The sequence below is a fragment of the Stappia sp. genome, assembly GCF_040110915.1.
Lineage (GTDB): Bacteria > Pseudomonadota > Alphaproteobacteria > Rhizobiales > Stappiaceae > Stappia.
The window spans coordinates 1766683-1995019 of the sequence record NZ_CP157793.1 but is presented as its reverse complement, the minus strand read 5'-3'; the positions used below and the strand labels follow the sequence as shown (position 1 = coordinate 1995019).

General features: G+C 67.7%; 194 protein-coding genes and 9 tRNA genes (1 of these 203 cut by a window edge). 121 read left to right on the top strand and 82 right to left on the bottom strand.

All coding sequences use genetic code 11. From position 1 onward, the window contains the following. The 3 genes in view from mltG to gmk are tightly spaced (at most 29 nt apart) and all read left to right on the top strand, a layout consistent with a single transcriptional unit that may run on beyond the window. Positions 1–616, top strand: the 3' portion of a protein-coding gene (mltG, locus tag ABL312_RS08750) for an endolytic transglycosylase MltG (protein ID WP_349360993.1). 590 nt of this gene lie to the left of the window's left edge; 616 of the gene's 1206 nt are visible here — the last part of the coding sequence; the start codon falls outside the window, past its left edge; its stop codon occupies positions 614–616. Positions 617–645: 29 nt separating this feature from the next. Next, complete coding sequence (locus ABL312_RS08745) at positions 646–1599, top strand: YicC/YloC family endoribonuclease (protein WP_349360992.1); 954 nt, start codon at positions 646–648, stop codon at positions 1597–1599. A 5-nt stretch (positions 1600–1604) separates the two neighbouring features. Further along, positions 1605–2300: a guanylate kinase gene (gene gmk / locus ABL312_RS08740; RefSeq protein WP_349360991.1), complete on the top strand. Its 696-nt coding sequence runs from the start codon at positions 1605–1607 to the stop codon at positions 2298–2300. Positions 2301–2342: 42 nt separating this feature from the next. On the opposite strand, the gene rsmA is transcribed toward gmk, so the two are convergent. The 6 genes from rsmA to lptF form a co-directional block, all read right to left on the bottom strand. Beyond that, a complete protein-coding gene (gene rsmA, locus ABL312_RS08735; protein ID WP_349360990.1) occupies positions 2343–3179 on the bottom strand; it encodes a 16S rRNA (adenine(1518)-N(6)/adenine(1519)-N(6))-dimethyltransferase RsmA in 837 nt (278 codons plus the stop codon). Continuing rightward, positions 3176–4195, bottom strand: a complete 1020-nt coding sequence (pdxA, locus tag ABL312_RS08730) for a 4-hydroxythreonine-4-phosphate dehydrogenase PdxA (protein ID WP_349360989.1) — start codon at positions 4193–4195, stop codon at positions 3176–3178. The genes rsmA and pdxA overlap by 4 nt, the downstream gene beginning before the upstream one ends. A 5-nt stretch (positions 4196–4200) precedes the next feature. Next, complete coding sequence (locus ABL312_RS08725; RefSeq protein WP_349360988.1) at positions 4201–5127, bottom strand: peptidylprolyl isomerase; 927 nt, start codon at positions 5125–5127, stop codon at positions 4201–4203. 188 nt (positions 5128–5315) lie between these two features. Continuing rightward, on the bottom strand, positions 5316–7730 hold the full coding sequence (locus tag ABL312_RS08720; protein WP_349360987.1) for an LPS-assembly protein LptD: 2415 nt from the start codon (positions 7728–7730) through the stop codon (positions 5316–5318). After that, a complete protein-coding gene (lptG, locus tag ABL312_RS08715; protein ID WP_349361379.1) occupies positions 7730–8821 on the bottom strand; it encodes an LPS export ABC transporter permease LptG in 1092 nt (363 codons plus the stop codon). Before lptG ends, ABL312_RS08720 begins: the two co-directional genes overlap by 1 nt. A gap of 13 nt (positions 8822–8834) precedes the next feature. Then, positions 8835–10022, bottom strand: coding sequence for an LPS export ABC transporter permease LptF (lptF, locus tag ABL312_RS08710; RefSeq protein ID WP_349360986.1), 1188 nt, complete (start codon positions 10020–10022; stop codon positions 8835–8837). A 453-nt stretch (positions 10023–10475) separates the two neighbouring features. On the opposite strand from lptF, the gene ABL312_RS08705 reads away from it, so the two are divergent. The 3 genes from ABL312_RS08705 to ABL312_RS08695 all read left to right on the top strand — a co-directional run bounded on the left by ABL312_RS08705 (position 10476) and on the right by ABL312_RS08695 (position 13728). Then, the gene (locus ABL312_RS08705) at positions 10476–11921 is read left to right on the top strand and encodes a leucyl aminopeptidase (protein ID WP_374730192.1); all 1446 of its coding nucleotides are present in this window, start codon (positions 10476–10478) and stop codon (positions 11919–11921) included. Between the two features lie 641 nt (positions 11922–12562). Continuing rightward, positions 12563–13012, top strand: coding sequence for a DNA polymerase III subunit chi (locus ABL312_RS08700; RefSeq protein ID WP_349360985.1), 450 nt, complete (start codon positions 12563–12565; stop codon positions 13010–13012). Next, positions 13009–13728 carry a class I SAM-dependent methyltransferase gene (locus tag ABL312_RS08695; RefSeq protein ID WP_349360984.1) on the top strand — a complete coding sequence of 240 codons (720 nt, stop codon included), beginning with the start codon at positions 13009–13011 and terminating at the stop codon, positions 13726–13728. Before ABL312_RS08700 ends, ABL312_RS08695 begins: the two co-directional genes overlap by 4 nt. Here ABL312_RS08695 and ABL312_RS08690 read toward each other — a convergent pair. From ABL312_RS08690 to ABL312_RS08675, 4 genes are all read right to left on the bottom strand, one after another. Then, entirely contained in the window at positions 13688–14509 is an 822-nt protein-coding gene (locus ABL312_RS08690; RefSeq protein WP_349360983.1) for a hypothetical protein, read from the bottom strand. The two genes, ABL312_RS08695 and ABL312_RS08690, sit on opposite strands and share 41 nt — an antisense overlap. Before the next feature lie 34 nt (positions 14510–14543). Continuing rightward, complete coding sequence (locus tag ABL312_RS08685) at positions 14544–15236, bottom strand: hypothetical protein (protein WP_349360982.1); 693 nt, start codon at positions 15234–15236, stop codon at positions 14544–14546. A gap of 147 nt (positions 15237–15383) precedes the next feature. Continuing rightward, the gene (locus ABL312_RS08680; protein ID WP_349360981.1) at positions 15384–16103 is read right to left on the bottom strand and encodes an HAD family hydrolase; all 720 of its coding nucleotides are present in this window, start codon (positions 16101–16103) and stop codon (positions 15384–15386) included. Further along, complete coding sequence (locus ABL312_RS08675; RefSeq protein ID WP_349360979.1) at positions 16103–18034, bottom strand: ABC-F family ATP-binding cassette domain-containing protein; 1932 nt, start codon at positions 18032–18034, stop codon at positions 16103–16105. The genes ABL312_RS08680 and ABL312_RS08675 overlap by 1 nt, the downstream gene beginning before the upstream one ends. A gap of 184 nt (positions 18035–18218) precedes the next feature. Between ABL312_RS08675 and ABL312_RS08670 the strand changes: the two genes are divergently transcribed. Both ABL312_RS08670 and ABL312_RS08665 read left to right on the top strand, forming a co-directional pair. Next, complete coding sequence (locus tag ABL312_RS08670) at positions 18219–19043, top strand: cyclase family protein (RefSeq protein WP_349360978.1); 825 nt, start codon at positions 18219–18221, stop codon at positions 19041–19043. A 297-nt stretch (positions 19044–19340) separates the two neighbouring features. Next, positions 19341–19901 carry a hypothetical protein gene (locus tag ABL312_RS08665; protein WP_349360977.1) on the top strand — a complete coding sequence of 187 codons (561 nt, stop codon included), beginning with the start codon at positions 19341–19343 and terminating at the stop codon, positions 19899–19901. Between the two features lie 149 nt (positions 19902–20050). On the opposite strand, the gene glnA is transcribed toward ABL312_RS08665, so the two are convergent. Both glnA and ABL312_RS08655 read right to left on the bottom strand, forming a co-directional pair. After that, positions 20051–21460: a type I glutamate--ammonia ligase gene (glnA, locus tag ABL312_RS08660; protein ID WP_349360976.1), complete on the bottom strand. Its 1410-nt coding sequence runs from the start codon at positions 21458–21460 to the stop codon at positions 20051–20053. 115 nt (positions 21461–21575) lie between these two features. Then, complete coding sequence (locus ABL312_RS08655; RefSeq protein ID WP_349360975.1) at positions 21576–21914, bottom strand: P-II family nitrogen regulator; 339 nt, start codon at positions 21912–21914, stop codon at positions 21576–21578. 338 nt (positions 21915–22252) lie between these two features. On the opposite strand from ABL312_RS08655, the gene ABL312_RS08650 reads away from it, so the two are divergent. The 8 genes from ABL312_RS08650 (at position 22253) to ABL312_RS08615 (ending at position 31946) form a co-directional block, all read left to right on the top strand. Next, a complete protein-coding gene (locus ABL312_RS08650) occupies positions 22253–23827 on the top strand; it encodes an NAD(P)H-hydrate dehydratase (protein ID WP_349360974.1) in 1575 nt (524 codons plus the stop codon). A 112-nt stretch (positions 23828–23939) separates the two neighbouring features. Next, positions 23940–24024 (top strand) — tRNA-Leu (locus ABL312_RS08645). 95 nt (positions 24025–24119) lie between these two features. Beyond that, positions 24120–25466 (top strand): trigger factor, encoded by a 1347-nt coding sequence (gene tig / locus ABL312_RS08640; protein WP_349360973.1) that lies wholly within the window; start codon positions 24120–24122, stop codon positions 25464–25466. Between the two features lie 271 nt (positions 25467–25737). Further along, positions 25738–26376 carry an ATP-dependent Clp endopeptidase proteolytic subunit ClpP gene (gene clpP, locus ABL312_RS08635; RefSeq protein WP_349360972.1) on the top strand — a complete coding sequence of 213 codons (639 nt, stop codon included), beginning with the start codon at positions 25738–25740 and terminating at the stop codon, positions 26374–26376. A gap of 262 nt (positions 26377–26638) precedes the next feature. Beyond that, entirely contained in the window at positions 26639–27904 is a 1266-nt protein-coding gene (gene clpX, locus ABL312_RS08630) for an ATP-dependent Clp protease ATP-binding subunit ClpX (protein ID WP_349360971.1), read from the top strand. 523 nt (positions 27905–28427) lie between these two features. Then, positions 28428–30851, top strand: coding sequence for an endopeptidase La (gene lon / locus ABL312_RS08625; RefSeq protein ID WP_349360970.1), 2424 nt, complete (start codon positions 28428–28430; stop codon positions 30849–30851). Positions 30852–31035: 184 nt separating this feature from the next. Next, positions 31036–31311 (top strand): HU family DNA-binding protein, encoded by a 276-nt coding sequence (locus ABL312_RS08620; RefSeq protein WP_349361377.1) that lies wholly within the window; start codon positions 31036–31038, stop codon positions 31309–31311. Between the two features lie 559 nt (positions 31312–31870). Beyond that, a tRNA-Val gene (locus ABL312_RS08615) sits at positions 31871–31946 on the top strand. Between the two features lie 957 nt (positions 31947–32903). Here the strand turns inward: ABL312_RS08615 and ABL312_RS08610 are convergent. Together ABL312_RS08610 and ABL312_RS08605 are read right to left on the bottom strand one after the other, a co-directional pair. Then, a tRNA-Glu gene (locus tag ABL312_RS08610) sits at positions 32904–32979 on the bottom strand. Between the two features lie 178 nt (positions 32980–33157). Next, positions 33158–33598, bottom strand: a complete 441-nt coding sequence (locus ABL312_RS08605; RefSeq protein WP_349360969.1) for a VOC family protein — start codon at positions 33596–33598, stop codon at positions 33158–33160. A gap of 314 nt (positions 33599–33912) precedes the next feature. Between ABL312_RS08605 and ABL312_RS08600 the strand changes: the two genes are divergently transcribed. The 5 genes from ABL312_RS08600 (at position 33913) to ABL312_RS08580 (ending at position 35996) form a co-directional block, all read left to right on the top strand. Continuing rightward, positions 33913–34557 carry a cold-shock protein gene (locus tag ABL312_RS08600; RefSeq protein WP_374730202.1) on the top strand — a complete coding sequence of 215 codons (645 nt, stop codon included), beginning with the start codon at positions 33913–33915 and terminating at the stop codon, positions 34555–34557. A 143-nt stretch (positions 34558–34700) separates the two neighbouring features. After that, positions 34701–35120 (top strand): DUF192 domain-containing protein, encoded by a 420-nt coding sequence (locus ABL312_RS08595; protein ID WP_349360967.1) that lies wholly within the window; start codon positions 34701–34703, stop codon positions 35118–35120. A gap of 147 nt (positions 35121–35267) precedes the next feature. Continuing rightward, positions 35268–35344, top strand: a tRNA-Pro gene (locus ABL312_RS08590). Positions 35345–35523: 179 nt separating this feature from the next. Next, positions 35524–35829, top strand: a complete 306-nt coding sequence (locus tag ABL312_RS08585) for an ETC complex I subunit (protein WP_349360966.1) — start codon at positions 35524–35526, stop codon at positions 35827–35829. Positions 35830–35919: 90 nt separating this feature from the next. Continuing rightward, positions 35920–35996 (top strand) — tRNA-Arg (locus tag ABL312_RS08580). A gap of 171 nt (positions 35997–36167) precedes the next feature. On the opposite strand, the gene ABL312_RS08575 is transcribed toward ABL312_RS08580, so the two are convergent. Next, entirely contained in the window at positions 36168–38321 is a 2154-nt protein-coding gene (locus ABL312_RS08575; protein ID WP_349360965.1) for an EAL domain-containing protein, read from the bottom strand. Positions 38322–38583: 262 nt separating this feature from the next. Between ABL312_RS08575 and ABL312_RS08570 the strand changes: the two genes are divergently transcribed. Next, complete coding sequence (locus ABL312_RS08570) at positions 38584–40203, top strand: Na/Pi symporter (protein WP_349360964.1); 1620 nt, start codon at positions 38584–38586, stop codon at positions 40201–40203. Here the strand turns inward: ABL312_RS08570 and ABL312_RS08565 are convergent. Beyond that, positions 40155–40976 carry a phosphodiesterase gene (locus tag ABL312_RS08565; RefSeq protein ID WP_349360963.1) on the bottom strand — a complete coding sequence of 274 codons (822 nt, stop codon included), beginning with the start codon at positions 40974–40976 and terminating at the stop codon, positions 40155–40157. The two genes, ABL312_RS08570 and ABL312_RS08565, sit on opposite strands and share 49 nt — an antisense overlap. A 180-nt stretch (positions 40977–41156) precedes the next feature. Here ABL312_RS08565 and ABL312_RS08560 point away from each other — a divergent pair, with 180 nt between their 5' ends. Genes ABL312_RS08560 through ABL312_RS08545 form a run of 4 tightly spaced genes read left to right on the top strand, consistent with a single transcriptional unit; the run spans position 41157 to position 44941 of the window. After that, entirely contained in the window at positions 41157–42875 is a 1719-nt protein-coding gene (locus ABL312_RS08560; protein WP_349360962.1) for a glycosyltransferase family 39 protein, read from the top strand. Further along, positions 42868–43815: a phosphatase PAP2 family protein gene (locus tag ABL312_RS08555; protein ID WP_349360961.1), complete on the top strand. Its 948-nt coding sequence runs from the start codon at positions 42868–42870 to the stop codon at positions 43813–43815. Before ABL312_RS08560 ends, ABL312_RS08555 begins: the two co-directional genes overlap by 8 nt. Further along, a complete protein-coding gene (locus ABL312_RS08550) occupies positions 43812–44627 on the top strand; it encodes a glycosyltransferase family 2 protein (RefSeq protein WP_349360960.1) in 816 nt (271 codons plus the stop codon). The genes ABL312_RS08555 and ABL312_RS08550 overlap by 4 nt, the downstream gene beginning before the upstream one ends. Next, positions 44627–44941: a lipid-A-disaccharide synthase N-terminal domain-containing protein gene (locus tag ABL312_RS08545; RefSeq protein WP_349361376.1), complete on the top strand. Its 315-nt coding sequence runs from the start codon at positions 44627–44629 to the stop codon at positions 44939–44941. The genes ABL312_RS08550 and ABL312_RS08545 overlap by 1 nt, the downstream gene beginning before the upstream one ends. A 28-nt stretch (positions 44942–44969) precedes the next feature. On the opposite strand, the gene metC is transcribed toward ABL312_RS08545, so the two are convergent. After that, the gene (gene metC, locus ABL312_RS08540; RefSeq protein WP_349360959.1) at positions 44970–46148 is read right to left on the bottom strand and encodes a cystathionine beta-lyase; all 1179 of its coding nucleotides are present in this window, start codon (positions 46146–46148) and stop codon (positions 44970–44972) included. Positions 46149–46448: 300 nt separating this feature from the next. Here metC and ABL312_RS08535 point away from each other — a divergent pair, with 300 nt between their 5' ends. The 4 genes from ABL312_RS08535 (at position 46449) to ABL312_RS08520 (ending at position 51356) form a co-directional block, all read left to right on the top strand. Next, positions 46449–47465: an amino acid ABC transporter substrate-binding protein gene (locus ABL312_RS08535; RefSeq protein WP_374730191.1), complete on the top strand. Its 1017-nt coding sequence runs from the start codon at positions 46449–46451 to the stop codon at positions 47463–47465. 641 nt (positions 47466–48106) lie between these two features. Continuing rightward, positions 48107–49321 carry an amino acid ABC transporter permease gene (locus ABL312_RS08530; protein WP_349360958.1) on the top strand — a complete coding sequence of 405 codons (1215 nt, stop codon included), beginning with the start codon at positions 48107–48109 and terminating at the stop codon, positions 49319–49321. Between the two features lie 10 nt (positions 49322–49331). Beyond that, positions 49332–50483 carry an amino acid ABC transporter permease gene (locus ABL312_RS08525; RefSeq protein ID WP_349360957.1) on the top strand — a complete coding sequence of 384 codons (1152 nt, stop codon included), beginning with the start codon at positions 49332–49334 and terminating at the stop codon, positions 50481–50483. Between the two features lie 72 nt (positions 50484–50555). Beyond that, positions 50556–51356, top strand: a complete 801-nt coding sequence (locus ABL312_RS08520) for an amino acid ABC transporter ATP-binding protein (protein ID WP_349360956.1) — start codon at positions 50556–50558, stop codon at positions 51354–51356. Between the two features lie 173 nt (positions 51357–51529). Here ABL312_RS08520 and ABL312_RS08515 read toward each other — a convergent pair whose 3' ends face one another. The 3 genes from ABL312_RS08515 to ABL312_RS08505 form a co-directional block, all read right to left on the bottom strand. Beyond that, positions 51530–52354, bottom strand: coding sequence for a response regulator (locus tag ABL312_RS08515; RefSeq protein WP_349360955.1), 825 nt, complete (start codon positions 52352–52354; stop codon positions 51530–51532). Beyond that, positions 52351–53994, bottom strand: coding sequence for a PAS-domain containing protein (locus ABL312_RS08510; protein ID WP_349360954.1), 1644 nt, complete (start codon positions 53992–53994; stop codon positions 52351–52353). Before ABL312_RS08510 ends, ABL312_RS08515 begins: the two co-directional genes overlap by 4 nt. Before the next feature lie 315 nt (positions 53995–54309). Continuing rightward, on the bottom strand, positions 54310–55341 hold the full coding sequence (locus ABL312_RS08505; protein ID WP_349360953.1) for a GlxA family transcriptional regulator: 1032 nt from the start codon (positions 55339–55341) through the stop codon (positions 54310–54312). Positions 55342–55837: 496 nt separating this feature from the next. On the opposite strand from ABL312_RS08505, the gene ABL312_RS08500 reads away from it, so the two are divergent. After that, positions 55838–56695 carry a hypothetical protein gene (locus ABL312_RS08500; RefSeq protein WP_349360952.1) on the top strand — a complete coding sequence of 286 codons (858 nt, stop codon included), beginning with the start codon at positions 55838–55840 and terminating at the stop codon, positions 56693–56695. A gap of 79 nt (positions 56696–56774) precedes the next feature. Here the strand turns inward: ABL312_RS08500 and ABL312_RS08495 are convergent, their stop codons facing one another. Together ABL312_RS08495 and ABL312_RS08490 are read right to left on the bottom strand one after the other, a co-directional pair. Continuing rightward, the gene (locus ABL312_RS08495) at positions 56775–56975 is read right to left on the bottom strand and encodes a hypothetical protein (RefSeq protein WP_349360951.1); all 201 of its coding nucleotides are present in this window, start codon (positions 56973–56975) and stop codon (positions 56775–56777) included. Positions 56976–57142: 167 nt separating this feature from the next. Beyond that, a tRNA-Val gene (locus ABL312_RS08490) sits at positions 57143–57217 on the bottom strand. Between the two features lie 262 nt (positions 57218–57479). Between ABL312_RS08490 and ABL312_RS08485 the strand changes: the two genes are divergently transcribed. Together ABL312_RS08485 and ABL312_RS08480 are read left to right on the top strand one after the other, a co-directional pair. Beyond that, a complete protein-coding gene (locus tag ABL312_RS08485) occupies positions 57480–58607 on the top strand; it encodes a hypothetical protein (RefSeq protein ID WP_349360950.1) in 1128 nt (375 codons plus the stop codon). A gap of 444 nt (positions 58608–59051) precedes the next feature. After that, entirely contained in the window at positions 59052–60947 is a 1896-nt protein-coding gene (locus ABL312_RS08480; protein WP_349360949.1) for a methyl-accepting chemotaxis protein, read from the top strand. A 157-nt stretch (positions 60948–61104) separates the two neighbouring features. Here ABL312_RS08480 and ABL312_RS08475 read toward each other — a convergent pair whose 3' ends face one another. After that, on the bottom strand, positions 61105–61782 hold the full coding sequence (locus ABL312_RS08475) for an HAD family hydrolase (protein ID WP_349360948.1): 678 nt from the start codon (positions 61780–61782) through the stop codon (positions 61105–61107). Positions 61783–61877: 95 nt separating this feature from the next. Beyond that, positions 61878–63605, bottom strand: coding sequence for a methyl-accepting chemotaxis protein (locus ABL312_RS08470; protein WP_349360947.1), 1728 nt, complete (start codon positions 63603–63605; stop codon positions 61878–61880). Positions 63606–63958: 353 nt separating this feature from the next. On the opposite strand from ABL312_RS08470, the gene rpiA reads away from it, so the two are divergent. From rpiA to ABL312_RS08445, 5 genes are all read left to right on the top strand, one after another. Further along, positions 63959–64654 (top strand): ribose-5-phosphate isomerase RpiA, encoded by a 696-nt coding sequence (gene rpiA, locus ABL312_RS08465; RefSeq protein ID WP_374730190.1) that lies wholly within the window; start codon positions 63959–63961, stop codon positions 64652–64654. A gap of 54 nt (positions 64655–64708) precedes the next feature. Next, a complete protein-coding gene (locus ABL312_RS08460; protein WP_349360946.1) occupies positions 64709–65251 on the top strand; it encodes a DUF2059 domain-containing protein in 543 nt (180 codons plus the stop codon). A 110-nt stretch (positions 65252–65361) separates the two neighbouring features. Further along, the gene (gor, locus tag ABL312_RS08455; RefSeq protein WP_349360945.1) at positions 65362–66738 is read left to right on the top strand and encodes a glutathione-disulfide reductase; all 1377 of its coding nucleotides are present in this window, start codon (positions 65362–65364) and stop codon (positions 66736–66738) included. 230 nt (positions 66739–66968) lie between these two features. After that, entirely contained in the window at positions 66969–67448 is a 480-nt protein-coding gene (locus tag ABL312_RS08450) for a MarR family transcriptional regulator (protein ID WP_349360944.1), read from the top strand. Further along, positions 67445–67918 carry a hypothetical protein gene (locus tag ABL312_RS08445; protein WP_349360943.1) on the top strand — a complete coding sequence of 158 codons (474 nt, stop codon included), beginning with the start codon at positions 67445–67447 and terminating at the stop codon, positions 67916–67918. Before ABL312_RS08450 ends, ABL312_RS08445 begins: the two co-directional genes overlap by 4 nt. 17 nt (positions 67919–67935) lie before the next feature. Here ABL312_RS08445 and ABL312_RS08440 read toward each other — a convergent pair whose 3' ends face one another. Further along, on the bottom strand, positions 67936–69156 hold the full coding sequence (locus ABL312_RS08440; protein WP_349360942.1) for an aminotransferase class V-fold PLP-dependent enzyme: 1221 nt from the start codon (positions 69154–69156) through the stop codon (positions 67936–67938). 58 nt (positions 69157–69214) lie between these two features. Between ABL312_RS08440 and ABL312_RS08435 the strand changes: the two genes are divergently transcribed. After that, on the top strand, positions 69215–69817 hold the full coding sequence (locus ABL312_RS08435) for a gamma-glutamylcyclotransferase (protein WP_349360941.1): 603 nt from the start codon (positions 69215–69217) through the stop codon (positions 69815–69817). A 49-nt stretch (positions 69818–69866) separates the two neighbouring features. Continuing rightward, entirely contained in the window at positions 69867–71546 is a 1680-nt protein-coding gene (locus ABL312_RS08430; protein WP_349360940.1) for a BCCT family transporter, read from the top strand. Between the two features lie 114 nt (positions 71547–71660). Here ABL312_RS08430 and ABL312_RS08425 read toward each other — a convergent pair whose 3' ends face one another. The 3 genes from ABL312_RS08425 to ABL312_RS08415 are packed head-to-tail and all read right to left on the bottom strand — an operon-like array spanning position 71661 to position 77060. After that, the gene (locus ABL312_RS08425; protein ID WP_349360939.1) at positions 71661–75371 is read right to left on the bottom strand and encodes an efflux RND transporter permease subunit; all 3711 of its coding nucleotides are present in this window, start codon (positions 75369–75371) and stop codon (positions 71661–71663) included. Then, positions 75368–76471: an efflux RND transporter periplasmic adaptor subunit gene (locus ABL312_RS08420; RefSeq protein WP_349360938.1), complete on the bottom strand. Its 1104-nt coding sequence runs from the start codon at positions 76469–76471 to the stop codon at positions 75368–75370. The genes ABL312_RS08425 and ABL312_RS08420 overlap by 4 nt, the downstream gene beginning before the upstream one ends. Positions 76472–76496: 25 nt before the next feature. Beyond that, on the bottom strand, positions 76497–77060 hold the full coding sequence (locus ABL312_RS08415; RefSeq protein WP_349360937.1) for a PadR family transcriptional regulator: 564 nt from the start codon (positions 77058–77060) through the stop codon (positions 76497–76499). Between the two features lie 521 nt (positions 77061–77581). On the opposite strand from ABL312_RS08415, the gene ABL312_RS08410 reads away from it, so the two are divergent. The 8 genes from ABL312_RS08410 to paaE all read left to right on the top strand — a co-directional run bounded on the left by ABL312_RS08410 (position 77582) and on the right by paaE (position 83973). Continuing rightward, entirely contained in the window at positions 77582–78022 is a 441-nt protein-coding gene (locus ABL312_RS08410; protein WP_349360936.1) for a hypothetical protein, read from the top strand. A 102-nt stretch (positions 78023–78124) separates the two neighbouring features. Then, entirely contained in the window at positions 78125–79033 is a 909-nt protein-coding gene (puuE, locus tag ABL312_RS08405; RefSeq protein WP_349360935.1) for an allantoinase PuuE, read from the top strand. A 21-nt stretch (positions 79034–79054) separates the two neighbouring features. After that, positions 79055–79966, top strand: coding sequence for a PaaX family transcriptional regulator C-terminal domain-containing protein (locus tag ABL312_RS08400; protein WP_349360934.1), 912 nt, complete (start codon positions 79055–79057; stop codon positions 79964–79966). Positions 79967–80174: 208 nt separating this feature from the next. Beyond that, complete coding sequence (paaA, locus tag ABL312_RS08395) at positions 80175–81176, top strand: 1,2-phenylacetyl-CoA epoxidase subunit PaaA (protein WP_349360933.1); 1002 nt, start codon at positions 80175–80177, stop codon at positions 81174–81176. A gap of 91 nt (positions 81177–81267) precedes the next feature. Next, complete coding sequence (paaB, locus tag ABL312_RS08390) at positions 81268–81555, top strand: 1,2-phenylacetyl-CoA epoxidase subunit PaaB (RefSeq protein WP_349360932.1); 288 nt, start codon at positions 81268–81270, stop codon at positions 81553–81555. A gap of 19 nt (positions 81556–81574) precedes the next feature. Then, on the top strand, positions 81575–82327 hold the full coding sequence (gene paaC, locus ABL312_RS08385; RefSeq protein WP_349360931.1) for a 1,2-phenylacetyl-CoA epoxidase subunit PaaC: 753 nt from the start codon (positions 81575–81577) through the stop codon (positions 82325–82327). A gap of 5 nt (positions 82328–82332) precedes the next feature. Next, a complete protein-coding gene (gene paaD / locus ABL312_RS08380; protein WP_349360930.1) occupies positions 82333–82848 on the top strand; it encodes a 1,2-phenylacetyl-CoA epoxidase subunit PaaD in 516 nt (171 codons plus the stop codon). A gap of 45 nt (positions 82849–82893) precedes the next feature. Next, positions 82894–83973: a 1,2-phenylacetyl-CoA epoxidase subunit PaaE gene (gene paaE, locus ABL312_RS08375; protein WP_349360929.1), complete on the top strand. Its 1080-nt coding sequence runs from the start codon at positions 82894–82896 to the stop codon at positions 83971–83973. Positions 83974–84369: 396 nt separating this feature from the next. Here paaE and ABL312_RS08370 read toward each other — a convergent pair whose 3' ends face one another. Beyond that, positions 84370–85764 carry an FAD-dependent oxidoreductase gene (locus tag ABL312_RS08370; protein WP_349360928.1) on the bottom strand — a complete coding sequence of 465 codons (1395 nt, stop codon included), beginning with the start codon at positions 85762–85764 and terminating at the stop codon, positions 84370–84372. A 153-nt stretch (positions 85765–85917) separates the two neighbouring features. Here ABL312_RS08370 and ABL312_RS08365 point away from each other — a divergent pair, with 153 nt between their 5' ends. The 3 genes from ABL312_RS08365 (at position 85918) to ABL312_RS08355 (ending at position 88345) form a co-directional block, all read left to right on the top strand. Further along, entirely contained in the window at positions 85918–87360 is a 1443-nt protein-coding gene (locus ABL312_RS08365) for a diguanylate cyclase domain-containing protein (RefSeq protein ID WP_349360927.1), read from the top strand. A 322-nt stretch (positions 87361–87682) separates the two neighbouring features. Further along, positions 87683–87826: a hypothetical protein gene (locus ABL312_RS08360; protein ID WP_349360926.1), complete on the top strand. Its 144-nt coding sequence runs from the start codon at positions 87683–87685 to the stop codon at positions 87824–87826. Positions 87827–87931: 105 nt separating this feature from the next. After that, on the top strand, positions 87932–88345 hold the full coding sequence (locus ABL312_RS08355) for a type II toxin-antitoxin system death-on-curing family toxin (protein ID WP_349360925.1): 414 nt from the start codon (positions 87932–87934) through the stop codon (positions 88343–88345). A 171-nt stretch (positions 88346–88516) separates the two neighbouring features. Here the strand turns inward: ABL312_RS08355 and ABL312_RS08350 are convergent, their stop codons facing one another. The 4 genes from ABL312_RS08350 to paaG all read right to left on the bottom strand — a co-directional run bounded on the left by ABL312_RS08350 (position 88517) and on the right by paaG (position 92038). Beyond that, on the bottom strand, positions 88517–89116 hold the full coding sequence (locus ABL312_RS08350; protein WP_349360924.1) for a TetR/AcrR family transcriptional regulator: 600 nt from the start codon (positions 89114–89116) through the stop codon (positions 88517–88519). A gap of 165 nt (positions 89117–89281) precedes the next feature. After that, positions 89282–90592 (bottom strand): phenylacetate--CoA ligase PaaK, encoded by a 1311-nt coding sequence (paaK, locus tag ABL312_RS08345; RefSeq protein WP_349360923.1) that lies wholly within the window; start codon positions 90590–90592, stop codon positions 89282–89284. Positions 90593–90740: 148 nt separating this feature from the next. Continuing rightward, positions 90741–91202, bottom strand: a complete 462-nt coding sequence (paaI, locus tag ABL312_RS08340; RefSeq protein WP_349360922.1) for a hydroxyphenylacetyl-CoA thioesterase PaaI — start codon at positions 91200–91202, stop codon at positions 90741–90743. Further along, the gene (paaG, locus tag ABL312_RS08335) at positions 91199–92038 is read right to left on the bottom strand and encodes a 2-(1,2-epoxy-1,2-dihydrophenyl)acetyl-CoA isomerase PaaG (protein ID WP_349360921.1); all 840 of its coding nucleotides are present in this window, start codon (positions 92036–92038) and stop codon (positions 91199–91201) included. The genes paaI and paaG overlap by 4 nt, the downstream gene beginning before the upstream one ends. Before the next feature lie 447 nt (positions 92039–92485). Here paaG and paaN point away from each other — a divergent pair, with 447 nt between their 5' ends. From paaN to ABL312_RS08300, 7 genes are all read left to right on the top strand, one after another. After that, entirely contained in the window at positions 92486–94147 is a 1662-nt protein-coding gene (gene paaN, locus ABL312_RS08330) for a phenylacetic acid degradation protein PaaN (protein ID WP_349360920.1), read from the top strand. Positions 94148–94202: 55 nt separating this feature from the next. Further along, entirely contained in the window at positions 94203–95357 is a 1155-nt protein-coding gene (locus ABL312_RS08325) for an ABC transporter substrate-binding protein (protein ID WP_374730189.1), read from the top strand. Positions 95358–95568: 211 nt separating this feature from the next. Further along, on the top strand, positions 95569–96441 hold the full coding sequence (locus ABL312_RS08320) for a branched-chain amino acid ABC transporter permease (protein WP_349360919.1): 873 nt from the start codon (positions 95569–95571) through the stop codon (positions 96439–96441). Between the two features lie 2 nt (positions 96442–96443). Continuing rightward, a complete protein-coding gene (locus ABL312_RS08315; protein WP_349361372.1) occupies positions 96444–97388 on the top strand; it encodes a branched-chain amino acid ABC transporter permease in 945 nt (314 codons plus the stop codon). Next, entirely contained in the window at positions 97385–98173 is a 789-nt protein-coding gene (locus ABL312_RS08310; RefSeq protein ID WP_349360918.1) for an ABC transporter ATP-binding protein, read from the top strand. The genes ABL312_RS08315 and ABL312_RS08310 overlap by 4 nt, the downstream gene beginning before the upstream one ends. Then, a complete protein-coding gene (locus tag ABL312_RS08305; protein ID WP_374730188.1) occupies positions 98160–98885 on the top strand; it encodes an ABC transporter ATP-binding protein in 726 nt (241 codons plus the stop codon). Before ABL312_RS08310 ends, ABL312_RS08305 begins: the two co-directional genes overlap by 14 nt. 143 nt (positions 98886–99028) lie before the next feature. After that, positions 99029–100006, top strand: coding sequence for an ornithine cyclodeaminase family protein (locus tag ABL312_RS08300; RefSeq protein WP_349360916.1), 978 nt, complete (start codon positions 99029–99031; stop codon positions 100004–100006). Between the two features lie 36 nt (positions 100007–100042). On the opposite strand, the gene ABL312_RS08295 is transcribed toward ABL312_RS08300, so the two are convergent. Beyond that, on the bottom strand, positions 100043–101011 hold the full coding sequence (locus ABL312_RS08295) for a LysR family transcriptional regulator (RefSeq protein ID WP_349360915.1): 969 nt from the start codon (positions 101009–101011) through the stop codon (positions 100043–100045). Positions 101012–101105: 94 nt separating this feature from the next. Between ABL312_RS08295 and ABL312_RS08290 the strand changes: the two genes are divergently transcribed. From ABL312_RS08290 to ABL312_RS08245, 10 genes are all read left to right on the top strand, one after another. Then, the gene (locus ABL312_RS08290; RefSeq protein WP_349360914.1) at positions 101106–101972 is read left to right on the top strand and encodes an ABC transporter permease; all 867 of its coding nucleotides are present in this window, start codon (positions 101106–101108) and stop codon (positions 101970–101972) included. Beyond that, entirely contained in the window at positions 101972–102757 is a 786-nt protein-coding gene (locus ABL312_RS08285) for an ABC transporter permease (RefSeq protein ID WP_349360913.1), read from the top strand. The genes ABL312_RS08290 and ABL312_RS08285 overlap by 1 nt, the downstream gene beginning before the upstream one ends. 58 nt (positions 102758–102815) lie before the next feature. Further along, complete coding sequence (locus ABL312_RS08280; protein ID WP_349360912.1) at positions 102816–103955, top strand: extracellular solute-binding protein; 1140 nt, start codon at positions 102816–102818, stop codon at positions 103953–103955. A 151-nt stretch (positions 103956–104106) separates the two neighbouring features. Continuing rightward, positions 104107–105135, top strand: a complete 1029-nt coding sequence (locus ABL312_RS08275; protein ID WP_349360911.1) for an ABC transporter ATP-binding protein — start codon at positions 104107–104109, stop codon at positions 105133–105135. Beyond that, positions 105135–106490, top strand: a complete 1356-nt coding sequence (locus ABL312_RS08270; RefSeq protein ID WP_349360910.1) for an aspartate aminotransferase family protein — start codon at positions 105135–105137, stop codon at positions 106488–106490. Before ABL312_RS08275 ends, ABL312_RS08270 begins: the two co-directional genes overlap by 1 nt. Before the next feature lie 17 nt (positions 106491–106507). Further along, entirely contained in the window at positions 106508–107434 is a 927-nt protein-coding gene (locus ABL312_RS08265) for a 3-keto-5-aminohexanoate cleavage protein (RefSeq protein WP_349360909.1), read from the top strand. After that, entirely contained in the window at positions 107431–107922 is a 492-nt protein-coding gene (locus tag ABL312_RS08260) for a GNAT family N-acetyltransferase (protein ID WP_349360907.1), read from the top strand. The genes ABL312_RS08265 and ABL312_RS08260 overlap by 4 nt, the downstream gene beginning before the upstream one ends. Then, positions 107919–108944, top strand: a complete 1026-nt coding sequence (locus ABL312_RS08255; protein ID WP_349360906.1) for a histone deacetylase family protein — start codon at positions 107919–107921, stop codon at positions 108942–108944. Before ABL312_RS08260 ends, ABL312_RS08255 begins: the two co-directional genes overlap by 4 nt. Then, positions 108941–110038, top strand: a complete 1098-nt coding sequence (locus ABL312_RS08250) for an FAD-binding oxidoreductase (RefSeq protein WP_349360905.1) — start codon at positions 108941–108943, stop codon at positions 110036–110038. Before ABL312_RS08255 ends, ABL312_RS08250 begins: the two co-directional genes overlap by 4 nt. 32 nt (positions 110039–110070) lie before the next feature. Further along, positions 110071–110421 (top strand): RidA family protein, encoded by a 351-nt coding sequence (locus ABL312_RS08245; RefSeq protein ID WP_349360904.1) that lies wholly within the window; start codon positions 110071–110073, stop codon positions 110419–110421. A gap of 217 nt (positions 110422–110638) precedes the next feature. Here ABL312_RS08245 and ABL312_RS08240 read toward each other — a convergent pair whose 3' ends face one another. From ABL312_RS08240 to ABL312_RS08180, 13 genes are all read right to left on the bottom strand, one after another. After that, positions 110639–112048, bottom strand: a complete 1410-nt coding sequence (locus ABL312_RS08240) for an FAD-dependent oxidoreductase (protein WP_349360903.1) — start codon at positions 112046–112048, stop codon at positions 110639–110641. A 25-nt stretch (positions 112049–112073) separates the two neighbouring features. Further along, a complete protein-coding gene (locus ABL312_RS08235) occupies positions 112074–112694 on the bottom strand; it encodes a cysteine hydrolase (protein WP_349360902.1) in 621 nt (206 codons plus the stop codon). Positions 112695–112697: 3 nt separating this feature from the next. Then, positions 112698–114749 carry a hydantoinase/oxoprolinase family protein gene (locus ABL312_RS08230; protein ID WP_349360901.1) on the bottom strand — a complete coding sequence of 684 codons (2052 nt, stop codon included), beginning with the start codon at positions 114747–114749 and terminating at the stop codon, positions 112698–112700. Continuing rightward, entirely contained in the window at positions 114746–116485 is a 1740-nt protein-coding gene (locus tag ABL312_RS08225; protein WP_349361371.1) for a hydantoinase B/oxoprolinase family protein, read from the bottom strand. The genes ABL312_RS08230 and ABL312_RS08225 overlap by 4 nt, the downstream gene beginning before the upstream one ends. Further along, on the bottom strand, positions 116482–117360 hold the full coding sequence (locus ABL312_RS08220) for an isocitrate lyase/phosphoenolpyruvate mutase family protein (protein ID WP_349360900.1): 879 nt from the start codon (positions 117358–117360) through the stop codon (positions 116482–116484). Before ABL312_RS08220 ends, ABL312_RS08225 begins: the two co-directional genes overlap by 4 nt. Further along, positions 117360–117863: a 3-isopropylmalate dehydratase gene (locus tag ABL312_RS08215; protein ID WP_349360899.1), complete on the bottom strand. Its 504-nt coding sequence runs from the start codon at positions 117861–117863 to the stop codon at positions 117360–117362. Before ABL312_RS08215 ends, ABL312_RS08220 begins: the two co-directional genes overlap by 1 nt. Continuing rightward, positions 117860–119161, bottom strand: a complete 1302-nt coding sequence (locus ABL312_RS08210; RefSeq protein ID WP_349360898.1) for a 3-isopropylmalate dehydratase large subunit — start codon at positions 119159–119161, stop codon at positions 117860–117862. The genes ABL312_RS08215 and ABL312_RS08210 overlap by 4 nt, the downstream gene beginning before the upstream one ends. Next, entirely contained in the window at positions 119161–119865 is a 705-nt protein-coding gene (locus ABL312_RS08205) for an ABC transporter ATP-binding protein (protein ID WP_349361370.1), read from the bottom strand. The genes ABL312_RS08210 and ABL312_RS08205 overlap by 1 nt, the downstream gene beginning before the upstream one ends. A gap of 7 nt (positions 119866–119872) precedes the next feature. After that, the gene (locus ABL312_RS08200; protein ID WP_349360897.1) at positions 119873–120655 is read right to left on the bottom strand and encodes an ABC transporter ATP-binding protein; all 783 of its coding nucleotides are present in this window, start codon (positions 120653–120655) and stop codon (positions 119873–119875) included. Beyond that, the gene (locus ABL312_RS08195; RefSeq protein ID WP_349360896.1) at positions 120648–121622 is read right to left on the bottom strand and encodes a branched-chain amino acid ABC transporter permease; all 975 of its coding nucleotides are present in this window, start codon (positions 121620–121622) and stop codon (positions 120648–120650) included. The genes ABL312_RS08200 and ABL312_RS08195 overlap by 8 nt, the downstream gene beginning before the upstream one ends. Before the next feature lie 3 nt (positions 121623–121625). After that, positions 121626–122498: a branched-chain amino acid ABC transporter permease gene (locus tag ABL312_RS08190; RefSeq protein WP_349360895.1), complete on the bottom strand. Its 873-nt coding sequence runs from the start codon at positions 122496–122498 to the stop codon at positions 121626–121628. Between the two features lie 86 nt (positions 122499–122584). Continuing rightward, a complete protein-coding gene (locus ABL312_RS08185; RefSeq protein ID WP_349360894.1) occupies positions 122585–123847 on the bottom strand; it encodes an ABC transporter substrate-binding protein in 1263 nt (420 codons plus the stop codon). Positions 123848–123915: 68 nt separating this feature from the next. Next, positions 123916–124806 (bottom strand): GntR family transcriptional regulator, encoded by an 891-nt coding sequence (locus ABL312_RS08180; RefSeq protein WP_349360893.1) that lies wholly within the window; start codon positions 124804–124806, stop codon positions 123916–123918. Positions 124807–125025: 219 nt separating this feature from the next. Between ABL312_RS08180 and ABL312_RS08175 the strand changes: the two genes are divergently transcribed. Then, on the top strand, positions 125026–125601 hold the full coding sequence (locus ABL312_RS08175; protein WP_349360892.1) for a DUF4440 domain-containing protein: 576 nt from the start codon (positions 125026–125028) through the stop codon (positions 125599–125601). A 108-nt stretch (positions 125602–125709) separates the two neighbouring features. After that, positions 125710–126480: a hypothetical protein gene (locus ABL312_RS08170; RefSeq protein ID WP_349360891.1), complete on the top strand. Its 771-nt coding sequence runs from the start codon at positions 125710–125712 to the stop codon at positions 126478–126480. Between the two features lie 6 nt (positions 126481–126486). Here ABL312_RS08170 and ABL312_RS08165 read toward each other — a convergent pair whose 3' ends face one another. Then, entirely contained in the window at positions 126487–127446 is a 960-nt protein-coding gene (locus tag ABL312_RS08165) for an agmatinase (protein WP_349360890.1), read from the bottom strand. 490 nt (positions 127447–127936) lie between these two features. Between ABL312_RS08165 and ABL312_RS08160 the strand changes: the two genes are divergently transcribed. Then, entirely contained in the window at positions 127937–129160 is a 1224-nt protein-coding gene (locus tag ABL312_RS08160; protein WP_349360889.1) for a carboxylate--amine ligase, read from the top strand. Between the two features lie 40 nt (positions 129161–129200). Further along, entirely contained in the window at positions 129201–131201 is a 2001-nt protein-coding gene (locus ABL312_RS08155) for a hypothetical protein (RefSeq protein WP_349360888.1), read from the top strand. A 247-nt stretch (positions 131202–131448) separates the two neighbouring features. Here the strand turns inward: ABL312_RS08155 and ABL312_RS08150 are convergent. Both ABL312_RS08150 and ABL312_RS08145 read right to left on the bottom strand, forming a co-directional pair. After that, positions 131449–131522: transfer RNA gene (locus tag ABL312_RS08150), tRNA-Gln, on the bottom strand. 452 nt (positions 131523–131974) lie between these two features. Continuing rightward, entirely contained in the window at positions 131975–132646 is a 672-nt protein-coding gene (locus tag ABL312_RS08145) for a hypothetical protein (RefSeq protein ID WP_349360887.1), read from the bottom strand. On the opposite strand from ABL312_RS08145, the gene ABL312_RS08140 reads away from it, so the two are divergent. The 3 genes from ABL312_RS08140 to guaB all read left to right on the top strand — a co-directional run bounded on the left by ABL312_RS08140 (position 132620) and on the right by guaB (position 136284). After that, a complete protein-coding gene (locus tag ABL312_RS08140; RefSeq protein ID WP_374730187.1) occupies positions 132620–133879 on the top strand; it encodes a Ppx/GppA phosphatase family protein in 1260 nt (419 codons plus the stop codon). The two genes, ABL312_RS08145 and ABL312_RS08140, sit on opposite strands and share 27 nt — an antisense overlap. Next, a complete protein-coding gene (locus ABL312_RS08135; protein WP_349360885.1) occupies positions 133876–134568 on the top strand; it encodes an RlmE family RNA methyltransferase in 693 nt (230 codons plus the stop codon). Before ABL312_RS08140 ends, ABL312_RS08135 begins: the two co-directional genes overlap by 4 nt. A gap of 213 nt (positions 134569–134781) precedes the next feature. Then, the gene (gene guaB, locus ABL312_RS08130) at positions 134782–136284 is read left to right on the top strand and encodes an IMP dehydrogenase (RefSeq protein WP_349360884.1); all 1503 of its coding nucleotides are present in this window, start codon (positions 134782–134784) and stop codon (positions 136282–136284) included. A 294-nt stretch (positions 136285–136578) separates the two neighbouring features. Here the strand turns inward: guaB and ABL312_RS08125 are convergent, their stop codons facing one another. Further along, positions 136579–136842: a hypothetical protein gene (locus ABL312_RS08125; RefSeq protein WP_349360883.1), complete on the bottom strand. Its 264-nt coding sequence runs from the start codon at positions 136840–136842 to the stop codon at positions 136579–136581. Positions 136843–137457: 615 nt separating this feature from the next. On the opposite strand from ABL312_RS08125, the gene ABL312_RS08120 reads away from it, so the two are divergent. Continuing rightward, the gene (locus tag ABL312_RS08120; protein ID WP_349360882.1) at positions 137458–138780 is read left to right on the top strand and encodes an RsmB/NOP family class I SAM-dependent RNA methyltransferase; all 1323 of its coding nucleotides are present in this window, start codon (positions 137458–137460) and stop codon (positions 138778–138780) included. Between the two features lie 51 nt (positions 138781–138831). Here ABL312_RS08120 and ABL312_RS08115 read toward each other — a convergent pair whose 3' ends face one another. Then, positions 138832–140436 carry an Ig-like domain-containing protein gene (locus ABL312_RS08115; protein WP_349360881.1) on the bottom strand — a complete coding sequence of 535 codons (1605 nt, stop codon included), beginning with the start codon at positions 140434–140436 and terminating at the stop codon, positions 138832–138834. 207 nt (positions 140437–140643) lie between these two features. On the opposite strand from ABL312_RS08115, the gene ABL312_RS08110 reads away from it, so the two are divergent. Further along, positions 140644–141243 (top strand): TIGR00730 family Rossman fold protein, encoded by a 600-nt coding sequence (locus ABL312_RS08110; protein WP_349360880.1) that lies wholly within the window; start codon positions 140644–140646, stop codon positions 141241–141243. A 105-nt stretch (positions 141244–141348) separates the two neighbouring features. Here ABL312_RS08110 and ABL312_RS08105 read toward each other — a convergent pair whose 3' ends face one another. The 7 genes from ABL312_RS08105 to ABL312_RS08075 all read right to left on the bottom strand — a co-directional run bounded on the left by ABL312_RS08105 (position 141349) and on the right by ABL312_RS08075 (position 150914). After that, the gene (locus tag ABL312_RS08105; protein ID WP_349360879.1) at positions 141349–142092 is read right to left on the bottom strand and encodes an SDR family NAD(P)-dependent oxidoreductase; all 744 of its coding nucleotides are present in this window, start codon (positions 142090–142092) and stop codon (positions 141349–141351) included. A 6-nt stretch (positions 142093–142098) separates the two neighbouring features. After that, positions 142099–143574, bottom strand: a complete 1476-nt coding sequence (purF, locus tag ABL312_RS08100; protein ID WP_349360878.1) for an amidophosphoribosyltransferase — start codon at positions 143572–143574, stop codon at positions 142099–142101. 108 nt (positions 143575–143682) lie between these two features. Continuing rightward, the gene (locus ABL312_RS08095; protein ID WP_349360877.1) at positions 143683–144312 is read right to left on the bottom strand and encodes a CvpA family protein; all 630 of its coding nucleotides are present in this window, start codon (positions 144310–144312) and stop codon (positions 143683–143685) included. Positions 144313–144455: 143 nt separating this feature from the next. Further along, complete coding sequence (radA, locus tag ABL312_RS08090; RefSeq protein WP_349360876.1) at positions 144456–145850, bottom strand: DNA repair protein RadA; 1395 nt, start codon at positions 145848–145850, stop codon at positions 144456–144458. Then, positions 145850–147037 carry an alanine racemase gene (gene alr / locus ABL312_RS08085; protein WP_349360875.1) on the bottom strand — a complete coding sequence of 396 codons (1188 nt, stop codon included), beginning with the start codon at positions 147035–147037 and terminating at the stop codon, positions 145850–145852. The genes radA and alr overlap by 1 nt, the downstream gene beginning before the upstream one ends. 172 nt (positions 147038–147209) lie before the next feature. Further along, the gene (locus ABL312_RS08080; protein WP_349360874.1) at positions 147210–148694 is read right to left on the bottom strand and encodes a replicative DNA helicase; all 1485 of its coding nucleotides are present in this window, start codon (positions 148692–148694) and stop codon (positions 147210–147212) included. Positions 148695–148901: 207 nt separating this feature from the next. Then, positions 148902–150914 carry a PhoX family phosphatase gene (locus ABL312_RS08075; protein WP_349360873.1) on the bottom strand — a complete coding sequence of 671 codons (2013 nt, stop codon included), beginning with the start codon at positions 150912–150914 and terminating at the stop codon, positions 148902–148904. Between the two features lie 503 nt (positions 150915–151417). Here ABL312_RS08075 and ugpB point away from each other — a divergent pair. The 4 genes from ugpB to ABL312_RS08055 all read left to right on the top strand — a co-directional run bounded on the left by ugpB (position 151418) and on the right by ABL312_RS08055 (position 155657). After that, complete coding sequence (ugpB, locus tag ABL312_RS08070) at positions 151418–152737, top strand: sn-glycerol-3-phosphate ABC transporter substrate-binding protein UgpB (RefSeq protein WP_349360872.1); 1320 nt, start codon at positions 151418–151420, stop codon at positions 152735–152737. A 128-nt stretch (positions 152738–152865) separates the two neighbouring features. Further along, complete coding sequence (gene ugpA / locus ABL312_RS08065; RefSeq protein ID WP_349360871.1) at positions 152866–153747, top strand: sn-glycerol-3-phosphate ABC transporter permease UgpA; 882 nt, start codon at positions 152866–152868, stop codon at positions 153745–153747. An 8-nt stretch (positions 153748–153755) separates the two neighbouring features. Further along, positions 153756–154592, top strand: a complete 837-nt coding sequence (gene ugpE, locus ABL312_RS08060) for a sn-glycerol-3-phosphate ABC transporter permease UgpE (protein WP_349361369.1) — start codon at positions 153756–153758, stop codon at positions 154590–154592. A 6-nt stretch (positions 154593–154598) separates the two neighbouring features. After that, positions 154599–155657, top strand: coding sequence for a sn-glycerol-3-phosphate import ATP-binding protein UgpC (locus tag ABL312_RS08055; RefSeq protein ID WP_349360870.1), 1059 nt, complete (start codon positions 154599–154601; stop codon positions 155655–155657). 25 nt (positions 155658–155682) lie between these two features. Here ABL312_RS08055 and ABL312_RS08050 read toward each other — a convergent pair whose 3' ends face one another. After that, a complete protein-coding gene (locus ABL312_RS08050; RefSeq protein WP_349360869.1) occupies positions 155683–156804 on the bottom strand; it encodes a M20 family metallopeptidase in 1122 nt (373 codons plus the stop codon). A 122-nt stretch (positions 156805–156926) separates the two neighbouring features. Further along, a complete protein-coding gene (locus ABL312_RS08045; RefSeq protein ID WP_349360868.1) occupies positions 156927–157439 on the bottom strand; it encodes a DinB family protein in 513 nt (170 codons plus the stop codon). A 188-nt stretch (positions 157440–157627) separates the two neighbouring features. Here ABL312_RS08045 and ABL312_RS08040 point away from each other — a divergent pair, with 188 nt between their 5' ends. The 3 genes from ABL312_RS08040 (at position 157628) to ABL312_RS08030 (ending at position 161186) form a co-directional block, all read left to right on the top strand. Then, positions 157628–158317 carry a glutathione S-transferase family protein gene (locus ABL312_RS08040; RefSeq protein ID WP_349360867.1) on the top strand — a complete coding sequence of 230 codons (690 nt, stop codon included), beginning with the start codon at positions 157628–157630 and terminating at the stop codon, positions 158315–158317. 163 nt (positions 158318–158480) lie between these two features. Beyond that, complete coding sequence (ndk, locus tag ABL312_RS08035) at positions 158481–158903, top strand: nucleoside-diphosphate kinase (protein WP_349360866.1); 423 nt, start codon at positions 158481–158483, stop codon at positions 158901–158903. Between the two features lie 201 nt (positions 158904–159104). Then, positions 159105–161186, top strand: a complete 2082-nt coding sequence (locus ABL312_RS08030; RefSeq protein ID WP_349360865.1) for a molybdopterin oxidoreductase family protein — start codon at positions 159105–159107, stop codon at positions 161184–161186. Positions 161187–161214: 28 nt separating this feature from the next. Here ABL312_RS08030 and ABL312_RS08025 read toward each other — a convergent pair whose 3' ends face one another. The 3 genes from ABL312_RS08025 to purM are packed head-to-tail and all read right to left on the bottom strand — an operon-like array spanning position 161215 to position 163765. Further along, on the bottom strand, positions 161215–161961 hold the full coding sequence (locus tag ABL312_RS08025) for a glutathione S-transferase family protein (protein WP_349360864.1): 747 nt from the start codon (positions 161959–161961) through the stop codon (positions 161215–161217). Between the two features lie 35 nt (positions 161962–161996). After that, positions 161997–162656 carry a phosphoribosylglycinamide formyltransferase gene (gene purN, locus ABL312_RS08020; RefSeq protein ID WP_349360863.1) on the bottom strand — a complete coding sequence of 220 codons (660 nt, stop codon included), beginning with the start codon at positions 162654–162656 and terminating at the stop codon, positions 161997–161999. An 8-nt stretch (positions 162657–162664) separates the two neighbouring features. Beyond that, positions 162665–163765: a phosphoribosylformylglycinamidine cyclo-ligase gene (purM, locus tag ABL312_RS08015; protein ID WP_349360862.1), complete on the bottom strand. Its 1101-nt coding sequence runs from the start codon at positions 163763–163765 to the stop codon at positions 162665–162667. Between the two features lie 101 nt (positions 163766–163866). On the opposite strand from purM, the gene ABL312_RS08010 reads away from it, so the two are divergent. The 5 genes from ABL312_RS08010 (at position 163867) to ABL312_RS07990 (ending at position 170140) form a co-directional block, all read left to right on the top strand. Next, entirely contained in the window at positions 163867–164415 is a 549-nt protein-coding gene (locus tag ABL312_RS08010) for a CDP-alcohol phosphatidyltransferase family protein (RefSeq protein WP_349360861.1), read from the top strand. Positions 164416–164486: 71 nt separating this feature from the next. Continuing rightward, positions 164487–165593 carry an AI-2E family transporter gene (locus ABL312_RS08005; protein ID WP_349360860.1) on the top strand — a complete coding sequence of 369 codons (1107 nt, stop codon included), beginning with the start codon at positions 164487–164489 and terminating at the stop codon, positions 165591–165593. Continuing rightward, on the top strand, positions 165586–166269 hold the full coding sequence (locus ABL312_RS08000) for a hypothetical protein (protein WP_349360859.1): 684 nt from the start codon (positions 165586–165588) through the stop codon (positions 166267–166269). The genes ABL312_RS08005 and ABL312_RS08000 overlap by 8 nt, the downstream gene beginning before the upstream one ends. A gap of 123 nt (positions 166270–166392) precedes the next feature. Further along, entirely contained in the window at positions 166393–168621 is a 2229-nt protein-coding gene (locus tag ABL312_RS07995) for an RNA degradosome polyphosphate kinase (protein ID WP_349360858.1), read from the top strand. Positions 168622–168676: 55 nt separating this feature from the next. After that, positions 168677–170140, top strand: a complete 1464-nt coding sequence (locus ABL312_RS07990; protein WP_349360857.1) for a Ppx/GppA phosphatase family protein — start codon at positions 168677–168679, stop codon at positions 170138–170140. 211 nt (positions 170141–170351) lie between these two features. On the opposite strand, the gene rnd is transcribed toward ABL312_RS07990, so the two are convergent. Continuing rightward, entirely contained in the window at positions 170352–171602 is a 1251-nt protein-coding gene (gene rnd / locus ABL312_RS07985) for a ribonuclease D (RefSeq protein ID WP_349360856.1), read from the bottom strand. 276 nt (positions 171603–171878) lie between these two features. Between rnd and aspS the strand changes: the two genes are divergently transcribed. Together aspS and ABL312_RS07975 are read left to right on the top strand one after the other, a co-directional pair. After that, the gene (gene aspS / locus ABL312_RS07980) at positions 171879–173663 is read left to right on the top strand and encodes an aspartate--tRNA ligase (protein WP_349360855.1); all 1785 of its coding nucleotides are present in this window, start codon (positions 171879–171881) and stop codon (positions 173661–173663) included. 50 nt (positions 173664–173713) lie between these two features. Then, on the top strand, positions 173714–175504 hold the full coding sequence (locus ABL312_RS07975) for an ABC transporter ATP-binding protein (protein ID WP_349360854.1): 1791 nt from the start codon (positions 173714–173716) through the stop codon (positions 175502–175504). Positions 175505–175590: 86 nt separating this feature from the next. On the opposite strand, the gene ABL312_RS07970 is transcribed toward ABL312_RS07975, so the two are convergent. The 3 genes from ABL312_RS07970 to ABL312_RS07960 all read right to left on the bottom strand — a co-directional run bounded on the left by ABL312_RS07970 (position 175591) and on the right by ABL312_RS07960 (position 179909). Beyond that, positions 175591–177624, bottom strand: a complete 2034-nt coding sequence (locus ABL312_RS07970) for a hypothetical protein (RefSeq protein WP_349360853.1) — start codon at positions 177622–177624, stop codon at positions 175591–175593. A gap of 68 nt (positions 177625–177692) precedes the next feature. Beyond that, entirely contained in the window at positions 177693–178883 is a 1191-nt protein-coding gene (locus ABL312_RS07965) for a hypothetical protein (protein ID WP_349360852.1), read from the bottom strand. A gap of 117 nt (positions 178884–179000) precedes the next feature. Continuing rightward, complete coding sequence (locus tag ABL312_RS07960; RefSeq protein WP_349360851.1) at positions 179001–179909, bottom strand: sugar kinase; 909 nt, start codon at positions 179907–179909, stop codon at positions 179001–179003. Positions 179910–180057: 148 nt separating this feature from the next. On the opposite strand from ABL312_RS07960, the gene ABL312_RS07955 reads away from it, so the two are divergent. The 4 genes from ABL312_RS07955 to ABL312_RS07940 all read left to right on the top strand — a co-directional run bounded on the left by ABL312_RS07955 (position 180058) and on the right by ABL312_RS07940 (position 184276). After that, positions 180058–181668, top strand: coding sequence for an EAL domain-containing protein (locus tag ABL312_RS07955; RefSeq protein WP_349360850.1), 1611 nt, complete (start codon positions 180058–180060; stop codon positions 181666–181668). Positions 181669–181864: 196 nt separating this feature from the next. Then, on the top strand, positions 181865–182821 hold the full coding sequence (locus tag ABL312_RS07950; protein WP_349360848.1) for a D-alanyl-D-alanine carboxypeptidase family protein: 957 nt from the start codon (positions 181865–181867) through the stop codon (positions 182819–182821). Between the two features lie 16 nt (positions 182822–182837). Continuing rightward, a complete protein-coding gene (locus ABL312_RS07945) occupies positions 182838–183479 on the top strand; it encodes a methyltransferase domain-containing protein (protein ID WP_349360847.1) in 642 nt (213 codons plus the stop codon). A gap of 368 nt (positions 183480–183847) precedes the next feature. Then, positions 183848–184276 carry a peptidylprolyl isomerase gene (locus tag ABL312_RS07940; protein WP_349360846.1) on the top strand — a complete coding sequence of 143 codons (429 nt, stop codon included), beginning with the start codon at positions 183848–183850 and terminating at the stop codon, positions 184274–184276. Between the two features lie 264 nt (positions 184277–184540). On the opposite strand, the gene ABL312_RS07935 is transcribed toward ABL312_RS07940, so the two are convergent. The 4 genes from ABL312_RS07935 to ABL312_RS07920 form a co-directional block, all read right to left on the bottom strand. Beyond that, on the bottom strand, positions 184541–185176 hold the full coding sequence (locus ABL312_RS07935; protein ID WP_349360845.1) for a hypothetical protein: 636 nt from the start codon (positions 185174–185176) through the stop codon (positions 184541–184543). Positions 185177–185621: 445 nt separating this feature from the next. Next, positions 185622–186257: a hypothetical protein gene (locus ABL312_RS07930; RefSeq protein ID WP_349360844.1), complete on the bottom strand. Its 636-nt coding sequence runs from the start codon at positions 186255–186257 to the stop codon at positions 185622–185624. A gap of 40 nt (positions 186258–186297) precedes the next feature. After that, the gene (locus ABL312_RS07925) at positions 186298–186696 is read right to left on the bottom strand and encodes a colicin Z C-terminal domain-related protein (RefSeq protein ID WP_349360843.1); all 399 of its coding nucleotides are present in this window, start codon (positions 186694–186696) and stop codon (positions 186298–186300) included. Between the two features lie 180 nt (positions 186697–186876). Further along, entirely contained in the window at positions 186877–190638 is a 3762-nt protein-coding gene (locus ABL312_RS07920) for a vitamin B12-dependent ribonucleotide reductase (protein WP_349360842.1), read from the bottom strand. A gap of 792 nt (positions 190639–191430) precedes the next feature. On the opposite strand from ABL312_RS07920, the gene ABL312_RS07915 reads away from it, so the two are divergent. Next, a complete protein-coding gene (locus ABL312_RS07915) occupies positions 191431–192228 on the top strand; it encodes a response regulator (protein ID WP_349360841.1) in 798 nt (265 codons plus the stop codon). Between the two features lie 247 nt (positions 192229–192475). Further along, complete coding sequence (locus ABL312_RS07910; RefSeq protein ID WP_349360840.1) at positions 192476–192862, top strand: NADH:ubiquinone oxidoreductase subunit NDUFA12; 387 nt, start codon at positions 192476–192478, stop codon at positions 192860–192862. 105 nt (positions 192863–192967) lie between these two features. On the opposite strand, the gene ABL312_RS07905 is transcribed toward ABL312_RS07910, so the two are convergent. Then, on the bottom strand, positions 192968–193624 hold the full coding sequence (locus ABL312_RS07905) for an alpha/beta hydrolase (protein WP_349360839.1): 657 nt from the start codon (positions 193622–193624) through the stop codon (positions 192968–192970). Positions 193625–194060: 436 nt separating this feature from the next. Between ABL312_RS07905 and ABL312_RS07900 the strand changes: the two genes are divergently transcribed. The 7 genes from ABL312_RS07900 to sufA all read left to right on the top strand — a co-directional run bounded on the left by ABL312_RS07900 (position 194061) and on the right by sufA (position 201141). Beyond that, the gene (locus tag ABL312_RS07900; RefSeq protein WP_349360838.1) at positions 194061–195239 is read left to right on the top strand and encodes a cysteine desulfurase family protein; all 1179 of its coding nucleotides are present in this window, start codon (positions 194061–194063) and stop codon (positions 195237–195239) included. A gap of 99 nt (positions 195240–195338) precedes the next feature. Next, entirely contained in the window at positions 195339–196811 is a 1473-nt protein-coding gene (sufB, locus tag ABL312_RS07895) for a Fe-S cluster assembly protein SufB (RefSeq protein ID WP_349360837.1), read from the top strand. Positions 196812–196858: 47 nt separating this feature from the next. Next, positions 196859–197614, top strand: a complete 756-nt coding sequence (gene sufC, locus ABL312_RS07890) for a Fe-S cluster assembly ATPase SufC (RefSeq protein WP_349360836.1) — start codon at positions 196859–196861, stop codon at positions 197612–197614. Positions 197615–197634: 20 nt separating this feature from the next. Next, positions 197635–198963 (top strand): Fe-S cluster assembly protein SufD, encoded by a 1329-nt coding sequence (sufD, locus tag ABL312_RS07885; protein ID WP_349360835.1) that lies wholly within the window; start codon positions 197635–197637, stop codon positions 198961–198963. Positions 198964–198973: 10 nt separating this feature from the next. Next, positions 198974–200221, top strand: coding sequence for a cysteine desulfurase (locus ABL312_RS07880; RefSeq protein ID WP_349361368.1), 1248 nt, complete (start codon positions 198974–198976; stop codon positions 200219–200221). Positions 200222–200228: 7 nt separating this feature from the next. Beyond that, a complete protein-coding gene (locus ABL312_RS07875; RefSeq protein ID WP_349360834.1) occupies positions 200229–200612 on the top strand; it encodes an SUF system Fe-S cluster assembly protein in 384 nt (127 codons plus the stop codon). 145 nt (positions 200613–200757) lie between these two features. Then, on the top strand, positions 200758–201141 hold the full coding sequence (sufA, locus tag ABL312_RS07870) for a Fe-S cluster assembly scaffold SufA (RefSeq protein ID WP_349360833.1): 384 nt from the start codon (positions 200758–200760) through the stop codon (positions 201139–201141). 157 nt (positions 201142–201298) lie between these two features. On the opposite strand, the gene ABL312_RS07865 is transcribed toward sufA, so the two are convergent. The 6 genes from ABL312_RS07865 to parE all read right to left on the bottom strand — a co-directional run bounded on the left by ABL312_RS07865 (position 201299) and on the right by parE (position 208118). Further along, entirely contained in the window at positions 201299–202357 is a 1059-nt protein-coding gene (locus tag ABL312_RS07865) for a diguanylate cyclase (protein ID WP_349360832.1), read from the bottom strand. Between the two features lie 215 nt (positions 202358–202572). Next, positions 202573–204072, bottom strand: coding sequence for a DEAD/DEAH box helicase (locus ABL312_RS07860; RefSeq protein WP_349360831.1), 1500 nt, complete (start codon positions 204070–204072; stop codon positions 202573–202575). 164 nt (positions 204073–204236) lie between these two features. After that, the gene (locus ABL312_RS07855; protein WP_349360830.1) at positions 204237–204659 is read right to left on the bottom strand and encodes a hypothetical protein; all 423 of its coding nucleotides are present in this window, start codon (positions 204657–204659) and stop codon (positions 204237–204239) included. A 118-nt stretch (positions 204660–204777) separates the two neighbouring features. Further along, on the bottom strand, positions 204778–205206 hold the full coding sequence (locus tag ABL312_RS07850) for a YqaA family protein (protein ID WP_349360829.1): 429 nt from the start codon (positions 205204–205206) through the stop codon (positions 204778–204780). Beyond that, positions 205203–205904: a sulfotransferase family 2 domain-containing protein gene (locus ABL312_RS07845; RefSeq protein ID WP_349360828.1), complete on the bottom strand. Its 702-nt coding sequence runs from the start codon at positions 205902–205904 to the stop codon at positions 205203–205205. The genes ABL312_RS07850 and ABL312_RS07845 overlap by 4 nt, the downstream gene beginning before the upstream one ends. Positions 205905–206054: 150 nt before the next feature. Next, positions 206055–208118, bottom strand: coding sequence for a DNA topoisomerase IV subunit B (gene parE, locus ABL312_RS07840; protein WP_349360827.1), 2064 nt, complete (start codon positions 208116–208118; stop codon positions 206055–206057). A gap of 805 nt (positions 208119–208923) precedes the next feature. Here parE and ABL312_RS07835 point away from each other — a divergent pair. Next, positions 208924–209778 (top strand): tetratricopeptide repeat protein, encoded by an 855-nt coding sequence (locus tag ABL312_RS07835; RefSeq protein ID WP_349360826.1) that lies wholly within the window; start codon positions 208924–208926, stop codon positions 209776–209778. A 245-nt stretch (positions 209779–210023) separates the two neighbouring features. Here ABL312_RS07835 and ABL312_RS07830 read toward each other — a convergent pair whose 3' ends face one another. From ABL312_RS07830 to ABL312_RS07820, 3 genes are all read right to left on the bottom strand, one after another. Beyond that, positions 210024–210389 (bottom strand): hypothetical protein, encoded by a 366-nt coding sequence (locus ABL312_RS07830; protein WP_349360825.1) that lies wholly within the window; start codon positions 210387–210389, stop codon positions 210024–210026. A gap of 78 nt (positions 210390–210467) precedes the next feature. Further along, entirely contained in the window at positions 210468–211250 is a 783-nt protein-coding gene (gene xth, locus ABL312_RS07825) for an exodeoxyribonuclease III (protein ID WP_349360824.1), read from the bottom strand. Positions 211251–211279: 29 nt separating this feature from the next. Next, positions 211280–211657 (bottom strand): iron-sulfur cluster assembly accessory protein, encoded by a 378-nt coding sequence (locus ABL312_RS07820; RefSeq protein WP_349361367.1) that lies wholly within the window; start codon positions 211655–211657, stop codon positions 211280–211282. A 271-nt stretch (positions 211658–211928) separates the two neighbouring features. On the opposite strand from ABL312_RS07820, the gene ABL312_RS07815 reads away from it, so the two are divergent. The 16 genes from ABL312_RS07815 (at position 211929) to ABL312_RS07740 (ending at position 228061) form a co-directional block, all read left to right on the top strand. Continuing rightward, positions 211929–213146 (top strand): deoxyguanosinetriphosphate triphosphohydrolase, encoded by a 1218-nt coding sequence (locus ABL312_RS07815; RefSeq protein WP_349360823.1) that lies wholly within the window; start codon positions 211929–211931, stop codon positions 213144–213146. A 128-nt stretch (positions 213147–213274) separates the two neighbouring features. After that, positions 213275–215041: an arginine--tRNA ligase gene (argS, locus tag ABL312_RS07810; RefSeq protein WP_349360822.1), complete on the top strand. Its 1767-nt coding sequence runs from the start codon at positions 213275–213277 to the stop codon at positions 215039–215041. Between the two features lie 67 nt (positions 215042–215108). Continuing rightward, positions 215109–217451, top strand: a complete 2343-nt coding sequence (locus ABL312_RS07805; protein ID WP_349360821.1) for an SPOR domain-containing protein — start codon at positions 215109–215111, stop codon at positions 217449–217451. A 52-nt stretch (positions 217452–217503) separates the two neighbouring features. Next, a complete protein-coding gene (gene nagZ, locus ABL312_RS07800; RefSeq protein ID WP_349361366.1) occupies positions 217504–218541 on the top strand; it encodes a beta-N-acetylhexosaminidase in 1038 nt (345 codons plus the stop codon). A gap of 124 nt (positions 218542–218665) precedes the next feature. Further along, the gene (locus ABL312_RS07795; protein WP_349360820.1) at positions 218666–219544 is read left to right on the top strand and encodes a ScpA family protein; all 879 of its coding nucleotides are present in this window, start codon (positions 218666–218668) and stop codon (positions 219542–219544) included. A 56-nt stretch (positions 219545–219600) separates the two neighbouring features. Then, the gene (gene scpB / locus ABL312_RS07790; protein WP_349361365.1) at positions 219601–220281 is read left to right on the top strand and encodes an SMC-Scp complex subunit ScpB; all 681 of its coding nucleotides are present in this window, start codon (positions 219601–219603) and stop codon (positions 220279–220281) included. Further along, entirely contained in the window at positions 220265–221395 is a 1131-nt protein-coding gene (locus tag ABL312_RS07785; protein ID WP_349360819.1) for an ABC transporter ATP-binding protein, read from the top strand. Before scpB ends, ABL312_RS07785 begins: the two co-directional genes overlap by 17 nt. Before the next feature lie 135 nt (positions 221396–221530). Then, positions 221531–221761: a twin-arginine translocase TatA/TatE family subunit gene (locus ABL312_RS07780; protein ID WP_349360818.1), complete on the top strand. Its 231-nt coding sequence runs from the start codon at positions 221531–221533 to the stop codon at positions 221759–221761. A 103-nt stretch (positions 221762–221864) separates the two neighbouring features. Beyond that, the gene (gene tatB, locus ABL312_RS07775) at positions 221865–222398 is read left to right on the top strand and encodes a Sec-independent protein translocase protein TatB (RefSeq protein WP_349360816.1); all 534 of its coding nucleotides are present in this window, start codon (positions 221865–221867) and stop codon (positions 222396–222398) included. Beyond that, positions 222395–223177 (top strand): twin-arginine translocase subunit TatC, encoded by a 783-nt coding sequence (tatC, locus tag ABL312_RS07770; RefSeq protein WP_349360815.1) that lies wholly within the window; start codon positions 222395–222397, stop codon positions 223175–223177. The genes tatB and tatC overlap by 4 nt, the downstream gene beginning before the upstream one ends. 66 nt (positions 223178–223243) lie before the next feature. Further along, complete coding sequence (serS, locus tag ABL312_RS07765) at positions 223244–224524, top strand: serine--tRNA ligase (protein WP_349360814.1); 1281 nt, start codon at positions 223244–223246, stop codon at positions 224522–224524. Beyond that, positions 224524–225282: a 5'/3'-nucleotidase SurE gene (gene surE, locus ABL312_RS07760; protein WP_349360812.1), complete on the top strand. Its 759-nt coding sequence runs from the start codon at positions 224524–224526 to the stop codon at positions 225280–225282. The genes serS and surE overlap by 1 nt, the downstream gene beginning before the upstream one ends. Before the next feature lie 35 nt (positions 225283–225317). Next, complete coding sequence (locus tag ABL312_RS07755; protein WP_349360811.1) at positions 225318–226031, top strand: protein-L-isoaspartate(D-aspartate) O-methyltransferase; 714 nt, start codon at positions 225318–225320, stop codon at positions 226029–226031. Positions 226032–226210: 179 nt separating this feature from the next. After that, complete coding sequence (locus ABL312_RS07750; protein WP_349360810.1) at positions 226211–227653, top strand: M23 family metallopeptidase; 1443 nt, start codon at positions 226211–226213, stop codon at positions 227651–227653. Between the two features lie 196 nt (positions 227654–227849). Beyond that, a tRNA-Asp gene (locus tag ABL312_RS07745) sits at positions 227850–227926 on the top strand. Between the two features lie 58 nt (positions 227927–227984). Continuing rightward, a tRNA-Asp gene (locus ABL312_RS07740) sits at positions 227985–228061 on the top strand. Positions 228062–228337 lie beyond the last annotated feature (276 nt).

Here is a 228337-nt window from a genome sequence, read left to right as displayed (position 1 = left end):
GGAGACCTACACCTTCACGCGCGGCACGACACGGGCCGACATCATTCGCCAGATGCGGGCCGCGCAGACGAAGGCGCTGGCCGAGATCTGGGAACGTCGGGTGGAGGATCTGCCCATCGAGACGCCGGAAGAGCTGGTGATCCTCGCCTCGATCGTGGAGAAGGAAACCGCGCGCGCGGACGAACGGCCGCGCGTCGCCGGCGTCTTCGTCAACCGTCTGCGGCGCGGCATGCGCCTGCAGTCCGACCCCACGATCCTTTACGGGCTTTATGGCGGCGAGGCCTGGACACGCGACCGCTCGGCGATCACGCGCTCCGAACTGGATGCCCGCAATCCCTATAACACCTATCAGATCGACCGGCTGCCGCCGGGGCCGATCGGCAATCCGGGCCGCGCGGCCATGGAGGCGGTGGCCAATCCCTCGCGCACCGACGATCTGTTCTTCGTCGCCGACGGGACCGGCGGGCACGTCTTCGCCGAGACCTACGAACAGCATCGCCGCAATGTCGCCAAATGGCGCGAGATCGAGCGGGCGCGACGTGCGGCGGAAGCGGAAGAGGCGCGGCGCCAGCAGGAGGCGGGCGAGGCCGAGACCGCGCCGGGCAACGGCGGCTGAGAGGTCGCGCGCGGGCCGGGGGACAGGGCATGACACGAGACACATTGTCGGAAGACGGCACCCCATCAGGCGGTGCCGGGGGCGGTGCGCCGAAGGCGCTTGCCAGCATGACCGGCTTCGGCCGCGCCGACGACGCGCTCGACGGGGCGCGCTGGACCTGGGAACTGCGCTCGGTCAACGGTAAGGGGCTCGATCTGCGCCTGCGCCTTCCGCAAGGCCTGGAAGAGCTCGAAAGCTATTGCCGGGAGCGCGGGGGCGCGGTGCTCACGCGCGGCAATGTCACAATCGGTCTCAGCTATCAGCGCGCCCAGGGCGAGGCGGTGCCGCATATCAACGACGCCGCGCTGAACGCCATGCTCTCCGCGCTGGAAACCGTGCGCCGACGTGTTCCGGACGCCGCTCCGGTGGCGCTCGACGGCATTCTGGCGCAGCGCGGCGTCGTGGAATGGAAGGAGCCGGACGAGGATCCGGCGACCCGCGCGGCGCTGATTTCCGCACTCAAGCGCAGCTTCGATGCCGCCCTTGACGCGCTCGTCGACATGCGGCGGACGGAAGGCGACAGCATCACCGCCCTGCTGCGCGGGCAGCTGGCCGAGATCGATCGCCTGCGGCGGGCCGCCGAGGATGCGCCGTGCCGTGCGCCCGAGGCGATCCGCAAGCGGTTGCGGAGCCAGGTCGAGGCGCTGATGGAGACCGGCGTCGCGTTCGACGCCGCCCGGCTGCATCAGGAGGCGGCGCTGCTCGCCACCAAGGCGGACATTCGCGAGGAACTGGACCGGCTTGCGGCGCATGTGGAGGCGGCGACGGCGCTGCTCGACGGCGGCGGTCCGGTCGGGCGCCGGCTCGACTTCCTCGCGCAGGAGTTCAACCGCGAGACCAACACGCTGTGTTCCAAGTCGAACGGCACGGAGCTGACGGCGATCGGGCTCGACCTGAAGACGCTCATCGACCAGATGCGCGAGCAGATCCAGAACCTGGAGTGAGGGGCATGAGCGAGCCGGAGCAGGCGGGAACGGTGGTGACGTCCGAGCGGGCCGACGCGGAGCGGCGCGGTCTGATGCTCGTGCTGTCCTCGCCCTCGGGCGCGGGCAAGTCGACCATCGCGCGGCAATTGCTCGATCAGGAAAGCAATCTCACGCTCTCCATCTCCGTGACCACGCGCGCGCGCCGCACCAGCGAGATCGACGGCGTGCACTATCATTTCATTTCCCGGGAGCGCTTCGAGCAGATGCGCGAGCGCGGCGAACTGCTGGAATGGGCCGAGGTGCACGGCAATTACTACGGCACGCCGCGCGACCCGGTGGAGCAGGCCCTGTCGCGCGGGGGCGATGTGCTGTTCGACATCGACATCCAGGGCACGTTCCAGCTCTATGATGCGGTGCGGCCCGACGTGGTGTCGGTGTTCATCCTGCCGCCGTCGATCGCGGAGATGAAATCGCGCCTGCACCGCCGGGCGGAGGACACGCCCGAGGTGATCCGGCGCCGTCTTCAGACGGCGGTCGGCGAGATGAAGCATTGGTCGCAATACGACTATGTCATCGTCAACGACGACCTGCAGCGCGCCTACGACGGGGCGCGCTCGATCCTGCGCGCCGAGCGGCTGAAGCGCGAGCGAAGCCCGGCCATCGGCACCTTCATCGAGGGCATGGTCGAGGATCTCAAGCGGGAAACCGGCGAGGCGTGAGCCCGCGGCGCGGCGCAGTCCGCGCGGATCGACCGGCGGGCTTCACGCGAAGCCGCGCGCCAGCTCCACGAATTGGGCAATGCCGAGCTCTTCGGCGCGGGCCGTCGGGTCGAGACCGGCGGCCTCGATGCGTGCCTGGGCGTCGGGCGCCAGGCTCTTGAGGCTTGCGCGCAGCATCTTGCGCCGCTGGCCGAAGGCGGCACGCGTGACGCGCTCCAGCGCGCCGATATCGCAGGGCAGGGGATGGCTGCGCGGCGTGATGTGCACGATGGCCGAGGTGACCTTGGGCGGCGGCGTGAACGCCTTGGGGCTGACCTCGAAGGCGAGGGTTGCATGGCAGCGCCAGCCGACGAGCACGCCGAGGCGGCCGTAGGCCTTGCTGCCCGGCTCCGCGACGATCCGTTCGGCGACTTCCTTCTGGAACATCAGCGTCAGCGACTGCCAGGCCGGCGGCCAGGCGCGCGTCGCCACCCAGTTGAGCAGCAGTTGCGTGCCGACGTTGTAGGGCAGGTTGGCGACGATCTTGAGCGGCCCGTCGCCGGCGATTTCCCGGAGGTCGATGCCGAGCGCGTCGGCGTTGCGGATGTCGAGGCGGCCGGGATAATGCGCGGCGATCTCGTCCAGCGCGGCCAGACAGCGCGTGTCCTTCTCCACGGCCACCACCCGCTTGGCGCCGGCGACAAGGAGGGCCCGGGTCAGTCCGCCCGGGCCGGGGCCGACTTCCAGCACGGTCGTTTGCGACAGATCGCCGGCGGTGCGCGCGATGCGAAGCGTCAGGTTGAGATCGAGCAGGAAGTTCTGGCCGAGCGACTTCTTCGCCTGAAGGTCATGCGCGCCAATGACCTCGCGCAAGGGCGGCAAGGCGTCGATCTGGCTCATGCGACGAGGCCGGGATCGGCAAGCACCGCCGCCAGACGGATCGCGGCGGCGAAACTGTCGACGCGCGCCGTGCCGCTGCCGGCGATGGTGAGCGCCGTGCCATGGTCGGGCGAGGTGCGCACGAAGGGCAGCCCCAGCGTCGTATTGACCGCATCGTGAAAGGCCAGCGTCTTGGCCGGGATCAGCGCCTGATCGTGATACATGGCGAGCGCGCAGTCATAGGTGGCGCGCGCCTCCGGATGGAACATCGTGTCCGCCGGAAGCGGCCCGACGGCGTCGATCCCGTCCGCCTTGAGGCGCGCGACGGCCGGCGCGATGATGTCGCCGTCCTCCGTGCCGAGCGCGCCATTCTCGCCCGCATGGGGGTTGAGACCGGCGAGCGCCAGGCGCGGCTCGGCGATCCGGAACCGCTCCGCCAGATCGCGGTGGACGATGCGGGCGGTGCCGACGATCAGATCCCGCGTCAGCGCCTGCGGCACGTCCCTCAGCGGCATGTGCACGGTGACGGGCACCACGAGCAGGTCGGGTCCGGCGAGCAGCATCACCGGCGTGTGGCGGTCGTGGCCGGCATCGCGCGCCCGCGCCCCCAGATACTCGGTGTGCCCGGGGTGGGAAAAGCCGGCGTCGTAAAGCGCCTTCTTGTTGATCGGGTTGGTCACCACGGCGGCGGCACGCCCCGTCAGGCAATCTTCGACGGCCCTGTCGATCGAGGCGATCACGGCCGCCGCATTGGCCGGGTCGGCCACGCCGGGCGTGTCGGCGATGCTCTGCGGCAGCGCGACGACGGGCAGGGCGTCGGGAAACACGTCGAGGGCCGTGTCGGCCCGGGCCTCGCGGATTTTCACGGTGAGGTTCAGCCGTTTTGCGCGGGCGGCCAGAAACTCCGCATCGCCGATCGCATAGAAGGGCGGCAGATCGCGCTCGACGCGCTCGGCCCAGGCGGACAGCAGCACGTCGGGGCCGATGCCGCCGGGATCGCCGAGCGTCACCGCGAGGGGCAGGAGCATGGGTTTCATGCGGCTCAGCGATAGTCGACGATGGCGCGCCGGCGCAGTTCGCGCATGTAGCGGCGGCTCAGCTGCTGGCCTTCCTTGTTGCGCAACTCGTCCTCGATCTCCATCCGCGCGGCGGCGTTGCTGGCGATCTCGCGTTTGTCGCACACCGCGTAGAGCTCGTAGCCATTGGGGGTGTCCTGCGGCGACGTCGTCTTGCCGACCGGCGTCTTTTCCACGAGTTCGCGCACGGGCGGCGGCAGTTCCGTCTCCAGACGCAGCTGGGCGGGCCGAACGACGACCTCGCTGTACTGGTCGGCCAGCGCCTCGGACTGGTCGCAGGAGGAGAAGGACGAGCGGAAGCGCTCGGCATCGCGGCGGCGCTGCGACTTCTGCCCCGAAGAGGCCTTGGCGGGCACCACGAAGATGATGCTCTGCACCCGGTATTCGGTGCTGGTTTCGTTGTCGCTGTCGTCCTGCCGGCGCAGGGCGGCGATCACGTCGGCCTCGGAAATGCGCACCTCCTGCTGAAAGCGGGCGCGCAGGATCTGGCCCCAGGCGATTTCCGCTTCCAGCCGGTCGCGCAGCGTCTCGGGGCGCACGCCGGCGCGGCGCAGCGCCTGCGACAGGCCGTTCGCCGACAGCTTCACGCGGCTCGCCAGATCGGCGAAGGCCCGGTCGACCTCGGCCTTGGAGACCTGAAGGCCGATGCGCTCGGCCTCCTGCATCTTGAGCTGTTCGTCGATCAGCTCTTCCTTCGCCGCCCGGTTGGCGGCCGCGCCGCCACGACCCGTGGTCAGGCGCAGAAGGCCGGCGCGCTGGCGAATGTCGAAGCTGGTGATCGGCTTGTTGTTGACCACCACCTCGATTGCGGTCTGCGCGGCCACCGGGGCCGGCGCCACCACGGCGACCAGCATCATCGATGCCGCAGCAAGCCCCCAGCGCATCCAAGTCATAGCCAAATCCTCACGTTGTGTCCGGTCCGGTCCAGTCGACGCGGCCGGTCTCCCCCTGCCGGCGGCGGTCCGGCCCGGCGTCGGGCGCCCGCGTTTCCGCATGTCGTCGCCGCTCGACCCGCACAATTTCCGCTCGTTGCACGAGAAAGCGGCCAAAATCGGATTCGTGACGCCGTTTCCGGCCCGCGTCAATCCGTCGAGCCGTTGGTCGAGAACTGCGTGTCGCCCAATGTGCGCAGACCCAGACGCAGGAAGAACAGACGGTCGGTCGTCTGACCGTTGTTGCGGCTGCGGTCCTCGGAATAGGCGACGGAGAAGGAGAAGCCTTCGTCATCGTAGCCGATGCCGATGCTGTCGCGCACCATGTTCTTGCGCTGGAGGTCGAAACGCACGGACCCGAACAGGCGCCAGTTTTCCTGCAGGCGCAGGCTGGCCGAGCCGATGACTTCCTCGCGCGGATCGTCGATGCCGATGCTTGGCTGGGCCGAGAGATAGGCATAGGCGAGATTGCCGGTCACAGGACCGTAGATGCCCGTCGCCTCGACCTGACCGCGGCGGACATCGAAGGTGTCCTTGTCGAAACGCGCCTGGGCGCCGATGCGCAGGCCCCGCCGGCTGTCGAAATACAGGCTGCCGACGTAGTCGGAATAGTCGCTCGCCAGACCCGAGGCGCTGGTGGCGTTCAGGATGTCGGGCGTTTGGTAGGAGTTCGTGCCGCCGAGATGGAACGAGCGGCCGAACAGGGCGCTGACCGAGAAGCTGTTGTTGAACTGCAGATTGTAGCGCAGGCCGATGTTGGCGCGCGTGCCGCCCTCGCTGCGGTCGAAGCCGGAGAACTTGTCGTATTCGAAGAGCGTGGTGGAATCGAAGACGATGCTCTGCGCGTCCTCGTTCGGCAGTTCGCCGATGCGGCCCTCGTTGGGGCGCACGATGATCTGGGCGACCGGCTCGAACACCTGGTTGCCGCCCTCGAAGGTCGCCAGGATCGGATAGCGGTAATCGAGACCCACCGCCGGCATGATGCGCCCGACGACCGCCTCGTCGGTCAGGTTGCCCACCGTATCGTCGCGCGAGGAGGTGAAATAGAGGTCGCCCTTCACATAGGCGAAGGGCGTGAACACCTGGCCGAGCGGATCGATCAGCTTCGTGCGCCAGTCGGCGCGCAGGCTGGTGCGGGTGAAGGTGCCTTCCACGCCACGGAACCGCGTCGTTCCGCCGGCCTGAATCGCATCCGTGCGGTCGCGCGTCAGGCTCGTCATGTTGCCGGTGAAGGCGAGTTCACCGCCGGCGACCGGATTGTCGAAGATGTAGTTCCAGTCGAGCACCGGATGCACGAAGGGCTGCTTGTCCTGCAGACCCGTGCCGACGGGCAGATAGGGCGCCGGCGGGTTCAGCGTGGGGGTCGCGGCGTAATCCTCCTGCGACACGCGGAAGGCGTAGGAGCGCAGGTCGAAGCGGTTGCGATCGCTTTGCCCGGTCAGATAGATCTGCGAGATGTCCGTGGCATTGCCGAAGTCGGCGAAGCTGTAGTCCCTCAGGAACGCGCGGTCGCTGCGGTAGGTGAGATCCCAGCCCCACTGCCAGCGCGAATTGAGGTCGAACCGGCCTTCCGAGGCGATCACGCCGCGAAAGCGCCGGTCGCCGCTGGAGCCTTCGTATTCTCCCGGCTGGGCCTGGATGAGCCCGCCGACATGGATCGAGTAGCTGCCGTCGATCAGGCGCTGGCGCCAGGAGGCCTGGGTGAGCAGGCCCTGCTTGCTGAGCGGTGTCGCCGACACCAGCAGGTCGTAGGTCGGATCGAGGGCGAAGTAATAGGGCACCGTGGCGCCGACGCCGACGCGGTCACCGAAGACCATGGTGGGCGCCAGAAGACCCGACTTGCGCGTCACGCTCGGATCGGGGATCGACAGATACGGCAGATGCACCAGCGACTTGCCGAAGAACTCCAGCCGCGCCTTCTCGAACTCGATGGTCCGCTTCTGCTGGTCGTGCACGATGGTGGTCGCGCGCACGCGCCACAGCGGCGGCTTGTCCGGCGGATTTCGCGGCGAGGTGTAGACGGTGTAGATCCCGTCCTCGAAGGTCGTGCGGTTGCCACCCTCGCGTTGGGCGCGCGCCGCGAGGAAGCGGGTGCGCTCCGGCGTGTCGAGCTGCAGGGCGGAGGCGAAACCGTCGCGCAGGTCCTCCGACAGATCCATCGAGGCGGCGGTGAGCACGTTGCCGTCCGGCTCCGTCAGGCGGACGTTGCCCTGCGCCCGCAGCCGGTTCTCGGCGCGGTCGAACTCGATCTGATCGGCCTCGACGGTGTTGCCGCCGTAGTAGATCTGCACATTGCCGATGGCGGAAATCGTGTCGCGGTCGAAATTGTAGCGCAGCTCGTCGGCTTCCAGCAGGAGCGGATCGGCCGGATCGACCTGCGTGCCGAGCGCGTCGAGCACATCGCCCTGCGCCTGCGCGGGCGCGATCCCCGCCGGCACGATCAGAAGTGCGGCGAGCGCTCCGACAAGGGCGGTGCCCTGCATCAGGCGCGCAAACGACACCGTCCGGCCACGCGTGAGCGCGTGCCCGTCCCGAACCGATTGCGGGAGGCCGGCCTTCGCCATCAGCCGTCCTCCAGATGCAAGAGGATCGTCAAGCCCATCAATACTCCAAACACTCCAGGCGCCCACGCGGCGATCGTCGGCGGCACGATGCCGGCCCCGCCAAGGTCCTCTCCGAGTTCCGCAAGAACGTAAAGCACGAACCCGGCTAGGATTCCACCCAGAATCAGGCGGCCGATGCCACCCATCCTCGATACCCTGAGAGAGACGCAGGCCGCAATCAGCACCATCGCCGCAAGAAGCGCAGGTCTGGCGAGAAGTGTCTGATATTGCAAGGCATACCTGTAGGCCGGCAAACCCGCGCGCTGGGATAGTTCGATCACGCGCGGCAGGTCCCAGAAACCGATGGATTCCGGCGCCGCGATGCTTTCACGTACCTCCGTGGGCGTGAGGAAGGTCGACACGAAGTAGGTGTCGTGGCGGCTCGGATCCCCTTGCGTGGAGTAGACGGTGGCATCGCTCAGCCGCCACTGCCGGTCCGCCAGCACCGCCTCGCGGGCTTCGATGCGTTCGGCGAACTGGGCGTTGCGGTCGAAGGTGAAGACGGTCACGGCGAGCAGGCGACGACCGCTGTCCAGCGTCTGCTTGGCGTGCATGATCGATTCGCCGTCCGTTCCGTCCTGCCGCAGCCACACCTCGCCGGTGGTCTGCAGCAGGAAGCTCTGTTCGCTCGCGAAGAGACCCGAGGCGATCTCGTCGGAGCGTTCGCGCAGCAGGACCGCGAGCGGATTGTAGAGCGTCACGGCCGCGATCCCGATGGCGATGCCGACCGCAAGCGCGGGCGCCGTGAACTGCCAGACCGACACGCCGGCGGCGCGCGCGACCACGAGCTCCAGTTTGCGGCTGAGCCCCAGAAACGCAGAGATCGCGCCGAACAGGACGGCGAAGGGCAGGACCTGCTCCATGAGCTGGGGCACCCGCAGCAGCGAGATCAGGCCGATGCGCGCCAGCGTCGCGCCGTCCTGACCCGCGCCCCGGCGCAGAAGCTCCAGCAGGTCGAAGATGAAGATCAAGATGGCGGCGAGCGCGAAGAGGCCGAGGATCGCGGCGGCGAACCGGCGGGCGAGATAGAAGGCGAGCGTGTGGCCGACCAGCGTCGTCATCGGGTCACGCGGCTCCGTCCTGGGTGCGCCGCTGCAGGCGCGCGAGCCCGGCCTCGATGCGGTCGGCGAGATATTCGCCCGTGCCGGCGAGACGCGTCAGCCAGCGCGGCCGGGCCGCCGTCGACAGCGCCCAGGCCGTCAGCGCGATGGCCGCGAGCGGCACCAGGTAGAGCGCGACGCGCGCGGCCGGCAGGCTCGGGGCGAGCGTCATCATGCCGAAGCCGGCCGAGCGCAGCGCGATGGCGAGCACCAGCGCGGTGAGGGTGGCAAGCGTCCGGTTCTGGCGGGTGGTCTTCGGCTGACCGACGAAAAGGAACACCAGCAACGCGAAGGCGAGGGGGTAGAGCGGCTGGCTCAGCCGGTCGTGCAACTCGCTGGCGAGGCGGCCGCGATTGTCCCTTGCATAGGCGTCGTCGGGGTCGGGCGCGATCAGATCCCATGTCGAGCGCTCGCTGGCCTTGTAGACGGCGACGGCGCCGGAGGGGATCATGCTCGACAGATCGAAGGCATAGGACTGGAAGCGGACGATGGAGATGCTTCCGTCGTCGCGGGTGCGCCGCTGGATCGTGCCGTCCTGCATGACCAGAAGCGTGCGCCCGACGGCCTCCACGATCTGCCCGCGCGCCGCCTCGTAGGTGAAGACGATGTCCTCGGCGCGGTCGTCGTGCAGCAGCAGGCCGTCGAGACGGCCGTCGCCGCTGCGGTTGCGGATGTGAAACGTCAGCCCGTCCTCGATGCCGATGAACCGGCCCGGGCGCACGATGTTGGCGACCAGATCGACGCGCACGCGGGTGATCTCCTCGCGCAGCGCCGCCAGACCGGCCGGCGCGGCGAAGACCGACAGCAGCGCGCAGAACAGGCTCACGCCGAGCGCGAAGGTGACGACCGGGCGCATCAGGACGCCGCGCGAGGCGCCGGAGGCGTTGATGACGATCAGCTCGCTGTCGTTCGACATGGTGTTGAGAATCACGATCAGCGCGATCAGCAGCGCGAAGGGCGCGATGGCGAGCAGCAGGAAGGGCATGGCGAGCAGCGTCATGCCGACGAATTGCACGATCGTCTGTCCCTTCGCCGTGACCAGGTCGAGCTGGCGCAGCGCCTGCGTCGCCCAGACCACGCCGGCGAGCGCGGCCAGCGTCAGCACGAACGCGCCGGTCAGACGTCTGAGGACATAGCGCTCGAAGGTCGTCATCAGATCCTGACGGCTGCATGCCTGACGGCGGGTTGACGATCGGGGTGCTTGAGACGACGCAGCGCGACGCAAGGGGCGGGGACCCACGCACGGGCTGACGCGCGTCGCGCATCCGCCCTCGATTAAAAAGCAATCTAGGTAAATGCGACGAGAAGAAAAAGGGTTAACGTATCGTGAAATCGGCCCGCGCTTGCCGAGCGGGCAAACTGTCCCCATTCTAGGCCACGTTACCGGGGCGGTGTTTCGCGGCTCCGGTCCGTCACCGCCAACCGTTGCGCGCGCGCGCCGCGCGGACCGCCCGTCCGGCCATCCGCGATTCTGGCTGCCGTCCGCGCGCGGTGTCCCACCCGCCCTTGCGGGCCCGAAGAGCCCCTGCGGCTTCAATGAAAGGTTTCGACGTTGCTCCCCAAAGTCTCATTCTCCAAACTCGAGGCGCCCGCGAAGGGTGTTGCGGTGGTGTTCGCCGATGCCGATCTCGGCGTCGGTCCGACGGCCAGCGCGGTGCTGTCGGCCAATGAGGGCCTGCTGGCCCGCGCCGCGGAGGCGGCCGGCTTTTCCGGCAAGTCGCGCGCGGTTCTGGATCTCGTCGCGCCCGCCGGCCTCGATCTCGACCGGCTGATCGTGGTCGGTCTCGGCAAGGCGGAGGCGCTCGGCGACCTCGGGGAAACCGACTGGATGATGCTCGGCGGCGCCGTGATGGGCGCGCTCGGATCGTCGAAGGCCGTCGAGATCGTGATGGAAACCAGCGAGGGCGCGCTCGCGCCGGAGCTTTCCGCCGCTTTCGCCATGGGCGCCAAGCTGCGCGCCTATGTGTTCGACCGCTACAAGACGAAATCGGACGATGACGACAAGTCGGGCGCGGAGGCGAAGAAGCTGACGCTCGCGGTTGCCGACACCAAGGCCGCCAAAAAGGCCTGGGCGCAGGCGGATGCGGTGAGCGACGGCACGGTGCTCGCTCGCGATCTGGTCAACGAGCCGGCCAATGTGCTGACGACGGTCGAATTCGCCAAGCGCGCCGAGGCGCTGGAGAAACTCGGCGTCGAGGTCGAGGTGCTCGACGAAAAGGCGATGAAGAAGCTGAAGATGGGCGCGCTGCTCGGCGTCGCCCAGGGCTCCGAAACGCCGCCGCGTCTCGTCGTCATGCGCTGGAACGGCGGCAAGAAGGATGCCGACCCGGTCGCCTTCGTCGGCAAGGGCGTGGTGTTCGACACCGGCGGCATTTCCATCAAGCCGGCCGGCGGCATGGAGGAAATGAAGGGCGACATGGGCGGCGCGGCCGCCGTCACCGGGCTGATGCATGCGCTCGCCGCCCGCAAGGCCAAGGTCAACGCCGTCGGCGTGATCGGGCTCGTCGAGAACATGCCGGACGGCAAGGCGCAGCGCCCCGGCGACATCGTCACCGCCATGTCGGGCGCGACCATCGAGATCATCAACACCGACGCGGAAGGCCGCCTCGTGCTGGCCGATGCGCTCTGGTACACGCAGGAGCGCTTCAAGCCGGCGTTCATGATCAATCTGGCGACGCTGACGGGGGCGATCCTGATCGCGCTCGGCCATCAGCATGCCGGGGTCTTCTCCAACAACGACGAACTGGTCGAGCGCCTGGCCGAGGCCGGCAAGGCAACCGAGGAGAAGGTCTGGCGCCTGCCGCTCGGCAAGGAGTACGACAAGCTCATCGACACGCCGAACGCCGACATGAAGAACACCGGCGGGCGCACGGCCGGGTCGATCACGGCGGCGCAGTTCCTGCAGCGATTCGTCAACGACGTGCCCTGGGTGCATATCGACGTCGCCGGCATGGCGATGAGCAGCGCCAAGACCGAGATCAGCAAGGGCTGGGCGTCAGGCTTCGGCGTGCGTCTGCTCGACCGGCTGGTGCGCGACCACTACGAAGGCTAGAGGCGCGACGCGCGGCGGGGTTTTGTCGCCGCGCGTATCGCCACGAAGCGCATCGGATCGTGCGCGCTTGGCGCATCGGATCAAGAAAAACCCCGCCGGCGGTCGCGCGCGGCGGGGTTTTGTTGTGTTGGCGGCCTGTTCGCTCAGCGCGTTGGTGTCGCCACCGGGGCGCTCACGCCGCCCGAAAAGCTTGAAGAGTCCGGGCCGTCAGCAGGTCTTGTAGGCCTCGCAGGTGCCGGCCGGTTCGGCCACGACCACGCCCATCGCGGTCGTCGCGCCCGCAAGCCCCAGAACCAGTCCGAAAAACAAAGCAACCCGAACGACCATCAATCCTGTCTCCCCTTGCCCCGGCGGGTCGCCGATCCGGTCCGCGTCGCCAGGCGCGCATGCGGCGCATCCGGCTTGTGCGGGCCGTGGATCGACGCGACCCCGTCAGGGTCTGCCCGGCACGAAGGTGCCGGCGTCAAGTTGGCAAACCGTTAACGATGAACGCTGCGAAAACCAATGCCGCTTTTGCGCTGCAGCGCGCAATGCCGGCAGGCTGTTGCGCATTGGCCGCACCTGGCGCAGAGTCCGCCCGCGCAAGACGGCGCGCGACCGGCCTCCGGCGCGGCCGGTATGACCAGTTTTTCGAAGGGCTCATGACGGACGTCCTGTTCTATCACCTCACACGACAGCCGCTGGAGCAGGTTCTGCCCGGCCTGCTGGAGACCTGTCTGCAGCGCGACTGGCGGGTGGTGGTGCAGACGGGCTCGCGCGAGCGCCGCGACGCGCTCGATTCGCTGCTGTGGACCTATCGCGAGGATTCCTTCCTGCCGCATGGCACGGCCGCCGACGGGCATGAGGCTGAACAGCCGGTCTTTCTGACCGACGGTCCGGACAATCCCAACGCGGCGAACGTGCGGTTTCTCGTCGACCGGGCCGCGCCGCCGGATCTCTCGCCTTACGAACGCGGCGTGTTCCTGTTCGACGATTCGGACCCGGACGCCGTCGCCGAGGCGCGCGGGCACTGGAAGGCGTTGAAGGCGGCGGGACACGCGCTGACCTATTGGCAGCAATCGGAAAGCGGACGCTGGGAGAAGAAGGCATGACGAAGGAGAGCGAAGCGCCGGCGGCGGACGCCACCGATTTCGCCGCGCGCCGCGATGCCGCGCGCGACCGTCTCGATGCGATGTTCGGGGCGAAGGGCGGCGACGCGGACGACCGGGCCGCCTGGTTCGAGGCGGTCTATCAGACGGCGGGGGGCGATCCGGCCGCCGTGCCCTGGGCCGATCTCGCGCCCAAACCGCAACTCGTGGAATGGGTCGCGGCCAATCCGGGCAAGGGCGCGCGCGCCCTCGACGTCGCCTGCGGGCTCGGCGACAACGCCGAGGCGCTCGCCTCCGCCGGTTACCACACGACGGCCTTCGATCTGTCGACGGCCGCCATCGCCTGGGTCGAGGCGCGGTTTCCCGACAGTGAGGTGGTCTATCGGGTGGCCGATCTCTTCGCCCCGCCGGAGGACTGGCGCGGGGCCTTCGACCTTGTGCACGAATGCTACACCCTGCAGGCGCTCGCCGGCGATCTGCGCGCCGCCGCCTTCGGCGCGCTGGCCGATCTGGTGCGCCCGGGCGGGCGGCTTCTGGTGATCACGCGGGTCCGCCCCGAAGGCGCGGAGGCCTCGGGTCCGCCCTGGCCGCTCATGCCCTCCGAACTCGCGCGCTTCGACGCCCTCGGTCTCACCCGCCGTGAAGACGAGGCCTATGAGGTCACCAAGGGCGAGCGGGTCATTCCCCACCGCCGGGTTGTGTTCGCGAAGGCGGAATGAGCGACGGGTTTTTCGTCGCAACGCCGATGAAACGCGGGGGCGGGGTGGCTTGCGGGACATGCATCGCCGGGGTCCAGGAAGGGCCGGGGTCAGTGGCCTGCGAGGCCGTGTCGAAAGTCCAGAACTGCGCTGCGCGCGCGCAGTCCGCCGAACTGGGGCGGGAGTTGGCGATCACGGGCGTCTTTTGCTGACCGACCTTCACGGCGAGATCTGAAATCACGTTATCCGGTCCTACGATGGTTTCCACGCCCTCTCCGGCTTTCGCAGCAGCAATGAGCATGCTGGCCGGCAGGGTGCTGCAGGCTACGAACCTTGCATGGTGCTGGGTTTGCCGGTCGGACCCGGACGCCGTGACGACATAGCCGTCGCGGGTCTCGTCATACTCCCATCGGGCTGCGGCAAAGCTGCTGAAGGTGGGCATCATGGTGCCGGGAAGCGAGTCGCAGGTCTCGTCCGTCTCCTCGACGAGTTCGGCCGGAATGAGGTCCGTTTCGGCCGAGCCGCACTCCTGGAAGCTGACGCGGTTCGTTCCGGCGATCGTCGCGTAGCGCCCGAGCGGGTTCGTCCCGTCTGTGCGCACGCCGAACCGCATGTCGCCCACCGATGCGAAAACCGGCGGAGAACCTCCCAGAACCGGCATCCCGCCGGTGCCGAGGATACGCTCAAGCAAGCCGTGGCTGGATGGGGTCGATGGGTCCTGGGCGATTGCCCTGCCCGAACCCAAGGGCGCGACAAGGGCGCCGCACAGCATCCCGAGGGCTGTTGTTTTCGCGTATCGCATAACTGTCTTCTCCCATCTGCCGGAAAGAGCGCGCTTACCCTCCGGTGGTGCAAAAGGGGATGGTGCGCCACCCGGGGGCGCCGCAGGGCGCGAGATGGCGGACGGGCAGATAGACGTCTCGCTCTGCCATATGTGCGAGCAGAAAACCCTCGCGGTCGATCACGCACAGGGCGTAGCTCCTGGACGGTGTGGCGATCACATGCTTGATCTGCCGCCCGCGCAGGCACGCCGTCAGGCGCAGCCGCTGGCGCACGCCGAGGCGTTTGTCGTGAAGGTCGAGACTGCGACGCGGGACCACGACGGCCGTGCCCTCGGCCCAGATCCGCTGAGCCGCCACGCGCGCGGTTTCCGCAGCACTGGCCTTGATGTTCACGAAGGCAATGAAGACGGCCGCCGGTAGTGCGACCAGAAACAGGGGACGCAGAGACGTGTTCCCGGGCAATCCGCCGCTGCCGCGCAAGACCTGTACAGCAAGCGCAAGCAATCCGACCGCGGATGCAAGCAGCACCAGCTTCGCGAGAAAGGCTTTGTGAGTGAAGACATTAAAGGAGTGGGCGACGACCGTCGCCACGGGGGCATCTACCTCGTGGATCGAGATCGAGAAGGCGGCCAGAAACTCGTCCAGATAGGCAATCCCGGCGAAGTATCCGAGCGCCAATGGCGTGACGATGAGCGCTGTCTCCAGGAGCGCTCCCGTCAGGCGTCGTCCGGTGTCGTCTGCCGCCATCTATTCTGCTTCCACACCTTGGGTGCAGAAAGAGTACGTACAGCCATGGATTGGTTCCACTCTTTTCGGGCGAGCAGGCCATTCCCTCCGCTGTCTGGTGTTCGAGACGGCGGCGAGCGATTTTGGGAGAGACCTCGTTTGACGCCGTTACCGCTCCGGCCGGTGCAGGCTCTCAAGAACCGTGTCCAGTTCTCCCAGATGCGCGATGCGGTGCAGGCGCGCGTGGCTGCGCGGTGGCTCGGCGTCTTCCATCGCCCAGGTGATGTGATAGGGCACATGCACGGCGTGGGCGCCGGCATCAAGGGCGGGGAGGATGTCGGATCGCACGGAGTTGCCGACCATCATCGCCCGCTCCGCGCCGTCGCCGTGCCGGGCGAACAGCCTGCGATAGGTGTCGGTGTGCTTCTCGGCGACGATCTCGACCGCGTCGAAATGCTCCGCGAGACCGGATTCGGCGAGCTTGCGTTCCTGGTCGAAGAGGTCGCCCTTGGTGATCAGCACGAGGCGATAGCCGTCCGCCAGCCGGGTCAGGGTTTCGCGGACGTGCGGCAGCGGATCGACGGGATGGGACAGCATCTCGCGGCCGGCCTCCAGAATGTCGGCGATGACGCGGGAGGGCAGCCGCGCATCGGTCACCTCGAGCGCGGTCTCGATCATCGACAGCGTGAAGCCCTTGACCCCGTAGCCGTAGAGCTGGAGATTCCGGCGCTCCGCCTCCAGCAGGCGCTCGGCGAGACGGTCCGTGTCGGTGTACTCCGCGAGCAACCCGGTGAAGCGGTCCTCGGTCAGCCGGAAGACGGTCTCATTGTGCCACAGGGTGTCGTCGGCATCGAAACCGATCGTCGTCACGGGCGCGCGGGCCGGCATCACGCCCCCTCCAGTTCCGCCGACAGCTCCAGCCAGAGCTCTTCGGTCTTGGTCAGCTTCTTTTCCAGATAGGCGCGTTCCTTGGCGAATTTCGCGGCGCGCTCGGGATCGGTCGCGAACAGCTCCGGGTCGGCGAGGATCGCGTCGACCTTGCCGATCTTGTCGTTGAGCCGCGCCATTTCCTTTTCCGCCGCCTGGATCTCCTTGCGCAAGGGGGCGAGGCGGGCCCGGCGTTCGGCCGCGCTGCGGCGCTTGTCCTGCGCGCTGCGGTCGTCGTCGGCGGCCTCGGCCGCCGATGCGCCCGGGGCGGGCCTGTCGTCCCTGTCGCCTGTGTTTCCTTTGTCGCCCTTGTCGCTCCTGTCCGGCCGGTCGCGCTGCAGGATCAGCTTGCGATAGTCCTCCATGTCGCCGTCGAAGGAGGTGACCGTGCCATTGCCGACCAGCCACAGCCGGTCGGCGCAGGCCTCCACCAGATGCCGGTCGTGGCTGATCAGGATGACGGCGCCCTGAAAGGCGTTGACGGCCTGGATCAGCGCCTCGCGGCTTTCGATGTCGAGGTGGTTGGTCGGCTCATCCAGAATGAGCAGGTTCGGCCCCTCGAAGGTGGCAAGCCCGAGCAGCAGCCGCGCCTTCTCGCCGCCCGAGAGATCCTTGGCCGGCGTGTCCATTCGGCTTGTCGGCAGGCCGAAGCGGTTGACGCGCGCGCGCACCTTGGCCTCAGGGGCCTGCGGCATCAGCCGGCGTACGTGCTGCACGGGGCTGTCGGCAGGCACCAGTTCGTCGAGCTGGTGCTGGGCGAAAAAGGCGGTCTTGAGCTTCGAGGCGGTGACGATCTCGCCGGCCTGTTTTTCCAGCCGCCCGGCGATCAGCTTGGCGAAGGTCGACTTGCCGTTGCCGTTCGCCCCCAGCAGCGCGATGCGGTCGTCGGTGTCGATGTTGAGCGACAGACCCTTCAGCACGGTGGTGTCGCCATAGCCCGCCGAAACCCCGTCCAGCCTGACGATCGGCGGGGCGAGCCGGCCTTGCGGGTCCGGGAAGGACAGCGGCAGCGCTTCCTCGCCGGGGGCGGCGGCGATCGGCTCCATCTTCTCCAGCATCTTGAGGCGCGACTGCGCCTGGCGCGCCTTGGTCGCCTTGGCGCGGAAGCGGTCCACGAAGGCCTGCATGTGCTTGCGCTGGGCGTCCTGCTTGGCGCGGGCCTTTTCCTGCAGCGCCAGCGTCTCGCGGCGCTGGCGGTCGAAACTGTCGAAGCCGCCGCGATAGAAGGTGAGCTTGCGCGCCTCCAGATGCACGATGGAATCGACCGCCTTGTTGAGGAGGTCCCGGTCGTGACTGATCAGCACCACCTGATGGGGATAGCGCGCGACGTAGCTTTCCAGCCACAGCGTGCCTTCCAGATCGAGGTAGTTGGTCGGCTCGTCGAGCAGCAGCAGGTCAGGCTCGGAAAACAGCACGGCGGCGAGCGCGACGCGCATCCGCCAGCCGCCGGAAAAGGCGGAGCAGGGGCGCTGCTGGGCGTCCGCATCGAAGCCCAGTCCGGCGAGAATGCGCCCCGCGCGCGCCTCCGCCGTATGCGCGCCGATGTCGGCGAGGCGTGTGTGGATCTCGGCGATGCGATGGGCATCGGTCGCGGTCTCGGCTTCCGCCATCAGCCGGGCGCGCTCGGTGTCGGCGGCGAGCACTACGTCCATCAGCGTCTGTTCGCTGCCCGGCGCCTCCTGCGCAACCTGGCCGATGCGTATGCCCTTCGGGATGCGGATCTCGCCGCTCTCGGGCGAGGCCTCGCCGGTGATGAGGCGGAACAGCGTCGACTTGCCGGCGCCGTTGCGGCCGACGAAGCCGGTCTTGGAGCCCGCCGGCAGGGTGACGCTTGCCCGCTCCAGGAGTGCGCGTCCGGCGATGCGATAGGTGAGGTCGGTGATCTGCAGCATGGGCGATGAATGGCGGCAAACGCGCCGGCATGCAAGGGGCGCGACCGCGCCGGGTCGGTCGGAGATTGTGTCGAAGCCTCGCCACAGCCTAGGATCGTCCGGCGCGGGACAAGACCGCGCGACGTCAAGACGGACGCGGCGCCAAGACCGCGCGCAACCAGACCAGACGAGAGGGGATCTCACCATGTGTGTACCGGGATGTCAGGAAACGGTGGCCAAACGGCTGAGCCGACGCGGGCTGTTGCGGGGGCTCGCCGGAGCGACGGCGGGGGCGGCGGCCTTCACCGCCTTTCCGCCGCCGCGCGCGGCGCGCGCCGCGCCGACGGCGTTTTCCAGGGCCGTCGATCTGACCCACGAGCTCTTGCCCGACTTCCCGACCTATTTCGGCCCGCCGGGGCTTGAGCTGGAGCGGATGACGTCCTTCGAGACCGACGGCTTCAACATGAACAAGTGGCATGTGGTGGAGCACACGGGCACGCATCTCGACGCGCCGATCCATTTCTCCGCCGACGGGGCGAGCGCGGAGGCGCTGGATATGGACCAGCTTGTCGTGCCGCTCGCGGTGATCGACGTGACCGCGCAGGCGGCGGAGGACGCCGATTATCAGGTCACGGTCGCGGATCTCGAAGCCCATGAGGCGGCCCACGGGGCGCTTCCGGAAGGCGGATGCGTCGCGATGAATTCCGGCTGGGCGGCGCATGTGGCGAGCGAGAAATTCCGCAACGCCGACGCGGACGGCGTGATGCATTTCCCCGGCTTTTCGAAGGAGGCGGCGATGGCGCTGATGGAACGCGGCGTCGTCGGCATGGCCGTCGACACGCTGTCGCTCGACCACGGCGCGTCACAGACCTTCGACACGCATTACGCCTGGTTGCCGACCGGACGCTGGGGGCTGGAAAACGTCGCCAATCTGGACGCGGTGCCGCCCACCGGCGCGACCCTCGTCGTCGGCGCCCCGAAGATCACCGGCGCCACCGGCGGCCCGAGCCGGCTGATCGCGCTCGTGTGAGTACTTAGGTTGTCGCTTGACAAAATAAGAAAGGAGAGGCAGCACGCCGCGCAAGACGCATCCGTCCTAGGAGATCGAGAGCGTCTTGCGCGAGCTTGAGGCACTGGGATGGACCATCGTGGAGGGGCGAGGGCACGCCTGGGGTCTCCTGCGGTGTCCGGCCAACGCGCCCGAGTGTCGCGGAGGCGTCTTCTGCCAGATGTCCGTCTGGTCGACCCCGCGCGATCCCCAGTTGCATGCCCGCAAGCTCCGCCAGAAGGCACTGGCGTGCCTGTTTTCCGACGAGGAGTGAATGAAATGGCGGAGCGGTTTGAATTTGAACTGGTTTTCGCTCTTCCCGACAGCAATACCGATCCGGTGGATCTGTCGAATGCCATCTTCGAAGCGGGCTTCGACGATGCAATTGTCGCAACGGGCCTGCCGGGGCTGGTCGCCGTCGAACTCGACATGACCGGACAGCCCGCGGAGGGGCCGATCCTCGACGCGGTCCGGCGGCTCCTGGCTGTGCTGCCGGCCGGCAGCCGCTTGCGCGAGGTCCGACCCGATCTCGTCAGTCTGGCCGATGTGGCAGAGCGCCTGGGGGTCAGGCGGCAGGCGCTCCAGAAAAGGGCGATGCCTGCGCCAAGCTTCGGCGGCCTGTACAGGGTCGACGAAATCGCCGAGAGCCTTCACGCGGCGGCGGAACCGGGCGCGGGTCGGCGCAGGCCGAGGTTCGACCTCTCCCGTGCAGAGAACTGGTTGCGCGCGGGACCGGTTGCCCGGCGGATCAATGCGCGTCTCACCCTGAACGAGATTGACCCTTGGTCCGGCCGAACAACGCCGGACGGCAAGGGGCCCGGCGTCGAGACCGTAGCCTGAGGGCGGAGGGGGGCGCGGACGCGGAGAAACCTCGGCCCGCGCGATTTGCATCGCCCGAAAACAAAAACCCCCGGCGGATGAACCGCCGGGGGTTTTTTCGCGGCCGGAAGCGCCTGGCATAAGCCCGCGCTCCCGTGCCTTAGGAGTCCTCAGACCGAGAAGTAGAGGTCGAACTCGACCGGATGCGGCGTCATTTCGTACCGCATGTTCTCTTCCCACTTGAGCTCCAGGTAGGCGTCGATCTGGTCGTCGTCCATCACGCCGCCGGCCTTGAGGAAGTCGCGGTCGGCATCGAGCGCGTCCAGGGCCTCGCGCAGCGAGGCGGCGACGGTCGGGATGTCCTTCAGCTCTTCCGGCGGCAGGTCGTAGAGGTTCTTGTCCATCGCGTCGCCGGGATGGATCTTGTTCTTGATGCCGTCGAGGCCGGCCATCAGCATCGCCGCGAAGGCGAGATACGGGTTGGCGGACGGATCCGGGAAGCGGACCTCGACGCGCTTGGCCTTCGGCGAGGAGGTGAAGGGAATGCGGCAGGACGCCGAGCGGTTGCGCGACGAATAGGCCAGCAGAACCGGCGCCTCGTACCCCGGGACCAGACGCTTGTAGGAGTTGGTCGAGGGGTTGGTGAAGGCGTTCAGCGCACGGGCGTGCTTCAGGATGCCGCCGATGTAGTAGAGGCAGGTCTCCGACAGGTCGGCGTACTGGTTGCCGGCGAAGACCGGGCCGCCGTCCTTCCAGATCGACTGGTGCACGTGCATGCCGGTGCCGTTGTCGCCGAACACGGGCTTGGGCATGAAGGTCGCCGTCTTGCCGTAGGCATGCGCCACCTGGTGCACGGCGTACTTGTAGATCTGCATCTTGTCGGCGTTGCGCGTCAGCGTGTCGAACTTGATGCCGAGCTCATGCTGCGCGGCGGCCACCTCGTGGTGGTGCTTCTCGACGGTGACGCCCATCTCGGTCAGCACGGTGAGCATTTCCGAGCGGATGTCCTGGCAGCTGTCGATCGGCGGGACGGGGAAATAGCCGCCCTTGGTGCGCGGACGGTGGCCGAGGTTCCCGGTGTCGTACTCCGAGCCCATGTTCGTCGGCAGTTCGGTGCTGTCGAGCTGGAAGCCGGTGTTGTAGGGATCGCTCGAGAAGCGCACGTCGTCGAAGATGAAGAACTCCGCTTCCGGGCCGACGAAGACCGTGTCGCCGATGCCGAGCGACTTCATGTAAGCCTCGGCCTTCTTGGCGGTCGTGCGCGGGTCGCGGTTGTAGGCCTCGCCGGAGATCGGGTCGATCACGTCGCAGATGATGGCGAGCGTGGACTGCGCGAAGAACGGATCGACATGCGCGGTCTCGGGGTCGAGGACCAGCATCATGTCGGACTCGTTGATCGCCTTCCAGCCGGCGATCGACGAGCCGTCGAAGGCGACGCCTTCGGCGAACATGTCTTCATCGACCAGCCCTGCGTCCATCGTCACATGCTGCATCTTGCCGCGCGGGTCGGAGAACCGAAGGTCGACGAACTTGATGTCCTTTTCCTTGATTTCCTTCAGAATTTCACTGGCGCTCGTCATCTACTGCTTCCCTGTCTTAGTTCGGTCACTGCTGGAGAGCGGCCGCGGATGCGGCGGCCCGTGGACTGTCTGCGGCGCGTGCCGGAGGAGGCCGCGCCCGAATGTCCGGTGAGGATCAGATGGCGTCCGTGCCCGTTTCGCCCGTGCGAATGCGCACCGCCTCCTCGATGGTGGAGACGAAGATCTTGCCGTCGCCGATCCGGCCGGTCTGCGCCGCATTGCGGATCGCCTCGACCGCCTTGTCGACCATGTCGTCGGTCAGCACGACCTCGACCTTCACCTTCGGGAGAAAGTCCACCACGTATTCGGCGCCCCGATAGAGCTCGGTGTGTCCCTTCTGGCGCCCAAAGCCCTTGGCCTCGGTCACGGTGATGCCCTGAAGGCCGACTTCCTGAAGGGCCTCCTTGACCTCATCAAGCTTGAACGGCTTGATAATCGCCTCGATTTTCTTCATCGCCTCCGCCACTTCGCGTCGATCGGTTTGGAAATGCCGGCCGCTCCCGGCCCGGGCCACACCCTGACTAGCATGCAGCGTGCCAACCGTGCCTGCCGAAAAAACAGCCCCCCTATCGGGAGAAACTTGGGCCGTTTTACAGCCGCCCGCCCATGATCGAAATCAACGGGTGGCGCGTTTGTGGGCATTGTGCACAGAAAGTGAGCACAACCTGTGCCCGTCACAGGCCCTCGGCTTGCGTTTTCCCGGGGCGGGGGGACACACTGCGCAGGGCCAGGATCAGGGCCAGGGCCAGGCGCCGGTGATGGGGCCCGGGAGACATTTTCGGAGTGACGCGCATGAGTGGGACGGCACGCGACGTCGGGCTGCAGGCGCTGCTGACGCCGGCGGAAATGGGCGAGGCCGACCGGCTGGCGATCGCCGGCGGCGTTGCCGGGCTCACCCTGATGCGCACGGCCGGGCGGGCCGTTGCCGACGTTGCCTGCCGCATGGCCACCTACACCGATCGGGTGCTGATTCTGGCTGGGCCGGGCAACAATGGCGGGGATGGCTATGTTGCGGCGGAGGTGCTGCGCCGGCGCGGCTACCGGGTCGAGGTGCTCACGCTCGGCGATCCGAACGCGGCCGCCGGCGACGCGGCCGCCGCGCGCACCGACATGGAGGCCGCCGGCGTGCATGCCGCGCCGCTGACCGGCGACGCGCTGGCGCGCGGCCTGGAGGCGGCGGGCCTCGTCATCGACGCGCTGTTCGGCGCCGGGCTCGACCGGCCGCTGTCCGGACTGGCGCTCGACACGGTGCGGGCGCTGCGGAGGTCCGGGCGTCCGGTGCTGGCGGTCGATCTGCCCTCCGGCCTGAGCGGCGAAACGGGGCAGGTGCTCGGCGATGCCTGTCCGGCGGCGCGCACGGTCACCTTCTTTCGCGCCAAGCCCGGCCATATCCTGATGCCCGGACGCGACTTGTGCGGCGCCCTGGAGGTCGTCGACATCGGCATTCCGGCCGGCGTCCTGGCGCATGTCGCCCCGAAAACCTGGCGCAACGCGCCGGCGCTCTGGCAGGCGGCCTATCGGGCCCCGGCGGCCGCCGGACACAAATACGCACGCGGCCATGCGGTCGCGGTCTCCGGCGGCGCGCTGTCGACGGGGGCCGCGCGTCTTGCGGCAGGCGCTGCCCTTCGCGCCGGCGCGGGACTGGTGACGGTGGCCACGCCTCCGTCCGCCGCGCTGGTCAATGCCGCGCATCTGACGGCGGTGATGGTGCGCAGCTTCAAGGGCGCGCAAGGGCTGGCGGAGCTGCTCGGCGACGCGCGGCTGAACGCGGTCGTTCTCGGTCCCGGCGTCGGCGTCGGCGCGGAGACGCGCGCCCTGGTCGCCGCCGCTCTCGAGGATGCGGGTGCCGGCGCCGGGACGGGCGGACGCACGGTGGTGCTGGATGCCGACGCACTGACGAGTTTCGCCGATGCTCCGTCGGCCTTGTTCGAGCTGATCGGGCGCTTTCCGGGCGCGGTGGTGCTGACGCCGCATGCGGGCGAATTCGCGCGGCTTTTTCCGGAGACGGCGGAGCGCGCCGGTCCGTCGAAGCTCGCCCGGGCGCGCCAGGCGGCATCGCGCAGCGGCGCGGTCGTGCTGCTCAAGGGTGCCGACACGGTGATCGCCGCGCCGGACGGGCGGGCGGCGATCAACGCAAATGCGCCCGCCTGGCTCGCGACCGCCGGATCGGGCGACGTGCTGGCCGGCATCGTGACGGGGCTCGCCGCGCAAGGCATGCCCGCCTTCGAGGCGGCGGCGATGGGCGTGTGGCTGCATGGCGCGGCCGGAACGCACGCGGGGCCGGCGCTGACGGCGGAGGACCTTGAGCCGGCTTTGAAAACCGTGATCGGCGACCTGCTGGCGGAGACGGCGGACGGGCTGGCCTGACGGGGCGGGGCGCGGCCGGAAGGGGCCGGGAAAACGCCCCGATTTTTCTTTGACCGCGTCGGTCGGGGTGCTATAGAGGCCGCGCCTCGGCTATAGGCGCCTAACGCAAGTCGCGGGCGTGGTGGAACTGGTAGACACGCCAGATTTAGGTTCTGGTGGCGCAAGCCGTGGGGGTTCAAGTCCCTCCGCCCGCACCAGGCACGGCCGGGACCGAAACAAACACCCGTACAGGGCCAACACTTTCGAACGAGCAGTCGGAAAGACGTTCTCGACCAAGGACGAAGCACACGCCATGCAGGTAACCGAAACGCTGGCCGAGGGGCTGAAACGCGAATTGAAAGTCGTCATTCCGGCGTCTGATCTTGCAAGTCGCCTCGACACTTATCTCGAAGATCTCAAGGGCAAGGTCCAGATCCGGGGCTTCCGTCCCGGCAAGGTGCCGATGGCGCATATGAAGCGCATGTACGGCCGCCAGGCGACCGCCGAGATCCTCAACGAGATGATCACCGAAACCACCCGCTCGGTGGTCGAGGAGCGCAACGAGAAGCCGGCGCTGCAGCCGGAGATCGATCTGCCCGAGGGCGACGCGGAAGCGATCCTCGAGGGCTCCGCCGACATCGCCTACACGATGAGCTACGACATCCTGCCGGAGTTCGAGATCATCGATTTCAAGACGGTGCAGATCGAGCGCCCGGTCGTCGAGATTTCCGATGAGGAAGTCGACGAGCAGATCGCCCAGATCGCGGAAAACAACAAGCCGTTCGCCGAGAAGGACGGCGCCGCCGAAGACGGCGACCGTGTCCAGATGAGCTACGTCGGCAAGCTCGACGGCGAGCCCTTCGAGGGTGGCGCCGACGAGAACGGCCAGCTCGTGATCGGCTCCAAGCAGTTCATTCCGGGCTTCGAGGAGCAACTCGTCGGGCTGAAGGCCGGCGACGAGAAGACCATCGAGGTGAGCTTCCCGGAGGATTATCCGGCCAAGCATCTCGCCGGCAAGCCGGTGACCTTCGACATCGTCGTCAAGGCGGTCGAGGCGCCGGGCGAGGTGACGATCGACGACGAGTTCGCCAAGGGGTTGGGCCTCGAGGGTCTCGACAAGCTCAAGGAGATCATCCGCGGGCAGATCGAGAGCCAGTATGGCGCCATGACGCGCCAGAAGGTGAAGCGTCAGCTGCTCGACAAGCTCGACGAGGTCTACACCTTCGATCTGCCGGAGCGGCTGGTGGAGTCCGAGTTCGATCAGGTGTGGCGCCAGGTCGAGGCGGACATGCAGCGCGAGGGCAAGTCCTTCGACGACGAGGACGCCAACGAGGAAGAGACCCGCGCCGAGTACCGCAAGATCGCGGAACGCCGGGTGCGCCTCGGCCTCGTGCTGTCGGAAGTCGGCGAGCGCAACGAGGTCAAGGTCGGCGACGAGGAGGTGCAGAAGGCGCTTTACGAGCGCGTGCGCCAGTTCCCGGGCCAGGAAAAGGAAGTCTTCGAATATTATCGGAGCAATCCGCAGGCGCTGGCCAGCCTTCAGGCCCCGCTCTACGAGGAGAAGGTCGTCGACTACATCCTCGAACTGGCCGACGTGACCGACAAGACGGTCACCAAGGACGAGCTGATGGCCGAGGACGAGGCGGACGAGACCGCTTGAGCGGTCGGTTCGTCCTCACGGTCCGTCCGGGCGGGAGCGCAGGCTTCCGGCCGGACGACACCGGTCCCCGGCTTGACCCGCTCTTAACCCTTGCCCGGGGAGAGCGAGACCCTACCTTTCGCAGTGAGGCGACATCCCTTATGAATGGGCTGTCGCTTTTTTCGACTCAGAAGACCGAGACCGAGAGCGCGCCGCCGGACTGTTGTTGGCAACTGGATGTGAATGGCCGGAAGTCACCGGTCCGGGCGGTTCTCCAAAGCATGGACGAGGCATGAAGGATCCAGTCGATTACGCCGTGGGCACCCTCATCCCGATGGTCGTCGAGCAGACGAACCGGGGAGAGCGTTCGTACGACATTTATTCCCGGCTTTTGAAGGAGCGCATCATCTTCGTCACCGGTCCGGTGGAAGACCACATGTCGGCGCTGATCTGCGCCCAGCTGCTCTTCCTCGAATCGGAAAACCCGAGCAAGGAGATCGCGCTTTACATCAATTCGCCCGGCGGTCTGGTGACCTCGGGGCTCGCGATCTACGACACGATGCAGTTCATTCGCCCGGACGTGTCGACGCTGTGCATCGGCCAGGCGGCCTCGATGGGCTCGCTGCTGCTCGCGGCCGGCGCGAAGGGCATGCGCTTCTCGCTGCCGAACGCCCGCGTGATGGTGCACCAGCCCTCCGGCGGGTTCCGTGGCCAGGCCGCCGACATCATGCTGCATGCCCAGGAAATCCTGAGCATGAAGAAGCGGTTGAATGACATTTACGTGAAGCACACGGGCCAGTCGCTCGATTCGGTTGAAGAAGCGCTGGAGCGCGACAACTTCATGACGGCGGAGCGGGCGAAGGAATTCGGCATCGTAGACGAGGTGATCACCGATCGCGCCAGCATCGGCGGGGGCGAGGCCGCCTCCTGATCCGTGCGCGCCTGATCCGTGCGCGCCGGGGGGCGTCGGCACCGGTTCGTGAGAATGAGCAAAACCGCCGCCATGCGTTTGCCTTAAACCTATATTGATTTTTGAGGTGGAAGCATGGTGACATTCGGGGCAAGTCCGGGCAGGCCGACGGCCCGGCACCCGATATGAGGCGGACGCCGCGGCGTCCCTCTCGATCAGACAGACCGGAAGGGGCGGCTCCCTGGCGGAGGCGCAACCCGACCGAACCACGCGGGGTTACCTGATGACTAAGGCCAGCGGCGGCGACTCGAAGAACACGCTCTACTGCTCCTTTTGCGGCAAGAGCCAGCACGAAGTGCGGAAGTTGATCGCCGGCCCGACCGTATTCATCTGCGACGAATGCGTCGAACTGTGCATGGACATCATTCGCGAGGAGAACAAGTCCTCGCTGGTGAAGTCGCGCGACGGCATTCCCACGCCGGATGAGATCAGGTCGGTTCTCGACGACTACGTGATCGGGCAGGGGCCGGCGAAGAAGGTCCTGTCGGTCGCCGTGCACAACCACTACAAGCGGTTGAATCACGCGTCGAAGGGCAATGACGTCGAACTCGCCAAGTCGAACATCCTTCTCGTCGGCCCGACCGGTTGCGGCAAGACGCTGCTTGCCCAGACGCTCGCGCGCATCCTCGACGTGCCGTTCACCATGGCCGATGCGACGACGCTCACCGAGGCCGGTTACGTCGGCGAGGATGTCGAGAACATCATCCTCAAGCTGCTCCAGTCCGCCGATTACAATGTGGAGCGGGCGCAGCGCGGCATCGTCTACATCGACGAGGTCGACAAGATCAGCCGCAAGGCCGACAATCCGTCGATCACCCGCGACGTGTCGGGCGAGGGCGTGCAGCAGGCGCTCCTGAAGATCATGGAGGGCACCGTGGCCTCCGTGCCGCCGCAGGGCGGGCGCAAGCATCCGCAGCAGGAGTTCCTGCAGGTCGACACGACCAACATCCTGTTCATCTGCGGCGGCGCCTTCGCCGGCCTCGACAAGATCATCTCCGAGCGCGGCCGCAAGACCTCGATCGGCTTCAAGGCCACCGTCGAGGCGCCGGAGGACCGGCGCGCGGGCGAGCTGTTTTCCGAACTCGAGCCGGAGGATCTGCTGAAGTTCGGCCTGATTCCGGAGTTCGTCGGCCGTCTCCCGGTGATCGCCACGCTCGGCGACCTGGACGAGGAAGCGCTGGTGCAGATCCTGACCGAGCCCAAGAACGCGCTCGTCAAGCAGTACCAGCGGCTGTTCGAGATGGAGAACGTGGAACTCACCTTCCACGAAGAGGCGCTCAAGGCGATTGCCCGCAAGGCCATCGATCGCAAGACCGGCGCACGCGGCCTGCGCTCCATCCTGGAGTCGATCCTGCTCGACACGATGTACGAGCTTCCGGGCCTGAAGGGCGTCAAGGAAGTGGTGATCTCGGCCGAGGTTGTCACCGGCGAGGCGCGTCCGCTCTATATCTACGAGGATCGCGCCGAGGAATCCGTCAGCAGCGCCTGACGGGGCCGCAGGCCGGCGGCGAACCGCGCGGACGGCCGTCGGCGATCGGACGCGATACCAGATGCGATCACGGCTCCGGGGTCCTGCCCCGGAGCCGTTTTGCGTCTGCCGCGCAGCGTCGCCAGGGCGCGCGCGCGTGCGCCGCGGTTCCCTTTGCCGGCGAAACGGCGCGGGCCGCGTCCGATGGCGGGTCGCCGGCGCGACTTTCCACCGCTGGATTGGGGAAAGGCGCAGTTTTTCGGCGAATCGGCCGGCGTTCCGCGTAATCTGGGATCGGCGCGATGGCCAATCCGAGTGGGTGCCTTGACAGGCGAGAAGGGGGTATCCACGTATTGGCGTAACTGGCAACGTGGCATCGACCGGCGTGCCCACCTCCCTTCGGGGCGGCGGACGATGGCCTCGGGGGTGACGGGCGGTTCCTCTCGGAAGCGTCTCCCGTGTTCGGATCCCGACGTTGCCGACACTGCGCCCGTCCGTATCTGCCACTCATCGGGGCGGCGGGTTCGCAAGGAAAGGAAAACCAATGACTGAGTTCGAGACGCGGCCCCAGGGCGAGGGAACGCTCTACCCGGTGCTCCCCCTGCGCGATATCGTCGTGTTCCCGCACATGATCGTGCCTTTGTTCGTGGGGCGCGAGAAGTCCATCCGGGCGCTTGAAGAGGTCATGAACGCGGACAAGCAGATCCTGCTCGCGACGCAGGTCAATGCCTCCGACGACGATCCTTCTCCCTCCGACATCTACGAGATCGGCACGCTCGCCACGGTGCTTCAGCTCCTGAAGCTGCCCGACAATACCGTGAAGGTGCTGGTCGAGGGCGGCGCGCGTGCGCGCATCTCCGACTACACCGACCGCAGCGACCTCTTCGAGGCGCATGCCGAGGCGCTGCCCGAGGAAGAGGGCGACACGGTCGAGGTCGAGGCGCTGGCCCGCTCCGTGGTGTCGGAATTCGAGAACTACGTGAAGCTCAACAAGAAGGTTTCGCCGGAGGTGCTGGGCGCCGTCGGCCAGATCGACGAGTATTCCAAGCTCGCCGACACGATCGCCTCGCATCTGGCGGTCAAGATCCAGGAGAAGCAGGAAATCCTCGGCATCACCTCGGTGCCGGAGCGGCTGGAGCGCGTGCTCGGGCTGATGGAGAGCGAGATCTCCGTGCTGCAGGTGGAAAAGCGCATCCGCTCGCGCGTCAAGCGCCAGATGGAGAAGACCCAGCGCGAGTACTATCTCAACGAGCAGATGAAGGCGATCCAGAAGGAGCTCGGCGACGGCGAGGACGGCCGCGACGAGGTGGCCGAGCTGGAAGAGCGCATCACCAAGACCAAGCTCTCCAAGGAAGCGCGCGAGAAGGCCAATGCGGAGCTGCGCAAGCTCAAGCAGATGAGCCCGATGTCGGCCGAGGCGACGGTCGTGCGCAACTACCTCGACTGGCTGCTGGGCATTCCCTGGGGCAAGAAGGGCAAGGTCAAGCACGACCTCAATCACGCGCAGGAGGTGCTCGATCACGACCACTACGGCCTGGAGAAGGTCAAGGAGCGGATCGTGGAGTATCTCGCCGTGCAGAAGCGGGCGAACAAGCTCAAGGGGCCGATCCTGTGCCTCGTCGGGCCTCCGGGCGTCGGCAAAACGTCGCTCGGCAAGTCGATCGCCAAGTCGACGGGCCGCGAGTTCGTGCGCATGTCGCTCGGCGGCGTGCGGGACGAGGCGGAGATCCGCGGTCACCGGCGGACCTACATCGGCTCGATGCCCGGCAAGGTCATCCAGTCGATGAAGAAGGCCAAGAAGTCCAATCCGCTCTTCCTGCTCGACGAGATCGACAAGATGGGCATGGACTTCCGCGGCGATCCCTCCTCGGCGCTGCTCGAGGTCCTGGATCCGGAGCAGAACGCGTCCTTCATGGACCACTATCTGGAGGTCGAATACGACCTGTCGGACGTGATGTTCGTGACGACCGCCAACACGCTCAACATTCCCGCGCCGCTGATGGACCGGATGGAGATCATCCGCATCGCCGGCTACACGGAGGATGAAAAGGTCGAGATCGCCCGCCGGCACCTGCTGCCCAAGGCGGAGAAGGATCACGGCCTGAAGGCGGGAGAGTTCGAGGTGAGCGACGCGGCGCTGCGTATGGTGATCCGTCGATACACCCGCGAGGCCGGCGTGCGCAACCTCGAGCGCGAACTGGCGACGCTCGCGCGCAAGGCGGTCAAGGACATCCTGATGACCGAGAAGACCAAGATCGACGTCGACGAGGCGGTGGTCGAGGCGTATCTCGGCGTGCCCCGCTACCGCTACGGCGAGGCGGAGCGCGAGGACCAGATCGGTGTCGTCACCGGGCTGGCGTGGACCGAGGTGGGCGGTGAGCTGCTGACCATCGAGGGCGCGATGATGCCGGGCAAGGGCAAGATGACCGTGACCGGCAACCTGCGCGACGTGATGAAGGAATCGATCTCGGCGGCGGCGTCCTACGTGCGCTCCCGTGCGGTCGACTTCGGCATCGAGCCGCCGCTGTTCGACAAGCGCGACATCCACGTCCACGTGCCGGAAGGCGCGACGCCGAAGGACGGTCCGTCCGCCGGCATCGCCATGGCCACCGCGGTGATTTCGGTCATGACCGGGATCGAGGTGCGCCGCGACGTGGCGATGACGGGCGAGATCACGCTGCGCGGCCGCGTTCTGCCGATCGGCGGTCTCAAGGAAAAGCTCCTTGCGGCGCTGCGCGGCGGGATCAAGACCGTGCTGATCCCCGAGGACAACGCCAAGGATCTGGCCGAGATCCCGGACAACGTGAAGAACGGGCTGGAGATCATCCCGGTCTCGCGGATGGAGGACGTTCTCAAGACCGCGCTCCGGCGCACGCCCGACCCCATCGAGTGGGACGAGGCGGCGGCCGATGCCGCCCGCGAGGCGGTCGTTGCGGAAGGGGACGAGGCCAAGCCCGTCGCGCATTGATCCACCGCTTATCAACACCCAGGAGGGCCCCGGTATTCGCCGGGGCCCTTTTTGCATGAAAAAGGCGTCGAAATCGCGGTTTTCTGCGCTTTTCGGCTTGCCAGACGGGCGAATTCGCTTGAGTGTCCGGGGCCAGAGCCTGTCACGAATCGTCGGGCTTGCCGTTTCCAGGAAAGGGACTGCCATGAACAAAAACGATCTGATCGCCGCCGTTGCGGAGAAGACGGGCCTGACCAAGGCGCAGGCCGGTGAAGCCGTGGACGCGACGCTGGACGTCATCACCGAGGCGCTCAAGGGCGGCGCGGAAGTCCGGATCATCGGCTTCGGCAACTTCTCCGTGACCGAGCGCGCGGCGTCGGAAGGCCGCAATCCGCGCACCGGCGACACCATTCAGATCCCGGCCTCCAAGGCGCCGAAGTTCAAGGCTGGCAAGGGTCTGAAGGACGCGGTGAACGCCTGATCGGCGTCGACGCGTTCCTCTTGCACAAGCGGCCCCGTCGGTTTGCGCCGGCGGGGCCGCTTCGCGTTCGGGGAGGCGGCACCACGCGGCCTGCCGGCCCCGTGGTGCCGCCGATGTTGCCCGATGCGACGGGTGTGGTTCAAACGCCCGCCAATGGGCCCCTGGAGGGCTTTGAGACGGAGTGCGGCGGAGGATGTCGCCTTCGTGCCGCCCGCACCCTGCTTGCGTTTTCTTGCAGCTTTCTGCGTGTGCCTGAGCCCTGGTGCCTGAGCCCTGGTGCCCGAGCCCTGGCGCCGGTATCCCGGTGTCCGTTCGCTTGTGCAGGCGGGCAGGTGTGCAGCCGGTGGGCGGGGATGAGCGGGATGGTTGATCTTCTCAGGCCTGCGACGTAAAAGGCTTCAGTCATCGCTGCGGCCGGTTGATCGGCCCGCTTGTCCGGTCTGTCGTCGGAACGGCCCGACCATCAAGACGGCCCCGGTTCTTCGACGGTCCGTCCTTCGGCGCAGATCCCGGTCTTTTCCCGGGGCAGGCCGCCGCAGGCAGACCGGGCGCGCGCGATGGGCGGTTAGCTCAGTTGGTAGAGCGCCTCGTTTACACCGAGGATGTCGGGAGTTCGAGTCTCTCACCGCCCACCATCCTTCCCTCACCAGTCTTCCCAAAAGTGACTCTGCAAACAAACGAGCCTTCGCCGCAGGCTGACGACCATGCCGCTTGGCGGAAGCCGTCGGATCGAGTGTCTGTGAGTTCGCCGGGGCGCAGGCGGTCGGCGGAAGGACGGACAGGCGGTGCCGGGGGCGAGCCAGGCTGACGGAACGGTCGCAACGGTCGTGACGCGATGCGCAGTGCTGCGTCGACGGCGTGGCGGCGGTTTGCGGCCGTGTCGGTCGCGCTTGGGAGCGAGCCGCGGGGGAATGGCAAAAGAAATGGCCCGCCGAGGCGAAGTCATCCGGGGTGGAAGCGATGACTTGAGGCTTCAGCGGGCCAGGGTCGTTCTTATGTCCGCGATTGTTTGATCGATGGGGCGTCGCGGTTGTCTGCGTCGATGGCGCCGGGCCGGGCTGACCTTCCGACCTTCCGCCTATCGCGCTCGCCCTCCACGTATCAAGAAGCGTGCCAATGCGCTTATGTGCGCACATTTGAGGGTTTTCCTGCGGATTATTCGTAGCCTGCCAGTTGCGTGGCGGCGCGCCTTTCGCGAAATGCGCGTCATGACGTAAGGGAAATTTGCATTTCGCGAATCCGGACCGTCCGAAATTGCAAACGTATGCAGATCGTGCGCAAGGCGCCACGCAGCTGCCTTGCGGGCGGCGCAAGAGACGCGCGAATGTGCGGGTGACCGGCTCTCGATCCGGGAGATACCCGTCAGGCATCCCGTTGCATCATGTCCTAAGGGTCTGGCCCATGCGCCCAGCCAAGGCGCGTCACGTGCCCGGGGTCTGCGCCGGCATCTGAACAAACGTTGTGCGACGACCGGCAGCGCCCGGTGAGGGGGGCACCTACATGGGAGTCAGATGAGGGAAAGGAACTCGATAAGGGGGGGAACCATTGCCACGCGGGCCTGCGGCCCGGGCTGAAGACATCAACGCAACGACTGGCACGCCCAACGGGACTCGAACCCGTGTTTCCGCCGTGAAAGGGCGGCGTCCTAGACCGCTAGACGATGGGCGCCCGCTGCGTCGATGTGGGCGGGTTATAAGCAGGAATTCGGCACGTGGCAAGAGGGGGGATGCGCATTCATCCACAGGCTTCGTGCGTCTCGCCATCTGAGGCCGGATCACCGGAGGCCAGCGCGGCGAGCGGACCGCGGCGCGCGGGCAGGCGCGTGCCGCCCGCGCGCCGCCGGCACTCACCAGGTGCCGGTGTTTTCCATCGAGGTCCAGGGCTCCTGCGGCGCCTGCGCCTCGCCCTTTTGCAGCAGTTCGATGGAGATGTTGTCGGGCGAGCGGATGAAGGCCATGCGGCCGTCGCGCGGCGGGCGGTTGATCGTCACGCCGGCGGACTGAAGCGCAGCGCAGGTCGCGTAGATGTCGTCGACCTGATAGGCGAGATGACCGAAGTTGCGCCCGCCGTCATACTCTTCCGGATCCCAGTTGTAGGTGAGTTCCAGCGCCGGCGCCGAGCCGGACTTGACCGCCTCCACGTCTTCCGGCGCGGCCAGGAAGATCAGCGTGAAGCGCCCGGCCTCGCTCTCGTAGCGGCGAACCTCCTCCAGGCCGAGCTTGTTGCAGAAGAAATCCAGCGATTCCTCGACGTCGCGGATGCGGATCATGGTGTGAAGGTAGCGCATGCTGTCCCTTTCGCGGGGTTTGGGTCGTCAGGTTCGCGCACCCCCGGCGTGCGTGCGGGGGTGCGGTTGCCCTCAACACTATGGCTCCCGACGGCAAGATCAACGGGTCGATCCCGCGACCGCGGCCGGAGCATTGACTTGGGCGCGCCCACGACGGGGCATCCGCGACGGGGATGTCCGCGGGGAGGGCGGCAAATGCTGCCTGTTTGCGAATCGCGGAAAACGGCTCACTCTTTTCTCCGGCGGCTCACATGGTCAATTTTCGCAGAATTGTGTGGTTCCGCCATTTCGGGATGTTAGACTGTGGCTGCGGAATCGGCGGTGTCGGCTTCGCATGTGCGGTTCCAGCTTGCGGCGTATCAGGGGCGTGGACGATGAAGGATCTGGGGACAAAACCCTCGTTTGAGGCGCGTGACGGCGCGGGCGAGGAGACGCGGACCGACCTTCAGGTCGTCGCCGGCGCCATCAAGTGGTTCGATGTCGCCAAGGGCTACGGGTTCATCGTTCCGGACAACGGGCAAGCCGATATTCTCCTGCATGTGACGTGCCTGCGCCGCGACGGGTATCGGACCGCCTATGAAGGCGCGCGGATCGTCTGCGAGGTCGTTCCGGGATCGCGCGGGCTTCAGGCCTTCCGCATTCTCTCCATGGACGAATCGACCGCCGTTCACCCCTCGCAACTGCCGCCGTCGCGCACCCACGTGCAGGTCGTGCCAGAGAGCGGATACGAGCCCGCGACCGTCAAATGGTTCAATCGCGTCAAGGGCTTCGGCTTTCTCACCCAGGGCGAGGGCACGGAGGACATTTTCGTGCACATGGAGACCCTGCGGCGCTTCGGCATCACCGAGTTGCGTCCCGGGCAGACGGTGATGGTGCGCTACGGCCAGGGGCCGAAGGGGCGCATGGCCGCCGAAATCCGGCCCGACGGCGAGGGCGTGCATATCCCTTCGTCGCACTGATGGCGCGGGATCGGCTGCCACCCGACCGGACACGGGGGAGGCGTGGCCTGTCTCATGTGCGCCGCTGCGGCCTGCACCTTGTTTTCGCTGTTCTTGCGGCCCTTGCCTGTGTCGCGACGGGCGGCGGTCTCGCGACGCGGGCCGTGGCGAGCGAAACGGCTGCCCCGGCTCTGGCGCGGGAGATGCTTGTCGTGGTGTCGGCGTCCGGCCGGCACAAGTTCCAGGTCGAGATCGCCGATACGAATGAGAGCCGGGCGCGCGGGCTGATGTTCCGCGAGACGCTCGCCCCCGATGCCGGCATGCTGTTCGATTTCCAGCTCGAGCGCGAAGTCGCGTTCTGGATGAAGAACACGCTGATTTCGCTCGACATGCTGTTCATCGAGGCATCGGGGCGGATTGCCCATATCGCGCGCGATACGGTGCCCCTGTCGTTAGAGCTTGTGCCCTCGCGGGCGAAGGTGCGTTATGTGCTGGAGGTGCCGGCGGGTACGGCGGCGCGGCTCGGCATCCAGCCCGGCGATGTGGTGCAGAGCCCGACGATCGCGGCGGGGCAAGGGGAGTAGCGCCGACTGCCGGGACCATGAGCGGATTGCGCTGCGGGCCATGCCGGGACACCCGGTCCGGACTTGCCCGCAGAGGCCTCCCAATTCCAGTTTCGTTCCCGGTTGACCCGCCCGTCGAACGCCTATAAACCGCAGAAATTCAAGAAACGGGGTATAGCGCAGCCTGGTAGCGCATCTGCTTTGGGAGCAGAGGGTCGCAGGTTCAAATCCTGCTGCCCCGACCATTTCTTTCCTGTACAGCCCGGCCGCCAGTCGCGGTGCAACGACATCGGCGTTCCGCTGCGGGGGCGTTCGGCTGCGGGCGGGGCGCAACGGCATTGACTTCGCCCGGCGCCGGGGAAATAACGGGTGGGCCCGCGCGAACGCACGCGCGGGGACCATGCGAAGAGACGGGAGCGCCTTGATGGTCGCACGAATCTATTCTCCGGCGAAGACCGCCACCCAGTCGGGACGGGGCAAGTCGCAGGACTGGGTTCTCGAATTCGAACCGGAAAAGGCGCGCTCGATCGAGCCGCTGATGGGCTACACGTCGTCCTCCGACATGAAGCAGCAGGTGAAGCTGCGTTTCGAAACCAAGGACGCGGCCATCGCCTATGCCAAGCGCAACGGCATCGCCTACCGGGTCGAGGCCGAACGCACGCGCCGCATTCCGAAGATCGCCTATTCGGACAACTTCCGCTACGACCGCTACATGCCCTGGACCCACTGAGGCTCGGACCGGTCGCGACACGTCGACCGGATGGCGATCGGGTGCGCGTCTCCGGCCCGGGGGTGCGCGCCACCGAAGGTCCAGGATCACGGCCCCGTAGCTCAGCTGGATAGAGCACCGGCCTTCTAAGCCGATGGTCGCAGGTTCGAATCCTGCCGGGGTCGCCACTTCCTCACGTTCATCTTTCCCGCCTGCTGTCACGCGCCTTTTCGCGCGCGGGCGCGCAGAACGGTTTTCGCTCGTCGTCGGAGCGCTCCTGCGTGCCGATCCGCGCGGGGGGCCTGTCGGATCGACGGCGGTTCGGCGACGGGGCCTCTCTGAAGGGGCGGGGTGGCCGGTCAGGCCCGGAGCGCGCCGCGCAGATAGGTCTCGATCTCTTCGAAGCGGGTTGTCGGGCGCGCGAAGAAATAGCCCTGCGCCAGATCGCAGGCGGAGCGACGCAGAAAGGCCAGTTGCGGCGCCGTCTCGATGCCTTCCGCGACCACGTCGAGACCGAGTGAATGCGCGAGATTGATGATCGTGCGCACAATGGCTGCGTCGTCGGGGTCGCTCTCGATGTCGCGCACGAAGGACTGGTCGATCTTGAGGCGGTCGACCTTGATCCGGCGCAGATGGATGAGCGACGCATAGCCCGTGCCGAAGTCGTCGAGCGCGATGCGGGCGCCGAGCCGGTGCACGTCGTCGAGCGTTTCCGCGATGCGCGTGGCCCAGCGCCCGAAGATCACGTTTTCGGTGACCTCGATCTCGATCCCGGCCGGCGCGATGGCGTTGCGCTGCAAGGCCTCCGCGAGGAAGGTCGCGAAGCCGTCATGGCGCAGTTGCGAGGCGCTCACGTTGATCGACAGGGGGCCCGGCGCGAGGCCGGCGTCCTCCAGCCGGCGGGCCCAGGCGAGCGCCTTGGTGACGACGACCTCGCCGAGCGGCAGGGCGAGCCCGGTTTCCTCGGCAAGCGCCACGAATTCGCTCGGCGGAACCGGCGCGCCGTCGAGCGTCCAGCGCGCCAGCACCTCGAAGCCGCTGTGCGCCGTCGTCGCCGTGTCGACGATGGGCTGAAAGGCCGTTTCGATATCGCCATGTGCGATGGCGCCGCGCAGGGCCTCGGCGAGCGTCTTGCGGCGCACCCGGCGCTCGTCCAGATCGCGGGTGAAGGCGACGGTGGCCTTGCCGCCCGAGGTCTTCGCCTCCGTCAGGGCGAGATCGGCGTGTTTCAGCAGCGCTCCGGACGTTGCCCCGTCGGCGGGAAACACCGTGGTGCCGATGGAGACGCTGCTGGACAGGGGGCGGCCCTCGATCGGAAGATCCTCGAACAGGGCGATGCGGATGCGCTCGGCGATCAGGCCGACTTGCTGCGGGTCGCCCAGATCGGGTGCGAGCACCGCGAATTCGTCGCCCCCGAGGCGCGCCACCAGATCCCGCTTGCCGGCCACCGCGCGCAGCCTCTGTGCGGTGGCGCGCAGATACTGGTCGCCGCCGTCGTGCCCGAGCGCGTCGTTGATGTCCTTGAAGTGATCGAGATCGATGAGAAGCAGCGCCCCGCTGCCGCCGTCGGCCAGCCGTCTGGCCAGGGCGGTCTCCAGGGTCTTGAGCAGCACCGAGCGGTTGGCGAGGCCGGTGAGCGTGTCCTCTTCCGCGAGGCGGCGGATCTCCTCGTCCTTGTTGCGCTGTTCGGTGACATCGAAGATCAGGCTGTGCCAGACGATGTCGCCGTTCGCCAGCCGGTGCGGCTGGCCGCGACCCTGCAGCCATTTCACCGTGCCCGAGGGCGTGCGAATGCGCCACATGTGATTCCAGGGGGTGAGGGTCCGTCCCGAATCCGCCACCGATTGCTGCATCGCCGGCAGGTCCTCCGGGAGCACCATCGCCCAGATCGGCCCCGGGTCCGCGAGGATCTGCTCCTGGGTGAGTTCCCACAGGTCGAAGCAGCCCCGGCTCATATCGGTGATCTCGTCGCTCCCGTCGGGATGCACGCAGTAGCGAAAGATCGCGCCGGGAATGTTTTCCGCAAGCGCCCGGAAGCGGGCCTCGCTCATCTGAAGATCGTGAAACGCCCGCATCTGGCCGGTCACATCGGTGACGGTGATGCTCCAGGTGTCGGTTTCGGCGAGGTCGTCGCGCGGCAGCCCGCGCCCGACCACCCAGCGGTAGCCGCCCTGCGCATCGAGAACCCGGAACGTCCCCGCCCATTCGACACGCCGCGCGCCGGCCTCGCGCATGGTCCTGAGCATCGCGGGCGCATCGTCGGGATGCGTCCGGCTCCACAGAAGGCGCAGGTCGTCGCCGACCTCGGCCGGTGTCAACCCCCAGATTGCCTGGCAGCTTTCGCTGATATAATCGATCCGGTAGGAGCGGTTCTCATTGCGCGACACGCGCATGAAAACGAAAGGCGGGGCATTGGCCAGCAGGAACCCCGGGCGCGTTCCGAACACCGCGGGGGCGGTGGAGGTCGATGTCGACCCGTCGCTGTCTGGCGCATCCGAAGTGCGAACCGGCAAGGCGTCGCCCCGTACAGGTGATCTCTCAGGCAATCTCAGTCTGCAGGCGCATCGGTTCGTTGGCGACAGCAAGCACGGCGCCCCAGGTCGAGCGCGCCCGCCGTGTGAATCGAAACGCTGACCTATGCGACTAAGTATAGTTGATCTTCTGGAGATGAAAACCTGTCATTGTTACGCAAGAAGCAATCATATATTCGCAAGATATCTATTTCGCGTAGTGGTTGTGATTTCGGTGGGCTGACTACAAACGCGGAGACGCCGGGTGACTGAAAACGTTTTGCTGGCCGCGGGCGGCATTGGCCTGTTCCTTTTCGGAATGCTGGTTCTGACCGACGGGTTGCGCGCGCTCGCCGGCGGGGCGCTGCGGCGCACGCTCGCGCGACTGACGCAAAGCCCCGCCAGCGGCGCGGCCGCCGGTGCGGTCACCACGGCGCTTCTGCAGTCGTCCAGCGCCACGACGGTGACCGCCGTCGGCTTTGTCGGCGCCGGACTGCTGACCTTTCCCCAGGCCATCGGCATCGTTTTCGGGGCGAACATCGGCACCACGATGACCGGCTGGCTCGTTGCGCTGATCGGCTTCAAGCTCGATCTCGGCCTGCTGGCGCTGCCGCTGCTTCTGGTCGGGGCGCTGTTGCGCCTGTTCGGGCGAGGCACGCTGCGGCGCATCGGCTGGGCGCTGGCCGGCTTCAGCCTGCTGTTTCTCGGCGTCGACGCGCTCAAGGACGGCCTGGAAGCGCTGCAGGGCACGGTGACGCCGCAGGACTTTCCCGCCGACACGACGTTCGGACGTCTCCAGCTCGTGGCGATCGGGATCGCGGTCACGCTGATCACGCAGTCCTCCAGCGCGGGGATCGCGATGGCGCTGGCCGCGCTCGGCAGCGGGGCGATTTCCCTGCCTCAAGGCGCGGCGCTGGTGATCGGGATGGATGTCGGCACCACGGCCACGGCCGTGCTGGCCTCGCTCGGCGGATCGACCGAGATGCGCCGCACGGCGGCTGCCCATGTGACCTTCAACCTCTTCGTCGGGACGATGGCGTTCTTCCTGCTCACGCCCTTCGCGCTGCTGGTGGAGGGACTTGCCGACGGCACCGGTGACGCGCAGATCGCGCTGGTTGCCTTTCACACCGCGTTCAACACGCTCGGCGTGCTGATCATCCTGCCCGTGGCGGGACGGTTCGCGCGGGTCATCGAGCGTCTGGTGCCCGCGCACGACGTTCCGCATCTCGTGCGCCTGGATCCCAAGCTGCAAGCCGAACCGGAGGCCGCGCTCGACGTCGCCGGCGCCAATGCGCGGGATCTGGCCGGCAAGCTCGACGCGGTGCTCGCCGCGCTTCTGACGCCATCGAAACATGTGCGTGACACCGAGACCGAACGCGCGGAGATCGAGGCGGGGATCGCGGCCCTGCGCAGCTATCTCGGGCCGGTCCACACGGTGCCGGCCCAGGGCGAGGCGCATCGGCGGAACCTCGCGCTTCGACACCTGCTCGACCATCTCGCCCGGGCCAGCCATCGGGCGACCCAGCGGGACAGGGTGCGCGGCCTCCAGGACGACGCGCGCCTGCGCCGTCTGGCCGGCTTGCTGCGCGCGGGGCTGGAGGCGGCGCGCGATGAGCCGGACATGGCGGCCTGCGAGCGGCATTTCGACCGGCTGCGCAGACTGTTCCGCAGGCAGCGCGAGCGCGTGCGCGAACGCACCATCGCGGCAGCCGCCGCGCAGGACATCGATCCGGAAACGGCGCTCGTCCATCTCGACGGGGTGCGCTGGCTGCACCGCGTGACCTATCACCTGTGGCGCATCGCCCATCACCTGGCGCGGCTGCAGGGGACGGATGCCTACCATTCCACCCCGTCGTCGGCGAAGAACGGGAAGGGGCCGGGATAGGCCTCGACATAGGCCAGATGCGTCACCACGCCGCTTTCCGGCGTGTGGCGATGCAGGAAGTAGCCCGGCGGCTCCATCACGAAGTGGCCCGGATCGCGGTCGGCGATGTCGAGCGCGACCTGATGCGCGGTGCTGGGGGCCAGCGTCATGACGCGGCCCGCGACGGTGGCGATGATGGTGCGGTGAATGTGCCCGCACAGCAGGCGGGCGACGTGATCGTGGCGGGCGATCACGCGGGCGAAAGCGTCCGAATCCGTGAGCCCGATCCGGTCCATATGCGCGATGCCGACGGTGGCCGGCGGGTGATGCAGGGCGATCAGCGTCGGTTTGTCGCTCTTTGCCAGCGTGGCATCGAGCCAGGCGATCTGCTCCGCGCCGAGCCTGCCGTGCGGCGCGCCGGGCACGGCGCTGTCGAGCGCGACGAGGCGGAGGTCGCCGATGTCCACCGCGTAATGCATCTTGTCGGCGGTGCCTTCGTGGATGGGGCCGACGCCGGTCAGCATCTCGCGCATCATCGCGGTCGAATCATGGTTGCCCGGCAGCACGAAGACCGGGGCCTTGAGCCGGGCGAGCAGCGGCTGGATCCCGGCGTATTCGCGCCGGTCGGGCCCGTTCGCCAGATCGCCCGTCACCACGATGGCATCCGGCTGGGGATCGAGCGCGTTGAGCGCGTCGACGGCGCGGCGCGCCAGCATGTTCGTCTCGCTGACGCGGTAGCAGGCGAGCCCGCGCGGGCGGATGTGCAGGTCGGTGATCTGCGCGATCAATGTCATGTCGAAGGCTCCAGGTGTCGGGCGGCGGGGACGAACGCTAGCCGCGAGGCACGCGTTTGGCGAGAGAGATGGCCGTGACCTGTTCCCCTTTCGCGCGCGCTCATGTAGGAAGCGCGCGGGGGACCGGTCGACGCGGATGCGCGGACACCGTTACCAGTCGGTCGCATAGGCTTTTTGACGATGAGCGAACTTTCCGCGCAGCAAGACCGAACCGCGTTCGAGACGACGCGTGAGCGCTGGCTGCGGTATCTGGGGCACCGCGGTCTCGCGCCCGCGGCCCTTCTCGTGCTCGCAGTGCTGTTCTTCCTGCCGGGGCTCACGCAGGTGCCGCCGCTCGACCGCGACGAGCCGCGCTTTGCCCAGGCGTCGAAGCAGATGGTGGAAACCCGCGACTTCGTCGACATCCGGTTCCAGGAGACGGCCCGGCACAAGAAGCCGGTCGGCATCTACTGGCTGCAATCGGCCGCCGTGGAGGCGAGCGGGCTCGGCGCCGACGCGCCGATCTGGGTCTATCGTCTGCCCTCGCAACTCGGCGCGCTGCTCGCCGTTTTGCTGACTTACTGGTGCGCGCGCGCCTTCACCGGGCCGCGCGCGGCGCTGGTTGCCGGCGCGCTGGTGTCCGCCGCCCTGATCCTCGGCGTGGAGGCGCGGCTCGCCAAGACGGACGCCATGCTGCTGGCCTCGATCCTGGCGGCGCAGGGCGCGCTGGCGCGCATCTGGCTCGATCGCGGATCGCAGCGCACGCACAAGGCGCTGGCGGTCGTCTTCTGGGGCGCGCTGGCGGCTTCCGTGCTCATCAAGGGGCCGGTCGGCCCGATGGTCGTCGGCCTCACCATCGCGCTGCTGAGCGTCGCGGAGCGGTCGCTGTCCTGGGTGAGGGGGCTCTACCCGCTCGTCGGGATCGTCGGCTTTCTCGTGCTGGTGCTGCCCTGGTTCGTGGCCATCCATCTGCACACCGACGGGGCGTTCTTCGCCGAATCGATCGGTCAGGACCTGCTCGGCAAGGTCGCCACGGGGCAGGAAAGCCACGGCGCGCCGCCGCTCACCCATCTCGCGGCCTCGCTCGGCACCTTCTGGCCGCTGCCGGCCTTCGCGGTGCTGGCGCTGCCCGCGCTCATGCGCCTGCGCCGGCTGCCCGTGGTGCTCTTCACCGCCTGCTGGGTGTTGCCCACCTGGCTGGTCTTCGAGCTCACGGCGACCAAACTGCCGCATTACACGCTGCCCGTCCTGCCGGGGATCGCGATCCTCGCGGCCGTGCTGCTCGGCCGCAGCGAGGAGACGCCGCCGGCGCGCGTCTGGCGTCTGATCGCCGCCGGTCTGCTGATCGTGCCCATCGTCGGGGTCGCCGCGGCCAATGTGGTGGCGGCACCCGTGCTCGGCGTATGGCCGTCGCCGCCGGCCGCCGTGATCGCGGCGCTGGCGCTGGTGCCGGGCATCGCGGCCATGCGCGCGATGGCGCAAGGGGCGGCTGCGCGCGCGCTGCCGTCGACCCTGGCCGCCGGCCTGCTGCTGATCGTCGCGACCTGGGGCTTCACCATGCCGGCGCTGTCTCCGATCTGGGTGAGCCCGCGTCTGGCGGAGGCGGTGGAGCGCTTCGCGCCCTGTGCCGATCCTCAGGTGGCGAACGTCGGCTTCAACGAGCCGAGCTACATTTTCCTGCAGGGCACCGACACCTGGCCGACCGGCCCGCAGCAGGCGGCGGAGTTTCTGGCCGGGGCCGACGGCGCCTGCCGGGTCGCGGTCGTCGATCACCGGTTCGAAGCGGCGTTTCTGGAGGCGCTCGAGGCGGCCGGCGGCGGGCAGGCAAAATCCGAGGTCCGGGTGACGGGGCTCAACATCAACGGCGGCGACGAGATGGACATCGGCCTGTATGCGACGCGGGAGGCGGGGCGTGAGTGAGCAATCCCTCGATCGGGACGGGGTGCGTGTGGGGGAACCGGCCGGAGAACGCGACGGCTGGACGGGACGGGCGCGCGGTGCGCTCTCGCGGGCCGGCTCGAACGCGCGCCGGATCCGCCATCTCGTGCGCGACCGCAACCGCCGCGTCGCCGAGCAGCGCCCGCCGCTGCGGCCCGGCCATCGGCCGCAGGACATTCTCGCCGTGCTTCTGTTCACCGTCGGCATCGCGGTCATCGTGCTCGACATCCCGACCTATCCGTGGCTCGCCTCGCTGCCGGCGGAATACCGCACGGCCTTCACCGCGATCACCGACTTCGGCAAGGGGCACTGGATCCTGTGGACCACCGGGCTCTACTGCCTGCTGACCCTGCCGCTCGACTGGGACCGGCTGACCTGGCGGGTGCGCATGGCGCTGGGCACGCTGTGGACCTTCGGCGCCTATATCTTCGTGTCGGTGGCGGCGAGCGGCATCATCGTGCTGATCCTCAAGTGGGTGCTCGGCCGGGCCCGGCCGAAGCTCTTCGAGGAGGTCGGGCCGGTGCATTTCGTCCCGATGATCTTCGATCACGACTACACCAGTTTTCCCTCCGGCCATTCGACCACCATCGCGGCCCTGGCGACGACGCTGGCGCTGATCCTGCCGAGCTTCCGCTGGCTGATCGCGGTCTGCGCCTTCTGGGTCGCCTTCAGCCGGATCATGGTGGGGGCGCATTACCCCAGCGACGTGATCGCCGGAACGCTGCTGGGCATGAGCGTCGCGGTCGTCTGCGCGCGCTGGATGGCCTATCGCCGCATCGGCTTCGCGCTCGACGATCAAGGCGTCTTGCGCCCGATCATGAGCCGCATCAGCCTGCGCGCCTGCACGCGGGCGCTGTGGCGGGCCGTTACCGGGCGGCGGGCCTTCGTGAAACCGCGTGCCACGAGCGGAGACGGCCGATGACCGGCATTCCGGAGGCAGCCCCCGAAGAGACGCTGCGCGCGGTGTCGGCGCCGCAGGTCTCGGTGATCGTTCCGGCGAAGGACGAGCGCGACAATCTGCGCGAGCTGATTGCGGAAATCGCGGCGGCGCTCGCCGGTCGGACCCATGAGATCCTGGTGATCGACGACGGCTCGCGCGACGGCACGGGAGAATTGCTGCGCGAGATCGCGGCCGGGATGCCGGCCTTGCGGGCGCTGCGCCACGAAACGGCCTGCGGCCAGAGCTGTTCGGTGCGCACCGGCCTTCACGCGGCGCGCGGCGCGGTCGTCGTCACGATCGACGGCGACGGCGAGAACGACCCGGCTTATATCCCCGCACTTCTCGCGGCGCTGGAGGCGGCGGGCCCGGGCGTCGCGCTGGCGGCGGGGCAGCGCACGGGGCGCAAGGCAAGTGCCGCGAAGCGGCTCGCCTCGCGTGTCGCGAACCGGCTCAGAAGCTGGTTGCTGGCCGACCAGACCCGCGATTCGGGCTGCGGTCTCAAGGCGATCCGCCGCGAGGTGTTCCTGCGGCTGCCCTATTTCGACAGCTGGCACCGGTTCCTGCCCGCGCTCGTGCTGCGGGAAGGGTACGGGGTGACCCATGTCGACATCGTCGACCGGCACCGGCGGCACGGGCAATCGAAGTACGGCATCTTCGACCGCGCGCTGGTCGGCATTCTGGATCTCTACGGCGTGTGGTGGCTGCGCCGCCGGCGCAAGCGCATCCCGCAGGTTTCGGTCCTCGTCGACAGGCAGGCGGAAACGGTCGGGCAGGAGGCGGAGGCGAGCCGGTGATCGACGCACTTCTCGACTGGCTGCATCTCGTGTTCATCGCGCGGCTCGACGGCTGGGTGGTGCTGGGATTCGTCGCGCAATTCCTGTTCATGATGCGATTCGTCGTTCAGTGGATCGCATCCGAGCGGGTGGGGCGGTCGATCGTGCCGGTCGCCTTCTGGTTCTTCTCGATTGGCGGGAGCAGCCTGCTGCTGATCTACTCGATCCGCCAGCAGGACCCGGTGTTCATCGCCGGCCAGTCTCTCGGCATGATCATCTACTTCCGCAACCTGTGGCTGATCTTCAAGGAAAAGCGGCGCGACCCCGGTATCTGAAGCCACGCCGTTTCTCTTTCAGGTCACATCAGGCCTTCAGGGCCGCGAACCCGGCTTCCAGATCGGCCTGGATGTCGGCGACATCCTCCAGCCCCACATGCAGACGGATGCTCGGGCCGCCCTCTGGCAGCGCCGTCGCCGTGCGCGCGTCCTTGAGGCGCACGGGAATCGCCAGGCTCTCGAAGCCGCCCCACGAGTAGCCGAGGCCGATCAGCGACAGGGCGTCCAGGAAGGCGCGCGCCTGGTCGATGGTCGTGCCGTCGCGAAGGTCGAAGGCGAAGAGGCCGGACGCGCCGCAGAAATCCCGTTTCCAGATGGCATGGCCGGGATCCTCGGGCAGGGCGGGATGGCGCACGCGGGCGACCTCCGGGCGGGCCTGCAGCCACCGGGCGACGGCAAGACCGCTTTCCATGTGCTGCTTCAGGCGGACATGCAGGGTGCGCAAGCCGCGCAGGCCGAGGAAGACATCGTCCGGCCCGACATGCATGCCGAGCGCGCCATAGGTGGCGTCGAGCGCGGGCCAGGCGCGTTCGCTCGCCGCCACGGTTCCCAGCATCGCGTCCGAGTGGCCGACGATATACTTGGTGCCGGCCTGGATCGACAGGTCCACGCCATGCGCCAGCGGCTGGAAGTAGACCGGCGTCGCCCAGGTGTTGTCCATCACGACCAGCGCGTCGATCTCGTGCGCGGCCGCTGCGATCGCCGGGATGTCCTGCATCTCGAAGGTGAGGGAGCCCGGCGCCTCGGTCATCACGGCGCGGGTGTTGGGCCTGAACAGCGTGCGGATGTCGCCGCCGATCAGGGGATCGTAATAGTCGACCTCGATGCCGAGCCGCTTGAGCGTGGTCTCGGCCAGATTGCGGGTCGGGCCGTAGATGCTGTCGGTGATCAGGAGATGATCGCCGGCCGAGCAGCAGGACAGAAGCGCCAGCGAGATCGCGTTGAGGCCCGAGGACGCGAGCTTGGCGCCGGCCGCCCCCTCGATGTCGCGGATCGCGTCTTCCAGCGCGTTCGTCGTCGGATTGCCGCGCCGGGCGTAGTGATACGGCGGGCTGCCGGTGATCATGGCTTGCGTATCGGGAAACAGGACCGTCGAGGCATGCACGACGGGCGGATTGACGAAGCCGTGAAACGCATGCGGCGCCCGCCCGGCCTCGGTGAGACGCGTGGCGAGCCCCTTGCTGCGGTTTTGATCGGACGCGGCCATGTTCTCCCTTTCGGACACTCTGTCGAGATTTTCGAGTTGTGAAAAACTTTTCGCAAATCGAACGCATCTGGTGCGCTGCACCCTTGACCCTTAGCCATAAATGCCATCGAATGCACCTATGAGATGACGGTGGCGCTTGTGACGGTTCGACAAGAAGAAAGACCGCGAAGTGCCGGGAGGGGAAAACCAGTGTCAACACTGCCGCTGCGACAGCTGCCGCGCATGGTTGCGATCTGCATCCCGCACGCGTGATCTCGACAAACCCAATTCTGACAGGGCAAAAGAGAAGGCTGCAAATCCATGACGAAAATGCTTCTACCGATCGCGTTCGGCGTCGCGTTTGGCCTGGGTGCCACCGCAGCGTCGGCGGCGACGCTCGAGGACGTGAAAGAAAAGGGCTTTGTGCAGTGCGGCGTGAGCCAGGGGCTGCCCGGCTTCTCCAACCCGGATGCGCAGGGCAACTGGACCGGCATCGACGTCGACTACTGCCGCGCCGTTGCAGCGGCCGTGTTCGGCGACGCGGATGCGGTGAAGTACACGCCGCTGTCCGCCAAGGAGCGCTTCACCGCGCTGCAGTCCGGCGAGATCGACATCCTGTCGCGCAACACGACCTGGACGATGACCCGCGACACCACGCTCGGCCTGAACTTCGCCGGCGTGAACTACTACGACGGCCAGGGCTTCATGGTCCGCAAGGAACTCGGCGTGACCTCGGCGCTCGAGATGTCGGGCGCGTCGGTGTGCACCAACACCGGCACGACGACCGAGCTGAATGTCGCCGACTACTTCCGCGCGAACAACATGGAGTATGAGATCGTCGCCTTCGAAAAGGCGGACGAGGTCGTGCAGGCCTATGATGCCGGCCGTTGCGACGTCTACACGACGGATGCCTCGGGCCTTTACGCGCAGCGCCTGAAGCTGACCAACCCGGGCGACCACATGGTGCTGCCGGAAATCATCTCCAAGGAGCCGCTGGGCCCGGTGGTGCGTCAGGGCGACGACGAGTGGTTCAACATCGCCAAGTGGACGCTGAACGCGATGATCAACGCCGAGGAACTCGGCGTGACCTCGGCCAACGTCGATGAGATGAAGGGCTCGGACAATCCGTCCATCAAGCGCCTGCTCGGCGTCGAGGGCTCGTTCGGCGAGAACATCGGTCTCAGCAACGACTGGGCCTACAACATCATCAAGCTGGTCGGGAACTACGAAGAGACCTTCAACGCCAACGTCGGCCCGGACACGCCGCTCGGCATCGCCCGGGGCGTGAACGCCCTGTGGTCGAAGGGGGGCATCCTCTACGCTCCGCCGATCCGCTAAGGCGCGATCTGTCAGATACGCGGTTCCCCGGCCGGCGTGCGCCGGTCGGGGGTTCGTGAAAACAAACGCAAAGACAAAAGCTTAAGACACAATAAGCGTCACGTGTGCCCATCCGGGCCATAGAGCGCAGTCGGCTTTCAACAGAGGGGTCGTCGGTTCGGATCGTCAGATGGAGGCCTCAGTCACGGGGTCCCGGCGGCGCGCGACGGATCGACGTCAGACTGGCAGATGCGACCGGGGCGGTCGCTCGCATGCGGGTGCGGTCCACGCCTTCGCGACATGCGGCAGCCGCTTCCGTCTGGATGGCATTCGCCTGGGGTGTACGTTTCACGGGTCCGGGCGCGGGAACGGGTGCGAGGTCCGCCTTGCGCCGATGTGTCCCGCGTCGGGTGTTTCCCGCGAAGGGGAAGCGGTCTGTCCGTGCCGGACGTGTTTCGCGAGTGGGCTTTCCCGCAACGGGAGAGAGGGCTCGCCGGGACCGTTCGTGTCGGAGAGATCGCATGCGGCGCGTCGCGCCGCTGCGATGCCCTTCGTGTCGTGGTTCGTGCCGCGTTCATGCGACGCACCATCCAGGCAGCGTGCTCCAGGGCGCGCGTCTTCCGGTCGCCTCCGGTCGCCGATGACAGTCGGGGCGAGGTCAAATGGCAAGTCAGGATCACGAATCCGATGCGGCGCCGGCGCGCGCGTCGCTGGTGAACGATCCCAAGGTCCGCAGCCTGTTCTATCAGGTGCTGCTCGTCGTGGTGATCGCGGCGCTTGGATACTTCATCGTCACCAATACCGTCGCCAACCTGGAGCGGCAGAACATCGCTTCGGGCTGGGGGTTCGTCAACAACACCGCCGGTTTCGGCATCATCCAGTCGCTGGTCGACTACTCGGAAACCTCGACCTATGGCACTGCGCTGTTCGTCGGGTTTCTCAACACGTTGCTGGTCGCGGTGATCGGCATCTCGCTGGCCACTGTGGTCGGTTTCATCGTCGGCATCGCGCGCTTGTCGAACAACTTCATCATCAAGCAGCTGGCCTATTGGTACGTCGAGATCGTTCGCAATGTGCCGCTGCTGCTCCAGATCTTCTTCTGGTATTTCGCCGTGCTGCGGGCCGTGCCGGGCAAGCGCGAGAAGTGGTCGCTGTTCGACACCTTCCACCTCAACATCGCGGGTCTGCGCGCGCCCAAGCCGGTCTTCGAGAGCGGATCGTCGCTTGTGGTGATGGCGCTGATCGTCGCGCTCGGTGCGACCTTCGTCATCCGCTCCTGGGCGCGCAAGCGACAGGAGGCCACCGGCGAGCCGTTCCCCGTGTTTCTGACCGCACTCGGCCTGATCCTCGGGCTTCCGCTGGTCGCCTATTTCCTCTCCGGCATGCCGATTTCGCTTGAGCATCCGGTGTTCATCGAGACCGGTCCGGTGTTCCGGCAGGGCTTCGAGATCGGCGTCGGCATCAACCTGATTCCGGAGTTCCTCGCGCTGACGCTGGCGCTGGCGATCTACACCGCGGGCTTCATCGCGGAGATCGTGCGCGCCGGCATCCTGGCGGTGAGCCACGGGCAGACGGAGGCCGCGCATGCGCTCGGCCTGCGCAACGGGCAGACCCTGCGCCTCGTCGTCATTCCCCAGGCGATGCGCGTGATCATTCCGCCGCTGACCAGCCAGTATCTGAACCTGACGAAGAACTCGTCGCTGGCGGTCGCGATTGCCTTTCCCGACCTGGTGTCGGTCGGCGGCACGGTGCTCAACCAGACCGGTCAGGCGGTGGAGATCATCGCGATCTGGATGACCATCTATCTCTCGCTCAGCCTTGCCACGTCGGCCTTCATGAACTGGTACAACCAGCGCATGGCGCTCGTGGAACGATAAGGGGCGGACCATGGCAAACGCTGACGTCTTTCACATCCGAACCGAAGAGGCGCCGACGCTGCCGGCGCCGGTCTCCACGACCGGCGCCCTCGGCTGGATGCGCGATAATCTCTTCTCCTCGATCGGCAACACGATCCTGACCCTGATCGGGCTGTTCCTGCTCTACTCGATCATCGCGCCGATCATCCAGTTCGCGTTCATCGACGCGGTCTGGACCGGCGAGGACCGGACCGCCTGTCTGCCGCCGCCCGGCGAGGCGGCGGGGGCCTGCTGGGCCTATGTCGATGCCTATCTGCCGCAGTTCATCTACGGCCGCTATCCGGTGGAGGAACGCTATCGGGTCGACATCGTCTATGCGCTCTTCGCCCTTCTGCTCGTGCCGCTCGCCATTCCGAGCGTGCCGTTCAAGCGGACCAATGCGCTGCTGTTCCTGGTGGCGTTCCCGATCGTCGCCTACTTCCTGCTCACCGGGCTCACCTTCGGCGACACGGTGGTGCTTCCGATCGTGGAAACCGCGCAGTGGGGCGGGCTGCTGGTCACGCTGGTGATCGCGGTGACGGGCATCGTCGCCTCGCTGCCCATCGGCATCGCGCTGGCGCTTGGGCGGCGGTCGACCATGCCGGCGATCCGGCTGGTCTGCGTGATCTTCATCGAGTTCTGGCGCGGCGTGCCGCTGATCACCGTGCTGTTCATGTCCTCGGTGATGCTGCCGCTGTTCCTGCCCGAGGGGGTGACCTTCGACAAGCTGCTGCGCGTGCTGATCGGCGTGACGCTGTTTTCCTCCGCCTATATGGCGGAGGTGGTGCGCGGCGGGTTGCAGGCGATCCCCAAGGGCCAATACGAGGGCGCGATGGCGCTGGGGCTGCGGTTCTGGCCGATGATGTATCTGGTCATCCTGCCGCAGGCGCTGAAGCTCGTCATTCCCGGCATCGTCAACACCTTCATCGGGCTGTTCAAGGACACCACGCTGGTGCTGATCGTCGGCATGTTCGACCTGCTGGGCCAGATCCAGTCGTCGTTCACCGATCCGACCTGGGCGACGCCGAGCCAGGGCCATACCGGCTATCTGTTCGCGGCGACGATCTTCTTCCTCTTCTGCTTCGGCATGTCGCGCTACTCCATCTACATGGAGAAGCGGCTGCACACCGGGCACAAACGCTAGCGACCCCCGGGCGCGGCCCCGGCCGGGGCGCGTCCGGTCCGACCCTTTTGTGGAGTTTCGAGGATGACCGAGATGAGTGAAAACGCCGTCGATCTCGAGAGCGTGCCCGTCAACCGGGCGAAGATGCAGATCTCCGACACGGACGTGGCGATCGAGATCACCAACATGAACAAGTGGTACGGGGATTTCCACGTGCTGCGCGACATCAACCTCAAGGTCATGCGCGGCGAGCGCATCGTGATCTGCGGGCCCTCCGGGTCCGGCAAGTCGACGATGATCCGCTGCATCAACCGGCTGGAGGAGCACCAGAAGGGGCAGATCGTCGTCGACGGGATCGAGCTGACCGACGATTTGAAGAAGATCGACGAGATCCGCCGGGAGGTGGGCATGTGCTTCCAGCACTTCAACCTGTTCCCGCATCTCACCATTCTGGAGAACTGCACGCTCGCCCCGATCTGGGTGCGCAAGATGCCCAAGGCCAAGGCCGAGGAAGTCGCCATGCACTATCTGGAGCGGGTGAAGATCCCCGAGCAGGCGTTGAAATACCCGGGGCAGCTGTCCGGCGGCCAGCAGCAGCGCGTGGCGATCGCCCGCTCGCTGTGCATGAACCCGAAGATCATGCTCTTCGACGAGCCGACCTCGGCGCTCGATCCGGAGATGATCAAGGAAGTGCTGGACGTGATGGTCAACCTCGCGGAAGAGGGCATGACCATGCTGTGCGTCACGCACGAGATGGGCTTTGCCCGTCAGGTGGCCAACCGGGTGATTTTCATGGATCAGGGGCAGATCGTGGAGCAGAACGAGCCGGAGCCGTTCTTCACCAGCCCGCAGCACGAGCGCACCAAGGAATTCCTCAGCCAGATCCTGCACTAAAGGGGCTGGCGCCGGGCAGGCCGTGGCGCGGATGTCGCCGGCGGGGACGGCCCGAACCAATGACGAAAGGCGGCGCCGGTTTCGCCCCCGGCGCCGCCTTTTCATATCCGCGTGCTTTCTTCGGCCCCGGGTCGGGTCCGTGCTCTTGCGGGCGCTCCGCAGCCGACCGCTGCTCAGGCCGCCTGAAGGCGGTCCATGACGATCTTGAACACGTCCACCGGCCGGTAGGGATAGTCGATGTAGCCGTCGATGCCGGTTTCCAGCAGGCCGGTGCGCTGGTCCGCCGTCAGGTTCGGGGGCGCGAGCAGAACGACCTTGCCATGGGCCGGGCGGATCTGCGTGCTCGTCACATATTGCAGGTAGTAGTGCACGACCTTGCTGTAGAGCAGCAGGAGGATGTCGTGGCCGTCGACCGCCAGTTTCTTGCGGGCGAGCGTATCTTCCGGCACCAGCGTGATCTCGCAGCCCAACTCGTCGAGGGCGGCGCGGATGGGCTCGGTGATCTTCGGGTAAGCGCTCACGATTGCGACACGCAACGGCCCCTTGTGATGCGGGGTCAGGTGCCGGATCGCCTTCTCGATCTTGAGAAGCTGTTCCTTGTGGGCGTGGTCGATGCGGTCGACCTCCTTCAGGCGCGCTTCCACCGTGGCGAGAAGCATGTCGAAGTCGAGGGGTTTCGTCAGATAGTCGTCGGCGCCCAGTTTCTTGCCCCGGATGATGTCCTCGCGGGTGGCGAGCGCGGTCAGGAAGATGAAGGGCACGCGGCTGAGGGCGGGCAGCTTTTCCCGGACATGGGCCAGCAGCTCCGGACCGCTCATGCGCGGCATCATGATGTCGCACAGAATGAGGTCCGGCGTGACCTGCCGCAGCTGGTCGAGCGCCGCCTGACCGTCGGCGGCGGGAATGGCCTCATAGCCCGCGTCTTCCAGTTCCTCCACGAGGTCCTGCAACAGCAGCGGTTCGTCTTCGATGCACAGGATCCTGGCGGCTTTCTTCATTGCGCGACCTCCTTTTCGACGGGCCGGTTTTCCGGGTCCTCTGGCAGAGCGGGCCCGCCGGTCTCCGCCTCGTTCCGGCTGTGCGGAATGCGGATCTCGACGGTCGTCGCCTTGCCGACCTCGCTGTAGACGTTCAGACGGCCGCCGTGTCCGGACACGATCATGTCCGTCATGTGCAGCCCGATCCCGGTGCCGGGAATGCCGCTCGCCGTCGAGGCGCGGTAGTAGCGCCGGAAGATCTTCGGGATTTCCTTCTTGGGGATGCCGACGCCCGTGTCCTCGATCCGGATGACGGCGAAGCGCCCGTCGGTGAAGCCGTGAATGCGCACCCGCTCCTGGCCGGGCGAATATTTGACGGCGTTCGAAATCAGGTTGTCGAGGCTCTGCTCGATCAGCTTGGCGTCGATGGTGGCCATTTCCGGCAGATCGGCGATGTCGAGATCGAGCCGATGTGTCTCGCAGACCTTCTGACGGTGCTCGCAGACCGCCTCGACCAGCGGTCGCAGGGGCGTGCGGACGGGCGAGATTTCCAGCATGCCGGACTGTCCCTGCGAAAAGCTCAGGAAGCGGTTGATGAGATACTGCATGCGGTCGACCGACTGGCGGATGTTGCCGAGCCGCGCGGTCAGGGTCTCGGCGTCGACTGCCGGCGCGCCCGCATCCGTGCCCGCCTTGTCGAGGCGGCGCTGCAGACGCTGGGCGTTGCTCGCGATGATCGCCAGCGGCGTGCGGAACTCGTGCGAGGCCATCGACACGAACTCGCGCTGCAACTCGTTGATCTTCTGTTCGTTGCGCAGCAGCTTGACGAGCTTGTCGGCATGGCGCTGCAGGACGCGGTGCTGCTTCTTGAAGGCGGTGACGTCGGTGAGTTTGTAGGTCAGCGTTCCGTCGGCGCCGATGGGGCGGCGGCTCACCCGATACCAGGTCTCGCGGCCGAAGCGGAACTCGCAGGGGATTTCGGGGTCCGTGTCGAGGCCCTCCAGCGCCTCGGCCAGACCGGGCGGGCCTGAGGTCTCGAAGACCTCCAGAATGTTGGCGCCCTCGAGCTCCGGACGCTCCGGGGTCCTGAACAGCCGCTTGAAGGTGCCGTTGGCGAGAACGATGGTGCCGCGCTCGTCGACAATGGCGAGCCCGTCGCGCACCGCGTTCACGGCGTTGAAGAGCAGGTCGCGGCCGCGCCGCAGTTCGGCCGAGCGCTCCTCCAGACGGTGTTCCAGCACGTGGCGTGCCTCTTCCGCCGCGTCTTCATGGCGCCGGGCTTCGGTGATGTCGGAGTAGAAGGTGACGAAGCCGCCGTCCTGGGTCGGCGTTCCCTGCACGCGCAGCACGGTTCCCGCATGATCGCGGCGCTCGAAGTCGAACGGACGGCGCGCGCGCACCCGGGCAAGGCCGGCCTCCACATGGGTCCGCGGGTCGCCGGGGCCGAAATCGCCGCGTTCGGCGGCGAAGCGGAGCAGGTCGGCGAGCGTGGGCATCGCGGCGACCAGGTCGGCCGGCAGACCGAGCAGGCGGACGGCCGTCTCGTTGGCCAGCACCAGCCGAAGATCGGAATCGACGATCATCAGGCCCTGATGCGCCGTGCCCAGCAGGTTCCCGAGAACCCTGTCCTGGGAGAGGTCTTGTCTGATGTAATGCTGCACGCGATCCGTCCTTTTGAGGCGAACGCTACGTCGCATCGATGAACAAAATCGGAATCGTGCGGGGGTATTCGTAGAATTGGAGAATGAAGCGTTACAGGAATTGCATGTGCCGTAACGTGAGCTTTCTCGCCGGGCGATCCGGGCGCAGTTGTCCCGGCCCAATCGTCTGGCAAGACGTTGAGAAAGCCGTCAGGTCAAGCCGTTTGGCCCGGAAGTCGGGCCCGGACGTGCCGTTACTGCATCCAGTGCAAATGGCCGGATGAAACGGGCTTGCCTTTCCGACTGCCGGCCGGCGCGTCGCGCGACCGTTGGGGATCAACTGCCGGTCACGGCGGCGAGAGGCGCGCGCGTACGGGCGCCCTTGCGCGCGCCATGGGCCCAGAAATAGGACTGCCGCTCCTCGGTCGGCGTGCAGCCGTAGCGCTCGCGGTAGCATTTGGTGAAATGCGACGTGGAGGCAAAGCCGCAGGCGATGGCCACGTCGAGCACGGCCCGGTTCGTGCGACGCAGGAGGTCCCGCGCGGTTTCCAGCCGCAGCTTCAGGTAATACTGGCCGGGCGTGCAGTCGAAGTGGCGGCGGAACAGCCGCTCGAGCTGGCGCGGGCTCAGGCTCACCGTCATGGCGAGCTGCTGGCAGGAGAGGGGATCCTCGATATGCAGGTCCATGATGCGGATGGCATCGAGGATCTTGACGTTGGAGATGCCGGTGCGGCTTTCCAGATCGTGGCGCTGCGCGCTCTCGCCGGAGCGCATGTTCTGGTAGAGCGCGACTTCGGCGACCTCATGCGCCAGATAGGCGCCGTGCTGGATCGCGATCACGCGCAGCATCATGTCGAGCGCCGCCATGCCGCCGGCGCAGGTGATGCAGTTGCGGTCGATGGCGAAGAGATCGCCGGACACATCCACATCCGGGAACTCCTCGCGGAAGGAGCGCAGGTTCTCCCAGTGGATGGTGCAGCGCCGGCCCTCCAGAAGATTGAAGCGCGCCAGCACATAGGAGCCGGTGCACACGGCGCCGTAGGTGCGCCCGCGCGCGTTCAGCCGGCGCAGCTTGGTGCCCAGTTCGCGCGGCAGGAAAACCCGCTCCACGTCGACGCCCGAGCAGATCAGCGTGATGTCGGCGTCGTCCAGATCCGCGATCGATCCGTCGACGGAAATCCGGCAGCCGTTGCTCGCCTGGACCGCGTTGCCGTCGAGCGAATAGGTCTTCCACCGATAGTGATCCTCGCCCAGCACCCGGTTGGCGAGCCGGATCGGTTCGATCGTGGAGGTGTAGGCGATCAGCGAAAACTGATCGAGAACGATGATGGCGATCGACTGGACGTCGCTGGAAGCGTGTGCCGACATGCGCTGTGCCCGCGTTCAAGTGTTCCGGAAGGGTCGTTTCTATTTTCCGAAAATCCTGATCCTCGTCACCGGGCCTGTCAAATAAAAACATTCTTCAATACTGGAAAAATCAAATCACGCATTGCGATATCAAGTAATACTGAATTAAATATTGTATTTCTTCGTTGTGCGGCGCACCTTTCATGAAAATGTCTTCTGGATCGGTTGTCGGCATGGCCCGCGCAGCGTCGTCGCGCGTCCGCCAAGGGCATGCGCGAACCGATAGACGTTGGGGAAAATTTGTGCGCGTGCCGGGATGTCTCCCGGATTTCTAAAGAATTGGCAGACGCGATGCGCGAATTCAGCGAGGCGGGCCCGCTCTATTCCGGTGCGTCGCCGATCGACTGAAACCGTGCCTCTTGCGATTAAGTCCCCGGTAATTCAAGCGGTTGCACCGTGACGACGCAGACGGGCCCGCACCGGGCCCGCGTCCTGCCGTCCGAAACCACGAGAGCGCATGTCCAGGGGCCAGGCCGCCCGCTTCGCAGAACGCACCGCGTTCGAGCGTCACTATGTCAAGCATCTGTCGGAGAACGCGAATCCCGTCGCCATTCTGGCCTTCAATGCGACCCCGCCGGTCAAACGCAAGTTCCCGGCCGGCGCGCGCGGGGCCTATCGGGCGGACGGACACTATATCGTCGCGCCGGCCCGCTTCGAGGCGATGCCCGACGGGGCCATCTGGGTCGGCGTCTTCGCGCATGAAATGGGACATGCGATCGATCTGCACGGGCGGCCGGCCGACCAGGGCGGCCGCTCGATCTGGCTTGCCCCGGCGATTCGCCGGGATCGCGACCGGATCGGCGAGCGTTGGGTCGCGGCGCGGTCGCGCGTCGCTGGGGAGGGGCGGGAGATGCCGGAGTTTCCGCCGGCGGCGCATGCATGTCTGCTGGCGCTGATCGCCGACCGGCGGGAGGCCCGTCGCGTCGCCCGGCAGTGGCGCGCCGGACGCATGGAAGAGGCGCTGGCCGCGCTGATCCGCGCCCGGCGGGGGGCGCCGGCGGGGCGGTCTCCGGCGTGCGATCCGCGGCTCCAGATCTACGGGTTCGCCGTGGTCGGCGCCTTCATCGGCGCGGTCTACGATCTGGCGCGCGGCAGCGGTCCGCCGCGGGCCTATTATCGGAGGTTCCGGCATCTGGGAACACCGACGCTCACGATCGCACATGCGGCCGAGGCTTTCGCCAACGCCTATGTCGCCGATGTTCTGGAGGGCACGGAATTGCTGTCGTTTCTGGTGCGCACCGCTGCACCCCACACACACGCCGCCTACCGCGTCCTGCTGGCGCGGATCGCCGCCCGGCACGACGGGGCGACGTGACGAGGGCGGTTGATCGCGTTGGTTCCGCACCAGATCTTCGCCGAGTTTTTCGTCGGCGTGGGCGGGGCGCTTTTGTCCTTTAGGTCAGGTCGGCATAGCGATCTAACCCATATTCATAAATCAATTTGTCGTACTGACGAACGATCTTTGAGTAATCCTTAGCGCCTCGCGTATTGCCTGAGGCGAGGGCCTCTTGCTCCATCTGAAAAGCAGTTTCTCGCTGTTTCAAGACGTTTTGGCCGAATTCTTCTCGGGTCGGCAGCCGTTCAAGTTGCTGCATGATTCCTCCTTATGCTTACCCCTAAGCATATAGGAAGCCGGGTCGACATTCGATACCTTGTCAATCAGGCTTGATTTCAAACTGGGACACTATCGAAAAAGCCTATCCGTCTGGTTCACTTGAACCAGAGGCCGTTCCGTATATTCAGTATAAGTCGTTGAAAAGAATGGTGGGCGATACTGGGATTGAACCAGTGACCTTTCCGGTGTGAACGGAACGCTCTCCCGCTGAGCTAATCGCCCGTAGCCTGTCGGCCGGTGAGGGGTATCTAAAGGAAGCCTCCCGGCTCCGCAAGTCCCGTGGCGCAGTTTTTCACACGCTTCGCGGCGCCGGGATGCCGGTGGGCGTCTCGACGGGTTGCACTGCGCGAGATGTTCGTTCTTTGCGCGATTAATCGATTGGCAATGGCCCCATGCGATCCTCGCGCTCCATTGAGGGGCAGGGAGCGCCTGCGGGTGCGGCAAGGTGCGGGAGACCGTGTCGTGGAGGGGACTGAGACCACGCATGCGGATTGAACGGGATTTTCCGCCGGTCGCGAAAACCGGCGTGCGGCCGATGGAGCCGCGTGACGTCGAGGCGGTGGCCACGATGTTCCTGTCTGTGTTTCGCGGCGGCAAGCGTCGCGCCTGCGGGGATCTCGTCGACTATCTGTCGGAGTTCTGCTTCGGCAGTCCCGTATTGAATCGCGACAACGGCAGCATCGTCTACGAAGCCTCCGACGGACGGATACGGGCCGCCCTCATCGGCGTGCCGATGCGCTTTCGCGTGAGCGGCGAGAGCGTGGCCGCGCGCCTCTTGTGCTCCTTCATGGCCGACGGCCAGCAGGGTTTGCGCGGGGCCGCCGCGCTCCACAAGCATCTGCGCAGCTCGCACTACGATCTTCTGTTCTCCGACACCGCCGTTCCCAGGAGCGCGCGCCACTGGGAGGCCCTGAAGGGCGGGGTGCTGCCCGTGGAAAGCCTGGAATGGCGGCGCGTCTTCCGCCCGTCCGCGCATCTGCTCCATCGCACGCGGCGCAGGTGGTCCGGCCCGGGCGGAGCGGTGGTGCGGCAGGTGTCGCGCCTGCCCGCGGCGCTGGCCGACGGTGTGTTCCGCCGGGCCGCCGGGCCGGCCCGCGCGGCCGAAACGCTGTCGCTGCGCGCGGTCGATGCGGCGGCCTTCGCGGAGGCGGCACACGCATTCCTGAAACGTTTCGAAGTGTATCCCGACTGGCAATGCGCCGAGTTCGGATGGATCGCGACCATGGCGGCGCGCAACCATCGCCGCGGACAGCTGTCGTTCGCGCTGGCGGAGACGGCGGCCGGCGGCATCAAGGCGGCCTATGCCTATTACGCAAAGCCCGAGGGGCCGGCCTGGGTGCTGAACCTCTTGTGCGCGCCCGGAGACGAGGCGGCGGCGGTGGAGGCCTTGCTCGTGCGTCTCGATGCGGAGGGTCACACGATGGCGCACGGCATGGCGCAGCAGTTCCTGCTCGCGGCCCTCCAGGTGCAGCCGCACATGGGCTTTCGCCACAGAGGATATTTTCTCTATGCGTCGGTCGACGACGGACTGCGGGAGGCGGTCGAGTCGGGCCGCTTCTACGCCGGCGGCCTGGCGTCCGAGAGCTGGTCGCGTCTCGTCAACGACTTCTGACCGCCGACACCGGGTTGCGCAAAACGTGCAGGCGGCGACCGCTTCATGCCTCGGTTTTTCTTCGATCGTTTGCCGGGCCGGGTCGCAATGCCTGCGAGATCTCGCCGTTCGCTTGCCCGATGGAGCAGACGCCGCCGGTGTCAGGCCGTGTCGGCGCTCTGACAGCTTGGGTTCGACCGGGCAGAATTCGCAGTCCCTGCGGATCCAGGTGTATTACTTGTTCTGTTTGTTTTTATTGCCGTGCGTCTTGATTCAGAAGAACGCAGGAAACCCTTTTGTTACGAATCTCCTCTAGGTGAGTTTCAAAGGAATTCACTGTGCCGCTACGGAACTCGGGCGAAACCCGAGCCGGCCCCTGGAGGTCTTGCAAAAATGTCGATGTCTCGCTCTCGAACCCCGGGTCGCGGCTTGATGAGCCGTATACTCGCGGCCGCGACGCTCGTCGTGGTCATCGTTTTCGCCGGTTTCGCCTTCTACAACGATACGACCAAGCGAATGGAAGCCTCCAGAAAGGTCGATGAAACGCTTTCGTTTCTGGGCAAGGCAATGGCGCGGGGCGTCGACAATTGGCTCGGCAGCCGCGTCCTGTTGACGCAAGCAGCCGCGCAATCCCTCCGGGACCTCGAAAACGAGGCGATACGGCCGCAGAGCTTCGACCTTCCCGCGCTCGTCGAGACGTTCGATCTGACCTACTACGGAACCGAGGCGGGCAAGATGATCGCCTGGCCGGACATCGAGTTGCCGGAAGGCTACGATCCCCGACAGCGGCCCTGGTACAAGGCCGCGGCCGAAGCGGGTGGGCCAACCCTCACCGAGCCCTACATGGACGCCAGTTCCGGCGGGCTGACGGTGACCGTTGCCGTGCCGCGTTTCGTGGACGGAGCGCTCGTCGGCGTTGTCGGAAGCGACTTCGCCATCGATACGGTGCGCCAGATGCTGGTGGACTCCGATCTGGGTGACCTCGGGCACCTGTTCATCGTCGATGGCAAGGGCAAGATTCTCATCCATCCGGAGGCGGACCAGATTTCGCGGACCCTCGCGGAGAGTTTCCCGGACGGCGATCTCGCCCTTTCGGATGCGCTTCAGTCGGCGGTCCGCGTCGATGGCAGCGAAAGGCTGCTGCGTTTCGAGCCAATTCCCGGTCTGCCGGGCGTGGACTGGCATGTTGGCATGTCCATTGATCGCGGCGTTGCCTTTGCCGAAGTCACGGATTTCCGCAGGACCGTGCTGATCGCGGCCGGGATCGCGATCGTCGTGATGATCGGGACGCTTGGAACCGTCTTCCGGCAGCTGCTCGCGCGACCCCTTGCGCAGGTCACGCACTCCATGAGCCGCATTGCCGATGGCGATCTCGAGACGGTCGTTCCCGGTCTGGCGCGGAGTGACGAAATCGGCGCCATCGCCTCTGCTGTCGCGGTGTTCAAGGAGAATGCCGTCGAACGTCGCCGGCTTCATGCGGAGCAGGAGGCGGAACAGGCGGCCAAACAGCGACGGGTGGAAGCCGTCGAGCGACTCATCGAGCAGTTCGGAGCGGATGTCGGCAGTGCACTGGAGGAAGTCCGCCGTGCGACCGAGGAGGTCGAGAAGACGGCGGAACAGCTGACCGGCACTTCGCAGGCGAGTTCGGAAGGCGTTTCGACCGCAGCCGCAGCGTCCGAGGAGGCTGCTGTCAATGTCCGGTCCGTCGCGGCCGCCTCGGAAGAACTGACCTCATCGATCGCCGAAATCGCCAGCCGCGTGAGCGCGTCGAACAAGATCACCAACCGAGCCTCGACGGCGGCGGCAGAGACCAACGAGACCGTGAAGAGCCTCGTTGCAACGACCGACAAGATCAGCCAGATCGTCAAGCTCATCAATGACATCGCGGCGCAGACAAACCTCCTTGCGCTGAATGCGACGATCGAGGCGGCGCGCGCCGGCGAGGCGGGCAAGGGCTTCGCGGTGGTTGCCTCCGAGGTCAAGACGCTCGCCAATCAGACCGCTTCGGCGACGGAGGAAATCGCGACCCAGATCCAGGCCATGCAGACCGTTTCGGGTCAGGCGGCGATGGCGATCGAGGGGATCAGCTCGGTGATCGGCGAAATGTCGGCGATTTCGTCCGAAATCGCGGCGGCGGTGGAGCAGCAAAGCGCCGCCACCGGCGAGATCTCGAGGAATGTGCATGAGGTCGCCGCGGGAACGCAGGATGTCTCGCAAACGCTGGCACAGGTCTCGGAAGGCGCCACCGATACCGGAAGAAGCGCCCGTGTCCTGCTGACCGCGTCGACGGCCTTGTCGGGGCAGGCCAGCGAGCTGCGTTCGCGGGTCACGGATTTCCTCACGCAGATCCGCGCCGCCTGACCGGCTTTCAAGCGGCGATACCGAACGAAGGGCAGGGGCGGCGCGAAGGCGTCGCCCTTTTCGTCCTTGCCCGCGTCCCGGTGAGCATGCGGGACGTGGGAGCGTGACGGGTTTCGCCGGCCGCCCCGGCGCTACAGACCCGGTCGGTGCGGACGGGTCATGCGGTGTGGGAAAGATCGGCGAGCGCGCGCGCCAGCGCATCGAAGTGCGAGATCACCGCATCGGGGCTCAGCTGTGCCACGGGCGTGTCGCTATAGCCGAAGGTGACGGCGACGACGGGAATCCGCGCGTTGCGTGCCGCGTCGATGTCGGTGCGGCTGTCGCCGATCATCACCGCGCGGGTCGGCTCGCCGCCGGCGCGCGCGATCGCACCGAGCAGCGGCTCGGCATGCGGCTTGGAGCACGCGAAGGTGTCGCCCCCGACCAGGGCGTCGAAGCTTCCCGTCAGGCCCAGGACGTCGAGCAGGCGGAGCGCCAGATGCTCTTTCTTGTTGGTGCAGATGGCGGTCTTGTGGCCCTGAGCGCGTAAGGCCGCGACGGCTTCCAGCGCGCCGGGAAAGGGACGGCTTTCGACCGCGATGTGCTCCGCGTAATGGGCGATGAAGGCCGTCTGCAGACGGTCGAGAAGCCCTTCGTCCGGCGTGTCGATCCCGTTTTCCGCAAGGCCCCTGCACAGCATTGCCCGAGCCCCCTGACCGTAGAGATGGCCGAGCGCGTCGGGCATCACGCGGGCGAGCCCCTCGGCGTGGAGCACCGCGTTCAGCGCGGCGGCCAGATCGGGCTTTGTGTCGACGAGCGTGCCGTCGAGATCGAAGACGAAGACGGATGCGGACATGAGCCTCTTCACGACGCCGGGAAACACGACACGGGCCGCTCGATTACCCCGGGCGGGGCGGAGGCGCAAGGACCGTGCAGGCGCCGTCTGTGGTCTCACAGCTTGTAGGCGGTGCGGAACCCGCCCCAGTGGCGTCCGTCCACGAGGATCGGCGCGTCGACCTCGCGCATCCAGACGATGGTGCCGTTGCCCATGTCGCGCGGATAGGTCTGGACCAGAAAGGGGCGGGTGTTGCGCGCCGCGCTGAGGCCGGCGCGATCGTCGAAGATCCGCTTGTTGCGGCAGTTCGCGGCGTTCCAGCCCGGATCGTCGGGGCGCTGCGGCTTGGAGTAGATCAGATTGTGCACCGGCAGATAGCCGTTGCGGTCGACGGCCGCGCAGAAGGCCATGCCCCGGCTTGCGGCGAGAATGTCCTCCTGGATCGGCGGCAGGACCTCCTCAAGGACACCCAGGGCGCGTGTGGTGACCTGCTGCGGATCGGTGTCGGGGACCGGCCGATAGTCGGTGTCGAACAGCGCGTCCAGCGTCAGCCGCCGTGCCGCAAGGGCCGCGTCGAGCGCCTCCACGATCCGCGCCGCCCCGTTCTGGGCGCAGGCGATCAGCGGCGCGAGCGCATCGCGACTGCGCGTGAGCGCCTGGGCGACGGCGTCGCCGAACTCGGGCGAGACCGCGTCGAAGGCGCAATGCAATCCGTTGTCCGAGCGCGCGACGATGCGCAGGCGCGTGTGTCCCAGCCCGGCAAGCTCCGCTTCGGCGGCGCCGGGGCGAAGCGTGTCGCTGTCCGCGTGCGGCACCAGCAGGATGCCACCGTCCGACAGGTCGCGCGATTTCACGGGAACCGTGGTGCCTGCCTGCGTCAGCGTGCCGGCGATCTCGACCGGCAGGCGGTCGGTGCGGCGACGGTCGCCGATCTCCGTCTGGCGGATCATCATGGTGAAGCGGTGGCCGAGGCCGGCGCCGAGGTCGCGCATGCCGTTCGACGCCTGCCGCGCGGCGGCGCCGGCGTCCTCGGCCGTCTGCGTCGCGGCACCGATGTCCTCGACCTTTTCCGTGACCGCCCGCACGAAGTCCGCCGTGCGCCGTGCCGCGTCGCCGACCGAGCGGGAGGTCTCCATCTGTCGCGCGACCGAACCCGCCACCACCTCGAAGCTCGGCAGGATCTCGCCGATCACGCCGATCACCCGGTTGACGGCGAGAATGCTGCCCTCGGCCGAGCGTTGCAGCCGGCCGATGTTGGCGACGATCTCGTCGGTGGCCGACTGGGTTTCCACCGACAGCGCCTTGACCTCGTTGGCGACGACGGCGAAACCCTTGCCGGCCTCGCCCGCGCGCGCCGCCTCGATGGTCGCGTTGAGGGCGAGAAGGTTGGTCTGCTTGGCGACGTCGGAAATCAGCTGCACGACATTGGCGATGTCGCGAATGGCGGCCTGCAGGTCCTCGATGCCGTGGCTCGCGGTGTCGGCCACTTCGCGCGCTTCCTCGGCCAGCCGGGTGGAGGTCTCGACCTGGGTGTCGATCTCCGCGCTCGCCTCGGCCAGCGTCTCGACGGCCTGCGACAGGTCGCGGGCCGTGGCGTCGGCCTGCTGCGATTCTTCGCGCAGCGCGTCGGAGCGCTCCCGGATGCAGGAGAGGGCGCCGAGCTGTTCCTCCACCCGCGCCCCGAGCGCTTCCGCGCCGCTGCCGATCTTGGCGGCCGCTGCCCGCAGGTCGCTCTCCATCAGGTCGAGCGTCAGGGAGGTCTGCTGGCCTGTCGCAAGGGAAATCTCGGTCGGCTCCGCCGACTGAAGGTTTTCTGCGTCGTCCGAAAGGTCCGATGCGGTCAACGCCCGAACATCCTTGCGGCCGGATAACGAAAAGAGGCGCATTCGGTCTCTCCAGGGGGCGGCGCCGGGTCGATCGCGCCGGCGAAATACGTCGCTGCAGAGTGCCCTTTCGAATTGAATGCTTGGTTAACGCAAGGGAAATAATCCCGGGCGCGTGTGACCTGTCATGCAACCGGGCGCTGCCGGGTGCTTCGATGCCGGCGCTCTCCCTTTGCCTCGGGCGCGGGCCATGCTACACCCGCGCTCGACGCGGCGTGATCGCGCAGACCCTCACGAAAGCCGGATCGGCATGAGCACGGATCGGCATGAGCACGGATCGGCATGAGCACGGATCGACATGAGCACGGATCGACATGAGCGATGAGTTGAAACGGGCCGCGGCGGAAGCCGCGCTTGGCGAGGTCGAGACCGGCATGCGGCTGGGGATCGGGACCGGCTCCACCGCGGAGCATTTCGTGCGGGCGCTGGCCGAACGGGTGAACGCGGGGCTGGATATCGTCGGCGTCCCGACCTCCGAGCGCACCGCCTCGCTGTGCCGCGAGCTCGGCGTGCCGCTCACCACGCTCGAAGATTGCCCGGAACTGGATCTGACGGTCGACGGCGCCGATGAACTCGACGGCCGGCTGACCCTGATCAAGGGCGGCGGCGGCGCGCTCTTGCGCGAGAAGATCGTCGCGCGGGCGTCCGCGCGGATGATCGTGATCGCCGATGCCAGCAAGAAGGTGGCGCGGCTCGGCGCCTTTCCGCTGCCGGTCGAAGTCGTCCCCTTCGGTCTGGCCGCGACCCGGCGCGCGATCGATGCCGTTCTGGTGCGGCTCGGACAGGGCGGGCGCGTGAGTCTGCGTGGCGGCATCACGCCCTTCGTGACGGATGGCGGTCACCACATTCTCGACATCGAATTGGGTCAGATCGCGGATGCCGACGCCCTGTCGCGCGCGCTTCTGGAGATTCCGGGCGTGGTCGACCACGGCCTGTTCATCGGCATCGCGGATGCCGCCTATCTTGCCGGCGAGGCGGGGGTGACGCGCCTCACGCCGGCGCCGGATTAACGATCAATGGCGCCGTGCCCGCGGGCGCGACCGTTGTTTTCCATGGAGTACCCGATGTATCTGACGCTTCGCCATTCGCTCATGTCCGCGGTCTGCGCCGGGCTTCTGCTCGTCGGCGCGCCGGCCGCGACGCTGGCCCAGGAAGAGATCTCCGAGGAGCATCTGGCCGCCGCGCGCGACACCGTGCGGGCCGCCAACGCGATCCGCGCCTTCGACGATATCCTTCCGCTGATGGCCGATCGCACGCGCACGCTCTTCATTCAGAGCAACCCGGCCAACACCCAGCAGATCGATGCCGTGGTGAACGAGGTCGCGCTGGAGATGGCCGAGCGCCGGCCGGAGCTCAACCAGCTCGTCTACGAGGTGTGGGCGCGCCGCTTCTCGATCGAGGAACTGAAGGAGCTCGAAGCCTTCTACGAGACCGACCTCGGTCAGAAGTATTCGCGCATGGAGCCCGAGATGCGCGCGCTGTCGATCGGCGCGGCCAAGCAGTGGGGCGATACCATTTCCACCGAAATGGTCACGGTGGTGCGCGAGCGCCTCGGTCAAAGCCTTCAGGCCCCCGACGCCTCGGGCGGCGCGACGCAGAGCCAGTAAGCGGCGGTTGACAGCAGCGATTGCAGGCGCGGACGGACCCTTGACGGGGAACCGACGCGCCGCGACCGCACGGGCCGACTGTGCGCGGCGGCAGGGACGACGAGGCAGCAATGAGCGATTTCGACTATGATCTCTTCGTGATCGGCGGCGGGTCCGGGGGCGTGCGCGCGGCACGCATCGCGGCCGGGCATGGCGCGCGGGTCGGGATCGCGGAGGAGTATCGCTACGGCGGCACCTGCGTCATTCGCGGCTGCGTGCCGAAGAAGCTCTTCGTCTATGCCTCCAAGTTCTCGGAAGAGTTCGAGGACGCCGCCGGTTTCGGCTGGCAGGTCGGCGATCGTCACTTCGACTGGGAACGGCTGGTCGATGCCAAGGATCGCGAGATCGCCCGCCTGGAGGGGGTCTATCGCCGCAACCTGGAGCGCGCCGGCGTCGAGATGTTCGACAGCCGGGCGCTGCTGGAAGACGAACACACCGTGCGGCTCCTGTCCGACGAGCGCCGCGTGCGGGCGAAGACGATCCTGATCGCCGTCGGCGCGACGCCCAACGTCGACCCCGCGCTGCCGGGCGGCGAGCATGTGATCACCTCCAACGAGGCCTTCCATCTCGCCGACTTCCCCAAGCGGGTGGTGGTCGCCGGGGGCGGCTACATCGCGGTGGAATTCGCCGGGATCTTCAACGGGCTCGGTGCCGAGACGACGCTGATCTACCGCGGCGAGGAGATCCTGCGCGGCTTTGACGACGACCTGCGCTCCGCGCTGCACGAGGAGATGGAAAACAAAGGCATTCGAGTCCTTTGCGGCGATGTCTTCACGTCGATCGAGAAGGCGGGGGACGGCAGCCTGCTCGGCCGGACCCGGCAGGGTGCCGCGCTCGAGGCGGACAAGATCATGTTCGCCATCGGCCGGCGCCCGAACACCGCCGGGCTCGGGCTGGAGAGCGCGGGGGTCGAGATGTCTGCGAACGGCGCCATCGTGGTCGATGCCCAGTCGCGCACCAATATCCCGTCGATCTATGCGGTCGGCGACGTGACCGACCGGGTGAACCTGACGCCGGTGGCGATCCGCGAGGGCCATGCCTTCGCCGACACGGTGTTCGGCGGCAAGACCTGGGCGGCGGATCATTCGATGATCCCGACGGCCGTCTTCTCCCAGCCCGAGATGGGCACCGTCGGCCTGACGCAGGCCGAAGCGGCCGCCGGCCACAAATCCATCGACATCTATCGCGCCCGCTTCCGCCCGATGAAGCACACACTCTCGGGCCGCGAGGAAAAGATGCTGCTCAAGATGCTCGTCGACGCCGACACCGACAAGGTGCTGGGCGTGCATGTGCTCGGTCCCGATGCCGGAGAACTGGTCCAGGTTCTCGGCATCGCGCTGAAGATGGGCGCGACCAAGGCCGATTTCGACGCCACCATGGCCGTGCATCCGACCGCGGCGGAAGAGCTCGTCACCATGCGCGAGCCGAGCGAACGCCTGCGCGCCTGACGCTTCACGCCCGGCGCCTGAGCGCCTTACGCCCGACGGCTGACGCCTGACATCCGAGGCGCCGCCCGCCGTCTTGACCCTTTTCGACAGTCCGAAACGCATCTCGCCCGCTTCCTCGCGGGGGCGGGGCGGGGCGCTCCGTGACGGGTCCGTACCAGAGGGACTGCGGCGCGACGACGCAGCTGCGCCGTTTAAATTGACAGCATGTTGTCAATTCGTAAGCTTGTTGCATGGACAGGCCGCACAAGACCGATCCCGCGACGCACAGCCGCGAAAGCCGGGCGCTCACGGATCTCATTCTGGAGACGTTCCGGCTGAACGGCGCGCTTCTTGCCGTCGGTGACGCGCTGGTGGCCGATCTCGGGCTCACCAGCGCGCGCTGGCAGGTGCTGGGTGCCGTGGCGCTGGAGGGCCGGGCGCTGACGGTGGCGCAGATCGCGCGGCGCATGGGGCTCACCCGACAGGCGGTGCAGCGGGTCGTCAACGACATGGTGGGTGCCGGACTTCTCGCGCTTGAGGACAACCCGGACCACAAACGCGCGCGTCTCGTCGCGCTGACGCGGGCCGGACAGGCAGCCTATGCCGAGGCCGACCGCCGCCAGATCGCCTGGGCGAAGCGCCTGTGCGAGGGGTTGGAGAAGCGGGATCTCGACACGGCGCTCACGGTGATGCGCGGGATTTTCCGCCGGTTCGAAGGAGAGACCTCATGACATCCGCCACGCCCGCGCCCGCCAAGCGCATCGCCCACCGCAGCGCCGGCGCGCTTGCCTTCCTGCTGATCGCCAGCTTCTGGCTCTCCACGGTCGTTTCGGAGCTGTTCGGCTCCCATGCGACCGTCGCGGCGGTCAAGCAGACGATCCTCTATGCCATGATCGTGCTGATCCCCGCGCTCGCCGTCACCGGGGCGACGGGCTTTTCGCTCGCAGGCGGGCGCGGCGGGGGGCGGGTCGATGCCAAGCGCCGGCGCATGCCGTTCATCGCGGCGAACGGGATCCTGATCCTCGTACCCTCGGCGGTCTTCCTCGCCATGAAGGCGCAAGCCGGGTCCTTCGACACGAGCTTTTATGCCGTTCAGGCCGTGGAACTGGTCGCCGGCGCCGTCAATCTGACCCTGATCGGGCGCAACATCGCCGACGGGCTCGCCATGACCGGCCGCTTGCGGCGGCGGCGCCCCGCCTGAGTGCGGGGCGCGCGGCCTCAGCCGTCGCGCAGCGCCTTGAGCATGGTCTCGATCTCGGCTTCCGTGTTGAAGGCATGCACGGAGGCGCGCACCAGGGAATCGAGCCCGCGCAGCGGAAGGTCGATGCGCGCCGACGAGGCGGGCGACACCGAGACATTGATCGCCGCCTCGGCAAGCCGTGACTTCGTGACGGCGGGGGCCTCGCCGTCGACGCGGAAGGTGACGATGCCGCATTTGCGTTGGCCCTTGTCGTGCACCGTGACGCCGGGCAGGGCGGCAAGCCCGTCGCGCAAATGCGCGCCGAGCGTCGCGATGCGCGCCTCCAGACGCGCCGGGCCAAGCGCCAGCGTCTGCCGCACGGCCTGCCCGAGCCCGATCTGGCCCGCGACATAGCGCTCCCAGTTCTCGAAGCGGTGGGCGCCGGGCACCAGGGCATAGCTCTCGTCGTCGATCCAGTCGGCCGATTCCAGGTCGATGAAGGGCGGGTCGAGCTGGTCGAGCACGGCATCGGAGACATAGAGGAACCCGGTGCCGCGCGGGCCGCGCAGATACTTGCGCCCCGTGCCCGACAGCATGTGGCAGCCGATGCGGGACACGTCGAGATCGATCTGACCGGCGGACTGGCAGGCGTCGAGCAGATAAAGCACGCCGTGCCGGCGCGCGATGTCGCCGACCTCTTCCGCCGGATTGACCAGCCCGCCGAAGGTCGGCACATGGGTGAGGGCGATCAGCCGGGTCTTCGGGCCGATGGCGGCTTCCAGCGCCGCCGTGTCGATCTGGCCGCTCGCGTCATCCTCGATCAGGTCGATCTCGATGCCGGCGCGCCGCTTCATCTGCAACAGGGCGACGTAGTTGGAGACATATTCCGCCCGCCCGGTGATCACCCGGTCGCCCGGCCGGAAGGGAATGGCATAAAAGGCCATGTCCCAGGCACGCGTGGCGTTCTCGACATAGGCGATCTCCCCCGGGGCGACCTTGAGAAGGTCGGCCAGGGCGGTGTAGAAGTCCTCGAGCGCGCCCTTCGCCTCGGCGGCCGCCTCGTAGCCGCCGATCCGCGCCTCGAGATCGAGATGGGACTTGACCGCATCGAGGGTCGTGCCCGAGGTCAGGCCCGTGCCGGCGTTGTTGAAATGAATGCGCGTTTCGACGCCCGGCGTGTCCGCGCGCAAGCCTTGCGTCTCGGCGGCGGTCCACGCGGGCAAGGCGAGGGGCTTTGCGGTCGCGGCGGTGTCGGTCATGGGAAGGGTCCTTTAAAAACGCGACGCACGCGAACGGCACCGGATTGGAACTGGCTGAATGCGAATAACCTATTTTGGCTACGGATCGCTGGTCAATACGAACACCCTGGGGGACGATGCCCGGGCGACGGCCGGCACGCTCGCCGGCTGGCGCCGGGAGTGGCGGGCCTGGTGGCGTGCCGACGGCGACCCGACGCTGCCGAAGGTCTGCACGCTGACGGTGGCCCGCGATCCGGCGTGCGCGATCCAGGGCGTGATGGTGGACGAGCCGGCGGCGCGGCTTTTAGCACTCGACACGCGCGAGCGGCGCTATACGCGGGTGGTCGACGGCATTGCCGACGCCTTTCGCTGCGACGCGCGGGGCGCGCCTGCGCCCGAGGGCGCCTTCCTCTACGAGGCCGACACCGAGATCCGGCACTGGGGCGACGCGGACCACCCGATCCTGCAAAGCTATGTCGACTGCGTGCTGGCCGGCTTCCATGCCTTCTGGGGCGAGCAGGGCGTGCGGGAGTTCATCGCGACGACGCAAGGCTGGCACGCGCCGATGCTCGCCGATCGCGCCGCGCCGCGCTATCCGCGCGCGCAGGCGATCGACCGCGATCTGCTGGCCTTTTTCGACGAGACGCTGGCGCACGCGGGCGTGCGCTACATCCGCACGTGAGCGGGCCGGGCGCGGACCTGCGCGGCGACCGGCGCGGAAGGAGGTCGACGTGACGCGGCCTACCTGGTTCGAGGCCTTCAGCCTGGGCGATGTCGGGACGGTGCTGCGCGTCTCCGCCGGGTTCGTGCTCGTCTTCGTTCTGGCGGCCAGCCTCGCGCCCGACACCGTCCAGCGGGTCTCGCAGGATCTCCTGCATGCCACCGCGACGAATCTCGGCTGGCTGTATCTCCTTGTGACCACCGGCTTCGTCGTCTTCGTTCTCGGTCTGGCGCTGTCGCGCATGGGCGGCATCCGGCTCGGCCCCGCGGATGCGCCGCCGGAATTCTCCTTTCCGAGCTGGCTGGCGATGATCTTTTCCGGCGGCATGGGCGTCGGTCTGGTGTTCTGGGGCGTCGCCGAACCGATGATGCATTTCAACGACCCGCCGCTCGGCGACGGGCTGCCGCGCACGGCGGAAGCGGCGCAGACCGGCATGCGCTACGCCTTCTTCCATTGGGGGCTGCACCAATGGGCGAATTTCGCCCTTGTCGGGCTCGCCATCGCCTATGTCCGCTTCCGGCACGACAGTCACGGCCTGATCAGCGAGACGCTGCGACCGCTCATCGGAGATCGCGTGGACAGCGGCTGGGGCAAGGCGATCGACGTGCTGACGGTCGTCTCGACCGTCTTCGGCGTCGCGACGACGCTGGGGCTCGGCGCGCTTCAGATCAACAGCGGTATCGCCCGGCTGACCGACATCCCCTTCGGCTTTCCCGCGCAGCTGGTCATTGTCGCCGTGGTCGGCGGATTGTTCATGCTCTCGGCCATGACCCCGCTCGATCGGGGCGTCAAACTCCTGAGCAACGCCAACATGCTGCTGGCGGCCCTCCTGCTGGGCATTGTGCTGGTTTTCGGGCCGACGCCCTTCATTTTCGGCGTGATGACGCAGACGCTGGGCGAATACCTCGGCACGGCGCTGCAGATGAGCCTCGTGACCTCGCCCTATTCCTCCGGCGAATGGGTCGAGCAATGGACGCTGTTCTACTGGGCCTGGGGCTTGAGCTGGGCCCCCTTCGTCGGCAGCTTCATCGCGCGGATTTCGCGGGGGCGGACGATCCGCGAATTCGTGCTTGGCGTGATGATCGTTCCGGTCGGCCTCAGCATGCTGTGGTTCTCAACCTTCGGCGGCGCGGCCGTCCATGTCGAACTGTTCGGGCAGGGGGGCATCGCCGACGCGGTGTCCATGGAAGTGTCGGCGGGTCTCTATGCGCTGTTCGATCAATTGCCCGGCACCGATCTGCTGACCCTGGCGTCGATCCTGCTGGTCGGCATGTTCCTCGTGACCTCGGCGGATTCGGCGACCTTCGTGCTGGGCATGTTCACCTCGAAGGGCGTTCTCAATCCCACCCGGGCCGTGCGCCTGCTCTGGGGCACGCTTCAGCTTTCGATGGTGGTGGTGCTGCTGCTCACCGGCGGGCTGGATAGCCTGCAGTCGGTCTCCATCGTCGCCGCCTTTCCGTTCATGCTGCTGATGATCCTGATCGCCGTCGCGCTCTACCGCGATCTCGCGCAGGAACTGGCGATGCGCGACGAAAAGGCGCGCGTGCTCAACAAGCGCATCGAGCGCTGGCTGCTTCGCGAATCCGAGCGCGAGGCGGCCGAAAAGGCCGAAGCCGAAATTCACCCGACCGTGCCGGAAGAGGGCACGCAGACGGGGCGCTCCGCGGACGACGGCAGGCCCGCAGCCTGAGGGAGACGCGGGCGCTCTTCAAGTTCGCGACGGACAATCCGCGCGGCACACGAAAAAGCCGGCGGGGCGTGCGCCTCGCCGGCTTTTTCGTGTGTGTGCGGGGGCGCGTCGGCGCTACTCCGCCGCTTGCGGCAGGTCGTCACGGTCCTTGCCGCCGGTCCCGTCGTCCGCGGCCCGCTGCTTGCCCGAGGTCTGGCCCCGGTCCTTTTGAGCGCGCCGGTCGAGGGCCGTCACATTGGCCGGGGCGGGCGTGCCGCCATCGGAGACGGGCTCCTGCGGTCCATAGCGCGCGGTTGTCGGCGTCGGGGCGGTGCCCGGTGTGCCTGCTGTCGCAACAGCGGTCGCGGGATCGGGCGTCGGTACCGCTCCGCCGGTGGCGACCTGTCGCGCGACGGACGACCATGGGAAAGAGGCCGCGACCTTCGCGAAGGCGTTGCTCCACACCGTCGGAATGGCCAGCATGGTCGGGATCACGATCAGCGTCAGGATGGTGGAGAAGGCGAGGCCAAAGATGATCGCGGTCGACAATTGCACCCACCACACGGCGGTGATGGAGCCGAGTGCGGTGACCCGTTCGAAGAAATCGAAATTGATCTGGGTCGCCATCGGGATCAGGCCGGCGATGGTCGTCGTCGTGGTCAGCAACACCGGACGAATGCGCTGCGCGGAGGTCTTGAGGATCGCCTCGACCGGCTCGATCCCGTCCTCGCGGAAGCGATTGTAGGTGTCGATCAGCACGATGGCGTTGTTGACCACGATGCCGGCCAGCGCGACGACGCCCGTTCCCGTCATGATGATCGAGAACTTCTGGCCCGTCAGCGCCATGCCGAGCAGCACGCCGAAGACCGACATGATCACCGTCGAGAGCGTCAGCACCGTCTGGTAGAAGCTGTTGAACTGCGTCACCAGGATGATGAACATCAGGAACAGCGAGCCGATCATGGCCTTCTGCAGGAAGTCGCTGGACTCCTTCTGGTCCTCGTCCGCGCCGCGGAAGCGGAAAAACACGTTGTCGGCGAAGGTCTCTCCGTCCAGCCAGGACTGCAGCTCCTTGACCTTGTCGTCGGCGGTCGCCGGGCGCGTCAGGCCTTCGGCGGTGGTGAAGGTGGCGTCGCTCGCCACATTCGCCCGCACATCCATCGCGTAGAGCCCGTCGCGTCGGGTGATTTCCGTCACCTTCTGCTGCGGTTGCCGGTCGATGAAGTTCGACAGCGGCACCTGGCCGAGCGGCGTTTGCAGGCGCAGGCTGTCGAAGCGGTCGAGCGTGCGTTCCGCTTCCGGCAGGCGGACGCGGATGTCCACCTCGTCCTCGGAATCGTCGGGCCGGTACTTGCCGATCAGCACGCCGTTGGTGACGAGCTGCACCATCGCGCCGACCGAGCCGATGCCCGCCTGGAACCGGCCGGCCTGTTCGCGGTCGATGGAGATCTGCCACTCGATGCCGGGGAGCGGCCGGCTGTCCTCGTGGTCCTGGAGTCCCTCCATGGTGTCGAGGTGGGCGCGCACCCGCGCGACCGCTCCGACGAGGTCGTCGTAATTGGTCGAGGTGATCTGCAGGTTGACGTCCTTGCCGGTGGGCGGACCGCCTTCGATCTTGCGCACCTCCACCTTGATGCCGGGCAGCGGCGCGGTGCGCTCGCGGATCTCGGCGAAGATGTCCTCCGCCTTGCGCCGGCAGCAATAATCGGCCAGCTCGATGTTGAGTTCGCCGATCACATCGGCCGGCTTGTCCTGCACGCCGCCGAGCATGTCGCCGCCGCCTCCGCCGCCGCCGGCGGTCGCGTTCATGACGACATTGTCGATCCCCGGCACGGTCAGCACGATGGCTTCCACGTCGTCGACCAGGTCGAGAGCCTCGCGCACCGAAAAGTTGCCGCGTCCCGACACGAGAATGACGGCCGCCTCCGGCTCTTCTTCCACGAAGAACTCGACGCCCTGCGCGTTTTGCTGGAAGTAGGAGAAGATCCCACCCGCCAGAACGGCGACGGCGACCAGCGTCACGACGTTGCCGAGCGGCGTGCCGGCGGCAAAGCTCAGAAAGCGGACATAGACGCCGGTCGCGCCCTTGACCTTCCTCGGGTCGAAGTGTTCGCCGGCCGACAGGAGCTTGGCGGCGGCCTCCTGTTCGGCGGCCAACCGCGCGCCGCGCGCCCGCGACCAGCCGACGACGGGACGCAGCAGGAAGAAGGCGCCGATGCCAACAACCAGTCCGGCGGCGAGTGCAAGCGGGTAGAGCATCGCCTCCGGCAGGCCGATCGTCGCAAAGAGGGTCGCGCCCGCCATCGCCAGCGCGACGGCGACGCCCGCGCCGACCAGCGTTGCCAGAAGGCCGGACGCGTGCCGGCCCAGCCAGGCGAGGAAGCCGGACAGCACCGCGCCCGTCGCCGGCAGGAAGACCAGCGCGGTGAGCAGCGAGGCGGAGAGCACGATCACCACCATGATCGGCAGATAGCTCATGAACTCGCCCGCCACGCCCGGCCACAGCAGCATCGGCAGGAAGGCGGCCAGCGTCGTCGCGGTCGACGACACGATCGGCCAGAACATCAGCTTGGAGGCGCGGATGTAGGCCTCCTGCGCCGGCATGCCCTCGGCGATCTTGCGGTCGGCGTATTCGACCATGACGATCGCGCCGTCGACCAGCATGCCGACGGTGAGCACCAGACCGAACATGACCATCGTGTTCACGGTCATGCCGAGCGCGGAGAGAATGAGGAAGCCGACCATGAAGGAGGTCGGGATCGAGATGCCGACCAGGAGCGCCGACTTCGGCCCGAGCGCCCAGATCACCAGGATCATGACGAGGAAAACGGCGGTCATGATCGAGGATTGCAGGGAGCCGAGGATCTCGTAGATGTTCTCGGACTTGTCGAGCAGATAGTCGACGCGGATCGGATCGGGCCACTCGGCCGTCGCCTGGTCGACCACGGCGCGCACGGCCGCGTTGTTCTCGATGATGTTGGTGCCCTTGCGCTTCACCACGTCGATGGTGATCGCCGGCTGGCCGTTGACGCGGGTGAAGCTCGTCGGGTCCTTGAAGGTGCGGCGGATCTCGGCGATGTCGCCGAGCGTCACGACGCCTTCGCCCGATTGCTTGATCGGCAGCGAGAAGACGTCGTCGCGGGTCTCCACGAGACCCGGCACCTTGACGTTGAAGCGGCCCTGGCCGGTGTCGAGAAAGCCGGCGGGCACGAGCTGGTTGTTTTGGGAAAGCGAGGTCAGGAGTTCCTGCTGGGTCACCTGATAGGATTCCAGTTTCATGGAATCGATGATGACCTCGAGCATTTCCTCGCGGTGGCCGGAAAGTTCGGCCTCCAGTACGGTCGGCACCGCCTCGATCTGGTCCTTCAGGCGCCGGGCATGCTGATAGAGCGTGCGTTCGGGAACCGCGCCCGACAGCGCGACGTAGATCGTCGGCTGAAGCGCGAAGTTCATTTCCGTGATGGTGGGTTCCTCTGCCTCCTCCGGGAGTTCGGCCTTGGCCTGGTCGACCTTGTCGCGCACGTCGGCGAGTGCGGTGTCCTTGTCGAAGGAAATGTCGAACTCGAGGATCACACCGAGATGGCTCTCGGCGGACACCGTGGTGATTTCCTTCAGGCCGTCGAGCCCGCGCAGGGCGGTCTCCATCGGGCGGGCGAGCAGGCGTTCGGCGTCTTCGGAGGAGATGCCCTGCTGGGTGACGGACACGTAGAAGACCGGCACGTCGATGTCGGGATCCGCCTCCTTGGGGATCGCGACATAGGCGAGAATACCGGCGGTCACCATCACCGCCATCAGCGTGAGAACGGTGCGCGGGCGGCGCAGGACGGTTTCGAGAAGGGAAATCATCGCGGCGCCTCCGCCATCTGCATCACCGGTTCGACGGTCTGGCCCTCGATCACGTAATCCTGTCCGGCGACGATCACGCGCAGCCGGTCCGGCAGGCCGCCGACCCACAGGCCGTCGGTGTCGCCGCCAAGGATGGTGACCGGGTGAAAGGTCACTTCATTGGCGTCGTTCACCGCGCGCACGCCCACGGTGCCGTCGTCGGCAAGCGTGAGAATGCCCGAACTGATGCGGTGCGCCCTTTGTTCCCGCAGCGGCACGCGGGCGGTCGCGGTGATGCCGTCGCGGATCGCGCCGTCCGGATTGGGAACCTCGATCTCGACGCGGAAGGTGCGGGTGGCCGTATCGGCCGCCGGCGCGACGTAGCGCACCTGGCCCGCGACCGTCTCGCCGGTCACCAGCTCGACCTCGGCCTCCTGGCCGGGCGACAGATTGTTCACGTCGCGTTCCGAGACCTGGCCGATGGCGATCACCGGATCCGGGTCGATGATCGTGGCGCAGACCTGTCCCAGCGCCAGGATCGTTCCCGTCTCCACCATCGGGCTTTCGACGATGCCGGAAATCGGCGCCGCGATCACGGTCCGCGACAGTTCGAGCTCTTCTTCCTCGAGCCGCGCGGCGGCGGCGTCCATGGCCGCCTTGAGCGCGGCGACCCGCGTCTGGGCGGTGAAGCCCTTTTCATTCAGCGTCGTGGCGGCGGAATGATCCAGGCGCGCCTGGGCGAGCTGGGCGCGCGCTTCCAGCACCTTTGCCTCGCGCGCGCCCCGGTCGAGCGTGCACAGCACGTCGCCGGCGTCGACGCGCTGACCCTCGCGCACGCGGCGCTCGGCCACGCGGCCGCTGGTTTCGGCGCGCACGGCGACCTTCGCCTCGGCTTCCGTCCGTCCGCGGATCACGAGAATCGAGCGGCGCGGCTCGGCGACGATCTCGCGCACCGACACCCGGAACAGGGTGGCGTCCGCGACGCTGGCGCGTTCGGCCGGCGGCGGGGTGGCGCCTTCCGCGTCGGCGCGCCCGCCCTCGACATAGGTGCCGGTCCACATCCAGCCGGCGACGCCGGCGGCGATGCCGACCGCGAGCAGGTGGGAGAAGCGGATCTTCATGGCGTCAGGTCTCCGGAAATGGACGTCATTCGGCCGCGGCGGGGAGGTCGTCCGCGTCCGTCTGCGCGTCGCCGGCTGCGATCTGTTCCAGCCGGTTGCGATTGCGTTCGAGAAAGGCGATGTCCTGGGCGATGCAATGGCGCCCGTAGTCGAGAATGAACCCGGTGGCCGCGTGATCGCAGTCGCCGGAAATCGTGTCGAGCTTCACGCCTTCGGCGCGCAGATGCGCCAGGCGGTGATCGATCGCGCTGCGGATGGCGTCGGCGCCGACGAGGTCCGCGCACATGGCGATCAGAAGAAAGGGCGAGCGAAAGGTATCGGGTGCGGGCGGCTCGCTCAGCGCGCGCACGAATTCCGCCCGCCCGGTATCGGTGATGGAGTAGATCTTGCGCGAGGGCTTGCCGGATTGCGCTTCCTCGCGCACGGTCACCAGACCGTCCGCCTCCAGGCGGGCGAGCGCGGGGTAGATCGAGCCGAAACTGGCGTCGACGAAATAGCTGTAACGCCCCTCGGTGGAGAGCTTGCGGATCTCGTAGCCAGTCGCATCCTGGAAGTTCAGGATGGCGAGGCAAAGGGTCCTGACGCTCATCTAGGCTTTCTCCCGGCACCCGTTTCGTGGCTTGCGGTGCATTCCTGCCATCACCTCATGCCGTCCGTCTGGTCCGTCGGCGTGCCAGCGGTTGCCCGATATTTTCCACCCGGAGGAGCCGGGTGGTTTGCGCGGATTCTTCGGCGGGTTTCATATATCGGTTTGATATACAGCGGACCTATATACACCGATTTACGTCGCGCGCAAGCGAGCGGATGACATTTCCCGCGAGTTCCCCCGAGAGTCCGATGAAGCTGATAACCGGCGAATGCCGAAACGCGATGTCGAAACCGGCCTGCGCCAATCCGACGCGTGGACGGTGCGGTGATCCGCGGCCACCCTGACGACGTTAGTCTTGTATCCGCCCGCGTCGGCATGTCGAAAACTGATCGAGGGCGGGGCGGAACGCGCACGGCTTCGCGGTCCACAAGACCTCGCGGTTCACAAGACCTCGCGGTCCACGGATCCTCGCGGCAGAGGGGCCACGCGCCCGCCGGGCGAGAGAACACGGGAGATTTCCGATGACGCATGACATCGAGACCGGACCCGACGGCGGGGGGGCGGACCGCAACGGGTCCGAAACCCGGGATCGCATCGACGGTGCGGCATCGCAGGGCGGCGCGCGAGCCCTTTGGGCCTCGCCCTTTTTCCGCCTTCTCGCCATCAACTGGCTGATCGGGGCCTTCGCCTCGGTCCTGGTGCTCGCCGGCCTCCTGTGGTTCGACACGGCGAATCTGCGCAGTCTGATCTTCAATTCCTCCGATCCGGTGTTGCCGATCGTGGTGCTGCTGTTCGGTCTGATGATCACGCTGTGTTCGGCGGCCATGGGTGCGGCCGTGATGGCGCTGGGCACGGAAAGCGCGCGCGGCGACGGCGGCGGTGGCGGTCATGGCGCGCGGCGCCGCATGCCGCTGCTCGGCGAGCCGGCCCTCGTGCCGGCGCCGGTGCGCGCGAAGTCCTGACGCCAGCCCGCGCCTCGGCGGGCCTCGGCCTGGCGCGCTTGCAATGGCGCGCGATTTGAGGTTTCTCGGCTCTCGTGCACGAAACGCAACGGGACCAGCGCCATGAGCGACACCTATCCGCGCGATCTGATCGGCTACGGGCGCGAGACGCCCGATCCGCAATGGCCGAACGGGGCCAATGTGGCGGTGCAATTCGTCGTCAACTACGAGGAAGGCGGCGAGAACTGCATCCTGCATGGGGATGCGCAGTCCGAAGCCTTCCTGTCGGAGATCGTCGGCGCGCAGGCCTGGCCGCGCCAGCGCCACATGAACATGGAGTCGATCTACGAATACGGATCGCGGGCCGGCTTCTGGCGGCTGTGGCGGATGTTCACCGCGCGCGCCATTCCCGTCACGGTCTATGGCGTGGCGACCGCGCTTCAGCGCAACCCGGAAGCCGTCGCGGCGATGAACGAGGCCGGCTGGGAGATCGCCTCGCACGGGCTCAAGTGGATCGAGTACAAGGATTTTTCCCGCGACGACGAGCGCCGCCACATGGCGGAGGCGATCCGCATCCATGAGGAGGTGACGGGCGCGCGGCCGCTCGGCTGGTACACCGGGCGCGGCTCCGAGCACACGCGCGATCTCGTCATGGAAGAGGGCGGGTTCCTCTACGATTCGGACAGTTACGCCGACGATCTGCCCTATTGGGTGGAGGGACCGTCGGGGCCGCATCTGGTCATTCCCTACACGCTTGATGCCAACGACATGCGCTTCGCGACCGCGCAGGGCTTCAATTCGGGCGACCAGTTCTACGCCTATCTCAAGGACACCTTCGACGTGCTCTATGCGGAAGGCGAGGCGGGCGCGCCGAAGATGATGTCGGTCGGCCTGCATTGCCGGCTCGCCGGGCGACCCGGGCGGGCGGCGGCGCTGGCCCGGTTCCTCGATTACGTCGCCGGCCACGACAAGGTGTGGCTGCCCAGGCGCATCGACATCGCCTGGCACTGGCACGCCCACCACGCGGGGTGAGCGCGATGTCGGATGACCGTCATGCCGGGTGAAAGGGCGCCGGTGGGGGCCGACGATCTCCACCCGGACGTCGCCGCGCGCGTCGCGCGGCTGCACGCCAACCAGCCCCTGCGGGTCTGGTCGCTGATCATCACCGTCTTCGGCGACATGGTGGCGCCGCGCGGGGGCGAGATCTGGGCCGGCACGCTGTCGGAGCTGCTCGCCGGCATGCGCATTGACGCAACGGCCGTGCGCGCGGCCCTGTCGCGGCTTGCCCGCGACGGCTGGCTCGACCGGGTGAAGGTCGGACGGCTCAGCTTTTACCGCCTGTCGCAGGAGGGGCGCGCCGCCTTCGGGCCGGCGCTGGCCCGCGTCTATCGGCGTCGGCGCGAGACCGGCGATCCGGCGCTGCGGCTGCTGATCCTGCCGGAGGGCGAGGATCGCGTGACGCTGCGCGAGGAGGGGCTGAAGGCGGGCTATGGCACGCTCGGCCCCAGCGTGCTGCTGGGCACCGCCGCCAGCCCGGGGCTGGAGGGCGCGGGCGCGCACGGGGTGATCCGGCTCGGGGCCGAGGTGCTCGACGGCTCGCCGGCCGATCTGGTGGCGCGCGGCTTCGACCTCGCGCCGCTGGCGCGGCGCTATCGCGCGTTTCTCGAGGCGCATGCCGATCTCGACGCGGCGCTCGGCGTCGGCGCGATGCTCGGCGATCTCGACGCCGCGATTGCGCGCACGCTGCTGATTCATGACTATCGCCGCCTGATCCTGCGTGATCCCATGCTGCCCGCCGCGCTTCTCGACCCCGACTGGCCGGGGGCGGCGGCTGCCGATCTCACCGCGCGGCTCTATGCCCGTCTGCGGCCCGGCGCCGAGCGCTGGATCGCCGCCCATGCGCGTTGCCGCGCCGGGGACCTGCCCGACCCGGATCCGGAAGAGGGCCGCCGCTTCTCGAATTGAATCGTGCAATCAAGATCTTGCTGCGCTGCATGATAATGCGTGACGAAAAACACTTGAAGTTGGAAATATTCGTCACGTATAGTCGGGCCATGGGGACGAAGCCGGGCGGGTTCGTGCCCGAAAGGGAGGCACGGATCGGCGGGCGCCGGCCGTTGCGAAGACCGGTCCGCAGGCTGGATCGGCAGGTTCGGTTCGAGGAGGCGAGCAGATGTACACCCAGGCCCTCAATGCGCGCGATACGGAATCGGGATCGGTGGAGGACGCCGAGCGTCTCGCCGCGTTTCAGGCGCGCATCGACGCGGAAGAGAAGATCGAGCCGAACGACTGGATGCCGGAAGGCTACCGCAAAACGCTCGTGCGCCAGATTTCCCAGCACGCCCATTCCGAGATCGTCGGCATGCTGCCGGAGGGCAACTGGATTTCCCGCGCGCCGACCTTGAAGCGCAAGGCCGCGCTGCTGGCCAAGGTGCAGGACGAGGGCGGCCACGGCCTCTACCTCTATTCGGCCGCCGAGACGCTCGGCGTGTCGCGCGAGGAGCTCACCGAGCAGCTTCTGTCGGGCAAGGCCAAATATTCCTCGATCTTCAACTATCCGACCCTGACCTGGGCCGACATCGGCGCCATCGGATGGCTGGTCGACGGCGCGGCGATCATGAACCAGATCCCGCTGTGCCGCTGTTCCTTCGGGCCCTATTCGCGCGCCATGATCCGCGTCTGCAAGGAAGAGAGCTTCCACCAGCGCCAGGGCTACGAGTTGCTGCTGGAGATGGTGCGCTCGTCGCAGGAGCAGAAGGAGATGGTGCAGGACGCGCTGAACCGCTGGTGGTGGCCGTCGCTGATGATGTTCGGCCCCTCCGACACGGACTCCAAGCATTCCGCGCAGTCGATGGCCTGGAAGATCAAGCGTTTCACCAACGACGAGCTGCGCCAGAAGTTCGTCGACGCGACCGTGCCGCAGGCGCATTACCTCGGCCTGACGATCCCCGACGACAAGCTCGCCTTCAACGAGGAGACGGGCCACTGGGAGTTCGGCGAGATCGACTGGGACGAGTTCATGCGGGTGATCGCCGGCAACGGCCCCTGCAACCGCGAGCGCATGGCGGCGCGGACCAAGGCGCATGAGGATGGCGCCTGGGTGCGCGAAGCGGCGCTCGCCTATGCCGAAAAGCGCGCCGCGCGCCGCGAGGCGGCCCGTCACGCGGCCGAGTGATCGCGGCCGGGCACCGCCAACTGTTTCGGGCACAGTTCAGAATGACAGGGCGCGCGCCGGTTCGTCGGCGGCGCGTCGAGGGAGAGAGAGCATGAGCGAGAAAACCACGCCGCTTTGGGAAGTCTTCATCCGGTCGCGCACGGGGATGGCGCATCGTCACTGCGGGTCCGTCCATGCGGCGGATGCCGAGATGGCGCTGCAGGCCGCGCGCGACGTCTACACCCGGCGCGGGGAGGGGCTGTCCGTGTGGGTCGTGCCGTCGGCGGAAATCGTCGCTTCCGATCCGGCGGACAAGGAGGAACTCTTCGAGCCGACCGCCTCCAAGATCTACCGCCATCCGACCTTCTACGAGATCCCCGAAGAAGTCGGCAACATGTGAGCGGCGGGAGCAAGCGACCATGACCAGCGATCTCTTCGCCTATACGCTCCGGCTCGCCGACGATGCGGCGATCCTGGGCCAGCGCCTTGGCGAATGGTGCGGCCACGCACCGACGCTCGAGGAAGATATCGGCCTTGCCAACGTGGCGCTCGATCACATCGGGCAGGCGCGGGCGCTCTATGCCTATGCGGCCGAGGTCGAGGGTGCGGGGCGGGACGAGGACCAGCTCTGTTTCCTGCGTTCCGAACGCCAGTTCACCAATTGTCTGCTGGTGGAGCAGCCGAACGGCGATTTCGCCCAGACCATCGCCCGGCAGGTCTTCTTCGCCGCCTTCATGCTGCCGTTCTGGCGCAAGCTGATGCACTCGAAGGACGAGACGCTCGCCGCCGTCGCCGCCAAGGCGGAGAAGGAGGCGATGTATCACCTGCGCCATTCCAGCGAGTGGACGATCCGCCTCGGCGACGGCACGCCGGAAAGCCGGCGGCGCATGCAGGCCGCCATCGATTACCTGTGGCCCTACACGGGCGAACTGTTCGAGGCCGACGACCTGGTCACCCGCCTGATCGCCGAGGGGATCGCCGTCGATCCCGAAACGATCCGCGACGAGTGGCGCCAGACGCTGCGCGACGTGCTGGACGAGGCGACGCTGACCATGCCGCCGGAGGGCTGGATGCAGACCGGCGGGCGCTACGGGCGCCATTCGGAGAGCTTCGGGCATCTTCTGTCCGAAATGCAGTACATGCAGCGCGCCTATCCGGGCCTCAGGTGGTGAGCGCCATGACCGCGCCCTCCGTTTCCGATCTCGACCAGGCGGCGGCCGAGCGCCGCGCCTGGGACGCGGCCGCGCAGGTGCCGGACCCGGAGGTGCCGGTGCTGACCATCGCGGACCTTGGCGTTCTGCGCGCGGTGCGGGTGGATCGCGACGGGGCGGTGGAGGTCGATATCACGCCGACCTACACCGGCTGTCCGGCGATGGCGGTGTTCACCATGGACATCGAGACCGCGCTGCGCGAGGCGGGCTTCGAAACCGTGCGCATCAACACGGTGCTGTCGCCGGCCTGGACCACCGACTGGCTGAGCGAGGAGGCGCGCGAGAAGCTGCGCGTCTATGGCATCGCGCCGCCGGCGGGCAAGGCCTCGCGCCGCGCGCTGTTCGGCGACGACGACGTCGCCTGCCCGCGCTGCGGCTCGCACGACACGGAAAAGGTGTCGGAATTCGGCTCGACCGCCTGCAAGGCGCTGTGGCGCTGCAAGGCCTGCGCCGAGCCGTTCGATTATTTCAAATGTCACTGAGGGCCGGCCGCGTCGGATGACGGCCGTTCGAGGGAGGAAGCTCGCATGTCGCCGCGTTTTCATGCGTTGAAGGTCAAGGATGTCCGGCGCGAGACGCCGGAAGCGGTGTCGATCTCGTTCGACGTGCCGGAGGAGTTGCGCGAGGCCTATCGGTTTTCCGCCGGGCAGTATCTGACGCTGCGCGCCCGGATCGGGGGCGAGGACGTGCGCCGGTCCTATTCGATCTGCGCCGGCGAGGATGACGGCGAGCTGCGCGTCGCGGTGAAGAAGATCGACGGCGGGGCGTTTTCCTCCTTCGCCAACGAGAACGTCAAGCCGGGCGACGAGATCGACGTCATGACGCCGTCCGGCCGCTTCGTGCTGCCGCCGCACGACGGGGGGCCGCGCACGCTGATCGCGATCGCCGCCGGCTCCGGCATCACGCCCGTGCTCGCCATGATCCGCACCGTGCTGACCCGCGAGGCGGAGAGCGAGTTCTATCTCTTCTACGGCAACAAGACCGCCCAGAGCATCATCTTCAAGGAAGAGATCGAGAACCTGAAGGATCTCTTCCCGGCGCGTTTCGGCGTCTTTCACGTGCTGTCGCGCGAGACGCAGGACGTGGAGATGCTGTCGGGCCGGCTCGATGCCGACAAGCTGAAGGTGCTGCTCACCCATGTTGTGCCGGCGCGGGAGGCCGACGGCGTGTTCCTCTGCGGGCCCGGCGAGATGATCGAGACGGCGTCGGCCGCGCTTTCCGCGCTCGGGCTCGACGAGGCGCGCGTCCACCGCGAGTTCTTCACCCCCGCCGACGGCTCGGCGCCGCATGCGGCCAAGCCCGCGCACGCGGGCGCGGCCACCGATCACGCCGCGAGCGCGGAACTGATCATCGACGGCGCCCGCGTGACCGTCCCTGTCGAGAGCGGGGAGACGATCATCGACGCGGCGGTGCGCGCCGGTGTCGAGGCGCCGTTCTCCTGCAAGGGCGGCATGTGCTGCACCTGCCGCGCCAAGGTCGAGGAGGGCGAGGTGGACATGGCCGTCAACTATTCGCTCGAACCCTGGGAGGTGGAAGCCGGCTTCGTGCTGACCTGCCAGTCGCGCCCGGTGAGCGAGAAGGTCGTGCTCGACTACGACGCGATGTGAGGGGCGGGGACAAGCCAGCTCCTGGCGTCGTCCCGGACGAAGCGTCAGCGGAGATCCGGGACCGGTGAGGCACCGTTTCTCGGGGGGGGGACGGGCTCGTGGCTCTCCGATACCGGGTCGCGCTATCGCTTGCCCGGTACGACGCCGGGGCGTTCTTGCGACGGCAACGGCACCCTCAGCCGTCATGCCGCACTTGAAACGGGAGCCATTCGGTCCCGGAACGGCCGCGAGGGCGCGCCGGTGTATGCCGCTTGCCCGGGGATACTTTCCACCGATACGGGTGCCAATGAGCCCCGCTCGCGCCGGCGCTTGGCCGGGGTGTCTTCCGTGGGGCGGATTCCGAGTGCAGAAAATCGTTCGTCGGCGTTCCTCAGCACGCAGCCCCGCACGCCGCGCTCACCCCTCCCACAATTCGTCATCGATGATCCGGGCGGCCTCCAGGCCGCTCAGGTAGGCCCCGTGCGCCGTGCCGTGATGGCGAAACGTCGTGTGTTCGCCGGCAAGGAGCAGAGTCTTTTCAATGGGCTCCGCGAGCGTGTTGAAGTCGTGCGGTTGCGCACCGACCGCCGCGAAGGAATAGGCGCCGCGCGCGAAGGGATCTCGCGACCAGCGGGTGATGCGGTGTGCGACCGGATCGGGCACCTTCGGGCCGAACATGCGCCGCACCGCCGCCATGGCATCATCGACGATTGCCGAATCGTCCAGGCGTTCGATCTCGGCCGCCGCCGCGCCGACACTCACGCCGAGCAGGGCGTTCACCGGCGAAAACGTCCGGTAGTTCAGGAAATAGGGCCAGCGGCTCATCTGCGCGGACATCTGGCCGAAATACTGCACGTCCTCCGGCCAATGGGCCCGCTCGAACCGCAGTCCGATCTTGGTGACATTGCCCATGCCGAGGCGTGCGAGAGCTGCCGTCCGCTCGTGCGGCAGCGGCGGGTCGAAGCGGATTGCGCTCGCTTGCAGGACGCCGAGCGGCGCGGTGCAGACGACGAAGGCGGCGTCGAACGTCTTGCCGCCGGCGTGAACCCGCGCGCCGTCGCCGTCCTCGTATGCCACCGCTGTGACCTCGTGAGAGAGCCGAATGTCGAGGTCCCGGGCGAGCAGCGCGGGGATACGGTCGAACCCGTCGAGCAGGATCACATCGCGGCCCGGAAAGGCCGCGTCCTCGTCGAACCAGGAAGCGGAAAGCCGGTCGAGCGGCCCGCCGGTGTCGAACTCCGTATAGGCCGAGAGCATCCAGGCGAGCAGCGGATCGGCGCGTGCCTGCGGATCGAGCCGGTCGATGGCCTCGGCAAGCGAGAGGTCGGCGTCGACGGTCGCGTCGATGCGCTCCGCAAGGCGCGCGAGCCGGTCCTGTCCGGCGAACACCGCCGCGCGCGGCACCGCGCGCCCCGTGAGGTCGTGGACGGCGAAACTGTCGTCGTCGGTCACGAAGGGCCGTGTTCCGGCTTTGCGGGCCAGCGCGCTCAGCGGATTGCCGTCGGGGCCGTGGATCCAGCCCGCGCCATCCTCGAAGGGCGCGCCGAGTGAGCGGTCCGTGTGAATGCGCCCGCCGATCCGCGCGCGCGCCTCCAGCACGATCACCTCGTAGCCGAGATCGACGAGACGGCGCGCGGCGGCAAGGCCGGCGAGCCCCGCTCCGATCACCACGACATCGACATCGGCCGCCGGCGTTTGCCCCCGCGCCGACCCATATGCCGAGGGGGTGAGCAGGGGCGCTGTCAGGGCCAGCGCCGCGCTGCCGCCTACAAACGCGCGGCGGCTCGGGCGGGGCTTGCGTCTTCGCGTCATGCGGGCTGTCTCCCGAAGCGGCGGGTGTGGCGCGCGCGCGTTAACGCAACGGGAACCACGTCGCTTAGCCGATGATTCAAGTCTCGTCCCTATCGTGTTGCCGGACAACGGCTTTGCAGGGCGGACGGACGACCATCGCATGAGCAGCATCGCATGAGCAGCATCCCCGGCGCCGCCGGCCGCATCGCGGCGGGAGTGTATCTCATTTGCGCGGCGGTGCTCGTCGCCTTCGCGCTGTCGGGCGCCTATCTGCTGGCGGTGGCCGGCGGGATCGCCGATGCCGCGCGCGGCGCCGACGAACGCGACCTGGTGCGCAACGAGATCGCCCGGCAGGTGGAACTGCTCGCGCACGACCAGTCGCAGATCTCGCATTGGGACGAGACCGTGCGCGCGCTCGCCGACCGAATCGACTGGGACTTCGTGCGGCGCGAGATCGCCGACTGGCTATGGACCGACTTCGGCATTCAGACCACGCTGATCGTCGCGCCGGACGGAACGCCGCGCGTGACGATCTTCGAGGAAGAGATCCTGGCGGCCCACGAGGGCAGGGCGCTCGCCCTCGCAATGTCGGATCTCATCGGCGCGGCGCGGGCGAACTACATGCGCCACCGGCGGGCGACGGATGGCGGCTATCATCTGCCGCAGCATCCGGTGCGCTCGGAGATCCCGATTTACGAGCATGATTTCCGCATGGTCGACGGCGGGCTCGCCCTGGTCGTGGCGCAGGCGGTCGTTCCCGACGACACGGCGACCCTGCCCGACGGGCCGCCGCAGGTGCTGCTGACCGTAAAGCCGCTCGAGGCGGGGACGCTCATCGCAATCGGGGAAAAGCTCGGCCTCGGCGCCTTTCGCATCGCGCCGGCCTCGGCCGCGCTGGAGGGGGACAACCGGCTGGCCGTCGGCAGGGGGGCGACCCGCGACCGGCTGGATGCCATCTGGACGCCGACGCGTCCCTCGCAGGGCATCTGGGCGCGGTCGCTGCCGGTGCTCGTCGCCGTGCTTCTGGCGGGGGCGGCCGCACTGGCGCTCGTCGGCATCCGCTATGCGCAAAGCGTGGCCCGCGTGGAGGAAAGCGAGGCGCGCAACCGCTTTCTCGCCTATCATGATGCGCTGACGGGGCTGGCCAACCGCCTGCGCTTCGATCGGGAACTGGAGGCGATCGCCGAGGCCGGCGATCACGCCCGCTGCGCCGTGCTGTGCCTCGATCTCGACCGCTTCAAGGCGGTGAACGACACCCATGGACATCCGGCGGGCGATGCGGTCATTCGCACGGTCGCGGAGCGGATTTCCGCCTGCGTGGGGCCGCGCGGGCTGGTCGCGCGCATCGGTGGCGACGAGTTCATCCTGCTGCTGCGCAGCGATCTCGACCGCGACAGCGTGATGCTCCTGTGCGATTCAATCATCGAGAGCGTCGGCCGCGAGATCGCCTTCGAGGGCGGAACGGCGCGCGTCGGCGCGAGCATCGGCGTTGCCTGGTGGCCGGACGACGCGCGCACCGCCAAGACCATCATCCGCAGCGCCGACGAAGCGCTCTACCGCGCCAAGGAAGCGGGGAGGGGGCGGGCGTTTCTGGCGCGTGAGGCCCGCGCGGCGTGAGCGGGGACTCGCCGCGGAAATGGGAGCGGTTCGGCAAGGGTGATCGTTGGATTCGGCGACCGAGTCCCTCTATCTCCAGACTCAACGTGATTCTCGCACTGAACGCATGATTTCACCCAAATCCGATCGTATCGTCGGAAGCATGACCAAGCGTTTTGTTGCGGAAAGTCGTTGCAATTCCTCTGTTGGACGAACATCTTGACTGTCGTCTGTGGATTGCGGTGAAAGCACTGTTTGAAGACATCGCCGATGGGTGCAACAGGCGAAACTGAGGGCCGGCTCAATGACTCTGATGAAAAGTGCTTCGGCGAACGATACGTCCGTGTCCACGACCGATCCGAAGATCAGCGCTCGCGAGGCCGCCCTGCGCAAGCAGAAGGGCGGTCATCGTCGACCGTCGATGGAAGAGATCGCCGAGGATACCAGCGTTCGATTTGCCGAGACCATCAAGCGTCTCGGAGACTAGAGCATTTCTCGTGAATGCTGAATCACTCGAAATGCTCTACGTTTCTGTATTTGCGCAATTTCGCGAGCGCAAAAGTCTCCAACTTTTGCTGAAATTGCTCTAGGCATGCTGGAGCCTGAATGGCTCTCGATCGGTGACATCGAGGTTCTCTGCAAGCGGATCCAGATCGGATCGCCCGCGCACCAGATTATCCTTGTGGCCAACAAGCAGGGAACGCTGGAAAGCGCCCTCGACGCCCCGCGCAACATGTTCACCTACGGCGAGGATGACCTGACCGTTCTCGCCGCGCGCTATGCCTATGGCATCGCAAAAGGGCATGTCCTGATCGATGGCAACAAGCGTCTGGCGTTTCACGCAATGGTCGCGTTCCTGCGCATCAACGATCTGGTGCTGATAGAGCCCTATCCCGAATTCTACGCCGGGCAGATCGAAGCTTTGGTGCGCGACGACATCGATACGGTCGATCTGGCGCGGGAACTCGCCCGCTGCGTTGAACTCGCGCCGGAAGACGCCGTCTGACACATCAGCTCGGCATCATGGAACCGGAGTTCCCGGGTCACAGGATCAGTCGCGGGCAGTCTTGAACCCTACCTGCAAAGGCAAGACCCGACGTGTTGCCCTCAGGGTTCTCTCGGCCACCTGTACGCGCCGCGTGCAAATGGGAGATCCGAGACACCCGGTGAGCCCGCATCACCCCGCCAGATTGCGCGCGCCGTCGAGGATCAGGCGCGTGGCGATGTCGGCGTAGGCCTCGCGGCTGACGGGACCGCCCTCGCGGAACCACAGGTAGTGCCAGTTCACCATGCCGAAGAGGCTCATGGTGACGGGTTTCAACAAATGTGATCCGTTCGCCAACGCCGGAACGGCTTCCTGCAGGGCGCCGGCGAAGTGGCGTACCAGCACGCGTTCGCGCGCCTTCAGCTCCTCCTGCTCGGCCTCGGGCAGGCGCTTCATCTCGTTGATCTGGATCTTGTGTTCGGCGTTGGCGTCGCGATAGGCCTCGAGCAGCGCGGCCACATAGGCGCGCAGCCTGTCCTCGCCGCGCATGTCCGGGGCGCCCGCGTCCTCCACCGCCTCGATCAGCTCGTCCAGGTGATCGCGGATGATGTCGAACAGCAGCGCGTCCTTGTTGGCGTAATAATGGTAGAGCAGCGCCTTGGAGACGCCGCACCCCTGCGCGATCTGGTTCATCGAGGCGCGGTCGAAGCCGTGCTCGGCAAAGAGCCGCGCCGAGGTCTTCAGGATCGCCTTGCGCTTCTCGTCGTAATCGTCCGCGCGCGGCCGCGCCATGGTCGTCTCCATGCAGTGTGGGGCCGGGGCGCGGGCGCCGCGCCCCGGCGAGATGTCGGCAGTCCGGCGACGCCGGTCGGCGGCCCTTTTAACCGGCCGGGCGGTCGGCGAAAACCGGTTTTCCGGTTTTTTCCCGACGTCACATGCCGGCGTCGGGCGGGCGCGTCAGTCCTTCGGCCGGTTGTCGACCACGCGCTTCGCCTTGCCGGCGGAGCGTTCCAGCGTGTGCGGATCGCCGACGTGAATGCGCGCGCTGACCCCGATCACGTTCTTCAGGTGGGCGCGCAATTCGGCGGCCGCCGAGGCGCGATGCGCGTCGTCGGCGTGGGACTCCAGCGCTTCCACATGGACGGTCATCTCGTCCATGCGCCCCGAGCGGGTGAGTTCCACCTGATAGTGCGGCGACAGGCCCTCGACGCGGAAAAGCTGTTCCTCGATCTGCGTCGGGAAGACGTTGACGCCGCGCACGATCATCATGTCGTCGGAGCGGCCGGTGACCTTTTCCATGCGGCGCATGGTGCGCGCCGTGCCCGGCAGCAGGCGCGTCAGATCGCGGGTGCGGTAGCGGATGACCGGCATCGCTTCCTTGGTGAGCGAGGTGAAGACCAGTTCGCCGATTTCGCCGTCCGGCAGCACCTCGCCGGTCTGCGGGTCGATGATCTCGGGATAGAAGTGGTCCTCCCAGATGTGCAGGCCGTCCTTGGTTTCCACGCATTCGTTGGCGACACCCGGGCCCATGACCTCCGACAGGCCGTAGATGTCGACGGCGTGCATGTCGAAAGCCTCCTCGATCTCCTCGCGCATGGCGTTGGTCCAGGGCTCGGCGCCGAACACGCCGAGCTTCAGCGAGGACTTGCGCGGATCGAGGCCGCGCGCCTTGTACTCGTCGAGGATCGCCAGCATGTAGGAGGGCGTCACCATGATGACGTCCGGCCTGAAGTCCTCCATCAGCGTCACCTGGCGCTCGGTCATGCCGCCGGAGATCGGCACCACGGTCAGCCCCAGTTCCTCCGCGCCGTAATGCGCGCCGAGCCCGCCGGTGAAGAGCCCGTAGCCATAGGCGACGTGGCAGATCATGCCGGGACGCGCGCCCGACGCGCGCAGCGAGCGGGCGACGATGGTCGACCAGGTCTTGATGTCCTTCCTGGTGTAGCCGACGACGGTGGGCTTGCCGGTCGTGCCGGAGGAGGCGTGCACGCGCACCACCTGCTCACGCGGCACCGCGTACATCCCGAAGGGATAATTGTCGCGCAGCGTCTGCTTGGCCGTGAAGGGGAACTTCGCCAGATCCGCCAGCGTTTTCAGATCGTCCGGGTGCACGCCGGCCTCGTCGAAGCTCCGGCGGTAGTGCGCGACGTTGTCATAGGCGTGGCGCAGCGACCACTTCAGCCGCTCCAGCTGAAGTGCCGCGATCTCGTCGCGCGAGGCGGTCTCGATGGGGTCCAGATCGCCGGGCTTGGGGGCGAGGTCGAGCATGAGTTCCTCCCAGAACGGGCGCCTGCCGGTCTTGGCGGGGCAGGGCCATATATTGAGTGCCGTGCGGGACCGGAGCGGTCCTGCGAAGAAACGGGCGACCGGCCTCCCGGTCCGGTCGCGGGATAGAGGCGACGCGTGCGTCGCCCGGTCACTCCGCGGTTTCGGGTATCAGCGTGCCGCGAATGGTGCGCGAGTTGCCGCGAAACTCGGCGATCACCTCGCCGGCCGGGTTGGTCACGGTGACGTCGGTGATGCCGGAGCGGCCCTCGCGCCAGCGCTCCTGGGCCGTTGCCGTCAACCGCTCGCCGAGCCGGCCGGGCTTCAGGTAGGAGACCGCGCAATGGCTCGCGACGGTCGCCTGGTTGTGGCTGTTGCAGGCGAAGGCGAAGGCGCTGTCGGCGAGGGAAAAGACGAAGCCGCCATGACAGATGCCGTGGCCGTTCACCATGTCTTCGCGCACGGTCATCGCCAGCACGGCCCGCCCGGGGCCGACCTCGACGATCTCCATGCCGAGGCCCTGGCTCGCCTTGTCATCGGCCCACATGGCGTCGGCGCAGGCGCGCGCGAGCGCCTCCTTGCTCAGCCCCTCGGCCGTCACGGGCGCGCTCATGCGTTTTCTCCCGCCGCGTCCTCGCCCTCCGGCGGACGGCCCGTGAAGACGGGCGCGCGCTTGGCGAGGAAGGCCGAAACGCCTTCCCGGTAATCCGGCGAGCGGCCCGCGCGGCCCTGCAGGTCGCGTTCCAGATCGAGCTGCGCATCGAGCGTGTTGTCGGTCGCCGCCTCCATCGCCTGCTTGATCAGGCCGAGGCCGAAGGTGGGCGCTTCGGCAAGCTCGCGGGTAAGCTTCAGGGCCTCGTCCATCAGCGCGGCGTCGTCGACCGCCTTCCAGATCATGCCCCAGCTTTCCGCCTGTTCGGCCGGAACCGGGGTCGCGAGCAGGGCAAGCGCCTTGGCGCGGGCAAGGCCGACGAGCTGCGGCAGCGTCCAGGTGCCGCCCGAATCGGGCACCAGCCCGATCTTGGCGAAGGCCTGGATGAACTTGGCGCTCTTGGCGGCCAGCACGATGTCGCAGGCGAGCGCGATGTTGGCGCCGGCGCCGGCGGCAACCCCGTTCACCGCGCAGACGATGGGCTTGGGCAGCGCCTTCATCCGGCGGATCAGCGGATTGTAGTTCGCCTCGATGGTCCGGGTGAGATCGGGCGGACCCGCATCGTCGGAAAAGACCCGGTCGCCGAGATCCTGACCGGCGCAGAAGCCGCGCCCGGCGCCGGTGAGCAGGAGCGCGCGCACATCCGGATCGTTCTCGGCGATGTCGAGCGCGGCGCGCAGCTCCGCGTGCATCGCCTCGTTGAACGAATTGAGCTTGTCCGGCCGGTTCAGCGTCACGATCAGCACGCCGCCCTCGCGCGCGGTCGTCACCGGCGCTTCCGTCTTGTCCTGGGTCAACTGAACCTCCCTGCGTCTGTTGCCCGCATTTTTCGTCCGCATTGTCCGCTCGCAGTGCCGACAGGCGCCGCCCGATCCCTCGCACCACACGCGTTGGCGCTCCCGGTTGGCTGAGGGCCGGTTGCCTGAGGGAAAGTATGGGGCCGTTCCGTCGTCCAATGCGATTTTTCACTTGACTGACCAACCGGTCGGTTAATTATTATGATCGTCAATCGGGCGCTGTCAATCAGGGGCGGCGCAAAGAAACGAACCGGGGGTCGAGGGCGGCAGACCGCTTGCGATCGCCGGGAAGCCGTGGCGCAGGCGAGGCCGGAAACGGCACGAACGCCGGGCAAGAACCGCGAGGGACGCGCGCCGACGACAGGCGCACGGACCCGAACAGCGCGCCGCAAGTGCGCGCGGATACGAACAGCGCGCCAGTGACAGGCGCGGACAAGGGAGACAGGCATGGCCGGCTTTTTCGACAGGCACAAGGACACGCTCGACAAGGCGGTCGCGGCAATCCGCGCGCGCGGTTTCTGGTCGGCCTATCCGGAAATGCCGTCGGGCAAGATCTACGGCGAGACCGCCAAGGCGGACGGCGAGGCCGCGTTTCAGGCGCTGATCGGCAAGCCCTTCGACCTCGATCAGCCGACCACCGGCGGGCGCGTCGGCCACGAGGTCAGCCCCTATGGTCTCGATCTCGCCATTTCCTATCCGCAGGCAACGCCCGACATGCTGGTCGAGGCGGGCACATCCGCGATGGCGGGCTGGGGTGCCGCGACGCCGGAGGAGCGCGTCGGCGTGTGCCTGGAGATCCTGGCGCGCATCAACGCGCAGAGCTTCCTCTTCGCCAACGCCGTGATGCACACCTCCGGTCAGGCCTTCATGATGGCGTTCCAGGCCGGCGGCCCGCATGCGCAGGACCGGGGGCTGGAGGCGGTGGCCTATGCCTTTGACGAGATGCACCGCGTGCCGGCGACCGTGCGCTGGGAAAAGCCGCAGGGGCCGAAGGATCCGATCGTCCTCGACAAGCGCTTCCGCATCATCCCGCGCGGCGTTGCGCTCACCATCGGCTGCGCGACCTTCCCGACGTGGAACACCTATCCGGGTCTGTTCGCGAGCCTTGCGACGGGCAACGCGGTGATCGTCAAGCCGCATCCGGGCGCGATCCTGCCGCTGGCGCTGACTGTCCGGATCGGTCGCGAGGTGCTGGCCGAGGCGGGCTTCGATCCGAACGTGCTGCTGCTTGCCGCCGACGATGCGGACGCGCCGATCACCAAGGAGCTGGTCACGCACCCGGGCGTTGCCATCGTCGATTTCACCGGTTCGCCGGCCTTCGGCCAGTGGGTTCGGGAGAACGCCAGGGACAAGCTCGTCTACACGGAGGAAGCGGGCGTCAACTCCATCGTCGTGACCGGCACGGATTCGCTCAAGGGCATGGCCGGCAACATCGCCTTCTCGCTGTCGCTCTATTCCGGGCAGATGTGCACGGCGCCGCAGAACGTCTATGTGCCGCGCGACGGCATCGAGACCGACGAGGGGCACAAGTCCTTCGACGAGGTGGCGGAGGCCATCAAGATCGCCATGGACAAGCTGCTCGGCGATCCGCAGCGCGCCGCGGGCGTGCTGGGCGCGGTCCAGAATCCGGCGACGATGGAGCGCATCGCGACCTGTCGGACGCTCGGCAGGGTCGTGCGCGACAGCGCGGCGGTCGAGGGCATGGACGGGGCGCGCAGCGCGACGCCGCTGATGCTCGCCGTCGATGCCAAGGACGAGGCGGCCTATCTGGAGGAGCGCTTCGGTCCGATCAGCTTCGTCATCGCCACGGACGGCGTGGAGGACGCCATCGCCCGTGCGGCGACGTCGGCGAAGACGCGGGGCGCGATCACGGCGGCGCTCTATGCGACCGACGAGGCCGTGATCGACAAGGCGGCAGATGCCTTCGCCGAGGCCGGCGTCGGCCTGTCGGTCAATCTGACCGGCGGTGTGTTCGTCAATCAGAACGCCGCCTTCTCCGACTACCACGTGACCGGAGCGAACCCGGCCGGCAACGCCTGTCTGTGCGACAGCGCGTTCGTCGCCAATCGCTTCCGCGTTGCGACGGTGCGCCGGCCGGCCGCGGCGTGACGCCCCTGCGGCGGACGTGAGGCCGGAACTTTTTGAAAAACCTGGGAGGAAATCAATGACTGACTTCATGAAACGCTTTGGGAGAGCCGCGCTCATGGCGGGCGCGGCGCTCTTCGCCACCAGCGCGATGGCGGAGGACACGATCAAGATCGGCGCGTCGCTCGCGGTGACCGGTCCGGCGTCCTTCCTCGGCGATCCCGAGGCGAAGACGCTGGAACTCTACGTCGAGAGGATCAACGAGGCCGGCGGCGTCAACGGCAAGCAGCTCGAGTTGGTGCTCTATGACGACGGCGGCAACGCCAACAAGGCGCGCACCTTCGCCACCCGCCTCGTGGAGGACGACGGCATCGTGGCGATGGTGGGCGGATCGACCACCGGAACGACGATGGCGATGGTGCCGGTCTTCGAGGACGCCGGCATTCCCTTCATCTCGCTGGCCGGCGCGGTCGTCATCATCGATCCGGTCAAGGAGTATGTCTTCAAGACGCCGCACACCGACCGCATGGCGTGCCAGAAGATCTTCACCGACATGCAGGCGCGCGGCATCTCGAAGGTCGGCATGATCTCGGGCACCGGCGGCTTCGGCAAGTCGATGCGCGACCAGTGTCTCGACGTGGTTGGCGACTTCGGGATCGAGATCGTCGCCGACGAGACCTACGGCCCCAAGGATTCCGACATGACCCCGCAGCTGACCAACATCAAGGCGGCCGAGGGGCTTCAGGCGGTGATCAATCCCGGCTTCGGGCAGGGTCCGGCCATCGTCACCCGCAACTTCCAGCAGCTCGGCTTCGACGTGCCGCTCTACCAGAGCCATGGCGTGGCGTCCAAGTCGTTCATCGATCTGGCCGGCGACGCTGCCGAAGGCGTGCGCCTGCCCGCGTCCGCGCTGCTCGTCGCCGACAAGCTGCCCGACGACGATCCCCAGAAGCAGGTCGTGGTCGACTACAAGACCGCCTATGAGGAAGCCACCGGCCAGCCGGTCTCGACCTTCGGCGGGCACGCCTACGACGGGCTGATGATTCTGGTCGAGGCGATGGAGCGCGCCGGCTCGGAAGACCCGTCCGCGATCCGCGACGAGATCGAGAAGACCGCCGGCTTCATGGGCACCGCCGGTGTCGTCAACATGTCCGCCGACGATCATCTCGGCCTCGACCTGACGGCCTTCCGGATGCTCGAGATCAAGAACGGCGACTGGACGATCGTCGAATAAGTCTCCCGACGGAGCCCCCGCGGCGGTTTAGGGCCGGCGCGGGGGCGGCCCCACCGGCCGGCGGCGGACCGCCGGTCCCCGCAGGTGCGGTCGCTGCCTCGGCAGGCGATCTCCGCCACGCGGGCAGGGCCCTTGAGGACGCGTTCAATCCATCCCTTTCACGCGCGCGGGTCCGTGGGGCCCGCCCGTGGACGACGTTGCGGCGGAGCCCATGCCAGAACTCTTGCAATTCTGTGTCTCCGGACTGACCGTCGGCGCGGTCTACGCGCTGGTCGCGCTCGGTTTCACCATCATCTACAACGCCTCCGACGTGGTGAATTTCGCGCAGGGCGAATTCGTCATGATCGGCGGCATGGCCACCGTGTTCCTGACGGCGGCGGGGATCGCCCTGCCGCTGGCCGCGCTGCTCGCCATCGTCGCGGCGATGGCCATCGGGCTCGCGCTGCACCGCTTCGCCATCGAGCCGGCGCGCGGAGCCTCCGCCGTGACGCTGATCATCATCACCATCGGCGCCTCGATCTTCCTGCGCGGGCTCGCCCAGGTGGTGTTCGACAAGCAGTTCCATTCGCTGCCCGCCTTTTCCGGCGACGAGCCGGTGCGCTTCGGCGGCGCGGCGATCCTGCCGCAGAGCTTCTGGGTGCTGGCGGGCGCGGGCGTGATCGTGCTTGCCCTGTGGGCCTTCTTCAACCGCACGCTGCTCGGCAAGGCGGTGCTGGCGACCGCCGCCAACCGGCTCGCCGCGCGGCTGGTGGGCATCAACACCTCCTTCGTCGTCGGCTTTTCCTTCGTCGTCTCGGCCGGCATCGGCGCGGTGGCGGGCATCCTCGTCACGCCGATCACCCTGACCAGCTACGACATCGGCACGCTGCTCGCGCTCAAGGGCTTCGCGGCGGCCATGCTCGGCGGCATGGGCAATCCGCTCGGCGCCATCGTCGGCGGGCTGGCCGTCGGCCTTCTGGAGGCGCTGGGCGCGGGCTATATCTCGTCCACCTACAAGGATGCGATCGCCTTCATCGTCATTCTCGGCGTTCTCTTCGTCCTGCCGGGCGGTCTGTTCGGCAAGGCCAGCGTGGAGCGCGTGTGATGATGAGCCGTCTCCTGTCCCATCGTCTCGCCGTGCCCGCCGGCGTCGCGCTGCTCGTCGTGGCGCTCTCCTTCGTGCTGCCTTCGAGCTTCTACCTGCGCGTCGCGGCGCTCGTGTGGATCTCCGCGCTTGCCGTGATCGGGCTCAACCTGCTGATGGGCTTCGCCGGTCAGGTGAGCCTCGGTCACGCGGGCTTCTTCGGGCTCGGGGCCTATGCGGTCGCCGTCCTGCCGGCGCAATTCGGCCTGCATCCCCTGCTGGCGGTGGTCGCGGGCGCGGCGATCTGCGGCGGCATCGCCTTTCTGGTCGGCCGCCCGATCCTCAAGCTCAAGGGGCATTACCTCGCCGTGGCGACGCTCGGCTTCGGCATCCTGATCGCCATGGCGATCTCCAACGAGGCCTGGCTCACCGGCGGTCCCGACGGCATGCCGGTGTCGCGGCTGACGCTGTTCGGCTGGCGCGCGCGCGGCGCCGACACCTGGTACTGGATCACCGGCGGTCTGCTGGTGGTCGGCGCGTGGATCGCCGTCAACCTCGTCGCGAGCCCCACGGGCCGCGCGCTCCGGGCGCTGCACGATTCGGAAGTTGCCGCGCGCGTCGCCGGCATCGACGTCGCCCGCTACAAGGTGAAGGTCTTCGTCATCTCCGCCGTCTATGCCTCGGTCGCCGGCTCCGCGCTGGCGCTGGTCAACGGCTTCATCACGCCGGAGACGGCCGACTTCATGCACTCCATCGAGCTGGTGACCATGGTCGTGCTCGGCGGCATGGGCTCCGTGCTGGGCTCCATCGTGGGGGCCGCGATCCTCATCGTGCTGCCGCAGGTGCTGACCGCCTTCCACGAATACGAGCACCTGCTGCTCGGTCTGATGATGATGGTCATCATGATCGTGTTGCGCTCGGGCATCGTGCCGAGCCTGGCCGCACTCTTTTCCCGGAGGCGCTCATGAGCATTCTTCAGGTCGCGGAGATCGGGATCTCCTTCGGCGGCGTGCGGGCGGTGGACAATGTGTCGTTTTCCGCCGGGACCGGCGAGGTCTTCTCCATCATCGGCCCCAACGGGGCGGGCAAGACCACGCTGTTCAACCTTGTGTCGGGCGTTTACACGCCGAAGGGCGGTCGGGTGCTGCTCGACGGAGCGGAGGTCACCGCGCTCGAGCCCAACCGGCTCGCCGAGCGCGGGCTGTCGCGCACCTTCCAGAACCTTCAGGTGTTCTTCCGCATGACGGCGCGGGAGAACGTCATGGTCGGGCGTCACCTCAAGGAAAGCCGCGGGCTGTTCGCCCATCTCTTCGCGCTGCCCTCCACCCTGCGCCAGAACCGCGAGAGCGAGAGGATCGCCGACGATCTGCTCGCCCGCGTCGGGCTTGCCGATTATGCCGACACGCCGGCCGCCTCCATGCCCTATGGCGCGCTGAAGCGGCTGGAAATCGCCCGCGCGCTTGCCGCCGAGCCCAAGGTCGTGCTGCTCGACGAGCCGGCGGCCGGCTGCAACCCGGTCGAGACGGAGGAGATCGAGGTCCTCATCCGCAAGATCGCCGATGACGGCGTCGCCGTGGTGCTGGTCGAGCATGACATGAAGCTCGTCATGCGCATTTCCGACCGGGTGCTGGTGCTCGATCAGGGTCGGGTGCTCGCCGAAGGGCCGGGCGCGGAGATCCGCACCAACCCAAAGGTGATCGAAGCCTATCTTGGAACGCATGGAACGCGGGAGGCGACCCTTGCCCTCAACTGAAGCTTCCCTTCTGTCCGTGTCGGGTCTCAAGTCCGCCTATGGCCGGATCGAGGCGCTGCACGGGATCGACGTCGAGGTGGCGCCGCGCGAGATCGTCGCGCTCGTCGGCGGCAACGGCGCGGGCAAGACCACGCTGCTGCGCGCCCTGTCGGGCGTGCAGCCGGTGACGGCGGGCGCCATCTCCTTTGAAGGCGCGGACATCACGCGCGCAAGCCCGCACGCGCGGGTGCGCTCCGGGATCGCGCAGGTGCCCGAGGGGCGGCAGATTTTCGCGCCGCTCGCCATCGAGGACAATCTCCGCCTCGGCGCCTATCTGCGCAAGGACAAGGAGATCGCCGAGGATCTTGCGCGCGTCTACGAGCTCTTCCCCGTGCTCAAGGAACGCCGGCGCAATCCCGCCGGCGGGCTTTCGGGCGGCCAGCAGCAGATGCTCGCCATCGGCCGCGCGCTGATGAGCCGGCCGAAGCTGCTCCTGCTCGACGAGCCCTCCATGGGTCTGGCGCCGGTGCTGGTGGATCAGGTGTTCGAGATCGTCGCGCGGCTGCGCGATGCCGATGACGTGACGATCTTCCTGGTCGAGCAGAACGCCTTTGCCGCGCTGTCCATTGCGGATCGCGGCTATGTGATCGAGACCGGCGAGATCGCGATGAGCGGGGCGGGAAAGGACCTGCTCGCCGACGACCGCGTGCGCGAGGCCTATCTCGGCGTGTAGCACATCGGCCTCGCGCCCCTCTGGACCCGACCGGACCGCACCGTCATCATCGCGCGCAATTCCGTCCCCGCGAATCGGGTGCCGCCGAACCCGGCGGCCGATGTGCGGGACGTGTTGGTCAACGGTCCGAGGGGGAGGACACCATGCTGCAACTCGATCCGCAGGCGACCCGCGCGGCGCTCGATTGGCGCGCGCTGGTCGAGGCACTGCGCGCCATGTTCCGCGACGGCTGCGAGATGCCCGTACGCCATCATCACGACTTCGCGGTGCCGGGCGAGGCCGACGGCACGCTGCTCCTGATGCCGGCCTGGGTGCCAGGCAAATACCTCGGGGTGAAGCTCGCCACCGTCGTGCCGGGCAACGGCACGCGCGGGCTGCCCGCCGTCATGGCGAGCTACATGCTCTCCGACGCCGGAACGGGTGAACTCAAGGCGCTGGTCGACGGCGGCGAGCTGACGGCGCGGCGCACGGCCGCGGCCTCGGCGCTGGCCGCCGACTATCTGGCGCGCGCCGACGCCCGCCATCTCGTCATCGTCGGAACCGGGCGGCTTGCCGCGAACCTGGCGGCCGCTCATGCGACCGTGCGGCCGCTGTCGCGGATCACGGTCTGGGGGCGCGACGCGGAGAAGGCGCGCGCGGTCGCCGGCGAGATTTCCGACACGCTCGGGATCTTCACGCAGGCCGCCGACGATCTGGAGAGCGCGGTGCGCGAGGCGGATATCGTCTCCGCCGCAACACTCTCCGAAACGCCGCTGATCCTGGGCGAGTGGCTGCCCGAGGGCTGCCATGTCGATCTGGTCGGGGCGTTCAAGCCGAGCATGCGCGAGACCGACGATGCGGCCGTCGCCCGCGCCCGCGTCTTCGTCGACACGCGCGACGGCGCGCTGAAGGAAGGCGGCGACATCGTGCAGGCGCTCGCCTCCGGCGCGCTGTCGGCCGACGACGTGGAGGGCGATCTCTACGATCTGACGCGCGCGGCCACACCGGTGCTGCGCGAGGCCTCCGACATCACGCTGTTCAAGTCGGTGGGCGCGGCGCTGGAGGATCTCGCTGCGGCGATCCTCGCCTATGAGACCGCGGCGGCCGCCGAACGGGCACGGCCGCGCGCGCCGATGGTGTAGCGCTTCAAGGCTCAGGACACCGGCCGGGGGCGCGCGTCACAGGTAGGTGCGCTCCTCGATCGGTGTCGCCTCGATGCGCGCGAGCAGTTCCTCCAGCAGCGCGGATTCGGCCCGGTTCATCGCCGCCTTCGGGTTCCACACCACGTGCACGTCGATGGCCGGCACCTGATCGTAGGGCGGAAGCTGCCACAGCAGTCCGTCCTCGATGTCGCGGCGGACCACGTGAACGGGCAGGGGGCCGATGCCGAGCCCCGCGATGATCATCCGCCGCACTTCCTCCAGATGCGCCGAGGTGCCGACCACCCGGTCCTCCAGCCGTGCCTCGGCGCGCATCAGGGTGACCGGGCGCAGCGCGTCGCTCATCCGGTCGGTGACGAAACTCACCGACGGCAGGCCGACGAGATCGGCCTTGGTCAGCCCGGTCTTGCCGAACAGCGGATGGCCGGGGCCGCAGAACAGGCCGAAGAACTCGCGATAAAGCCGGCGGTACTCCAGCCGCGGGCTCTTGTCGTGCACCAGGCAGACGCCGAGCGACGCGCGCCGGCCCAGAACGGCCGCGAGCCCGTCCTTGCTGGCGGCCACATCCACCGACAGCGTTGCGTGCGGGTGCGCGCTGTGGAACGCGGCAAGGGCTGCGTCGAAGACCGGACACACCACATGGCTCGCCATGGCGATGCGCACATGGCCGCGCACCTCGTCCGACACGTCGCGGATCAGCGTGCCGAGACGCAGCACCGAGCCGTGGATGTCGATCGCCTCGCGCTGCAGCAGCTTGCCGGCGGCCGTCAGTTCAAAGCGGCCCGGACCGCGTTCGATCAGCCGCTTGCCGAGATGGGTTTCCAGCCGCTTGAGCGCGGCCGAAACGGTGGGCTGCTTGAGGCCGAGCCGGTCGGCGGCATCGGTGATGCTGCGCGCCTCCGCCAGCACCAGAAAGGTCCGCAGCAGGTTCCAGTCGAGGTTGCGGGCCAGCCGCTCGGGCGGTGGCGGGGCGGGACGCAGATCCATAGACGATCTCTATATTGAAGATTGCAATTATCTATTTGAACAATGACTAGCGCGGTGCGACCCTTTGCGCAATCAGAACGGGAGGGGGTTTGCCATGACGGTCGAGGCGCGCGAGGCGCGACAGCCGTTCATTCTGCTGTCGCCGGCACTCGTGTCGGTGCTGCTGCTGCTCATCGTGCCGCTGTGCTTCATCGTCGTCTATTCGTTCTGGCTGCGCACGGCGACGGGGGCCGATCAGGTCGGCTTCTACCTCGACAACTGGCGCGAGGCGCTGAGCGATGCCTTCTATCGCGACATCCTGCTCAACACGCTGAAGATCGCGGCGATCACCACCGCCGTCTGCGCCGTGATGGGCTATCCGGCGGCCTATGTGATCGCGCGCTCGCGCGGCAACAAGGCGCTGCTTCTGCTGCTGCTCATGCTGCCCTTCTGGATCAGCTACATCATCCGCACGATGTCGTGGATCAACATTCTGGGCGCCTCGGGCGCGGTCAATTCGCTCCTGATGACGCTCGGCATCACCGATGAGCCGATCCGCATGCTCTACAACGAGGCGAGCGTGATCCTCGGGCTGGTGCATTTCCTGCTGCCCTTCATGATCCTCAACATCTACGTGAGCCTGGAGGGCATCGACACCACGCTGGAGGATGCGGCCTGCTCGCTTGGCGCGACGCGCTGGCGCACCTTTCTGGAGGTGACGCTGCCGCTGTCGCTGCCGGGGCTCGCCGCCGGCGGGCTGCTCGCTTTCGTGCTCGCCGCCGGGACCTACATCACGCCGATCGTGCTCGGCGGTCCGACCGACGCCATGTTCGCCAACCTCGTCTTCGAGGCGATCATCACCCAGCTCGACTGGCCGCTCGGCTCCGCGCTGTCGCTGATGCTGCTCGCCGTGCTCGGCGCGCTGGTGCTGCTCTACAACCATTTCCTCGGCATGGGACAATTGATGAAAGGCCTGAGCTGATGGGCTGGACGCTGCTGCGCGGCTGGACCGCGCTTGTCTATCTGTTCATGTTCCTGCCGATCGCGGTGGTCGTGCTGCTGAGCTTCAACGCAAGCCAGTTCGGCAGCTTTCCGATGACGGGCGTGTCGCTGCGCTGGTTCGGGGAGCTTGCGCAGAACGAGGCGATCCTGCGGGCCTTTCGCACCTCCATCGTGCTCGGCGCGCTGACGGCGGTGATCTCGACCACCATCGGCGTGCTGGCGAGCCTGGCGCTGGTGCGCTACCGCGTGCCGGGGCGCAACGCCATCTCCACGCTGCTGATCGCGCCGATCCTGGTGCCGGAGGTGGTGCTGGCGGTCGCGCTGCTCTTGTTCCTCAACGCGCTGTCGATCAACAAGAGCTTCGGCCTGCTGCTCGCCGGCCATGTCATCTTCACGCTGCCCTTCGTCATTCTCGTGGTGCAGGCACGCCTCGTCGGCATCCGTCGCGACGTGGAGGAGGCGGCGATGAGCCTCGGCGCGAGCCCGGTGCAGACCTTCTTCCAGATCACGCTGCCGCTGCTGGCGCCGGCCGTCTTCGCCGGCATGCTCTTCGCCTTCACCATCAGCTTCGACGACATCACAGGCACGCTGTTCTGGAAGCCGGGCGGCGTGGAGACCGTGCCGACCCAGATCTTCGCCATGCTGCGCAACTCCATCTCGCCGGAGATCAACGCGCTCGGCACGGTGATGATCTTCCTGACCGCCGGCCTGCCGCTGCTCGGCATCGCGCTGGCCCGGCGGCTCGCCCTTCAGCGCGGCGGCTAGAACCGCGCCAGACTGACAAAACCAAGATCAAGACACCATCCAGAGAGGGGATTTCACCATGGACAACACCAAGCGCTACGAGCGACTGCGCGACCGCTATCGCAACGGCGATCTCGACCGGCGCACGTTTCTCGGCCTGATCGGCGCGGCCGGTCTCGCCTACGGCCTGCACACGCCCTTTGCCCGCGGCGCGCTGGCGGCGACGGAGCAGGTGCGTTTCGACGGCTGGGGCGGCGTCGTGTCGGAAGCCTTCCGCCAGCACGCCTTCGACCCCTACACCCAGAAGACCGGCATCAACGTGGTCGACGGCACCTTCGGCGGCGGCGACGAATATCTGTCGCGGGTCAAGGCGAGCCAGCCGGGCGAATACAACATCGCGCATCTCTCCGGCGTCTTCGACTACGCCCGCTACCACGGGCTCGGCCTCACCACGACGCTCAACGAGGACAACATCCCCAACCTGCAATACGTCATCCCGAAGCTGGTCGACGTGTTCCGCAAGGTGACGGACGGGACGCTGTCCTGCGTGCCCTACGATTATGGCACCACGGGCCTTGCCTACAATCGCAAGCACATCTCCGACGAGGAGGTGAAGGAAAAGGGCGCGCGCATCCTTCTCGACGAGCGCTTCAAGGGCAAGATCGGCGGCTGGGCCGATTGGCGCACGCGCATCTGGTACGCCTCGCTCCAGACGGACCAGGACCCCAACGGCGCGACCGACATGGATGCCATCTGGGAGGTGCTGCGCACCCACCGCGACGGGCTGCTGAAGTACTGGAGTTCCGGCGCGGAGCTGATGAGCCTGCTTGCGGAAGAGGAGATCTACGTCACCGAGGCCTGGTCGGGCCGCGTCTACGCGCTGCAGGAGCAGGGCCACGACATCGGCTACATGGATCCGCCCAACGGCTTCGGCTGGCAGGAATGCCTGTTCGTGATCAAGGGCTCGCCGATGGAGGCCTGCGAGGAGCTTCTCAACTTCATGCTGGCGCCGGAGACCTCCATCGCGGTGGCGGAAGGTCAGAACTACCCGCCCGCGCTCGATCCGACCAAGGTCGATCTCGGCGCCAAGATCCCGACGCTGCCGGCCTTCGATCCCACCGGCAAGCTCGACGGGCTCACCTTCGCCGACCCGGTCTACTGGAACGGCAACGAGCAGGAGTGGTCGAAGATGTTCGGCCGCATCCAGAAGGGCTACTGAGCCGGACACAGGCCGGCCGCGTGCATGCGCGCGGCCGGTCGTCCCGGACTTTTCCTGACTGAACTCCCATGTCCGATGGAGGCCGCCCGTGGGCGCCGTAACCCTCTCAAATATCGTCAAGCGCTTCGGATCGTTCACCGCGGTCCACCCGATGTCGCTGCAGATTCCGGATGGCGCCTTCGTCAGCCTGCTGGGTCCCTCGGGCTGCGGCAAGACGACCACCTTGCGCATGATCGCCGGGCTGCTCGACCCGAGTTCCGGCGACATCGAGATCGCGGGGCGGCGCATCAACGACGTGCCGATTCACAAGCGCAATCTCGGGCTGGTGTTCCAGAACTACGCGCTGTTTCCGCACAAGACGATCGCCGAGAATGTCGCCTTCGGGCTGAAATTTCGCGGCGTGAGCCCGGCGGAGCGCGAGGAGCGCGTCAGGCGCGCGCTCGACCTGGTGCAGCTGCCGGACGTTGGCGCGCGCTATCCCGGTCAGCTTTCGGGCGGGCAGCAGCAGCGCATCGCGCTCGCCCGCGCCATCGTCATCGAGCCCGATGTGCTCCTGCTCGACGAGCCCTTGTCCGCGCTCGACGCCAATCTGCGCGAGGACATGCGGGTCGAACTCAAGCGCATCCAGCATCAGATCGGCATCACGACCGTTTTCGTCACCCACGACCAGGCCGAGGCGCTGGCGCTGTCGGATCGGATCGTGGTCATGAGCAACGGCCGGGTGGAGCAGATCGGCGCGCCGGAAGAGGTCTACACCACGCCGGCGAGCGAATTCGTCGCCCGCTTTCTCGGCGCCTCCAATATCCTCGAGGCGGAATGTTTCGGCGTGGACGCGGACACGGTGGCGCTGGAAAGCCCGGCCTTCGGCAAGCTCGTCCTGCCGAAGGCGCGCGGGCCGCACGTCACGGGGCCGGGCCCGGCGAAGCTGGTGATCCGGGCCGAGAAGCTGCAGCTGCAGGACCCGACCGGACCCGAGAGCGGCGGCGCCGACACGGTGTCCGTTCCCGGCGTCGTGGAGACCGTCGATTACCAGGGGCTCGCCGCGCGCTATTTCGTGCGCATCGGCGAGCGGCAGCTTCAGGCCATCAACATGATCGACGGTCACCCGCATGCCGAGGGTGCTGCGGTTCGGGTTCAGGTGCGCCCGGGGGACTGCACCATTCTGGCGGAGAGCGCGTGATGTCGAGCGAGACGAAAAGCCATCTGTTCTACCAGAGCCGCCGGCGGCGGCCGCAGCTGGACCGGGCGCGCGGCATTTACATGTGGGACGTCGACGGCAAGCGCTATCTCGACGGATCGTCGGGGGCGATGGTCTGCAACATCGGCCATTCCAACCCGCGGGTGCTGGAGGCGATGCGCCGGCAGATGGAGAAGTCGACCTTCGGCTACCGGCTGCACTTCGAGACCGAACCGGCGGAAAACCTTGCGCGCAAGACCGCCGGGCTCGCGCCGGAGGGGCTGGAGCGGGTGTTCTTCGTCTCCGGCGGCTCGGAGGCGGTGGAAAGCGCGATCAAGCTCGCGCGCCAATATGCGCTCGCCGTCGGCGAGGCGAGTCGCACCAAGGTGATCTCGCGCCAGCCGAGCTATCACGGCGGCACGCTGGGGGCACTGGCGCTCACCGGCTATGCGCCGCTTTCCGCGCCCTTCGATCCGATGATGCGGCCGATGCCGAAGATCCCGGCGCCGCGCGCCTATCTCGACGGGCTCGATCCCGACGATCCCGAAACCGGCCGTCACTACGCGGACATGCTGGAGGCCAGGATCCTGGAGGAGGGGCCCGACACGGTGCTCGCCTTCATCGTCGAGCCGGTCGGCGGGGCCTCGACCGGGGCGCTGCCGTCGCCGGCCGGTTATCTGCCGCGCATCCGCGAGATCTGCGACCGCTACGGCGTGCTGCTGATCCATGACGAGGTGATGTGCGGCGGCGGCCGGACGGGGGCCTTCCTCGGCGGCGATCTCTATGGCGTCGCGCCGGACATCCTGGTGATCTCCAAGGGCTTTGGCGCGGGCTATGTGCCGCTTGGCGCGATGGTGGCGCATGAGCGGCTGGTGGAACCGGTGCTCGACGCAGGCGGCTTTCTGCACGGCTTCACCTATGCCGGCAATCCGCTTGCCTGCGCCGCCGGGCTCGCGGTGCTGGAGGAAATCGAGACGGAGGGGCTGATCGCCAATGCGGCACGCGTGGGCGCGGTTCTGAGGGGCCGCTTGAACGATCTCATGCAGCGCTTTCCGCTCGTTGGCGACGTGCGCGGCGAGGGGCTGCTGCTCGCCTTCGAGCTGGTCGCCGACCGCAAGACGATGACGCCGCTTCCCCGTGCGCTCAACGCCTTCGACCGGCTGGTGGAATACGCCTATGAGGAAGGGCTGATCATCTATTCGCGGCGCACGCGCGGCGGCTATGCGGGCGATCATTTCCTCGTCTGTCCGCCGATGATCACCACCGAGGCGCAGGTGGAGGAGATCATGACGCCGCTCACGCGCGCGCTGGAGCGCTTCTGCGCCGAGGCAGCCCCCCATCTCACCGACGCCGCCTGAGGAATTCACGCTCTCGCATGACCAAGACGCTCATCACCTGTGCCGTCACCGGCTCGATCCACACGCCGACCATGTCGCCGCATCTGCCCGTGACGGCGGACGAGATCGCCGATCAGGCGGTCGCGGCGGCCGAGGCGGGGGCGGCGATCCTGCACCTGCATGCCCGCGATCCCGAGACCGGACGCCCCTCCGCCCTGCCTGAGCATTTTCACGCCTTCCTGCCGAGGATCGCGGCGCGCAGCGATGCCGTTCTCAACCTGACGACGGGCGGCAGCGCGGTCATGGCGCTGGAGGAGAGGCTCGCCGCGCCGCTCAGCGTCGCGCCCGAGATGTGCTCGCTCAACATGGGCACGATGAACTTCGCGCTCTATCCGATGGCCGCGCGCTTCGACGCCTGGAAACATGACTGGGAAAAGCCGTTTCTCGACAATTCCGACGATCTCGTGTTCAAGAACACGCCGCGCGACATCGCCCATGTGTTGCGCGAGCTTGGCGAGGTGCGGGGTGCGCGCTTCGAGTTCGAGTGCTACGACGTCGGCCACCTCTACATGCTGCGCCATTTCGTCGACCGGGGGCTGATCCGGCCTCCGTTCTTCATCCAGTTCGTCTTCGGCGTGCTCGGCGGGATCGGCGCGGATCCTGAAAACCTGATGCATATGAAGCGCATGGCCGACAAGCTCTTCGGGTCCGACTATCTGTTCTCGGTGCTCGCCGCCGGGCGACAGCAGATCCCCTTCGCCAGCATGTCGGCGGCGATGGGCGGGCATGTGCGCGTCGGCCTGGAGGACAATCTGTTCATCGCGCGCGGCAAGCTGGCAACGTCGAACGCCGAGCAGGTCGCGAAGATCCGTGCGGTCGTGGAGGAACTCGGCCACGAGATCGCCACGCCGGCGGAGGCACGCGCGATGCTGGGTCTGAAGGGCGCGGACAAGGTCACTCCATGAACACTGAAGATATCGTCGTGCGCCGGGCCGTCGCGGGGGATGTGCCGGGCGTGATCGACGCGCTGGCGGCGCTCGCGCACGATCTGGGCGACCCCTTCACCGCAACCGCCGACACGCTCGAGGCAGCGGCCTTCGCCGATCCGCCGGCGGCCTTCATCTGGGTCGCGGAAGGCGCGGACGGCCGGCTGCTCGGCGTCGCGTTGGCCGCTCCGGTCATGTCGACCGTGGCCGGCTGCCTCGGGCTTTATGTGTCCGACCTCTGGGTTTCAGAGACCGCGCGCAACGCCGGGCTCGGGCGGCGGCTGCTCGACGCGGCCGTTCGCGGCGCGCCGGCGCAGTGGCGTGTCGGTTTCCTGCGTCTCGCGGTTCACGACCACAATGCCCGCGCGGCGCGCTTCTACGCCCGCCTCGGGTTTGAGCCCGTAACGGGCGAGCGGCTTTTGCGGCTCGACCGCGCCGACTTCCACCGACTGACGGATCCGACATGAAAGCGATACTCGACACGCGCCAGAGCGCGCACGACCCCAAGCACTTCATGGCGAACGGGGCGGTCTCGCCCAACCCGGAGCAGCCCGAGCGCATCGCCGTCCTCAAGCGCGGCGCCGAGGCCGCCGGTTGCAGCTTCTCCGCGCCGCAGGACCACGGCCGCGGGCCCATTGCCGCGATCCATTCGCCCGAGTACCTCGTCTTCCTGGAGACGATCCACACCCGCTGGTCGCGCATCCAGGGCGGCTCCGACGAGGTGATCCCCAACATCCATCCCGACCGGCGCACGGCGAGCTATCCGCGCTCGGCCGCGGGACAGGCCGGCTTTCACCAGGCCGACACCGCCTGTCCGATCATGGCGAAGACCTGGGAGGCCGCCTATTGGTCGGCGCAGACCGCCATCACCGGCGCCGACATGGTCGCGGGCGGGGAGCGGGCCGCCTACGCGCTGTCGCGCCCGCCGGGACATCACGCCTTCGGCGATCTCGCCGGCGGCTTCTGCTTCCTCAACAATTCGGCGATCGCGGCGGAGCGGCTGCGCGCCAGGGGACTGCGGCCCGCGATCCTCGACGTCGACGTCCATCACGGCAACGGCACGCAGGGCATCTTCTATGACCGCGCGGATGTGCTCACGGTCTCGATCCACGCCGATCCGATGCGCTTCTACCCCTTCTTCTGGGGCCATGCACAGGAACGTGGGGAGGGCGCCGGGCTCGGTGCGAACCTCAATCTGCCGCTGCCGCGCGGCACCGGCGACGGGCAGTATCTCGAGACGCTGGACACCGCCTTCGCCCATATCCGCGCCTTCGGCGCCGATGTTGTGGTGGTGGCGCTCGGGCTCGACGCCTATGAGAACGATCCGCTGAAGGGGCTTGCGATCACCACGCCGGGCTTCGCGCGGATGGGGGCGGCGATTGCCGGGCTTGGATTGCCGACCCTTCTGGTGCAGGAAGGCGGATATCTCAGCGCCGAACTCGGCGACAACCTCACAAGCTTTCTATCGGGATTCAAGGACGCGACATGACCACTTGCGACGTAATCGTGATCGGCGGCGGCATTGCCGGCATCGGCGCCGCCGCGCATCTTGGCACGGATGCGAAGGTGGTGGTGCTGGAGACAGAGGACGCGCCGGGGAAGCATTCCACCGGGCGGTCAGCCGCGATCTTCATCCGCAACTATGGCAATGCCACCCTGCGCGCGCTCAATGCCGCGTCAGAACCCGTGCTCGCCAGCGGCGGAGACTTCGGCGAGGAGGGCTTCCTGTCGCCGCGCGGCGAGCTCATGATCGCCACCGAATCCGAACTCGACGCGATCGACGCCTATCTGGCGGGCGCCGACGACATGCCGCGCATCACCCCGCGCGAGGCGGTCGAGATGGTCCCGATCCTGCGCGAGGACGCGATCGCGGCCGCCGCCATCGAGCGTCACGCCCGGGATATCGACGTCGACCGCCTGCTGCAGTCCTTCCTGCGCAGCGCGCGCCACGCCGGGACGACCTTCCACCCCAAGGCGCCGGCGCAGAGCATTGTCCGTGACGGCGCGACCTGGCGGGTGACCGCCGGCGGCGAGACCTTCGAGGCGCCCATCGTGATCAATGCCGCCGGCGCCTGGGCGGACAAGGTCGCGGAGATGGCCGGCGTCGCGCGTGTCGGCCTGCAGCCGATGCGTCGGTCTGCCGCGATCCTGCCGGCACCCGACGGCCACGACGTGTCGCGATGGCCGGCGGTTGTCAGCGCCTCGGAGAGCTGGTACGCGAAGCCGGAAGCCGGCAAGCTGATGGTGTCCCCGGCGGATGAGGATCCGGTCGATCCGCATGACGCCTGGCCCGACGACATGGTGATGGCGGAAGGACTGCACCGGTATGAAACCGCCACGACGGTCCCCGTGACCCGCGTGGAGCGTACCTGGGCGGGCCTGCGCAATTTCGTGCCCGACCGCACGCCGGTCGTCGGCTTCGCGCCGGACGCGGCCGGTTTCTTCTGGCTGGCGGGGCAGGGCGGCTACGGCATCCAGACCTCGCCGGCGCTGTCGCGGCTTGCCGCCGATCTCTGCCTTTCGCGCAAACCGGCGCTCGACGACGCAGTCGTCGCGGCGCTGGATCCCGCGCGGCTTTCCTGACCACAGTTTTCCCAATCGAAAGGATGATTTCCATGAACATCAAGCGTCTCGAGCCGGGTTCGCGCATGAGCCAGTCCGTGATCTACAACGGCACGGTGTGGCTCGCGGGACAGGTCGGCGCGCCGGGCGAGAGCGTGACGAAGCAGACCGAGGCGATCCTGGCGCGAATCGAGGAGCTTCTGAAGGCCTCCGGGTCCGACAAGTCCGCCATCCTGCAGGCGACGATCTGGCTCGCCTCGATGGACGATTTCGCCGAGATGAACGCGGTGTGGGACGCCTGGGTCGACCCGGCCAATCCGCCGGCGCGCGCCTGCGGGGAATCGAAGCTCGCCACGCCGGACTACAAGGTCGAGATCCTGATCACCGCCGCCGTGCTGACCTGACAACAATATCCCATCAGATGCGGGCCGCGACGTGGCCCGCATCGACATTTCAGCCTCGCGTGCCGGCGGCTTCTCGGCCCGGACCGGCATTTCAGTTTTGCGTGCGAGCCGCTTCTCGGCCTGCACCGGCATTTCAGCCTTGCGTGCTGGCCGCTTCTCGGCCCGGACCGGCATTTCGGTTTTGCGTGCTGGCCGCTTCGCGGCCCGGACCGGCATTTCAGTTTTGCGTGCTGGCCGCTTCGCGGCCCGCAACGCGGGCGAACGCCACCGCCGTCAGCAGCCCGTTGCCGGAGAGATAGCCCGAGACCTCCGGGCCCGAAACGCCGCAGGCCGCGCCGCCGACCGCGTGGAGGTTGGGGAAGGGCGTGCCGGAGCGTTTCACGACCCGCGCATTCGTGTCGATCAGCAGCCCGCCCTGGGTGTGAAACAGCGCACCGGTGACCTTCACCGCGTAGAAAGGGGCCTCGAGCCCCGGTTTGCCCGAATAGTCCCGGCCGAAGGGATCGGTCTCCGTGCCCGCTTGATACGCCGCGACCTCGGCAAGCGTGCGCGCAAGTGCCTCGGCCGGCAGACCGGTCGCGGTGGCGAGCGCCTCGGCGTCCGCGCCGGAGCGGATCGCGCCGGCCTCGATCGCATCGCGATAATCGGGAAATCCTTCCATCGCAAAGGCATGACGGCGCGCATCATAAATCGCCCAGGCGATGCCCCCGGCCTGCGCGAGCACCTTGACCGCCTGTTCCGAATAGCCGCCGTGCTCGTTGGAAAACCGCCGACCCGCGCGATTGACCTGAATGCCGCCTTCCATCATCAGCGCCCAGGTGATCAGCACCCCGTGGGGATGGGCGAGGGAGCCATGGCCCTGATAGGCGGTGAGGTGCCGGCTTTCGGCGCCCAGCGCCTCGCCCCAGTGAAGCGCATCCCCGGTGTTGCCCGCGTGGCCGTAGTAGAGTGCCTCCGCCATCTCCGGGATGTGGCGGGCGACGAGCGCCGGGTTTCCGCCGTAGCCGTTGCAGGCAAGGATCAGCGCCCGGCATCCGAGGATCTCCGTCGTCCCGTCGGGGCGGGCGATCTCGACGCCGGTCACGCGGTCGTCGCCATCGACGTAGAGCGTGCGCGCCAGGGCGTTCGTCACCACAGGGATATCGGCGGTCTCGACCGCCGTCAGCAGACGGGCGAGCAGGGCCGCGCCCGACTTTTCCGGCACGGCATGCATGCGGTGGCGGCTGTGGCCAGGGTAGAGAAAGTCGGTCAGAACCTGCCACTCGAGACCATGCGCCTCGGCGAGCCAGTCGAGCGCCGGACCGATTTCGGTGGCCGCCAGATGCGCCAGATGGTCGACCGCGCGGTGTCCGGCCTTGGCCTGGATGTCGGCCTCGAAGCGCGCGGGAGTGTCGTCCGCGATGCCGGCGGCGCGCTGCGCATTGGTGCCGGGCGCCGGGATGAAGCCGGAGGACATTGAGGTCGAGCCCGACGGCGAGGCATCGCGCTCGACCACGACGACCTCGGCGCCGCCGTCATGCGCGGCAAGGGCCGCCGTCAGGCCGCCGGCGCCGGCGCCGATCACCACCACGTCCGTCTCGATGTCGAGGCGCGGTGGCGGGGCTCGGCGGATCGCCGGCGCGCTCATCGCCCCACGCTTTCGATCAGCGCGCTCATCGCGCCGGACCTTCGATGAGGGCGCGCGCCTCGTCGCAGGTCACGACCCGGGCGACCGTGCCGAGATCGCCGAGCGCGCGCTCATGCGTCTCGCGGGAGAAGGCGGCGCAGCCGTCGGAGAGCACATAGGTCGACAGATCGCGCACATGTGCGTCGCGCACCGTTGAGGCGACGCCGCCGTTGGTGACGATGCCGCAGACGAAGAGCGTGTCGATGCCGGCCTTCCGCAGCACCCATTCCATGCGCGTCATGTAGAAGGCGGAGTAAGCGACCTTCTCCACCGTGAGATCGGCGGGTTGCAAGGCGTCCACCAACTGGTGTCCCCACTGGCCGGGACAGAAATCGCCCTGTCTGAGGAAGGGGCGCAGTTCCTTCAGGTGCGGCGAGATGAAGGGCGCGCCGCCCTTGCCCGGCACCAGCGTGAACTGGGTGGAGACGATCCAGCCGCCGGCCTTGCGCAGCGCGTTTGCCACGGGAAGCACGCGCTCGGGCAAGGCCGCGATGTCCGCGCTCGACTGTCCGCCGCGCGCATAAGCGCCATCAGGATGCAGGAAGTCGTTCTGCAGATCGACGATGAGCAGCCCCGTGCGGGTCGGGTCCAGCGGTTCGGCGTGCATGGTTTAGTCCTCGGCCTGGATCACGAGATTGCCGAAGCGGTCGACGGTTGCCCGCAGACCCGGATCGACGAAAATCGTCGTGTCGGGCTGTTCCAGGATCGCCGGCCCGGCGATCTTGGCGCCGACCTCCAGCGCCAGCCGCTCGTAGACGCCGGCGACATGATGCCGCCCGTCGGCATAGACCGAGCGCGTGGCGGTGCGGCACTGATCCGCCGGCTTTCCGTCTTCCGGCGCGAAGAGGCCCATGTCGAGGCGGGGACGGCGGCCGACGACGGCGATGCGGTAGTTCATCACCCGCATCGGGATGCCGCTGAGCAGCCGACCGTAGGCGGCCGTATAGGCGGCTTCGAAGGCGTCGCGGATCGCGGTCGCCGAAAGCCCCGTCTCGGGCACTTCGATCGGCACGCTCACCGTATGGGTCTGCCCGACGTAGAGCATGTCGAGCTCGATGACCCGCTCCACGGCCGAGAAGGTGACGCCCGCGCCGGCCAGCACCGCGTCCGTCTCGCGCGCGTCGCGCAGGATGTCCTGGCCGAGCGCGTGGCAGTCGAGGTCGGCGAGCATCCGGTTGACGGTCTGCACCCGGTCGTGGCGCATGTCGGCGACCACGCAGCCCAAGGCCGAGGTGACGCCGGGAAAGCGCGGCACCAAAGCGGAGGCGAGCCCGACCTCCTTTATCAGCGCGCCGGTGTGCAGCGCGCCGCCGCCGCCGAAGGGCATGGCGGCGAACCTCGCCGGGTCGTGGCCCTTCTCGATGGAGACGAGGCGGATGGCGCCGGCCATCTTGGCGTTGGCGAGTTTCAGGATCGCCTCGGCCGCGTCCTCCACGCTCAGGCCGAGCGGGTCGGCGACATGGGCGCGGATCGCCTCGCGCGCCGCGTCGATATCGAGCCGGTCGAGCTTGCCGCCGATGGGCCGGTCGGGATTGATCCGCCCGAGCACCAGATTGGCGTCGGTGACGGTCGGGCGCGTGTTGCCGAGCCCGTAGCAGACGGGGCCGGGATTGGAGCCGGCCGATTCCGGCCCGACCTGCAGGAGCCCGCCCTTGTCGACGGTGGCGATGGAGCCGCCGCCGGCGCCGATGGTGGTGATCTCGATCATCGGCGTGCGCACCACCATGCCGAAGTCGATGGAGGTCTGCGCGGCAAGGGCCGCCTCGCCCTGCGCCACCAGCGACACGTCGAAGGAGGTGCCGCCCATGTCGCAGGTGACGATGTTGGGAAAGCCGGCGGCCTCGGCGATGCGGGTTGCGGCGATCACGCCGGCCGCCGGACCCGACAGCGCGGTGCGCACCGGATAGCGCTTCGCCGTGTCGATGGACATGACGCCGCCGTTCGACTGGACGATCAGGATGTCGCCGGTCGAGCCCTGTTCGCGCAGGCCCGTCTCCAGCCGGTCGAGATAGGAGGAGACGACCGGTTGCAGATAGGCGTTGAGCGTGGCCGTGGACAGGCGTTCGAACTCGCGGATCTCGGGCAGGATCTCGGTCGCGGCGGTGACATAGGGCGTCGGCCAGACCGCGCGCACGGCCTCCACCGCGCGCCGTTCGTTGTCGTTGTTGGCATAGCCGTTGATGAAGAAGACGCAGACCGCGTCGCAGCCGGCCTCGGCGAGCGCGCGGGCCCGCGCGGTCACGTCGTCCGCGTCGACGGTCTGGAGCACCGTGCCGTCGGCGAGGACGCGCTCGCGCACCTCCACGCGGTCGGCGCGCTCCACCACCGGCGTGAAGGCGCCCTTCAGGCCCCAGGTGGTCGGCCGGTCGCGGCGGCGCATCTCCAGCACGTCGCGGAAGCCCTCGGTGGTGATGATCCCGGTGCGCGCGCCCTTGCGCTCCAGCAGCGCGTTGGTGCCGACGGTCGTGCCATGCACCACGGTGCGGATGTCGCCGAAGTCCGCGACCCGCGAGGCGATGCCCTCGATGAAGCCGCGCGACTGGTCGTCCAGGGTGGAGGGCACCTTGGCGGTGACGATGCGCCCGGCGGCCTCGTCCAGAATGAACACGTCGGTGAAGGTGCCGCCGACGTCGACGCCGATGACATAGGCTGATCCGCTCATTCGGCGGCCTCCCGGGAACGCAGGGTTTCGGTCTGTTCGGTATCGGGGGCGCCGGCGGCATCGAGCACGACGCCATAGTCGCGCGCGGCACTCTCGCGGCTCACGTAGCCGCGGGCGACATCGCCGGCGACCGCCTGCGGATCGCGGGCAAAGGCCGCGCCATAGCCGCCGCCGCCCGGCGTTTCAAGGCGCAGGCGTTGGCCCTTCGCGATCTGGATGCCGACCATCTTCGAGGCCATCGGCGGTTCGTGCCAGCCGTCGGCCTGCTGATAGGCGAAGCGGTTGAGCGCGGCCGCTCCGCCGCCGACCACGCCCGGCGGCGCATGACGCCCGCGTTCGCCGAAGAGGAAGACGTCGGCGTTTTCCTCCAGCAGTTCGATCTCGTAGATCGCGCCGAGGCCGCCGCGTTTTTCGCCTGGCCCGCCGGAATCGGGGCGAAGCGCCCATTGGGTGAAGCGCACCGGATAAGCGGCCTCCAGGATTTCGAGGGGCGGGATCGTCGCCGTCGAGATCGGCGCGTTGCCGTGGTTGAGCCCGTCGCCGCCGGCATGTGCTCCGTGCCCGCCGCCGAAGAAGGAGAACATCACCCAGCGCTTGCCGTCGGCGCGATGGCCGGCGAGCGACAGCGCGTTGATCGTGCCATAGGCGCAGGCCATGGCTGGCTCCGGCGCGATTCTGGCGACCGCCTGAAACACCACGTCGATCAGCCGCATGATCGTCTCGGTGTAGCCGCCGACGGGCTTGGGCGCGGTGACGGAGAGAAGCGAGTCCTCGGCGATCCGGAACTCGACCGGTTCCAGCACGCCGGCATTGGCCGGGACGTCGCCGAAGATGTGCTTGAGCGCCACGTAGCAGGCGGCGATCGTCGTGGCGCGGGCGATGTTCACCGGGCCGGCGCAGGCGGGCGAGGAGCGGGAGAAGTCCATCACCATGCGGTCGCCGTCGATGGTGAGATCGAGCGCGATCCTGAGCGGCTCATCGACGATCCCGTCATTGTCGAGCCAGTCCTCGGCCGACACGGTGCCCTGCGGAAGCTCCGCGATCTGGGCGCGCATCATCTGCGCGGCGCGGGCCTTCAGCTCGCCGAGACAGGCGGCGACGGTGGCGTCGCCATATTCGTCGAGCAGGTCGGCCATGCGCCGGCTGCCGAGATCGAGCGCGTTGATCTGGCCGTTGAGGTCGCCATAGAGCGAGTTCGGCAGCCGCGAGTTCGCCGAGAGGATGTCCACCACGTCCTGACGGAATTCGCCGGCGTCATAGAGCTTCACCGGCGGGATCAGCATGCCTTCCTGAAAACACTCGGTCGCGGCCGGATTGTAGTTGCCCGGCACATTGCCGCCGACGTCGTGCCAATGACCGACGGAGGCGAGGAAGCAGAAGAGCTTGCCGTCGCGAAACACCGGTTTCACCAGCCGGAAGTCGGAAAGATGCGTGCCGCCGTCGTAGGGGTCGTTGAAAATCCACACGTCGCCCTCGCGGACGCCGCCCGATTTCGCCGCCTTGTCGATCACCGCCTTCACGGCGAAGGCCATGACGCCGACGAAGATCGGCAGGCCGGATTTGCCCTGGACCAGCGTTTCGCCGGTCACCGCGTCGTAGATGCCGTGCGAGGCGTCGTGGGCTTCCGCGATGATCGGGTTGAAGGCGGAGCGGAAGAGTGTCGCGTCCATCTCGTCGGCGATCTGCTCCAGCCGCCCCTTGAGGATCGCGAGCGTGACGCTGTCGATGGCCATCAGGCGGCTCCCTTGTCGTAGGTCTTGCCGGTCTCCAGCATCTCGGGCGTGCCGATCACGCCGTTGAGGCCGGCGAAATCGAACATGCGCGGGCGAAAGGCCTCGTTGGACCCGGTGGCGATCAGATTGGCGTAATAGTCCTGCGCGGTTTTCGCGATGGCGCGCACGACGCCGCCGGGAAAGATCACGAAGCTGAAGCCGAGATCCTGCAGTCCGCGCGCACCGACAATCGGCGTCTTCCCGCCTTCCACCATGTTGGCCATCAGCGGCACGCGGCCCCTGAAGCGCGCGACGATCCGCTCGATCTCCTCCATCGATTGCGGCGCCTCGACAAAGAGCATGTCGGCACCGGCCTGAACGTAGGATTCGGCGCGCTCGAGCGCGGCCTCGAAGCCCTCCACGGCGATGGCGTCCGTGCGGGCGATGATCAGCGTGTCGTCATGCTTGCGCGCGTCGCAGGCGGCGCGGATCTTGCCGGCCATTTCAGCCATGGAGATCAGCGCCTTGCCGTCGAGATGACCGCAGCGTTTGGGGCTGGTCTGGTCCTCCAGTTGCAGAGCGTTGGCGCCCATGCGCTCGAACACGCGCACCGTACGCTGGACGTTGAGTGCATTGCCGAAGCCGGTGTCGGCGTCGACCACGATGGGCAGCGCGATGCGGTCGCGGATCGCGGCGATGGTGTCGGCCACCTCCGCCATCGACACGAGGCCGATGTCCGGGCGGCCGAAGCGGGTGTAGGCGATGGACGCGCCGGAGAGATAGACGGCTTCCGCGCCCGCCTGTTCGGCCAGAAGCGCCGTGAGCGCGTCATAGACGCCGGGGGCGAGCAGAATGTCGTCCTGCGCCAGGCGGGACTTGAGGGACGGGGTTCGCCGCATCAGCTTTTCTCCTTTTCGCGCTTTCGGGCGAAGCGCTTCTTGAGATGCGGCACCAGCCCGCCGTCGGCGAGCAGGGCCTTGAGATTGTCGGGCAGGGGGGCGAGCGCCACGCGCCCACCCGTGTCGGGCAGCTCCAGCGTCGCGGCCTCCACGTCGAGGCGGACGCGCGCGCCGTCCGTGACGGCGCCGAGATCCGCGCCCGTCAGCACGGGAAGCCCGAGATTGATGGCGTTGCGGTAGAAAATGCCGGCGAAGGAGGTCGCCACCACGCCGGCGACGCCGAGGTGCTTCAGCGCTTCGGCTGCCTGCTCGCGCGACGAGCCCATGCCGAAGTTCTTGCCCGCGACGATCACGTCGCCGGGGCTTACGGTCGCGGCGAAATCGGGCCGCACGCCCTCCAGACAATGGGCGGCGAGCATCTCGATCCCGCCCTTCATGTATTGGCCCGGCGCGAGCTGGTCGGTGTCGATGTCGTCGCCGAGGAGAAAGACGCGGCCGGTCATGCCAGGACTCCCTTCGTGGGAAGAAAGTCGCGCGGATCGGTGATCCGCCCGGCAACGGCGGAGGCTGCGACGGTGAGCGGCGAGCCGAGCCACACCTTCGAGGAAGCCGCCCCCATGCGGCCCTTGAAGTTGCGCGCGGTGGAGGAAATGCAGGTCACGTCTTCGCCCAGCCGGTCGGCGCCATAGCCGGCGCAGATGCCGCAGGCATTGGCGAGAATGCGCGCGCCGGCGTCCTCGAAGACGGCCATGATCCCCTCGGCGGCGGCACGGTCCTGATCGCGGCGCGAGGCGGGCGCGACCAGAAGCTCCACGCCGGGCGCCAGCGCCCGCCCGCGCAGGATCGCGGCGGCGTTCTTGAGGTCTTCGTATTTCGCGCCGGTGCAGGCGCCGATATAGGCGACGTCGACGGGTGTCTCCGGCGCCTCCGTCACCGGCGCGCTGTTCGCCGGGGAATGGGGGGCTGCGACCTGCGGCGCGAGCGTCGTCGCGTCGAAGACGTGATGCGCCATCAAGGGCGCGCCCGGGTCGGTCCCGAGGGTGCGCCAGTCGCACACCCGCGCCGGGTCGCCGCCGACGCCCTCCAGGAAGGCGGCGGTTGTCGCGTCGGGAGCGATGAGTCCGGCCTGACCGCCGAGTTCGGCAGCCATGTTGGAGAGCGTCATGCGCTCCTGCATGGAAAGGGCCGCAATCGCGGGGCCGGTGTATTCGACCGCCTGATACTGGCCACCGTCCATGCCGAGCCGGCCGCAGAGCGCCAGCATGATGTCCTTGGCGGTGACGCCGGGCGACAGGCTGCCCTGCCAGTCGATCAGGATGGTTTCGGGCACCTTGAGCCAGATCTCGCCGGTGGCGAGCACGCCGGCCATTTCGGTCGCGCCGATGCCGAACATATAGGCGCCGAAGGCCCCGCCGGTCGGCGAATGGCTGTCGCCGCCCACGACCAGCATGCCGGGCGCGAGATGGCCGCGCTCGGGCAGCACCACGTGGCAGATGCCTTCGCCGTCGTGGAAGGCGACCTTGCGTGCCTTCGCCCACTGGCGGGTGAGTTCGAGAATGCGCGCGCCCTCGTCGGTGTCGCCCGGCACGAAATGGTCGGAGATCAGCACCACCTTGTCCGGGTCGAACAGGCCGACGCCGAGATCCTGCAGGATCGGCTCGACGCGGCGGGGGCCGCCGCTGTCGTGGATCATGGCGAGGTCCACTTGTGCGGTGACTACTTCGCCGGGCGTCACGGTGTCGCGGCCGCAGGCGCGGGCGACGATCTTCTGGGCAAGCGTCGTGGGGGTCGCGGTCGTCATCAGCCAAGCCCCAGGTAGGAGCGTTTCAGCTCCGAATTGTCCATCAGCTCGGATGTCGGTCCCGACAGGCGGATCTCGCCGTTTTCCATCACGAAGGCGCGGGCCGCGATTTCCATCGATTGCAGCACGTTCTGCTCGACCAGCAGGATCGGCAGGCCCTCGGCGTTGAGTTTGCCGATCAGCGTAAACATCTCCTCCACCAGCAGCGGCGACAGGCCGATGGAGGGCTCGTCGAGCAGGAGAAGCTCCGGCTCGGCCATCATGCCGCGGCCGATGGCGAGCATCTGCTGTTCGCCGCCCGACAGGGTGCCCGCCTTTTGCCCTGCGCGTTCGCGCAGGCGCGGGAAGGTGTCCATCACATGCTCGAGATTGCGCGCCCGGTTGGGCTTGCCGCGCCGATAGGCGCCGAGTTCCAGGTTTTCGCGCACGGTGAGATTGGGGAAGATGTGGCGGCCCTCCGGCACGTGAATGACGCCGAGATCGACGATGGCCTCGGCCGAGAGCCCCTGGATCGGGGTGCCCCGGAAGCGGACCTCGCCGCCCCAGGCCGGCACGAGGCCGGAAATCACGGAGGAAATCGTCGTCTTGCCGACGCCGTTCGACCCCAGAAGGGCGACGATCTCGCCCTCGCGCATGTCGAAGGAGACGCCGCGCAGCACCTCCACGGCGCCATAGCCCGCGCGCAGGTCGCGGATTTCCAGGATAGGCGCGTCAGCCATGCGCGCCTCCCGTCGCCGGCGCGTCCAGCGCGGCCATGCGTTCCGCCATGCCCTTGCCGAGATAGGCCTCGATCACATGCGGATCGCGCACCACTTCGCCCGGCGGGCCCTCGGCGATCAGTTCGCCCTGGTTGAGCACCCAGGTGTGCTCCGACAGGCTCATCACCGCCTGCATGACGTGTTCGATCAGCAGGATGGTGATGCCCTCGTCGCGGATGGCGCGGATCACCGGGATGACATCGCGAATCTCGGACGGGTTGAGCCCGGCCAGCACCTCGTCGAAGAGGATCAGCTTCGGGTCGGTGGCAAGCGCGCGGGCGACCTCCAGCCGCTTGCGGCCGGCGACCGTCAGCGCGGCGGCGTCCATGTCGAGCCGGTCTGCGAGGCCGACCTTTTCGGCGACCGCCTCGGCCTTGGCGAGTGCCGCGCCGCGTGCGCGGATGTGCAGATGCGCGCCGACCGCGATGTTCTCGCGCACCGTCTGGCCGGCGAAGGGCTGGACGATCTGGAAGGTGCGGATCATGCCGCGCGTCGCGATGTCCTGCGGCGCCATGTTGGTGATGTCCTCGCCCAGGAACCGCACCCGGCCAGCGTCCGGCGTGTGAAAGCCGGTGATCAGTGCGAAGAGCGTGGTCTTGCCGGCGCCGTTCGGGCCGATCAGCGAGGTGATCTTGCCTTGCGGCACGGCGAGGGTGACGTTTCTGGAGGCCTGCAGGCCGCCGAAGCTCTTGGAGATGCCGTCGACCTCGAGCATGGGAGCCTGCGCCTCAGGCATGACGCGCCTCCCTGGTCGCGGTGCTCCGCCGCGACGTCAGCCGGGCCACGAGGCCGGCCAGCCCGCGCGGGGCGAAGAGCACCATGACGATCAGGATGATGCCGTAGATCACGAGGCTCACGCCCGGAAGGTCGCCGATCACCTCGCGGGTGACCTCCGAGACCGTGTGCAGCGCCACGGCCCCGAGCAGCGGGCCGAACAGCGTGCCCATGCCGCCGATGATCGGCACCAGCAGGCTTTCCACCGACACGGCTGGCCCGTAGGCGATGCCCGGATCGAGATAGAGGAAGAATTGCGCGTAGAAGACGCCGGCGAGCGCGGAGAAGAAGCCCGACAGCATGATCGCCTGCATCTTCACCCGGAAGGGATCGACGCCAAGCGCGCGCGCCGCGTCCTCGTTGTCGCGCACCGCCATCAGCCGCGCGCCGAAGCGCGAGTGCCCGATCCACCACACGGTGAGAAAGGCGGCCAGCGTGATCAGCCACAGCAGCCAGTAGTAGCCGGCCTTGCTGGCGAACTGCATGTTCGTGGCACTTTGCTCCAGCGGGATCAGGATGCCGACGCCCGCGCCGGTGAAGTCCACCGTGTTGGACAGGATGCGCAGCACCTCGGCGAAGGCGAGGGTCACCAGCGCGAAGTAGGACCCGCGCAGACCGTAGCGGAATGTCGTGAATCCGATGAAGGCGGCGACCGCGACGCCAAGCGCCGCGCCCGCGATGAGCCCCAGCCAGGGGTTGAGGCCGAATTGCACCTGCAGCACGGCGACCGTATAGGCGCCGGTGCCGAAGAAGGCGGCGTGGCCGAAGGAGAACTGACCGCCGTAGCCGCCGAGAATGTTCCACGCCTGACCGAGCAGGGCGGCGTAGAGCGTCAGGATGATCGTGGTCCGCCAGGCTTCCGAGGTCACCGCGAAGGGAACCAGGAAGAGCGCCGCGAAGATGCCGAGTAGGATGACGAGCTGGCGCATCGGTCAGACCCTGTGTCCGAGAAGCCCGGTCGGGCGGAAGATCAGCACGAGGATGAAGATCAGGAAGATGCCGATCTGCCCGAGGCTCTCGCCGAGGAAGAGACCGCCGAGCGCCTCGACCACGCCGATGATCAGCCCGCCGATGAGCGCGCCGACGAAGGAGCCCATGCCGCCCAGCACGACGATGGTGAAGGCGATCAGCACGAAGCCATGGCCCACCTGGGGGCTGACGTAATAGCTCGGCAGCAGCAGGCAGGCGGCGACCCCGAGGCAGGCGATGCCCAGGCCGAAGCTCATGGCGAAGACATGCTCGACGTTGATGCCGACCAGTTTCGCGCCCTTGCGTTCCTTGGCGAGCGCGCGGATCGCGCGGCCGAGATCGGTCTTGGCCATCAGCAGCCACAGCAGGACGGCGGTGACGAGGGCGCCGAAGAAGGCGATGACCTTGGGCAGCGGCAGGAAGGCGCCGAAGATCTCCACCACCTCGAAGGCATAGGGCACGTCGATGATGCGGGTGTCGGACTTGAAGAGGAACAGCGAAGCGTTCTCGATGACGATCGCAAGGCCCAGCGTGACGAGCAGGATGTTCTCGTCGCGCCCGTGGCTTGCCCGGCCGATGATGCCGCGTTGCAGGGCGTAGCCGATGGCGAACATCGCCGGCGGCACGATCAGCAGCGCGACATAGGGGTCGATGCCGAAGCGGGTGTTCAGGTAGAACACCCCGTAGAGGCCGAGCATCAGCAGCGCGCCATGCGCGAAGTTGATGATGTGCAGCACCCCGTAGATCAGCGTGAGGCCGAGGGCGACGAGCGCATAGAGCGCGCCCGTCGTCAGCCCGTTGAGCACGGAGGGAACGATGATTGCCAGATCCGGCATGACCACTCGACTGTCGTGACAAGGGAAGGGGAGGCGGACGGAGCGCAAGCGCCCCGCCCGCCCACGGAGGAGACCGCCTGTCGGGGTCAGCCGCCCATCGGGAAAACGGGAGCGGCCGAGGCGAACGCCTCCGGATAGATGACCTGGATGTCGCCGTTCTGGACCTGGGTGTTGACCGGCTGGCCGCCCTGGTTCTGGCCGTCGACCATCTTGGTCGGACCGTAGGGCATGTAGGACATGTCCATCTCGGAGGCGGCGAGCGCGGCGTTGACCGCCTCCTTGTCCGTGGTTCCGGCACGCTCGATGGCGTCGACCAGGCCGAGCACCGCGTTGTAGGCGAGGAACACCTCGTAGGTGTAGATGAGGCCCTTGGCCTCGGCCGCGGCCTTGCGCTGGAGCGCGACCTCGGACTTCGGGTTGAACCAGTGATTGCAGTCCATGATGAGGTCGGCGGCCTCGGGGAACTCGTTGACGAACTTGTAGTTCGACGCCGCCCCGCCGAGCACCGAATAGATGCCCATCGCCTCGACCCGCTGCTGGCGCATGGTGCGCGCGAGCAGCACGTATTCATTGTAGTAGTTGGCCGGGATGATCAGGTCGGGCTTCTTCGACTTGATCTGCAGCACGATGTTGGTGAAGTCGCGGGTCGGATTGGCGTGCTTGATGACGTCGACGACCTCGATGCCCTTTTGCGGCAGACGCTCCTGCAGGAGCCCGGCGGTGCCGGTGCCGAACAGCGATTCCTCGTGGATGATCATCGCCGTCTTGGCGGGCGAGCCGGCGGACTGGTTGATCGTGTCCAGATTGTCGACCGCGAACTCCGCGATCTTTCCGTAGCCGGGCCCGAAGCGGAAGGTGTTGGTGAGACCGCGCTGCACGATCTGGTCCGACACGCCGACGTCGACGACATGCGGCGTGTTGGTCTTGGCCGCTTCCTGCGAGGTCGCGAGCGAGATCGACGAGGCATAGCCGGCGACGATGCCGTGGATGCCGGCTTCCGCCATCTTGGTCACTTCCGAGGCGCCGATTTCCGGCTTGCCCTGGCTGTCGGCCAGCACCGCCTCGATCTGGGCGCCGCCGAGCGCCTTCACGCCGCCGGCGGCGTTCAGGTCGGCGATGGCCATCATCGCGCCTTCGCGGCACTGGGTGCCGGAAAACGCCACGAAGCCCGAAACCGGATGGATCAGCCCGATCTTCACCGGCGCGGCCTGGGCGCGCAGCACCGCGGGAAACCCGGTCACGCCGAGGCCGAGCGCGGCGGCCCCGGTGGCCAGAAACGTGCGGCGGCCGATCCCGCCCTGGCCCGTCGTCTTGCGTGTCGTCGTATCGGTCTTCGTTCTGTCCGTCATGTCACACCTCCCAAAGCGCGGCCGCCCCTGCGGCCCGTTGACTGTCCCGGCTGTTCCCACTCGTGCTGTTATCCGCCGCCGGCCGGGACCGGCGACGAGCTTGTCGTCGTCCAGCGCGGGCCGCTTTCGGCGGTGACCCGGCGCATGGACATTTCGAAGCGATAGAGATCCGGCCTGTAGAGGACGCGGATGTATTCCACCGGCCGTTCGGCCCGGTCGCGCACCACGCGGCGCACCTCGATCAGCGGCGAGCCGACGGGGATCGACAGCGCCGAGGCGACCTCGGCGTCGGCGAGCGTGGCGGAAATGGTCTGGCGGGCGGAGGCGACGTCGACGCCCGCGCGTTCCAGCAGATGCAGCAGCGGCTGGCTGTTGAGTTCCTCGCTCTCGTACTGCCGTCCGATGTCCGCCGGCACATAGGTGACGAGGTAGGACATCGGCTCGCCGTCGAGCGAGCGCACGCGCACCGCATGCTGGACGGCGTCCCCGGCCTCGATCTCCAGCGCCAGAGCGATGTCCTCGCTCGCCTCGAGATAGGCGAAGGTGAGCACCTGGGCCGTCGTCGACTGGCCCATCAGCGAGACGTTCTCCAGCCAGCCCTCGATCGACGAGGTGACCGCGGGCGCCGGCGGCCGGTTGACCACCCGCGTGCCGCGGCCGCGCTCGCGGATGACGAGACCGGCGTCGGCCAGCTCGTTGAGCGCGCGTTTCGCGGTGATGCGCGAGACGCCGAATTCGGTCGTCAGATCCTGCTCGCTCGGCACCCGTTCGCCCGGAGCGAGATTGCCGCCGTAAATCCGGTTCCGGAGGATGAGGAAGATCTGGTGGTAGAGCGGGACGGGTCCGGCCGGATCCAGCGCGCCGCCGAGGCGCGCGGAGGTCGCATCGCTGCGGCCGCTGCGGGCCGCGCCGTCGGCCGGATCGGCCTGCACCTGGGACTTGGAGGACGGCGGGACCACGGCGGAAACTCTCGCTTTCGGGTGCTTTGCAAGCATCGGGGACGCCAGGAGCCGCTGCGTAAGGCGGGTGCGGACGCAAGCGTCCGACGACCTTCCGGATGCGATCCCGGTTTGCGTTTGATGCATCTAATGGTATGTCATTATATCATTATGTCAACAGGCTCTCGCGCGTTCTGAGAATCGGCGCGAAAGCCTTTCGAAATCAGGGGGATAAGGTCCATGCCGGTGGTGCGCGTGACATTGATCGAAGGCTATTGCGACGACACCCGTCAGGCTCTGGCGCGGCGGATCACGGATGCGGTGCGCGGCACCATGGCGGCCCCGGCGGAAGGGGTGACGGTGGTCATCGAGGAGGTGAAGCCGACGAGCTACATGCGCGGCGGCACGACCCGCGTGCCCGGCGCGCCGTCGCCGGACCCGGAAGCGCTGGTGCGCGACTATCTCGCCGCGATGGAGCGGCGCGATCTCGAGACGGCCGCGTCGTTTCTCGCGCCGGAGTTCGAGATGACCTTTCCCGGCGGTGCGGTCTTTACCCGGGTGGAGGATCTGCCGGCCTGGGCGGCGACGCGCTACCGCTTCGTGACGAAGACCTTCGAGGGGACGGATGTCGCGTTTCAGGGGGCGACGACGGTGGTGATCTGCCGCGGGTGGCTTGCCGGGGAATGGACGGACGGGACGCCGTTTTCGAACGTCCGCTTCGTCGACCGCTTCGAGATCGTCGACGGCCGGATCGCGCGCCAGACGGTGTGGAACGATCTGGCGGAAACCCGGCCGGCGGCAACCTCTCCAGGCTAACGCATTTGATTCAGTCGATCTTTAGAATTCAACCGTAGGGTGGGCGGAACGTGCGGGGGTGCGGTGCAACGCGGTCCCGCTGTCCTGCTGCGAGGTCGACGTCCTGCCATGTCCGAGTCCCTCCTGTCGTCCGGAGCGAAGCCCCACGAGATCGGAGCGTCCCTTGCGCGTGACACGGCCGCGCCGGCTGTCGCGCCGCAGGGCGCGGATATCTGGCCGACGAATGCCATCCGGGTGGTCTCCGTCGTGCTGCCGAGCCTGTTTCTGGCCGCGATCCTGATGCAGCCGGTGGCCGATCCCAAGCTGATGTTTCTGGATGCGCTGGCGGCGGCGGAATACGCCGACTATTGCTGCCGTCCCTATTATGGCTTTGTCTCCACGGTGGGCATCATGCTGTGGGTCGCCACGGCGGCGGTGTGCCTGTTCTCCGCGATCGCCTTTGCCCTGGCGCGGCGCGCCCGCCCGGTCGTTCTGTTCGCGGGGGCCGCCGGGCTGCTGTCGGGCTGGCTTGCCCTGGACGACGCCTTTCTTCTGCATGAGGTCGTGCTGCCGCATTTCGGTGTGGCGCAGAACCTGGTGCTCGCCGCCAACGCGCTTTTCGCGATCGCCTATGTGGGCGCGAGCCTGCGGCTCATCTGGACCGTCGACAAATGGCTGCTGCTGCTCGCCTGCGGGGCACTCGCGACGAGCATGGGCGTCGATGTCGTGTTCCACAGCCTCGATCCCGTCCTGGTCTATGTCGAGGACAGTGCGAAGTTTTTCGGCATCTTCTGCTGGGCGAGCTTCCATGTCACCACGATGGCGCGGCTGTTTCTGGCGCCGTCCGCGCTCGAAACGGCCGCGACCTCTGCCCCGGCAGGTGCGCCCGCTCGCCGGTAGCGCCCGTCAGCGGGACGACGCGGTCATCACGCACAGCAGTTCGAACAAGAGCGACACGCCGAGGAAGGCGGTCGCGCCGCTCGGGTCGAAGGGCGGAGACACTTCCACCAGATCCGCCCCGACGATACTGAGCCCGTCCAGCTCGCGCACGACCTGAAGCGCCTGGAAGGAGGTCGGCCCGCCCACCTCCGGCGTGCCGGTGCCCGGCGCGAAGGCCGGGTCCACGAAGTCGATGTCGTAGGAGACATAGGTGGGGCCGCTGCCCGCGATCTCGCGTGCCTCCGCCATCACGTCCGCGATCCCGCGCGCGAAAAACTCCTCGATGGCGATCACCCGGATGCCGACCGCTTGCGCGAAATCCCGGTCCTCGCTGTCGTAGGCAGTGCCGCGAATGCCGATCTGCACGGTGCGTTTCGGGTCGATGAGGCCTTCCTCCACGGCACGTCGGAACGGCGTTCCATGGGTATAGAGCGTGCCGCCGAAATAGCTCTTGAAGAGATCGGTGTGGCTGTCGAAATGCACCAGGGCGAGCGGCGCATCGGCGCCGAGCGCGCGCAGGATCGGCAGCGAGCACAGATGATCGCCGCCCGCCGTCAGAGGGCGGATGCCGGCCTCTTTCACGCGGGCATAGAAATCCGTGAAGCGGGTCAGGCTGTCGACGACGTCGGCCGGATTGGGCCCCACATCGCCGAGATCGGCGCAATTCGCCCGCTCGAAGGGGCGGATGCCGGTCGCGCCGTTCTGGGCGCGGATCATGGTCGAGAGATCGCGCAGCTGACGCGGCCCGTGGCGCGGTCCGGGCCGGTTGGTCGTGCCGCCGTCCCAGGGCGCGCCGATCAGGCCGATGTCCACGTCGGCGATGCGCGGATCGTCGAGCGGCACATGCGGCAGACGCATGAAGGTCGGCACCCCGGCAAAGCGGGGAAGGTCGAAGCCCGAGACCGGCTGGAAGAAGGGATCTGCCATCAATGGCTCCTTGCATGCACGAAAAGGGGACGGACGAAAAAGACGCTCGCGGCGGGGTGCGCCGTGGACATTTGTCCATCGTCCGTGATCGCGGACGGTCAGGCAAGGCGTGGCGGCGTCGGCAAGGCCGCGGCTGGCGGGTTAGTGTTGCGATAAGTCAAGGCGAGGCCAGCTCTTGAAAGAAAAGTATATAATTTATTGAGAACGATTTCTTTAAGATAAAATACGAAAAATATTTTGTTGTTTGAATTCTGTATTCGAGATTTTATTTTTTGAAGTCGATGCCGTTTATTGCGCGGGCGCTCGGAAAAATTCTCTTATCATCGCTCCGGCTTGAATTTGAAATTGATTCCTTTACGTTCACTCGCAAGGCGGCTGGTGTTCATCGCGTTTGATCCAGAGCGTTTGAAGGCCGGTTTCGCGATCATGTCGCGCATTCGGCGCGGGAATGCAGGAGGACTTGTCCAATTTTACAGAGCAGGAGATACGCATGAGCATTGATCCCGACAAAGGTTACGTCGCGCTTCTGGGCTGGAGCCTGAACGCCATCGATTCGATCGACCGGTTCGACCGGAAATACATCGTGGTGGCGCCGCCCTGGGCGGAGGAGTACTGCCAGCAGAACGACATTCCCTACATGTCGTGGGACTTCGACCGGCTGAACGAGCGCTCGCACGAACTGGCCCACCGGTTGAAGGACGAGGGCGTCGACGTCGCCATTCCGCTGTTCGAGGAAACCGTGGAGTGGGCCGGGGCGATCAACGCTGTGCTCATGGACAATCCGCGTCTGCTTGGCCAGTCGATGCTGTTTCGCGACAAGTCGCTGATGAAGCGACGCGCGCAGCTCGGCGGCATCCGGGTCGGGGTGTTCGAGGAAGCGCATGATCGGGGCGACGTCATCCGCTTTCTCAAGCGCGTCAACCAGACGCTCCTGAAGCTCGAAGGCGATCCGAACGACCCGATCCACTTCAAGGCCTTCGACAAGTCCGGCACCGCCGGTCACCGGGTCATCCGCACGCCGGAGGATGTCGACAACATTCCCGACGAGGAATTTCCCGCGCTTTTGGAAAGCCATCTCGACGGCTGGGAGTTCGCGGTCGAGGCCTGGATCAAGGATCGCAAGATCCAGTTCCTGAACATCTCCGAGTATGTAACGCTCGGCTATTCCGTCTTCGTGCCGGCGACCCCGGAGCTTGAATCCTGGCGGGCCCGGATCACCGAGGAGATCGAGAAGCTGATCGAGGCCTTCGACATCGATTTCGGCTTCATCCATCCGGAGTATTTCCTGACCAAGGACGGAAAGCTCTACTTCGGCGAGGTCGCCTATCGTCCGCCGGGCTTCAATGCGCTGGAACTGATCGAGCGGGCCTATGGGTTTAATGGCTACCAGGGCATCGCGCTGATGTTCGATCCCAAGGCCACCCAGGAGGAGATCGACGCCTTCTTCCCCGAGGCGGTCAAGGACGCCAGGGGCTATGCGGGGTGTTTCGGCGTCTATCCGCGCCGACGCGTCATCAGCCGGCTGGAAATCCCCGAAGAGACCCAGAACCACCCCTATTTCGAGTTCCACGAGCTCGCCTCGCCGGCGGAGCAGAAGGTGACCAAGCGCACGGCGTTCGGCACCCATTGGGGGCTGGCCTATTTCTTCGGAGAGAATCCGCACACACTGCGCGATCTCCTGAAGGCCCAGGAGGAGCTGGATTTCTACATCTAGGCGGGTCGCGCGCGGCCGCTTCTACAAGGACGAATTGACCATGATGGAACCGAGGTCCGAGGCGAACCGGTTGGCCGAGACGCTCGATGTGGCCATCGAACGACTGGCGGGCGCGCGTCCCTTCGCCAAGCACCGTCATCAACGTCCCGTGCTCGATGTGGCGGCGCGTCTCGCCGCCGTTCCCGGCGGTCTGGATGCGCTGTTCGCCCGCGGGCTGACGATGGAGGCCGCCGGCCTCTTTCGCGGCTCCGACTGGGACGACCCGTCGCGGTTGCTGCCGCAACTGGTCGGGCAGACGCTCCAGAGTCCCGACCGGCTGACGGTGGCGCTGGAGGTGACGAGCCTCCTGCGGCTGCTGGCGATCGCCTGCGGCGGTGGCGCACATCTCAATGTCCACGCCGAGCACGCGCGCCATTTCCTGACGCAGGTTCTGGCCCTCAACCTGCGCCATTTCTTCGACCAGACCAGCGAGGCCGACCGGCGGGACAGCGCCGGTGTGGCCCTGCGCGGCGACGTGTTCCGCTTCATCGCCGATCACATCGGCTTTCAGGATGTGCTTGGCATTCTCGTTGCCGAGATCTGGCGCATCCTGGAGCAGCGGCCGATCCAGGTCGGGCCGGTGAAGGAGATGATCACCCAGATCGCCATTGCGCTGACGCGTGAGGATGGCGGCATCGGGCGCGAGCGGCTGGGCGCCGACCGGCTGGTCAGCGCGCTTTTCGGGCCCACCAACGAGTGTCTGGACGACCCGGGCATCGACGCCTATCTGGCGCGTCTGGAGCGGCTCGACGAGACCGCCTTGCGCCGCGAGGCCTCCGGCTTCGCCCGCGCCATGCACGACACGGGTCTCGTCTCGGACTATCACGCCGCGTTTCTGCGCTGGGTTTCGGAGAACCGCGAGGCCTCGCTTCTGGCCGACACGCTCGGGCTCGGCGGAACGGGGCTCGACAGCTTCCGCAAGTTCACGCCGCTGGTCGACAGGCTGATCGCGGCCGCCGTGCATCCGCAGACCCCGCAAGCGGTTTTCGGTCTGGCGATGCTGCTGGAGCGCGGGGTGCTGCACAGCGCCCCGATCGCGCCGGCGCTGGAGCGGCAGCTGTCGATGACGCTGCAGCCGGCCGTCGCGGCGCGTGTCGACCTTGCGTTCGGCGATGCGGTCCCGGCGCATGCCCGCGTGCTGGCCGGCACGCTGGAGGTTCTCGGCCAGCCGCTCGGCGTGGGGCAGGGTGCCAATCCGACCTGCCAGTCCGCCCGGGCGATCGCCATGTGGGCGTTGAACGATCCCGATTTCCTGCTGCATCTGATCTGCCAGGTTGGCGAGTTCGATTCGCTGCTGATGCATTTCGAGGGCACGGCCATCGCCTCCGGCGACCTGCCGGCGGGGCTTGCCGCCGGCGCGCCCATCGACGCCGATCCGGTCTCCGTGCTGCTGGTCCCGCATCTCGACCGGGTCTATGCCGAGATGGGACGCATCTGCGCGCCGCGCGGCGGCGATCCGCACCGCTGGATCAATCCGGAATTCCACGGCTGGTGGGTGGCGCGCGACTGCGTCGTCGCCGTCGACGTGGCAAGCGGGCAGCTTCAGGACTATGACGGCTTCGTCACCCGCTTCTGTCAGGGCTATCATCCCGCCTACAACGGCGGCCGGCCGGTGATCCATCCCCAGCCGGCGGGCATTGCCGTGACCGATGCGAGCGCGCGCTTCGTCGGATGGCATGCGATCGCAATCCTCAGGGTGGCCGAGGACACCGAAGGGCGCACGCGCATCTATTTCTACAATCCCAACAACGACAGCGGTCAGGACTGGGGCGGCGGGGTGACGGTCTCCACCCACGGCAATGGCGAACGCCACGGCGAGGCGTCGCTCGTGTTCGAGCAGTTCGTCTCGCGGCTCTATCTGTTCCACGACGACCTGATCCGCCCCGCCGGGGCCGGAGCGCCGGTGCCTGCGGACCTGATCGCGCAGGTGCGCGCCATGGCGGTCGAGAGTTGGGCCGCTGACCGCATCCCGCGCGATCTCGCCCTGGCCGGCGCGCAATAGGGCGCGGCGCGCCCACACCTTCGCGCCCAGACCGACGTCGGGACCCGCCCGCGCTTATCAGGGCGCTTCCGTGCCATGGTTCACGAGGATGTGTGCTGCGCGGCGCAAAGCCAAACGATGAATCGCTGCCAGAGCCAGGCTAGAAGCGCCGAAAGCGTGCGGAGCTCCGCGCGGTCGATCCGATCCCGAACGACATATTCGGTCGCCATGGCGACGTGGTCAGTTTTTGATTTTCCGGGAGAAGAGTTGGCTGGGGAACCTGGATTCGAACCAGGACTAACGGAGTCAGAGTCCGCGGGTCTACCGTTAACCTATTCCCCAATGCCGATGTCGTCCGCGAGCGGCTTGTGAAGCGGCGGTGACGACGTGCCCCGTGTTCTATGAATCTCGGCGCGTCGTGTCAAGGGGCGCTCCGCCGGGGTTTTGCCGCCCGGCGCCGTCTGTCCACAGCCGGGGACGGGATCGGCGACGCGTAAACGGGCCGGCAACGGATTGCGGGGGCGGGAGATGCTGCTAGACTATCGGCAACATGACATCGACCGGCGACGGGCCTTCAGGCCATGTGCCGGCGAACCGAGGCGCGTTTGGCGCGCCGGCGGGGATGAACAGTGAGCGATTCGGGAAAGATCGGACCGGAGGATTTCCGGCCGAACCCCGACGCGGAAGCGGACGGCCGCGGGCGCGACGACCATACGCGCAGGCGGCGTCGAAAGGGCAAACGGCAGCGCCCGGAAACCAAGGCCGCTGCGCCCGCATCCGCTTCGGGACCGGCTTCACACGGCCCGGCTCTGGATGAGCCGGTTGCCCGCACCGAGGTGCGCCATCCGGCGGCTTCGGCCGAGGACACCGCCGCGGGGAAACGGACCGCCGGCGGACCGAACGGCGCGCGTCACGGCGTGCGCCCGGGCAAGGGCGAGCGGGAGCAGGCACATCAGGGTCCGGGCGGCGGAGACCGGGAGCGCGCCCGGCAGAGCGCCGGCGACGGAGAAGATGCGCGGCGGAGCGCTCGCGAGCAGCGGCACGCCGCCACGACGTGGTCGCCGGAAGATCGCACCCAAGATTATCGCAACCAGGCAGATCGCACGCAGGAAGACCGCTCTTCCAAGGCAGGCCCGGGCGACGACGTGTCCCGCGAAACCCAGTCCGGGCGAATCTCCTTCGAACGGCGCTCCGCCGACAGATGGGCCTCCGGCGACGAACCGGCCGCCGAAAGGTCTCGGGACCACCATGGCGCGCGTGCAAAAGATGCCGGCGCAGCGGGAGACGCGCCACGCGACCCGGAAGCCGGACCGGTCGAGGCTGCGAAACGTCGCCGTGGCAAGAAGCGCCGGCGGCCCAATCGTGCCGAGCGGCGGGCGGCGGGCCGTCAGTCGCCCCGCGAAACCCCGGTCGGAGCGCAGGCTGTTCCGGATCCCGGCATGCGCCAGCGCGGAGCCGGCGGGCACGGGCCGCGCCCCGATGCGCGGGCGCCGTCTCGCGGCGGCGTTGGCGGAGCGCCGGGAGCCACCGACGGCGCGCGGGCGGAGGGCGGGCGACCGCTCCGGACGCCGGCGCGGGAGACACCGGTGCGCGAGGCGGGCGAACGGGCCCCGGCCGGCCGACGCGGGGGCATGCAAGGGGCGCCGGTCGCGCGTCCCCGGGGGCCGTCGTTTCCTCTCTATGCCGCGCTCGATCTGGGGACCAACAATTGCCGCCTGCTGGTCGCGCGGCCGGAGCCGCGCGGCTTTCGCGTCATCGATGCCTACTCCAAGATCGTGCGTCTGGGCGAGGGGCTGGGCCATGGCAACCGTCTGGGCGAGGCGGCGATGGAGCGGGCGATCGCGGCCCTTGTCTGCTGCCGTGACAAGATGCGCGACCGGGGCGTCGCGCGCGCCCGGCTGATCGCCACCGAAGCCTGCCGGACGGCCGAGAACGGTCCGGAGTTTCTGGCCCGCGTCCATGCCGAAACCGGCCTGTCGCTGGAGATCGCCTCGCGCGAGACGGAGGCCCGGCTGGCGGTGGCCGGATGCGCCTCGCTGGTCGATCCGCAGGCCAAGGGCGTCGTGTTGTTCGACATCGGCGGCGGATCGTCGGAAATCGTGTGGCTCGACCTGCGCAATCGCTGCGGCGCGCGCGGCGTGGCGCTGACGCGGTTCATTCGCGCGTGGATTTCGCTGCCCGTCGGCGTCGTCAATCTTGCGGAGCGCCACGGCGGACGCCATGTTTGCGCCAACGCCTTCGAGGCGATGGTGCAGGATGCGCGTCAGCATCTGGAGGCCTTCGCGCTGGGGCGCGAGCTGAGCGAGGCGATCTGCGACGGGGAGGTGCATATGCTGGGCACCTCCGGCACCGTGACGACGCTCGCCGGCGTGCATTTCGGTCTGAAGCGCTACGACCGCCGGCGTGTCGACGGGGCCTGGATGGACACCGAGGACGTCAGCGCGATGATCGGCCGGCTGCGGGCGATGAGCTACGAGGAACGCGTGGTCAATCCGTGCATCGGCGCGGATCGCGCCGACCTGGTGCTGGCCGGCTGCGCTATCCTCGAGGCGATCCGGCGGCGCTGGCCGTGTCAGCGACTGCGGGTCGCGGACCGGGGTCTGCGCGAAGGCATCTTGATGGAACTCATGTCCGCCGACAACGTGTGGCGGCGCAAGGACCCGCCGCGCCATCGCGGCCGGGGAAGGAACGGGAAATGACGACATCGGGCCGCGGGCGCGGCGATCGGGGCATGTTCGAGCGCGTCAAGACCGCCAAGCGGCGCAAGACGTCCTCCACCCGCTGGCTGCAGCGGCAGTTGAACGACCCCTATGTGCGCCGCTCCAAGATCGACGGCTACCGCTCGCGCGCGGCCTACAAGCTGATCGAGATCGACGACAAGCACGGCCTGCTCAAGGTCGGTCAGCGCATCGTCGATCTCGGCGCGGCGCCTGGCGGCTGGTGTCAGGTGGCGGCCGCGCGCACCGGCTCCGATGACGGCGATCCGCGCATCGTCGGCATCGACTATCTGGAAATGGAGCCGCTGCCGGGCGTGACGCTGCTGCTCAAGGATTTTCTGGATGACGATGCGCCCGACGCGCTGATGGCGGCGCTCGGTGGAAACGCGCCCGATGTGGTCATGTCCGACATGGCCGCGCCGACGACGGGCCACCGCCAGACCGACCATCTGCGCACCGCGCATCTCTTCGAGGTGGCTGCGGAGTTCGCCCGCGAGACCCTCGCCCCCGGCGGGGCATTCCTGTCCAAGGTGTTTCGCGGCGGGGCGGAGAGCGAGGCGCTCGCCCAGCTCAAGCGCGAGTACACGTCCGTGCATCACGTCAAGCCGCCGGCCAGCCGCAAGGAGAGCCCGGAGCTCTATGTGCTCGCCAAGGGGTTTCGCGGCCGCTGATCCGCGCGCGGCAGTGAGGGACTCTCGAACAAGGCGGCTTCGGGGGAAGGCCGGCGGGCGCGGCGGCGGGGCCATGTGCCGCGCTCAAGCCGCTTCCCTTCCTGTCACGCCCGTGTTAATCACCCGCGCCAACTTCTCCCATCCGCGACGGGTCGCCCGCGATGTGCCTTTGCATCGCCGGTCCGGCGTTCCTTTACGAAAAGGGGATTGGCAATGCCCGCATTCTTCGAGCCGCACCATGGCGCGGACGCCCTGACTTTCGACGACGTTCTGCTGCTGCCCGGACACTCGGAGGTGCTGCCGGCGGAAACGGATCTCAAGACGCGCGTCACGCGCACCCTCGATCTCAACCTGCCGATTCTCTCCAGCGCCATGGACACGGTGACGGAAGGGCGGCTCGCCATCGCCATGGCGCAGGCCGGCGGCATCGGCGTCATTCACCGCAATCTGTCGATCGAGCAGCAGGCGGAAGAGGTTCGCCGGGTCAAGAAGTTCGAATCGGGCATGGTGGTGAACCCGGTGGTGATCGGGCCCGACGCGACCTTGCAGAACGCGCTGGACCTGATGCAGCGGTTTCGCATTTCCGGCGTGCCGGTGGTCGAGAACGGCGGCGAGGGCGGCCAGCATGTCGGGCGCCTGGTCGGCATCCTGACGAATCGCGACGTGCGCTTCGCCTCCGATCCGAGCCAGCGTGTCTATGAACTGATGACGCGCGAAGGCCTGGTGACCGTCGATGAGAGCGTCAGCCAGGACGAGGCCAAGCGCCTGCTTCACCACCACCGGATCGAGAAGCTCCTGGTGGTGGACGACAGGCATCAGTGCATCGGGCTGATCACCGTCAAGGACATGGAGAAGGCCCAGCTCAACCCGAATGCCTCCAAGGACGAGCAGGGCCGGCTGCGGGTCGCCGCGGCCACCAGTGTCGGTCCGGAAGGCTTCGAGCGCGCCGAGCGGCTGGTCGACGCGGGCGTCGATCTCGTGGTGGTCGACACCGCGCACGGGCATTCCGAACGCGTGCTGGAGATGGTGCGCCGGGTGAAGGCCTTGTCCAACTCCGTTCAGGTGCTGGCCGGCAACGTTGCGACCGGCGACGGCACCCGCGCGCTGATCGACGCGGGCGCGGATGCGGTGAAGGTCGGCATCGGGCCGGGGTCGATCTGCACGACGCGGATCGTGGCCGGCGTCGGCGTGCCGCAGCTCACCGCCATCATGGAGGCCTGCCGGGTCGCCGACGACGAGGGCGTGCCGGTGATCGCGGACGGCGGCATCAAGTATTCCGGCGATCTCGCCAAGGCGCTGGCCGGCGGTGCGGCGGGCGCAATGATCGGCTCGCTCTTCGCCGGCACGGACGAAAGCCCGGGCGAGGTCTATCTGCACCAGGGACGGTCCTATAAGGCGTATCGCGGCATGGGGTCGGTCGGCGCCATGGCGCGCGGCTCGGCCGACCGCTACTTCCAGGCGGAGGTGCGCGACGCGCTGAAGCTTGTGCCGGAAGGCATCGAGGGGCAGGTGCCCTACAAGGGGCCGCTGGAGAGCGTGCTGCATCAGCTCGCCGGCGGTTTACGCGCGGCCATGGGCTATGTCGGCGCGACCACGCTGGCCGACTTCCAGGAAAAGGCGCGCTTCGTGAAGATCTCGGGCGCCGGCCTGCGCGAAAGCCATGCCCACGACGTCACGATCACGCGGGAGAGCCCGAATTATCCCTCCAGCGTCTGAGGCTGTCTGAGCGCGCGTGTCCCGCGGATGGGGCCGCGCGTGACGACACGACGCACGCACCGAAAAACCCCGGAGCCTTGCGGCCTCCGGGGTTTTTGGTTTCAGCCTTGCTCGAGACCTGTCGGGCGACCCCCGGTCGTCTCCTGAATCTCGTCCATTCGGCCGCATCTGCCCCCGCTGCAACCGGGCTCGGCGACGGCCGCAAAGGGGTTGTCGCGCGGGGTGGGGCGTCGCGGGTCAGCGCGGGTCGCCACCGGATCGCGGGCCGGGAAAGCAGGGTCGTGCGGCCGCCGGTCAGGAAGCGGTCCGCGTCGCCCGCTTCGACGTGCCGCCGCGCCGGTCCCGCGTTTCCTGCGCCATCTCGAGCAGGCGATGGGCGCAGGCCACGAGGAGTTCCGGAGACTCGCCCCTGAGATCCTCGGCCGCATACTTGAAATAGGCCTTCCAGGCTTCGATCTCCTTGGCCGGGTCGCTCGGGCCCGGCGTGATCCCGCCGGCCTCGAGAGCGCCGGCCTCGAGGGCGTCGGTGTGAAGAGGGTTGGTGTCGATCTTGGCCACGTCGTCAGCTCCGTGATTGTTGTGCATCGCTTCCACCTCAAATTTGCATCATGAGACCCGATCCAACGTTATCGAAGCGTTATTCTTTGGTTTTCGATGATGTGTCTCCCGGTTGTATAGAAGTTGTGAGCTGTTAGACTTTACGAGTTCTTTCTATCTGGGGTTGATCTGTTTCTCTCGCCACTCGTTCCCGGATTGCGCTCGTGCGGGCGCCGGGGCCGGGAAATCGGCGTTGGCAAGCGGGGTTCGATCGTCTAAAGCAGCAGGCATGGGGTTTGCCGCGCCGGTGCGGGCGGAAAACCGCTCTTGCGCTTCTGGCGCGCACCGAACCGGGCGCGTCCATTCGGCAGCGTGCTCCGGGGGCAGGCCTTGCGGGCCGGCCGGCAGCCGATGCCTTTTGGGCTGTACGGCAGCCGATGACTTTTGGGCTGTACGGCAGCCGATGACTTTTGGGCTGTACGGCAGCCGATGCCGTGTCGCAGGCGGGCGGTTTGCGCTCGACGGTTCCGGGGCAGGGCTGCCAGGTTTTGTCGGTGCCTCGCGATCTCTGGCGGGCCGTGCAGGCAGGTCGACCGGCGTTTCACGCCCGGCACGAATATCTATCGAGGAAGAGCCATGAAGGACGGCGGGCGCCTCTCTGCGGCGATCGAGATTCTCAATGACCTGGAGGCTCACCGGCAGCCGGTGCAGGAGGCGCTGAAGGAGTGGGGCCGTCGGCATCGGTTCGCCGGCAGCGGCGACCGTGTCGTCATCGCCAACCTGGTGTTCGATGCGCTGCGCCGCCGTCTGTCGCTGGCGCATGTCATGGGCGAGACCTCGGCCCGGGCGCTGATCCTGGCGACCTTCGCGCTCAGCTGGGAGCAGGGGATCGAGGGGCTGGAGGCGGCGTTTGCCTCCGACCGCTTCGCGCCGGAGCCGCTGACGGGCGATGAGCGCGCCCGGCTCGAGGCGGCGCTCGACGGCGGGGACGCCGCCACGGACGTGCTTGCCGATGCGCCCGCGCATGTGCGCGCCGACGTACCTCACTGGCTGTGGCCGCATTTCGAGGAGGGCTTCGGCGACGAGGCTGTGGCGGAGGGCGTGGCGCTTGCCGCGCGCGCGCCCATCGACCTGCGGGTCAACCTCCTCAAGGGCGACCGCGAGCGGCTGCTGCGCCGCTTGTCGCATCTGGAGTTTCAGCCGACCCCGATTTCGCCCGTGGGTCTGCGGCTGTCGCCGCCGAGAGGACGGGAGCGCGCGCCGCATGTGCAGGCGGAGGAGGGCTTCCGCAAGGGCTGGTTCGAGCTTCAGGACGAGGCGAGCCAGATCGCCGCGCTGCTCGGCGCCTCGGTGGAGCCGTCCCAGGTGCTCGACTTCTGCGCCGGCGGCGGCGGCAAGACGCTCGCGCTCGCGGGCGCGCTCGACAATCGCGGACAGATCTATGCCCATGACGCCAACCGGCTGCGGCTGGCGCCCATCTTCGAGCGGCTGCAGCGGGCCGGGGCGCGCAACGTCCAGACGCGCGATCCGCAAAGCGCCTCGCTCGACGATCTCGAGGGGCGCATGGATCTGGTGTTTCTCGACGTGCCGTGTTCGGGCACCGGCGTGTGGCGGCGGCGGCCCGATTCCAAGTGGCGGGTGACGGCCAATGCGCTGGCCGGGCGGATGCGCGAGCAGCAGGGCGTCCTGGCCGAGGCGAGCCGCTACGTGCGGCCGGGCGGCCATCTGCTCTATGCCACCTGTTCGCTGCTGCCGTGCGAGAACCAGACCCAGGTGCGCACGTTCCTCGCCGAGCGTGGCGAGGACTTCGAGGTCGATGCGCTTCAGCCGCGCTGGGAGGCCGTGTTCGGCGCGGACGCGGCAACGCCGCGCTTCACGGCGGAAGGGTTTGCGACCCTCAGCCCCGCGCGCACCGGCACCGACGGGTTCTTCGTCGCGCTGCTGCGCCGGCGTGCCTGAAATTCATGGGGCCGACCGTTTCGCGCCTGATGATCCGGGGGACGCCGGACCTCAGTTGGCGGCCGGCCAGTTGCGGTCGCCCTCGGGCAGCATGAAGACCTGGCCGGGGTAGATCAGGTCCGGATCGCGGATCTGGTCCCGGTTCGCCTGATAGATCGTGGTGTAGCGCACCCCGTCGCCATAGCGGCGCTGCGAGATGGTCCACAGATTGTCGCCGCGCCGGATGATCACATTCGGGATCTGACGCTCGCCGGTCGTGCCGTCGGCGCCGGGCGTGCCGCCGGCCTCGCCGCTCACCGCCACCGGACGCAGGATCACCGCGTCCTCGGCGCGGGCAAAGGTCACTTGCGCGCGGGCCACGACCTCGCCGGTGTCGCCGGTCACCTGATCGGCCCGCACATCGACCTCGCCCGGCTCCACGGAACGGTCCGCTTCCAGCAGCCAGCGTCCCGTCTCGTCCGTCCTCGTCTCGCCGACCAGCGTATTGTCGAGGTAGACGCGCACATCCGCGTTCGGCGCGCCGGCCCCGGCCACGAACACCTTGTCCTCTTCCGTCTCGACCGCCTCGACGGAGACGGGCGCCTCGGCGGCGGTCTCCGGCCCGGATGTGCCCGAAGCCGCGGCGGTTTGCGCGTCGGAGGCTGCGTCGGCTGTCTGTGCGTCGGGCGGCGTCGCAGCCGGATCCGCCGCAGCGACGTCGGTTTGCGGGTCCGTGACGCGTTCTTGCGCGGGCGTCGTCTCCGCGGTCTGCGTGCCGGTGTCCGGGGAGGCCGCAGGTGCGGCCACGTCGTTCCGCTCGGCCGTGTCGCCGACCGGTGCCGCGCCGGCCTCGGCGGTGGCCCCGGTTTCCGTCTCGCGGTTGGCCGCCGTCTCCGCGTCCGGCGCCGCATCCCGCGCCATGGCCACGGCGGTGTCGGCCGCCGCGTCGCCGGACGCGGGCGCTGTCTCCGGTGTCGCGCTGGCAATGGTGTCGGGCTTTTGCAGGATCGTCGAGGGCGCGCCGGGCTCGTTGAGCATCACAAGGACTTCGCCGCTCTCCGGCGTGTCGGGCACCGACACGGTCAGCGACTGCGCGGACCGGGCGGTGACCGCGCCGTCCGCATCGCGGGTCTCGAGCGTCACGGCATGGGCGCCGGTCTCCAGCGGCTCGTCCAGCACGATGGCGAATTCTCCGGCCGCATTGGCAACGCCCTTGCCGACGACCTTGCCGTTGGACAGAAGCGCCACGATCGCGCCGGCCTCGGTCCGCCCGGCGACGACGGCCGAGCCGTCCGGTTCCACCCGCATCAGGTCGAAGCTCGGGCCGTCGCCGGCATTGGTCGCGCCGGCGTCCGCCGTGGTGGTGTCCGCCCTGTCCGCAGTGTCCCCCATGTCTGTCTGTGCGGCGTCGGTCCCCGGCGCGTCGCCGGACGCGGGGGCTTGCGCGGCGTCGGTTTCCGGCGCGGGCGCGGTGGCGGTGAGCCCCTCGTCGCCGCTGCCGCTCGGGGTCCCGTCCTCGGCCGTGCTGCCGGTGTCGGGCGCCCGGGCCGTGGCCGGCGCGTCGGGATCGCCCGCGCCCCCGCCGCCGGTCTGCGCCTGCCAAAGGCCGAAGCCGAGGGCGCCGGCGCCGACGATGCCGGCAAGCACGAGCAGCTGAATGACCGTAGTGCGGGACATGAGCGATCCGTTCCTGTCTCTCATCCATGTGTCCGGCGCCTGCCGCGCCGGAGATTCGTCTGGCGCTGGCCGCGCGAAACAAACCGTTCGATGGATATATGTTCCTTCATGAGGCGGCAAGCAACGGTGACGGCCCGTCACCCGGGTGTCGGCCTCCGGGGTATCTGCGCTCTTGACCGGGGTCATCGGCGGTGCAACACACGTCGCATGAGCGAGTTGAAGACGATCTGCGTGTATTGCGGCACGGGCGAGGGCGCGAATCCCGCGTATCTGGCCGCCGCGAACGACCTCGGTGCGCGTGTCGCCGCCGAGGGGCTTGGCCTCATCTACGGCGGGGGCTCCATCGGCCTCATGGGGGCGGTTTCGCGCGCGACGCTCGCCGGCGGCGGGCATGTCACCGGCATCATTCCCCGCTTCCTGGAGGAGCGCGAGGTGATGATGGAGACGGTCAGCGAGCTGATCGTCACGGACGACATGCACCAGCGCAAGCGCGCCATGTTCGAACGCGCCGACGGATTCGTGGCACTGCCCGGCGGCATCGGCACCCTGGAAGAGGTCGTCGAGATCCTGACCTGGGGCCAGCTCGGGCGACACCGCAAGCCGGTCGTGCTCGCCGACATCGACGGCTTCTGGCGACCGCTCGTCGATCTGCTCGCCCACATGCGCGGGGAGGGCTTCATCCGCCCCGGTTTCGAGATCGACTATCACGTATGCACGGACGTCGCGTCGATTCTCCCGACCCTGCGCGAGGCCTGCCGCGCGCCGGCGGCGGCGGGCGCGGAGCTTGCCGACCTCGACCGCCTGTGAGCGGCGGCCCCTTCGGCCGAGGCCGGGCGCGACACGCTCCGTGAAACATCGTCAAAAGTCAGGATCGAGCCCCGCGCGTGAGTGAACGCGCGCGGTCGTCATGTCTTAAGAAGATACCTGAAAGAAACTCCGCAACTCCTTCGACGGAAAGTCGAAAAGGAGCCCGTTGTCCTTGTTCTCCGGGGCCGCGAGGTCGAGAATATGCGGTGCCAGCTCGCTCGGATGCGGCAGGCTTTCGGGATCCTCGCCGGGCATCGCCTGCGACCGCATGGCGGTGCGCATCGGGCCCGGATTGACCAGCATGCCGGTGATCGGCGTTTGCCGGGTTTCGGCCACATAGGTGCGCACGAGCGCCTCCAGCGCGGCCTTGGAGACCGAATAGGGGCCCCAATAGGCCTTGCACTTGTGCGCCGCGCCCGACGTCAGGAACACCGCGCGCCCGGCGTCCGACTGGCGCAGCAGCGGGTCGAGCGAGCGGATCAGCCGCCAGTTCGCCGTCACGTTGATCGCCATCACCTGGTCCCAGGTCTTCGGCTTCACGTGACCGAGCGGCGACAGCCCGCCGAGAATCCCGGCGTTGCCGATGAGCACGTCGAGCTTCTGCCAGCGCTCGTAGATCGCCGCCCCCAGCCGGTCGATCGCCTCGAAGTCGGTCAGATCGACGGGCACCAGCGTGGCCTGTCCGCCGGCGGCGCGGATTTCGTCGTCGAGTTCCTCCAGCGCGCCGACGGTGCGGGCGACCGCAATCACATGCGCGCCTTCCGCGGCCAGCGCCTTGGCGGTGAAATAGCCGATGCCGCGCGATGCGCCGGTGACGACGGCGACGCGTCCCTCGAAACGTTTGCTCATGTCCTGTTATCCCACTTCCACCAGGCGCGGCATGTGCGAGACGTCGTCCTCTCCGGCCAGATCGGTCAGGGGCGTCGGATAGTCGCCCGTGAAGCAATGGTCGGTGAACTGCGGCTGCTCGTGGTCGCGGCCCTCATAGCCGATCGCCTTGTAGATCCCGTCGACCGACAGGAAGGCGAGCGAATCGGCGCCGATGTAATTGCGCATTTCCTCGAGGCTGTATTTCGCCGCCAGCAGCTTCTCGCGCACCGGCGTGTCGATGCCGTAATAGTCGGAAAAGCGGATCGGCGGCGAGGCGAGCCGGAAGTGCACCTCGCGCGCGCCGGCGTCGCGGATCATCTGCACGATCTTCACCGAGGTCGTGCCGCGCACCAGACTGTCGTCGACGAGCACCACCCGCTTGCCCTCGATCTGGGCGCGGTTGGCGGAATGCTTGAGTTTCACGCCGAGGGTGCGGATCTGCTGCGTCGGCTCGATGAAGGTGCGTCCGACGTAGTGGTTGCGAATGATGCCGAGCTCGAAGGGCACGCCGGAGGCATCGGCATAGCCGAGCGCGGCCGGGACGCCGGAATCGGGCACGGGCACCACGACGTCGGCCTCGACCCCGCTCTCGAGGGCGAGCTGGCGGCCGAACTCCTTGCGCACGTCATAGACGCTGCGCCCGCCGAGCACCGAATCGGGCCGCGAGAAGTAGATGTATTCGAAGATGCAGGGCCGCGCCGGGCGCTTGCCGAAGGGGAAGTAGCTCTCGATGCCGCCGGGCGTGCAGACCACCACTTCGCCGTTCTCGATCTCGCGGATGAATTTCGCGCCGATGATGTCGAGGGCGCAGGTTTCCGAGGCGAGGATCGGGGCGCCGTTCAGGTCGCCCAGCACCAGCGGGCGGATGCCCAGCGGATCGCGGGCGCCGATCAGCTTCTTGCGGGTCAGGGCGACCAGCGAATAGGCGCCCTCCATCTGCTGGATCGCGTCGATGAAGCGGTCGACGATCTTGCCCTTGCGCGAACGCGCCACGAGCTGAAGCACGACCTCGGAATCGGAGGTCGACTGGCAGATGGCGCCGTCCTTGATGAGCTCCTTGCGCAGCGTCATCGCATTGGTGAAATGCCCGTTGTGGCACACCGCGATGCCGCCGCCGTCGAGTTCGGCGAAGAGCGGTTGGACGTTGCGCAGGATCGTCTCGCCCGAGGTCGAGTAGCGCACGTGGCCGATGGAATAGGCGCCGCTCAGGCGGCGGATCACGTCGGCGTCGGAGAAATGGTCGCCAACGAGGCCGAGATGGCGCTCGGAGCGGAACTGGCCGCCGTCGTAGGTGACGATGCCGGCCGCTTCCTGTCCGCGGTGCTGAAGCGCGTGCAGGCCGAGCGCGGTCACGGCGGCCGCGTCCTCGTGTCCGAAAATGCCGAACACGCCGCATTCCTCGCGCAGCGTGTCGCCGTCCAGATCGTCGCGTGTCAGATCAACGGTTGGAGTCCCGGCCATTGTCTCGCTCCTGATTGCCGCGCGCAGGCCCGCGCGGTCGCGAAAAGATAGTGCATGGCGGCGGCTTGGCGCCGGGGCCGCGGTGCGGCGGCGCGCCGGACGCTTTGGTCAGTTGCCGTCGGAGCCCGATGTCGTCAGCTGGTCCAGTCCCCGGCGCTCGGTCTCGGTGTAGCCGGTTTCCTCGTCGCTCGTCTGCGGCGCGGCGGCTCCGTTCGGCGCGGCGTCGCGCTCGCGGATGCGCTTGAGGATCGACTGCTCCGGATCCTCCGGCAGGGCGGCGACCAGTCGGTTGCCGATGCTGTCGAGCATCGCCTTGGACTTGGCGGTGGCGATCCAGCGCGGCTGTTCCTGGGCCGGAACGAACCAGTTGAAGAACATCATCGCGACCACCACCAGCAGAAGCCCGCGCAGCGCGCCGAAGACGAAGCCGAGCGAGCGGTCGAGCGCACCGATCCGGCTGTCCAGCACGAAGTCGGAAATCCGCATGGTGATGTAGCTCACCACGATCAGCGTGATCAGGAAGACCGAGGCGACGGCCACGCCGAGCGCCACATATTCCTGATTGATGTATTGCTGCACCAGCGGCAGCACCTGCCCATAGAGAAGATAGGCGGCGATCGCGGCGATGACCCAGGAGGCGATCGACAGGACCTCGCGCACGAAGCCGCGGATCATCGCCAGCACGGCGGACAAGAGCATGATGACGAGAAGAATTCCGTCAAGAGGGGTGATCGGCATTGCTCGACACGGTCCCTGATCGCAGCCTCACGGCATCGTCGGCCCATTCGTCCGCGTGGGCCGTGCGCGGATGGTGTCCTTGCTCCGCCTCTCCGGAGCGCGAGGGTATCCGTCGGGCCGACGGTCGCGCGGGAGCAGCATCGTCAGTCTTGTGCTCCGTCGCCGCTGCCGGCGGCGATCCGCGCGACCAGATCCGACAGTTCGCTGACACCCGTGAGATCCCCGTCCGCCTTCTTGCCCCGGGCGATATCCGCCTCCGGCACGAAGGCGCGGGTGAAACCGAGTTTCTGCGCTTCCTTCAGCCGGCTTTGCGCCTGTGACACGGCGCGCACCGCCCCGGACAGGCTGACCTCGCCGAAATAGACGCAATCGGCGGGAAGGGCAACCCCGCTGAGCGACGAGATGAGGGCGGCGGCCACCGCGAGATCGGCGCCGGGCTCGCTCACCCGGAGACCGCCGGCGACATTGAGATAGACGTCGTTCTGGGCGAAACGCACGCCGCAGCGCGCCTCCAGCACGGCGAGGATCATCGACAGGCGCGCGGTATCCCAGCCGATCACCGCGCGGCGCGGCGTGCCGAGCGGCGAGGGGGCGACGAGCGCCTGGATCTCGATCAGCAGCGGGCGGGTGCCCTCTAGCCCGGCGAAGACGGCCGAGCCGGGCGTGCGGCCGTTGCGCTCGCCGAGGAACAGCGCGGAGGGGTTTCCGACCTCCGCGAGCCCCTTGTCGGTCATCTCGAAGACGCCGATCTCGTCGGTGGCGCCGAAGCGGTTCTTGACCGAGCGCAGGATGCGATACTGGTGCGCCCCGTCGCCCTCGAAGTAGAGAACCGCGTCGACCATGTGCTCCACCACGCGCGGGCCGGCGATCTGCCCGTCCTTGGTCACATGGCCGACCAGGATGACCGTCGCGCCGCTCGACTTGGCGTAGCGCACCAGCGCCTGCGCGGCGGCGCGCACCTGGGTGACCGTGCCCGGCGGCGAATCGACCGTCTCCGTCCACAGGGTCTGGATGGAATCGATGATGACGATGGCCGGCGGGGCCTCGCTGGTCAGCGTGGCGAGAATGTCCTCCACGCTGGTCTCGGCGGCCAATCCCACGGGCGCATCCGTGAGGCCGAGGCGGGCGGCGCGCAGGCGCACCTGATCGATCGCCTCCTCGCCGGAGATATAGATGGCGCGATGGCCGAGACGCGCGATGCGCGCCGTCGCCTGGATCAGCAGCGTCGACTTGCCGATGCCCGGATCGCCGCCGACGAGCAAGGCCGAGCCCGGCACGAAGCCGCCGCCCGTTACCCGGTCCAGTTCTCCGACGCGGGTTTCGATGCGCGGCGGGGTCTCGCTGTCGCCGCTGAGACCGACCAGCGGCACGACCCGGCCCTTGCGCCGGCTGACGGGCGAGGGCGAGCCGCCGACGCCCGAGCCCTGACGCTCCTCGACAAGGCTGTTCCATTCGCCGCAGCTGTCGCAGCGCCCGGCCCATTTGGCCGCGACCGCGCCGCAGGACTGGCAGACGAAGGCGGTGGAGCGCTTGGCCATCAGCCCGTTTCCCCCGTCGGGTCCGCCTCATGGTCCGCCGGCAGGTAGCGGCGCGCGAAGCGCCGCCCGAGGCCGGTCAGCAACTCGTAGCCGATGGTGCCGGCGGCCGTGGCCACCTCGTCGACGGGAATGTTGGGGCCGAAGAGTTCCACGAAGGCGCCGCGCCGGGCGACGTCGGGGGGAACGGCGCTCACGTCAAAGGCGGCCATGTCCATGGAAATGCGCCCGAGGATCGGCAGCCGGTAGCCGGCGAGCCAGGCATCCGCGCCGCGCTTCTCGTCGCTCGATCCGCTCGCCCGCAGGTAGCCGTCGGCATAGCCGGCCGCCACCATGGCCACCGTCATGTCGGCGGGGGCGGTGAAGGTGCCGCCGTAGCCGATGGTCTCGCCGCGCTTGAGATGGTGAATCTGCAGGATGCGGCTTTCCAGGGTGACGACGGGCGAAAGCCGGCTTTCGGGCAGGGCGGAGGCCTGCGCGCCATAGAGCGAGATGCCGGGCCGGGCCACGTCGAAGTGAAAGTCGGGCCCGAGGAAGATCCCGGCGGAATTGGTGAGCGAGCCCCTGGCGCCCGGGAACAGTGCCATGGCGTCCCGGAAGCGGTCGCGCTGGCGCGCGTTCATCGGATGGTCGGGACTGTCGGCGCAGGCCAGATGCGACAGGATCATGTCGGGCGCGAAGTCCTCGACCTTGGCGAGGGAGCGGGCCTCCTCCAACGACACGCCCAACCGGCTGATGCCGGTGTCGACATGCAGCGCGGCCGGTGCCGGTCGGGTGCCGGCGAAGGCGCGCCACTCGTCGACCTCCTCCATCGACCCGAGCACCGGGCGCAGGCCGTGCGTCGCGTAGTAGCCGGCCGCCCCCGGATAGAGGCCGTTGAGAATGTAGATCGTCGCCTCGGGCAGGATCCGGCGCGTGCCGGCGCCTTCCTGGGGCGTGGCGACGAAGAAGGTGCGGCAGCCGGCCGCCCACAGGGTTTCGAGGCCACGCTCGGAGCCAAGGCCGTAGCATTCTGCCTTGACGGCGGCGCCGCACTCGGCGTTCGCGCTCAGCCGGTCGCGCAGGGCGCGCCAGTTGGCCGCCAGCGCGCCAAGGTCGATGGTGATGCGCCCGCCGTCGCCCGGCTGCGCCTCGTCGCAGACGTCTCGGCCGGGCGCGGGCGGGGCAGTGCGGGAGGTGCCGTCAGTCACGTTTGCATCGTCCGTCTGGAACCGGGCGCGGAAAACATGCCCGTCTGGAACCGGGCGTGGTCCTCATGGAACGCGGACCTTCATCAGGATAGAGCCTGCTTCGATTCGCATGGCCGCATTTGGGCGTCCGCATGCGGCAGGGTCAAGGCGCACCCCCGTTCGGGCGGGCCTGTCAGCCGTGCGGGTCGGGGAAGCGATCCGGATCGGCCAGATCGGAGAAGCGGGTGAACTCGCCCTGGAAGTGCAGGTGAGCGGTGCCGGTGGGGCCGTGACGCTGCTTGGCGATGATCACCTCGGCGCGGTTCCTGGCCCGCTCCAGCTTCTCCTCCCACTTCACGTAGTCCTCGGAGCCTTCCTCCGGCATCGTCTTGCCGAGATAATATTCCTCGCGATAGACGAAGAGCACCACGTCGGCGTCCTGCTCGATGGAGCCCGATTCACGCAGGTCGGAGAGAATGGGGCGCTTGTCGTCGCGCGATTCCACCTGACGCGAGAGCTGCGACAGCGCGATGATGGGAACGTTGAGCTCCTTGGCGAGCGCCTTCAGGCCGGTGGTGATCTCGGTGATTTCCTGCACGCGGTTGCCCTGGTTCTTGGACGAGCCGGAGAGCAGCTGGATGTAGTCGACGATCAGCAGGTCGAGCCCGCGCTGGCGCTTCAGCCGACGGGCGCGGGCGACGAGCTGGGCGATGGAGATGCCGCCGGTCTGGTCGACATGCAGCGGCACGCTCTGCATGGTCTGGGCCGCGGCCGCGAGTTTCTCGAAATCGTGTTCGGAAATGTCGCCGCGCCGGATCTTGGACGACGAGATTTCCGTCTGCTCGGAGATGATACGCGTGGCGAGCTGCTCGGCCGACATTTCCAGCGAGAAGAAGCCGACGACACCGCCGTTGACGGTCTTCATCGTGCCGTCGGGCTGTTCCTCGGCGCGATAGGCCTCGGCGACATTATAGGCGATGTTGGTGGCGAGCGAGGTCTTGCCCATGGCCGGCCGGCCGGCGAGCACGATCAGGTCGGAGTGCTGCAGCCCGCCCATCAGCGCGTCGAGATCGCGCAGGCCCGAGGCGATGCCCGACAGCGCGCCCTCGCGCTGATAGGCGGCCGCCGCCATCTCGATGGTTGCCGAGAGCGCGTCGCCGAAACTCAGGAAGCCGGTGTCCGTGCGGCCCTTTTCCGCCAGTTCGAAGAGACGCCGCTCGGCGTCGTCGATCTGGGTCGCCGGCGGCATGTCGATCGGCGCGTCATAGGCGATGTTGACCATGTCCTCGCCGATGCGGATGAGGTTCCGCCGGATGGCGAGGTCATAGATCGCGTGGCCGTAGTCCTCGGCGTTGATAATGGAGGCGGCGTCGGCGGCAAGGCGCAGGATGTACTGCGCGGCCGACATGTCGGCGATGCGTGCGTCTTGCGCGAAGAAGGTCTTGAGCGTGATCGGCGAGGCGACCTTGCCCGCGCGGATCAACTGGCCGGCCTTCTCGTAGATCTCGCGGTGCGGCTCGATGAAGAAATGCGCGGCCTCGAGGAAATCCGAGACCCGGTAATAGGTCTCGTTGTTGACGATGATCGCGCCGAGCAGCTGCCGTTCGGCCTCCGCGTTGTGCGGCGCGACGCGCATCGTCGCGGCCGTCTGATCGTTCGCCGCTGCCGTTCCCTTCATATCCCGTCCCCTCGTGAGCCCCCTGTGTTAGCGGAAGCGGGGCGCAACATACAAGGGAAAGGGAGAGGCGATTTCGCGGCCGTGAATCCTCGGGATAATCCGTGAATCGACTTGACGCTGACACCACTGGGGAAATGTGCCGGCAAATGAAAAACCCCCGCCGGCGAAGCGGCGGGGGCGTGATTTCGCGGGGGTCTTTCGCCGGCGTCAGACGCCGATCTTGCCGCCGTCGGTGCGCGTCACCACGACCACGGAGGGGCGCGGCGGCATGCCGTCGGTGAAGTCCGGCCAGCGGGTCGCCGGATCCTCGAAGGTGGACTCGCGCTCGAAGCCCTTGAAGTTCTTCGTCCCGTCCGTGCCCGGATGCTGGACCGCCAGGAACAGCGTCGTCTGGTCCTGGGTGAAATACGGGCCGCAGAGCTCGCCGCCGACAGGGCAGCGGAAGAAGAGCTTGGACGAGCCGCGCAGCTCGCCTTCGGTCTCGACCGCGTAGAGGCCGTCCGACTTGCCGGTCTTCGCCCAGTTCGAGCCCTGGTCGGTGGAGACCCACAGCCGGCCGTCGGCGTCGATCGCGCAATTGTCGGGGGAGGCGAACCAGCCGTGCTCGGAGGTTTCCGGACCCCACTGGGCGCCCACGTCCGCGACCGCCGGATCGCCGCATTTCACCAGGATGTTCCAGGCGAAGGTGGTGGCGCCATGGTCGCCGTCCGGCGCGATCATTTCCACGATGTGACCGAAGGCATTGTCGGCGCGCGGATTGGCGGCGTCCTCCTGGCCCGGCTTGCGGCGGGTGTTGTTGGTCAGCATCATGTAGACCTTGCCGTCGGGACCCGGCTGGACGTCCTCGGGCCGGTCCATCGGCGTCGCGCCGAGCGCGTCGGCGGCGAGGCGCGTGTCGATCAGCACGTCGGCCTGGCTGGCGAAGCCGTTTTCCGCCGTCAGCGGACCCTCGCCATGCACCAGCGGCAGCCACTCGAGCCGGCCGTCCTCGTGGAACTTGCCGACGTAGAGCGTGCCCTCCGACAGGAGCTTCATGTTCGCCGCGCGGTCGTCGGAGACGGTGCCGGCGGAGACGAACTTGTAGACATAGTCGAAGCGGGCGTCGTCGCCGGAGTAGAGCACCACGCGTCCGTCGGAATTGACGATCGATTCCGCGCCCTCGTGGCGGAAGCGCCCGAGCGCGGTATGCTTGACAGGCGTGGAGGCCGGATCCATCGGATCGACCTCGACGATCCAGCCGAAGCGGTTCACCTCGTTCGGCTCCGTGTCGAGGTTGAAGCGGTCGTGGTGCTGGCCCCAATTGTACCAGCGGCCCGGCGCGCCATAGCGCTTGAGGCTCGCCGCATCCGCCCCCTCGAGGACCGGGTTGCCGTCGGCATCCAGCTTGTCGGTCCAGAAGTAGCCGTGGAAGTTCTCCTCGGCCATCAGATAGGTGCCCCAGGGCGTGATGCCGCCGGCGCAATTGTTGATGGTGCCGATCACCGTCATGCCGTCCGGATCGGCCGAGGTCTTCAGCCGGTCGTGGCCGGCGGCGGGGCCGGAGAAGGTCATCTCGGTGTCGAGCGCGCTGATGCGGCGGTTGTACCGGCTGTCGCGAACCACGGCCCACTTGCCGTCGGCGCCGCGCGCGATCTCGAAGATCGAACCGCCGTGGGCGGCCATCTCGATGTCGACGAGCGCCCTGGTCATGTCGGCGAAGCCCTTGTTGTCCTGCCGGCCGATGCCGGGGAACATGACTTCCTCGTTGGTGTACTCGTGGTTCACGCAGAGCAGGCCGCGCGAGCCGTCCTCGGCGAGCGGCACGAAGCCGACATAGTCGTTGTTGTAGCCGAAGCGCTTGAGCTGGTCCTCGGCGCTCTGGTTCCGCGGGTCGAAGTCGGCCACATCGGCGAAGATCGGGTCGCCCCAGCGGATCAGCACGTCGGCATTGTAGCCCTCGGCGATGTGGTGGGTCTCGTCGTTGCCGCTTTCCAGCTCGGTGAAGGAAAACGACGGCATGGCCGCGCGCGCCTGGGTCGCGGCGGTGAGCGCCGTGGTGCCAAACAGCGCGGTGACCGCGGTCACGCCGAGCGCGCCGCGCAGGACGTCGCGGCGGCCGTAGCGGCGATTGACAATATCGCCGAAGGTATCGGCCTCTTTCGGGCTCAGGACCTTGTTGTCGGCTTCCTCGAACGCCTCGGCCTTGTTGCCGAACCCATCATCCTTGAAAATCTTGTCCATGGCGGAAGTCTCCCTCGAACGCCCCTTAACGGGCGTGTTTTGATTTGGGGGCGCGGGGGACGCATTCAATATCCGCGATGGCGATTTTCTCAAAAAATATTCTGAAAAATCATGAACTTAATCGGCATTTCAGTAGCCGAATACATGATCATACAGGGGTTCCGTCATAGAATTGTGACGGTTGTGGGCCCGGTGTCTGCCCGCGAGGGTTCCCGCTGCCGAAGAGGCGAAGCCCCCCATTGCCGGGGGCGGCAGGCGCACGCCTTGCGCCTTTTCGCGCGGCCTTGGAACGCCGCGCCCGGACGGGGACACGGGCACGCCGCGCAAGGGGTTGCGATCGTCACCGAAGTGTCGCTTAATGTTCATGTGAGCGACACAGATCGTTCATATGAAAAAATTACGAAATGCGGGGTAACGCGTAAGCTGCGGTCCTCTCCGGGCCGCGTGCACACGGATCTCAACCGCATGTCGAGCCTGCGTTCGACCTAGGGAGCAAGCAGACGATGTCCTATCGCAAGACACTCACGGGCGTTCTCGCCGCCACCATGCTGGCCGGCAGCGCCTCGGTTTCCTTCGCCGCCACCGAGATCCAGTGGTGGCATGCCTTCACCGGCCGTCTGGGCGAGTTGCTCAACGAGCAGGTGGAGAAGTTCAACGCCTCGCAGGACCAGTACGTGGTCGTGGCCTCGCACAAGGGCAACTACTCCGAGACGCTGAACGCCGGCATCGCCGCCTTCCGCGCCGGCGAGCAGCCGCACATCCTTCAGGTCTTCGAGGTCGGCACCGCGACGATGATGGCCGCCGAAGGCGCGATCAAGCCGGTCTACCAGCTGATGGAAGAGACGGGTAAGCCGTTCGATCCCAGCGCCTATCTGGCGGCGGTCGCGGGCTATTACACCACGACCGAGGGCGAGATGCTGTCGCTGCCCTACAATTCCTCCACGCCGGTTCTCTACGTGAACCGCGACGCGCTGGAAGGGGCCGGCCTCGACCCGGACATGGACCTGTCCACCTGGGAGCAGGTCGGCGAGGCGCTGACGGCGCTCAAGGAGGCCGGCTCCACCTGTCCGCTGACCACCGCCTGGCAGAGCTGGGTGCATCTGGAGAACCTCTCCGCCTACCACAATGTGCCCTTCGCCACGCAGGAGAACGGCTTCGGCGGCGTGAACACCGAGCTGTCGCTGAACGGTCCGGTGCAGGTCGCGCATATCTCGGCCATGGGCGAGTGGGCGCAGGACGGCAAGTTCATCTACTCCGGCCGTCGCAACGAGGGCGGGGCGCGGTTCCGCTCCGGCGAATGCGCGCTGTTCACCGAATCCTCCGCCGGCTACGCCGGCGTGAAGGCGGAAGCCGAGTTCGACTTCCAGATCCGTCCGCTTCCCTATTGGGCATCGGTCGAGGGCGCGCCGCAGAACACCATCATCGGCGGCGCCTCGCTGTGGGTCATGACCGGTCATGAGGACGAGGAATATGCCGGCGTGGCGGAATTCCTGAACTTCCTGTCGTCCTCCGACATCCAGGCCAAGTGGCACCAGGACACCGGCTATCTGCCGATCACCATGGCCGCCTACGAGCAGACCAAGGCCTCGGGCTTCTACGACGAGAACCCCGGCACCGACATCGCCATCCTCCAGATGACCGGCAAGGCGCCGACGGCCAACTCCAAGGGCCTGCGTCTGGGCAGCTTCGACCAGATCCGCGGCATCATCGACGAGGAACTGGAAGGCGTCTGGGCGGGCGACAAGTCGGCCCAGGACGCGCTCGACAGCGCCAAGGCGCGTGGCGACCAGCTGCTGCGCCGCTTCGAGCAGGCCAACCGCTGATCGCGGCAAGCGCGGACGGGGCCAGCCCCGTCCGCAGGCCCCGCGCGGACGCGCGGTCCGGAACTCCCTGTCCGGGCCGTTCGTCTGCGTGAGGCCTTCCGTTTCCTTCGACCCCGGCCTTCCGCGACATGCAAAAACGCGTCGTTTTCAACAATCGCCTGCTGCCCTATCTGCTGCTCGCGCCGCAGATCCTGGTGACCCTGGTGTTCTTCTTCTGGCCGGCGGGTCAGGCGATCTATCAATCCGCCTATATTCCCGATCCTTTCGGGTTGAAGTCGCAATTCGTCGGCTGGGGCAATTTCGAGTTCCTGCTGAGCGATCCCTTCTATCTCGCCTCCTTCAAGACCACGGTGATCTTTTCCAGCCTCGTGACGGCCGCCTCCATGGGCATGGCGCTGTGGCTCGCGGTGATGGCCGACCGGGTGATCAAGGGATCGACGGCCTACAAGACGCTGCTGGTGTGGCCCTATGCGGTGGCGCCGGCCGTTGCCGGCGTGCTGTGGCTGTTCATGTTCAACCCCAATGTCGGGCTCGTCGCCTGGTACCTGAGCGCGCTGGGCTATGACTGGAACCACGTGCTCAACGACGGCGAGGCGATGGGGCTCGTCGTCGCCGCGTCGGCCTGGCGGCAGATCAGCTACAATTTCCTGTTCTTCCTGGCCGGGCTGCAGGCGATCCCCAAGAGCGTGATCGAGGCGGCGGCCATCGACGGGGCGAGCTTCATGCGCCGCTTCTGGACCATCGTGTTTCCGCTCCTATCGCCGACCACCTTCTTCCTGCTGGTGGTCAACATCGTCTACGCCTTCTTCGAGACCTTCGGCGTCATTCACACGATCACCGCCGGCGGGCCGCAGCAGGCGACGACCATTCTCGTCTACAAGGTCTATTCGGACGGCTTCGTGGGGCAGGATCTCGGTTCCTCGGCGGCGCAGTCGGTGATCCTTCTCTTCCTCGTGGGGCTGCTGACGGTGATCCAGTTCCGCTACATCGAACGCAGGGTGCACTACTGATGAGCGGCATGGTCGAAAAGCGCGGCCTCGGGATGTGGCTCACCCACGCCGGGCTGATCTTCGGGATCGCGCTCATCTGTTTCCCGATCTACATGGCCTTCGTCGCCTCCACGGTGACCCAGCCGGAGATCGCCCGCCCGCCGATGCCGCTGATCCCCGGCGGCCATTTCATCGAGAACTACACGGCCGCGCTCACCGAGGGCATCAATGCGCCCGTGTGGCTGATGCTGCTCAACTCCTCGATCATGGCCTTCGGCATCGCCATCGGAAAGATCGTCATCTCGATCGTCTCGGCCTATGCCATCGTCTATTTCCGGTTTCCCTTCCGGATGATGTTCTTCTGGCTGATCTTCCTGACGCTGATGCTGCCGGTCGAGGTGCGCATCGTGCCGACCTACGAGGTGATCGCCGGTTTCGGCATGCTGAACTCCTACACAGGCCTGATCCTGCCACTGATCGCCTCGGCGACCGCGACCTTCCTGTTTCGCCAGTTCTTCCTCACCGTGCCGGATGAGCTGGTGGAGGCGGCGCGCGTCGACGGGGCGGGGCCGGTGCGCTTCTTCCTCGATATCCTGCTGCCCATGTCGCGCACCAACATCGCGGCGCTCTTCGTGATCCTCTTCATCTACGGCTGGAACCAGTATCTCTGGCCGCTCCTGATCACGACCGACCCGGACATGAACACCATCGTCATGGGCATCAAGCAGATGTTCCCCTCCGGCGACGACATCGCCGAGTGGCCGGTCATCATGGCGACCACGCTGATGGCCATGCTGCCGCCGGTCGCCGTCGTCGTCTTCATGCAACGGCTCTTCGTCAAGGGCCTGGTGGAAAGTGAGAAATAACGCGCCATGGCGGAAATCGCGCTCTCGAAGGTCCGCAAGTCCTACGGACCGACCGAAGTCATCCACGGCGTCGACATGGAGGTCGCCGATGGCGAGCTGATCGTCATCGTCGGGCCGTCCGGTTGCGGCAAGTCGACCCTCTTGCGCATGGTGGCGGGGCTGGAGACCATCACCGCCGGCGAGATCCGCATCGGCGGGCGCGTGGTCAACGATCTGGAGCCGCGCGAGCGCGACATCGCCATGGTGTTCCAGAACTACGCGCTCTATCCGCACATGAGCGTCTACGACAACATGGCCTACGGGCTGAAGATCGCCGGCGTGCCCAAGTCGGAGATCGAGACGCGGGTGCGCGAGGCGGCCCGGATCCTGGAGATCGGCGACTATCTGGAGCGCAAGCCGCGTCAATTGTCGGGCGGTCAGCGCCAGCGCGTCGCCATGGGCCGCGCCATCGTGCGCGAGCCCTCCGCCTTCCTCTTCGACGAGCCGCTGTCGAACCTCGACGCCAAGCTGCGCGTGCAGATGCGGGTGGAGATCAAGACGCTGCAACGCCGGCTCGGCGTCACCTCGCTCTATGTGACGCACGATCAGGTCGAGGCGATGACGCTCGCCGACCGGATCATCGTCATGAACGGCGGCGTGGCGGAACAGATCGGCGCGCCGCTGGAGGTCTACGAGACCCCGGCCTCGACCTTCGTCGGCGGCTTCATCGGCTCGCCGCCGATGAACTTCCTGTCGGTCGAACGGCTGCGCGACAGCGGGCTCTTCGCCGCCGTCAGCGAGATGCATGCGCCGGCGAACGGCGCCGCCACCGTCGGCGTGCGGCCCGAGCATCTGACGTTTTGCGGGGAGGAAGCGGCCGTCTTGTCCGGCGAGGTGGTGATCGCCGAGGCGTTGGGCGCGGAAACGCTCGCCCACATGCGCCTCGACGACGGCGAGACGATGATCGTGCGCGTGGAGGGCGGCCGCGACGTGCCGGCGCCGGGATCGCGCGCGCATCTCGCCTGCCGGGCGGAGCATCTGCATTTCTTCGGCAAAGACGGCAAAAGGATCGCCGACGCCGGGTGAGGGTGCCGCGCGCCCCGCGCCCCGCTCAAGCCAGCGTTTCGATCAGCCGTTGCATCAGGCGCATGCGGGGGACGAGCGACGAGATGAAGATGTGCTCGTTGAGGGTATGCACATCGTCGCCGTCGGGGCCGAGACCGTCGAGGAGTGCGACCCGGTCGGCGATGAAGTTGCCGTCCGAGCCGCCGCCGGTGGTCTCGCCGACAAGCTCGAAGCCGATCTCCTGCGCCAGCCCGGCCGCGTGATCGAACAGCGCCTTGCTCGCCGCGCTCTGCTCGAAGGGCGGGCGATTCATCCCGCCACTGACCGTGACGGTCACATCCGGGGTCTGCGGCGTCAGGCCGAGGATCCTCGCCACCATCTCGTCGGCCGCCGCCATGGTCGGCACGCGCAGGTCGATCTCGGCGCGGGCGAACTGCGGCACGACGTTGGTGCCCGACCCGCCGGTGATCTCGCCGACGTTGACGGTGATGTCCCGGTCGTAATCGGTCATCGCCTCGAGCGCGAGGATCTGGTGGGCCAGTTCGGTCACCGCGCTGCGCCCCTGCCAGTGGCGGGCGCCAGCGTGGGCAGGCCGGCCCTCGATCTCCAGGGTGAAGCGCCCGACGCCCTTGCGCGCGGTCACGATATGACCGCCGTTGCGGGCCGGCTCGGTGACGAGGGCGTATTTCGCCCATGTCCCCTGGTCTTCGATCAGGGCGCGCGACGTCGGGCTGCCGACTTCCTCGTCGGAGGTGAAGAGAATACGCACGGGCAGGGGCGGCGTCACGCCGCTCTCGGCCACCGCGCGCATCGCCGCCAGCGCGTTGAAGGCGCCGCCCTTCATGTCGCAGATGCCGGGCCCGAAGGCCCGGTCGCCCTCGATGCGGATCGGCAGGGCGCTTTCGAGGGTGCCCTTGGGGTGCACGGTGTCGAGATGGCTCAGGAAGAGGAGGCCCGGCGCGTCCGGATCGCCCCAGGGCGAGCGGACGAGCAGGTGATCGCCATGGCCGTCGCGCCCGGCGAAGCGCTCGCTCGTCGCGCCGAAGGCCGCCGCTTGGCGCGCGACCAGATCCATCAGGGCGTTCAGTCCCTCGACGTCGGGCGTGTGCGTCTCGATGCGCACCCACGCCAGAAGCCCCTCCAGCAACGTCTCCGTCGTCGGTTCCATCGCGCGCCTCCCGTTCCGCTCGACCCAGGAATCATACAAATGATTCAAGGCTCAGGCTTAACGCCAATCGGCGGACCCTGCGAGCGGTTTCGTCGCGCGGGCGCGCGGGCATCGCCTGGCGGTCAGGCGGCCATGCCGACGCCGCTGTCGCGCTGGAAGTAGATCAGGTCGAGCGCCTGCGGCGTCTGGCCCAGCATCGTCAGGAAGGCATGGACCTGTCCGCGATGGTGGGTCTGATGGTTGAAGACATGCATCAGCGCGGCGCCGAGCGGCTGCTCCGTCACCAGAGGCCGGCGGATGGTGCGGTAGAGGATGTTGCGCAGGAAATCGGCCTCGCTCGATGTCTCCACGAAGGAGCGCAGCCGCGCGTCCAGCTTCTCGCGGCGCTTGGCCAGTTCGCCGAGATCCTCGGTCAGTGCCTCGTCGAGGCTGTCGAGCGGATCGCCTTCGCCGGTGAAGCGCTGCATCCACACCAGATCGGCGACCAGCAGATGGTCGAGCGTGCCGTGGACGGAGCGGAAGAAGGCTCCGAGATCGCGGTGATACTCCTCGTCGGTCAGTTTGCGCGCATCGGCGATCAGGCGGGCATTGGCCCATTCGTTGTACTGGGCAAGCATGCGGAAGGTGGCTTTCATGGCGACCTCCTTGAGCGCTGCGGCCGGGCGAGCGGCCTCGGGTTGCGTTCGTCCGCCAAAGCGTCGCCCATTGTCCGCAGGGGTGCATTGAGAAGGATCAAGCCCGCGTCTGCAAGTGAACGGGATTGGCCGGGCTCCGCGGGTCGGCTACGGTCCGTGGCGAGGCCGGACCGCAGCAGGAGGGGACCATGGATCGGATCTTGTATGAATTGTGCGGCGCGCGGCGCGAGCAGGTGTTCAGCCCGTTCAGCTGGCGGGCGAAAATGGCCCTGAAGCACAAGGGGCTCGATTTCGAGGCGCGCCCGCATTCCTTTCTCGAGATCCCCGGAATCGCGCCGGAGGCCGGTCGCACCGTTCCGATCCTGTCCGACGGCGAAAGGATCGTCTGCGACAGCTGGGCGATCGCGACGTATCTCGAGGACACCTATCCCGACCGGCCGAGCCTCTTCGGCGGCGATGGCGGGCGGGCGGCCTGCAAGCTGATCGAGGGCTGGGCCAATGCCGCCGTCAGCGCCCGCGTGGCACAGCTGATCGTCAAGGACATTCACGACATTCTGGGGCCGGAGGATCAGGCCTATTTCCGCGAAAGCCGCGAAAAGCGTTTCGGACGCCCGCTGGAGGAGGTGCAGGCGGGCCGCGAGGAGCGGCTGGCGGATCTGACCACGGCGCTGCTGCCCCTGCATCTGATGCTGAAGAGCCAGCCCTTCATCGGCGGGGAGGCGCCGCTTTTCGGCGACTACATCCTGTTCGGCACCTTCCAGTGGGCGCGGGTGGCGAGCCCGTTCCGCCTCATCGATCCCGAGACGCCGGTGGGGATGTGGTTCGAGCGCTGTCTCGATCTCTTCGACGGCTACGCCCGCGCGACGCCGGCGGCCTGATCCGGGCGCGGGGCGGCACCGAAAAACTGTGCCCGCGCGGCCTTGCCGGGCCGGTTTTCCCTCGCTATACGCTTGGCGCATCCGCGAGCGCGGAGCCGAATTCTCATGAGGCCGACGCCCGGTCCCGGGCGGGGCGGCCGAAAACCCACAGGACAGATCTGACATGGCAATCGAGCGCACCTTTTCGATGATCAAGCCGGACGCAACCCGCCGCAATCTGACCGGTGCGATCACCGCGATGCTTGAGGACGCGGGCCTGCGCGTCGTCGCCTCCAAGCGCGTGTGGATGTCGCGCCGCGAGGCGGAAGGCTTCTACGCGGTGCACAAGGACCGCCCGTTCTTCGGCGAGCTGGTCGAGTTCATGTCCTCGGCCCCGACCGTGGTGCAGGTGCTCGAGGGCGAGGACGCCATCGCCAAGAACCGTGAAGTGATGGGCGCCACCAACCCGGCCGATGCCGCCGAGGGCACCATCCGCAAGAAGTACGCGCTGTCGATCGGCGAGAACTCGGTGCATGGCTCCGACGCGCCCGAGACGGCCGCCCAGGAGATCGCCTACTGGTTCTCCGAGACCGAAATCGTCGGCTGACGCCTTCGGGTGTCGAGACGACCGATGACGTGATGCAAGACCGGCCCTCGCGGCCGGTCTTGTCGTTTGAGGCCGGAGTTCCTCTCAAGCCGGACGTCGGCGGCGTGGACCGCCGGTTTTTGAAGCACTGGCGCTTGACGCAGGGGCCTTGGCTCACGACCCTGCGCGTTCACGTGTCGATGTCACCGCCGCAGGAATCCCATGACCGCACCCGTTCTCAAGGCCTCCGCCTGTCCGCACGATTGTCCCTCGACCTGCGCGCTGGAGGTCGAGCTGTTCGAGGATGGCCTGATCGGCCGCGTGCGCGGGGCGCGCGACAACGCCTATACCGCCGGCGTTATCTGCGCCAAGGTCGCGCGCTACGCCGACCGGCTCTATCACCCCGACCGGCTGATGCGGCCCTTGAGGCGCGTCGGCGCCAAGGGCGAGGGACGTTTCGAGGAAATCACCTGGGACGAGGCGCTGGACACGGTCGCGACCGCCTTCCTCAAGGCGGAGGCCGACCACGGCGCGCAGGCGGTCTGGCCCTATCACTACGCCGGCACGATGGGGCTGGTGCAGCGCGATTCCATTCATCGCCTGCGCCATGCGAAGGGCTATTCGCTGCAGTTCGATACGATCTGCACCAACATGGCCTGGACGGGCTTCAATGCCGGAACGGGCCGGCTCGCCGGTCCGGATCCGCGCGAGATGGCGCTTTCCGACTGCGTCGTGATCTGGGGCACCAACCCGGTCTCCACGCAGGTCAACGTGATGACCCACGCGGTCACGGCCCGCAAGACGCGGGGCGCGAAGATCGTCGCCGTCGACGTCTATCCGACGCAGACCGTGAAGCAGGCCGATCTGGGGCTGGTGCTGAAGCCCGGAACGGATGCCGCGCTTGCCTGCGCGGTCATGCATGTGCTGTTTCGCGACGGCCATGCGGATCGCGACTACCTGGCGCGCTACACCGATTGCCCGGACGATCTGGAAGCCCATGTCGCGACCCGCTCTCCTCAGTGGGCGGCGGCGATCACCGGGCTTACGGTGGAGGAGATCGAGGCCTTCGCGCGGCTGGTGGGCGAGACGAAGCGCAGCTATTTCCGCCTCGGCTATGGCTTCACCCGCTCGCGCAACGGCGCGGTGTCGATGCATGCCGCCTCCTGCATTCCCGCCGTCACCGGCGCCTGGCAGTATGAGGGCGGCGGGGCGTTCCACAACAACGGCGCGATCTACACGCTCGACAAGACCCTGATCGAGGCGACCGATCTGCGCGACGAGGGCGTGCGCAAGCTCGACCAGAGCCAGATCGGACGGGTTCTCACCGGCGACGCGGCCGCGCTGCAGGGCGGACCGCCGGTGAAGGCGATGCTGATCCAGAACACCAATCCGGTCTCCGTCGCGCCGGAGCAGGAGCTAGTGAAACAGGGCTTCGCGCGCGACGACCTCTTCGTCTGCGTGCACGAGCAGTTCATGACCGAGACCGCGCGGATGGCCGACATCGTTCTGCCGGCGACGCAGTTCCTGGAGCATGACGACATCTACAAGGGCGGCGGCCACCAGTATCTGATGCTGGGGCCGAAGCTCGTCGACGGTCCCGGCGAAACGCGGGAAAACCTGTGGGTCATCAATGAGCTGGCGAAGCGGGTCGGGGCGACCGAGCACCCGGGCTTTGCGATGAGCGCGCGCGAGCAGATCGACGGGATGCTGCGGGCCTCGGGCTTCGGCACGCTGGAGACGCTGGAGCGCGAGCGCTGGATCGATTGTCAGCCGGACTTCGAGACCGCGCATTACATCAAGGGCTTCGCCTGGGAGGACGGCAGGTTCCGCTTTCGCCCCGACTGGCCGCGCGTTCCGGCGCCCAACGACGGGCCGATGGGGCCCTGGGCCGACATGCCGGCGCTGCCCGACTACTGGCCGGTGGTGGAGGCGGCGGACGACACGCATCCCTTCCGTCTGGTGACGGCGCCGGCGCGCTCCTTCCTCAATTCGACCTTCAACGAGACGGCCGCCTCGCGCGACCGAGAGCGCCAGCCGGAACTGATGATCCGCGCCGACGAGGCGGCAGCGCTCGGGATCGCCGACGGGGACCGCATCCGCATCGGCAACGCGCGCGGCGCGGTGACACTGCACGCCCGGTTCACGCAAGATCTGAAGCCCGGCGTGGTGATCGCGGAGGGCATCTGGCCGAACGAGGTCTATCCCGACGGGCGCGGCATCAACACGCTGATCGGCGGCGATGCGGTCGCGCCCTATGGCGGCGCGGCGTTCCACGACACCGCGATCTGGGTGAGGAAGGCCTGAGACGCGACGCGCGGTCCGGCGTGTGGCGTCACGCCACTGCGTCGGGACGCGTCGCGAGATGCGCCGGAAGCTCGGGCCGGTCGGTGAAGACCGTGCGCTCGAAGCGCACCACATAGGCCGGCAGGGCCGGGATCGCGTTGATATGGCGCGTCAGCGGCGTGTCGACGTCGAGGGCCAGGAACCCGTAGAGCAGCCCGGCGAGGCTCGCGTCGACGCTCGTCGGGACGTCGCCCATGAAAAAGGGCTTGTCGTCGAGCCAGGTTGCGATGGCGTCGAGGTCATCCATGGCGAAGCGGTAGATGTCGTCGCGCGTGTGACGGCCGATCCCTTGCGTGTGCAGCAGGTCCTTCACCTGATCTGCGACCGCGCGATAGGCGTCCCGGCGCGCATCGCCCTCAAGATGGGCGAAGGCGAGGGCGCTGATGGGTGCCTCGCAGGCGGGGTCGATCCAGCGCATGTAGGGCAGACCCCAGCGCAGATGCTCCTCGGCCATCTGGCGAAAGGCCTGCGCGACGGCGCGGTCGCGCGCCGTGAGATCCCGGTCCACCGTCAGCAGACCGATGGCCTCCAGATGGCGCTGGATCAGCGCGCTGTCGGGGATCAGTGTCTCGCCGTCGCGCAGCACCGGCACCTTGCCGTGCGGCAGGATCGCCGGATCCGGCGGGATCTTGGTGTAGGCCGCCCCGCTCATGGCGAGCAGGGCCTCGCCCTTGTAGCCGAAGGGCGACAGGCTGCGCAGGCCGGAGGGCGTGGGGAAGTCGACAAGCTGAAACATGGCGGGGATGATCCGATAAGGCCTGGAGGATGTGCTCAGCCTGCCGGCACGAGCAGCGGGTCGGGGGACGTCGATGCTCCGTCCCGGATGCGCACCCGCATGCCGTCGATCTGCGCGGCCCCCGAGGCGACGAGCGCCAGCGCCCGGGGATAGATCGCGTGCTCCACGGCGAGCACGCGCGCGGCGAGCGTGTCCTCGGTGTCCCCGTCGAGCACGGCGACCGCGCCTTGCGCCACGATCGGGCCCGCGTCCATCTCCGCGCGCACCACATGCACCGTCGCGCCGTGGATCTTGCAGCCCTCGGCCAGCGCGCGGGCATGCGTGTCGAGCCCCTTGAAGGCGGGCAGCAGGGCGGGGTGGATGTTGAGCAGCCGGTCGTGCCAGCGCTCGACGAACCAGGGCGTCAGAAGGCGCATGAAGCCGGCGAGGCAGACGAGCTCGACTCCCTTGTCGCGCAAGACCGTGTCGAGGGCCTCCTCGAAGGCCCGGCGCCCCGCATGAGCCCGGTGGTCGACGGTGGCCGTCGCGATGCCGGCGGCGGCCGCCTTGTCGAGGGCGGGCGCGCCCGGCACATTCGAGACCACCAGCGCGATCTCGGCCGGATAGGCCGGATCGGCGGCGGCCGACAGAAGCGCGGTCATGTTGCTGCCGCGCCCCGACACGAGAATGGCGGTGCGCTTGCGGGGTATCGTCATATCGGCGCTCACAGCGCGAGCGTGCCGTCGAAGACGACCTGCGGCGCGTCGCTCTCGCGCGGCGCCAGAACGCCGAGGCGCGCGACCGTCTCGCCTTCCGCTTCCAGCCGTGCGGCGACGGCATCGGCCTCCTCGGCGGCCGCGACGACGACCATGCCGACCCCGCAGTTGAAGGTGCGCAGCATTTCGGCCTGGGCGACGCCGCCGGTCTCCGCCAGCCAGCCGAACACCGGCGGCACGGTAATCGCGGAAAGATCGATGCGCGCGGCGAGCCCCTCGGGCAGCACGCGCGGCAGGTTTTCCGGCAGGCCGCCGCCGGTGATATGGGCGAGCGCCTTGAGCCCCGGGCCGCCGCGAAGCGCGGCGAGCAGGGGCTTCACATAGATGCGCGTCGGCGTCATCAGCGCCTCGCCGAGCGTTTGCCCGTCCGCGAAGGGCGCGGGCGCGGTCCAGTCGAGTGCCGCGCGTTCGAGGATCTTGCGCACCAGCGAATAGCCGTTGGAGTGGACGCCCGAGGAGGCGAGGCCGAGGAGCACGTCGCCGGCCGCGATGTCGGACGCCGGCAGCAGCGCGCCGCGTTCGGCCGCGCCCACCGCGAAGCCGGCGAGATCATAGTCGCCCTCGCGGTACATGCCGGGCATTTCCGCCGTCTCGCCGCCGATCAGCGCGCAGCCGGCGCGCTTGCAGCCTTCCGCGATGCCCTTGACCACATCGGCCGCCGCGTCGACGTCGAGCGCGCCGCAGGCGTAATAATCAAGGAAGAACAGCGGTTCCGCGCCCTGCACGACGAGATCGTTGACGCACATGGCCACCAGGTCGATGCCCACCGTGTCGTGCCGGCCGGTGTCGATGGCGATCTTGAGCTTGGTGCCGACGCCATCGTTGGCCGCGACCAGGACCGGATCCTGCAATCCCGCCGCCTTGAGGTCGAACAGGCCGCCGAAGCCTCCGATCTCGCCGTCGGCGCCGGGACGTGCGGTCGATTGCACATACGGCTTGATACGCTTGACGAGGGCGTTGCCGGCATCGATATCCACACCAGCATCGGCGTAGCTCAATCCGTTGCCTTTGGCAGGGCCGGTGTGCGCGGGAGGGGTGGCCTCGCTCATTCTGTCGTCTCCGAAACCCGATCAGGGCGCGCATACAAACACAGAAAGTCGCGAATGCAAGCAAAACCCGGGACCGTGTTCACAGCGTTCGGCCGCGCGCCATGGTGACGCTGCCGAACCTCATTTCCATCGCGCGGTTGCTCTTCGTGCCGGTCGTCATCTGGGCGATCCTGGACGGGCGCTTCGCCACCGCCTTCTGGATCTTCATCCTGTCCGGGATCTCAGACGGCATCGACGGCTATATCGCCCGGCGCTTCGACATGAAGAGCGAGCTGGGCGCCTATCTCGATCCGATCGCCGACAAGGCGTTGCTGGTCGCCGTCTTCCTGTCGCTCAATGTGGTCGGACTGCTGCCGCTGTGGCTGGTGATCGCGGTGACGGCGCGTGATCTGCTGATCGTCGGGGCGGTCAATCTCGCCTGGATGGTGGGGCGGCCGATGGAGATCAGACCGCTGATGGTGAGCAAGGCGACCACGGCGATCCAGATCATCACCGCCGCGACCTTTCTGGGCAAGGCGGCCTTCGACCTGAGGGTCGCGGAACTGGAAAACGCGCTGATCCTGGGGACAGCCGCCTTGACGCTGCTTTCCGCGGCTGCCTATCTGCTTGCGTGGCTTCGACACATGGCGGCGGATCAGCCGCCGTCGTAAGGGCCGGTCCGGAGCCACGCTCCGGGGCCCCGCGACGGTCGGTTCGCGCGCTCCAGCACGGGATGACGAGCGTGACGTTGCAGCGGCAAATCTATTTCTGGCTCGGCTCCTTCGCCCTGTTCGTCGGCTTTCTCTATCTGTTCGCGCCGATCCTGCTGCCCTTCGTGGCCGGGATGGCGCTCGCCTATCTGCTCGATCCGGTCGCCGACTGGCTGGAGCGGCGCGGCCTTCACCGGCTCGTCGCGACGATCACGATCCTCATCGTTTTCGTGATCGCCTTCGTGCTGCTGCTGCTGTTGCTGCTGCCGGCGCTCGGCAACCAGCTGTCGGGCTTCCTCGAGGCCTTGCCGCGTCTGGTCGGCGCGCTGCAGACGCTGGTGACGGAAAACCTGAGCGCCCGCGTCTTCGAGCTGTTCGGCGCGAGCGGAGAAGATCTCAAGTCCAATGTCGGCGGTCTGCTGGGGCAGGGCGCGAGCTGGCTCGGCGGTCTGCTGACCTCGCTGTGGAGCGGCGGACAGGCGCTGCTGTCGGTGATCTCGCTCTTCGTGGTGACGCCCGTCGTCGCCTTCTATCTGCTGCTCGACTGGGACCACATGGTGGAGCGGATCGACAGCCTGCTGCCGCGTCAACACCGCGACACGGTGCGCCAGCTCGCCCGCGAGATGGACCGGGCGGTCGCCGGCTTCGTGCGCGGCCAGGTGACCGTCTGCCTTCTACTCGGTACCTTTTATGCGGTCGGGCTTGCGCTCGTCGGGCTCAACTTCGGGCTGCTCATCGGCATCGGCGCCGGGCTCGTCAGCTTCATTCCCTATGTCGGGGCGACGCTGGGGCTGATCGTCTCGATCGGCGTTGCGCTGGTGCAGTTCTGGCCCGACTGGGTGATGATCGCCGCCGTCTTCGCCGTCTTCGCGGCGGGGCAGTTTCTGGAGGGCAACGTGCTGCAGCCCAAGCTCGTCGGCAGCAACGTCGGGCTGCATCCGGTGTGGCTGATGTTCGCGCTCTTTGCCTTCGGCTATCTGTTCGGCTTCGTCGGCATGCTGATCGCGGTGCCGGCGGCGGCAATGGTCGGGGTGCTGATCCGCTTCGCCATCGGCCAGTATACGGCCAGCAGCCTCTACACCGGCGGCGCTCCCCGCAAGGGCGGCGGGCACGCGGCGGAAGGAGGGGACGATGCCTGACGGCGCCCGGTCCGGGGCGGGGCAGCTTCCCCTGGTCATTCCGCATGAGGCGGCGCAGGAGCGCGACGATTTCCTGGTCGGCCCGTCCAACGAGGCGGCGTTCCGGCTGATCGATTCCTGGCCGGACTGGTCCGCGCCGGTCACGCTGCTGGCCGGCCCCGTGGGGGCGGGAAAGAGCCATCTGACCCATGTCTGGCAATCGCGCAGCAATGCCCGGCGCATCGCCGCGAGCACGCTCGGCCGGATCGATCCGACCGAACTGGTCGCGACCGGCGCGGTCGCCGTGGAGGACGCCGGGCGCGGGATCGACCAGACGGCGCTGTTCCATCTGCTCAACGCCGCCCGCGCCGGCTCCGCGCATGTGCTGATCACCGCGCGCAGCTGGCCGCAGGCGTGGGGGCTGACCCTGCCGGACCTCGCCTCGCGGCTGCGCGCCGCGACCCCGGTGGAAATCCTCGAGCCCGACGACGGGCTGCTCGGCCGGGTGCTCGTGAAGCTGTTCTCGGACCGGCAGATCGACATCGATCCGGCGGTGGTCGACTATCTGGTGGTGCGCATGGAACGCTCGCTCGCGGCGGCCGAACGGCTGGTCGACGCGCTCGACCGTACGTCGCTGGCGAGGGGACGGCGCATCACGCGTCCGCTCGCGGCGGAGGTCATGGCCGGGATGGGCTGATGCCTCGCAGCCGCCTGGTAAAAAAGGCGCCGATGCAATTTCGTCATCGCCGGCCTATAGAGTGCCCCGCGCGCTCATGACGCGCGCGCCCTTCAGCGGGCGGATCACGGACAGGAGGCAGGCATGAACGACAGCAGCGCATCGACCCCGGCAAGCGAGCCGGAGAAGGCCGACGCCGAAACGGCACAAGGGTCGGTTCCGTCCTCGGACGCGGCGGAGGCGCTCGCCGGTCATCCCAGCCGCTTCATCAATCGCGAGCTGTCCTGGTTGCAGTTCAACCGGCGGGTTCTGGAGGAGGCGGAAAACACCTCGCATCCGCTTCTGGAGCGGCTGAGGTTCCTGTCGATTTCGGCCAACAATCTGGACGAGTTCTTCATGGTGCGCGTGGCGGGCCTGCGCGCGCAGCAGCGCGCCGGCGTCACCACCCGCTCCGTCGACGGCATGACGCCGACCGAACAGCTCGAGCGCATTTCCTCCGCCGTGCTCGATCTGCAGAGCGAGCAGCAGGGCGTGTGGCGGGAGATGCGCAAGCTGCTCGCGGCCAAGGGCATTTCCATCGTCGAACGCGCCGATCTGCTGCCCGAGGATCTGGCGTGGCTGCAGAATCACTTTCTCGCCCACATCTTTCCGGTGCTCACGCCACTGGCGATCGACCCGGCGCATCCCTTTCCCTTCATCCCCAATCTCGGATTCTCGCTGGTGCTGGAACTGGCGCCGGAAGCGGGCGGGCGGGGCATGACGGCACTGTTGCGCATCCCCGCGCAGCTCGACCGCTTCGTGCGTCTGCCGTCCGCCGACGACAGCGCGACGGCGCGCTTCATCACCATCGAGAATGCCATCGGCCTGTTCATCACCCGGCTCTTCCCGGGCTACGAGATTCGGGGCAAGGGCGCGTTCCGGGTGGTGCGCGATTCCGATCTGGAGATCGAGGAAGAGGCGGAGGATCTGGTCCGCCTGTTCGAAAGCGCGCTGAAGCGGCGGCGACGCGGGTCGGTCATCCGGCTGGAGATCGAGCACAGCACGCCGGCCTCGCTCAGCGAGTTCGTCGCCGACGCGCTCGATGTCGATGAGGGCGAGATCTTCCACGTCAACGGGCTGCTGGCGCTCAACAACCTGTCGCAGCTTGTGTCGATCGACCGGGACGAGCTGAAGTTCGAGCCCTTCACGCCGCGCTTTCCCGAGCGTATCCGCGAGCACGGCGGGGATTGCTTCGCCGCGATCCAGCAGAAGGACATCATCGTCCACCACCCCTATGAATCCTTCGACGTGGTGGTGCAGTACCTGCGCCAGGCGGCGCAGGACCCGGATGTGGTGGCCATCAAGCAGACGCTCTACCGCACGTCCAACAACTCCCCCATCGTCAAGGCGCTGGCCGAGGCGGCGGAGGCGGGCAAGTCCGTCACCGCGCTGGTCGAGCTCAAGGCGCGCTTCGACGAGGAGGCGAACATCCGCTGGGCGCGGGATCTGGAACGCGCCGGCGTGCAGGTGGTGTTCGGCTTCCTGGAGCTGAAGACGCACGCCAAGCTGTCGATGGTGGTGCGGCGCGAGCATGGCGAGTTGCGCACCTACTGCCATATCGGGACGGGCAACTATCACCCGATCACGGCGCGCATCTACACCGATCTGTCCTATTTCACCGCCGACCCTCAGCTCGGCCGGGAGGCAGCGAAGATCTTCAACTACATTACCGGGTATGCGGAGCCGGTGGAACTCCAGCACATGAAGGTCTCGCCCGTGACCCTGCGCAGCGGGATCATGGAGATGATCGCCGCCGAGGCGGAGCACGCCAGGGCCGGCCGACCCGGCCAGATCTGGATGAAGATGAACTCGCTGGTCGATCCGCAGATCATCGACGCGCTCTATGCGGCGAGCCAGGCGGGGGTGGAGATCGATCTGGTGATCCGCGGCATCTGCTGCCTGCGCCCCGGCATTCCCGGTCTGTCGGAGAACATCCGGGCGAAGTCCATCGTCGGGCGCTTCCTGGAGCACAGCCGGATTTTCTGCTTCGGCAACGGTCACGGGCTTCCCTCGCCGAAGGCGGTCGTTTATATCGGCTCCGCGGATCTGATGCCGCGCAACATCGACCGGCGCGTGGAAACCCTGGCGCCGCTCCTGACACCGACCGTGCACCAGCAGGTTCTCGATCAGATCATGGTTGCCAACATGAAGGACAACCAGCAGAGCTGGCGGCTCCTGGCCGATGGCGGACACGAGCGCATCACGCCGGGACGCGGCGAGAAGAAGTTCAACGCCCATCAGTATTTCATGACGAATCCCTCCCTCTCCGGGCGCGGCAAGTCGCTGCGCAGCCATAGCCCCAAGCCGTTTGCGGAGCAGAGGAAGCGTGGCTGATTGCGGTCATAGCGCCATCGTCCGCGGTCGGCTCAACGGAAACGGGCCGATCGCGGTGATCGATATCGGATCGAACTCGATCCGGCTCGTCGTCTACGAACGCCACGCCCGCACGCCGACGGTGCTCTTCAACGAAAAGGTGCTCGCCGGGCTCGGGCGCGGGCTGGCCGCCACGGGAAGACTGGCGGAAAAGTCGGTCGAGGCGGCACAGAAGGCGCTCAGCCGGTTTCGCCGCCTGTGCGACCAGATCGGCGTGCCGGACCTGCACATCCTCGCGACGGCCGCGACGCGCGACGCGGAGAACGGACAGGAGTTCATCGCGGCGGTTGAAACCATCTGTCGCACGCCGGTGCGCCTGCTGTCGGGGCGCGACGAGGCCCGGCTCGCCGCGCTCGGCATCGTCTCCGGCATGTGGCGTCCGGACGGGATCGTCGGCGATCTGGGCGGCGGCAGCCTCGAACTGGTGGAAATCCACGACGAGGACATCGGGCGCGGGCAGACGCTGCCGCTTGGCGGCATCCGCCTGCAGGAAGAGGCGGACGGCAAGCCGGCGCGGGCGCAGAAGATCGCCGATCAGGCGCTCGCCGCCGTCGACTGGCTGCCCATCGGCAAGGGCAAGCCGTTCTACGCGGTGGGCGGCACCTGGCGGTCGCTGGCGCGGCTGCATCTGCACCAGAACGGCTATCCGCTCAACGTGATGCACGACTACACGATCCCCGCCGAGGAGGCGATCGAGTTCTGCCAGCTCGTCGCGCGGCGCGATCCGGAAAGCCTGTCGATGATCGAGGTGGTCTCGCGCGCCCGCCGCCCGCTGCTGCCCTACGGCGCGGCGGTGATGGAGAAGGTGCTTCGGCGGACCAAGGCCTCCTGCGTGACCATGTCGGCGCTCGGCCTGCGCGAGGGGCTCCTGTTCGACCTGCTGCCGAGGGAGGTGAAGCGCGAGGACCCGCTGATCGCGGCGGCGCGCGAACTCTCCATCCTGCGCGCCCGCGCGCCGGCCTACGGCGAGGAACTGGTCGCCTGGACGGACAAGGTGTTCCCGGCTGTCGGCGTCGACGAAACCGAATACGAGCGCCGGTTGCGCGCGGCCGGCTGTCTTCTGTCGGACATCGGCTGGCGCGCGCATCCCGACTACCGCGGCGAGCAGAGCCTCAACATCATTTCCAATGCCGGCTTCGTCGGCATCGACCACCCGGGACGCGCCTATCTGGCGCTGTCGGTGTTCTACCGCCACCAGGGCCTGATCGAGGATTCGCTCGGGCCCCGGATCCGGGAACTGGCGCACACGCGGTTGAAGGACCGCGCGCGGCTTCTGGGCGGGGCGCTGCGGCTCGCGTCGGTGCTGAGCGCCTCCGTGCCGGGCATCCTGCCGCAGATCGAGGTCAGGGTTCAGGACGGCGAGATGAGCGTGATCCTGCCGGCGGCGCTGGCCGATCTCGACGGTGAGCGCCTGCGCAAGCGCGCCACGCAATTCGCCCGGCTGCTCGGGCTCAAGGCGCAGGTCGAGATCTCCATCTGACACTGTGATGTTTGACGTCGGCGGCGCGCGTCCCGGTGGCGCGCGGCCGTCACCGCGCGCGCCGATCCTGCGGCCCTTCAACAGTACAGGGGGAAGGGAGAGAGCAGGGAAGAGAAACGGCGGGGCGAGCGAGCAGGGGACCGGGAACGCGAGGGACGGCGAGGGGCGGGCTGACCCGCGGCAAAAGACCTCGCGAAGACGCCGGGCCGCGCTATTGCGCGGCCGCGATCTTTTCCGTCTGGTTCTTCTGATCCTTCTGGCGGTTGCCGCGCCGTTTGCGCGAGGCCGCGGCCTGCGGCGCCTGGACCGGTTCGTCCTGATCGACGGCGACGATGCGCTTGCCGTTGAAGGCGAGCGCCACTTCCCCGCGCTTGAGCTTCAGCGCCGCCTCGCCGAACAACTCGCGACGCCAGCCCTTGAGCGCGGCCACGTCGGCCTCGTCGCTGGCGGCGATCTTCTCCAGATCCTCGACCGTGGCGATCACCTTGGCGGCGACGCCCTGCGCCTCGCTCACCAGCTTCAGCAGCACCTTCAGGAGATCGACGGCGGCGGCCGATCCGTCGGGCGCGGTGCGGCCCTTGGGCACCTGGGGGAGCTGCTCCTTGGGCAGGTCGAGGGCGCGCTTGACGGCGGTGAGAATGTCCTCCGCCGTGCGCGAGCGCTCGAAGCCGCGCGGGATCGTGCGCAGGGCGGCGAGCGCCTGCGTGCTCGTCGGCTGCTGGGCGGCGATCTCGTAGATCGCATCGTCCTTGAGGATGCGATTGCGCGGCACGTCGCGATTGTGCGCCTCGCGTTCGCGCCAGGCGGCGAGTTCCTGCAGCACCGCGAACTCGATCGGCTTGCGCACCCGAAGCTTCAGGCGCTTCCAGGCGTCCTGCGGCTCGTTGCGATAGGTGCCGACGGAGGTCAGGATCTCCATCTCGTCGGCGACCCAGTGGCTGCGGTTCTGCTCGGCGAGATTGGCCTTCAGGAAGCGGTAGACGTCCCGCAGATGGGTGACGTCGGCCAGCGCATAGGTCAGCTGCTTGTCGCTCAAGGGGCGGCGCGACCAGTCGGTGAAGCGCGAGGACTTGTCGATCCGCACGGCGGTGACGCGATGCACCAGCTGATCGTAGGAAATCGAATCGCCGAAGCCGCAGACCATCGCCGCGACCTGCGTGTCGAAGACCGGGTGGGGGATGAAGCCGCCCAGATGGTAGACGATCTCGATGTCCTGCCGCGCGGCATGAAACACCTTGACCACCGCCTCGTTGCGCATGAGCTCGAAGAAGGGGGCAAGGTCGAGACCGTCGGCCAGCGCGTCGACGAGGACGGCCTCGTCGGGGCTCGCCATCTGGATCACGCAGAGTTTCGGCCAGAAGGTCGTCTCGCGCAGAAACTCGGTGTCGACGGTGACGAAGTCGTGCCCGGCAAGGCGCTGACAGGCTTCGGCGAGTTCGGGGGTCGTCGTTATCATATGCATGGTGATCGGCAGGTATATCGCAATGCTGTCGGCTTGTCGCCACGAAACCGCCGTGAAAACGGGGCCGTCGGGCAGATCGTTTTCCGGCAAGAACGCGCCCTTCGCAAGCGCATTTTCCGTGTTTCGCGGGACGATACGGGATTGCCGGTACGCCGGGCCCGCCTTGACTTTGTCGCCGTGGCGTGGCTTGTGCACGGCGCATCAATCGCGCACCGGTCGGCCCCCGGCCATGCCCCGCGCGACCCCATTTCCAAAGCCCGGTCAATCGAGGACGAAATGCATCGCTATCGCAGCCACACGTGCGGAGAACTGCGCGAAACCCATGTCGGCGACGTCGCGCGGCTGTCGGGCTGGGTGCATCGGGTCCGGGATCACGGCGGCCTGCTGTTCATCGACCTGCGCGACCATTACGGCATCACGCAATGCGTGGTCGACCCGGACTCGCAGGCCTTCGCGCTCGCCGAGAGCGTGCGGGCGGAGTGGTGCATCCGCATCGACGGCGAGGTCAAGCGCCGCTCGGACGAGACCACCAACGAGAACCTGCCGACGGGCCACGTCGAGGTGTTCATCCGCGAGCTTGAGATTCTCGGCTCCGCCAAGGAGCTGCCGCTGCCGGTCTTCGCCGAGCCGGAGTATCCGGAAGACATCCGGCTGACCTACCGCTTCCTCGACCTGCGCCGCGAGACGCTGCACGCCAACATCGTCACGCGGTCGAAGATCATCGCCTCGATCCGCCGGCGCATGGAGCAGACCGGCTTCACCGAATTCCAGACGCCGATCCTGACCGCCTCCTCGCCGGAGGGCGCGCGCGACTTCCTGGTGCCCTCGCGCATCCATCCGGGCAAGTTCTACGCGCTGCCGCAGGCGCCGCAGCAGTTCAAGCAGCTGCTGATGGTCTCGGGCTTCGACCGCTACTTCCAGATCGCGCCGTGCTTCCGCGACGAGGATCCGCGCGCCGACCGGCTGCCGGGCGAATTCTACCAGCTCGACATGGAGATGAGCTTCGTCGAGCAGGAGGACGTGTTCCAGGCCATGGAGCCGGTCATTCGCGGCGTGTTCGAGGAGTTCGCCGGCGGCAAGCCGGTGACCGAGATCTTCCCGCGCATTCCCTATGACGAGGCGATCCTCAAGTACGGCACCGACAAGCCGGACCTGCGCAACCCCATCGTCATGGAAGACGTGTCGGAACATTTCCGCGGCTCGGGCTTCAAGGTCTTCGCGCGCCTTCTGGAAGACGCCAAGAACGCGGTCTGGGCGATCCCGGCCAGGACCGGCGGCAGCCGGGCCTTCTGCGACCGGATGAACTCCTGGGCGCAGGGCGAGGGGCAGCCGGGGCTCGGCTACATCTTCTGGCGCGAGGAAAACGGCCAGGTCGAGGGCGCGGGACCGATCGCCAAGAACATCGGCGCGGAGCGCACCGAGGCGATCCGCCTGCAACTCGGCCTCAAGCCGGGCGACGCCTGTTTCTTCGCCGCCGGCGATCCGAAGAAATTCGCCGACTTCGCCGGCAAGGCGCGCGACAAGGCCGGCGCCGATCTCGATCTCATCGATCGCGACCGCTTCGCGCTGGCCTGGATCGTGGACTTTCCCTTCTACGAATGGGACGAGGAAGAGCAGCGCGTCGACTTCGGCCACAACCCCTTCACCATGCCGCGCGGCGGTCTGGGGGCGCTGGAGACGGAAGACCCGCTCAACATCAAGGCGTGGCAGTACGATCTCGTCTGCAACGGCTATGAAATCGCCTCGGGCGGCATCCGCAACCATCTGCCGGAAGTGATGGTCAAGGCCTTCGGGATCGTCGGGCTCGACGCCAAGGTGGTCGAGGAGCGCTTTGGCGGGCTCTATCGCGCCTTCCATTACGGCGCGCCGCCGCACGGCGGCATGGCGGCCGGTATCGACCGTATCGTGATGCTGCTCGTCGGGGCGATCAACCTGCGCGAGGTGACGCTGTTCCCGATGAACCAGCAGGCCAACGACCTGTTGATGGGCGCGCCCAGCGAGGCGACGGCGAAGCAGTTGCGCGAGCTTCATCTGCGCCTCAACCTGCCGGACAACGGATAGGGCGGGCCACGGCGCCGCCACTTTAGAACCGGGCCAGCGGACCGGATGCCATGGACGTGCTGAAGCGGCTCGATGCCCTCCTGTTCTCCGACACCGACGGCGCGCTCTTCGTGCTCCGCCGTCTGGTGATGGAGAATGCGCGCGCCTATGCGCCGCGCTATGCGATCGCCTTCGTCATGATGGGCATCGTCGCCGCCTGCACGGCGGCGAGCGCCTGGATCATGCGCGATGTGATCAATCAGGTGTTTCTGGAGCGCAACCTTCAGATGGTGTGGCTGATCGCCGGCTTCGTGCTGGCGATCTTCACGCTCAAGGGCGCGGCCACCTATGGGCAATTCGTCATTCTCGGGCAGATCGGCAACGCCATCGTCGCGCGCACGCAATCGCGCCTGTTCGAGGCGATCACCCGGCAGAACGTCGCCTTCTTCGAGACCAACGGGCTCGGCGATCTGGCGACGCGGCTGCAGCACAATGCGATTGCCGCGCGCGCGGCGCTCGAACTGATCGTCACCGCGCTCGGGCGCGATCTGCTGACGGTGATCGCGCTGGTCGGCGTGATGATCGCGCAGGACCCCCTGATGAGCCTGATTGCGCTGGTGATCATGCCGCCGGCGATCATCCTGATCGCGGGGCTGGTGCGCCGCGTGCGGCGGGTCGCCAAGTCGCAGTTCGTGTCGATGACACGCATCCTGTCGATTGCCCAGCAGGCCGTCTCGGGCATCCGGATCGTCAAGGCCTTCTCCGTCGAAGACCGCCTGCGCGGCGAGATGGATGTGGCCGTCGCGGATGTCGAGCTTCAGGCCAACAAGATCACCCGGCTCACCGCGCGCACCTCGCCGATCATGGAAACGCTCGGCGGCATCGCGATCGCCTGCGTGATCCTCTACGGCGGCTTCGCGGTGATCGAACGCGGCAACGATCCGGGCGCCTTCTTCGCCTTCATTACCGCGCTGCTGCTCGCCTACGATCCGGCGCGCCGGCTGGCGCGGCTCAACGTGAACCTTTCGGCCCATGTGGTCGGCGTGCGGCTGATGTACGAGATCCTCGACCGCGAAAGCGGGGAGCCGGAGACGCCAGGCGCCACGCCGCTGCCCATCCGCGAGGGGCGCGTGCGCTTCGAGGACGTGCATTTCCGCTATGGCGAGGTGCCGGCGCTGGACGGGCTCGACTTCGAGGCGCGTCCCGGCGAGGTGACGGCGCTCGTCGGCCCCTCGGGGGCCGGAAAATCCACCGTGTTCGGATTGCTGGAGCGCTTCTACGACCCCAACGAGGGGCGGGTGACCATCGACGGCACGGATATTCGCGGCGCGGATCTCACCGATCTGCGGGGACGCATCGCGCTGGTGTCGCAGGACACCTTCCTGTTCGATCTCAGCGTGCGCGACAACATCGCCATCGGGCGTCCGGGCGCCAGCGAGGACGACATTCGCCGGGCCGCGCGCGAGGCCAATGCCGAGGAGTTCATCCTCGCGCTCGACGACGGTTACGACACGCGGGTGGGCGAGGGCGGCAGCCGCCTGTCCGGCGGTCAGCGTCAGCGCGTCGCCATCGCCCGGGCGCTTCTGCGCGACGCGCCGATCCTGCTGCTCGACGAAGCGACGTCGGCGCTCGATTCGGAATCGGAAGCCAAGATCCAGGCCGCGCTTGCCCGGCTCATGCGGGGGCGCACGACACTGGTGATCGCCCATCGCCTCGCCACCGTGCGCGAGGCGCAGCAGATCGTGGTGATGGACAAGGGGCGCGTTCTGGAGCGCGGCACCCATGCCGAGCTCTATGCCCATGGCGGGCTCTACAAGCGCCTGTGCGACCTGCAATTCGCCGAGACGGCAACGGCAGACTAGCCGCGCGCCCGAAGCTTTCACCCACCTGAACGTTCTCCCGGCCTGCGCGACGGGACGCGCCGCCCGTTGCGGGCGGCGCGTGTGCGTCAGGGATTGGCGGCGATCGCCACGTTCAGCAATTCGGGAAGCATCGTCGGCGTGGTCGCGAAGAGCCCGAGGATCTGGGTCGCGGGCACGGGCGCCTGCGGCTCGACCGTGATCACCAGGTGATCGGGCGAGACCAGGAAGGCCTTGAGCGCGGCGTGCAGGCTGCGGCCGAAGGGCGTGTCGCGCATCGGACCGAGGTCGCTCATGGCCTGATCGGCCAGCCCGAGCGCCAGCGTTTCGGGCGACAGGCCGGCGGCCTCCGCCTGTTCGGCGATAAAGGCCTCGATCAGGCGCGCGTCGCGGATTTCCAGCCGGCCCTTGTTCACCGTGGCGGTCGCGAGCGCGGCCTGGGCCTGCATCGGCCGCTCGAAGACGAAGCGCGGGACGCCGCCGATTTCGAGCTCCAGATCCATGCTTCCGCCGCCCTCGATTTCCACCGTCATCGGTGCGAGCGACAGCGTCTGGTCGGTTTCGTCCCAGCGCAGGCGCATCTCGTCGGCGTAGCGCAGGGCAGACAGGCCGAGCCGGGTGAACAGGGCTTCCGCATCCGCGTCGTCGAGGGCCGACACCGGGAACTGCGCATCCTGGGTCCGGCTTTCGATCTCCGTGGGGATCGGACCGATGTGATCGCGCATGCTCAGCAGATAGCGGCCGATGGCGACGGGCGCGGGAAGGGCATCGGAGGTGACGTCGAGCGCGTCCAGCTCGAGCGTCCCGAGCTTCGGCAGGCCTGCGAGGACCGCGTCCATGGGCGGCTCGCCGATGTCGCTCTCGGCGATAAGGCCGACATACTCGGCCAGTGGGGGGATCACCAGATCGCCGAGGCGGAAGCGGTCGAGGGAGACCGACGTGTTGTCCTCGGCTGTGGAGAGCGACAGCCCCGTGAGCGAAAAGTCGGACACGCCGCGGTAGGACGCCTCGCGCAGCCGCAGCGCGTCGAGCGTCCCCGTCACCTCGGGCGCGGAGACCGCAAGGGCGGTCGCGTCGAACCTGTCGATGGAGATCGCCTCCAGCGTGGTGAGCAGGTCGCGCAGAAGGGCCAGCGTCTCGGCCTCGTCGGGATCGAAGGTGCCGAGCGTAATGCGGTCGAGCAGCGGCGCGAGATCGAAGGGCACGGCGTCCCCCGCGACCCGGGCGCCGGCGGAGACGATGCGTTTCACGCCGCCGGATATCTCTCCGGCCGTGACCTCGAGATCGGCCAGATCGCTCGCCTCGAGAATCGTTTCGCCAACGTCCGTATCTGCCGGCAGAAGGCCGAACAGACGCATCAGCGGCCTCACGTCGAGCCCGGTCAGCTCCTGCGGGCCGATCTCCTGGCGCAGGCTGAAGGCGCCGTCCGCCTGGTCGGGAATGCGGGTCTGCGAAACGGTGCGCTCGACGCGATAGGATTCGGCGCGGCCCTGCGCCACGCCGGTTACCGTGACGCCTTCGTAGCGCTCTGTCGTCTCGCCCTCGTCCGGCAGGCGCGTCACCGTATCGATGGCGCGGATCGTCGTGCTGTCGGCGCGGGTGTCGAGGCTGGCGACGAGGGCCGGAAGGAACCGCGAGATCGGGCGCTCCGGGTCCGACGCAATCTCCAAGACCGGCTGGTAGTAGTTCTCTGAGACGAGATCGTACTGCCGGATCGTGACTTCGAACGGCTCCGTGTCGCCGTCCTCCGTCACCGTGCCGCTGACGCGGATCTCGTGTGCCCCCGGTTGCTCGAAGCGGGTGAAGGCCACGCCGCGATCGTCGGCCGCCGCACCGAAGAGCCGGGTTTCCGGCGCATCGAGGGTGAGGTCGAGGTCGAACGTCGTTTCGCCCAGCGAAAAGGAGAAGGCCCATTCCAGCTGCGCATCGCGCAGGATGGCGTCCGCCGGGCCGGTCTCCTCCAGGGTTCCGTAGTCGGCGACGGTCGCGCCGGTGGCGCGGGCCCAGTCGAAGAAGGCGTCGACGGCATCGGCCGCCGGGTTGGCCTGCGCCGCGACGGGCGCAAGAAGGGTTGCGGCGAGCAAGGCTGCGCCGAGACGGGTACGGGAAGCGGGCAAGGGCATGACAAGACGATCCATGGTGCCAGAGCGGAAACGAAAGGGGAGGGCCGTGGCCCTCCCGCAAGACAAACTCAGTTCTCGTTGGCCAGGATCGTGACCCCGAGGATATCGGGCAAGGCCTGCGGCGCCATCATGGCGGTGCCGAGGATCTGGGCGAAGGCCACGGGTGCGGCGGGCTTCGCGGTCGCCGAGAGCGATTGCGGATCGCGCAGGAAGGTGCCGGCGGCATCCGCGACCCGGGTCTGGAACTCCGCGTTGTCGAGGATCGACAGCATCATCGGCAGGGCCCCGGCGAGCTGCTCCACGAAGGCCTCGCGCGTCGTCCCCGCTTCCTCCGCCTGCCTGTCGAGCACCCGCTCGATCAGCGAGGCGTTGTCGATGCGCAGGGTGATTTCCTCCAGCAGGAGGCCCTGCATCAGGCCCATGGCCTGTTCCGGATTGTCCTGCGCCGCGTCGAGCTGTTCGACGACCTCGCGCGTCAGGCCCGCGAGCCGCAGCGAGGCGGTCAGCGTTCCGGCGTTCTCGCCGGAGATCGTCAATGTGTCGACGACCAGGGCACCGGTGTCGGGCTCCCAGTCGGCGCGGGCTTCCAGCGTCAGCGTCAGGCTGTCGTAGCCGAGCTCCGCCAGCGCCTCGCGTTCGTCCTCGTCGAGGGCGTCCGCCTCGATCTGGATGCCTTCCACCAGGATCGAGCCGGCGGTCGGCAGATCGCCGTCCATGCGGTCGATCATGGCGACGGCGCGGGCGATGGGAATGGTCCCCTCGTCCTCGGTCTCGATGACGAGCCCCGTCAGCTCCGCGCGCGAATAGGACGGCGCCAGCCCGTCGCCGTCGGGCGAGGTGCGCACCGTGTCCGGCGCCGGCAGGACGGGGTCGCTGATGGCGATGGCCTCGACCGTGACACGCACGTCGTCGTCGCCGTCGGCAGCCTCGATCACGACGGTGCGCATTTCCAGAAAGGCGGCGGTCAGCCCGCCGTCCGTCGCAAGCGCGCCATTCTCGATCTCGGTCGTCGCGACGCTCAGCCGGGAGGTGTCGTCATCGTCCTGGATGGTCGCGGTGAGGCCGGTGATGATCACCACGCCGTCGCTTTCGGACACCGCGTCGTAGCCGGTGACGGAGGCGTTGCCGGCGTCGACGGTTTCCAGGAACCGGTCGGCGATCGCGTTGCCGGTGGCGTCGAAGGCCGCGGCCGGCAGGGGCAGCAGCAGCGGTCCGGCAAGCGCGAGAATCACGGCCGGACGATGGGGCGAATGCTTCATAGAGAAATCTCCGGAGTTCGGGGTGCGAAGGCGCCGCTCCCTGCCGGCGGCAGCGGTACGATGTCGCAAGATCGGGGCGAGAACAAGCCTCGGTCCCCGAACGTCCAGAGCGGAATGTCAGGCGACCGGCAGCCTCTGCTTCTCGGGCCAGCGCGTCATCGCCGTCTGCACGTCTTCCAGCCGGGGCAGGCTCGCCTCGTTGCCGAGATGCTGGATCGCATGGGCGGAGGCCGCGCGGGCAAAGCGGAAATGCTCCGCCCAGCCGCGGTCCGGCGCCTCGAGATAGGAATAGAGATAGGCGCCGTGGAACACGTCGCCGGCGCCATTGGTGTCGACCACCAGCTCCGACGGCACGTCGAGCGCCGGCATATGGGCGATGGCGCCCGTGCCCTCGTACCAGAACAGGCCCTCGTCGCCGAGCGTCACGCCGCCGACGCGACAGCCGCAGCCGCGCAGATACTCCAGCGTTTCGGGGACGCCGAGGCCGAGCTGCTCGCAGAAGCGGGCCGAGACGACGGCGACATCGATGAAGGGCAGCAGCTCGCGCGTGTTGTCGCGCACCGCCCCGCCGTCGAGCGAGGTGAGGATGCCGGCGGCGCGGCAGGCGCGGGCGTAATGCAGCGCGGCGTCGGGCATATGCCCGTCGAGATGCAGCGCCCGGCAGCCGGCGAGGTTCAGATCCTGAAACGGATGCAGGAAGGCATTGTCGCGGCAGCGGACGATGGCCCGCTTGCCGTCGTTGGGCATGATGAAGGAGAGCGAGGATTCCCGCACCTTGCGCCCGTGGACGGAGATCCCGTATTTCGCGGCCATGTCGAGGAACATGCGCGCCAGCCAGTCGTCCGCTTGCGAGCACATGATGTCGGGCCGGATCCCGAGACTTGCGCAGGTGAAGCCCGCGGTGACGGCATTGCCGCCGAAGCTGACGGCGTAGTCGCGCGCGATCGCCTTTTCATCGCCGGTGGGCAGCGCGTCGGTCAGGAAGGTCACGTCGATATAGGCCTGGCCGATGAACAGTGCCTGCATGTGGTGCTCGCTCTCCGGGTGCGGACGGGGGGGCGGGACCCCTGATTGGTACCGCCTCCCGACTTTTTGTCAAAGCGTCCGGGCCTCTTCAGGGGTCATTTACGAAGGGTGGGCATGATGGGCGCGCCCTTCAATGCCGGAATCCGCCGTGTCGCATCGCTATACCCTCTTTTTCAGGACGCTTCTGATCGCGCTCGGGCTCGCGATCGCGCCGCTGGTTGCGGCGAATTACATCCTGAACAGCTATGCGGTGACCCAGGCGCGCACCGAGATGACGGCCGTGGCGGAGCGCTACGTGCTGCGCGCGGAAAAGGCCATCGGCGATGCGGTGCAGGCGCTTCAGAAACTGCACCAGGGCGGCTTCGTCACCTGCGCCGGCATGGACCGGGCGGCCTATCGCGAGGCGGTGATCGCCGCGCCCTTCGTGCAGATGATCGGCGTCGTCAACGCCGCCGGCGTGCAGATGTGCACGGTGCCCGAGCAGGCGAACTCCGGCGAGCCGGTGCTGCCGGTGCTCCGCGCGGATGCCCCGCTGGTCGGCATCGGCATGCGCGAGCGCTCCTTCGAGGGCAGCCATGTGGCGCTGATCAGCTGGCGAATCGGCAACGGCAACCGCCTGCTCGCGGAAATCGCGCCGGTGGCGATCGCCATCGATCCCGGGCCCGAATACCTGCGCGCCCACCGGCGGGTGGAACTGACGCTCGGCGAGGGCGTCGTGTGGCTGCGCTCCGGCGAAACCGGCGCGGGCGCCGGGCCCCACCCCGACCACGATCTCGTCGTGGAGGTCGCTTCCGAGAAATACCCGATGACCGCCGTCGTCACCGCACCGGCCTCGGCCGGCGCCAATCTGGTGCGCGATCTCAAGGTCGTCGCCGCCATCGCCTGCGTCGGCTTCGCGATCCTCTTCGTCGGCGTCGGCGTGTGGGTGTCCTGGCGGCCCGACAGCGAGGCGGAGGACGATTTCGTCCAGGCGATCCGCAAGGGCGAATTCGTGCCCTATTATCAGCCCGTCATGGACATCGAGACCGGGCGGCTGCGCGGCTGCGAGGTGCTGATGCGCTGGGTCCGTCCGGACGGGTCCGTGGTGTCGCCCGGCGCCTTCATGACCTTCGCCGAGACCTCGGGCCACATCTTCGAGATGACGCGCCAGGTGATGCGCAAGACCTGCGACGAGGTCGGCGATCTTTATTACAAGAACCCGGATTTCAAGCTGTCCATCAACCTCTTCGCCGGTCATTTCGAGGACCGGCAGGTGGTGGAGGACATCAAGCAGATCTACGGCGGCTCGAAGATCGCCTTCCAGCAGGTGGTGATGGAAGTGACCGAGCGCCAGCCGCTGTCGGACATGGACACGGCCCGCAAGATCATCGCCGAGATGCAGGCCATGGGCGTGCGCGTCGCCCTCGACGACGTGGGCACCGGCCATGGCGGCTTCGCCTACCTGCAGAAGCTCGGCATCGACATCATCAAGATCGACAAGATGTTCGTCGACAGCCTGGGGACCGACGACAACTCCACCACCATCGTCGACACCATGGTGGAACTGGCGGACAACCTCGGCATGGGCATCATCGCGGAGGGCGTGGAGACCATGGAGCAGATCGAGCGCCTGCGCGAACTCGGCGTCTCGGCCGCGCAAGGCTACATCTTCGCCCCGCCGCTGCCGGCCAATCTGTTCATCGACCTGGCCAATGCGCTGTCGGCGAGCGGCGACGATGCGGGCGAGGAGGGCGAGGGGGCCGGGACGCAGGTCGCCTGACGCGGCCTGAGAGCCGTCCGCCGCATCCGGCGCACCCGCCGTCGCTGCCGCCGATCCGCCCCGGGCGTTCCCCGACTGCGCGGTCTCCCGCGCTTCCACCGCGGGCCGCCGTCCGATATGGTGCGCGGGCTTCGAGGCTTCCAGCGCGCGCGGCCTCGACACCCGTGTCCGTCACCCCGCAACCCGCCGGCCCGCGATGACCGTTTCGACCAAGCCCTTCTCCCTGTTCCGCCGCGCGCGTGCGGCGGCGATCCTTTTCACCGGTCTCGCGCTGGCGCTCGCCGGTTGCCAGACCGCGCCGCCGCAGGGCTCGGCGCGTGCGGCGGAGACCGTCGCCCCGCCCCCGCAGGCCGCGCTGGTCCAGACCGCGCCGCGCGTGGAGATGCCGGGCCAGGTCTCCGAGCTCGGGCTTGCCGCGACGGACCGCGCCACGGCGCGCGCCCATGCGGCCATCGTGGTGGACGCGGCCTCGGGCGCGGTGCTGCACGAAGAAGACGCCGACGCGCTGCGCTATCCCGCCTCGCTCACCAAGATGATGACGCTGTATCTTCTGTTCGATGCCGTCTCGACCGGGCGCGTCACGCTCGACACGCCGCTTGATGTCTCGGCCGAAGCGGCCGCCCGCCCGCCGGCCAGGATCGGCGTCAAGGCGGGGCAGCCGATCACCGTGCGCCAGGCGATCTCGGCGCTTGCGGTCAAGTCGGCCAATGACGTGGCGGTCGTCGTCGCGGAAAATCTCTCAGGATCGGAACGTGCCTTCGCCCAACAGATGACGGCCAAGGCGCGCAGCCTGGGCATGCGGCGCACCCGCTTCGTCAACGCCTCCGGCCTTCCCGATCCGCGCCAGGTGACGACGGCGCGCGACATGGCGATCCTCGCGCGGGCCCTCAAGAGCCGCCACGCGGGGTTCGCGCGGGCCTTCACCGCGCGCAGCTTCACCTACAACGGGCGCACCTTCGAGACGACGAACAACCTGCTGGGGCAGGTTGCCGGGGTGGACGGGATCAAGACCGGCTACATTCGCCTCGCGGGCTACAATCTCGCGGCCTCCGCCCGGCGCGGCGGCAAGCGCGTGATCGCCGTGGTCTTCGGCGGCGAGAGCGAGCGTGCCCGCGACCGCGAGGTGACCGCGCTGCTGGAGCGGTATCTGTGACGCGGCGGAGGGCGGCATGAACGCGCGCACGCCGGACGGCGATCCGCGTTTCTGGGACGGGATCGCCGAGAGATACGCCGCCCGCCCGATCCAGGATGTGGCGTCCTACGAGCACACGCTGGAACGTACCCGCGCGCATATCGCCGGACGGGAGCGGGCGCTGGAGCTGGGGTGCGGCACCGGCGCGACCGCGCTGCGGCTTGCCGATTGCGTCGGCGCCTATACCGCGAGCGACGCGTCGCCCGCCATGCTCGAGATCGCCCGCGGCAGGGCGCGCGCCGAGGGCCGCGACGATCTGCGCTTCGTGCAATCCGCGCTTGCGGAGTTCGCGCCCGCCGACGGGCTCTACGACGCGGTGCTGGCGTTTTCCTTCTTTCATCTTCTGGACGACCTGGAGGCGGCCGTCGCCCGGGCGGCCGCGCTGCTGGCGCCGGGCGGGGTAATGGTGTCCAAGACGATCTGTCTCGCAGAGATGAACCCGGTCTTTCGCGTGATCGTTCCGGCGATGCGGCTTATCGGCAAGGCGCCGCGCGTGCGCTTCGTGACGGGCCGGCAGGTCGAGGCGGCGATGCGGGCGGCGGGTCTGGAGATCCTGGAGACGGGGACGTTCCCCAAGAGCCCGCCGGCGCATTTCATCGCGGCGCGCAAGCCGGCTTGAGGGATTCGCGAGTCTTTTCGCGCGCTTGGCCGGAAAACTTCATCAGGTGATTCACTTTTTCGGCGGCGACTTCAGGTGTCGATTCAAGCGCGGCGCGCCCCGCGCGCGGCGCGCCTGCGCTGTCGCCGGTTCGCGAGTCGTTTCAGGCGGTTGGCGGCAGGTCTTCGGAAGATGATTCGGCCGATTGCGCGTTAGCGTTCAAGCATCGATTCAACCCTTGGCGGTCAAATCGCCTTGGGAGCGCGCCGAATCCACGGTTTACATCGCGGGTCAGACTTGTCAGCCTGAGTGTCGAGCCACCGAGCACCCGGCGCGCAGGCGCGGCCTCGGCAAATTCACCTCTCCCTTCAAGAATAAGGAACGTGCCCATGACCCAGGCAAAGCCGGGCGACACGCTGCATCTTCATTACACCGGCAAGCTGGACGACGGCACCGTCTTCGACAGTTCGGAAGGGCGGGATCCGCTGTCCTTCGAACTCGGATCGGGGCAGATCATTCCCGGTCTCGACGCCGGCGTTACCGGCATGGAAGTCGGCGAGAAGCGCAGCGTGCGCATCGAGGCGGCGGATGCCTATGGCGAGCATGTGCCCGACCGCGTCCATGCCGTCGATCGCGCGACCGTGCCGGAAAACGTGCCGACCGACCCCGGCACCCAGCTCCAGGTGCAGACACAGGACGGCCAGACCATGACCGTGGTCGTCGCCGGCGTCACCGAGGACAAGGTGCTGCTCGACGCCAACCATCCGCTCGCCGGCAAGGCGCTGACCTTCGACGTGGAACTCGTCAAGATCGCCTGACGGGCGATGCAAGACAGGGGAGGCCCGCGCGTCGGGGCTTCGAGCGCGGCCCTCCGTTTGCGCGTTCCTCCTCCATGGCCGCGTGTGCCGTGAAGCGGGGCCTGCACCGCGACGGTGGGGGCTCTCCGCCCCCGGCGCGCGCTGATGCCTCGCCGGGGTGACGCGCGCGGGACGCGTTGGACACGCCGCCGGCGTCATCCCGGCTGCAGCGCAGCGAAAAGCCGGGATCGGGGAGGCAGGGACGGGGCGGGCACGCTCCGTCCGTCAGTTTCCGACGCGCAGCACGCCGGTATCGGGATCGTAGGTCCATGCGGAGAGGATCACGTTGCCGAGCGTCAGCAGCGCCGTGTCCCGGTCGAGCGGGGCGGGCAGGGCGGCGAGGCGCGCCACGGTCTCGTCGGTCAGCCGAAAACCGATGGGGTCGGCTTCGTCCGGGTCCTCGATCACGCCTGCGATGGTGACCGGCAGCCGCGCCATCGTGTCGTAGAACAGAAGTCCCGTGAGCGCGGGCGCCGAATCCACCTCCATCACATGCCGCAGCACGGCGATGTCCTCCTCGGATAGCCCCTCCACCGCCAGCGCGGTCCCCGAGTGGGCGGCGACGACCGTCGCCCACTCGACGACGATGGTCTCGAGCACCGCAAGGCTGATGCTCTGCCCCGTCAGTGCGGCGGTATGGGCCTCCAGCACGCGCGAGGCCGCCGGCTTGAGATGCACGACCGGCGCATCGGGGTGGGCGCCCCGGCCCGGCGGCGGATCGACCCGCGCGATGTCCTCCACACCGAAGGCCAGCCGATCCCGCGTCAAATGCAGCGTGAAATCCGCCCGCGCCACCGCCGGCGCCGCGACGAGGAGCGCTGTGAGGAGGAGGGGGAGAAGAGGGCGAAGGGCGCGGGGCATCAGGTGGCTTGTGTGTCTCTTCTGTGGATCGGGTCTGATCTCACTGAAAGACACTCCTGCAAATTCTGCAACCATAAGTCTCAATTCGGGTGCAATCGCGTGTCCTGACCCGGGTCACGCCGGGCAAGGCACAGCCGGGAGCCTGCACCCAATCGCTACCAGAGCGGCGGTGTGGGTCGCAGTGCTCGGATCCTTTCTCAGGCGCGCAGGGGGGCAATGGGCCCCGGATCTCCGCTGTCGCTCCGTCCGGGGAGGCGGTCGTGTATGTGGCGAGGCCGTGGCGGCCACGCCGGCGACGGTGGCTCCCCGACCCCGGCTCGCGCTGTCGCTTGGCCGGGGTGACGCGTGTGGGACGCGTTGGACACTCCGCCGGCGTCATCCCGGCTGCAGCGCAGCGGAAAGCCGGAATCTGGGAGGCAGGGAAGGGGCGGGCATGCTCCGTCCCTCAGTGCCCGACGCGCAGCACGCCGGTATCGGGATCGTAGTCCCAAACGTATGCAACCACATCCTTGTCGTAAATCAGGATGGCTGTCTCAGGCGTTAGGTCAATGGGAAGGGCTGCGATCCGCTCTCTTGTCGCCGTCGTGAGCCTGTGAGGCATGCCTGGATTTACGGGGTCGCTCTGTAGGGTCTGCTCTACGGTTAACGGAATTTTTTCCTGCGCTTGGAACGCCATCAGGATCGTTATGTCGGGACGCGGATCTGCAGCCATTGTCTCAAGCAGAATGGAGATCTCAGGCTCCGACAGGCCGTGCAGGCTCAACCGCGTCCCATCGAGAGGATCAGCGATCAGTGTATCATCCGACACGCACCGGTCGTAGACGACCACGCTCATGCGCTGGCCGATGCGTGCTTCTGTAAAGGCCTTCAAAGCCGCCGAGGCGTGTGGCTTCAGGCGGACCATGGGGGAGTGCTTGTTGACGCCGCCTTGGGTTGGTGACCGGATTTCTGCGATGTCCGTGGCCTTGATGACGTGCAGAGAACTGACGACATGCAGCGTCATGTCATCTTTCGCTTGCGCGGACACGGCGGTGAAGAGGGTGACGGCAAGAACGATCCAAAGCTCTGAAATATACCTCATGTTCGTCGTACCCCTTCCTCCGTTTGTATTCCGAACGAGGTCAGATAACCGAAACCCGGATCCGCTGTGTTAGCACTCCATCGCTCAGCGCACGCATTCTAACGTGCGTTGCCATGTTTTCTCGCAACTCTATGGTTGCAGATCCAGGCCCCAGTTTTTCGAACCGTTGACCGCCGCCGCCCGAAATCTCCACGCGGAATGTTGATGGCGTCTCTGTGGTTGACCAAAACTCCAGCCGCAGGCTGCGAGGTCCACCCGCAATCTGCTCGTAAACGGTTTGCCAAGGCCCCCAACGTCCCGGTAATGCGTAGAGCGTCCCGCCGCGCGTTTTCATCTCGCGAGGTATTCTCAGTTCACCGAGTTTCGGTTGTCGAGGGTATTTTTTCTCAATACAGGCACGCAGGGTGGATCTAACCGTCGCTCCATGAAATTCGTCCATTTTTATCTCCTTCAGAAATGGATATGTGATTTTAGAACCATTTTCTGCGCAGGGGATTACTTTTCGTTAGCGTCGGAGATTGGTGCGAGAGCAGACGATGAGATCGTAGCCAGATGCAAAACGGGCGCCCGTGGGCGCCCGCTGAACCTTCCGATCATCTCAAGCCACTGACGCCCCGCCTTAGCTGCACCCGCTCGTGCTTCCACACGTGTCGCACTTCAGGCAGGTGCCGTTGCGGACCATGGTGAAGTTGCCGCATTCGGCGCAGGATTCGCCTTCGTAGCCCTTCATGCGGGCCTGGGCGATCTGCTCGGCCTGGGTGGCCTGGGCGGGCTGGGCCGCGCCGACGTCGGCCTGCGGGGCCTCTTCGAGCGCCACGTCCCGGTTGAAGGCGGTGGCGACGGCCGCCGCGCGGGCGTGCACCGAGGTCGCCGACGAGAGCGTCGCGCTTCCCGCCTTGCCGCCCGTGTGACCGCCCGACTGGCCACCTGACCCGCCGTCCAGCTTTCCGGCGGGGGCGTCCGGGCCGCTCACCAGACGGAAGCGCTCCGTCTGGCCGCGCACCAGCCCCTTGGAGACCACGCCGCCGGCCGGGGAGGCCTCGTCCGCCGCGCGGCCCTCGTTCGGGCCCGAGGACATCGCCGTGTTGCCGATCGCCTCCGGCGGCACATGCGCCAGATCGTTGCGGGCGAGGTAGGAGACGGCGAGTTCGCGGAAGATGTAGTCGAGGATCGAGGTCGCGTTCTTGATCGCCTCGTTGCCCTGCACCATGCCCGCCGGCTCGAAGCGGGTGAAGGTGAAGGCGTCGACATATTCCTCCAGCGGCACGCCGTACTGCAGGCCAAGCGAGATGGCGATGGCGAAATTGTTCATCAGCGAGCGGAAGGCGGCACCTTCCTTGTGCATGTCGATGAAGATCTCGCCGAGACGGCCGTCCTGATACTCGCCGGTGGTGAGATAGACCTTGTGGCCGCCCACACGCGCCTTCTGGGTGTAGCCCTTGCGCCGGTCCGGCATCTTCTCGCGCTCGCGCACCGGGCGTTCGACCACCCGCTCCACGATGCGCTCGACGATCTTCTCCGCGACCTTCTCGGCCCGCGCCGCCGCCGGCTGGGCGACGAGCGCCTCGGCGGCCTCTTCCGCGTCCTCCTCGTCCTCATCGGCAAGAAGCTGGGCGTTGAGCGGCTGCGAGAGCTTCGAGCCGTCGCGGTAGAGCGCATTGGCCTTCAGCGCCAGACGCCAGGACAGCATGTAGGCTTGCGCGCAATCCTCCACCGTCGCGTCGTTCGGCATGTTGATCGTCTTGGAGATCGCGCCGGAGATGAACGGCTGGGCCGCCGCCATCATGCGGATGTGGCTGTCCACCGACAGGAAGCGCTTGCCGAGCCGGCCGCAGGGGTTGGCGCAGTCGAACACCGGATAGTGCTCTTCCTTGAGGTGGGGGGCGCCCTCCAGCGTCATCGCGCCGCAGACATGGGTGTTCGCCGCCTCGATCTCCGCCTTGGTGAAGCCAAGGTGCGTCAGGAGGTCGAAGGCCGGGTCGGCGAGCTTTTCCTCCGGCACCTCGAGCGCGGCCATCTGCTCGTCGCCCACCGTCCAGCGGTTGAAGACGAACTTGATGTCGAAGGCCGACTTGAGCGAGCCCTTGATCTTCTCGATGGAGGCGTCGGAAAAGCCCTTGGCCTTCAGCGTCGTCGGGTTGATGCCCGGCGCCTGGTCGATCGAGCCGTGGCCGACCGCATAGGCCTCGATCTCCGCGATCTGGCTTTCGCTGTAGCCGAGCTTGCGCAGGGCCGCCGGCACGGCGCGGTTGATGATCTTGAAGTAGCCGCCGCCGGCGAGCTTCTTGAACTTCACCAGCGCGAAGTCGGGCTCGATGCCGGTGGTGTCGCAATCCATGACCAGGCCGATGGTGCCGGTCGGCGCGATCACCGTGGCCTGCGCGTTGCGGTAGCCATGCTTCTCGCCCAGTTCCAGCGCCTTGTCCCAGGCCGCCTTGGCGCGCTCCACCAGATCCGCCTGCGGGCAGGAGGCATGGTCGAGCGGCACCGGGTTGGTGTTGAGCTTCTCGTAGCCCTCCGTCTCGCCATGGGCGGCGCGGCGGTGGTTGCGGATGACGCGCAGCATGTGCTCGGCGTTTTCCGCGTAGCCCGGGAAGGCGCCGAGTTCGCCGGCCATTTCCGCCGAGGTCGCATAGGCGACGCCTGTCATGATCGCGGTGAGCGCGCCGCACAGCGCGCGGCCCTCGTCGCTGTCATAGGGGATGCCGTCGGTCATCAGCAGGCCGCCGATGTTGGCGTAGCCGAGGCCGAGCGTGCGGAAGCGGTACGAAAGTTCCGCGATCTCCCTGGAGGGGAACTGCGCCATCAGCACCGAGATTTCCAGCACCATGGTCCACAGCCGCACACCGTGCTCGTAGCTGTCGACGTCGAAGGTGCCGTCGTCCTTGCGGAACTGCAGCAGGTTCAGCGAGGCGAGGTTGCAGGCCGTGTCGTCCAGGAACATGTATTCCGAGCACGGGTTCGAGGCGCGGATCTCGCCAGACGCCGGGCAGGTGTGCCAGTCGTTGATGGTGGTGTGATACTGGATGCCCGGATCGGCCGACGCCCAGGCGGCATAGCCGATCTGCTCCCACAGCTCGCGCGCCTTCACGGTCTTGGCGACCTTGCCGTCCTTGCGGGCGGTCAGGTCCCAGTCGCCGTCCTCCAGAACGGCGGTGAGGAAGCCGTCGGTGACGCGCACGGAGTTGTTGGAGTTCTGGCCCGAAACGGTCAGATAGGCTTCCGAATCCCAGTCCGTGTCGTAGGTCGGAAACTCGATCCTGGTGAAGCCCTGGCGCGCGAACTGGATGACGCGCTGGATGTAGTTCTCCGGCACCATCATCTTCTTGGCGGCGCGGATCTCGCGCTTCAGCGCCGGGTTCTTCGCCGGCTCGAAGCAGTCGCCGTCCGGCCCCTCGCAGTTGACGCAGGCCCGCATGATGGCGGTCAGGTGCTTCTGGCAGATCTTGGAGCCGGTGACGAGGGCGGCCACCTTCTGCTCTTCCTTGACCTTCCAGGTGATGTAATCCTCGATATCCGGGTGGTCGACGTCGACCACGACCATCTTGGCCGCGCGGCGCGTGGTGCCGCCGGACTTGATGGCGCCGGCCGCCCGGTCGCCGATCTTGAGGAAGCTCATCAGGCCCGAGGACTTGCCGCCGCCCGACAGCTTCTCGCCCTCGCTGCGCACGCGGGAGAAGTTGGAGCCGGTGCCGGAACCGTATTTGAACAGGCGCGCCTCACGCACCCACAGGTCCATGATGCCGCCGTCGTTGACGAGATCGTCCTGCACCGACTGGATGAAGCAGGCATGCGGCTGGGGATGCTCGTAGGCGGTCGCCGAGCGGGTCAGCTCGCCGGTCTGGAAATCGACGTAGAAGTGGCCCTGGCTCGGACCGTCGATGCCATAGGCCCAGTGCAGGCCGGTGTTGAACCACTGCGGGCTGTTGGGGGCGACCTTCTGGGTGGCGAGCATGTAGCGCAGCTCGTCGAAGAAGGCGCGCGCATCCGCTTCCGTGTCGAAGTAGCCGCCCTTCCAGCCCCAATAGGTCCAGGTGCCGGCGAGGCGATCGAAGACCTGCCGCGCGTCGACCTCGGAGCCGTAACGCTCGTCCTCGGGCAGGGCCTCGAGCGCGTCGAGGTCGGCTTCCTTGCGCCACAGCCAGGAGGGGACGGTGTTCTCCTCGACCGGCTTCAGCTTGGCCGGCACGCCGGCCTTGCGGAAATACTTCTGCGCCAGGATGTCGGAGGCGACCTGCGAGAACTGCTCCGGCACGTCGATGTTCTCCAGCCGGAACACGATCGAGCCGTCCGGATTGCGGATCTCGCTGGTGGCGACCCGGAACGGGATCTCCGCATAGGGAGACTGTCCGTCCTTGGTGTAGCGCCGCTCGATTTTCATCCCAAAGCCCCTTCCGTGTATCGGGCCCGGCGATCCTTGCGCGGGCCGAAAATTTGGCGATCGCGGCCGTGCCGCATCGATACCGATACAAGTCACGCCGCCCGGGCCTGCGCGGCTGCGCAAGGCATCGGACACCGCCCTGTCAATTGGCGTCCCGCCCGGAGGCGGAAGCCTGTTCTGGTTGGGTGCATACCAAATATAGTATGAGCCGCATCTCGAGTCACGAAATAACCGGAGCCCGACCCGCGCAAAAGGGACCGCCACGAGCCGCCGCGCTCATGCCGGTGTTGGGTGCGATGCCGTCGATGTCGAGGACGCGGAGCCTGTCGCTCCAACCTGCTCACGATGTTTGTGACAGGTCGAACGGTAGGGTGAATCGTCGGTAAGCGTCAAGCCGCGAAATCCATCTGTTGTGGAGGGCGGCCGGGTATCCCCAAAATGTAGTGTGTATGTGTGGAAAGCCGGGAGAAGGCGGTGCGCTGCGATTTTCGGCGGCGGCGGGCCTCGGCCCGGGCGGAGGCCGCGTGAGCCGATATCCCCGTCAGGGACGCCCTTTATCCCCGTCAGGAACGCCCTTTGCCGGGGCGCCGGCCGCGTCGCGACGCGGGCCGTGGCCGCTCCAGGAGCCGCCTCGGGCAGAATCACGGACAACGCGCAGAGGATACCATCGCGATCGTTCGAGTTTTAGCCAAACTCGTCTCGAATGCGCGGGTCCGGCGAAATCGCGGGGCAAGCGGGCTGTGCTTCACTCGGCGGATCGAGAGGCAACGCCGAGGAACCGCCGTGGCGCGCATGACGCGACATTATGCCTACGGGCTCGACATCTCCGACCTGGATGTGGTCGTCGTCGACGATTCGAAGCCGATGCAGGCCATCCTGCGCTCCACGCTTCTGGGGTTCCGGGTGCGGCGCGTGCGCACCTACGACACGGCGGACGAGGCGGTCGAGGTGATGCGTCTCGATCCGCCGAATTTCGTGATCACCGACTGGCGCATGCGGCCGACCAGCGGCATCGCCCTGTTGCGCAACCTGCGTCAGCGGCGGATGGCGCCGCTGTGCTTCCTGCCGGTGATCTTCGTGACCGCCCATGGCACCCGCACGGTGATCGACCGGATCCTGCGCGACGGGGCGCAGAACGTGCTGATCAAGCCGGTCTCGCCCTCCGCGCTGCACGAGCGCATCGCCTGGACGCTGCGCGACGACCGTCCGCTGGTGATGGGGGAGCAGGGGCGCTACGTGATCGACGGCGTGGCCGACATGCTCGACGCCAAGGCGCGCAAGTGGCAGCAACTCGGCGCTCAGCGGGCGCTGACCGGCGAGCGGCCGGCCCGTTCGCCGGCGCGGGCGCCGGCCGCACCCGCCGCGGTCCCGGACATCATTCTGCCCGACAGCGCCCTGCGTCCGCGTGCGCCGGAAACGCAGGCCCCGAAAGCGCTTGCCCCGAAAACGCTTTCCAAGGAGCCGCGCGCGCCGGTCGCGACGGCCCCGGCCGACGCCGCGCCGACGCCGGCAGGTCCTTTGCAGGCGGATGCGCGGCCCGGCAGCTTCGCCAAGGTGAAGCGCGTGCGCCATCGCCGGGGGATCCTCTGAGCGGGGCGGGGCCGCGCATTCACCCCCGCCGGCGCGCCTGAGCGGCTGGACAAGACCGGCGCGGGCGGGCATAGTCCGCGCGCCCGGATCGGGGCGGTGAACGCCCGTCGGCCGGGCCGTGTCCGGCTGCCGCCCGGCGACCCCGTGTCGTGGGCCGGGGGGCGTGACCGTCTTCTTTCGAACATGTGCGCATGGCGGGCGGATGCCGCGATGCGCCGATGCTGTCTCGAACAATGGCCGACAGTCGATGAAAAGCCTGCTTCTTCAGTTCTTCACCTGGTGGAACAGTGCCACCTGGGGCACCCGCTTCTTTACGTGGCGCAAGGGCGAGTTCGTCGGCACCGACGAATTCGGCAACAGCTATTACAAGGAGCGCGGCGGCAAGAAGCGCTGGGTGATCTACAAGGATCTCGCGGAAGCCTCGATGATCCCGCCGGGCTGGCATGGCTGGATGCATCACCGCGTCGAAACGCCGCCGAGCGAGACGGAGTACGCGCCGCGCGCCTGGCAGAAGCCGCATGAGGCGAATCCGACCGGAACGCCCGGCGCCTATCGCCCGAAGGGCTCGATCCTGACGCCGGAAAGCCGGCCCGAGGTCACCGGCGACTATCAGGCCTGGACGCCCGGGAACTGATCCGCTCCCGTTTCCGGATCTGCCGACCCGAACGAAAAACGCCGGCCCCCGCATTCGGTGCGAGGGCCGGCGTTTTCGTTTGAGCGGTTGGCGCGGGCGGGCCGGTCAGGCGACTTCCGTCTCGATGCCGAGCCGGCGGTCGAGGTAGCTGCCGCATTCGCCCATCAGCTCTTCCATGTGCGACTCGAAGAAGTGGTTGGCGCCGGGGATGATCTTGTGATCGATCACGATGCCCTTTTGCGTCTTCAGCTTGTCGACCAGATTCTGCACGTCCTTGGCCGGAACGACCTTGTCCGCGTCGCCGTTGATGATCAGCCCGGAGGACGGGCAGGGGGCGAGGAAGGAGAAGTCATGCAGGTTCGCCGGCGGGGCGGCGGAGATGAAGCCCTCGACCTCGGGCCGGCGCATCAGGAGCTGCATGCCGATCCAGGCGCCAAAGGAGAAGCCGGCGATCCAGCAGGCCCGCCCGTCCGGATGCACGCTCTGCACCCAGTCGAGCGCGGCGGCCGCGTCGGACAGTTCGCCCTGTCCGTGGTCGAACGAACCCTGGCTGCGGCCCACGCCGCGGAAGTTGAAGCGCAGCACCGCGAAGCCGCGCTTCGCGAACATGTAATAGAGCTGATACACGATCTGGTTGTTCATCGTGCCGCCGAACTGCGGATGCAGATGCAGAACCAGGGCAATGGGCGCCGTGCGGGACTTGGCCGGGTGGAAGCGGCCTTCGATCCGGCCGGAGGGACCATTGAAAATGACTTCAGGCATGGACGACCTCGTGCATGGGGCTCGTGTTCCTTTATGGGTCCGTCGTATCTGTCACGCGGGGCCGTGGACGCCGCAGGAATGCGGCAAAACTACGGGGTTCTGCGTAAGCCCGTCTTGACTCGGATGCCCCCGGTTCCTACAACTTCTTTAGAATCGTTCGAAACTTCGCGGTGACGCGCGCCAGGCGCGCGGGGCGTCGTGTGCCAGCGTGGCATTCAGCGTCGTCTTATTTCAGATATCCGCGCGGAATTGCAAGGATTCCATGGTGTCCGGCGGCGCGCGTCCGCGCATTGTCGTAAACGCGCAACCCGTGCGACCCGTAAAGGCGCGACAAGCGCGACCCAATGTGCCCCGCGTCGCGACGCCCCACGCCGCGACATCCGCAGCGACACGGACTGTCGCGATGCATGTGACGACACGGAGACGGAACGTCGGCATGACGACGGGAACCGGCATCTATCTCGACCACAACGCCGGCGCGCCCCTGCGCGCCGCGGTGGCTGACGCAATGCGCGACATGCTGGGCACGGGCGGCAACGCCTCCTCGGTGCATGCGCCGGGGCGCGCCGCGCGGGCGCGGATCGAGGCGGCGCGGGCATCGGTCGCGCGGCTTGCGGGCGTGGCCGGCGAGGCCGTCACCTTTACCTCCGGCGCGACGGAGGCGAATGTCACGGCGCTTGTGCCGGTGTGGAAGGCGGGGCGCGGCGAGCGCCGGTTCTCGCGGCTTCTGGTGTCGGCCGTGGAACACCCGTCGGTGGTGTCGGGCGGGCGCTTCGAGGCGGCGCGGGTCGAACAATTTGCCGTCGATCGACACGGGCGCGTCGATGTCGCCGGCCTCGCGCGGCGGCTGCAAGCGTTGAACGCGGCCGGGGAGACGGTCCTTGTCAGCGTGATGGCGGCCAACAACGAGACCGGCGTCGTGCAGCCGCTGGCCGAGATCGGCGCCGTGGTGGCGCAAGCCGGGTGCGTCCTGCATGTCGATGCGGTTCAGGCGGCCGGGCGGCTTGAGATCGATCTCGACGCCTGGGGCGCGGCGAGTGCCGCGCTTTCGGCGCATAAGATCGGCGGTCCGCAAGGGGCGGGCGCGCTTGTGGTGCGCGACACGGGCCTGCGCCCGGTGCCGCTGCTGACCGGCGGCGGGCAGGAGCGCTGGCAGCGGGCCGGCACGGAAAACGGCTTGGCGATTGCCGGGTTCGGCGTCGCGGCGGATCTGGCGGCGGACGAATTTGCCGTCTGGCAGCAGATAGCGGCGCTGCGAGATGGTTTCGAACGCGATTTGCGCGCTATATGGCCGGACACGGTGATCTTCGGCGACGGGGCCGAGCGGCTTGCGAACACCTGCTGCTTCGCCGTGCCGGGGGTTTCGGCGGAAACCGCGTTGATCGCGCTCGATCTGGAAGGCATCGCCGTTTCGTCGGGCTCGGCCTGTTCGAGCGGCAAGGTGGCGGTGTCGCATGTGCTGACCGCCATGGGCGTCGACCGCGATCTCGCGCGCTGCGCCCTGCGTATCAGTCTGGGGGTCGATACGACGGCCGCCGAACTGGAGGTTTTTCTCGCCGCCTGGCGGCGATTGTCGGAGCGGATCCGCTCGTCGGGCGCCGGGCGCGCGGCCTGAGGTTCGTTTCGTTTGGGAATGCCGGACCCGGCCGCAGACCGGCTCCGGTTCTGGTGTGACAACCCGCGGTCCTTGACACCGCAGTGGATGGAGACACGAATGCCTGCAGTCCAAGAGACGATCGACCAGGTCCGGTCGATCGACGTTGACCAATACAAGTACGGCTTCGTCACCGACATCGAGTCGGAGAAGGCGCCAAAGGGCCTCAACGAAGACATCATCCGCTTCATTTCGGCCAAGAAGAACGAGCCGGAGTGGATGCTGGAGTGGCGGCTCGACGCCTATCGGCGCTGGCTGACCATGACCGAGCCCACCTGGGCGCGGGTCGAGTACCCGAAGATCGACTTCAACGACATCTACTATTACGCCGCGCCGAAGACGGCCGAGGCGCCGAAGAGCCTCGACGAGGTCGATCCGGAGCTTCTGGAGACCTACGAGAAGCTCGGCATCCCGTTGCGCGAGCAGGAGATCCTGGCCGGCGTCGCGCCGGAAAACCGGGTCGCCGTCGATGCCGTCTTCGACAGCGTGTCCGTGGTCACCACCTTCAAGGAAGAGCTCAAGAAGGCCGGCGTCATCTTCTGCTCGATCTCCGAGGCGCTGCAGGAGTACCCGGAGCTGGTGAAGAAGTACATCGGCTCGGTCGTGCCGGTGACCGACAACTATTATGCGACGCTCAATTCCGCGGTCTTCACCGACGGGTCCTTCGTCTATGTGCCGGAGGGCGTGCGCTGCCCGATGGAGCTGTCGACCTATTTCCGCATCAACGAGCAGAACACGGGCCAGTTCGAGCGCACGCTGATCATCGCCGAGAAGGGCGCCTACGTCAGCTATCTGGAAGGCTGCACCGCGCCGCAGCGCGACGAGAACCAGCTGCACGCCGCCGTGGTCGAACTGATCGCCATGGACGACGCGGAGATCAAGTACTCCACGGTGCAGAACTGGTACCCGGGCGACAGCGAGGGCAAGGGCGGCATCTACAACTTCGTCACCAAGCGGGGCGACTGCCGGGGCGACAATTCCAAGATCTCCTGGACCCAGGTCGAGACCGGGTCGGCGATCACCTGGAAGTACCCGTCCTGCATCCTGCGCGGCGACAATTCGCGCGGCGAGTTCTATTCGATCGCGGTGTCGAACGGCCGTCAGCAGATCGACAGCGGCACCAAGATGCTGCACCTGGGCAAGAACACGTCCAGCCGCATCATCTCCAAGGGCATTGCCGCCGGCAAGTCGGAGAACACCTATCGCGGGCTGGTGTCGGCGCACCGCAAGGCGTCGAACGCGCGCAACTTCACGCAGTGCGACAGCCTGCTGATCGGCGACCAGTGCGGCGCCCATACGGTGCCCTACATCGACAGCAAGAACGCTTCGGCGGTGTTCGAGCACGAGGCGACGACCTCGAAGATCTCGGACGACCAGATGTTCTACTGCCAGCAGCGCGGCCTGTCGGACGAGGAGGCCGTGGCGCTGATCGTCAACGGCTTCGTCAAGGACGTCATCCAGCAACTGCCGATGGAGTTCGCCGTCGAGGCGCAGAAGCTGATTTCCATTTCGCTGGAAGGCTCGGTCGGCTGACGACAGCCCCCCTTCGCGACACACACGATATCGACGGAACGAGACACATGCTTGAGATCAAGAACCTTCATGCCCGCATCGCCGAGGACGGCACCGAGATCCTGCGCGGCGTCGATCTGACCATCAACAAGGGCGAGGTGCATGCCATCATGGGGCCGAACGGCTCCGGCAAGTCGACGCTCTCCTACATTCTCGCGGGCAAGGAAGACTACGAGGTCACCGAGGGCGACATTCTCTACAACGGCGAGAGCATTCTGGAGATGGCGCCGGACGAGCGCGCCGCCGCCGGCGTGTTCCTCGCCTTCCAGTACCCGATCGAGATCCCGGGCGTGGCGACCATGACCTTCCTCAAGGCCGCGCTCAACGCGCAGCGCAAGGCGCGCGGCGAGGCGGAGCTTGCGACGCCCGACTTCATGAAGCGGGTCAAGGAAAAGGCGGCCGAGCTCAATGTCACCATGGACATGCTCAAGCGCCCGCTCAACGTCGGCTTCTCGGGCGGCGAAAAGAAGCGTGCCGAGATCCTGCAGATGTCGCTGCTGGAGCCGGCGCTCTGCGTGCTCGACGAGACCGATTCCGGCCTCGACATCGACGCGCTGCGCGTGGTCGCCGATGGTGTGAACCGCCTGCGCGCGCCGGATCGCTCCTTCCTGGTGATCACCCACTACCAGCGCCTGCTCGATCACATCGTGCCGGATGTGGTGCATGTCCTGTCGCGTGGCCGCATCGTCAAGACCGGCGACAAGGATCTCGCGCTGGAGCTGGAGAGGAATGGCTACGCCGATTACGTCGACGCGGCCGCGTGAACGCAAGCGAGGGGACTGTCATGAACATGGAACCACGCAAGATGGAAACGCGCGCCGAGAGCGAACTGGCCGAGGCCTTCGCCGAGGTGCGTGACGCGCTCCCCGGCGGCGCCGAGGTGGCGGCGCGCCGCGCGGCCGCCTTCGAGGCGTTCAAGGGCGCCGGCCTGCCGCATCGCCGGGTCGAGGAGTGGAAATACACCGACCTGCGGGCGCGGCTGAAGAGCGTGCCGGCGTTCTCGCCCAAGCTGGACGACGCGGCGGCGAAGGCGCTGCTGGCCCGGCTCGGCGAGGATTACGCCGAGGTCGCGCGACACCGGCTGGTGATCGTCGACGGGCATTTCCATACCGATCTCTCCGATGTCGCGGCGTTGGCCAAGGAGGGCGTCACCGTGCGCCCGCTCGCCGAAGCGCTGGAGGCGGAGGGCGTCGCCCTGTTCGACCTGCCGGAAGTGGCGCGCAATGACGCCGCGACGGGCCTCAACGCGATCTTCTGCGCCGACGGGCTCGATCTGGTGATCGCGGCGGGCGCAAACGTGTCGCAGCCGATCGAGATCGTGCATGTGTCGGAGACGGAAACGGCGACGAGTTCCGCCGAACGCGTCATCATCCGCGCCGGCGAGGGCGCCGAGGCGGTGATCCTGGAGACCTTCATCGGCGGCGCCGAGGGGACCTTCTCCAACACGCTCACCGACATCCGTGCCGCCAAGTCGGCCGGCCTCACGGTGGCGCGGTTGCAGGCGGAAGCCTCCGGCACGACCCATGTCGGCTCCGCCGTCGTGACGCTCGCCGAGGAAAGCGCGGTGAAGCTGATCGGGGCTGGCATCGGCTCCGGCTTCGCGCGGCATCAGGCGTTCGTCGCCTTCACCGGCGAGAACGCGCGCGCCGACCTGCTCGGCATCACCATGGTGCGCGAGGGCCAGCACGTCGACCAGACGCTGGTGGTCGATCACGCCGTGCCGCATTGCGACAGCCGCGAGCTGTTCAAGACGGTGGTCGACGACAACGCCAAGGGCGTCTTCCAGGGCAAGATCATCGTGCGTCCGCATGCGCAGAAGACCGACGGTCAGATGATGACCCAGTCGCTTCTTCTGTCCGAGACGGCGGAAATGTCGCTGAAGCCGGAGCTGGAAATCTTCGCCGATGACGTGCAGTGTGCGCATGGCGCAACCAGCGGCCAGATCGACGAGGATCTGCTGTTTTACCTGCGCGCCCGCGGCATTCCCGAGAAAGAGGCGCGGACGCTGCTCGTTCTGGCGTTCCTGTCCGAGGCGGTCGAGGAGATCGGCGACGAGACCGTGATCGCGGCCTTCGAAAGCCGGATCCGGAGCTGGCTCCACACCGAGGAGTGAGACCATGTCCATGAGCGCGACGGCCGCCGACACGGCGGCCCCCTATGACGTCGACGCCGTGCGCCGGGATTTTCCGATTCTGGCGCGCGAGGTCCACGGCAAGCCGCTCGTCTATCTCGACAATGGCGCGTCGGCGCAAAAGCCGCAGGCCATGATCGACGCGGTCACGAAGGCCTATTCGCACGAATATGCCAATGTGCACCGGGGATTGCACTATCTGTCGAACACGGCGACGGAGAACTTCGAGGCGGCGCGCGAGACCGTGCGCCGGTTCCTCAACGCGCCGTCGGTGGACGAGGTGATCTTCACCCGCTCCACGACGGAGGCGATCAACCTCGTCGCGCACAGCTACGCGATGGACCGGGTCGGAGAGGGCGACGAGATCGTGCTCTCGATCATGGAGCACCATTCCAACATCGTGCCCTGGCATTTCCTGCGGGAACGCAAGGGCGCGGCGCTGAAATGGGTCTATATCCGCGAGGACGGGTCCTTCGACCTCGAGGCCTTCGAGCGGGCCCTGTCGCCGCGCACGAAGCTCGTGGCCATCACCCATATGTCGAACGTGCTGGGCACGGTGGTGCCGATCAAGCAGGTCTGCGAGATCGCCCATGCCCGCGGCATTCCGGTGCTGGTCGACGGCAGCCAGTCGGCGGTGCACATGCCCGTCGACGTGCAGGACCTTGGCTGCGACTTCTACTGCTTCACCGGACACAAGGTCTATGGCCCGTCCGGCATCGGGGTCCTGTGGGGCAAGGCGGAACTGCTGGAGCAGATGACGCCGTTCAACGGCGGCGGCGAGATGATCCTCGACGTGACCGAGGACGGGGTGACCTACAATCATCCGCCGCATCGCTTCGAGGCGGGCACGCCGCCGATCGTCCAGGCGATCGGGCTCGCGGCATCGCTCGACTACATGGACGCCATCGGGCGCGACCGGATCGCCGCGCATGAAGCGACCCTGCGCGACTATGCCCACCGCCAGCTCAAGCAGCTCAACTCGGTGCGGATCATCGGCGAGGCCGAGGGCAAGGGCGCCATCATATCCTTCGAGATGGCCGGCATTCATGCGCATGACGTGTCGATGGTGATCGACCGCGAGGGCGTTGCCGTGCGGGCCGGAACCCATTGCGCGCAGCCTCTGCTCGCCCGCTATGGTGTCACCTCCACCTGTCGGGCAAGCTTCGGGCTTTACAACACCACGGACGAGATCGACCGTCTCGTCGCGGCCTTGCAAAAGGCGCAGGACTTTTTCGCGTGAGGGCGTCATGAGTGAACAGATCGCAACGCCGGAAACCCAGGCCGAAATCGCCACCGCAAACGCCAGTGCGATTCCGGCCGACGAGTTGCAGCGGCTCGCCGACGACATCATCGGGGCGCTGAAGACCGTGTACGATCCGGAAATCCCCTGCGATATCTATGAGCTGGGCCTGATCTACAAGGTCGATATCGAGGACGACCGCTCGGTCGCCATCGACATGACGCTGACCGCGCCGGGCTGCCCGGTGGCGGGCGAAATGCCGGGGTGGGTCGAGGATGCGGTGAGCGCCGTGGCGGGCGTGGGGCCGGTCAATGTGACCATGGTCTTCGATCCGCCGTGGACGCCGGACCGCATGTCGGAAGAGGCGAAGGTCGCGCTTAACTGGTATTGAGCGCTCATCTTTCCTATATTACGGGGGAGAAGGCCGGTGACTTGGGCTTTTCCTGCCCGCTTCCGGCCACCGCGAACGGTTCCGAGAGTCCGGGTGAGGCGGTCCCAAGGGGCCGCCTGAACCGGCGAAAGGATTGGACGGTAGAATGGCTTCCAGATTTCAGGTGCTGACACTGACGGACGCCGCGGCCGCGCGCGTGCGCGAAATCGTCGAGAATGCCGACAAGCCGGCCCTCGGCCTTCGGGTCGGGATCAAGAAGGGCGGTTGTGCCGGCATGGAATACGACATGAGCCTCGTGGAAGAGGCGTCGCCCGGCGACGACGTCATCGAGGACAAGGGCGTGCGCATCTATGTCGATCCCTCGGCCGCGCTGTTCCTGCTCGGGACGGAGATGGATCACGAGGTGACCAAGTTCCGCTCGGGCTTCCTGTTCAAGAACCCGAACGAAGTGTCGGCCTGCGGCTGCGGCGAATCGGTTTCGCTCAAGCCGGCGGCGGCGCAAGAGAGCGGGGCACCCGGAGCGGTCTGACCTTCGACCGCGCCGTACAGCCTGTCGACACACGTTACAACGGCCGTGCCCCCCTGGGCGCGGCTGTTTTCGTGTGAGCAGGTCTCATGTCTGCAAGCACGCGAAACCGGCGCGCAGACGGCGGATCGAGAAAGGCAGGAGAGAGGGCGGCGGTCGCTCAGGCGACGCGGGAATCGTTCTGGACGTCGGGGTCGGTCTCGCAGCGCACCAGATTGCGGCCGGCCGCCTTGGCGGCATAGAGCGCGGCGTCGGCGCGCGCGATCATCGACTGGGTCGTGTCGTCCTTGGTGAAGGAGGACACGCCGATGGAGATCGTGATGCGCCCGAGGTTCTCGCCCGTGGAGCGCTTCACCAGTTCCTTCGACAGAACGGCGCGGCGGATGTGTTCGGCGACCGTCACCGCCTGGCGCAGCGAGGTATGGGGCAGGAGCACCGCGAACTCCTCGCCGCCGTAGCGGCAGGCGATGTCGTGGCCCTTCACGTTCTGCTTCACGGCAAGCGCGACGAGGCGCAGCACCTGATCGCCGGTCTGGTGGCCGTAGGTGTCGTTGAACTTCTTGAAATGGTCGATGTCGGTCAGCAGCAGCGACAGGGGTTCGCCGGTCTCGGACGCATCGCCCACCATCCGGTCGATCGTGTGGTCGAAGTGCTTGCGATTGCTGAGCGTGGTCAGCTCGTCGGTGAGCGATTCGTAGCGGATCGCCTCCAGGCTCTCCTGCAGTTCCTCGATCTGGCGGCGTGAGTCCATCAGTTGGGTCTGCAGCGCCTTGTTTGAGGCGGAGGTGTTCTTCGTGGCCTTGAGCATATGCCCGACGAGCTTCTTCAGCTTCACCGGGTCGTCGAGATCCTCGAGCTGCTCCTGCGCGCCTTCGAGCGAGGCGCCATACTCCGAAACGCTGTCGACGCTCTGGCCCAGAATGTCGACCATGTCGGCGATCTCGTCCGAGATGCGTTCGCCAACCTCGTCGATCCGGTCGCCCAGCTTCGTCGGCGAGAGGAAGCTGTTGTAGATCTGCTGGAGCTGTTCGGTGGTGATGTGACCGGCCTTGCCGGCGATATCGTTGATCGCGCGATTCAGCGAGTGATTGAATCCAGCCGCGTAAGTGTACCAAAGTTCATAGAAGCGCGGATAAGCCGGCAAAACGTTCTTGCGAATATACTTGAGTGCGGTTTCGCCGTAGACGATGGTCCGCTTGTGATCGTCTTCCTGAGCCATTCAAGGTCCCACACGCCGTCGCAGCCGTCGAAACTTCACCGCGCTCGCAGCCTCCCTAATAGTCCGTCATTTTGTCATTGAAGGCTTAAGGGTCGGTTAAGGCTGCTTGCTACGTGAAACCACTTATACACCACGGTGCGGCGGGCTCATAGGCGCCCCGGCAAAAAACCGGGCGCGCCTGGACCGCGCCTGGTACGCGAAGGTGAGCGTGGGCCTCAGCTTGCCTTTTTGGGCCGCGTGTCTCGCAGGAGAAAGGCGGGCACATGATCCCCGAGGCCGATCACAGGCTCGTCGTCCCTGTCCTGACCGCGACGCCGCTTGGAGCCCGAGGGGCGCGAGCGGCCCTCGTCGTCCTTGCGCTTGGGCATGTTGCGGCGCGCCTCCCTCGGCGGGGTCTTTTCCGCAGCAGGGGTTTCGCTGGCACTGGCGCCTTGCGGCTCTTCCGAGGGCGCCTTGTCGCCGCCGCCAGACCGGCCGGAGGACTTCGACCGCGTGCGGGAGGGCTTGTCGGAGGAGGCTTCCGAGGCCGCCTTGCCCCGGCCGCCGCCGCGCCGGTTGGCCTTGCGTTCCGCTGCCGCCGCCTCGAAGTCGATCGGCTCGCCGATCCAGGGGAGGTCGCGTTCGATCAGTTTCTCGATGCCTTGCAGATACTTCTGATCCTCGGCCGTGACGATGGAGATCGCCGTGCCGCTGCGTCCGGCGCGACCCGTGCGGCCGATCCGGTGGACGTAATCCTCCGAATGAGTGGGCAGGTCGTAGTTGAACACATGGCTCACCGCGGGAATGTCGAGACCGCGGGCCGCCACGTCACTTGCGACGAGGAGGCTGAGTTCGCCCTTGCGGAACTGGTCGAGCGTCGCCATGCGCGAGCGCTGGTCCATGTCGCCATGCAGTGCGCCGACGGAATACTCGTGGCGCTGCAGGGAGCGGAACACGGTCTGCACGTCGCGCTTGCGGTTGCAGAAGATGATCGCGTTCGTCAGGTCGACGGCGTCGTCGACGAGCCCGCGCAGCACCGCACGCTTGTCGAAGTCCTTGCTTCCCGACCCGATCACGCTCTGCGTCACCGTATCGGCGGTGGAAGACGTGCGTGCCACCTCGACGCGTGCCGGATTGTGCAGGAAGGTGTCGACGAGACGCTGGATCTCCGGCGGCATGGTGGCCGAGAAGAACAACGTCTGGCGCGTGAAGGGGATCAGCTTGCAGATGCGCTCGATGTCGGGGATGAACCCCATGTCGAGCATGCGGTCGGCCTCGTCGATGACGAGGATCTCGACGCCCTGCAGCAGCAGCTTGCCGCGCTCGGTGTGATCCAGCAGGCGGCCGGGCGTTGCGATCAGCACGTCGACGCCGCGGTCGAGCTTGCGATCCTGGTCGCCGAAGGAGGTGCCGCCGATCAGCAGCGCCACGTTCAGCTTGTGATTGACGCCGTACTTGTTGAAGTTCTCCTCGACCTGCGCCGCGAGTTCGCGCGTCGGCTCGAGGATGAGGGTGCGCGGCATGCGCGCCCGCGCGCGGCCCTTTTCGAGCAGCGTCAGCATCGGCAGCGTGAAGGAGGCCGTCTTGCCGGTGCCGGTCTGGGCGAGGCCGAGAACGTCTCGCCGCTCGAGCACATGCGGGATGGCGGCGGCCTGAATGGCTGTCGGGTCGGTGTAGCCGGCCGCCTCGACGGCGGCGAGGACTTTCTCGCTCAGTCCAAGTGAGGAAAAGGACATATGACCTTTGGTGCGTACGGAGAAACGATGCCGGCGCCCGACATTTGCGGACCACGGCTGGTTTGACGCGCACACTACAGACACAAGGTCAATTGTCAATGTCTCAAAGTCGCCCGCTGTACTGGCGAACTATTGCGCCGGGTCATCGCGGCCCGGCGCCGCGCTCAGTTACTTGCCGGCTGGAAGACGTAGGAGGCGGCGTCCTCGCCCTCCCAGAAGAGCTCGTAGGTGGTGTCGGTGCCGTCGCCGCCGCGCAGGTCCACGAAGACCGCGATGCCGAGGGTATCGCGTTCGCTGCGCAGGTCGGTGACGCGGCCGGGGAGCGGTGCGCCGAGATCGGTGACCTCGACCGGCGGCGTTCCGGCGCCGCCGGTCTGCACGAACAGGCGATCGCCGGCGTCCTCGCGCACGACGACGAAGCTGGTGTCCTCGCCCTGCGGGCCGGGGATGCGGGTGAGGGCGCGGACCTCGCCCGGCAGTGCGGCGACGATGTCGGTGATGGCATCGGCAAGCGCCGCCGGGTGCGGCGCAGCGGCGCTGAAAGTGCCGGCGAGAAGAAGGATCGGCAAGATTGGAGATACGCGCATCGTTACCCCTCGCGACGTCGGCCCATGTGTCCGGGTTTCCAAGGTTTCGGGTTTCTCCGGTGCAGCCTAAGCGCGGGAACCGGCCGGGTCCACCCGGCGCGCGTCCGCGCGGAGCGGGTTACACCGCTCCGGGTTGCGCAAGAAACGCAATCGCGGCGTAGCGCGCGGTCTTGCCGGTGGCGACGAGCAGCAGGAACGGCCAGAAGGGCACGCGCAGCAGGCCGGCGACCAGCGTCAGCGGGTCTCCGATCACCGGCAGGAACGCGAAGAGCAGCGACCAGCGTCCGTAGGCGTTGAAGCGGCGCGCGGCGGCCTCGATCTGCGCGGCGCGAAAGGGAAACCAGCGCCGCTCGCGCCAGTGGTAGAGATATCGGCCGAGCACCCAGTTCACGAGCGAGCCCAGCGTGTTGCCGACGGCCGCCGTGGCGACGAGAACGCCGGCCGGGACCTCGCCCGCGGCAAGGGCCGCCAGAAGCATCACTTCCGAGGAAAAGGGCAGAAGCGTCGCGGCGAAAAACGCCCCGAAGAACAACGCTGGCAGGGTCACGTGATCGGCATGCCACCGTAGAACAGCGCGAAATCCCGACGATAGCGGTGACGCAGCGCACCGACCAGCGCCGGGTCGAGCGTCGCGACCACCTCCGCGATCTCCCGCTCCTCCGCGTCCCGGGGTGGGGCGAGCGGCCCGATATCGACGCCGCAACACCGCTCCACGCGCGTGCGCAGTCGGGCCCAGTCCTCGATCCGGTTTTCGTGGCGCACCACGTGATCCGGCAGCATCCGCCCCTTGTGGGTCAGGATGCTTGCCTGGCTGCGATAGGCGTTGGAACTGCGCTCGTCGGGAATGCTGCACACGCGGGCGGCGAAGGCGGTGAAGCTCATGCCTGGCTGAAAACCGAGATAGACGCCCGAGGGCGGGATGGCCTGGCCCCGGTCGAGATCGTGGATGTAGCACGCGGCGAGACGGGCCACGGGATCGCGCACCGCGGCGAACACGATGGCGTCGGGATGTCGGCGGGTCAGCTGGCGGGCGGACAGGAGCACGAGCCCGTCGGCCCAGGTGGTCAGCGTTCCGGTTGCGTATCGCGGCTCCGGCGCGGTGGCGTGGTCCGGGGTGTCGAGGCCGGCCGGATACTGCCGGGTGAGGTTCAGCAGAGCCCGGCGGATCCCTTCGTTGGCGGCGTTCGGGCAGCGGCCATAGGCCAGGCCGACTTCCGGGATCACCAGAAAATGGTGATCGTGCATGGGCCGCAAGCGCCGTTCATATGCTTTTCGGATCGCCCTGAGCACCGTCGCCTGCTTTCTTCCTAAGCGTTTGCCTGCCTCAACCCGTGCCCGCGTTTCATGTCATGCGTGCATCTGCGTATCGTTCCCGCCTGATTGGCAGGTGCCGTCTCAAATGTCCAGTTCCTCGGCGAACTCCGCGTTTTCCTGAATGAACAGGAAGCGGGCCTCCGGCTTGTTGCCCATCAGCCGCTCGACGGTCGACCGCGTCGCATCCGTCTCGCTCTCCTCGATGCGGACCTGCAACAGCGTGCGCTTCGACGGATCCATCGTGGTCTCCTTCAACTGCGCCGGCAGCATTTCGCCGAGGCCCTTGAAGCGACCGATGTCGACCTTGGCGTTCTTCTTGAACGCGGTGGCCAGAAGCTGGTCCTTGTGCGCGTCGTCGCGCGCATAGAGCGTCTTGCCGCCCTGGGTCAGCCGGTAGAGCGGCGGGGCGGCGAGGAAGAGGTGGCCCTGGCGGATGAGGTCGGGCATCTCGCGGTAGAAGAAGGTGATCAGCAGCGAGGCGATATGAGCGCCGTCGACGTCGGCGTCGGTCATGATCACGATCTTCTCGTAGCGCAGGTCGCTCTCGCGATACGCCGATCCGGTGCCGCAGCCGAGTGCCTGGATCAGGTCCGCGAGCTGTTGGTTGGACACCAGCTTGTCGCGCCCCGCGCTGGCCACGTTGAGGATCTTGCCGCGCAGCGGCAGCACCGCCTGGGTCTTGCGGTTGCGCGCCTGCTTGGCGGAGCCGCCGGCCGAATCGCCCTCGACGATGAAGATCTCCGAGCCCTCCGCCTGGCCGGAGGCACAGTCGGCGAGTTTGCCCGGCAGGCGCAGCTTGCGCACCGCCGTCTTGCGGGCGACGTCTTTCTCCTGGCGCCGGCGCAGGCGTTCCTCGGCCCGGTCGATCACCCACTCCAGCAGCTTGTTGGCCTGGTTGGGCGCCGCCGTCAGCCAGTGATCGAAGGCGTCGCGCACGGCGTTCTCGACGATGCGGGTCGCTTCCGAGGTGGCGAGCTTGTCCTTCGTCTGGCCGACGAACTCCGGCTCGCGGATGAACACCGACAGCATGGCGCCGGCGGAGGTGAGAATGTCGTCGCCGGTGATCAGCGAGACCTTCTTGTTGCCGATCAACTCGCCATAGGCCTTGAGCCCGCGCAGCAGCGCATAGCGCAGGCCGGTCTCATGGGCGCCGCCTTCGGGCGTCGGGACCGTGTTGCAGTAGGACTGCACGAAGCCGTCGCCGGCGAACCATGTCACCGCCCATTCGACGGAGCCGTGGCGCCCGGTGTCCTTGGTGCTGCCGGCGAAGATGTCGTCGAGAACGCGGCGTTCCTTGCCAAGCGCGTCACCGAGATAGTCCTTCAGCCCGCCGGGGAAGTGGAACGTCGCCTCGGCGGTGACGTCGTCGCGCCCGGTGACCAGTTCCGGCGCACAGCGCCAGCGGATCTCGACGCCGGAAAAGAGATAGGCCTTGGAGCGGGCCATCTTGAACAGGCGCGCCGCCTTGAAGGTCGCGCCCTTGCCGAAGATCTCCGGGTCGGGGCGAAAGCGCACCAGCGTGCCGCGCCGGTTCTGTACGTCGCCGACGCACTCCAGCGGGCCTTGCGGAATGCCGCGCTGGAAGCGCTGGCGGTAGAGCTTGCGGGCGCGTGCGACCTCGACCGTCAGATCGTCGGACAGCGCGTTGACCACCGAGACGCCCACGCCGTGCAGGCCGCCGGAGGTCTCGTAGACCTTGCTGTCGAACTTCCCGCCCGCATGAAGCGTGGTCATGATGACCTCGAGCGCCGACTTGTCCCGGTGCTTGGGGTGCGGGTCGACGGGGATGCCGCGTCCGTTGTCGGTGACCGTCAGATAGCCGTCCGCGCCGAGGCTGACCTCGATCCAGCTCGCGTGGCCGGCGACGGCCTCGTCCATGGAGTTGTCGATCACCTCGGCGAAGAGATGATGCAGGGCGCGCTCGTCGGTGCCGCCGATGTACATGCCGGGGCGGCGGCGCACCGGCTCGAGCCCTTCCAGGACCTCGATGTGTTCCGCCGTGTAGTCGCCGTCCGACGCAGGCGCGGACACGGAGGCGACGGCACGCGCGGGGGCGGCCTTCGCCGCGGCGCCGGCTGCGGCAGGCGTCCGCTTCGGCCGTGGGGCTGGCGCGGCGTCTGAAAACAGGTCGTCGTCTGTGCTCATAGAGTGCCCAATCGAAGGGCGAAGATGCCCGTTACGGACGGTCGCCCCGCCCGAATCGGTCCCGATTCTGCCAAGCGTGGGGGCTGCGGCAAAGCGTTTCGCCATGCGACGTCGCGCAAACCGTTCTTCAACGCGTTGGCGCTATCATCTTTGCGATGTCGAGACAAGCGCCGCGCGGCGGCGGCACGAAGGGAGGAGGAGCCGATGAAATCCACCGGCAAATTGAAGATCGGAGTGCGGAACCGCTTCGCGGGAGGGCGGCTCGATCTGGTCGCGGCGGCACTGCTTGCGATCAATGCCGTCGTGATCGCGGTGGCCGGCTAGATCGGCCCGCCGAAGGTCCGGGGCCGCCCGGGCGCGTTCCCCTCGAAGGCGCCGTTTTCCCACCGTGGGGCGCTGCCGTCCGCCATTGTGGCGAGGGTGCAACACCTGCGGCGATTTGGACTCAGTCACGGGAATATGCCCCGTTTCGGCCATGTTTGGCAGGCGAATGATAGCGCTCGGTTCCGGGCCCGGCCCGCGGCGCTCCGACGCTCGGCGGCGCCTCTCCGAGGAGCCGTGTCGCAGGGCCATTTCGTGGCCGGCTTCGCGACAAAATGCGGCCACCGTAATGCTGTAGCGGTAATGCCGTGGCGAGGGGGCCTGGATCGGCAGACGGTCGGCGTGGCGACGGCGACCGTCTTGGCAAAACCTGCGAGGGCCTCGCAAGCGCGGCAATGCGCCGCGATCCGGCGGGGCCGGACGGACGAAAAGACTTCGCGGGCGCACCCGGCTCACGGTCGGGTTGGGGCGCATGAGGCGTTAGATGATGCGGATCACTGTTTCGCGCTGTATCGGCGCGCTGCTGCTGGGCCTTTGTGCAACCGCACCTGCGGTGGCGCAGGACAGCGCGGCGGATGCCGCGGCCCGAATGTCGGGCGCGCTTCCCGATGCGAGCGATCTTTCCCCGGGCGAGGCCCTGCGGGCCGGAACCCGGTTTTACTACGCGGGCGAGAAGGAACTCGCCCTCGACAGCCTGCGTTTCGCGGCGGAGAAGGGGCACCCCCTCGCGGCGTGGAAGCTCGGGCGGATGTACGCCCATGGCGATGGCGTCCAGGAGGACGACATCAAGGCGTTCGAGTATTTCCGCCAGATCGCGACCGCCTATGCCGACGACAGCCCGACGTCGCCGCGCGCGCCCTTCGTGGCCAGCGCCTTCGTGGAACTGGGCTCCTATTATCTCACCGGCATCACCGACAGCGCGATCCAGCCGAATGTGGCCCGGGCGCGCGAGATCTTCACCTATGCCGCCTCCTATTTCGGCGATGCCAACGCGCAGTACCGGCTGGGGATCCTGTTCCTCGACGAGAGCGACCGCGATCCGCGAATGGCGGCGCGCTGGCTGAAGCTCGCGGCGAAGAAGGGGCATGTGCCCGCGCAGGCCCGGCTCGGGGCGTTGCTGTTCGACGGCGACTTCCACGGCACCGACAACCGGATCACCGGGCTGATGTGGCTGACCATCGCGCAGCGGCGCAGCGGCGGCGCCGATGCGGGCTGGATCTCGGAGCTGCACGAGCGCCGGTTCGGCCTCGCCGACGAGACGGTGCGCCGCAACGCGACCGCGCTCGCGGACCGCTGGATGGACCGCAACACGGCGGTGGTGGCCGACGCCCATCGGTGATCGCCGGCCGGCGTCCGCTCGCCGGCGTCCGCTGGCCGGGCAACCTTCCGGCGACCTGGCGAAATGGCAATTTCGGAGATGTGGGGCGTCTGACAGCGGACAACCGCGCCCTTGCGTCAGGCAGGTGCGACCTTCAATTGAAAGAGACCCTCACTCGAAAGAGGGGTGTCGAGCGGGCTGTCGAAAGAGGTCACACGCGCAGGCGCCGGCCGCCATGGCCGCGCGATCCAGTCTGGTCGGGTGCCTCACATCGTGGGACAGCCGACGTCCAGGAATATCCAGCTGGTGTTGTTGAGGGTCATGTCGCAGCGCGCGAGGCGCGGGCCCTGCGGTCCCTTGAGACAGGCGATTTCGCCGATCTGGTAATCCTCGCCACGGAAACGGCAGGTGCAGGGCACATTCGGCTTCGGCAAGGCGCTTGATGCGACGGTCGCGGTCGTGCCCGTATCCGTGACGGTGGCCGTCGATCCGGACGCGGCCGGGGCGTCGGCGGCGTGTGATCCGCCCGACGGTATCGAAAGGCCGGCCAGAAGGGCAAAGAGCGCAACCATAGTCACGTCGCGTCGTGTCGTCCCGATGGTCGGTCGTATGATCGAATGCCGGATGCCCATACGTCATCCTAGCACGAATCGCGGTGGTTTCACGGCAAGGATGGCGGCGTGTTCGCCCGCCCGGTGCGCGCGTGCGCGTCAGGCGGCGAGCGTCACCCAGACCGGCACGTGATCGGAGGGCTTCTCCCAGCCGCGCACATGGGCGTCGATGCCCACGCCGTCGAGCCGGTCGGTCGCCTCCGGCGACATCAGAACATGATCGATGCGGATGCCGTTGTTCTTCTGCCAGGCGCCGGCCTGATAGTCCCAGAAGGTGAAGACGGCCTCGTCCTGGTTCGCCAGTCGCACGGCGTCGGCCAGGCCGAGGTTGGTCAGCGCGCGAAAGGCACTGCGGCTTTCGGGCTGGAACAGGGCGTCGTCGGTCCAGTTCTGCGGATTGCGGGCGTCGCGCGGCTCGGGGATGACGTTGTAGTCGCCGAGCAGAAGAAACGCTTCTTCCCGCTCCAGGCAGGCCCGGGCGTGGCGTTCGAGCCGCGCCATCCAGTCGAGCTTGTAATCGAACTTCTCGGTGCCGAGGGGGTTGCCGTTCGGCAGATAGAGGCAGCCGACGCGCAGCGGGCGTCCCTCGTGGGCGAGCGTGGCTTCGATGTAGCGGGCCTGGGTGTCGGTCTCGTCGCCGGGCAGGCCGCGCGAGACGTCGTCCAGCGGCACCTTGCTGAGGATGGCGACGCCGTTGAACCCTTTCTGGCCGTGGGTCTCGACGCGGTAGCCGAGCTCTTCGAACGCCGTGCCCGGAAAGGCGTCGTCCACCGACTTGATTTCCTGAAGGCAGGCGATATCGGGCGCGGCTTCCTCGAGCCAGGCCAGAAGGACGTCGTGGCGCGCCTTCACGCCGTTGATGTTCCAGGTCGCGATTTTCAAGCGGTCCATCCGGCGTGCGGGAGGGGAGGTCAGATCGAGAAGCTGGTGCCGCAGCCGCAGCCGGCGGTGGCCAGCGGATTCCGGATCTGGAAGGACTGGCCCATGATGTCGTCGACGAAGTCGATGACGGAGCCGCCCATGTACTCCAGCGAGACCGGGTCGATCAGCACGGTCGCGCCATCGCGCGCGAGCACGATATCGTCGTCCTCACGGCTTTGCGTCAGATCGTATTTGTACTGGAAGCCCGAGCAGCCGCCGCCCTCGACGCTGACGCGCAGCATCGTGCCGGCCGGCTCGTCGGACAGGATCCGGGCGATGCGGCGCACGGCCGAATCGCTTAGGGACACGCCGGTGGCTTGCTCCGCGACGCGGTCCCCGCTTGTGCTCGTGGTGGTCATGCTATCCATGGTCATGGTCGTGACCTCATGTCCTCTCCCCGTGCGCGGTGCGCAGCGGGAGGCCGCGCGCCGGCGGCCGGAGTTGCGTGTGTCTCGACGGGACCGCTCGGCGGAGGCGATTGCAAACACCGGTTCCGCCAGCGTCATCCCTGTGCAAGACGTTACCAGATAGGTATGAACACGGCGAGCCTGCGTCAACCGCGCCGGGGCGTGCCGCAAGGGCCGCACCCGGGATCCGGCGGGGGCGGGCGACGGCGGACCGGGACAACGGGGAGAGCAGATGATCGCACCGCTTGGATATGGCGCTCAGCCGCGCGCGCCCTATGCCACCGATCCCGGCGCGAGCGCCGGGCGGCTGCACCGCGAGCCCGAGAGCCCGACGCGCACGCCCTATCAGCGCGACCGCGACCGCATCATCCACTCCACCGCCTTTCGCCGGCTGAAGCACAAGACGCAGGTCTTCGTCTATCACGAGGGCGATCATTTCCGCACTCGGCTGACGCATACGATCGAGGTGTCGCAGATCGCGCGCTCGCTCGCCCGCGCCCTGCGGCTCGACGAGGATCTGGCCGAATGCCTCGCGCTCGCGCACGACCTGGGGCACACACCCTTCGGACATGAGGGCGAGGACGTGATGGACGCCTGCATGGCGCCCTACGGCGGCTTCGACCACAATGCGCAGTCGCTGCGCATCGTCACCAGTCTGGAGCTCCGCTATGCCGAGTTCGACGGCCTCAACCTGAGCTGGGAAACGCTGGAGGGGCTGGTCAAGCACAACGGTCCGCTGGTCGACGGCACCGGGGCGCCGCTCGGCAAGTTCGCGGGCTCCGAGCTGCCCTTCGCCATTCGCGCCCATGCCCGCCGCCAGGACCTGCGGCTCGACACCTGGCCGAGCGCGGAGGCGCAGGCGGCGGCCATCGCCGACGACATCGCCTATGACGCGCACGATCTCGACGACGGGTTGCGCGCCGGGCTCCTGACCATCGAGCAGATCCGCGACGTGCCCTTCCTCGCCGACATTCTGGCCGAGGTGGATGCGCGATATCCGGATCTGGAGACGCCGCGCCGCATCCACGAGATCGTCCGCCGCTCGATCACGCGGATGGTGGAGGACGTGATCGCCGAATCCGTGCGCCGCATCGCCGAACTGACCCCGTCGAGCGTGGAGGACATCCGTCAGGCCGGCCGGCCGATCGTTACCTTTTCCGAGGGGATGCGCAGCGCGGAAAAGGGCGTGAAGGCGTTTCTCTTCGCCAATCTCTACCGCAACGAGGCGGTGCTGGCGGTCCGCCGCCAGGTGTCGGCGGTGGTGCGGGAGCTGTTCGACGCCTATGTGGCGCGCCCGCAGGACATGCCCGAGGAATGGCGGCGCGGCGTGGGCCCGGACGAGCCGGAACGGCTGGCGCGTCGGGTCTGCGATTTCGTCGCCGGAATGACCGACCGTTTCGCCATCGACGAGCACCGGCGCCTGTTTGACCACACCCCGGAATTGGGGTAGGTCGCGCGCCAATCGTCCCGTTTGTCCGCACGCCGACGTGTCAGGCCGCCGTTTCGGGTGTCATGCCCCGCGACGACCGTGCCGGAGCGTTCGTGCCGGAGCCCGTGGGCCCGCCTGAGAGAGCAGCGATGAACATCTTCACCCATTATGCCGACCTCGTCCGTTCCGCCGTCCAGCGGCTGCATCCGGAGGCGGATCTGACGCCCGAGATGCTGGCCCGCTGCGTGGTGGAGCCGCCGCGCGACAGCGCGCATGGCGATCTGGCGACCAATGCCGCCATGGTGCTGGCCAAGCCGCTGAAGGCGAAGCCGCGCGACATCGCCGAGGCGCTGGCGGGCGAGCTCAAGGGGCGCGACGGCATCGAGACGGCGGAGGTCGCGGGGCCGGGCTTCCTGAACTTCCGCCTGTCGGGCGAGGTGTGGACGCAGGTGCTGCGCGCGGTGCTGGGCGCGGGGGGCGATTTCGGTCGCTCCACCATGGGCGGCGGGCTGAAGGTCAACGTCGAATATGTTTCCGCCAATCCGACCGGACCGATGCATGTCGGCCATTGCCGGGGCGCGGTGGTGGGCGATGCGCTGGCGCAGCTTCTCGCCTTCGCCGGCTACGACGTGACGAAGGAATATTACATCAACGACGCGGGCGCGCAGATCGACGTGCTCGCGCGCTCCGCCTTCCTGCGCTACCGCGAGGCGCTGGGCGAGGAAATCGGCGCGATCCCCGACGGGCTCTATCCGGGCGACTATCTGGTGCCGGTCGGCCGGGCGCTGGCCGAGGCGCACGGCCGCGCGCTGCTGGACATGGACGAGGCGGACAGCCTCGCCCTCGTCAAGGAGTTCACCGTCGCCGCGATGATGGATCTGATCCGCGCCGATCTGGCGCTGCTCAACGTCCACCACGACCTGTTCTTCTCCGAGCGCACGCTGCACGCCCGCGACGACTCCAACGGCTCGGAGATCGACAAGATGCTCGATGTCCTGCGGGCGCGCGATCTCGTCTACGAGGGTACGCTGCCGCCGCCCAAGGGGCAGGTGCCGGAGGACTGGGAAGACCGCGAGCAGACGCTTTTCCGCGCGACCGAATATGGCGACGACATCGACCGGCCGCTGAAGAAGTCCGACGGCAGCTACACGTATTTCGCCGCCGACGTCGCCTATATGCTCTCCAAGTACGAGCGCGGCTTCCGGGAGATGATCTTCATCCTGGGCGCCGACCACGGCGGCTACGTGAAGCGGCTCGAGGCGGTCGGCCGGGCGATCTCTGACGGCGACGCGCGCGTCGTGGTGCGGCTGTGCCAGCTGGTGAAGCTCTTCCGCGCCGGCGAGCCGGTGCGCATGTCGAAGCGGGCGGGCGATTTCGTCACGCTGCGCGACGTTGTGGAGGAGGTTGGCCGCGACCCGGTGCGCTTCATGATGCTCTTCCGCAAGAATGACGCGCCGCTCGATTTCGACTTCCAGAAGGTCACCGAGCAGTCGAAGGACAACCCCGTCTTCTACGTTCAGTACGGCCATGCCCGCTGCCGCTCGGTGCTGCGGCAGGCGCGCGAGGAGATGCCGGATATCGACACCGCGCCGGCCGCCCTTGCGACAAGCGATTTCTCGCTGCTGAGCGACGAGGGGGAGCGCGACATCGCCGCGCGCCTCGCCGCCTGGCCGCGGCTTGTGGAAAGCGCCGCGGAAGCACACGAGCCGCACAGGGTCGCGTTCTACCTGCACGACCTTGCCAGTGCCCTGCATTCGCACTGGAACAGAGGCAAGGATTTGCCGCAATTACGTTTTATTAACCCTGAAGATCGACAACTAACATTGGCCCGCCTAGGTCTCGTACATGCGGTCTCTTCGGTTCTTGCCTCGGGTCTCTGCCTGTTGGGCGTGGCGGCGCCGGAAGAGATGCGGTGAAGGCGGAGGGGTAATGCGGCGGCAGGCGATGTGCTGCCGCCGATGAAGCGGGAAAGTTCAGTACATCATGACCAATCGTTCGAACCATCCGCAGAGCGACCCGAGCGATCGTGACGCGGAGCGGTCCCTCGGAAATGGTCACGGCGGCGTCGAGGAAGATCCGCTGGTCGAACTGGCCCGCATCGTCAGCGAGGGGAACGATCAGTTTCGCCCGGTGGCGCGCGCGGAGCCGCAGTTCGAGCCGCCGCAGCCGGCGGAGAGGCCGGCCGAGGCGCAGCCGGATTATTCCGTGGCCGATCCCTATGCCGCCGATCCTTATTCGGTTGATCCCTACGCGTCCGACGCTCATGCCGCCGGATCGCGCGCGGTGCCCGCCGGCGCGGGTGAGGCCGGCGGATACGAGGTTCGCGGTCCCGATTTTCACGACACGTCGCAGCCGGGTTCCGACTGGGATGTGCAAAGCCCCGTCGCGGCGCCGCAGGATCCGTATGCGCGCGACGCCTATGCCTCCGAGTTCGACGCCCTGGAACCGCATGCGGCCGACCCGCAGGCCGCTGATCCCTACGCCGACGCGCGGGGCGGTGACGCTTACGGCGATGATGGCGCATCCGGTTATGCACAGCCCGAGTACGGTGAAAACTGGTCCGGCGATGCGTGGTCCGCCCCGGGGGCGGGGCCTGCCGAGGCCTACCAGCCCGCCGTCGAGGATCCGGCCTCAGGGGAGTGGGGCTATGATGCGCCCGCCGGCGACGCGCCTGCCGATGACGTGCATGGGGACGACGACCCGCTGGCGCCCGGCGCGCTGGAGGCGAGCCTGGCGGGTGTCTGGCAGGAGCCGGCACGCGGTCCGCAGGTGGGCGAGCACGCGCCGGTCGAGCCGTCCTTCGCGGACGATGCCGCGAGCGTGGCGGCCCCTGGCCGCCGGGGGCTCACGGACGATCTGACCGCGTCGCTCGAGGATGAACTGCTTCAGGCGCTGAACGCGCCGCGCGCGCCGGAGCCGGTTGCCGCGCCCGCCGACGACTGGGATCTGCGTCCGGCCGAGGACGACGGCGGTTTCGACGATCTGCTGATGGCGCCGGAGGAAAACGCGCCGGCTGCGCGCCACGACCGGGCCGCGCCGGCCTATGCTGCCGTCGACGCGCGCCATGACGCGCGGCAGTTCGAGGATCCGCGCTTCGACGAGGCGCTCCATGAGGATCCCCGCTACGACGATCCCCGCTACGAGGATCCGCAGGAAGCGCCGCCCCCGCCGGGTGGCTATGATCTCGATGCGGTGGCCCAGGCGATGCGCGAGGGCGATCCGAAGCTCGGCGGGCATGGGGTGCTGCCGCCGCACTCCGAGGAGGAGATCGCCGCCGCTCCCGAGGAGAAGTCGCGCAAGGGGCTTTACGCGGCCGCTGCCGTGCTCGGGGTCGTCGTGATCGGCGGCGGCGCCTTTGCGCTGCTCGACTTCGGTGGCGACGCGCCGATCGGTCCGCCGCCCGTCATCACGGCCGAAACCGCGCCGATGAAGGAATTTCCGGACGGCGAGGCGCGCTCCGACAGCGGTCAGAGCAAGCTGATCTACGACCGCGTCGGCGGCGTGGAGACCGAGCGCGAGGAGCGCCTGGTGCTGCCCGACGACACGCCGGTCGCCTCCCTTCCGCCGGCTCCGGTCAACGGGGCGGGAACGGGTGCCGACGGCAGTGCCGCGCCCGGCGGTCCGCGCCGGGTGCGCACGGTGGTCGTGCGCCCGGACGGCACGATCATCGCCGGCGACGAGCCGGTGGCAAGCCCGTCCCAGTCCGCGCCGACCCAGCCCGCCGCTCCCGCGTCATCCGCACCGTCTGCAACGCCCGAGGGGCCGCGCACGGTGCGCACGACGCCGATCACGCCCGACGCGGGCGCGGAGACCGACCCGGCCCGCGTGCCGACGGCCGCACAGCCCGCACCGCAACCGGTCGCGGACGCGCCGACGCCGGCGGGCGATGCACCGGGCAACGTGCCGCGCACCAAGCCTGAGAACATCGCGGCGATCGCCGAGGCCGCGAGCCCGCCGCCGACCATCGACCGGCCGGCGGCCGCCGCGCCGCGCGCCGGGACGGCGCCGCTCGATCTGACGGCCCAGGCCGGGCAGCCCGCTGCCGCGCCGAGCGCGCCGCGCACGGGGACGATTCCCTCCGGAACCTATGTCGTGCAGGTGTCCTCCCAGCGCAGCGAATCCCAGGCGCAGGCCGCCTTCGCCAATCTCCAGTCGCGCTTTTCCGGCGTTCTGGGCGGCGTGACGCCGGTCATCCAGCGCGCCGATCTGGGCGATCGCGGCACCTTCTACCGGGTCCGTATTCCGGCCGGGTCGCGGGGCGAGGCGAACGATCTGTGCGAGCGCCTGAAGGCCGCCGGCGGCGATTGCTTCGTGCGTCAGAACTGACAAGGCCGGGCCGCGAACTTTCGGGCGCGACCGGCAAGCGAGGCAACTCCGGATCATGACAAGGGCGTTCATCACAGGCTGCGCGGGGACCGAGCTGTCCCCGGACGAACGCGCCTTCTTTGCCGAGATGCGGCCCTGGGGGCTGATTCTGTTTTCGCGCAACTGCGAGAGCGGCGCGCAGATCCGCGATCTCGTGGCGAGCTTCCGCGAGTGCGTGGGGCACGCGGACGCGCCGGTCCTGATCGATCAGGAGGGCGGCCGGGTCCGCCGGTTGCGTCCTCCTCTCGTCCCCGATTATCCGCCCGGCTCCGTGTATGGCCGTCTGCATGCCCACGATCCGCAAGCGGGCGCCCGTGCCGCCTGGCTCGGCGGGCGGTTGATCGGCGCCGATCTGGCCGCGCTCGGGATCACCGTCGATTGCCTGCCCATCGTCGACGTGCCCGCGCCCGGCAGCAGCGACGTGATCGGTGATCGCGCCTATGGCGCGGACGTGGACACCATCGTTGCCATCGGACGGGCGCTGACCGAGGGGCTGGCAGCCGCTGGCGTGCTGCCCGTTCTCAAGCACATCCCGGGCCATGGGCGCGCGCTGGTCGACAGCCATCTGGAACTCCCGGTGGTAGAGGCCGCGCCGGAGATCCTGCGCGAGATCGATTTCGCTCCGTTTCGCGCCTTGCGCGATCTGCCACTCGCCATGACGGCGCATGTCGTCTATGCGGCGCTCGATCCGCGCGCCTGCGCGACACACTCCGCCACGGTGATCGAGCGCGTCATTCGCGGCGAAATCGGCTACACTGGCTGCCTGATGAGCGACGACGTGTCGATGAAGGCGCTCGGCGGCGAGATGGGCGCGCGGGTGCGGGCGCTCTTCGCCGCCGGCTGCGATCTGGCGCTGCATTGCAACGGCGATTTCGCCGAGATGCGGGCGGTGGCGGAGGCCTCGCCCGAGCTCGCCGGCGGTCCGCAGGCCCGCGCGCAGGCGGCGCTGGCGGCGCGGGGGCAGCCGGTGCCCGGCGATCTCGCGGCGATGCGGGCGGAGTTTGACGCCCTGATCTCGAAGGTGGCGCTCACGGGCGACACCGCCGGCTGACATCTTCGGTTCTGTCAGGGAAGACCGCTCAAGTGGCGGGCGAACCTGCGGCGGGCGCGACGGCGACGGGCGCGACAAAGACGGGCGATGCGGCGTCGCGGATCGGCGGAAGGCGAGGGGCGCGGTGCAGGATAGCTTTTTCGACAAGGCGCAAGAGGCTGCGGGAGAGGCGCCGGACAGCGACCGCGCGCTGAGCGATCCCGCGCTCGTGGTCGATGTCGACGGATTCGAGGGGCCGCTCGATCTGCTTCTGACGCTCTCGCGCAAGCAGAAGGTCGATCTGACCAAGATCTCCATTCTGGCGCTGGTCGAGCAATATCTCGCCTTCGTGGCGGAGGCGCGCCGGCTGCGCCTCGAACTCGCGGCGGACTATCTGGTGATGGCCGCCTGGCTCGCCTACCTCAAGTCGCGGCTGCTGATCCCCGAGCAGAAGGACGAGGCGGAGCTTTCGGGCGAGGAAATGGCGGCCGCGCTCGCCTTTCGCCTGCGGCGGCTGGAGGCCATGCGCGACGCGGCGGCCAGATTGATGGACCGGCCGAGGCTCGGGCGCGACATCTTCGCGCGCGGCCGCCCCGAGGTTCTGGGTGTCACGCGGACCAGCCGGTATCACGCCACGCTCTACGACCTGCTGATCGCCTATGCGGCGCAGCGCCAGCGCACCTCCGTGACTTCGGTGCATGTGCGCCGGCGCACGGTCTGGTCGCTCCAGGAAGCGCGCGATCTGCTGGCCCGCCTGATCGGCCGGGATCTGGACTGGGCGCCGCTGGACGCCTATCTGTTGCGCTACATGGACGATCGGGATCAGGCCGCGACGGTTCTGGCGAGCAGCTTTTCCGCAAGTCTGGAGATGGTGCGCGAGGGCACGCTGGAATTGCGCCAGTCGGGCCCCTTCGCACCGCTCTATCTGCGTCGCCGGGCCCCGGATGCGGAGACGGGCGAGGATGCCGGTCAGGAAGCCGGCGGGCACGAGGCGGGCGAAGGTCCGCAAAGCGGGGACGCGTGAGCGACACGGTGAACGACAGCGACGGCACGGACAGCGGAGCGTCCGGCCTCGCGAATGTGGCGGAGGCGCATGTCTCGGCCGACCGGCGCGGCGCGCTGCGCAAGCTCGAGGCGCTGCTGTTCGCCTCCCGCGAGTTGCTGAGCGCGCAGGAAATCGCCGCGCGGCTGCCCGGCGAGGACGACATCCCGGGCCTGGTCGAGGATTTGCGGCGCGCTTATGCGACACGGGGCGTGAATGTCGTCGAGATCGACGGCAAATGGGGCTTTCGCACCGCCGAGGATCTGGCATATCTGCTGAGCCGCGAACAGGTGGAGGAGCGGCGCCTGTCGCGCGCGGCACTGGAAACGCTGGCGATCATCGCGTACCACCAGCCGGTGACGCGCGCCGAGATCGAGGAGATCCGCGGCGTGTCCACGTCGAAGGGCACGCTCGACGTGCTGCTCGAGACGGGATGGATCCGGATGCGCGGGCGTCGTCGCACGCCCGGCCGACCGGTCACCTACGGCACGACGGAGGCGTTCCTGGAGCATTTCATGCTCGCCTCCGTCTCCGATCTTCCGGGGCTGGAGGAACTGAAGGGGACGGGGCTGCTCGACAGTGCGGTGCCGGCCGGGTTCCACGTGCCCGTTCCCGACGATTCGCAAGACTTGCGGGATGAGGAAGACCCGATCGACGAGGGCGAACTTTTGGACCTGATGAGGCAAGGCGACGATCCGAGCGATGACCGCGACCGCTGACATTTCCACCGAATCGCGACCGCGCACCCGCTGGGGCGTGCGCGGCACGGCCGGGGCGACCATCGCCGCGCGCCTGTCGTTCGAGGCGGTGAGCCACGATTACGACGGGCTGGAGGCCGTACGCGGCGTGTCGCTGAGCGTCGAGCCGGGCGAGGTCATGTGCCTGCTCGGCCATTCGGGCTGTGGCAAGACCACCTTGCTGCGGGTCGCGGCGGGCGTCGAACGCCAGAGTGCGGGCCGGGTCCTGATCAACGAACGCGAGGTGGCCGGGCCGGCGGTCTTCATGCCGCCGGAGCGGCGCGGCGTCGGGCTGATGTTTCAGGACTACGCCCTGTTTCCGCATCTGACCATCGTCGACAATGTCGCCTTCGGGCTGACCAACATGGCGCGGGCGGATGCGCGCGCCACGGCACTGGCCGCGCTTGGGCGGGTCGGACTGGCGGACCACGCCGACGATTATCCGCACGCCCTGTCGGGCGGCGAGCAGCAGCGGGTGGCGCTGGCGCGCGCCATCGCGCCGCGCCCCGGCGTGCTCCTGATGGACGAACCCTTCTCCGGTCTCGACCGGCGGCTGCGCGACACGGTGCGCGAGGAAACCCTGTCGGTGCTGCGCGAGACGCGGGCCACCTGCATGCTGGTGACCCACGATCCGGAAGAGGCGATGCGCATGGGCGACCGGATCGCCCTGATGCGCAAGGGGCGGCTGGTGCAGCTCGGCACCGCCGACGAACTCTACAATCATCCGCACAGTCTCTTCGTCGCGCGATTCTTCTCCGAGCTGCATGAACTCGCGGCCGTGGCCCGCGACGGCGAGGTGGAAACGCTGTTCGGCCGGCATCCCGCGCCGGGCATTCGCCCGGGCACGGAGGTCGACGTCTGCGTGCGGCCGCAGGGGATCGTTCTCGGCGAGCCGGGCGAGGGGCGGGCGGGCCGTGTGATGCGTCGCCGCTTCATCGGCGAGGTCGATCTGGTGGACATCGACGTCGACGGGCTCGATATACCCTTGCAGGCCCGTATCCGCGACGGCGGGCGCTTCGCCGTGGGGATGGACGTCGGCGTGCGGCTGGACGAGCGCGACGTGCTTGCCTTCGAGCGCCGCGACGACGCGGACTGACGTAGCGGGCCGATAAGACGGATTGAGTTGCCGGCGCCCGTCGAGGGGCGAAAACGGTTGGTTGCGATTGCTTGCGCTTTGTTGCAATAGTCGCGGACCGGGGCGCGGGCGCCGGAATGAGCAGGGAGTTGGCGTATGGGTATCAGTATTTGGCAGATCCTGATCATTGCGGTGATCGTCGTTCTGCTGTTTGGCCGCGGTAAGATCTCCGAGCTGATGGGAGACGTCGCCAAGGGAATCAAGAGCTTCAAGAAGGGGCTCAACGAAGACGACGAAACGCCGGCCGACAGCGCGAAGACGATCGACCACAAGGCGGACGACACCGTCTCCATGGAGAAGTCCGAGGACAAGACGAAGGCCGGCTGACCCCGGCGGCGCGCCGCGCCCGCGTGGGCGGTCTCTTTCGACCGCGCCGACGCTGCCCGCGCGTGCGCTTATCCGATCTCCAATTCGCGGAAAACGGACGCAGATGTTCGATATCGGCTGGACGGAACTCATCGTTGTCGCCGTCGTCATGATCCTTGTCGTCGGACCGAAGGACCTGCCGCGCATGCTGCGCACCTTCGGCCAGACCGTCGGCAAGGTGCGGCGGATGGCGGGCGAGTTCCAGTCGACCTTCAACGACGCCCTGCGCGAGGCGGAAAAGCAGGCCGACATCGCCGACATGAAGGCGCAGGTCGAAAAGGCCGCGAACTTCGATCCGCTCGGCGACATCAAGAAGTCCATCGAGGACGACGCCTCGGGAAAGAAGAAACCGTCGTCGGGGACCTCGACGAAGGCCGCGCCGGCGCCGAAACCGGCCGCGTCCGAAACGACGCCGCAGGACGATTCGGCGAAGGACGAGATCGAGGCGCCGGCGCTGTCCTCGGCCGGCGAGACGGGCGCGGGTGGCAGTGGCGCCGGGGACGACAAGGCCGCGGCCTCCGGCACAATTTCGCGGGAGACCGGGGCGCGGGAGGCCGGTGACACGGCGCGCAAGGCAGCGGGCGACGGCACGGCATGACCCACGACGATATCGAGGCCTCCAAGGCGCCGCTGATCGAACACCTCATCGAACTGCGCCAGCGCCTCCTGAAGACGGTGATCGCGATCCTGATCGCCTTCGTCGTGTGCTTCTACTTCGCGCAGGACATCTACAACATCCTCGTGATCCCTTACGAGCGCGCGGCCGGCCATCAGGTCGAGATGATCTACACCGCGCCGCAGGAGCTGTTCTTCACGCAGCTCAAGCTCGCCTTCTTCGGCGCGCTGTTCATCGCCTTTCCGGTGATCGCCTCGCAGCTCTACATGTTCGTGGCGCCGGGGCTCTACAAGCACGAGCGCGGTGCCTTCCTGCCGTTCCTGGTGGCGACGCCGATCCTGTTCCTGATCGGCGCGAGCCTCGTGTTCTTCCTCGTGATGCCGCTGGCCATGGGCTTCTTCCTGTCGATGGAACAGGACGGGGCCGACGGCCAGGCGAAGATCGAGCTCGTCGCGCGGGTGAGCGAATACCTCGGCCTCATCATGACGCTGATCTTCGCCTTCGGGCTGGTGTTTCAGTTGCCCGTCCTGCTGACGCTGCTCGGGCGCGTCGGCATGGTGTCGGCGGAGGGGCTGAAGGCGAAACGCAAGTATGCGATCGTCATCGGCTTCGTGATGGCGGCCATCCTGACGCCGCCCGATCCGATCAGCCAGATCGGCCTTGCGCTGCCAACACTGCTTCTCTACGAAGTGTCCATCATCTGCGTCAGGCTGGTGGAAAAGAAGCGGGCCGAACGGGAAGCCGCCGAGGCGGACGCCTGAGCAGCGCGGCACCGTCGGTTTTCTCCGCGCAAGCCTGACGCCGGCAGACATTCCCGGGGTTGGTGCATGTTCGATATCAAGTGGATCCGCGACAATGCCGCGGCCTTCGACGCCGGCATGGCGCGTCGTGGCCTGGAGCCGCAGGCGGCCGGGCTGATTGCCCTCGACGACGAGCGCCGGGCCTGTGTGTCGTCGCTGCAGCAGGCCCAGGAGCGGCGCAACGCCGCCTCCAAGGAAATCGGCAAGGCCAAGGCGTCCGGCGACGAGGCGGCCGCGCAGGCGCTGATCGACGAGGTCGCCAAGCTCAAGGCCTCGCTGCAGGCAGGCGAGGAGCAGGAGCGTGAAGTGTCGGCGCGCCTCACCGATGCGCTCAGCCGCCTGCCGAATCTTCCCCATGACGACGTGCCGGACGGCGCGGACGAGAGCGCCAATGTCGAGATCCGGCGTGTCGGCACGCCGCCCGCCTTCGCCTTCGAGGCGAAGGAGCATTTCGAGATCGCCGGCATCGCACCGGGGCTCGATTTCGAGCGGGCCGCGCGGATGTCGGGCGCGCGCTTTGTCCTGTTGAAGGGCGAGATCGCCCGGCTGGAGCGGGCCCTCGGCCAGTTCATGATCGACCTGCAGACGCGCGAGCACGGCTATATGGAAGTGTCGCCGCCGCTGCTGGTGCGCGACGAGGCGCTCTATGGCACCGCGCAGCTTCCGAAGTTCGCCGAGGATCAGTTCAAGACCACGGACGGGCGCTGGCTGATCCCCACGGCGGAAGTGCCCCTCACCAACATGGTGGCCGAGGAGATCCTCGACGAGGCGGCGCTGCCGATGCGCGTGACCGCGCTCACGCCGTGCTTCCGCTCCGAGGCCGGCTCGGCGGGGCGCGACGTGCGCGGCATGTTGCGCCAGCATCAGTTCTGGAAGTGCGAGATGGTGTCGGTGACGACGCCGGAAGCCTCGCTCGACGAGCTGGAGCGCATGACGGCGTGCGCCGAGGAGGTCCTGAAGCGGCTCGGGCTCGCCTATCGGGTGATGGTGCTGTCGGCCGGCGACATGGGCTTCGGCGCGCGCAAGACCCATGACATCGAGGTCTGGCTGCCCGGTCAGAATGCCTATCGCGAGATCTCGAGCTGTTCGGTGTGCGGCGACTTCCAGGCGCGGCGGATGAACGCCCGGTATCGTCCGGAGGGCGAGAAGGGCCTGCGCTTCGTCCACACGCTCAACGGCTCCGGCATCGCGGTCGGGCGGGCGCTGATCGCCGTTCTGGAAAACTACCAGAACGGCAATGGAACCGTGACCGTGCCCGAGGCGCTGCGCCCCTACATGGGCGGGATCGAAACGCTCGGGGCTCGCTGATGCGCATTCTCATCACCAATGACGACGGCATCCAGGCGGACGGGCTTGCCGTGCTGGAAGAGGTGGCGCGCGAGCTGAGCGACGACGTCTGGGTCGTCGCGCCGGAGACCGACCAGAGCGGCGTGGCGCATTCGCTGACGCTGCACGATCCGCTGCGGGTCCGCCAACTCGATGAGCGCCGGTTTTCCGTGCGCGGCACGCCGACCGACTGCGTCATCATGGGCGTGCGGGAGGTTCTGCCCGGCCGGCCGGATCTGGTGCTGTCGGGCATCAACCGGGGTCAGAACGCGGCCGACGACGTGACCTATTCGGGCACGGTTGCGGGCGCCATGGAAGGGACCTTGATGGGCATCCGCTCCATGGCCCTGTCGCAGGCCTACAGCTGGGGCCACGGCGCCAAGGTCGACTACGCGGCGACGCGGGCCTATGCGCCGAAGCTGATCGAGAAGCTGCTGTCGTTCTCCTTTCCCGCCGATGTGTTGCTGAACCTGAACTTTCCCGCCTGCACGGCGGAAGAGGTCAGGGGCGTGCGCATCACGCGCCAGGGCAAGCGCAAGGTCAGCGAACTGGCGGTGGATGCGCGCACCGACGGGCGCGGCGTGCCCTATTACTGGCTGGCCTTTCGCGGCGGGCGGGAAACGCCGCCGGCGGACACCGATCTCGCGGCGCTGAGCGATGCGCATGTCTCGGTCACGCCGCTGAAGCTCGACTTGACGGCGCACGATCTGTTGGGCGAACTCAAGGATGCGCTCGGCTGAGACCGTGCATCGGGCGCCGACCGTGAGTGCAAGCGATGAGTGCGGGCGACACTGACAGTACCGGCGGCGGAGCCTCCGATCCCACGGGCGGGCTTCCGGCCGTCACATCGGCGGACCGGGAAGCCGCGGCGGCGCTTATCCTGAAGCTCCGCCGGCAGGGGATCGGCGACCAGCGCGTCCTGTCGGCGCTGGAGCGGGTCCCGCGCGCGCTGTTCCTCTCCGCGCCGCTGCAGCGCCATGCGGCCGAGGACACCGCCCTTCCCATCGAATGCGGTCAGACGATCTCCCAGCCCTCGCTCGTCGCGATGATAACGGCCGCGCTCGACCTGCGCGACACCCATCGCGTCTTGGAAATCGGCACCGGGTCCGGCTATCAGGCGGCGATCCTGGGGCTGCTGGCCGGCGAGGTGCACACGATCGAGCGCTATCGCACGCTGGCGGACCTCGCCCGCACGCGGCTGAGGACGCTGAAGATCACCACCGTCGAGGTGCATCACGGCGACGGAATGGAGGGCCTGCCCGACCAGGCGCCCTTCGATCGCATCGTGGTGACGGCCGCGGCCCCCGAGATCCCCCCGGCGTTGCTGGCGCAGCTTGCCGACGGGGGACGCCTGATCATGCCGCGCGGGCCGAAGGGCAGCGTTCAGGATCTGGTGGTGGTGGAAAAGACCGGCGGGGTGCTCCAGGAGCGCGTGCTGACGCCGGTGCGCTTCGTGCCGCTGGTGGAGGGGGTCGCCGACCGCCTGTGACGGGGCGCGCACCTTGCGAATTGGCTGCGAACTGGGTGCGAATTGGGCGCGGGCAGGGCGGGTGGCGGGTATCTTCGGCTCGCTGACGCAAATTCCGTCTGACATGCTTAAAGCTTTGTCAACGTTACCGGCGTTTAATTGCGGACAACGACATCCGGTGTTTGAGTCCGAGTAGCGCCATGCCCAATTCGCTTCACAATTTGCACGCCCGCCCGCTGACGCAAACCGCGATGGTGGTGTTGGTGAGCGCGCTTCTGGGCGCGTGCAGCGGTGGTGTCGAACGGTTCGAAGATCCGATCTTCACCGGAAACACCGGGAACCAGCGCGCCATCCTGAACGGACAGCCGGTCTCGCAGCCGGAATTCGAGCAGATCATGGCCGGCCCGGCGCAAACCGCTCCCGTTGCCTCCGCGACCCTGCCGCCGCCGACCGTCACGCGGGCGCCGGTCACGACCGGATCGATCCCGACGCGTCCGGCGACGCCGCCGCGGGCGTCGGCGAGCGTTCCGGTCCCGATGGCCGCGCCGCGTCCCCCGGCGGCCGTGGCGTCCGCGCCGCGACCGGCGCCGGCTCAGTCCGTTCGCACCGCGCGCGGCGAGGCGGAAACGATCATGCGCGATGCCGCGCCGCGCGGCGTCGAGCCGCGCACGGTGCGCGGCTGGACGACCGCAGGGGCCACCCAGGTGAGTGCGCGCAGCGGCGACAGCATCGACTCGCTCGCGCGGCGCTACGGGGTTCCGAAATTCGTGCTGGGCGAGGTCAACGGCCTGTCGCCGGATGCCGGGCTTCGGGACGGCCAGCGGATCGTCATCCCCACCTATGTGCATAATGCGCCGAATGTGGCCTCGGCCGCGCGGCCGTCGGGGGCGCCCATGCGGCTTCCGTCCGCGGGCCCCGCGCCGACGACCACCGGGTCGATCCCGACCGCCGCCATCTCCGGCCTCGGGACGGCCGTCGCGCCGCGTCCGCCGGCCAAGCCGGCCGCCTTCCGGGTTGCGTCTGCCGCACCCGCCGCCGCGCCCACCGCGCCGGTCTCCGGCGGTGCGCTCGATGCCGGTCTGCCCAAGGCGAAGCCCGTGTCGTTCACGCAGTCCGCGTCGACCCCCGCCCAGAATTCCAGCACTCCGCGCACGGCGGCCGTGCCCAGGCAAGCTCCGGACGCGCCGCGCATCGAGAGCCGCGAGGAGCCGCCGGCCGAGCCGATCGCGGTCGCGCGCACGGATGCCGGGGAGGATGTGGGCGAGCGGCGGTTCCGCTGGCCGGCGCGCGGGCGAATCATCTCCGAGTTCGGAACGAAGCCGGGCGGCACGCGCAACGAGGGCATCAATCTGGCACTGCCCGAGGGCGCGGACATCAAGTCGGCGGAGGACGGCACCGTCATCTATTCGGGCAACGAGCTGAAGGGCTACGGCAATCTGGTGCTGGTGCGCCACGCCGACGGATGGGTCTCGGCCTATGCGCACAACAGCGAATTGCTGGTCAAGCGCGGCGATGCGGTGCAGCGTGGCCAGGTGATCGCCAAGGCGGGGTCGACCGGGTCGGTCACCCAGCCGCAGCTGCATTTCGAGCTGCGTCGCGGCAACAAGCCGGTCGACCCGATGCGCTACCTGGCGCGCCTCTAGGTCCAATCGGCGGTTCGGGAATCTTCTGCGGGCGTGCCCGGTCCCGGGCGCGCCCGTTCGCTTTTGCGTTATCCACAATTGAGGCTTGCCCGAGTTTGCACAAACGTCACAAACGCAGGCGCGGGGCGCTTGACTTGTCGCGCGGCGCAACGTACATCACCGCCACTCCCGGCGGTCACGCACCGCCAGAGGCCAAGCGGGTGTAGCTCAGTTGGTTAGAGTGCCGGCCTGTCACGCCGGAGGTCGCGGGTTCGAGCCCCGTCACTCGCGCCACTTGCCTCTATCGGGAAGTCTTGAGCGCCGGACCGCCGGCGTCTCACGAAGCGAGCGAGCGGGTGTAGCTCAGTTGGTTAGAGTGCCGGCCTGTCACGCCGGAGGTCGCGGGTTCGAGCCCCGTCACTCGCGCCACTCGCCGCTTCGTCCGTCCCGGGGTTCGCCGGGATCCGTGTTTTCTTCTCCTTGCCTCGGCTCTCCAGCGCGACACATCCCCGCCTGACGCAAGTCATGCTTCGGTCGTACGCCTTCGTCTTCGCGGCGGAGGGGCTGTGTGCCGGCACAAACGACTCGCCGTGCTCGGGGCTGTCGTTCTCGGGGCTTCTGGGCTTCCGGGCCACGGGGAGAGGCGGGCGCAAGTTGCCGCATCGGTTTTGCACGGACCCGGAATTCGCGCATTTTCGAGCCGGA

Excerpts from the sequence above, each read along its gene's own strand:
- ABL312_RS08745 (WP_349360992.1), top strand. The coding sequence starts at position 646 with ATGACACGAGACACATTGTCGGAAGACGGCACCCCATCAGGCGGTGCC.
- gmk (WP_349360991.1), top strand. The coding sequence starts at position 1,605 with ATGAGCGAGCCGGAGCAGGCGGGAACGGTGGTGACGTCCGAGCGGGCC.
- rsmA (WP_349360990.1), bottom strand. The coding sequence starts at position 3,179 with ATGAGCCAGATCGACGCCTTGCCGCCCTTGCGCGAGGTCATTGGCGCG.
- pdxA (WP_349360989.1), bottom strand. The coding sequence starts at position 4,195 with ATGAAACCCATGCTCCTGCCCCTCGCGGTGACGCTCGGCGATCCCGGC.
- ABL312_RS08725 (WP_349360988.1), bottom strand. The coding sequence starts at position 5,127 with ATGACTTGGATGCGCTGGGGGCTTGCTGCGGCATCGATGATGCTGGTC.
- ABL312_RS08720 (WP_349360987.1), bottom strand. The coding sequence starts at position 7,730 with ATGGCGAAGGCCGGCCTCCCGCAATCGGTTCGGGACGGGCACGCGCTC.
- lptF (WP_349360986.1), bottom strand. The coding sequence starts at position 10,022 with ATGACGACCTTCGAGCGCTATGTCCTCAGACGTCTGACCGGCGCGTTC.
- ABL312_RS08700 (WP_349360985.1), top strand. The coding sequence starts at position 12,563 with ATGACGGACGTCCTGTTCTATCACCTCACACGACAGCCGCTGGAGCAG.
- ABL312_RS08695 (WP_349360984.1), top strand. The coding sequence starts at position 13,009 with ATGACGAAGGAGAGCGAAGCGCCGGCGGCGGACGCCACCGATTTCGCC.
- ABL312_RS08690 (WP_349360983.1), bottom strand. The coding sequence starts at position 14,509 with ATGCGATACGCGAAAACAACAGCCCTCGGGATGCTGTGCGGCGCCCTT.
- ABL312_RS08685 (WP_349360982.1), bottom strand. The coding sequence starts at position 15,236 with ATGGCGGCAGACGACACCGGACGACGCCTGACGGGAGCGCTCCTGGAG.
- ABL312_RS08680 (WP_349360981.1), bottom strand. The coding sequence starts at position 16,103 with ATGCCGGCCCGCGCGCCCGTGACGACGATCGGTTTCGATGCCGACGAC.
- ABL312_RS08675 (WP_349360979.1), bottom strand. The coding sequence starts at position 18,034 with ATGCTGCAGATCACCGACCTCACCTATCGCATCGCCGGACGCGCACTC.
- ABL312_RS08670 (WP_349360978.1), top strand. The coding sequence starts at position 18,219 with ATGTGTGTACCGGGATGTCAGGAAACGGTGGCCAAACGGCTGAGCCGA.
- ABL312_RS08665 (WP_349360977.1), top strand. The coding sequence starts at position 19,341 with ATGGCGGAGCGGTTTGAATTTGAACTGGTTTTCGCTCTTCCCGACAGC.
- glnA (WP_349360976.1), bottom strand. The coding sequence starts at position 21,460 with ATGACGAGCGCCAGTGAAATTCTGAAGGAAATCAAGGAAAAGGACATC.
- ABL312_RS08655 (WP_349360975.1), bottom strand. The coding sequence starts at position 21,914 with ATGAAGAAAATCGAGGCGATTATCAAGCCGTTCAAGCTTGATGAGGTC.
- ABL312_RS08650 (WP_349360974.1), top strand. The coding sequence starts at position 22,253 with ATGAGTGGGACGGCACGCGACGTCGGGCTGCAGGCGCTGCTGACGCCG.
- tig (WP_349360973.1), top strand. The coding sequence starts at position 24,120 with ATGCAGGTAACCGAAACGCTGGCCGAGGGGCTGAAACGCGAATTGAAA.
- clpP (WP_349360972.1), top strand. The coding sequence starts at position 25,738 with ATGAAGGATCCAGTCGATTACGCCGTGGGCACCCTCATCCCGATGGTC.
- clpX (WP_349360971.1), top strand. The coding sequence starts at position 26,639 with ATGACTAAGGCCAGCGGCGGCGACTCGAAGAACACGCTCTACTGCTCC.
- lon (WP_349360970.1), top strand. The coding sequence starts at position 28,428 with ATGACTGAGTTCGAGACGCGGCCCCAGGGCGAGGGAACGCTCTACCCG.
- ABL312_RS08620 (WP_349361377.1), top strand. The coding sequence starts at position 31,036 with ATGAACAAAAACGATCTGATCGCCGCCGTTGCGGAGAAGACGGGCCTG.
- ABL312_RS08605 (WP_349360969.1), bottom strand. The coding sequence starts at position 33,598 with ATGCGCTACCTTCACACCATGATCCGCATCCGCGACGTCGAGGAATCG.
- ABL312_RS08585 (WP_349360966.1), top strand. The coding sequence starts at position 35,524 with ATGGTCGCACGAATCTATTCTCCGGCGAAGACCGCCACCCAGTCGGGA.
- ABL312_RS08565 (WP_349360963.1), bottom strand. The coding sequence starts at position 40,976 with ATGACATTGATCGCGCAGATCACCGACCTGCACATCCGCCCGCGCGGG.
- ABL312_RS08560 (WP_349360962.1), top strand. The coding sequence starts at position 41,157 with ATGAGCGAACTTTCCGCGCAGCAAGACCGAACCGCGTTCGAGACGACG.
- ABL312_RS08550 (WP_349360960.1), top strand. The coding sequence starts at position 43,812 with ATGACCGGCATTCCGGAGGCAGCCCCCGAAGAGACGCTGCGCGCGGTG.
- metC (WP_349360959.1), bottom strand. The coding sequence starts at position 46,148 with ATGGCCGCGTCCGATCAAAACCGCAGCAAGGGGCTCGCCACGCGTCTC.
- ABL312_RS08535 (WP_374730191.1), top strand. The coding sequence starts at position 46,449 with ATGACGAAAATGCTTCTACCGATCGCGTTCGGCGTCGCGTTTGGCCTG.
- ABL312_RS08530 (WP_349360958.1), top strand. The coding sequence starts at position 48,107 with ATGGCAAGTCAGGATCACGAATCCGATGCGGCGCCGGCGCGCGCGTCG.
- ABL312_RS08525 (WP_349360957.1), top strand. The coding sequence starts at position 49,332 with ATGGCAAACGCTGACGTCTTTCACATCCGAACCGAAGAGGCGCCGACG.
- ABL312_RS08520 (WP_349360956.1), top strand. The coding sequence starts at position 50,556 with ATGAGTGAAAACGCCGTCGATCTCGAGAGCGTGCCCGTCAACCGGGCG.
- ABL312_RS08515 (WP_349360955.1), bottom strand. The coding sequence starts at position 52,354 with ATGAAGAAAGCCGCCAGGATCCTGTGCATCGAAGACGAACCGCTGCTG.
- ABL312_RS08505 (WP_349360953.1), bottom strand. The coding sequence starts at position 55,341 with ATGTCGGCACACGCTTCCAGCGACGTCCAGTCGATCGCCATCATCGTT.
- ABL312_RS08500 (WP_349360952.1), top strand. The coding sequence starts at position 55,838 with ATGTCCAGGGGCCAGGCCGCCCGCTTCGCAGAACGCACCGCGTTCGAG.
- ABL312_RS08495 (WP_349360951.1), bottom strand. The coding sequence starts at position 56,975 with ATGCAGCAACTTGAACGGCTGCCGACCCGAGAAGAATTCGGCCAAAAC.
- ABL312_RS08485 (WP_349360950.1), top strand. The coding sequence starts at position 57,480 with ATGCGGATTGAACGGGATTTTCCGCCGGTCGCGAAAACCGGCGTGCGG.
- ABL312_RS08475 (WP_349360948.1), bottom strand. The coding sequence starts at position 61,782 with ATGTCCGCATCCGTCTTCGTCTTCGATCTCGACGGCACGCTCGTCGAC.
- rpiA (WP_374730190.1), top strand. The coding sequence starts at position 63,959 with ATGAGCGATGAGTTGAAACGGGCCGCGGCGGAAGCCGCGCTTGGCGAG.
- ABL312_RS08460 (WP_349360946.1), top strand. The coding sequence starts at position 64,709 with ATGTATCTGACGCTTCGCCATTCGCTCATGTCCGCGGTCTGCGCCGGG.
- gor (WP_349360945.1), top strand. The coding sequence starts at position 65,362 with ATGAGCGATTTCGACTATGATCTCTTCGTGATCGGCGGCGGGTCCGGG.
- ABL312_RS08450 (WP_349360944.1), top strand. The coding sequence starts at position 66,969 with ATGGACAGGCCGCACAAGACCGATCCCGCGACGCACAGCCGCGAAAGC.
- ABL312_RS08445 (WP_349360943.1), top strand. The coding sequence starts at position 67,445 with ATGACATCCGCCACGCCCGCGCCCGCCAAGCGCATCGCCCACCGCAGC.
- ABL312_RS08440 (WP_349360942.1), bottom strand. The coding sequence starts at position 69,156 with ATGACCGACACCGCCGCGACCGCAAAGCCCCTCGCCTTGCCCGCGTGG.
- ABL312_RS08435 (WP_349360941.1), top strand. The coding sequence starts at position 69,215 with ATGCGAATAACCTATTTTGGCTACGGATCGCTGGTCAATACGAACACC.
- ABL312_RS08425 (WP_349360939.1), bottom strand. The coding sequence starts at position 75,371 with ATGATTTCCCTTCTCGAAACCGTCCTGCGCCGCCCGCGCACCGTTCTC.
- ABL312_RS08420 (WP_349360938.1), bottom strand. The coding sequence starts at position 76,471 with ATGAAGATCCGCTTCTCCCACCTGCTCGCGGTCGGCATCGCCGCCGGC.
- ABL312_RS08415 (WP_349360937.1), bottom strand. The coding sequence starts at position 77,060 with ATGAGCGTCAGGACCCTTTGCCTCGCCATCCTGAACTTCCAGGATGCG.
- ABL312_RS08410 (WP_349360936.1), top strand. The coding sequence starts at position 77,582 with ATGACGCATGACATCGAGACCGGACCCGACGGCGGGGGGGCGGACCGC.
- puuE (WP_349360935.1), top strand. The coding sequence starts at position 78,125 with ATGAGCGACACCTATCCGCGCGATCTGATCGGCTACGGGCGCGAGACG.
- ABL312_RS08400 (WP_349360934.1), top strand. The coding sequence starts at position 79,055 with ATGCCGGGTGAAAGGGCGCCGGTGGGGGCCGACGATCTCCACCCGGAC.
- paaA (WP_349360933.1), top strand. The coding sequence starts at position 80,175 with ATGTACACCCAGGCCCTCAATGCGCGCGATACGGAATCGGGATCGGTG.
- paaB (WP_349360932.1), top strand. The coding sequence starts at position 81,268 with ATGAGCGAGAAAACCACGCCGCTTTGGGAAGTCTTCATCCGGTCGCGC.
- paaC (WP_349360931.1), top strand. The coding sequence starts at position 81,575 with ATGACCAGCGATCTCTTCGCCTATACGCTCCGGCTCGCCGACGATGCG.
- paaD (WP_349360930.1), top strand. The coding sequence starts at position 82,333 with ATGACCGCGCCCTCCGTTTCCGATCTCGACCAGGCGGCGGCCGAGCGC.
- paaE (WP_349360929.1), top strand. The coding sequence starts at position 82,894 with ATGTCGCCGCGTTTTCATGCGTTGAAGGTCAAGGATGTCCGGCGCGAG.
- ABL312_RS08370 (WP_349360928.1), bottom strand. The coding sequence starts at position 85,764 with ATGACGCGAAGACGCAAGCCCCGCCCGAGCCGCCGCGCGTTTGTAGGC.
- ABL312_RS08365 (WP_349360927.1), top strand. The coding sequence starts at position 85,918 with ATGAGCAGCATCCCCGGCGCCGCCGGCCGCATCGCGGCGGGAGTGTAT.
- ABL312_RS08355 (WP_349360925.1), top strand. The coding sequence starts at position 87,932 with ATGCTGGAGCCTGAATGGCTCTCGATCGGTGACATCGAGGTTCTCTGC.
- ABL312_RS08350 (WP_349360924.1), bottom strand. The coding sequence starts at position 89,116 with ATGGCGCGGCCGCGCGCGGACGATTACGACGAGAAGCGCAAGGCGATC.
- paaK (WP_349360923.1), bottom strand. The coding sequence starts at position 90,592 with ATGCTCGACCTCGCCCCCAAGCCCGGCGATCTGGACCCCATCGAGACC.
- paaI (WP_349360922.1), bottom strand. The coding sequence starts at position 91,202 with ATGAGCGCGCCCGTGACGGCCGAGGGGCTGAGCAAGGAGGCGCTCGCG.
- paaN (WP_349360920.1), top strand. The coding sequence starts at position 92,486 with ATGGCCGGCTTTTTCGACAGGCACAAGGACACGCTCGACAAGGCGGTC.
- ABL312_RS08325 (WP_374730189.1), top strand. The coding sequence starts at position 94,203 with ATGACTGACTTCATGAAACGCTTTGGGAGAGCCGCGCTCATGGCGGGC.
- ABL312_RS08320 (WP_349360919.1), top strand. The coding sequence starts at position 95,569 with ATGCCAGAACTCTTGCAATTCTGTGTCTCCGGACTGACCGTCGGCGCG.
- ABL312_RS08315 (WP_349361372.1), top strand. The coding sequence starts at position 96,444 with ATGAGCCGTCTCCTGTCCCATCGTCTCGCCGTGCCCGCCGGCGTCGCG.
- ABL312_RS08310 (WP_349360918.1), top strand. The coding sequence starts at position 97,385 with ATGAGCATTCTTCAGGTCGCGGAGATCGGGATCTCCTTCGGCGGCGTG.
- ABL312_RS08300 (WP_349360916.1), top strand. The coding sequence starts at position 99,029 with ATGCTGCAACTCGATCCGCAGGCGACCCGCGCGGCGCTCGATTGGCGC.
- ABL312_RS08295 (WP_349360915.1), bottom strand. The coding sequence starts at position 101,011 with ATGGATCTGCGTCCCGCCCCGCCACCGCCCGAGCGGCTGGCCCGCAAC.
- ABL312_RS08290 (WP_349360914.1), top strand. The coding sequence starts at position 101,106 with ATGACGGTCGAGGCGCGCGAGGCGCGACAGCCGTTCATTCTGCTGTCG.
- ABL312_RS08285 (WP_349360913.1), top strand. The coding sequence starts at position 101,972 with ATGGGCTGGACGCTGCTGCGCGGCTGGACCGCGCTTGTCTATCTGTTC.
- ABL312_RS08280 (WP_349360912.1), top strand. The coding sequence starts at position 102,816 with ATGGACAACACCAAGCGCTACGAGCGACTGCGCGACCGCTATCGCAAC.
- ABL312_RS08275 (WP_349360911.1), top strand. The coding sequence starts at position 104,107 with ATGTCGCTGCAGATTCCGGATGGCGCCTTCGTCAGCCTGCTGGGTCCC.
- ABL312_RS08270 (WP_349360910.1), top strand. The coding sequence starts at position 105,135 with ATGTCGAGCGAGACGAAAAGCCATCTGTTCTACCAGAGCCGCCGGCGG.
- ABL312_RS08265 (WP_349360909.1), top strand. The coding sequence starts at position 106,508 with ATGACCAAGACGCTCATCACCTGTGCCGTCACCGGCTCGATCCACACG.
- ABL312_RS08260 (WP_349360907.1), top strand. The coding sequence starts at position 107,431 with ATGAACACTGAAGATATCGTCGTGCGCCGGGCCGTCGCGGGGGATGTG.
- ABL312_RS08255 (WP_349360906.1), top strand. The coding sequence starts at position 107,919 with ATGAAAGCGATACTCGACACGCGCCAGAGCGCGCACGACCCCAAGCAC.
- ABL312_RS08250 (WP_349360905.1), top strand. The coding sequence starts at position 108,941 with ATGACCACTTGCGACGTAATCGTGATCGGCGGCGGCATTGCCGGCATC.
- ABL312_RS08245 (WP_349360904.1), top strand. The coding sequence starts at position 110,071 with ATGAACATCAAGCGTCTCGAGCCGGGTTCGCGCATGAGCCAGTCCGTG.
- ABL312_RS08240 (WP_349360903.1), bottom strand. The coding sequence starts at position 112,048 with ATGAGCGCGCCGGCGATCCGCCGAGCCCCGCCACCGCGCCTCGACATC.
- ABL312_RS08235 (WP_349360902.1), bottom strand. The coding sequence starts at position 112,694 with ATGCACGCCGAACCGCTGGACCCGACCCGCACGGGGCTGCTCATCGTC.
- ABL312_RS08230 (WP_349360901.1), bottom strand. The coding sequence starts at position 114,749 with ATGAGCGGATCAGCCTATGTCATCGGCGTCGACGTCGGCGGCACCTTC.
- ABL312_RS08220 (WP_349360900.1), bottom strand. The coding sequence starts at position 117,360 with ATGCGGCGAACCCCGTCCCTCAAGTCCCGCCTGGCGCAGGACGACATT.
- ABL312_RS08215 (WP_349360899.1), bottom strand. The coding sequence starts at position 117,863 with ATGACCGGCCGCGTCTTTCTCCTCGGCGACGACATCGACACCGACCAG.
- ABL312_RS08210 (WP_349360898.1), bottom strand. The coding sequence starts at position 119,161 with ATGACGACCGCGACCCCCACGACGCTTGCCCAGAAGATCGTCGCCCGC.
- ABL312_RS08200 (WP_349360897.1), bottom strand. The coding sequence starts at position 120,655 with ATGCCTGAGGCGCAGGCTCCCATGCTCGAGGTCGACGGCATCTCCAAG.
- ABL312_RS08195 (WP_349360896.1), bottom strand. The coding sequence starts at position 121,622 with ATGCGCCAGCTCGTCATCCTACTCGGCATCTTCGCGGCGCTCTTCCTG.
- ABL312_RS08190 (WP_349360895.1), bottom strand. The coding sequence starts at position 122,498 with ATGCCGGATCTGGCAATCATCGTTCCCTCCGTGCTCAACGGGCTGACG.
- ABL312_RS08185 (WP_349360894.1), bottom strand. The coding sequence starts at position 123,847 with ATGACGGACAGAACGAAGACCGATACGACGACACGCAAGACGACGGGC.
- ABL312_RS08175 (WP_349360892.1), top strand. The coding sequence starts at position 125,026 with ATGCCGGTGGTGCGCGTGACATTGATCGAAGGCTATTGCGACGACACC.
- ABL312_RS08170 (WP_349360891.1), top strand. The coding sequence starts at position 125,710 with ATGTCCGAGTCCCTCCTGTCGTCCGGAGCGAAGCCCCACGAGATCGGA.
- ABL312_RS08165 (WP_349360890.1), bottom strand. The coding sequence starts at position 127,446 with ATGGCAGATCCCTTCTTCCAGCCGGTCTCGGGCTTCGACCTTCCCCGC.
- ABL312_RS08160 (WP_349360889.1), top strand. The coding sequence starts at position 127,937 with ATGAGCATTGATCCCGACAAAGGTTACGTCGCGCTTCTGGGCTGGAGC.
- ABL312_RS08155 (WP_349360888.1), top strand. The coding sequence starts at position 129,201 with ATGATGGAACCGAGGTCCGAGGCGAACCGGTTGGCCGAGACGCTCGAT.
- ABL312_RS08140 (WP_374730187.1), top strand. The coding sequence starts at position 132,620 with ATGCGCCAGCGCGGAGCCGGCGGGCACGGGCCGCGCCCCGATGCGCGG.
- ABL312_RS08135 (WP_349360885.1), top strand. The coding sequence starts at position 133,876 with ATGACGACATCGGGCCGCGGGCGCGGCGATCGGGGCATGTTCGAGCGC.
- guaB (WP_349360884.1), top strand. The coding sequence starts at position 134,782 with ATGCCCGCATTCTTCGAGCCGCACCATGGCGCGGACGCCCTGACTTTC.
- ABL312_RS08120 (WP_349360882.1), top strand. The coding sequence starts at position 137,458 with ATGAAGGACGGCGGGCGCCTCTCTGCGGCGATCGAGATTCTCAATGAC.
- ABL312_RS08115 (WP_349360881.1), bottom strand. The coding sequence starts at position 140,436 with ATGTCCCGCACTACGGTCATTCAGCTGCTCGTGCTTGCCGGCATCGTC.
- ABL312_RS08110 (WP_349360880.1), top strand. The coding sequence starts at position 140,644 with ATGAGCGAGTTGAAGACGATCTGCGTGTATTGCGGCACGGGCGAGGGC.
- ABL312_RS08105 (WP_349360879.1), bottom strand. The coding sequence starts at position 142,092 with ATGAGCAAACGTTTCGAGGGACGCGTCGCCGTCGTCACCGGCGCATCG.
- purF (WP_349360878.1), bottom strand. The coding sequence starts at position 143,574 with ATGGCCGGGACTCCAACCGTTGATCTGACACGCGACGATCTGGACGGC.
- ABL312_RS08095 (WP_349360877.1), bottom strand. The coding sequence starts at position 144,312 with ATGCCGATCACCCCTCTTGACGGAATTCTTCTCGTCATCATGCTCTTG.
- radA (WP_349360876.1), bottom strand. The coding sequence starts at position 145,850 with ATGGCCAAGCGCTCCACCGCCTTCGTCTGCCAGTCCTGCGGCGCGGTC.
- ABL312_RS08080 (WP_349360874.1), bottom strand. The coding sequence starts at position 148,694 with ATGAAGGGAACGGCAGCGGCGAACGATCAGACGGCCGCGACGATGCGC.
- ABL312_RS08075 (WP_349360873.1), bottom strand. The coding sequence starts at position 150,914 with ATGGACAAGATTTTCAAGGATGATGGGTTCGGCAACAAGGCCGAGGCG.
- ugpB (WP_349360872.1), top strand. The coding sequence starts at position 151,418 with ATGTCCTATCGCAAGACACTCACGGGCGTTCTCGCCGCCACCATGCTG.
- ugpA (WP_349360871.1), top strand. The coding sequence starts at position 152,866 with ATGCAAAAACGCGTCGTTTTCAACAATCGCCTGCTGCCCTATCTGCTG.
- ugpE (WP_349361369.1), top strand. The coding sequence starts at position 153,756 with ATGGTCGAAAAGCGCGGCCTCGGGATGTGGCTCACCCACGCCGGGCTG.
- ABL312_RS08055 (WP_349360870.1), top strand. The coding sequence starts at position 154,599 with ATGGCGGAAATCGCGCTCTCGAAGGTCCGCAAGTCCTACGGACCGACC.
- ABL312_RS08050 (WP_349360869.1), bottom strand. The coding sequence starts at position 156,804 with ATGGAACCGACGACGGAGACGTTGCTGGAGGGGCTTCTGGCGTGGGTG.
- ABL312_RS08045 (WP_349360868.1), bottom strand. The coding sequence starts at position 157,439 with ATGAAAGCCACCTTCCGCATGCTTGCCCAGTACAACGAATGGGCCAAT.
- ABL312_RS08040 (WP_349360867.1), top strand. The coding sequence starts at position 157,628 with ATGGATCGGATCTTGTATGAATTGTGCGGCGCGCGGCGCGAGCAGGTG.
- ndk (WP_349360866.1), top strand. The coding sequence starts at position 158,481 with ATGGCAATCGAGCGCACCTTTTCGATGATCAAGCCGGACGCAACCCGC.
- ABL312_RS08030 (WP_349360865.1), top strand. The coding sequence starts at position 159,105 with ATGACCGCACCCGTTCTCAAGGCCTCCGCCTGTCCGCACGATTGTCCC.
- ABL312_RS08025 (WP_349360864.1), bottom strand. The coding sequence starts at position 161,961 with ATGTTTCAGCTTGTCGACTTCCCCACGCCCTCCGGCCTGCGCAGCCTG.
- purN (WP_349360863.1), bottom strand. The coding sequence starts at position 162,656 with ATGACGATACCCCGCAAGCGCACCGCCATTCTCGTGTCGGGGCGCGGC.
- purM (WP_349360862.1), bottom strand. The coding sequence starts at position 163,765 with ATGAGCGAGGCCACCCCTCCCGCGCACACCGGCCCTGCCAAAGGCAAC.
- ABL312_RS08010 (WP_349360861.1), top strand. The coding sequence starts at position 163,867 with ATGGTGACGCTGCCGAACCTCATTTCCATCGCGCGGTTGCTCTTCGTG.
- ABL312_RS08000 (WP_349360859.1), top strand. The coding sequence starts at position 165,586 with ATGCCTGACGGCGCCCGGTCCGGGGCGGGGCAGCTTCCCCTGGTCATT.
- ABL312_RS07995 (WP_349360858.1), top strand. The coding sequence starts at position 166,393 with ATGAACGACAGCAGCGCATCGACCCCGGCAAGCGAGCCGGAGAAGGCC.
- rnd (WP_349360856.1), bottom strand. The coding sequence starts at position 171,602 with ATGCATATGATAACGACGACCCCCGAACTCGCCGAAGCCTGTCAGCGC.
- aspS (WP_349360855.1), top strand. The coding sequence starts at position 171,879 with ATGCATCGCTATCGCAGCCACACGTGCGGAGAACTGCGCGAAACCCAT.
- ABL312_RS07975 (WP_349360854.1), top strand. The coding sequence starts at position 173,714 with ATGGACGTGCTGAAGCGGCTCGATGCCCTCCTGTTCTCCGACACCGAC.
- ABL312_RS07970 (WP_349360853.1), bottom strand. The coding sequence starts at position 177,624 with ATGCCCTTGCCCGCTTCCCGTACCCGTCTCGGCGCAGCCTTGCTCGCC.
- ABL312_RS07965 (WP_349360852.1), bottom strand. The coding sequence starts at position 178,883 with ATGAAGCATTCGCCCCATCGTCCGGCCGTGATTCTCGCGCTTGCCGGA.
- ABL312_RS07960 (WP_349360851.1), bottom strand. The coding sequence starts at position 179,909 with ATGCAGGCACTGTTCATCGGCCAGGCCTATATCGACGTGACCTTCCTG.
- ABL312_RS07950 (WP_349360848.1), top strand. The coding sequence starts at position 181,865 with ATGACCGTTTCGACCAAGCCCTTCTCCCTGTTCCGCCGCGCGCGTGCG.
- ABL312_RS07945 (WP_349360847.1), top strand. The coding sequence starts at position 182,838 with ATGAACGCGCGCACGCCGGACGGCGATCCGCGTTTCTGGGACGGGATC.
- ABL312_RS07940 (WP_349360846.1), top strand. The coding sequence starts at position 183,848 with ATGACCCAGGCAAAGCCGGGCGACACGCTGCATCTTCATTACACCGGC.
- ABL312_RS07935 (WP_349360845.1), bottom strand. The coding sequence starts at position 185,176 with ATGCCCCGCGCCCTTCGCCCTCTTCTCCCCCTCCTCCTCACAGCGCTC.
- ABL312_RS07930 (WP_349360844.1), bottom strand. The coding sequence starts at position 186,257 with ATGAGGTATATTTCAGAGCTTTGGATCGTTCTTGCCGTCACCCTCTTC.
- ABL312_RS07925 (WP_349360843.1), bottom strand. The coding sequence starts at position 186,696 with ATGGACGAATTTCATGGAGCGACGGTTAGATCCACCCTGCGTGCCTGT.
- ABL312_RS07920 (WP_349360842.1), bottom strand. The coding sequence starts at position 190,638 with ATGAAAATCGAGCGGCGCTACACCAAGGACGGACAGTCTCCCTATGCG.
- ABL312_RS07915 (WP_349360841.1), top strand. The coding sequence starts at position 191,431 with ATGACGCGACATTATGCCTACGGGCTCGACATCTCCGACCTGGATGTG.
- ABL312_RS07910 (WP_349360840.1), top strand. The coding sequence starts at position 192,476 with ATGAAAAGCCTGCTTCTTCAGTTCTTCACCTGGTGGAACAGTGCCACC.
- ABL312_RS07905 (WP_349360839.1), bottom strand. The coding sequence starts at position 193,624 with ATGCCTGAAGTCATTTTCAATGGTCCCTCCGGCCGGATCGAAGGCCGC.
- ABL312_RS07900 (WP_349360838.1), top strand. The coding sequence starts at position 194,061 with ATGACGACGGGAACCGGCATCTATCTCGACCACAACGCCGGCGCGCCC.
- sufB (WP_349360837.1), top strand. The coding sequence starts at position 195,339 with ATGCCTGCAGTCCAAGAGACGATCGACCAGGTCCGGTCGATCGACGTT.
- sufC (WP_349360836.1), top strand. The coding sequence starts at position 196,859 with ATGCTTGAGATCAAGAACCTTCATGCCCGCATCGCCGAGGACGGCACC.
- sufD (WP_349360835.1), top strand. The coding sequence starts at position 197,635 with ATGAACATGGAACCACGCAAGATGGAAACGCGCGCCGAGAGCGAACTG.
- ABL312_RS07880 (WP_349361368.1), top strand. The coding sequence starts at position 198,974 with ATGAGCGCGACGGCCGCCGACACGGCGGCCCCCTATGACGTCGACGCC.
- ABL312_RS07875 (WP_349360834.1), top strand. The coding sequence starts at position 200,229 with ATGAGTGAACAGATCGCAACGCCGGAAACCCAGGCCGAAATCGCCACC.
- sufA (WP_349360833.1), top strand. The coding sequence starts at position 200,758 with ATGGCTTCCAGATTTCAGGTGCTGACACTGACGGACGCCGCGGCCGCG.
- ABL312_RS07865 (WP_349360832.1), bottom strand. The coding sequence starts at position 202,357 with ATGGCTCAGGAAGACGATCACAAGCGGACCATCGTCTACGGCGAAACC.
- ABL312_RS07860 (WP_349360831.1), bottom strand. The coding sequence starts at position 204,072 with ATGTCCTTTTCCTCACTTGGACTGAGCGAGAAAGTCCTCGCCGCCGTC.
- ABL312_RS07855 (WP_349360830.1), bottom strand. The coding sequence starts at position 204,659 with ATGCGCGTATCTCCAATCTTGCCGATCCTTCTTCTCGCCGGCACTTTC.
- ABL312_RS07845 (WP_349360828.1), bottom strand. The coding sequence starts at position 205,904 with ATGCACGATCACCATTTTCTGGTGATCCCGGAAGTCGGCCTGGCCTAT.
- parE (WP_349360827.1), bottom strand. The coding sequence starts at position 208,118 with ATGAGCACAGACGACGACCTGTTTTCAGACGCCGCGCCAGCCCCACGG.
- ABL312_RS07835 (WP_349360826.1), top strand. The coding sequence starts at position 208,924 with ATGATGCGGATCACTGTTTCGCGCTGTATCGGCGCGCTGCTGCTGGGC.
- ABL312_RS07830 (WP_349360825.1), bottom strand. The coding sequence starts at position 210,389 with ATGGGCATCCGGCATTCGATCATACGACCGACCATCGGGACGACACGA.
- ABL312_RS07820 (WP_349361367.1), bottom strand. The coding sequence starts at position 211,657 with ATGGATAGCATGACCACCACGAGCACAAGCGGGGACCGCGTCGCGGAG.
- ABL312_RS07815 (WP_349360823.1), top strand. The coding sequence starts at position 211,929 with ATGATCGCACCGCTTGGATATGGCGCTCAGCCGCGCGCGCCCTATGCC.
- argS (WP_349360822.1), top strand. The coding sequence starts at position 213,275 with ATGAACATCTTCACCCATTATGCCGACCTCGTCCGTTCCGCCGTCCAG.
- ABL312_RS07805 (WP_349360821.1), top strand. The coding sequence starts at position 215,109 with ATGACCAATCGTTCGAACCATCCGCAGAGCGACCCGAGCGATCGTGAC.
- ABL312_RS07785 (WP_349360819.1), top strand. The coding sequence starts at position 220,265 with ATGACCGCGACCGCTGACATTTCCACCGAATCGCGACCGCGCACCCGC.
- ABL312_RS07780 (WP_349360818.1), top strand. The coding sequence starts at position 221,531 with ATGGGTATCAGTATTTGGCAGATCCTGATCATTGCGGTGATCGTCGTT.
- tatB (WP_349360816.1), top strand. The coding sequence starts at position 221,865 with ATGTTCGATATCGGCTGGACGGAACTCATCGTTGTCGCCGTCGTCATG.
- tatC (WP_349360815.1), top strand. The coding sequence starts at position 222,395 with ATGACCCACGACGATATCGAGGCCTCCAAGGCGCCGCTGATCGAACAC.
- serS (WP_349360814.1), top strand. The coding sequence starts at position 223,244 with ATGTTCGATATCAAGTGGATCCGCGACAATGCCGCGGCCTTCGACGCC.
- surE (WP_349360812.1), top strand. The coding sequence starts at position 224,524 with ATGCGCATTCTCATCACCAATGACGACGGCATCCAGGCGGACGGGCTT.
- ABL312_RS07755 (WP_349360811.1), top strand. The coding sequence starts at position 225,318 with ATGAGTGCGGGCGACACTGACAGTACCGGCGGCGGAGCCTCCGATCCC.
- ABL312_RS07750 (WP_349360810.1), top strand. The coding sequence starts at position 226,211 with ATGCCCAATTCGCTTCACAATTTGCACGCCCGCCCGCTGACGCAAACC.